The sequence below is a fragment of the Pseudomonas lactucae genome (assembly GCF_036688725.1).
GTDB lineage: Bacteria > Pseudomonadota > Gammaproteobacteria > Pseudomonadales > Pseudomonadaceae > Aquipseudomonas > Aquipseudomonas lactucae.
This window is the reverse complement of record NZ_JAQQPT010000009.1, coordinates 57,672-236,679: the sequence shown is the minus strand read 5'-3', so window position 1 is coordinate 236,679 and position 179,008 is coordinate 57,672. Positions and strand designations below refer to the sequence as shown.

At 59.5% G+C, this 179,008-nt stretch carries 156 protein-coding genes, 7 tRNA genes and 6 pseudogenes (1 of these 169 running past the window's edge); 68 read left to right on the top strand and 101 right to left on the bottom strand.

The features are described from left to right. Together V6M90_RS12960 and V6M90_RS12955 are read left to right on the top strand one after the other, a co-directional pair. Positions 1 to 76 (top strand) — tRNA-Glu (locus tag V6M90_RS12960). Positions 77 to 79: 3 nt separating this feature from the next. Beyond that, positions 80 to 155 (top strand) — tRNA-Gly (locus V6M90_RS12955). A gap of 51 nt (positions 156 to 206) precedes the next feature. Here V6M90_RS12955 and V6M90_RS12950 read toward each other — a convergent pair. From V6M90_RS12950 to V6M90_RS12920, 7 genes are all read right to left on the bottom strand, one after another. Then, positions 207 to 4,868 (bottom strand): dermonecrotic toxin domain-containing protein, encoded by a 4,662-nt coding sequence (locus V6M90_RS12950; protein ID WP_332846624.1) that lies wholly within the window; start codon positions 4,866 to 4,868, stop codon positions 207 to 209. Positions 4,869 to 4,946: 78 nt separating this feature from the next. After that, positions 4,947 to 6,686, bottom strand: a complete 1,740-nt coding sequence (locus V6M90_RS12945) for a dipeptidase (protein WP_042944414.1) — start codon at positions 6,684 to 6,686, stop codon at positions 4,947 to 4,949. Between the two features lie 94 nt (positions 6,687 to 6,780). Then, positions 6,781 to 7,998, bottom strand: coding sequence for a phospholipase D-like domain-containing protein (locus V6M90_RS12940; protein ID WP_332846623.1), 1,218 nt, complete (start codon positions 7,996 to 7,998; stop codon positions 6,781 to 6,783). 51 nt (positions 7,999 to 8,049) lie between these two features. Then, positions 8,050 to 8,697 carry a MotA/TolQ/ExbB proton channel family protein gene (locus V6M90_RS12935; RefSeq protein ID WP_003172864.1) on the bottom strand — a complete coding sequence of 216 codons (648 nt, stop codon included), beginning with the start codon at positions 8,695 to 8,697 and terminating at the stop codon, positions 8,050 to 8,052. An 18-nt stretch (positions 8,698 to 8,715) separates the two neighbouring features. Beyond that, positions 8,716 to 10,995, bottom strand: a complete 2,280-nt coding sequence (locus V6M90_RS12930; protein WP_003172865.1) for a TonB-dependent receptor — start codon at positions 10,993 to 10,995, stop codon at positions 8,716 to 8,718. Between the two features lie 24 nt (positions 10,996 to 11,019). Continuing rightward, the gene (locus tag V6M90_RS12925; RefSeq protein ID WP_003172866.1) at positions 11,020 to 11,739 is read right to left on the bottom strand and encodes an energy transducer TonB family protein; all 720 of its coding nucleotides are present in this window, start codon (positions 11,737 to 11,739) and stop codon (positions 11,020 to 11,022) included. Positions 11,740 to 11,741: 2 nt separating this feature from the next. Continuing rightward, positions 11,742 to 12,149: an ExbD/TolR family protein gene (locus tag V6M90_RS12920; RefSeq protein WP_003172867.1), complete on the bottom strand. Its 408-nt coding sequence runs from the start codon at positions 12,147 to 12,149 to the stop codon at positions 11,742 to 11,744. A gap of 246 nt (positions 12,150 to 12,395) precedes the next feature. Here V6M90_RS12920 and V6M90_RS12915 point away from each other — a divergent pair, with 246 nt between their 5' ends. Beyond that, positions 12,396 to 13,970: an alkaline phosphatase D family protein gene (locus V6M90_RS12915; protein ID WP_332846630.1), complete on the top strand. Its 1,575-nt coding sequence runs from the start codon at positions 12,396 to 12,398 to the stop codon at positions 13,968 to 13,970. 25 nt (positions 13,971 to 13,995) lie between these two features. On the opposite strand, the gene V6M90_RS12910 is transcribed toward V6M90_RS12915, so the two are convergent. Further along, complete coding sequence (locus V6M90_RS12910; RefSeq protein WP_332846622.1) at positions 13,996 to 14,622, bottom strand: alanyl-tRNA editing protein; 627 nt, start codon at positions 14,620 to 14,622, stop codon at positions 13,996 to 13,998. A gap of 89 nt (positions 14,623 to 14,711) precedes the next feature. Here V6M90_RS12910 and V6M90_RS12905 point away from each other — a divergent pair, with 89 nt between their 5' ends. Continuing rightward, positions 14,712 to 15,695 (top strand): LysR family transcriptional regulator, encoded by a 984-nt coding sequence (locus tag V6M90_RS12905; protein ID WP_305428915.1) that lies wholly within the window; start codon positions 14,712 to 14,714, stop codon positions 15,693 to 15,695. Positions 15,696 to 16,198: 503 nt separating this feature from the next. On the opposite strand, the gene V6M90_RS12900 is transcribed toward V6M90_RS12905, so the two are convergent. Both V6M90_RS12900 and V6M90_RS12895 read right to left on the bottom strand, forming a co-directional pair. Continuing rightward, positions 16,199 to 16,606 carry a PA2817 family protein gene (locus V6M90_RS12900; protein WP_332846621.1) on the bottom strand — a complete coding sequence of 136 codons (408 nt, stop codon included), beginning with the start codon at positions 16,604 to 16,606 and terminating at the stop codon, positions 16,199 to 16,201. 75 nt (positions 16,607 to 16,681) lie between these two features. Next, on the bottom strand, positions 16,682 to 19,129 hold the full coding sequence (locus V6M90_RS12895; protein ID WP_332846620.1) for an acyl-CoA dehydrogenase: 2,448 nt from the start codon (positions 19,127 to 19,129) through the stop codon (positions 16,682 to 16,684). A gap of 189 nt (positions 19,130 to 19,318) precedes the next feature. Between V6M90_RS12895 and V6M90_RS12890 the strand changes: the two genes are divergently transcribed. The 4 genes from V6M90_RS12890 (at position 19,319) to V6M90_RS12875 (ending at position 22,496) form a co-directional block, all read left to right on the top strand. Next, on the top strand, positions 19,319 to 19,978 hold the full coding sequence (locus tag V6M90_RS12890; RefSeq protein WP_003172874.1) for a transglutaminase-like domain-containing protein: 660 nt from the start codon (positions 19,319 to 19,321) through the stop codon (positions 19,976 to 19,978). 56 nt (positions 19,979 to 20,034) lie between these two features. Then, positions 20,035 to 20,652: a glutathione S-transferase family protein gene (locus V6M90_RS12885; RefSeq protein ID WP_141063697.1), complete on the top strand. Its 618-nt coding sequence runs from the start codon at positions 20,035 to 20,037 to the stop codon at positions 20,650 to 20,652. Positions 20,653 to 20,787: 135 nt separating this feature from the next. Then, a complete protein-coding gene (locus tag V6M90_RS12880) occupies positions 20,788 to 21,720 on the top strand; it encodes an ABC transporter ATP-binding protein (RefSeq protein ID WP_003172876.1) in 933 nt (310 codons plus the stop codon). Continuing rightward, the gene (locus tag V6M90_RS12875; RefSeq protein ID WP_003172877.1) at positions 21,717 to 22,496 is read left to right on the top strand and encodes an ABC transporter permease; all 780 of its coding nucleotides are present in this window, start codon (positions 21,717 to 21,719) and stop codon (positions 22,494 to 22,496) included. Before V6M90_RS12880 ends, V6M90_RS12875 begins: the two co-directional genes overlap by 4 nt. A gap of 71 nt (positions 22,497 to 22,567) precedes the next feature. Here V6M90_RS12875 and V6M90_RS12870 read toward each other — a convergent pair whose 3' ends face one another. Then, entirely contained in the window at positions 22,568 to 23,107 is a 540-nt protein-coding gene (locus tag V6M90_RS12870; protein ID WP_332846619.1) for a TetR/AcrR family transcriptional regulator, read from the bottom strand. A 90-nt stretch (positions 23,108 to 23,197) separates the two neighbouring features. Here V6M90_RS12870 and V6M90_RS12865 point away from each other — a divergent pair, with 90 nt between their 5' ends. From V6M90_RS12865 to V6M90_RS12850, 4 genes are all read left to right on the top strand, one after another. After that, the gene (locus V6M90_RS12865; protein WP_003172879.1) at positions 23,198 to 24,391 is read left to right on the top strand and encodes an MFS transporter; all 1,194 of its coding nucleotides are present in this window, start codon (positions 23,198 to 23,200) and stop codon (positions 24,389 to 24,391) included. 42 nt (positions 24,392 to 24,433) lie between these two features. After that, complete coding sequence (locus V6M90_RS12860; RefSeq protein WP_003172880.1) at positions 24,434 to 24,745, top strand: cupin domain-containing protein; 312 nt, start codon at positions 24,434 to 24,436, stop codon at positions 24,743 to 24,745. Between the two features lie 106 nt (positions 24,746 to 24,851). Then, positions 24,852 to 26,000, top strand: coding sequence for a TDT family transporter (locus V6M90_RS12855; protein ID WP_003172881.1), 1,149 nt, complete (start codon positions 24,852 to 24,854; stop codon positions 25,998 to 26,000). Between the two features lie 65 nt (positions 26,001 to 26,065). Next, the gene (locus V6M90_RS12850) at positions 26,066 to 27,940 is read left to right on the top strand and encodes an MFS transporter (protein WP_332846618.1); all 1,875 of its coding nucleotides are present in this window, start codon (positions 26,066 to 26,068) and stop codon (positions 27,938 to 27,940) included. Between the two features lie 123 nt (positions 27,941 to 28,063). On the opposite strand, the gene sugE is transcribed toward V6M90_RS12850, so the two are convergent. The 3 genes from sugE to rdgC form a co-directional block, all read right to left on the bottom strand. Then, on the bottom strand, positions 28,064 to 28,378 hold the full coding sequence (gene sugE / locus V6M90_RS12845) for a quaternary ammonium compound efflux SMR transporter SugE (RefSeq protein WP_003172883.1): 315 nt from the start codon (positions 28,376 to 28,378) through the stop codon (positions 28,064 to 28,066). Positions 28,379 to 28,483: 105 nt separating this feature from the next. Next, positions 28,484 to 29,449 carry a bile acid:sodium symporter family protein gene (locus V6M90_RS12840; RefSeq protein ID WP_003172884.1) on the bottom strand — a complete coding sequence of 322 codons (966 nt, stop codon included), beginning with the start codon at positions 29,447 to 29,449 and terminating at the stop codon, positions 28,484 to 28,486. Positions 29,450 to 29,542: 93 nt separating this feature from the next. Then, positions 29,543 to 30,463, bottom strand: coding sequence for a recombination-associated protein RdgC (gene rdgC / locus V6M90_RS12835; protein ID WP_003172886.1), 921 nt, complete (start codon positions 30,461 to 30,463; stop codon positions 29,543 to 29,545). Positions 30,464 to 30,621: 158 nt separating this feature from the next. Here rdgC and V6M90_RS12830 point away from each other — a divergent pair. Next, positions 30,622 to 30,697, top strand: a tRNA-Val gene (locus tag V6M90_RS12830). A gap of 19 nt (positions 30,698 to 30,716) precedes the next feature. Continuing rightward, a tRNA-Asp gene (locus V6M90_RS12825) sits at positions 30,717 to 30,793 on the top strand. 268 nt (positions 30,794 to 31,061) lie between these two features. Here the strand turns inward: V6M90_RS12825 and V6M90_RS12820 are convergent. The 4 genes from V6M90_RS12820 to V6M90_RS12805 form a co-directional block, all read right to left on the bottom strand. Then, positions 31,062 to 31,625, bottom strand: coding sequence for a cytochrome b (locus V6M90_RS12820; protein ID WP_078823859.1), 564 nt, complete (start codon positions 31,623 to 31,625; stop codon positions 31,062 to 31,064). A 98-nt stretch (positions 31,626 to 31,723) separates the two neighbouring features. Beyond that, positions 31,724 to 33,178, bottom strand: coding sequence for an aldehyde dehydrogenase family protein (locus tag V6M90_RS12815; RefSeq protein WP_141063694.1), 1,455 nt, complete (start codon positions 33,176 to 33,178; stop codon positions 31,724 to 31,726). A 37-nt stretch (positions 33,179 to 33,215) separates the two neighbouring features. Beyond that, positions 33,216 to 34,592: an aspartate aminotransferase family protein gene (locus V6M90_RS12810; RefSeq protein WP_003172890.1), complete on the bottom strand. Its 1,377-nt coding sequence runs from the start codon at positions 34,590 to 34,592 to the stop codon at positions 33,216 to 33,218. A gap of 62 nt (positions 34,593 to 34,654) precedes the next feature. Beyond that, positions 34,655 to 34,807 carry a hypothetical protein gene (locus V6M90_RS12805; RefSeq protein WP_157135710.1) on the bottom strand — a complete coding sequence of 51 codons (153 nt, stop codon included), beginning with the start codon at positions 34,805 to 34,807 and terminating at the stop codon, positions 34,655 to 34,657. Between V6M90_RS12805 and V6M90_RS12800 the strand changes: the two genes are divergently transcribed. Beyond that, entirely contained in the window at positions 34,806 to 35,768 is a 963-nt protein-coding gene (locus V6M90_RS12800; protein WP_305428927.1) for a helix-turn-helix domain-containing protein, read from the top strand. The two genes, V6M90_RS12805 and V6M90_RS12800, sit on opposite strands and share 2 nt — an antisense overlap. Before the next feature lie 46 nt (positions 35,769 to 35,814). On the opposite strand, the pseudogene V6M90_RS30190 reads toward V6M90_RS12800, so the two are convergent. Both V6M90_RS30190 and V6M90_RS30185 read right to left on the bottom strand, forming a co-directional pair. Then, positions 35,815 to 36,336: pseudogene (locus V6M90_RS30190) on the bottom strand (methyl-accepting chemotaxis protein); the annotation flags it as partial. A gap of 336 nt (positions 36,337 to 36,672) precedes the next feature. Continuing rightward, a pseudogene (locus V6M90_RS30185) lies at positions 36,673 to 37,347 on the bottom strand (HAMP domain-containing protein); the annotation flags it as partial. 1,022 nt (positions 37,348 to 38,369) lie between these two features. Here V6M90_RS30185 and V6M90_RS12790 point away from each other — a divergent pair. From V6M90_RS12790 to V6M90_RS12780, 3 genes are all read left to right on the top strand, one after another. Further along, on the top strand, positions 38,370 to 39,818 hold the full coding sequence (locus tag V6M90_RS12790) for an APC family permease (protein WP_042944419.1): 1,449 nt from the start codon (positions 38,370 to 38,372) through the stop codon (positions 39,816 to 39,818). Between the two features lie 81 nt (positions 39,819 to 39,899). Next, complete coding sequence (locus V6M90_RS12785; RefSeq protein WP_141063690.1) at positions 39,900 to 41,321, top strand: aldehyde dehydrogenase family protein; 1,422 nt, start codon at positions 39,900 to 39,902, stop codon at positions 41,319 to 41,321. 90 nt (positions 41,322 to 41,411) lie between these two features. Further along, positions 41,412 to 42,734 (top strand): alginate export family protein, encoded by a 1,323-nt coding sequence (locus V6M90_RS12780; protein WP_003172897.1) that lies wholly within the window; start codon positions 41,412 to 41,414, stop codon positions 42,732 to 42,734. A gap of 20 nt (positions 42,735 to 42,754) precedes the next feature. On the opposite strand, the gene V6M90_RS12775 is transcribed toward V6M90_RS12780, so the two are convergent. Then, positions 42,755 to 43,513, bottom strand: coding sequence for an IclR family transcriptional regulator (locus V6M90_RS12775; protein ID WP_078732374.1), 759 nt, complete (start codon positions 43,511 to 43,513; stop codon positions 42,755 to 42,757). 239 nt (positions 43,514 to 43,752) lie between these two features. On the opposite strand from V6M90_RS12775, the gene V6M90_RS12770 reads away from it, so the two are divergent. The 9 genes from V6M90_RS12770 to V6M90_RS12730 all read left to right on the top strand — a co-directional run bounded on the left by V6M90_RS12770 (position 43,753) and on the right by V6M90_RS12730 (position 53,228). Beyond that, on the top strand, positions 43,753 to 45,294 hold the full coding sequence (locus tag V6M90_RS12770; protein WP_332846617.1) for an acetolactate synthase large subunit: 1,542 nt from the start codon (positions 43,753 to 43,755) through the stop codon (positions 45,292 to 45,294). An 11-nt stretch (positions 45,295 to 45,305) separates the two neighbouring features. Next, positions 45,306 to 46,796 carry an aldehyde dehydrogenase family protein gene (locus V6M90_RS12765; RefSeq protein ID WP_003172900.1) on the top strand — a complete coding sequence of 497 codons (1,491 nt, stop codon included), beginning with the start codon at positions 45,306 to 45,308 and terminating at the stop codon, positions 46,794 to 46,796. 28 nt (positions 46,797 to 46,824) lie between these two features. Beyond that, positions 46,825 to 47,619 (top strand): SDR family NAD(P)-dependent oxidoreductase, encoded by a 795-nt coding sequence (locus V6M90_RS12760; protein WP_003172901.1) that lies wholly within the window; start codon positions 46,825 to 46,827, stop codon positions 47,617 to 47,619. A 12-nt stretch (positions 47,620 to 47,631) separates the two neighbouring features. Beyond that, on the top strand, positions 47,632 to 48,672 hold the full coding sequence (locus V6M90_RS12755; protein WP_003172902.1) for a WD40/YVTN/BNR-like repeat-containing protein: 1,041 nt from the start codon (positions 47,632 to 47,634) through the stop codon (positions 48,670 to 48,672). An 11-nt stretch (positions 48,673 to 48,683) separates the two neighbouring features. Then, a complete protein-coding gene (locus tag V6M90_RS12750) occupies positions 48,684 to 49,172 on the top strand; it encodes a VOC family protein (protein ID WP_141063689.1) in 489 nt (162 codons plus the stop codon). Then, the gene (locus V6M90_RS12745) at positions 49,159 to 49,761 is read left to right on the top strand and encodes an amino acid synthesis family protein (protein WP_078732378.1); all 603 of its coding nucleotides are present in this window, start codon (positions 49,159 to 49,161) and stop codon (positions 49,759 to 49,761) included. The genes V6M90_RS12750 and V6M90_RS12745 overlap by 14 nt, the downstream gene beginning before the upstream one ends. A gap of 61 nt (positions 49,762 to 49,822) precedes the next feature. Then, positions 49,823 to 51,430: a bifunctional 3-(3-hydroxy-phenyl)propionate/3-hydroxycinnamic acid hydroxylase gene (locus tag V6M90_RS12740; protein WP_332846616.1), complete on the top strand. Its 1,608-nt coding sequence runs from the start codon at positions 49,823 to 49,825 to the stop codon at positions 51,428 to 51,430. After that, positions 51,427 to 52,206, top strand: a complete 780-nt coding sequence (locus V6M90_RS12735; RefSeq protein WP_332846615.1) for a 2-keto-4-pentenoate hydratase — start codon at positions 51,427 to 51,429, stop codon at positions 52,204 to 52,206. Before V6M90_RS12740 ends, V6M90_RS12735 begins: the two co-directional genes overlap by 4 nt. Positions 52,207 to 52,283: 77 nt before the next feature. Beyond that, the gene (locus V6M90_RS12730) at positions 52,284 to 53,228 is read left to right on the top strand and encodes a helix-turn-helix domain-containing protein (RefSeq protein WP_003172907.1); all 945 of its coding nucleotides are present in this window, start codon (positions 52,284 to 52,286) and stop codon (positions 53,226 to 53,228) included. 98 nt (positions 53,229 to 53,326) lie between these two features. Here V6M90_RS12730 and V6M90_RS12725 read toward each other — a convergent pair whose 3' ends face one another. The 4 genes from V6M90_RS12725 to V6M90_RS12710 all read right to left on the bottom strand — a co-directional run bounded on the left by V6M90_RS12725 (position 53,327) and on the right by V6M90_RS12710 (position 56,754). Next, a complete protein-coding gene (locus V6M90_RS12725; protein WP_141063685.1) occupies positions 53,327 to 53,689 on the bottom strand; it encodes a hypothetical protein in 363 nt (120 codons plus the stop codon). Between the two features lie 289 nt (positions 53,690 to 53,978). Beyond that, positions 53,979 to 55,070 (bottom strand): ATP-binding protein, encoded by a 1,092-nt coding sequence (locus tag V6M90_RS12720; protein ID WP_332846614.1) that lies wholly within the window; start codon positions 55,068 to 55,070, stop codon positions 53,979 to 53,981. Then, positions 55,067 to 55,795 carry a response regulator gene (locus tag V6M90_RS12715; RefSeq protein WP_042944422.1) on the bottom strand — a complete coding sequence of 243 codons (729 nt, stop codon included), beginning with the start codon at positions 55,793 to 55,795 and terminating at the stop codon, positions 55,067 to 55,069. Before V6M90_RS12715 ends, V6M90_RS12720 begins: the two co-directional genes overlap by 4 nt. A gap of 131 nt (positions 55,796 to 55,926) precedes the next feature. Beyond that, positions 55,927 to 56,754: a helix-turn-helix domain-containing protein gene (locus tag V6M90_RS12710; protein WP_078823874.1), complete on the bottom strand. Its 828-nt coding sequence runs from the start codon at positions 56,752 to 56,754 to the stop codon at positions 55,927 to 55,929. Between the two features lie 185 nt (positions 56,755 to 56,939). Between V6M90_RS12710 and V6M90_RS12705 the strand changes: the two genes are divergently transcribed. From V6M90_RS12705 to V6M90_RS12675, 7 genes are all read left to right on the top strand, one after another. Continuing rightward, on the top strand, positions 56,940 to 58,079 hold the full coding sequence (locus V6M90_RS12705; RefSeq protein WP_003172913.1) for a tyramine oxidase subunit B: 1,140 nt from the start codon (positions 56,940 to 56,942) through the stop codon (positions 58,077 to 58,079). Positions 58,080 to 58,112: 33 nt separating this feature from the next. Beyond that, the gene (locus V6M90_RS12700) at positions 58,113 to 58,535 is read left to right on the top strand and encodes a RidA family protein (RefSeq protein WP_003172914.1); all 423 of its coding nucleotides are present in this window, start codon (positions 58,113 to 58,115) and stop codon (positions 58,533 to 58,535) included. Between the two features lie 58 nt (positions 58,536 to 58,593). After that, the gene (locus tag V6M90_RS12695; RefSeq protein ID WP_332846613.1) at positions 58,594 to 59,886 is read left to right on the top strand and encodes an NAD(P)/FAD-dependent oxidoreductase; all 1,293 of its coding nucleotides are present in this window, start codon (positions 58,594 to 58,596) and stop codon (positions 59,884 to 59,886) included. A 66-nt stretch (positions 59,887 to 59,952) separates the two neighbouring features. Further along, complete coding sequence (locus V6M90_RS12690; RefSeq protein ID WP_332846612.1) at positions 59,953 to 60,801, top strand: alpha/beta fold hydrolase; 849 nt, start codon at positions 59,953 to 59,955, stop codon at positions 60,799 to 60,801. Further along, on the top strand, positions 60,798 to 61,994 hold the full coding sequence (locus tag V6M90_RS12685; protein ID WP_332846611.1) for a multidrug effflux MFS transporter: 1,197 nt from the start codon (positions 60,798 to 60,800) through the stop codon (positions 61,992 to 61,994). The genes V6M90_RS12690 and V6M90_RS12685 overlap by 4 nt, the downstream gene beginning before the upstream one ends. A gap of 122 nt (positions 61,995 to 62,116) precedes the next feature. Then, complete coding sequence (locus tag V6M90_RS12680; protein ID WP_003172919.1) at positions 62,117 to 63,424, top strand: NAD(P)/FAD-dependent oxidoreductase; 1,308 nt, start codon at positions 62,117 to 62,119, stop codon at positions 63,422 to 63,424. A 39-nt stretch (positions 63,425 to 63,463) separates the two neighbouring features. Beyond that, complete coding sequence (locus V6M90_RS12675; protein ID WP_258317819.1) at positions 63,464 to 64,675, top strand: MFS transporter; 1,212 nt, start codon at positions 63,464 to 63,466, stop codon at positions 64,673 to 64,675. Between the two features lie 16 nt (positions 64,676 to 64,691). On the opposite strand, the gene V6M90_RS12670 is transcribed toward V6M90_RS12675, so the two are convergent. The 3 genes and pseudogenes from V6M90_RS12670 to V6M90_RS30175 form a co-directional block, all read right to left on the bottom strand. Further along, on the bottom strand, positions 64,692 to 65,192 hold the full coding sequence (locus V6M90_RS12670; RefSeq protein WP_042944429.1) for a hypothetical protein: 501 nt from the start codon (positions 65,190 to 65,192) through the stop codon (positions 64,692 to 64,694). A 104-nt stretch (positions 65,193 to 65,296) separates the two neighbouring features. Beyond that, positions 65,297 to 66,022 carry a methyl-accepting chemotaxis protein gene (locus V6M90_RS30180; RefSeq protein WP_408637307.1) on the bottom strand — a complete coding sequence of 242 codons (726 nt, stop codon included), beginning with the start codon at positions 66,020 to 66,022 and terminating at the stop codon, positions 65,297 to 65,299. A 132-nt stretch (positions 66,023 to 66,154) separates the two neighbouring features. After that, positions 66,155 to 67,180 (bottom strand): annotated as a pseudogene (locus V6M90_RS30175) (HAMP domain-containing protein); the annotation flags it as partial. A gap of 495 nt (positions 67,181 to 67,675) precedes the next feature. Here V6M90_RS30175 and feaR point away from each other — a divergent pair. From feaR to V6M90_RS12650, 3 genes are all read left to right on the top strand, one after another. Continuing rightward, positions 67,676 to 68,575, top strand: coding sequence for a transcriptional regulator FeaR (gene feaR, locus V6M90_RS12660; protein WP_003172923.1), 900 nt, complete (start codon positions 67,676 to 67,678; stop codon positions 68,573 to 68,575). Between the two features lie 216 nt (positions 68,576 to 68,791). Further along, entirely contained in the window at positions 68,792 to 69,256 is a 465-nt protein-coding gene (locus V6M90_RS12655; RefSeq protein WP_003172924.1) for a DUF4440 domain-containing protein, read from the top strand. A 150-nt stretch (positions 69,257 to 69,406) separates the two neighbouring features. Beyond that, on the top strand, positions 69,407 to 70,657 hold the full coding sequence (locus V6M90_RS12650; protein ID WP_157135711.1) for an alginate export family protein: 1,251 nt from the start codon (positions 69,407 to 69,409) through the stop codon (positions 70,655 to 70,657). A gap of 116 nt (positions 70,658 to 70,773) precedes the next feature. Here V6M90_RS12650 and V6M90_RS12645 read toward each other — a convergent pair whose 3' ends face one another. Both V6M90_RS12645 and V6M90_RS12640 read right to left on the bottom strand, forming a co-directional pair. After that, positions 70,774 to 72,258 (bottom strand): aldehyde dehydrogenase family protein, encoded by a 1,485-nt coding sequence (locus tag V6M90_RS12645; RefSeq protein ID WP_003172926.1) that lies wholly within the window; start codon positions 72,256 to 72,258, stop codon positions 70,774 to 70,776. Positions 72,259 to 72,396: 138 nt separating this feature from the next. Then, positions 72,397 to 72,873 carry a MarR family winged helix-turn-helix transcriptional regulator gene (locus V6M90_RS12640; RefSeq protein WP_141063680.1) on the bottom strand — a complete coding sequence of 159 codons (477 nt, stop codon included), beginning with the start codon at positions 72,871 to 72,873 and terminating at the stop codon, positions 72,397 to 72,399. A gap of 192 nt (positions 72,874 to 73,065) precedes the next feature. On the opposite strand from V6M90_RS12640, the gene V6M90_RS12635 reads away from it, so the two are divergent. The 13 genes from V6M90_RS12635 (at position 73,066) to V6M90_RS12575 (ending at position 82,796) form a co-directional block, all read left to right on the top strand. Next, positions 73,066 to 74,190, top strand: coding sequence for an amidase (locus V6M90_RS12635; protein ID WP_003172928.1), 1,125 nt, complete (start codon positions 73,066 to 73,068; stop codon positions 74,188 to 74,190). Between the two features lies 1 nt (position 74,191). After that, positions 74,192 to 74,722: a nuclear transport factor 2 family protein gene (locus tag V6M90_RS12630; protein WP_332846610.1), complete on the top strand. Its 531-nt coding sequence runs from the start codon at positions 74,192 to 74,194 to the stop codon at positions 74,720 to 74,722. Between the two features lie 438 nt (positions 74,723 to 75,160). Beyond that, positions 75,161 to 76,333: an indole-3-acetate monooxygenase gene (iacA, locus tag V6M90_RS12625; protein WP_332846609.1), complete on the top strand. Its 1,173-nt coding sequence runs from the start codon at positions 75,161 to 75,163 to the stop codon at positions 76,331 to 76,333. A gap of 17 nt (positions 76,334 to 76,350) precedes the next feature. Then, positions 76,351 to 76,713, top strand: a complete 363-nt coding sequence (locus V6M90_RS12620; RefSeq protein ID WP_078823886.1) for an IacB protein — start codon at positions 76,351 to 76,353, stop codon at positions 76,711 to 76,713. 20 nt (positions 76,714 to 76,733) lie between these two features. After that, entirely contained in the window at positions 76,734 to 78,008 is a 1,275-nt protein-coding gene (locus V6M90_RS12615) for an aromatic ring-hydroxylating oxygenase subunit alpha (protein ID WP_332846608.1), read from the top strand. 15 nt (positions 78,009 to 78,023) lie between these two features. Continuing rightward, complete coding sequence (locus V6M90_RS12610; RefSeq protein ID WP_305428946.1) at positions 78,024 to 78,500, top strand: aromatic-ring-hydroxylating dioxygenase subunit beta; 477 nt, start codon at positions 78,024 to 78,026, stop codon at positions 78,498 to 78,500. 11 nt (positions 78,501 to 78,511) lie between these two features. Further along, positions 78,512 to 79,252, top strand: a complete 741-nt coding sequence (locus V6M90_RS12605) for an SDR family NAD(P)-dependent oxidoreductase (protein ID WP_332846607.1) — start codon at positions 78,512 to 78,514, stop codon at positions 79,250 to 79,252. Positions 79,253 to 79,302: 50 nt separating this feature from the next. Next, positions 79,303 to 80,262, top strand: coding sequence for a PDR/VanB family oxidoreductase (locus tag V6M90_RS12600; protein WP_332846606.1), 960 nt, complete (start codon positions 79,303 to 79,305; stop codon positions 80,260 to 80,262). Between the two features lie 11 nt (positions 80,263 to 80,273). After that, complete coding sequence (locus tag V6M90_RS12595; protein ID WP_003172935.1) at positions 80,274 to 80,771, top strand: flavin reductase; 498 nt, start codon at positions 80,274 to 80,276, stop codon at positions 80,769 to 80,771. Between the two features lie 257 nt (positions 80,772 to 81,028). Next, positions 81,029 to 81,104, top strand: a tRNA-Val gene (locus tag V6M90_RS12590). 19 nt (positions 81,105 to 81,123) lie between these two features. Continuing rightward, positions 81,124 to 81,200, top strand: a tRNA-Asp gene (locus tag V6M90_RS12585). A 233-nt stretch (positions 81,201 to 81,433) separates the two neighbouring features. Next, complete coding sequence (locus tag V6M90_RS12580) at positions 81,434 to 82,747, top strand: tyrosine-type recombinase/integrase (RefSeq protein WP_332846605.1); 1,314 nt, start codon at positions 81,434 to 81,436, stop codon at positions 82,745 to 82,747. Continuing rightward, positions 82,710 to 82,796: transfer RNA gene (locus V6M90_RS12575), tRNA-OTHER, on the top strand. Before V6M90_RS12580 ends, V6M90_RS12575 begins: the two co-directional genes overlap by 38 nt. Before the next feature lie 484 nt (positions 82,797 to 83,280). Here the strand turns inward: V6M90_RS12575 and V6M90_RS12570 are convergent. Continuing rightward, positions 83,281 to 83,811: a hypothetical protein gene (locus V6M90_RS12570; RefSeq protein ID WP_332846604.1), complete on the bottom strand. Its 531-nt coding sequence runs from the start codon at positions 83,809 to 83,811 to the stop codon at positions 83,281 to 83,283. Between the two features lie 373 nt (positions 83,812 to 84,184). Further along, the gene (locus tag V6M90_RS12565) at positions 84,185 to 85,225 is read right to left on the bottom strand and encodes a TauD/TfdA family dioxygenase (RefSeq protein ID WP_332846603.1); all 1,041 of its coding nucleotides are present in this window, start codon (positions 85,223 to 85,225) and stop codon (positions 84,185 to 84,187) included. Between the two features lie 73 nt (positions 85,226 to 85,298). Between V6M90_RS12565 and V6M90_RS12560 the strand changes: the two genes are divergently transcribed. Both V6M90_RS12560 and V6M90_RS12555 read left to right on the top strand, forming a co-directional pair. Further along, the gene (locus V6M90_RS12560; protein ID WP_169894246.1) at positions 85,299 to 86,426 is read left to right on the top strand and encodes a hypothetical protein; all 1,128 of its coding nucleotides are present in this window, start codon (positions 85,299 to 85,301) and stop codon (positions 86,424 to 86,426) included. Then, positions 86,413 to 89,700 carry a UvrD-helicase domain-containing protein gene (locus V6M90_RS12555; RefSeq protein WP_332846602.1) on the top strand — a complete coding sequence of 1,096 codons (3,288 nt, stop codon included), beginning with the start codon at positions 86,413 to 86,415 and terminating at the stop codon, positions 89,698 to 89,700. Before V6M90_RS12560 ends, V6M90_RS12555 begins: the two co-directional genes overlap by 14 nt. A gap of 115 nt (positions 89,701 to 89,815) precedes the next feature. Here the strand turns inward: V6M90_RS12555 and V6M90_RS12550 are convergent, their stop codons facing one another. Both V6M90_RS12550 and V6M90_RS12545 read right to left on the bottom strand, forming a co-directional pair. After that, positions 89,816 to 90,907, bottom strand: coding sequence for a hypothetical protein (locus V6M90_RS12550; protein ID WP_332846601.1), 1,092 nt, complete (start codon positions 90,905 to 90,907; stop codon positions 89,816 to 89,818). Positions 90,908 to 90,965: 58 nt separating this feature from the next. Next, the gene (locus tag V6M90_RS12545; RefSeq protein WP_169894249.1) at positions 90,966 to 92,066 is read right to left on the bottom strand and encodes a hypothetical protein; all 1,101 of its coding nucleotides are present in this window, start codon (positions 92,064 to 92,066) and stop codon (positions 90,966 to 90,968) included. Between the two features lie 322 nt (positions 92,067 to 92,388). Here V6M90_RS12545 and avs1a point away from each other — a divergent pair, with 322 nt between their 5' ends. The 4 genes from avs1a to V6M90_RS12530 all read left to right on the top strand — a co-directional run bounded on the left by avs1a (position 92,389) and on the right by V6M90_RS12530 (position 105,279). Then, complete coding sequence (gene avs1a / locus V6M90_RS12540; RefSeq protein ID WP_310168442.1) at positions 92,389 to 93,567, top strand: AVAST type 1 anti-phage system MBL fold metallo-hydrolase Avs1a; 1,179 nt, start codon at positions 92,389 to 92,391, stop codon at positions 93,565 to 93,567. After that, positions 93,564 to 99,371: an AVAST type 1 anti-phage system protease Avs1b gene (gene avs1b / locus V6M90_RS12535; protein WP_332846600.1), complete on the top strand. Its 5,808-nt coding sequence runs from the start codon at positions 93,564 to 93,566 to the stop codon at positions 99,369 to 99,371. Before avs1a ends, avs1b begins: the two co-directional genes overlap by 4 nt. A gap of 15 nt (positions 99,372 to 99,386) precedes the next feature. Continuing rightward, positions 99,387 to 99,629 carry an AVAST type 1 anti-phage system protein Avs1c gene (avs1c, locus tag V6M90_RS30170; RefSeq protein ID WP_408637304.1) on the top strand — a complete coding sequence of 81 codons (243 nt, stop codon included), beginning with the start codon at positions 99,387 to 99,389 and terminating at the stop codon, positions 99,627 to 99,629. A 292-nt stretch (positions 99,630 to 99,921) separates the two neighbouring features. Beyond that, positions 99,922 to 105,279: an ATP-binding protein gene (locus tag V6M90_RS12530; protein WP_332846599.1), complete on the top strand. Its 5,358-nt coding sequence runs from the start codon at positions 99,922 to 99,924 to the stop codon at positions 105,277 to 105,279. Positions 105,280 to 105,390: 111 nt separating this feature from the next. Here V6M90_RS12530 and mobH read toward each other — a convergent pair whose 3' ends face one another. Beyond that, positions 105,391 to 107,115 carry a MobH family relaxase gene (gene mobH, locus V6M90_RS12525; RefSeq protein WP_332846598.1) on the bottom strand — a complete coding sequence of 575 codons (1,725 nt, stop codon included), beginning with the start codon at positions 107,113 to 107,115 and terminating at the stop codon, positions 105,391 to 105,393. 222 nt (positions 107,116 to 107,337) lie between these two features. On the opposite strand from mobH, the gene V6M90_RS12520 reads away from it, so the two are divergent. After that, entirely contained in the window at positions 107,338 to 107,535 is a 198-nt protein-coding gene (locus tag V6M90_RS12520) for a DUF7740 domain-containing protein (RefSeq protein WP_332846597.1), read from the top strand. A 131-nt stretch (positions 107,536 to 107,666) separates the two neighbouring features. Here V6M90_RS12520 and V6M90_RS12515 read toward each other — a convergent pair whose 3' ends face one another. Both V6M90_RS12515 and V6M90_RS12510 read right to left on the bottom strand, forming a co-directional pair. Beyond that, positions 107,667 to 108,626: an ArdC family protein gene (locus tag V6M90_RS12515; RefSeq protein ID WP_332846596.1), complete on the bottom strand. Its 960-nt coding sequence runs from the start codon at positions 108,624 to 108,626 to the stop codon at positions 107,667 to 107,669. A 131-nt stretch (positions 108,627 to 108,757) separates the two neighbouring features. Then, entirely contained in the window at positions 108,758 to 109,087 is a 330-nt protein-coding gene (locus V6M90_RS12510; RefSeq protein WP_332846595.1) for a hypothetical protein, read from the bottom strand. A 456-nt stretch (positions 109,088 to 109,543) separates the two neighbouring features. On the opposite strand from V6M90_RS12510, the gene V6M90_RS12505 reads away from it, so the two are divergent. Beyond that, entirely contained in the window at positions 109,544 to 109,927 is a 384-nt protein-coding gene (locus tag V6M90_RS12505; protein ID WP_332846594.1) for a DUF3742 family protein, read from the top strand. 10 nt (positions 109,928 to 109,937) lie between these two features. On the opposite strand, the gene V6M90_RS12500 is transcribed toward V6M90_RS12505, so the two are convergent. From V6M90_RS12500 to V6M90_RS12480, 5 genes are all read right to left on the bottom strand, one after another. Next, positions 109,938 to 111,482, bottom strand: coding sequence for a conjugal transfer protein TraG N-terminal domain-containing protein (locus V6M90_RS12500; RefSeq protein ID WP_332846593.1), 1,545 nt, complete (start codon positions 111,480 to 111,482; stop codon positions 109,938 to 109,940). A gap of 10 nt (positions 111,483 to 111,492) precedes the next feature. Beyond that, positions 111,493 to 111,801, bottom strand: coding sequence for a hypothetical protein (locus tag V6M90_RS12495; protein ID WP_332846592.1), 309 nt, complete (start codon positions 111,799 to 111,801; stop codon positions 111,493 to 111,495). Between the two features lie 3 nt (positions 111,802 to 111,804). Further along, the gene (locus V6M90_RS12490; protein ID WP_332846591.1) at positions 111,805 to 113,187 is read right to left on the bottom strand and encodes an integrating conjugative element protein; all 1,383 of its coding nucleotides are present in this window, start codon (positions 113,185 to 113,187) and stop codon (positions 111,805 to 111,807) included. Next, a complete protein-coding gene (locus tag V6M90_RS12485; protein WP_332846590.1) occupies positions 113,184 to 114,140 on the bottom strand; it encodes a TIGR03756 family integrating conjugative element protein in 957 nt (318 codons plus the stop codon). Before V6M90_RS12485 ends, V6M90_RS12490 begins: the two co-directional genes overlap by 4 nt. Before the next feature lie 105 nt (positions 114,141 to 114,245). Next, a complete protein-coding gene (locus tag V6M90_RS12480; RefSeq protein WP_332846589.1) occupies positions 114,246 to 114,500 on the bottom strand; it encodes a helix-turn-helix domain-containing protein in 255 nt (84 codons plus the stop codon). Positions 114,501 to 114,657: 157 nt separating this feature from the next. On the opposite strand from V6M90_RS12480, the gene V6M90_RS12475 reads away from it, so the two are divergent. After that, positions 114,658 to 114,915 (top strand): LasR-specific antiactivator QslA, encoded by a 258-nt coding sequence (locus V6M90_RS12475; protein WP_080943316.1) that lies wholly within the window; start codon positions 114,658 to 114,660, stop codon positions 114,913 to 114,915. Positions 114,916 to 114,950: 35 nt separating this feature from the next. Here V6M90_RS12475 and V6M90_RS12470 read toward each other — a convergent pair whose 3' ends face one another. From V6M90_RS12470 to V6M90_RS12410, 13 genes and pseudogenes are all read right to left on the bottom strand, one after another. Then, positions 114,951 to 117,704: a conjugative transfer ATPase gene (locus V6M90_RS12470; RefSeq protein WP_332846588.1), complete on the bottom strand. Its 2,754-nt coding sequence runs from the start codon at positions 117,702 to 117,704 to the stop codon at positions 114,951 to 114,953. Beyond that, positions 117,704 to 118,120 (bottom strand): TIGR03751 family conjugal transfer lipoprotein, encoded by a 417-nt coding sequence (locus V6M90_RS12465; protein ID WP_332846587.1) that lies wholly within the window; start codon positions 118,118 to 118,120, stop codon positions 117,704 to 117,706. The genes V6M90_RS12470 and V6M90_RS12465 overlap by 1 nt, the downstream gene beginning before the upstream one ends. Then, a complete protein-coding gene (locus V6M90_RS12460) occupies positions 118,083 to 119,600 on the bottom strand; it encodes a TIGR03752 family integrating conjugative element protein (protein ID WP_332846586.1) in 1,518 nt (505 codons plus the stop codon). The genes V6M90_RS12465 and V6M90_RS12460 overlap by 38 nt, the downstream gene beginning before the upstream one ends. Next, positions 119,590 to 120,402 (bottom strand): TIGR03749 family integrating conjugative element protein, encoded by an 813-nt coding sequence (locus V6M90_RS12455; RefSeq protein ID WP_332846585.1) that lies wholly within the window; start codon positions 120,400 to 120,402, stop codon positions 119,590 to 119,592. The genes V6M90_RS12460 and V6M90_RS12455 overlap by 11 nt, the downstream gene beginning before the upstream one ends. Continuing rightward, positions 120,399 to 121,040 carry a PFL_4703 family integrating conjugative element protein gene (locus V6M90_RS12450; RefSeq protein ID WP_332846584.1) on the bottom strand — a complete coding sequence of 214 codons (642 nt, stop codon included), beginning with the start codon at positions 121,038 to 121,040 and terminating at the stop codon, positions 120,399 to 120,401. Before V6M90_RS12450 ends, V6M90_RS12455 begins: the two co-directional genes overlap by 4 nt. After that, positions 121,037 to 121,450, bottom strand: coding sequence for a TIGR03750 family conjugal transfer protein (locus tag V6M90_RS12445; RefSeq protein ID WP_332846583.1), 414 nt, complete (start codon positions 121,448 to 121,450; stop codon positions 121,037 to 121,039). The genes V6M90_RS12450 and V6M90_RS12445 overlap by 4 nt, the downstream gene beginning before the upstream one ends. A 7-nt stretch (positions 121,451 to 121,457) precedes the next feature. Beyond that, complete coding sequence (locus V6M90_RS12440; protein ID WP_332846582.1) at positions 121,458 to 121,829, bottom strand: TIGR03745 family integrating conjugative element membrane protein; 372 nt, start codon at positions 121,827 to 121,829, stop codon at positions 121,458 to 121,460. A 17-nt stretch (positions 121,830 to 121,846) separates the two neighbouring features. Further along, positions 121,847 to 122,086, bottom strand: a complete 240-nt coding sequence (locus V6M90_RS12435) for a TIGR03758 family integrating conjugative element protein (RefSeq protein WP_053136439.1) — start codon at positions 122,084 to 122,086, stop codon at positions 121,847 to 121,849. After that, entirely contained in the window at positions 122,073 to 122,414 is a 342-nt protein-coding gene (locus tag V6M90_RS12430; RefSeq protein WP_332846581.1) for an integrative conjugative element protein, RAQPRD family, read from the bottom strand. The genes V6M90_RS12435 and V6M90_RS12430 overlap by 14 nt, the downstream gene beginning before the upstream one ends. Before the next feature lie 612 nt (positions 122,415 to 123,026). Beyond that, a pseudogene (locus V6M90_RS12425) lies at positions 123,027 to 124,035 on the bottom strand (ABC transporter substrate-binding protein). 163 nt (positions 124,036 to 124,198) lie between these two features. After that, positions 124,199 to 124,810, bottom strand: coding sequence for an NAD(P)-dependent oxidoreductase (locus V6M90_RS12420; RefSeq protein WP_332846580.1), 612 nt, complete (start codon positions 124,808 to 124,810; stop codon positions 124,199 to 124,201). 83 nt (positions 124,811 to 124,893) lie between these two features. Continuing rightward, positions 124,894 to 125,106 carry a Rossmann-fold NAD(P)-binding domain-containing protein gene (locus V6M90_RS12415; RefSeq protein ID WP_332846579.1) on the bottom strand — a complete coding sequence of 71 codons (213 nt, stop codon included), beginning with the start codon at positions 125,104 to 125,106 and terminating at the stop codon, positions 124,894 to 124,896. A 139-nt stretch (positions 125,107 to 125,245) separates the two neighbouring features. Further along, the gene (locus V6M90_RS12410) at positions 125,246 to 126,325 is read right to left on the bottom strand and encodes a tartrate dehydrogenase (protein WP_332846578.1); all 1,080 of its coding nucleotides are present in this window, start codon (positions 126,323 to 126,325) and stop codon (positions 125,246 to 125,248) included. Between the two features lie 107 nt (positions 126,326 to 126,432). On the opposite strand from V6M90_RS12410, the gene V6M90_RS12405 reads away from it, so the two are divergent. From V6M90_RS12405 to V6M90_RS12395, 3 genes are all read left to right on the top strand, one after another. Then, entirely contained in the window at positions 126,433 to 127,344 is a 912-nt protein-coding gene (locus tag V6M90_RS12405) for a LysR substrate-binding domain-containing protein (RefSeq protein WP_332846577.1), read from the top strand. A 208-nt stretch (positions 127,345 to 127,552) separates the two neighbouring features. Further along, complete coding sequence (locus V6M90_RS12400) at positions 127,553 to 128,590, top strand: ABC transporter substrate-binding protein (RefSeq protein WP_332846576.1); 1,038 nt, start codon at positions 127,553 to 127,555, stop codon at positions 128,588 to 128,590. Between the two features lie 83 nt (positions 128,591 to 128,673). Beyond that, complete coding sequence (locus V6M90_RS12395) at positions 128,674 to 130,389, top strand: GMC family oxidoreductase (RefSeq protein ID WP_332846575.1); 1,716 nt, start codon at positions 128,674 to 128,676, stop codon at positions 130,387 to 130,389. A gap of 29 nt (positions 130,390 to 130,418) precedes the next feature. Here the strand turns inward: V6M90_RS12395 and V6M90_RS12390 are convergent, their stop codons facing one another. Continuing rightward, positions 130,419 to 131,846 carry an aldehyde dehydrogenase family protein gene (locus V6M90_RS12390; RefSeq protein ID WP_332846574.1) on the bottom strand — a complete coding sequence of 476 codons (1,428 nt, stop codon included), beginning with the start codon at positions 131,844 to 131,846 and terminating at the stop codon, positions 130,419 to 130,421. 139 nt (positions 131,847 to 131,985) lie between these two features. Between V6M90_RS12390 and V6M90_RS12385 the strand changes: the two genes are divergently transcribed. From V6M90_RS12385 to V6M90_RS12370, 4 genes are all read left to right on the top strand, one after another. Then, entirely contained in the window at positions 131,986 to 132,945 is a 960-nt protein-coding gene (locus V6M90_RS12385) for a LysR family transcriptional regulator (RefSeq protein WP_332846573.1), read from the top strand. Positions 132,946 to 133,088: 143 nt separating this feature from the next. Next, positions 133,089 to 133,793: an HAD-IA family hydrolase gene (locus tag V6M90_RS12380; RefSeq protein ID WP_332846572.1), complete on the top strand. Its 705-nt coding sequence runs from the start codon at positions 133,089 to 133,091 to the stop codon at positions 133,791 to 133,793. Positions 133,794 to 133,847: 54 nt separating this feature from the next. Continuing rightward, entirely contained in the window at positions 133,848 to 135,131 is a 1,284-nt protein-coding gene (locus V6M90_RS12375; protein ID WP_332846571.1) for an NAD(P)/FAD-dependent oxidoreductase, read from the top strand. 16 nt (positions 135,132 to 135,147) lie between these two features. Continuing rightward, on the top strand, positions 135,148 to 135,858 hold the full coding sequence (locus tag V6M90_RS12370) for a cupin domain-containing protein (RefSeq protein ID WP_332846570.1): 711 nt from the start codon (positions 135,148 to 135,150) through the stop codon (positions 135,856 to 135,858). A 39-nt stretch (positions 135,859 to 135,897) separates the two neighbouring features. Here the strand turns inward: V6M90_RS12370 and V6M90_RS12365 are convergent, their stop codons facing one another. From V6M90_RS12365 to V6M90_RS12235, 27 genes and pseudogenes are all read right to left on the bottom strand, one after another. Beyond that, entirely contained in the window at positions 135,898 to 136,389 is a 492-nt protein-coding gene (locus V6M90_RS12365) for an Lrp/AsnC family transcriptional regulator (protein WP_332846569.1), read from the bottom strand. Between the two features lie 36 nt (positions 136,390 to 136,425). Next, positions 136,426 to 137,112, bottom strand: coding sequence for an HAD family hydrolase (locus tag V6M90_RS12360; RefSeq protein ID WP_332846568.1), 687 nt, complete (start codon positions 137,110 to 137,112; stop codon positions 136,426 to 136,428). 108 nt (positions 137,113 to 137,220) lie between these two features. Next, positions 137,221 to 138,513, bottom strand: a complete 1,293-nt coding sequence (gabT, locus tag V6M90_RS12355; protein WP_332846567.1) for a 4-aminobutyrate--2-oxoglutarate transaminase — start codon at positions 138,511 to 138,513, stop codon at positions 137,221 to 137,223. 211 nt (positions 138,514 to 138,724) lie between these two features. Continuing rightward, positions 138,725 to 139,813 (bottom strand): ABC transporter ATP-binding protein, encoded by a 1,089-nt coding sequence (locus tag V6M90_RS12350; RefSeq protein ID WP_332846566.1) that lies wholly within the window; start codon positions 139,811 to 139,813, stop codon positions 138,725 to 138,727. A gap of 127 nt (positions 139,814 to 139,940) precedes the next feature. After that, positions 139,941 to 141,401, bottom strand: coding sequence for an NAD-dependent succinate-semialdehyde dehydrogenase (locus V6M90_RS12345; protein WP_332846565.1), 1,461 nt, complete (start codon positions 141,399 to 141,401; stop codon positions 139,941 to 139,943). A 165-nt stretch (positions 141,402 to 141,566) separates the two neighbouring features. Further along, the gene (locus V6M90_RS12340; protein ID WP_332846564.1) at positions 141,567 to 142,364 is read right to left on the bottom strand and encodes an ABC transporter permease; all 798 of its coding nucleotides are present in this window, start codon (positions 142,362 to 142,364) and stop codon (positions 141,567 to 141,569) included. Beyond that, positions 142,365 to 143,291, bottom strand: a complete 927-nt coding sequence (locus tag V6M90_RS12335) for an ABC transporter permease (RefSeq protein WP_332846563.1) — start codon at positions 143,289 to 143,291, stop codon at positions 142,365 to 142,367. A gap of 333 nt (positions 143,292 to 143,624) precedes the next feature. Next, positions 143,625 to 143,867, bottom strand: a complete 243-nt coding sequence (locus V6M90_RS12330) for a hypothetical protein (protein ID WP_332846562.1) — start codon at positions 143,865 to 143,867, stop codon at positions 143,625 to 143,627. Positions 143,868 to 143,936: 69 nt separating this feature from the next. Beyond that, on the bottom strand, positions 143,937 to 144,272 hold the full coding sequence (locus V6M90_RS12325; RefSeq protein WP_332846561.1) for an extracellular solute-binding protein: 336 nt from the start codon (positions 144,270 to 144,272) through the stop codon (positions 143,937 to 143,939). 467 nt (positions 144,273 to 144,739) lie between these two features. Next, a complete protein-coding gene (locus V6M90_RS12320; RefSeq protein ID WP_332846560.1) occupies positions 144,740 to 145,096 on the bottom strand; it encodes a hypothetical protein in 357 nt (118 codons plus the stop codon). A gap of 345 nt (positions 145,097 to 145,441) precedes the next feature. Continuing rightward, a complete protein-coding gene (locus V6M90_RS12315) occupies positions 145,442 to 145,627 on the bottom strand; it encodes a hypothetical protein (RefSeq protein WP_332846559.1) in 186 nt (61 codons plus the stop codon). A gap of 681 nt (positions 145,628 to 146,308) precedes the next feature. After that, the gene (locus tag V6M90_RS12310; RefSeq protein WP_332846558.1) at positions 146,309 to 147,040 is read right to left on the bottom strand and encodes a TIGR03747 family integrating conjugative element membrane protein; all 732 of its coding nucleotides are present in this window, start codon (positions 147,038 to 147,040) and stop codon (positions 146,309 to 146,311) included. Between the two features lie 86 nt (positions 147,041 to 147,126). Beyond that, positions 147,127 to 149,232: a type IV conjugative transfer system coupling protein TraD gene (gene traD / locus V6M90_RS12305; RefSeq protein WP_332846557.1), complete on the bottom strand. Its 2,106-nt coding sequence runs from the start codon at positions 149,230 to 149,232 to the stop codon at positions 147,127 to 147,129. A 9-nt stretch (positions 149,233 to 149,241) separates the two neighbouring features. Further along, on the bottom strand, positions 149,242 to 149,757 hold the full coding sequence (locus V6M90_RS12300; protein ID WP_065942193.1) for an integrating conjugative element protein: 516 nt from the start codon (positions 149,755 to 149,757) through the stop codon (positions 149,242 to 149,244). Continuing rightward, positions 149,754 to 150,296: a lysozyme family protein gene (locus tag V6M90_RS12295; RefSeq protein ID WP_065942194.1), complete on the bottom strand. Its 543-nt coding sequence runs from the start codon at positions 150,294 to 150,296 to the stop codon at positions 149,754 to 149,756. The genes V6M90_RS12300 and V6M90_RS12295 overlap by 4 nt, the downstream gene beginning before the upstream one ends. Further along, positions 150,278 to 150,994 carry a TIGR03759 family integrating conjugative element protein gene (locus tag V6M90_RS12290; RefSeq protein WP_332846556.1) on the bottom strand — a complete coding sequence of 239 codons (717 nt, stop codon included), beginning with the start codon at positions 150,992 to 150,994 and terminating at the stop codon, positions 150,278 to 150,280. Before V6M90_RS12290 ends, V6M90_RS12295 begins: the two co-directional genes overlap by 19 nt. Before the next feature lie 9 nt (positions 150,995 to 151,003). Next, a complete protein-coding gene (locus V6M90_RS12285) occupies positions 151,004 to 151,675 on the bottom strand; it encodes a chemotaxis protein (RefSeq protein ID WP_332846555.1) in 672 nt (223 codons plus the stop codon). Next, the gene (gene pilL2, locus V6M90_RS12280) at positions 151,672 to 152,214 is read right to left on the bottom strand and encodes a PFGI-1 class ICE element type IV pilus protein PilL2 (RefSeq protein ID WP_332846554.1); all 543 of its coding nucleotides are present in this window, start codon (positions 152,212 to 152,214) and stop codon (positions 151,672 to 151,674) included. The genes V6M90_RS12285 and pilL2 overlap by 4 nt, the downstream gene beginning before the upstream one ends. Positions 152,215 to 152,320: 106 nt before the next feature. Then, the gene (locus V6M90_RS12275; protein ID WP_332846629.1) at positions 152,321 to 153,073 is read right to left on the bottom strand and encodes a DUF5983 family protein; all 753 of its coding nucleotides are present in this window, start codon (positions 153,071 to 153,073) and stop codon (positions 152,321 to 152,323) included. Positions 153,074 to 153,112: 39 nt separating this feature from the next. Beyond that, positions 153,113 to 153,608, bottom strand: a pseudogene (locus tag V6M90_RS12270) (JAB domain-containing protein). Between the two features lie 100 nt (positions 153,609 to 153,708). Beyond that, entirely contained in the window at positions 153,709 to 153,966 is a 258-nt protein-coding gene (locus tag V6M90_RS12265) for a hypothetical protein (RefSeq protein ID WP_332846553.1), read from the bottom strand. 70 nt (positions 153,967 to 154,036) lie between these two features. Then, positions 154,037 to 154,618 carry an STY4534 family ICE replication protein gene (locus tag V6M90_RS12260; RefSeq protein ID WP_332846552.1) on the bottom strand — a complete coding sequence of 194 codons (582 nt, stop codon included), beginning with the start codon at positions 154,616 to 154,618 and terminating at the stop codon, positions 154,037 to 154,039. Positions 154,619 to 155,304: 686 nt separating this feature from the next. Continuing rightward, complete coding sequence (locus tag V6M90_RS12255; RefSeq protein ID WP_332846551.1) at positions 155,305 to 156,246, bottom strand: alpha/beta hydrolase; 942 nt, start codon at positions 156,244 to 156,246, stop codon at positions 155,305 to 155,307. A gap of 60 nt (positions 156,247 to 156,306) precedes the next feature. Next, positions 156,307 to 157,329, bottom strand: a complete 1,023-nt coding sequence (locus V6M90_RS12250) for a transketolase family protein (RefSeq protein WP_332846550.1) — start codon at positions 157,327 to 157,329, stop codon at positions 156,307 to 156,309. After that, positions 157,326 to 158,174, bottom strand: a complete 849-nt coding sequence (locus tag V6M90_RS12245) for a transketolase (RefSeq protein WP_332846549.1) — start codon at positions 158,172 to 158,174, stop codon at positions 157,326 to 157,328. The genes V6M90_RS12250 and V6M90_RS12245 overlap by 4 nt, the downstream gene beginning before the upstream one ends. 17 nt (positions 158,175 to 158,191) lie before the next feature. Further along, positions 158,192 to 159,490: an MFS transporter gene (locus V6M90_RS12240; RefSeq protein WP_332846548.1), complete on the bottom strand. Its 1,299-nt coding sequence runs from the start codon at positions 159,488 to 159,490 to the stop codon at positions 158,192 to 158,194. A 100-nt stretch (positions 159,491 to 159,590) separates the two neighbouring features. Beyond that, positions 159,591 to 160,340: an SDR family NAD(P)-dependent oxidoreductase gene (locus V6M90_RS12235; RefSeq protein WP_332846547.1), complete on the bottom strand. Its 750-nt coding sequence runs from the start codon at positions 160,338 to 160,340 to the stop codon at positions 159,591 to 159,593. 194 nt (positions 160,341 to 160,534) lie between these two features. Between V6M90_RS12235 and V6M90_RS12230 the strand changes: the two genes are divergently transcribed. Further along, complete coding sequence (locus tag V6M90_RS12230; RefSeq protein WP_332846628.1) at positions 160,535 to 161,452, top strand: LysR substrate-binding domain-containing protein; 918 nt, start codon at positions 160,535 to 160,537, stop codon at positions 161,450 to 161,452. A 537-nt stretch (positions 161,453 to 161,989) separates the two neighbouring features. Here V6M90_RS12230 and V6M90_RS12225 read toward each other — a convergent pair. Continuing rightward, positions 161,990 to 162,331: a helix-turn-helix domain-containing protein gene (locus V6M90_RS12225; RefSeq protein ID WP_065942208.1), complete on the bottom strand. Its 342-nt coding sequence runs from the start codon at positions 162,329 to 162,331 to the stop codon at positions 161,990 to 161,992. Positions 162,332 to 162,540: 209 nt separating this feature from the next. Between V6M90_RS12225 and V6M90_RS12220 the strand changes: the two genes are divergently transcribed. Then, a complete protein-coding gene (locus tag V6M90_RS12220) occupies positions 162,541 to 162,798 on the top strand; it encodes a hypothetical protein (RefSeq protein WP_065942209.1) in 258 nt (85 codons plus the stop codon). A 43-nt stretch (positions 162,799 to 162,841) separates the two neighbouring features. Here the strand turns inward: V6M90_RS12220 and V6M90_RS12215 are convergent, their stop codons facing one another. From V6M90_RS12215 to V6M90_RS12135, 17 genes and pseudogenes are all read right to left on the bottom strand, one after another. After that, on the bottom strand, positions 162,842 to 164,809 hold the full coding sequence (locus V6M90_RS12215; protein WP_065942210.1) for a DNA topoisomerase III: 1,968 nt from the start codon (positions 164,807 to 164,809) through the stop codon (positions 162,842 to 162,844). Positions 164,810 to 165,035: 226 nt separating this feature from the next. Beyond that, on the bottom strand, positions 165,036 to 165,491 hold the full coding sequence (locus V6M90_RS12210) for a single-stranded DNA-binding protein (protein WP_065942211.1): 456 nt from the start codon (positions 165,489 to 165,491) through the stop codon (positions 165,036 to 165,038). Further along, positions 165,488 to 166,006 (bottom strand): DUF3158 family protein, encoded by a 519-nt coding sequence (locus V6M90_RS12205; RefSeq protein WP_065942212.1) that lies wholly within the window; start codon positions 166,004 to 166,006, stop codon positions 165,488 to 165,490. Before V6M90_RS12205 ends, V6M90_RS12210 begins: the two co-directional genes overlap by 4 nt. After that, positions 166,003 to 166,758 carry a PFL_4669 family integrating conjugative element protein gene (locus V6M90_RS12200; RefSeq protein ID WP_046035423.1) on the bottom strand — a complete coding sequence of 252 codons (756 nt, stop codon included), beginning with the start codon at positions 166,756 to 166,758 and terminating at the stop codon, positions 166,003 to 166,005. Before V6M90_RS12200 ends, V6M90_RS12205 begins: the two co-directional genes overlap by 4 nt. 222 nt (positions 166,759 to 166,980) lie before the next feature. Continuing rightward, positions 166,981 to 168,168: an STY4528 family pathogenicity island replication protein gene (locus V6M90_RS12195; RefSeq protein ID WP_332846546.1), complete on the bottom strand. Its 1,188-nt coding sequence runs from the start codon at positions 168,166 to 168,168 to the stop codon at positions 166,981 to 166,983. Further along, the gene (locus V6M90_RS12190; protein WP_017530160.1) at positions 168,165 to 168,713 is read right to left on the bottom strand and encodes a DUF2857 domain-containing protein; all 549 of its coding nucleotides are present in this window, start codon (positions 168,711 to 168,713) and stop codon (positions 168,165 to 168,167) included. The genes V6M90_RS12195 and V6M90_RS12190 overlap by 4 nt, the downstream gene beginning before the upstream one ends. Next, on the bottom strand, positions 168,710 to 170,299 hold the full coding sequence (locus V6M90_RS12185; RefSeq protein ID WP_332846545.1) for a ParB family protein: 1,590 nt from the start codon (positions 170,297 to 170,299) through the stop codon (positions 168,710 to 168,712). Before V6M90_RS12185 ends, V6M90_RS12190 begins: the two co-directional genes overlap by 4 nt. Before the next feature lie 14 nt (positions 170,300 to 170,313). Beyond that, the gene (locus V6M90_RS12180) at positions 170,314 to 170,523 is read right to left on the bottom strand and encodes a hypothetical protein (RefSeq protein WP_065942216.1); all 210 of its coding nucleotides are present in this window, start codon (positions 170,521 to 170,523) and stop codon (positions 170,314 to 170,316) included. A gap of 85 nt (positions 170,524 to 170,608) precedes the next feature. Further along, positions 170,609 to 171,451 carry a ParA family protein gene (locus V6M90_RS12175; RefSeq protein ID WP_332846544.1) on the bottom strand — a complete coding sequence of 281 codons (843 nt, stop codon included), beginning with the start codon at positions 171,449 to 171,451 and terminating at the stop codon, positions 170,609 to 170,611. A gap of 4 nt (positions 171,452 to 171,455) precedes the next feature. Beyond that, positions 171,456 to 171,680, bottom strand: coding sequence for an AlpA family transcriptional regulator (locus V6M90_RS12170; protein WP_078823985.1), 225 nt, complete (start codon positions 171,678 to 171,680; stop codon positions 171,456 to 171,458). 115 nt (positions 171,681 to 171,795) lie between these two features. Next, the gene (locus tag V6M90_RS12165; RefSeq protein ID WP_332846543.1) at positions 171,796 to 172,545 is read right to left on the bottom strand and encodes a hypothetical protein; all 750 of its coding nucleotides are present in this window, start codon (positions 172,543 to 172,545) and stop codon (positions 171,796 to 171,798) included. Between the two features lie 904 nt (positions 172,546 to 173,449). Then, positions 173,450 to 173,806, bottom strand: coding sequence for a type II toxin-antitoxin system RelE/ParE family toxin (locus V6M90_RS12160; protein ID WP_332846542.1), 357 nt, complete (start codon positions 173,804 to 173,806; stop codon positions 173,450 to 173,452). A gap of 2 nt (positions 173,807 to 173,808) precedes the next feature. Further along, positions 173,809 to 174,099, bottom strand: coding sequence for a type II toxin-antitoxin system ParD family antitoxin (locus tag V6M90_RS12155; protein WP_065942221.1), 291 nt, complete (start codon positions 174,097 to 174,099; stop codon positions 173,809 to 173,811). A 509-nt stretch (positions 174,100 to 174,608) separates the two neighbouring features. Next, positions 174,609 to 175,191: pseudogene (locus tag V6M90_RS12150) on the bottom strand (ParA family protein); the annotation flags it as partial. Between the two features lie 309 nt (positions 175,192 to 175,500). Then, the gene (locus tag V6M90_RS12145) at positions 175,501 to 177,021 is read right to left on the bottom strand and encodes an MFS transporter (RefSeq protein ID WP_332846541.1); all 1,521 of its coding nucleotides are present in this window, start codon (positions 177,019 to 177,021) and stop codon (positions 175,501 to 175,503) included. 11 nt (positions 177,022 to 177,032) lie between these two features. Then, a complete protein-coding gene (locus tag V6M90_RS12140; RefSeq protein WP_332846540.1) occupies positions 177,033 to 178,226 on the bottom strand; it encodes an HlyD family secretion protein in 1,194 nt (397 codons plus the stop codon). Then, on the bottom strand, positions 178,223 to 179,008 hold the 3' portion of the coding sequence (locus V6M90_RS12135; protein ID WP_332846539.1) for an efflux transporter outer membrane subunit. 645 nt of this gene lie beyond the right edge of the window; the window shows 786 of its 1,431 coding nt (coding positions 646-1,431); its start codon lies beyond the right edge, outside the window; the stop codon is at positions 178,223 to 178,225. Before V6M90_RS12135 ends, V6M90_RS12140 begins: the two co-directional genes overlap by 4 nt.

The window sequence follows — 179,008 nt, the reverse complement described above, 5'->3', positions numbered from 1 at the left end:
GTCCCCTTCGTCTAGTGGCCTAGGACACCGCCCTTTCACGGCGGTAACAGGGGTTCGAGTCCCCTAGGGGACGCCATTTGCGGGAATAGCTCAGTTGGTAGAGCACGACCTTGCCAAGGTCGGGGTCGCGAGTTCGAGTCTCGTTTCCCGCTCCATATTTAACGAAAACGCCGATCAGAGATGATCGGCGTTTTTGTGTGTGCGCGTTACCAATATTTGCCCCTGCCAGTGCGGGGCATGCTTCGCGTAACCCCGAAAAACAGCGCCTCGGCCAGCCGCGACCCGATCACGCTGCGATGCACCTGCAACAGATTCTGCGCCGGTTGCCCTTCGGTTGAGACAAAGCCCACATAACGTTGGTCGACTCGTTTCAGGTGCCCGGCGGTGAATTCCGCGAGGGGCGCCTGTTTCGTGCGGTAGTGAAAGTGCGCGTAGGCCAGCGGTGTGCGGTCGTTGTCGCGGATCAGGTATTCCAGCAGGTAGTCGCCATCGCGGCGCAGTTTGACCCAGCCTTCGATCTTTACGATTTCGATTTCGCCTTGCTCCTTGAGGTACTGAATTCGCGAGGCCTCCGGCGGGTTTCGCTTGATGATTTCAATGCGTAGATCGCGGCCTTCCTGCGTCAAGGTGGCTGCCTTGGTTTCCAGGTTGTTGAGCAGGCTCGCTTCTTTGGCACTGGCGGTTTTTCCACGTTGATCAATGGCTTGGCGCAGCTTGCTAGCCTTCTCGCGTGCGTTTGCGGCAATCCGGGTCAATGTTTCTTCGACCGTAATGGGCGAATTGGAGGTCTGGGCTATCCTGTGGGCCTCGATGATTGCGTGCTCAGCGCGTTCCAACAGGATGTCGGCATCGCCCATCAGGCTTTTTACACTGCGCGCAGGTGGATGGGGACGGGGCGCTTGCACGCGAATTTCTTCCCATACTCCGGCCTCTTCGCTGGCTTTGAAGGTTCCCAGGCGCTGATGGTCAATGGGCTCTTCGACGTCGACGATGTCTGCGTCCTGCTCCGGTGTGCGCTCGCGTACCTGTCCCCTGAACACTTGTTTATTACGGGTCACGATCAAGCGCTGCCGCGAGCCTGAAGGACGCCGGGTGGGCGCCTTGGCAACGGGTTCCTGGGCTTGCTCTTTGAGCAGTTGTGCCTGTGCCTGTTCGGCTTCCTCGCGCAGGTCGGTGATCAAGCGCTCCAACTGCTCGAAAACGTTGAGGTCGAACAGGTCGGAGGACGGCGCGCCGACAAAGTCGAGACGGTCCTGGATGGCGGTGTACTGTTTGATCACCTCCCCCAGCAGTTCGATGCGCTCATCGCGTGGCAGTTCGTCGGCCGCCAACAGGTTGTCGTGCGTCACGACTTCGCGGATCAACAAGTCCAGCGTCTTTGAGAGAGGGTCGTAGTTTTCGTACTCGGCGCCGATCGGAGGCCGCTTGAGCATCAGGATCTGATAGTTTTCGATCAACTTGATGCGCCAATTCATCGGCGTTCCGATGACTTTTGCCATTTCATCCGGCAGATGGGCAGCGGGGTCGTAGCTGGGAACCGACGACAACTCATGCAGGCGCGCCTGTTCCTTGAGGCTCAGTTCAAGCAGTTGCCGGTTGAACCGGGCTGCGGTGTTCGTCTGCTCGAAGATGGCCTGGTGAGCCTGCAGGGCGACGGCATCGTCAGTGGACTCCAGACTGCTTACCCAGCCTTCGAACACCTCCTTGGGGGCCCTGGCGGCATTGCGCGCGATGACTTGCAGGGCGATTTGCTGGCGCAGGTTACTCACCATGTCATCCAGTTGTTTGATCAGTTCGGTGTTGAATGGGTGGATCGGCTGGTTTTCATGTTTACGCTTGAGCGCCTCCAATAACTTGACCTGGCAGCGCTCCTGCTCCTGCTGTGTCTGTTTGTAACGTTCGAAACTGTAGTCGAAGCGTGGATGCTCGGGGTTATCGCGGATCGCGCTGTAAACCTTGAAAGCGGTCTCCAGGCTTAGTTCAGCGCTGACCAGTTCGGTGCGGGCATGTTTGTAGTCTTCTTCCAGCATCTGATTGCGGCGCCGAATTTCGTCGAGACGGGGCAACTGCCTGCTTCGAGGCATGCCACCGATCAGGCGCAGCCGCAAATCAAATGACCAGACCCCATTGCCATCGCTTTTGACCCAGGGTCCCAGGCGCGTGTGTTGATGAATATCGATGACGCGAAAGCCACCCTCCACCGCCGTGACCGGGTACAACTCCCCGTTGATATACGCATGCAGGTAGTACCGCTGCTCGCGGGTAAATACCCGGTATAAACCTTTGGTCGGGCCTTTGGTTTCGATATAACTGGGGTGCACCGGGTTGCGTTGAAACGGCATCGCGTTTTCCGGACGCCAGCGAAAGGTTGCCAGGTTTTCGCGCTGGGACTTCGATAAGGTGGTCGTGGCACTGGACCAGGAGGGCGTGTACATAGGGCTGATTTCCTTAGGCGGCACCGAGCGCATCAGCGTGCTGCCCTCCAGCTGAATCGTCCTGAGCGCCGGTACCGCCCCGGCCTCTGCCGACAGACTGTGCGGCTTGGTCTGCGCAATGCCCAGGCGTTCGTTCAAGGTGGCGACGTGGTGCAGCAACAGGCCGGCCAGTGACGAAATAAACTCCGCGCTGGCGGCGGCCGCATCCTGTGATTGGCCCGACACCTGCGCCTGGGTGCTGCGCATCAGTTGGACCAGCCACCCGGTGGTCGCCAGTGGCCCTCGCAGCAGCGGCAGCACGGCATTGAACACCGTCCAGAGGTCGTTGCGAAACGCGGCCCAGCGTTGCGCCTGGGTGGCAATTGCTTGTTGCCTGGCCGTGGCCACCAGCGCCTTGGCATTTTCCGTGAACACGTGCTGCAGAAAGTCCCCGGCGACCTGTTCGTCACTGAGTAGCGCCGGTGATGAAGTGGTGCGCGGGCTGTATTCATCGCCCGGCAGTTGCCGCTGGGTATGGGGGCTGAGAAAACCGCCGTTGCCAAACAGGGCGCGTGACGCTTCATCGAGGCTGTCCAGTACGGCGGTGTTCAACGGCGCGCCGGTTTGCGCGATGGCGTCCAGCACGCCTTGTCTGGAGGCGAACGCTTGAAGGATCTGCGGCCCGCCGGGACGATAGAGCAGGTGGGGAGAGTTGGCCGCATTGGCCGAACCGATCAGGAACATATTGGCGGCTACGTGCGCGCGGGCACCGGCGTGCAACAGAAAGGCCAGTGGCCGGGCGACGATGGGGAGGCGTTCGCTGGCCAGTTCCTTGGCCATCTCCGGGTACAGCAGCGCACGCAGGGTTTTGAATCCCTCCCAGGTGAATCCGGCACGCCCGCGCAGCAGGTGTTCCAAGGCCAGCAATGGCAGTTGCGCACGGGCATGGTCATGGAACAGCCGTTGCCGGCGGCGCACGTCAGCGCTGTCACCGGTAAGGGTTTGCTCAAGAAAAACCGGGTAGTGTCGGCCGATATCGACCTGTTCGATCAAGGTCTTGAGGTAATCCGTGGTAAGCCACCAATCCGGAATATAGCCGGGCTCCTTGAGGTTCTTGATCTCGGCGCGGGCGTACGACGACGTAAACGGATTGTCCAGCGCCCACTCCGTCAGGCTGCGTTCGCTCGTTTGTGTCCAGCCGACGGTTCCGCCCTGGGTGCGGGTGATTGCAACCGCGTAATCGTCCGGATTGATTGCCACTTCCTGGGGGTAATCCAGCGCCATCTGTTTTTGCAGGGCCTTGCGGGTATAGACGTTGATCGTGTCCACACCTTCGAGGTAATCGGCGCCCGCTGAGGCGCGCTCCACCTCGGCCAATTTATCCAGCCACTGGCTGTAGAGCCGACGTAATTGTGGCCTGGCGCCCTGCAACCAGGCTGGCAAGCGGGACTCGTCAAGCTCGGCATGGGGCGAGTCAGGCGGTGAAAACCAGGCATCGGGCGCGGTCAGGGTATTGAACAGTTGTTTGTAATAGTCCACCGAAGGGAAGGTCGACCAACTGATTTGCGCCAAGTCGTGCAATTGCTTTTCCAGCAACGTTTGGGCCAGTCGGTCGAACACATCGCCGTCCGGCTCCAACAGCGCCCAGCGTATGGCCTCGCCGGAGCGGTGATCGCTCATATAGCGCGGCAGCAACGGGGCCACGTTGTTCAGCGAATCGAGGCTGAGCAAACTCCCGCCCGGGCTATAGAGGTAGCAGGCATCGCGGCCCTGCCAGCGGCGTTTGAGCAGTAACAGGGTCAGCCATTCTCCCGGTCCCGGACCGCTGACGGCGTGTACCAGGAACACGGGGTACTGGTCGCGTCCGGCAGCGGTGTCACGTTCTTCCCGCGTGGGATACAGGTCGCCGAGCACACGCCGCGAGTGTTCGACGCTGAGGGGCGGCACCTGTGGCGCTTTTTTCAGGCACAGGTTCAGGTGCTTGGACACGATGCGCCAGCGACTGCTCAAGGGGTCGACCAATGTGGCCGGTTCACTCCAATAATCGGCCAGGCGCTGTTGAAAATGCGCGACCAACAATGGGCCGCTCTGGTTGATCAATTGCGCCAGGTCATTGATCGTCATCGCGCTGCTCAGCGCCTTGGGAATTGTGCCGCTGACATTGAGGACAACGTGACGGTCGGGCGCGTAGTGGAGCGCTTCGCCCCGCATGACGCGTTCAATCAGCGCATTCGCCGCCGAGCGGATCTGTGTATAGCCGCCGCTGCTGTCTTTGATGGGTTGCCCAATGGCCAGGTTGGCGGCGCGCAACGCCTGGGGGGCGAAGCGTTCGTTCAAGCCCTGCTGAAGCAGGGCATTGGCGACATCTTCCAGGCGGGGTCTGTCAGCGAATACTGTTTGCAGATAAGCCTGCGACAGGACGCGTTGATCGGCGGGCGCGGGTTGGGCGTTCATGGTGGGGTCTTCTCGGGCAAAGACCGCAACCTAGAGCAACGAACGCCCGTCCCGGCGGTAAACAATAACCTCCACTAATCAGAGCTTCGGCAACTGTCCGATACGGCCCATCATCTCGGTGACGATCTGCAGGTCCAACAGGAACTGGTCGACGGTCTTGAATTCGTTGTCGGTGTGCCCGGTGTACTTCACTTCCGGACGCGCCAGGCCGAATTGCACGCCGTTGGGCAATTCGTGCACCGACGTTGCGCCGGCCGAGGTGCCGAACTTATGTTCCATGCCCAGGTTCTCCGTGGCCACCGCCAGCAGCGCCTTCACCCACTCGCCTTCCGGGTTGCGGTACATCGGTTCGGCGATGGAGTAGGTAAAGTTCACGTCGACCCGGGTCTGCTTGTCCCAGGCACTGAGTTTGTCGGCGATCTGGGCCTTGAGGGTTTCCGGCGACTTGCCCTTGGGCACACGCAGGTTTACCGCCAGCTTGAAGGCCTTGTCATCCTGGCCGACAAAGGTCAACGACGTGGTCAGCGGGCCCATGAAGTCGTCGGCGAAGCCCACGCCCAATTTGCCGCCCAGGTAGTCCAGGCCCCAGTTGTCGGCGGCGTAACGCGCGGCGTCGGTGATATGGTTGTGCTTGAGGGCGATCTTGCCGTCGACGCTGTGAATCAGCTCCAGCATGCGCGCCACCGGGTTGATGCCCGACTCCGGTTCGGAGGAGTGCGCCGACACGCCGGTGACGGTCAGTTTGACGTCCTTGTCGTCGACCTTTGCCACGACGGTGAAGTCACCGCCGTTGCGCTTGGCGTATTCGTCGCCGGCCTTTTGCAGGCTGGCCGCCAGTTCGGCCGGTTTATCGCTGACGAAAGTAGCCACCGACGCCGATGGAATCTGGTTGGTGGCCATGCCGCCGGTCATCGCGACGATTTCCGCGCCTTTGCCTTCACCCTTGCGGCGCGGGAAAGTGGCCATCACCGTACCGTAGCCTTTCTCGGCAATCACCACCGGGTAGCCGCCGTCCAGCGCCAGGTTGTACTGCGGCGTCGGGTTGCGTTCGAAGTAATAGGGGATCGCGTCGCCGGAGGTTTCCTCGGTGGTGTCGATCAGCAACTTGAAGTTACGCGCCAGCGGCAGTTTTTCGTCCTTGATCACCTTCATCGCGTACATCGCCACCACGATGCCGTTTTTGTCATCCTCGGTGCCGCGACCGTACATGCGGTCACCGATCAGCGTGACCTTGAACGGGTCGAGTTTGGTGCCGTCCTTCAATACCCAATTTTCCGGCGTCACCGGCACCACGTCGGCGTGGGCATGAATGCCGACCACCTCGTCGCCGCGGCCTGGCAGGGAGATTTCGTAGACGCGGTTGTCGATATTGCGAAAGTTCAGGTCGAAGGCCTTCGCCAGCGCCTCGATCTTGCCGGCGATCTTGATGAATTCAGGGTTTTTATACTGCGGCACACCGTCCACGTTGAAGGTCGGGATTTCCACCAGCTCGCGCAAAGTCTCGAGGGCGGCTTTGCCGTATTTCACCCGCGTATAAATGCCCAGCAGGCGGTGGATTTCGTTCTGCTGTTCGGCGTCCAGGGTTTTGTTGTCGAGAAAGGCGTTGATCGCCGGGACTGCGCCAGTGGTTTTGCCCAGCTCGCCTTTCGCCAACGTGCCGAGGAAAGCGCGGAAATCCGTGACGGACGTTTCATTGAACTGCTTGAGAATCGCCGTACTTTGCTCTGGAGTGATGTTGGCGAACGCGGGCGTTGTCATGATTGAGAGGCCGGCCGCGAACAGGGTGGCCGCCGCCAATTGCTTGAGTGGAAAGTGCATCGCTGAAGGCATTCCTTTGCAAGATGAAGTGGGAGATTTCTGATCGATATGTCAGAAATATTTCCACACATTACCATTACTCAGGTGGCCATGGTCAAGGCTGGCCAGGGTGTGGCACTGCGTACTCATCGGTCAGGTTAAGGGCTTTGGCGTAGGGTCCGTCCCATAACTGTTCATGCAACTCTCCTACACGCTTGGCCATCGCTTCACTGCGCATCACCACCTCCAGGTTGCGCGAATTATCCAGGTAGCCACCCAGCCAATTGCTGGTGCCTACCCACGCCACTTGCCCATCGACTTCCATCGTCTTGCTGTGGATCACCCGTGCATACGGGATAAAACCTTGCCTGGCCTGGGGCAGGGTGACGATTTTGATCTGCACGTTGGGCAACACTGCCAGGCTTTTCAGGTAGGGCAGTTCAAGCGCGTCGGTGTTCCAGTTGGACACCATCAACTTGATTGACACACCACGCGCCGCAGCGGCGCGCACCGCGTTGTCGATCACCGCGTAATAGGGCCGGGTGTTGTCCGGTCCATAGGACAGCGGTGCGTAGTCGAGCAGTTGCACGCGGACTTCGTGTTTGGCGTCGTTGAGCAGGCGCGGCAATTCCTGCTGTGAATCACCGACACCCGGCGGGTTGTAACGTTGCGGGCTGGCGACCAGGTAGTTGCCGGTGCGTGCGGGGGCCTGGCCTTTGGCGGGCAGGGGCACGGGTTTGTTGGCGCCAAGCGCCGCCTGGGCTTGCCAGTCCTGATTGAAGATCGCCTGCACCTGGCTCACCACCGTTGGGTCGCTGATGCGCAAGCCGGTCTCGTGGATGTGTTCGAGGGAACGCCAGTCGAAATTCTGGCTGCCGATAAACGCCTGCTTGCCATCCACCACCATGTATTTGGCATGGATAATCCCGCCGCTTACGCGCGCATAGGGCAGTACGCGAAAGGTCAGGTTGGGAATCGCGCGCAAGCGCTCAAGGGTGGCCGGCTCCGACAGTTTCAGGCCTTTTTCTTCGAGCAGAAAACGAATCTTCACACCGCGTTTACCCGCCGCCGCAAGGTGCTCGAGGACAGCGTCCATGCGCGATCCCGGATGGTCGACCGCATAGAACTGGCCGATATCGATCGTGCTTTCGGCCGCATCGAACAACTCGATCCATACCGGACCCGGCTGGCGCAAATCGTCGGTGCCCAGCGCGCTATCCACCGGTACGGTATGCACCAGTTCAAACCCCGGGATTGAAAAATCCGCCTGGACCAGCGGACTCATGAACAAGCCTGCCAGGCCTGCGATGCACACTTTCAACGAGACGGACATAGCTTCCCTTCATTGCAGAAGTGGCGGGCGCCCTGTGCGCCCGCCAAACGGTCACGCGGTGCGGGTGTGCAACGGCGTCGGCACCCGTTGCGGTACTTCGCTTTGCTCACGGGCACCGCTGGCGGCGCGAATCAGCAGGATCTTCAACTGGTCGTTGATACGCTCCAGGCTGTCCTGGAAGAAGTTATGGAACACTACGCAAAAGAGCGCAATGGCGATCCCCAGACCGGTCGCAAACAATGCCGTGCCGATGCCGCCGGAAATCTGCCCCGGGTCGGAAACGCCCGCGGTGGCCAGCGCCTTGAAGGTATCGATGATACCGAGGATGGTCCCCAGCAAGCCTAGCAGTGGCGCGGCGGTGGTGATGGTTTCAATGATCCACAGGCTGCGGGCCAACGGCGCGCGGGTGCTCAGGTACTGGGTCTCGATCACATCATCCAGGTCTTTGCGTGAACCATGGGAGGCCTTCTGTGCGAGCACCGGCAACACCATGTTCAGCGCCAGGCTGTCACGGCGCGTCAGTGCCTGGGGCAAGTCGCGCTCGCTGTGCACGTTGGCGCCGAGCACCTCGGCCAGCGCACGTGCCTGACGGCGCACATAGGCGAAGTAAATGCCGCGTTCGATGGCTATAAAGACGGCGATGGCCATCGCCGCATACATCACATAGAAGGTGATGTCGTGGAGCAGGTTCATGTCCATGTTCAATTACCTCGCAGGTTAGAAATTGGCTTCCAGGGACACCGTCACGGTGCGTTCCAGGCCGACGATGTAGGCCGGGTCGCCGTCGCGAAAACCGCTGTAGCTGGCCGCGTTGGTCTTGGTGGTATAGACGCCGTCCAGGTACTTCTTGTCGAACAGGTTGTCGACGTTCAGGCGCAGCGTCGCGTCCTTGACCACCTTCTTGTCCACGGGCAGGTAAATACCGGCGCCGGCGTTGAACACGGTGCGTCCCGAGATGGCTTCATCGTTGGTCAGGTCGCCATAGAGCTTGCTGGTGTACTTGCCGCCGAACGTGCCGTAGAAGCGCCCGTCGTCGTAGCCGATGTTGGCCGCCAGCATGTTTTTCGGCACGTTGGCGAACTGCTTGCCGCTGGTGGGCAACAGGATGGCCTGGCCTGCGTTGTAGACGGTCAGGTCGTCCTGCTGCTCGGCCTTGGTGTAGGTGTAGGAGGTGTAGTAGTTGAAGTGGTTGGGCAGCAGGCCGCTCCACTCCAGCTCCAGGCCGCTGTTGTTGACGGACCCGGCGTTGATGTCGGCGAAGTCGCCGTTGATATCCTTGGACGAAACCTGACGATCCTTGAACTGCATATAGAACAAAGTGGCCGCCACGGTCATGTCGTCATCGGTATAGCGCCAGCCCAGCTCGTGGTTCCAGCTGGTTTCCGGCTTGGCGTCGATGGAGCCGGCGCCCTTGTCGTACAGCACGTAGTTCTGCGGGATGCGCATGTTGCGCGACAGGCTGTAGAACAGCTGGTCGCGCTCATCCAACTGGTACTTGAGGCCGACGTTGGGCAGCAGCTTGTTGTAGGTCTGGCTGCGTTTTTCCGCCTGTTCGGTGAGGCTGCCGTGGTTGGTGCCGTCGCGCTTGACGTTCATGTAGGCCAGGCCCGCGACCAGGGTCCAGTCAGGGGTGATGTACCAGGTGTCCTGTGCCCAGACCTTCTGCGCCGGGGTCACGGTGAAGCGGTCACGGCCCTGCACGGTGTTACCGTTGGCATCGACCACGGCATCGCCATCGGGCCAGGTGTCGGTGGGCTTGCCGCTGTTCTTCAGGGCAATGAACGGCTGGGTCTGGCTTTGGCGCGCGCGCTCATACCAATAGCCAAACTGCAGGCTGTGTTCTTCCAGGTCCCAGTTCAGCTTGGTGGTGATGCCCGGGCGCCAGGTCTGCGTGCGCGAAGGGCGGTAGTAGACGCCGGTGGTGGACGAGCCGTCGGCGTTGTACTGGGCGGCGGAGGGCAGGTTGCTCAAGTCGAACACACCGCCTGCGTTGGAGCCGCTGTTGAGGGCGTAGCTGGATGAGCCGACGCCGCTGCCGTTACCCCAAAAGTAATACGGAATCACCGACAGGGCCAGATTGTCAGCCAGTTTGAACTGGGTATTGAGCACGCCGGTAAAAGTCTGGAACGGGTTCTGTGCCAGGGCGTAATAGCTGTTGAGCTTGCCGTTGCTGCCCACGGTCGGCGTGGCGGGGTAGGGGTCGAACTTGCGGCCGTTCTGTTGGAACTGGCCCTTGGTCAACTGGCTGTAACTGTTGTTGTCCTGCTCGTGATACTTGAGGATCAGATTGGCCGTGTTGCCATTGCCGGCGTCGAAGAAGCTGTTCCACTCCACCTTGTCCGCGCGCACGGCGCCCGAACCGCGCCACATCTGACCTTCGGTGTGGGATGCCGACAACCAGTTGCTCAGGCCGTTGACTTCACCCGTATTGAGCCGCGCAAAGGTCTTGCGCGTGGCGTTGCTGCCCATGATCTGTTTGACGAACGCGCCGGTTTCCTTGGTCGGGCGAAGGGTCACGATGCCGATATTGCCGCCACTGGAGCCGATGTGCGGGCCGTCGGACTCGGCCGAACCTTGGGTGACGAAGATCTGGTCAATATTTTCCGGGTCGCCCAGCAGGTTGGAATACAGCGCGTAGTTGCCCGAGTCGTTGATCGGCATGCCGTCCACCGACATCCCCACCTGGTCGGAGTTGAGCCCGCGCATGGTGAAGCGGAAACCCGACAAGCCGGTGTTGTCTTCGCTGGAAATGTTCAACCCTGGCGTGTACTTGAGCTTGTCGATGGCGTTGCCGGTGGCGCTCTGTTTATCCAGCGCTTCCTTGGTCACCGTGGAGCGGCCTTTGATGCTTTCTTCCTGCACCATGTAGCCGCCACCCGCAGTGGCCTTGCCTTGTACGCCAATGGTGCCGACATCGCTTTCGCCGGTGTCGGCCATGGCCATGCCGTGCCCCATGCTTGCGGCAACGAGTGCCAGCTGAATCCTTGTAAACCTCATCAGTGTCGTCCTGGTGTCGGGTGCTTATTGCACGCTGTAGTTGAAGGTGGCGGTGAAGCGCTGCTCATTGCGGCCCCCGAAGGCTTGCTCGGGGAACGGCTTGACTTGCTTGATGCGACGCAGGCTGTTGGTCGCGGCCCGGTTGAGTAACATGCTCGACGCCTGGGTCTGCAGGCCGGAGTCGAGTACCCGGCCCTGGCGGTCCACCAGCAGCCACACCACCACCTCGCCGGTCGGGCGTTCCAGAGACGCCTGGCGGCCGGTGGGGTACTGCTTGTAGGTGTCCAGTTCGTTGCGCAATCCCTTGAGATAGCCGCCCTCCAGCGCTTGGCCATCGACCTTGGGCGGCGCGGGTGGTGCGGGCGTCGGGGCGACTGGGGCGGCCACGGGCGGTGCCGGTTTGGTCGCGGCCACCGGTGGCGGGGTGGGCGCGGTTTTGGCCACTGCTGGCTTGGGCACCGGCTTGGGCTTGGGCTCAGGTTTTGGCACAGGCTTGGGCGGTGGCGGTGGTGGCGCTGGTTCAGCCTCTTGATCTTCGATCAACGGCGGTGGCGGCTCCTGCTCCACTGCTGGCTCAGGGACCACTTCCGGCTCTGGCTCAACCAATGCCAATTCGACCGCCGACTCGTCGTACACCGGCTCGACTTTCAGCGTCTGTGACTGGATACCCAGTGCAATCAGCACCAGAGCGATCACGGCCGGGACACCGCCCAGCAACTGACGCGCACGAAACAGGACGTACATGATCAAGACTTGCGCGTGGCGATGGACACGGAGGTAAAGCCACCCAGGCGCAGGGTATCCATCACCTCCACCAAGCGTGACACCTCCACGCCCTTGTCGCTGTTAACGATGATGGTCGACTTGGCGTCGGGCTTTTCAGCGGCCTTGAGCGCCGGCACCAGGGCGTCGACCGTAAGGTCCTTGCCATCCAGCTGCAGTTGCCCTGCAAGTCCCAGGGTCAGGATGAATTTGTTCTGCGGCTTGAGCTGCTGCGAACTGCTGGCGCTGGGCAGTTGGGTCTTCATGCCGAGCGCCGGAATCACGTTCAGGCTCACGAGTACGAAAAACACCAGAAGGAACATCATCACGTCGATCATCGGGATGAGTTCGATGTGCGCCTTGCGTTTTTTCGGTTCGTCCCAGGTTCTCATTCCGTTGCCCCGTTATTGAATTAGGGGCAACACGCTAACAACGAAAAATGACCGATTGGTTAACTTTAATTGACGTTTTGAGCGCTCTAGGACGGGTCTTACAGACGACTTACCGGTCATTTTTCGGGTGTCACAGAACTGCAACTCGGAGGGGGCATTCTCGAAAACTTTACATCGAGGGCCCCCGGGAATGAGTAGCGAATTGCCATGTTTGTCCACCCTGCCAAAGAACTGGGCGTTGCGCTCATGAGCGGCGGCATCGACCACAGCCGTCGACGCGTACTCGCCGGGCTGGCCGTTGCCACCACCTTTTCGCTGCTCAGTCCCTTCGCCCGCAGCGCCGGGGTGGATTATCCGTTTACCCTTGGTGTGGCCTCGGGCGATCCGTTGCCGGATGGCTTTGTGATCTGGACGCGCCTGGCGCCGTTGTTCAATGCCGCTGACGGTCGCGGCGGCTTGCGTCGCGCGGTGCCGGTGCGTTGGCGGGTGGCCACTGATGCGGCGATGACGCGGGTGGTACGCCACGGCGAGGTCACGGCCAGCGAGCGGTTTGCGCATTCGGTGCATGTGGAGGTCGCCGGGTTGGAGGCGGGCCGGCCGTACTGGTATCAGTTCGAGGGGCTTGGCGCCCAGAGCCCGGTGGGGCAGTCACGCACGGCACCCGCCGCGCACGCCATGGCATCCGCGCGCCTGGGTTTTGTTTCCTGTTCCCACTGGGAGCGCGGTTATTTCAGCGCCTATCGTCATCTCGCCGCTGAACGACCCGACCTGGTGTTTTTCCTGGGCGACTATATCTACGACAACTCTTTTGCCGCCGACTCCGGGAAGGTCGTGCGTGCCCACGGCGCCGGCAATGCGGTGAGCCTGAGTGATTACCGCAACCGCTACGCGCTGTACAAGACCGATCCCGACTTGCAAGCCTTGCACGCCGCCGCGCCTTGCGTCGTAACCTGGGACGATCACGAGGTACAGAACGACTATGCCAACCGCTGGTCCCAGGACCCGAAGATCGCGGTGGCGCAATTTCTTCAGCAACGCACAGCGGCCTACCAAGCCTATTACGAGCATATGCCACTGCGTGCCAGCAGCTTGCCGAGAGGCCCGGATATGCGCATCTACCGGCGTCTGGACTACGGCCGGCTTGCACGATTGCATGTGCTCGACGGGCGCCAATACCGTTCCGAGCAACCCTGTGTCCTGCCCAATGGCAGCCATCAAGGACATATCGCCACCAATCCGTGCAGCGACTTGCGCGACCCCGCTCGCACCATGCTCGGTTGGCAGCAGGAGGCCTGGCTGGACCAGGGTTTTGCCCAGTCGAAGGCGCAGTGGAACCTGATCGCCCAGGACCTGCTGGTCGCCCCGCTGGCGCAGCGTGACCTGACCAACCACAAACCGGGACGCTGGACCGATGGCTGGGATGGCTACATGGCCAACCGCACGCGCATGCTCGCGTCGATCGAGCGCAATCGCGTGAAGAACCCGGTGTTCTGGGCGGGTGATATCCATTCGTTCTGGGTGACGGACCTGCACGCCGAGGCTGACAAACCGGACTCGCCGGTGGTCGCCACCGAGTTCGTCGGCAGCTCGGTGACGTCCGACGGGCCGCCCTATGAGGCGTTCAACAAGATCCTGCCGCTCAACCCGCATGTGAAGTTTTTTGACAGCCGCCAGCGCGGGTATATGTCGGTGGAGTTGAAAGAGCAGCAGATGCTCACGCACTTTCGGGTGATCAGCGACCCGCGTGACCCGGCGGCCGGGGTGTCGACGTTGAAGTCGTTTGTGGTGGAGTCGGGGCGGGCGGGGGCGGTTGCGGTTTGATACCTGTGGGTGAGCAAGCGGTGATTCAGTCGAGACTGTAACGCACCGACAGCGCGCCCTTTTTCTCCGACAGGGCCAGGATGGTCACCCGGCCCAACTCGCCCAGCGTCTGCACATGGGTGCCGCCGCAGGCATACGCGGGCAAGTCACCGAAGCCCACTTCGCGGCTGCCGTCTTCCAGGGTCATGTGGCGTGGGCAGTCAGCGGCGATCCACTGGTTGATCTGCTGCTGAATCGCCTCGGCGTCCATCGCTTGAGCGGTTTCGCCGCGGATAAAGGTGATCTTGCCTTCGCCCGGCCAGTGGTGCGCCTTGATCGGCATCCAGCCCAGGATTTCACCGACATTGCCGATCAGGTGCCCGGCCGAATGCAGGCGAGTGTGCAGGGCGCGGCGCTGGGCATCGACCCGTGCGCTGATCGGTCCCGGTTGCACGGGCCTGTCGAGGTAATGCACCACGCGATCAGCCTCCTGGATGACGCGCAGCACGTTGCTATCGCCGAGTGTGCCGGTGTCGAACGGCTGGCCGCCGCCCTGGGGGTGAAAAATCGTCGATTGCAGGACCACTGTAAACTGGCCCTCGTGAGGCGTGCAACTGAGCACTTCAAGTTCGGCGGTCAGGTGGTCGTGGGTGAAAAACAGGCGCTCGGTCATTCTTTACCTCCGCATCAGGGTTTTGCGGGCAGTATAAATAGTGCTTGGATGGGTGATAATCCGCTCAATTATCAATGGACCTGTGCATCATGAGCATCAATCTTCCCTTGCCGCTGCTGGGTGAAATGGCGATTTTCGTCAAGGTGGTGGAAGCCGGCAGCTTCTCCGAAGCGGCACGGCAACTGAGCGTTTCGCCGTCGGCGGTGAGCCGCAGTATTTCGCGCTTGGAAAAGGCCCTGGCCACCCGCTTGCTGCAGCGCACCACGCGCAAATTGCGCCTGAGTGAGGGCGGTGAAGAGGTGTTCAAGCGCTGTCAGGAGATGGTCAACGCAGCACGTTCGGTGATGGAGGTCGGCGGCCAGTTCACCCACGAAGCCGAGGGCCTGGTGCGGGTCAGCGTGCCCAAGGCGGTCGGGCGGTTTGTGGTGCATCCGCATATGCCGGAATTTCTGCGGCGTTACCCCAAGGTGGACGTGCAACTGATCCTTGAGGACCGGCAGGTAGACCTGATCGATGACAACGTCGACCTGAGCATCCGCATCACCGACAGCCCGCCGCCTGGGCTGGTGGGTCGTCAGTTACTGCCGATCGAACATTTGCTGTGTGCGACGCCGCAATACCTGGCCGAACACGGCACGCCCGCGCACCCCCACGATTTGCTGGAGCACAGCTGCATCTACCTCGGCGAAACCCCGGGAGACTCACGCTGGAAATTTCGTCAGGCCGGCAAAACGGTGACGGTCGGCGTGCGCGGGCGTTATGCGGCGAATCACACCGGTGTGCGGCTGGACGCAGTGTTGCAGCACGTGGGAATTGCCAGCTTGCCGTACTTTACCGCGCGCCATGCCCTGGAGGAGGGGCGGTTGGTGCAGGTGTTGCCGCAATGGGATTTTATTGCGTCGTACCATGGTGAGGCGTGGTTGTTGCATTCGCCCACACGCTACCTGCCGCCGAAGTTGCGGGTGTTTATTGATTATCTGGTGGCGTGCATGGCGAAGGAGCCGACATTGCGTGTGGTGAGCGGGCTTGTCGAATCGTCGCACCGCCCGCGCTGGGCTGCGAAGCGGTCCTAAAACAAGTTACCGAGACCTGATTGGAGGAACAAGGTTTTTGCAATGGGCTGCTACGCAGCCCAGCGCGGGCATAGGTATCTACACGACTGCCTGATCTTGCGCTGTTGCTGTTGCTCTGGCTTTTGATCTTGATCTCAGGCGCCCCGTCAAACACGCTGGCCGGAGTGAGGGCACACCGAGCCTAGGCGAGGTGCCGAGTGTTGGGGCAAGAGCCCTTTTGGTTACTTTTGGCTGGGCCGGCATTCCGGGCTCTTTTCCAAAAGTGACACGCCGTAAGGGCATAACCCTAAGTGGCCGTTACCGCAGGAATGGATATGTACTCGGTCAGATCCAACATCCTGGTCGGCTGTCAGACCGCCATCGGGAGCAAGCCCCCACATTTGGGATCGAGGGCATCAGTTAGAGACTCGTCGGCTATCAGGCCGTCACGGGAGCAAGCTCCCTCGCCACAGGTTCATACCTATGCAGCGCGGGGCAAGCCCGCTCACCTCAAGACGGGTGAGTCAGTGCTTGCTCTGATCCTGAGGCATGGCCAGCAGCTGCTTTTCCTGGTTCCAGTCGAACGGTTCGTCGTTCAATTCGGCTTCATGGCGACGCTCTTCCAGGGCCTGGTACAGGTCCAGTTCTTCGTCGGGCATGAAGTGCAGGCAATCGCCGCCAAAGAACCACAGCAGGTCGCGCGGCACCAGGTGGGCAATTTGCGTGTAGCGCAGGATGACCTGGCTCATCAGGTCCTGGCCCAGGTACTGGCTCTCGATCGGGTCGATCGGCAGCAGGGCGCGCAATTCGTCAAAGCGCTCCAGGAACAGGGTGTGGCTCTCCTCGGGTACCTGTTCGGCTTCGCCGACGGCAACCAGGATGCTGCGCAGGTGGTCGAGCAAGACGAGATGATCGGCAACGACGTTGGACACGAGATAAGTCCTCTAAAGCAAAAACGGGCGCGAGAGTATATGCCCCTCGCGCCCGTTTTTATATGACCGCTCGACTCAGCGGACTTTGCCCTGTGCCTGGGTCAGTTCTTCCTTGTTGAAATCATCCACGTCGATCACCTTGCGCCGCGCCGCTTCGGCGTTACGCAGGGTCTGCGCTTCGGCCGGTTGCAGCACGCCAGCGTTCAGGGCGGCGTCGATGGCATGTTCGCCGGCACCTGGTTTGATCTGGCCGCTTTTAAGTGCGGTGTGGAGCTTTTTCTGCAACCCATGGCTGGCGCCGAGCAGGTCGTAGGCGTGTTGCAGGGCGCCGACCGGATCCTCTGCCGATTGCGGGCGGTAGCAGCCGGCGAGCAGTTCTTCCAGGGTCGGATCGCCCTTGGCGCGGCCGATCACGGCGGCTACTTCGGCGTCCAATGCGTCGGACGGCCCGGTATGACGGCGGCCGAACGGGAACACGATCACCCGCAGCAGGCAGCCGAGCACCTTGTTCGGGAAGTTGCTCAGCAATTCATCCAGGGCACGCTCCGATTCGCCGAGGCTTTCTTCCATGGCCCAGGTGAACAGCGGTTCCAGGTGGTCCGGCGAATCCAGGTCGTGGTAACGCTTGAGTGCCGCCGAGGCCAGGTACATATGGCTCAGCACATCGCCCAGGCGTGCCGACAGGCGTTCGCGGCGTTTCAGCTCGCCGCCCAGCAGCATCATGCTCAAGTCGGCGAGCAGGGCGAACGCGGCGGCCTGGCGATTGAGCGCGCGGAAGTAGCCCTGACTCAAGCGGTTGCCCGGCGCTTTCTCGAAGTGCCCGATACCGAGGTTCAGCACGAGGGTGCTGGCGGCGTTGCTCACGGCAAAGCCGATATGTTGCATCAGCAGGCCATCGAACTCCTTCAGGGCCTGGTCGCGGTCTTCACGACCGGCCAGTGCCATTTCCTTGAGTACGAACGGATGGCAGCGGATGGCGCCCTGGCCGAAGATCATCAGGTTGCGCGAGAGGATATTCGCGCCCTCCACGGTGATGAAGATCGGTGCGCCTTGCCAGCTGCGGCCCAAGTAGTTGTTCGGGCCCATGATGATGCCCTTGCCGCCGTGTACGTCCATGGCGTGGCTGATGCACTCGCGGCCACGCTCGGTGAGGTGGTACTTGAGGATGGCCGACAGCACCGAGGGTTTTTCGCCCAGGTCGACGGCATTGGCGGTGAGCATGCGCGCGCTGTCCATCAGCCAGGCGTTGCCGCCGATACGCGCCAGGGCTTCCTGGATACCTTCGAACGCCGACAGCGGCACGTTGAATTGTTCGCGGACCTGGGCATATTGGCCGGTCACCAGGCTGGTGAACTTGGCCGCGCCGGTACCGACCGCCGGCAGGGAAATCGAACGGCCCACCGACAGGCAGTTCATCAGCATCATCCAGCCCTTGCCGAGCATGTCCTGGCCGCCGATGAGGTAGTCCAGGGGGATGAAGACGTCCTTGCCGGAATTGGGGCCGTTCATGAATGCGGCGCCCAGTGGCAGGTGGCGGCGGCCGATTTCCACACCGGGGGTATCGGTGGGAATCAATGCCAGGCTGATGCCCAGGTCTGCCTCGTCACCCAGCAGGTGGTCGGGGTCATACGCTTTGAACGCCAACCCGAGCAATGTCGCGATCGGGCCGAGGGTAATGTAGCGTTTTTCCCAGTTCAGGCGCAGGCCGAGGGTTTCCTGGCCTTCCCATTCGCCTTTGCAGATCACGCCGGTGTCGGGCATGGCGCCGGCGTCGGAGCCGGCCAGCGGGCCGGTGAGGGCGAAGCAGGGAATATCATCGCCACGCGCCAGGCGCGGCAAGTAGTGGTTGCGTTGTTCTTCGGTGCCGTAGTGCAGCAGCAGTTCGGCCGGCCCCAGTGAGTTGGGCACCATCACGGTGGACGCCAGGTCGCCGCTGCGGGTGGCCAGCTTCATCGCGACCTGGGAGTGGGCGTAGGCAGAGAAGCCCTTGCCGCCGTATTCCTTGGGAATGATCAGGGCGAAGAAACCGTGGGTCTTGATGTGCTCCCAGGCGGCGGGCGGCAGGTCCATGGCCTGGCCGATTTCCCAGTCGCTGACCATGGCACAGAGTTCTTCGGTGGGGCCGTCAATGAAGGCCTGTTCTTCTTCGGTCAGTTGCGCCTTGGGGTAGGCCAGCAATTTGTCCCAGTCGGGGCGACCGCTGAACAGCTCGCCGTCCCACCATACGGTGCCGGCGTCAATGGCGTCGCGCTCGGTTTCGGACATTGGCGGCAGGACTTTCTGAAACCAGCTGAACAGCGGTTTGGTGAAGTATTGGCGACGCAGGTCGGGCAGCAACAGGGGCACCGCGATCACGGCGATCAACACCCAGAAGATCAGCAGCAGCCAACCCGGGGCATGGCTCCAGGCGCCCATCGCCAACAGGTAGACGGCGACCACGCCCAAGGCGGGCAGGGGCGCGGTGCGGCGGTGTGCCAGGTAAGCAACGCCGACCACCAGAACCAGTATCCACAACAACAGCATATTCAATCCTCCGTGAACCAGGGCGAAACCACCAAGGAGCTTAGTCGGCATCCGAGAAAGCGCGGTGATCAGGGTGTAACGAGTTGTACGAGAGGCAACGATCGGCAGGCGCCGACATTTGGCCGAATCGTCGTTATCTCCGGGGCAGGCCGGTCGTTAAACTCCAGGCTTGCTTTGGAGATAAAGCTCATGGAAAGGTATCTGAGTCCCAGCCGCTTCATCGATAGTGACCACCCTGCGGTGGTGGAGTTCGCCGAAAAACATCGCGGAACCAGCGCGTATTTACGTGACCAGGCAGTCAGTCTCTATGTCGCCGTCCGCGAGGCCGTGCGTTATAACCCCTACACCTTCAGCCGCGATCCAGACACGTTGAACGCCAGCTTCGCCCTGGCCACCGGCGAAAGCTACTGCGTGCCCAAGGCCACCTTGCTCGCTGCCTGCGCCCGCCACTGCGGTATTCCCGCGCGCATCGGGTTGGCGGATGTGCGCAATCATCTGTCGACCCCGCGCCTGCTCGCGCTGCTCAAGAGTGATGTGTTTGCCATGCACGGCTACACCGAGCTGTACCTGAACGGTCGCTGGGTCAAGGCCACGCCTGCGTTCAACAGCCAATTGTGCGAGGTGTTCGACGTGCCGCCGCTGGAGTTCGATGGGGTCAATGACAGCGTATTCCATGCGTTCAACCGCCAGGGCCGGCGTTCGATGGAGTACGTGGTGGACCATGGGCAATTTGCCGACGTGCCAGAGGAATTCTTCTTCGCGCACCTTCAGAAATGTTACCCACACCTGTTTGCCGAAACGATGCCGACCGTGCTGGGAGATCTACAGAGCGATTCAAGCGGCGTGTGAACCGGCGTATGCTGCTGCGTTCATCAAGCCATGTTCATCCACAATAAGGCGCGGTCATGCTGAAGATCTGGGGTCGTAAAAATTCGTCAAACGTCAGGAAAGCACTGTGGTGCGCCGAGGAACTCGGCCTGGACTATGAAGCAATTGATGCGGGCGGAGCTTTCGGTGTGGTCGATACGCCGCAATATCGCGCGATGAACCCCAATGGCCGGGTGCCGGTGATCGAAGACGGTGACTTCGTGTTGTGGGAATCCAACACCATCGTGCGTTACCTGTGCGCCAAGCACGCGTCGGCGTTTTACCCGAGCGACGTGCAAGCCCGGGCCAGCGCCGAAAAGTGGATGGACTGGACCACTTCGACCCTGGCCGAGCCGTTCAAAGCCGTGTTCTGGGGTGTGGTGCGTACCCCGGCCGAACAACAGAACTGGGACAGCATCAATGCCGGGCGCCAGGCCTGTATCGATGCGCTGGCGACCGTGGAGCAGGCCCTGGCCGAGCAGCCTTACCTGTCCGGCAGCGTGTTTGGCATGGGCGATATTCCTTTGGGCTGTTTCATCTACGCCTGGTTTGAAATGCCCATCGAGCGCCCTGCAATGCCCCATCTGGAAGCCTGGTACCAGCGTCTGCAACAACGCCCGGCCTACCGCAAAACGGTGATGACTGCGTTGACTTAATACCTACTATTAATACGGGTGACTGTACTTGTGTGATGCGGGCACGCACCATGCCCGCCATGCATCGCCGGTTGAACTACCTGTGCTGCGCCCTCATCTATCCTTTCTATTCCCTTCTTTGGTGCGTAATCCGATATGAGTTCCGCTCTGTCCATCCGGCAGCTAACCAAAACCTACGGCAACGGTTTCCAGGCCCTGAGTGGTATCGATCTGGACGTTGCCGAAGGTGACTTCTTCGCCTTGCTCGGCCCCAACGGCGCCGGCAAATCCACCACCATCGGTATTCTCTCCACCCTGGTCAACAAGACCAGCGGCACGGTGAATATCTTCGGTCATGACCTGGATAAATCCCCCGCGGCGCTCAAGCGTTCCATCGGCGTGGTGCCCCAGGAGTTCAACTTCAACCAATTCGAAAAGACCTTCGACATCGTCGTGACCCAGGCCGGTTATTACGGCATCCCGGCGAAAATCGCCAAGGAGCGCGCCGAGCAATACCTGACCCAACTGGGCCTTTGGGACAAGCGCGACGTGCCTTCGCGTTCGCTGTCCGGCGGCATGAAGCGTCGCCTGATGATCGCGCGCGCACTGGTACATGAACCACGCCTGCTGATCCTCGACGAACCCACCGCCGGCGTGGACATCGAGCTGCGTCGCTCGATGTGGACCTTCCTCACCGAACTCAATGAAAAGGGCATCACCATCATCCTCACCACCCATTACCTGGAAGAGGCTGAGCAGCTGTGCCGCAACATCGGCATCATCGACCACGGCACCATCGTCGAGAACACCAGCATGCGTAATCTGCTGGGCCAGTTGCATGTGGAAACCTTCCTGCTCGACCTGAAGAACGATCTGTCGGCGGCGCCGCAACTGCTCGGTTACCCGAGTCGCCTGGTGGACGGCCATACCCTGGAAGTCCAGGTGGACAAGGCCATGGGCATCACCGCGCTGTTCACGCAGTTAGCTACCCAGAACATCGAGGTGCTGAGCCTGCGTAACAAAACCAATCGCCTTGAGGAGTTGTTCGTGTCCCTGGTGGAGAAAAATCTGACGAAGGTGGCGGTATGAGTTCCGAACTGCAGCCCAACCTCGTCGCCCTGCAAACCATCGTCTACCGTGAAGTGAAGCGCTTTACCCGGATCTGGCCACAGACCCTGCTGCCGCCGGCGATCACCATGGTCCTGTACTTCGTGATCTTCGGTAATCTGATCGGCCGGCAGATCGGCGACATGGGTGGTTTCACCTACATGGAGTACATCGTGCCGGGCCTGATCATGATGTCGGTGATCACCAACTCCTACGGCAACGTGGTCTCCAGCTTCTTTGGCAGCAAGTTCCAGCGTTCCATCGAGGAACTGATGGTGTCGCCCGTGTCGCCGCATACCATCCTGATCGGCTACACCCTGGGCGGCGTGTTGCGCGGCTTGATGGTCGGTGTGATCGTGACCTTGCTGTCGCTGTTCTTCACTCACCTGCAGGTGCATCACCTGGGGTTGACCATTCTGGTGGTGGTGCTGACGGCGACAATCTTCTCGCTGCTGGGGTTCATCAACGCCGTGTTCGCACGCAACTTCGATGATATTTCGATCATCCCGACGTTCGTGCTGACGCCGCTGACCTACCTGGGTGGGGTGTTCTATTCCATCACCCTGCTGCCGCCGTTCTGGCAGACCGTATCGCTGGCCAACCCGGTGCTGCATATGGTCAACGCCTTCCGCTACGGCATCCTGGGCGTGTCGGATATCAAGATCAGCGTGGCGATCACCTTCATGATCGTGGCCACGGTGGTGCTGTATATCGGTTGCGCGCGGTTATTGGTGAGTGGGCGCGGGATGCGTACGTAAGTACTGATCTAAATGCGGTAAAAAAATGTGAGAGGGGCAAGCCCCTCCCACATTTGGTTTTGTATAAGGCCTTATGACTTCAGCGCCAGCTCGATCAGCTTGTGCAGTTCTTCTACTTCCAGCGGCGCACTGGAGAACAGAATACGAAACACCGTCGGCGCCGCCAGCAGGTTGATCAAGCGGTCCACGCTTGGCGCCGCCTCGGCGGGATAGCGATCGACAATCGCCTGCAACTGCCCACTCAAGATGCTCACGCAAAACCCCGGGGTCACGCTGCATTGCACGTCGCGCATCATGTTGCGCCCCGGCTCCGAACTCATTTCATCCAGGTATTGCTCGGCCCAGGCCCGCAGGTCGCCGCGCAGGCTGCCGGTGTTGGCCGGTTCGCTGTCGGGGCGCATGCGCGCCAGGGCCACGTCGGCGAGCAACACCGACAGGTCGCCCCAACGCCGGTAGATGGTTGACGGCGTGACGCCCGCACGTGCGGCAATCATCGGCACGGTCACGCTGGAACGGTCATGGGCTTGCAGCAGCTCACGCACGGCCGAATGAACGGATTCTTGTACCCGGGCACTACGGCCCCCCGGGCGGAGGCCTTCTTTAATCGCCATGTTATGACCTTAACACAAAGAATTTGCTTTAAGCCTTCGCCAGTAGCACACTCTACAAAAGCAAAATATTAGCTTTAGCGGAGTGTGCCTATGCCCAATCTTCCTTCTCAGCGTTCCAGCCTGGTGTTCCTGGCGATCACCTTGCTGACGTTCCTGGCCGCGTCCAGCGCGCCGACGCCGTTGTACCACCTGTATCAGGAGGGCCTGCATTTTTCGGCGGGCATGCTCACGCTGATCTTTGGTGTGTACGCGTTGAGCCTGTTGGCGGCCTTGTTGACCGTGGGTTCGTTGTCGGATCACCTGGGGCGCAAACCGGTGATGTTTGCCGCGCTGGTCCTGAATATGCTGGCGATGTTGCTGTTTATCAATGAGTCCAGCGTGGCCTGGTTGCTTGCCGCGCGTACGCTGCAGGGCTTTGCCACCGGCATGGCCACGGCGGTGCTGGGGGCGGCGTTGCTCGATACCGATCGCCAGCAAGGGCCGCTGATCAACAGCGTGGCGCCGTTGTTGGGGATGGCCTGCGGAGCAATGGGATGCAGCCTGCTGGTGGAGTTTGCACCGTTCCCGACGACCTTGATTTACGCGGTGCTGTTCAGCTTGATGCTGTTGCAAGCCTTGTATGTGTGGCGCCTGCCGGAAACCGTCAGCCGCATGCCTGGGGCGTTGGCGTCACTGTGGCCCACCTTGCACGTGCCGGCCCAGGCCCGCCGCGCGTTGTGGATTGCATTGCCGGTGGACGTCGCGGTATGGGCCATGGGTGGTTTTTATCTGTCCCTCGCGCCGTCGCTGGTGCGGGCGGCGACCGGCTCCACGTCCAATCTGATCGGTGGCGGGTTGGTGGCCGTGCTGACATTGAGCGGTGCGCTGATGATCTACAGTCTGCGCAATCGCCCGGCCGACAAGGTCCTGCGCCTGGGAGCCGGGCTGCTTGCGATGGGCGTGGCGTTGATCCTCGGCGCTGTGCATGCCGGCAGCCTGCCGTTATTTTTCATCGCCACGCTGATCGCCGGCAGCGGCTTCGGGGCGGGGTTCCTGGGGGCTGTGCGCAGTGTCGTGCCGCTGGCCTTGCCCCACGAACGGGCGGGCTTGATGTCGGCGTTCTATGTGCTGAGTTACCTGGCGTTCTGCGTGCCGTCACTGTTGGCGGGCAATCTGATCCGCAGCCTGGGTTTGATTGCCACTACCGACGCGTATGGCGTATTGCTGATCGTGCTGGCACTCAGTGCCTTGGTCGCGCTGCTGGTGCAGGATTCTTCCAGGCGCAAGGCGACATCCAGCCATTGATCCGGTAATAATCGGCGACTTAAAAAGCCATGAGATTCAAGCATGAAGATCATCCGCAGCAAGGACTTCACCGGCAGCCGTGCCTGGGAGGCACTGGATGTCGCCAACATGAACGGCATCACCACCCGTTTGCATTGGACTGACCAGCCGTATCGCTGGCACATCAACGACGGAGAAGAAGTCTTCGTGGTGTTGGATGGACGGGTGAACATGCACTACCGCGACCAGGGGTTCGAGCAGGTGGCAGAGCTGGCGGTGGGGGATATTTTCTATGCCGGTATCGGTACCGAACATGTGGCGCATCCCCAAGGCCCGGCGAGGATTCTGGTGATTGAAAGCGAAGGCAGTGTCTAGCGCTTATTGGTAAAACAGATAACAGTTAGAGATATTACCCGTTATATAGATATTCGATCAGGTTCTACCATGGCCTCAACCTCATGCGAGGAAGAGGATTGCCATCATGACTTGCTCGAATACCATCAGCTACAAACCCTTCAGCCACCTGACCCGACCCCGGGAAGTGATTCGCCAGTTCACGCCCAACTGGTTCGCCGCGACCATGGGCACGGGTGTGCTGGCGCTGGCCCTGGCGCAATTGCCGCTCAATCTGCCAGGTCTGCACGCGATTGCCGAAACGTTGTGGCTGTTTACCACTGGCCTGTTCGCACTGTTCAGCGTCTTGTATGCCGCGCGTTGGGTGATGTTTTTTCACGAGGCACGCCGGATCTTCGGGCACTCCACGGTTTCGATGTTTTTCGGCACCATTCCCATGGGCCTGGCGACCATTCTCAATGGCTTGCTGCTGTTCGGCCTGCCGCGTTGGGGCGCTGATGTGATCCCGTTGGCCGAAGCCCTGTGGTGGCTGGACGTAGCCATGGCCGTGGCCTGCGGCGTGTTGATCCCGTTCATGATGTTCACCCGCCAGGAACACAGCATCGACCAGATGACCGCCGTATGGCTGTTGCCGGTGGTCGCCGCCGAAGTCGCCGCGGCCAGCGGTGGCTTGCTCGCGCCACACCTGGCAGACGCCCATGGGCAATTGGTGATGCTGGTGACCAGCTACGTGTTGTGGGCGTTTTCTCTGCCGGTGGCGTTCAGCATCCTGACCATCCTGATGCTGCGCATGGCCCTGCACAAACTGCCCCACGCCAATATGGCCGCGTCGAGCTGGCTGGCGCTCGGCCCCATCGGCACCGGAGCCCTTGGCATGTTGTTGCTGGGGGGCGATGCGCCCGCCATCTTCGCCGCCAATGGCATGCCCGGCATCGGTGAGATCGCCAATGGCCTGGGCCTGGTGGCGGGCATCACCCTGTGGGGCTTTGGCTTGTGGTGGATGCTGATCGCGGTGCTGATTACCCTGCGCTACCTGCGCGCCGGTATTCCGTTCAACCTCGGTTGGTGGGGCTTTACCTTCCCGTTGGGTGTCTATGCCCTGGCCACGCTGAAGCTGGCGAACGTGCTGCACCTGGGGTTCTTCAGTGTAACGGGCAGTGCGCTGGTGGTGGCGTTGGCATTGATGTGGCTGGTCGTGGCCAAGCGCACCGTGCAGGGCGCCTACAAAGGTGAGCTTTTTGTTTCTCCGTGCATTGCAGGATTAGGGAATAAGTAAGCGGGATTAGGTAAAGTCGTGGCCTGACAATCTATAAGCCTTCAGGCCACGCAGGAACACGGACGATGAGCCACCCCTCACAATTCACCTTGCTGCGCACGCGGCGCTTTTTGCCGTTTTTCGTCACTCAGTTGCTGGGTGCCTTCAACGACAACATCTTCAAGCAGTCGTTGATCCTGGCGATTCTCTACAAACTCACCATCGACGGTGACCGCTCCATCTGGGTCAACCTGTGCGCCTTGCTGTTTATCCTGCCGTTCTTCCTGTTCTCGGCGCTGGCCGGGCAGTTTGGCGAGAAATTCAACAAGGACGCGTTGATCCGTGCGATCAAGATCGGCGAGATCGTGATCATGGCCGTGGGCGCCACGGGCTTTCTCACCAATCACCTGGAATTGATGTTGCTGGCGCTGTTTGCCATGGGCACGCACTCGGCGCTGTTCGGCCCGGTGAAGTACTCGATCATGCCCCAGGCGCTACGTGACGATGAGTTGGTGGGCGGCAACGGCCTGGTGGAGATGGGCACGTTCCTGGCGATCCTGGCCGGCACTATTGGGGCTGGGGTCATGATGTCGTCCGCGCAGTACGCGCCGGTGGTGTCGGTAGCGATTGTCGGCGTGGCCGTGCTGGGATACCTGGCCAGCCGCAGTATTCCGCGGGCGGCGGCGTCTACCCCAGGGTTGCGTCTGAACTGGAATATCTTCAGTCAATCCTGGGCCACCTTGCGCCTGGGCCTGGGGCAGACGCCGGCGGTGTCGCGCTCCATCGTCGGTAACTCGTGGTTCTGGTTTGTCGGGGCGATCTACCTGACGCAGATCCCGGCGTATGCCAAAGAGTGGCTGTACGGCGACGAGACCGTGGTGACGTTGATCCTGACGGTGTTTTCGGTGGGCATCGCATTGGGGTCGATGCTCTGCGAAAAACTCTCCGGGCGTAAGGTGGAAATCGGCCTGGTGCCGTTCGGTTCATTCGGCTTGACGGTGTTCGGCCTGCTGCTGTGGTGGCACTCCGGTGGTTTCCCGCAGAACGTGCAGGCCAATGACTGGCTGGCCGTGCTGAGTTATGGCCAGGCGTGGTGGGTGTTGCTCGATATCCTCGGCCTGGGTGTGTTCGGCGGCTTTTATATCGTGCCGCTGTACGCGCTGATCCAGTCGCGCACCGCCGAGCACGAGCGAGCCCGGGTGATCGCGGCCAACAACATCCTCAACGCGTTGTTCATGGTGGTGTCGGCGGTGGTGTCGATCCTGTTGCTGAGTGTGGCCAAGCTGTCGATCCCCGAGCTGTTCCTGGTGGTGTCGCTGCTCAACATCGCGGTCAACACTTACATCTTCAAGATCGTCCCCGAGTTCACCATGCGCTTCATGATCTGGCTGCTCAGCCATTCCATGTACCGCGTGGAGCATCGCAACCTGCAGGCCATTCCGGATGAAGGCGCGGCGTTGCTGGTGTGCAACCACGTGTCATTCGTCGATGCCTTGTTGATCGGCGGCGCGGTGCGTCGGCCGATTCGTTTTGTCATGTACTACAAAATCTATCGCTTGCCGGTGCTCAACTTTATCTTTCGCACGGCGGGAGCGATCCCGATTGCCGGGCGCCATGAAGATATCCAGATCTACGAAAAGGCCTTCATGCGGATTGCGCAGTATCTGAAGGAAGGTGAACTGGTGTGCATCTTCCCGGAAGGCAAATTGACGACCGATGGCGAGATGAACGAGTTTCGTGGCGGCGTGACGCGCATTCTGGAAGAAACCGCGGTGCCGGTGATTCCCATGGCGTTGCAGGGGTTGTGGGGGAGTTTCTTCAGTCGCGATCCGAACAAGGGGTTCTTGCGCAGGATCTGGTCGCGGGTGGTGTTGGTGGCGGGTGAGCCGCTTGCTGTGGAGGCTGCAACGCCTGCGCAGTTGCAGGCTGTGGTGGGTGGTTTGCGGGGGAGTGTCAGGTAGTTCTGTGTTGGAGGAGTGGCCTCATCGGGAGCAAGTCGAACCGTCGCACCGCCCCCTCCCACATTTTGATTTGTGAATACATTCAGAATGTGGGAGGAGCTTGCTCCCGATGGCGGTAGTGGCTTAAGTGGAGATCTTGAGCCCAATCAACCCGCAAATAATCAACGCCACACTGGCCAGCCGAAACAGCGCCATGGATTCGCCAAACAGGATAATCCCGGCGATCACCGTGCCCACGGCGCCCACACCCGTCCACACGGCATAAGCGGTGCCCAGCGGTAACTCTTTGACCGCCAGCCCCAGCAGCCCGAGGCTGACAGCCATGGCGACAATCGTCAGGACGGTGGGCAGCGGCTTGCTGAAGCCGTCGGTGTACTTAAGGCCCACGGCCCAGCCGACTTCGAACAACCCGGCAAAAAACAGAATGATCCAGGACATGATGACCTCGCTTCTTCAGGCGGGGTCGTCCCCGGAGTCAACGCGCATTGGCGTCGCGAGGTCGTCCCCGCGAAGCGCGTAGAGTGCCGAAAACGGATCGGGCGATCAAGTTTGCGGGGTGTTCTCCAAAATGCGGCGGTCTTCCTTTTCGCTCATGCGCCGGAAGTAGGTCGACAGCAACGCCCCGGAAATATTGTGCCAGACGCTGAACAGCGCACTCGGCACCGCCGCCAGTGGCGAGAAGTGCGCGCTGGCCAATGCGGCGCCCAGCCCGGAGTTCTGCATGCCCACTTCCAGCGCCAGCGATTTGCGTTGCGCCAAAGGCAGCTTGAACACGCGGCCGGTGAAGTAACCCAGTAAAAAACCGAAGCTGTTGTGCAACATCACCACGGCCATGATCAGCAGGCCCGATTCGGCAATCTTCGCCTGGCTGGCGGCAACCACCGCCGCAACGATGATCACGATGCTGATCACCGACACCAGCGGCAACACCTCCACCGCATGGCGCACCCGCGTGCCGAGCAGGCGCTGCGCAACCACGCCGAGCACGATCGGCAGCAGTACCACTTGCAGGATCGACCAGAACAACTCCATGAACGACACCGGCAACCAGGCCGAGGCCAACAACCAGATCAGCGCCGGGGTGAGCAGCGGGGCGAGGAGGGTGGTGACGGCGGCGATGGCCACCGACAACGCCAGGTCGCCGCGCGCGAGCCAGGTCATCACATTGGACGAGGTACCGCTTGGGCAGCAACCGACCAGGATTACGCCGACGGCGATTTCCGGCGGCAGGTGGAACACCTGACACAACACCCAGGCCACGCCCGGCATGATCACGAAGTGCGCAACCACGCCCAACGCCACGCGCCAGGGGTGGCGGGCGACTTCGGCGAAATCGTCGAGTTTGAGGGTCAGCCCCATGCCGAACATCACCAGGCCCAGCAGCGGGACGATGGCGCTTTTCAGGCCGATGAACCAGCCGGGTTCGAGGAAGGCCACGACAGCGAAAATCAACACCCAGTAGGCGAAGGTATTGCCGACGAAGCGGCTCATGGCGGCGAGTGCGCGCATGGGGGTGTCCTTGTTGTTAGATTCTTGAAGTTGAAACACATATCAAATGTGGGAGGGGGCTTGCTCCCTCCCACATTTTGATCTTCACACGGCTTAGATACCCTGTGGCGTTTCTTCGCCGCCCAGTGCCTCAACCAACGCCGGCAGGAACTCGCCAAAGGTCAGCATCATCAGGGTAAAGCTGGCATCCAGTTGGCCCAGGGCTTCGTCGCCGCCGTCCTGTTCCGCCTGGTCTTGCAGCAGGTCTTCGAACTTCAGGCGCTTGACGGTCATCTTGTCATCGAGCATGAAGGACAGCTTGTCTTGCCAGGCCAGGGACAGTTGCGTCACGACCTTGCCGGTGGTCAGGTGCAGTTGTATCTCTTCGCCGGTCAGATCCTGGCGCTTGCAACGCACAATGCCGCCGTCTTCGTGGGTGTCGCGCAGTTCGCATTCGTCGAGCACGAAGAAATCATCCGCCGGTTTCTGGGTAGTGACCCAGTCGGTCATGATTGCGGTCGGTGCGGTTTTCACCGTGAGTGGGCGTACCGGCAGGGTGCCGATCACTTCACGCAGGGTCGACAGCAAGTCTTCGGCGCGTTTCGGGCTGGCCGAGTTCACCAGGATCAGGCCTTGTTTCGGCGCGATGGCGGCGAAGGTCGACGAGCGACGGATAAACGCGCGCGGCAGGAAGGCCTGGATGATTTCATCCTTGATCTGGTCGCGTTCCTTCTTGTAGACCTTGCGCATTTGCTCGGCCTCGATTTCTTCGACTTTCTCTTTGAGCGCGTCACGCACGACACTGCCCGGCAGGATGCGTTCTTCCTTGCGTGCGGCGATCAACAGGAAGTCGCCGCTGACGTGGACCAGGGGCGCGTCTTCGCCTTTACCGAACGGCGCGACGAAACCGTAAGTAGTCAACTCCTGGCTTGCACAAGGGCGCGCCAGCTTGGTGGCCATGGCCGCTTCCAACGCCTCGGCATCAACAGGCAGATCTTGGGTCAGGCGATAGATAAGCAGGTTCTTGAACCACATGGGGTGAGTCTCTCCTTTATACAAAGGGGAGCATTATTCTCTTGATAGCGGCTCAGGCCAACCCTGCCTAAGCCATTGGAAGGCCTCAAAAAAAGATTTAAGAAAGTGCTTGCCAGACCCTGGGTCGCTCCGTAGAATGCGCGCCACACCGAGACGAAGGGTGATTAGCTCAGCTGGGAGAGCATCTGCCTTACAAGCAGAGGGTCGGCGGTTCGATCCCGTCATCACCCACCATTCGCTTCATGTGTTACGCGCAGCGGTAGTTCAGTCGGTTAGAATACCGGCCTGTCACGCCGGGGGTCGCGGGTTCGAGTCCCGTCCGCTGCGCCATATTCGGTTACCTGGAACGCTGAACATCAGGTCGCCACAAGAAGCCCGCTCATTGAGCGGGCTTTTTTTCGTCTGCAGCATTTCACTGGCATCCATCTCCAGCCACGGTTACACCGCTGGCACAGCCTTTTTATCATTTCTTACTCATCCATTTTCATATGGGTGTGTCTACCGCTGCGCTGTATTCCCCTCCTTACGATTGGCCACGGCAAATTTTCCTCCAGCGTACGCGCGAGGCGTTGGCATCTTGCGCCAACGCCTCATCCGGTCAGAGCATGCGGCGCAGAACATCGTTACGAGGGTCTCGGTCGTAAAACCGATGCTTGAGGGCACCCACCACATGCAGCACGATCAGCCCGAGCAGGGTATAGGCGAGTATTTTGTGCAGCCATTGGAAGACGACAAACCAGGCGTCATTTTTGGGCAGCAGCTCCGGCAGGTTCACTCCGAAAAAGAACACCCCGTCACTCATGGTGTAAGTGCTCGACATGGAGTAGCCCATCAACGGCACGATCACCAACAGCGCATACATGACGCGTTGCGTGAGCCTGGACAACATCCGTTCGTGCGGGGCCAGGGTTTCCAGCGGTTGCGGAATGCTCGGTGCTCGCCAGCGCAGGGCGATCTGGGTGAGCACCAGCAAAAACGTCAGCACGCCGAAGGATTTGTGCCAGGGGTAATAGAGCTCGTATTTGCTTGCCACTTCGTCGTTCAGGCCGGTCATGTGCCAGCCCGCCCAGAGCAGGCCCAGGATGAGTACGGCACGGACCCAGTGCAAGACGCGCAGGGAGGTCGGATACCGATCTATTGTCGGTTGATCTATCGGGTTCATCGCAGGCTCTCCATTGATCATCAAAGGCGTGAGGAATGCACGGTTGGATGGCCGCCCCGCGGGCAGAGGGCCGCAGGGTGGCTGGGTGGGGCGTGGGCTTAGTCGGGCAGCAGCACGGTGATGACTTTTTCCTCGGTGTAGGCCTGCGCGCCGCCAAACCCGCCTTCACGACCCAGACCACTGGCCTTGACGCCACCCCAGGGCAGGTTGGCGTCCAGTGGGCTCCAGCAGTTGATGCCGATGGCGCCGGCCTTGACCTGCGCGGCCACGCGGTGCGCGCGTGCCAGGTCGGTGGTCCAGACCGTGGCCGCCAGGCCGTAGGCGCAGTCGTTGGCCAGGGCCACGGCCTCTGCTTCGCTGTCGAACGTGATCACCGTGCCGACCGGCCCGAAGATTTCGTCCTGGGCGATCGCCATGTCGTTGCGCGCGTTGGCGAAGATCGTCGGGCGTACGAACCAGCCTTGCCCAGGGGTGGAGACCCCGCCGGCCAGCAGCGTTGCGCCCTGATCGATACCCAGCTGGATGTAACGGTTGACGCGGTCGAACTGCGCTTTCTTGGCCACCGGTCCCATTTGCACGTCGGGCTCGCGTGGGTCACCGACCTTGACCGCACGTGCGGCATCGGCCAGTGCGGCGGCGAAGCGTTCGGCCAGGCTGCGCTGGACCAGGATGCGCGAACCGGAGGCACAGATCTGCCCCTGGTTGACGAACAGGCCCAGTGCGCAGCCGAACAACGCGTCATCGAATGGCGCATCGTCGAACACGATCTGCGGGCTCTTGCCGCCCAGCTCCAGCGCTACGTGCTTGAACAGCACACCGGCGGTGCGCTGGATCTCGCGCCCGGCCTCGGGGCTGCCGGTGAAGCTGATCTTGGCGACGTGTGGGTGCTCGCACAGGGCGCGGCCCACTTGCGCGCCGTAGCCGGTGACCACGTTGATCACGCCATCCGGAAAGCCCGCTTCCTGCGCCAGTACCGCCAGGTGCAGGGCCGACTGCGGGGTCTCTTCCGCGGGTTTGACGACCACGGTGCAACCTGCCGCCAGCAGTGCGGCGAGCTTCCACACGGTGATCATCAGCGGTGAATTCCACGGCACGATGGCGCCTACTACGCCCACGGGTTCGCGCACCGTGTACGAGAGGGTCTTGCTGCCGAAGTAACCGCCGGTAGGGATGGTGCGGCCCTCCAGCTGGTTGGCCCAGCCGGCGGCGGCGCGCAGGTTGGCGATGGCATTGGGCAGGTCCATCCGGCGTGGTTCGAGGGGGGAGCGGCCGATGGCGTTGGCGTCCATGTCGGCCAGCACCTCGCTGTCACGCTCCACCAGGTCGGCCAGTTTCGACAGCAGTCGACCACGCTGGGCGCCGTCGAGCCGGCTCCAATCTCCGCCCTCAAGCTGGGCGTGTGCCGCTGCCACGGCACGTTCCACATCGTCGACGGTGCCGCGTGCGCAACTGCCGTATGTCTGTTCGGTCACGGGGTCGATGAGCGGGATGCGCCCACCGTCGCTGGCTTCGCGCGGCGCGCCTTGGATGAAGTGGTTCAGGTGTTGATTCATGTGAGTGTCCAGGGGTGATGAGCAGGAGGCATATACCTCATGCCTCGAGGGAGGCCAGGGCGTCGCCGAAGATGTCCAGCGCCTTGAAGAACATCGCGCGCGGGATCGTCAGCGATGGCATCACGCGCATGACGTTGCCGTAGCGGCCGCACGGGATCATCAGCACGCCGTGGTTCATCAGGTAGCCCATGAGCCGGCCGATTTTTTCGCCCGCCAGCGGCGTCCTGGTGGCGGCGTCTTCGACCAGTTCGATGCCGATCATCAGGCCACGGCCGCGCACTTCGCCCACCCATCGGCTATTGAAACCGCGTATGTGTGCCTGCGCTTCCAGTCCCAGGGTGTGGGCGCGTTCAAGCAGGCCGAGTTCCGGGTCTTGCAGGATGCTGATGTTGGTCAACGCCACGGCCGCGGACAGCGAGTTGGCAGCGAAGGTATTGGGCATCGACCCGTCGGGAATCGCGGCCGCCAGGTCCGAGCGCATGATCAGCCCGGCCATCGGCAGGTCGCTGCCGATGCCCTTGCCGAACGTGAGCATGTCGGGCTTCACGCCGGAATGCTCCACCGCCCACATCTTGCCGGTGCGCCCTGCGCCGGATTGCACTTCATCGACGATCAGCAGCGCGCCGGCGCGGTCGCAGGCTTTGCGCAACAGTTGCAGGAACTCCGGCGAGGGGGGCACGTAGCCGCCTTCGCCTTGCACCGGTTCGACGATCACGGCGGCCACGTCATCGGCGGCGGTGTAGGGGCTGTTCAGCAGGTAATCCACGTAGTCGCCGGCGATCTGCTCGGCGCTGCGGTGCGTGGTATCGAAAGGAAAGCGGTAGGCGTAGGGGTAGGGCGCATGGATCACGCCCCCCATCATCGGGCCGTAGCCCTTGCGGTAGGCCGTGCCGGTGGTGAGCGCGCCAGAGGCGTTCCACACGCCGTGGTAGCCGCCGTGGAAGGCGAGGATCTGGTGACGCCCGGTGATACGTTTGGCGAACTTGACTGCCGCCTCCAACGCATCGCTGCCGCTTTGTGTAAAGAACGTGATGCAGTCGCCGCGCAGGCCTTCGGGCGCGATCTCGGAAAGTTTGGCTGCGAGCGCGGTGCGGCGGGTGCTGTTGATTTCCAGGGCGTGCATCAGCACTTCGGATTGGTCGCGGATGGCCTGCACCACCTTCGGGTGGCAGCGGCCGACGCTGCTGACGCCCACGCCCGCGGACAAGTCGATGTAGGTGTTGCCGTCAGGGTCCTTGAAGGTCGCGCCGAACGCGCGGTCCATCGCGATCGGCATGCGCCCGCCGCCGCGCGCCATCGACTCCGTACGCGCCGACAGCGCCAACGCCTCGCGGGTCATGGGGCCGGGCAGGGTTTTGGAAATCATGCGCGGGGCATCCGCGAAATGCAGGGCTTCTAGTTTGGACTCACTCATGACGAACTCTCTGGCTGACGGTTTTCAGTGTGCCGATCATTCTCACGGTGGGGCCTTGACCGTTAGCCCGAATCGGCAAATCGACGCAGGGAAAAGCGCGCCGTAGTCGACGAATGGCCAATGGCAGAAAGAATTTTGCAATATTTTTTCTGTGTGGGAATATCGCAAACATTGCGGGCTAAAAACCTGATATCGACAGAGGTTTTACGCATCATGACAAACCACCATGTCAGCCACTTTCGCGATATCCATGTACATGCGGCCACTGTTCAGGAATGGAGCCAGGACTACAGCCAGTTAACCGCCGGCCTGGCCGAAAGTTCTTTGATGCAACTGACGACCGCGCGTTGCCACGTGTTCCGTGAGCAGATCAACCAGCGCGTGGTGCAGCACGGCGTGGCGCCGCGCGGCAAGATGTGCTTTGCCGTGCCGATCAGCGTGCCGGGTTCGACGCGCATGCAGGGTCGCGAGGTGGACGGCAGCAGCCTGTTTTTTCTGCACGGCGGCGAGGAGTTCATGTTCCATATGCCGATGGGCATGGAGCTGTTGTCCGTCACGTTCGAGCGCGAATGGTTCGAGCAGGCGTTGGCGCACACGGCGTCGGCCAAGGAGATCAGTCGGTTGCTGCGTCAGCCGGTGATCCGGGTCTGCGCGCAGCGCTTTGCCCAGGCCCGAGGGCGATTGCTGGCGATGCTGTCCCTGGCGGTGACCGACCAGGCGCCCGACAGCGGGTGTGAGCCCAGGCTGGAGCAGGCTCTGCTCGATGAGTTGATGCAGCTGCTCACCGACCCGGCCTGTGACAAGCAGCAGCGTAGCCCGAGTTCCACTCGCAGTTTCATCGTCGAGAAATGCCACCGGCTGACCACCGCCGAGATGCTCAACGTGCCCAGCGTGATCCAATTGTGCGAGCGCCTCCAGGTGAGTCGACGCACCGTGCAGAACAGCTTTCGCGCGGTGGCCGAGACCACGCCGCTGAACTACCTGCGCTCGGTGCGGCTCAATGGGGTGCGCCGTGCCTTGATGTCGACCGCCGCGTCCCATCTCTCGATCGGCGATGCCGCCGCCCAATGGGGGTTCTATCACCTCAGCCATTTTGCCGAGGAGTACCACGCCCTGTTCGCCGAGTTGCCCTCCCAAACCGCGCGTGCTGCGATTCCCGCCTGCGCGCGCGCCTGAAATACCCGCCCACCATGGCGCATCAATAGCCTGGCGCCGCCGCAGTCTAGGCGCGGAACTGGTCCATCAACTGCATTTGATGATTGGCCCGAGCATTGAGCTGGCTGCTGACCTGCGCCGATTCGGCAGCCTGTTCCGTCAGCGTCTCGGTCACCCCGCGAATGGTCGAAACGTTGCGATTGACCTCCTCGGCCACCGCACTTTGTTCCTCCGCCGCACTGGCGATCTGCAGGTTCATATCGCTGATCACCGTCACCGCCTGGCTGATTTTGCCAAGCGCTTGCACGGCATGGTGGATCTGCCTGGCGTTGCTCTGGGCCTGCGCCTGGCTTGAGTGCATGACGGCGACCACGCCACGCGTGCCGGTCTGGATGCGCTCGATCACCTGGCGGATTTCCTCCACCGAATCCTGAGTGCGCTTGGCCAGGTTGCGCACTTCATCGGCAACCACCGCAAAACCGCGACCGCTTTCGCCGGCACGCGCGGCCTCGATCGCGGCGTTGAGCGCCAGCAGATTGGTTTGTTCGGCAATGCTGCGGATCACCTCCAGCACCGAGCCGATCTGCTCGCTATTGACCGCCAGTGCTTCGACTTCGGCCACGGCCTTGCTGACCTCATCGGCCAGGGCGTTGATGTCCTTCGTGCTGCGTTCGATGATGCTGATGCCCTCTTGGGACGCCTGGTCGGCACCCCGGGCTGCCTGGGCGGCATTTGACGCGCTGCTGGCGACTTCGTGCGCCGTGGCGCTCATCTCGTTGGAGGCGGTTGCCAGCTGATCGATCTCGCGAAATTGCACCTGCATGCCTTCACTGGTTTGCCGCGCGATTTCCGAGGACTGGTCGGCGGTGCCACGGGCATCCGTGATGCTCTGCTTGATCTGCGCAATGGTCGGTTGCAGCTTGTCGAGAAAGCGGTTGAACCACTGCACCAGCTCGCCCAGTTCGTCCTTTTTGCGGTAATCGAGCCGTTGAGTCAGGTCGCCGTCGCCGCTGGCAATCGCCTTGAGCATCTGCGCGACGCTGTTGATCGGGCGCGTCACGCCGGACGCGGTGAGCCAGATCAACAGCAGGCCCAGCAGCCCGGCACCGATGGCCACCAGCAGCGACACCAGGGTGTCACGGGTCTGGGTCTGGTCAAGCAAGGATTGCAGCTTCACCGAGTCGGCCAGCAAGACATCCCTGGGCAGGTCGATGACCACGCCCCACGGCGCCGCCTCGGGGATCGGCGCGACAGGGTAGACCGCGCGTATCGATTTATCCTGGGCCAGCACGGTTGGTTGTTTCTGTGCCAGCGCGCTGAGCACGGCCTGGCCTTCCTGCGCCAGCGGCGCGCTGATGGGTTTGCCGATCTGGCTGGCATCGCTGCTGTAAGCGGCGAGCACGCCGCTGTCGGAGACAATCAGCATGCGCCCCGAACCGTTGAACAGCGCGCGCTGGGCATCGCTGGCGGCGGCTTGCAGGGCGCCGAGCGCGAGGTCCACGCCGAGGGTGCCGATCACCTTGCCATCCACTATCAAGGGTATGGACAAGGTGGTCATTAGTTGCACCTGCCCGGCCTGAGTGTCGGCGTAGGGCGCCATCAGGCAGGTGCGTCGGGTGTCGCGCGGGCAGGTGTACCAACTGTTGTAAGGCGTGCCGCTGATGCTCAGTTCGGTTTTCTGCAAATCGGCTTCGGGGATCAGGATATTCACCGCTGTGCCGGCGCCCCGGTTCCAGGCGCTGGCAAAGCGTCCGTTTTCGTTGGAGGCGCGTGCGGCGTCGTTGGCGAACTCGGCGTCTTTACCGTCCAGCGCATTCGATTCGTAGACCAGCCAAAGTCCCAGTACCTGCGGGTTGCGGTCGAACGTTGTCTTGAGCCCCTGGTTGAGTTCTTCACGCAGGGTCGTGGCGGCCAACCCGCGCTGGGCGGCCATGCTACGCAGGTTGGCTGCCTGGTCGGCAAAGGCGCTGATGATCTGCAAGCTGCTGCCGAACACCCGCTGCAGGTTGCTTGCCTGCTCGGCGGCCTTGGCCTGCAGCAGGTTCTCGCCACTGTCCGTGAGCATCCGAGTGCTTGAGGTGCTGATCAGCCGATTGTTCTGGCTACTCTGGTAGAGGTTCATGCCGACGATCAGGCTGATCACGCCCAGCAGGCACAAGCCCGACAACAAGACTATTTTCAAGCGAATGGAGAGGGTGTCGAACATTGGGCTATCTCACGGGTGAACAGCGTGTTGATCGATCATCGGTTGGCGTGGGCTACCGATTTCTTATTGGGGTTGTCAGTGCATCGGCCTGCGCCACGTTTTCAGCATAGGCATTGGCCAAGGGTTGACCGGCGCTTGACACCACTGGCCGACAGCCGGGCAGAGGACGCCTGAACCTAGCATGCAGGTCGGGATCTGCACGCGGCTATCCCAAATCGGCGGGGAGTGTGGCGGCGCGGCGACCTGTTTTGGGGCACTGGCGGCGATGTTACCGATTTGGGATAGCGAGGCTTCCGAGGGCGGGCATAGGATCGAATCCAGCGTGCAATCTCCAGAATAAAAGCGCTACCCGGCACCGATAGCGGCTGAATCGGCGCCACCCCACAGCGACTGCCTCATACAATAAGGTCAATAACATGAGTGTAATAATGCCGGTCAATGGCTCTACGGAGCTCAAGCGTGGCGCCCTGGGTGTCGGCTTCATCATCTTCTTCGTGATTTCGGCGGCCAGTCCGCTCAGCGTGATTGCCGGCGGTTTCCCGATCGGCATCATGCTGGGCAACGGCGCCGGTACCCCGGCGTTGCTGTTGCTGGCGCTGGCGGTGCTGATGGCGTTCTCGGTGGGTTACACCACCATGGCGCGGCATGTCACCAACGCCGGCGGTTTCTACGCCTTTACCTCGCGTGGCCTGGGCGGCCTGGCCGGCGGCTCGGCGGCGGTGCTGGCGATGTTTGCCTACAACATTCTGCAGATTGCCTTGTATGGCATGTTCGGTGGCGTGGTCAGCGGCACCATGGAAAGTGTCTTCGGCCTGGTATTGCCCTGGTGGTCCTATTCGCTGCTGGCGATGGCCAGTATTGCGATTCTCGGCTACCGCAAGATCGACCTGTCGGCGCGGGTCTTGTCGGTGGTGGTGATCGCTGAATACCTGGCGATCCTCACCCTGGATTTCGCCATTCTGAAGACCGGTGGCGACAGCGGGGTCAACCTTGATTCCTTCAGCAGCCAGCACGTATTCAGCGGCACGCCGTCGATCGGTCTGCTGTTCTGCTTTGCCGCCTTCATCGGCTTCGAGGCCACCACCATTTATGGTGAGGAGGCGAAAGACCCGCAGCGCACGATTCCGATTGCGACCTACAGCTCGGTGCTGCTGATCGGCGGGTTCTATGCGCTCTCGGTGTGGGCGATGGTGGTGGGCGTGGGCGCGGACAAGATCGTGCCGATGCTGCAAGCCCTGCAGGACCCAACCACGTTTATCTACGGCATGTCCGACCACTTTGTCGGGCCACACCTGACCCAGATCATTCGGGTGTTGTTCATGGTCAGCATCTATGCCGGACTGCTCGCGTTTCATAACGCCGCTGCGCGTTATTTCTACGCCATCGGGCGTGATGGTTTGCTGCACAGCCTGCTGGGCACTACCCACCGTGTGCACCAGAGCCCGCACATGGGCTCGGCGCTGCAAAGCCTGATCGCCGCGGTAGTGGTGCTGATTTTCGCGGCGATGGACGCCGATCCGATCCTGCAGCTGTTCGCCTGGTTCTCCAACCTGGCCACCCTGTGCGTGATCTTGCTGATGGCGATGACCTCGGTCGCGGTGTGCGTGTACTTCCATCGGCATCCCGAGCTCAAGGTCGGCCTCTGGCGCGGGCGCATCCTGCCGATTTTCTCCTGCCTGGCCTTGCTGATGGTGCTGGTGCTGGCGGTGGTGCATTTCGATGTGCTGACCGGTGCCAGCCAGCTTTTGTCCTACGGCCTGTGTGCGGTCATTCCTGCGGCCTTGTTGGCCGGCGTCTACCTGGCGGCGCGCCTGCGCAAGGTTTCGCCGCAGCGGTTCCTGGCCCTGGGCAGCCACAAGCTCTAAGGCACGTTCCACCCCTACACCTACTGCGAGCTCAGTTGTCGTCGCACGGCACGGCTCGTCTGCGTTAAAGGAAGCTTCCACATGCAGCACTACACAATGCTTATCAATGGAGTCCAGGTTGCCGGTGAAAACGGGCAGTTTGATGTGATCAATCCCGCCACCGGCGTCGTCTTCGCGCAATGCCCGGCCGGCTCATTGGCCCAATTGGACGCGGCGGTGAACGCCGCCCAGGCCGCCTTCAAGACGTGGCGCCACCGTTCGCATGCGCTGCGGTGCGAGCACCTCGGCGCGATTGCCGATGACATCGAGCAGGACGCCGACGCACTGGCCCGGCTGATCGTGCGTGAACAAGGTAAACCGCTGGAACTGGCGTTTTCCGAAGTCATGGGGGCCGCCGCCTGGACCCGCTACGCTGCCGGGCAACAGATCGACGTGGAGTTGGTGGAAGAAACCCCGAGCCAGCGCGTCGAACTGCACCGCAAGCCGCTGGGAGTGGTGGCCTCCATCACACCGTGGAACTGGCCGTTCATGATCGCGGTATGGCACATCATGCCGGCGCTGAGGGCCGGCAACTGCGTGATCAGCAAACCGTCGAGCCTGACGCCGCTGAGCACCCTGCGCCTGGTGGAGATCATTGCGCGGCATGTGCCCAAGGGGGTGATCAACTGCGTGACCGGCGAGCAGGGGTTCGGCAGTGCGATCACCGCGCACCCCGGTATCCAGAAAATCGTGTTCACCGGTTCCACCGCCACCGGCCAGAGCGTAATGCGTGGCGCCGCCACTAACCTCAAGCGCCTGACCCTGGAGCTGGGCGGCAACGACGCTGCCATCGTATTGCCGGGCACGCCGGTTGCGCAGGTGGCCGAAGAGATTTTCCAGGCGGCGTTTCTGAACATGGGCCAGACCTGCGCGGCGCTCAAGCGCTTGTATATCCATGAGTCCCAGTATCAGGAATTTGCCGATGCCTTGACGCTGATTGCGGGGCGTCAGGTGGTGGGCGACGGCCTCGAGCCCGGCGTCAACTTTGGCCCGGTGCAGAACCTCGATCAACTCAAGCTGGTCGAGGCGTTGGTCGAGGATGCCCGGGCCCAAGGGGCGCGGGTGTTGTGCGGCGGCGCACGGCTGGATCGCCCCGGCTTCTTTTACCCACCCACCCTGGTGGCGGATGTGACCGACGGCCAGCGCCTGGTCGACGAGGAACAGTTCGGGCCGGTGTTGCCGCTGATTGCCTACCGCGATGTCGAAGAGGTGCTGAGCCGCGCCAACGCCGGCGACATGGGCCTGGGCGGCTCGGTATGGGGGCCGGATGTGGAGCAGGCCCAGGCGTTGGCCGGCCGCCTGGAAAGCGGTGTGGCGTGGGTCAATTGTCACGCGCGCATCCAGCCCAATACCCCGTTCGGTGGCAGCAAGATGTCCGGTTTCGGCGTCGAGTTCGGCCTGGAGGGGCTGCTCGAGTTCACCGGTCAACAGCTGCTGTTCGTCAATAAGCGTGCTGCTGAGTAAGCCCTGCCTACCTGGCGCAGCAACGCTGCGCCTCTCTTATGCCCAATAACTAAGACAGCCTTTAAAGGCGCATCCCGAGGAGCTTCGATCATGCGGTATCCAGCCACTTCAATTCTCAGCGGCACATTGGCGTGTACGTTGACGCTTTGCGCGATCAGTCAGGCTCAGGCCTACGAACTGTACAGCGACGAGAGCCGCCATCTCAATGCGGACATGACCGCCGTATTCGGCATGTTCAACAGCCGCAAGAACTACGACGGTACGTCGGGTGGTTCGACCTGGCGCGAAGGTTTCATCAAGTATGGCTTGAGCGGCGACCAATCCCTGGCCGGCAATGGCACCGCCTATGGCGCCTTCGCGCTGGTCAGTTCCGCCACCTGGGGGGAGGGTGACCCGGCCGGCAACACCCTTGGCAACGAACGCACGACCAAGATCGAAGATGCTTACCTGGGTTGGCGCTCCGGCGACCTGTTTCCGGCCTTGGGCCAGGACGGCGTGGATATTTCCGGTGGGCGCCAGGTGGTCAAGCTGGGCAGCGGCTTCCTGATCAACGACGACGGCCCGAACCTGGGCAAGGGCCCGGCCGATGGCGCGCTGAACCGCGGCGGGGCGTATTACCTGGCCGCGCGGCATGCCTTCGATCAGACCGCGTTCCTGCGCCTGGGCGGCAAGGACGGCTTGCACGGCAGCCTGCTGTGGCTCAAGTCCGACAACCGCGCCCAGGCTGAAAGCGAAGTTGCCGCCGGCACGCTGGATTACACCACCAAGCCCGGCACCCTGGGGTTGACCTGGGTGCATGGCATCGATGTCAACGACCGCTGGGCCAGTGACTTTCAGCGCCAGCGCAAGGGCATGAATGTCTACAGCGTACGCGGTGAGGGCGACGCCGGCCTGCCGAACGTGAACCTGGCGTTCGAGTATGCCTGGCAGGACAAGGACAGCGGACCCGAAAAAGCCTGGTACGGCGAAGCCGGTTATACCTTCGCCGATGTCGCGTGGACGCCGAAGGTCACCTATCGCTACACCCGTTATTCACAGAAGTGGGATTCGCTGTTCACCGGCCTGAGCGCCGGCTACGGCACCTGGCTGCAGGGTGAAGTCGCCGGTAACTATGCCGGGCCGTTCAACAGCAACACCCGCATCCAGCACCTGGGTCTCAAGGCCATGCCCCTGGAAAATCTTACCCTGGGCGCGCTGTACTTCGACTTCGACACCGTGCGCAAAAGCAATGCGCTGAACCTCAATGCACAGGAGCTCGATGTGTATGCCGAGTGGGCGGTCAACCCGCACTTGATCATCACCCCGCTGATCGGCCTCTACAAACCCAAGGAGGACGCCACCAGCGGCGGCAACCAGACCGTCGGCAACGGCACCAACCTGTACAGCCAGTTGACCGTCGCCGTACCGTTCTGACCCGCCACGACCGTCGCGCTTCAGGGCGCGGCGGTGTGGGTGTGATTGCGCATGTTCTCGGCGATACGCCGTGTGGTGTCCATCACCATCTCGATCACGGTTTCCTGGCGCAGCAGCTTGAAGCTCTGGGTGCTGCCGACGGCGGACAGGCTGCCGATCACCTCGTCGATATCCGGCTGGATGATCGGTGCGGCGATGCCGGTCAGGCCCAGGTTTAGCTCGTCGTGGGTCAGGCAATAGCCGTCCTTGCGGATTTTCTTGGCGGCCTTGGCAAAACTTGCCCAGTCGTAAGGGCTGTGCGGATCGCCGGCCATGTGTTCTTCGAACAGGCGTTGCAAGCGTCGACCTTTTTGGAAGGCGATCAACACCTTGGATTGAGCCCCGCGAAAGAACGGCAGCGGGTGTCCGCGCCCGAAAGAGAAGTGATACGTATCGGTGGGTTCGGCGATGTAGGTGTTGATGATGCGCCCGTCATAAAACACGCTGGCGAACACCGCCAGGCCGGTCTGCGCCGACAGCTCGTGCATCAGTTCGCGCCCCGCCAGGAGGATGGGGTCGTACTGGCGCATCCTCCAGTCCAACTCGATCACCCGTGGGCCAAGGCCATAGCTGCCGGCATCCACACGGCTCAGCAGGCCGGCGTCGCACAACTCCTTGACGTAGCGATAGGCCGTGGCGCGCGACAGGCCCATGCGTTCGGCGATGGTGTCCGGGTCGATCCTCAACGTCGCTGGACCGAACAGGTCCAGGACACTCAGCAATTTGCTCAGGCTGCTCATTTCGTTCCTAGAAAGGGGGTGGCACGCGGGTAAGCACTATAGGCGAAAACGCCGCAGATCCAATGTGGGGCTATGGGGTTGCGTCACACTATACCAGTCGGCGAAAAATGCAATTTTGTTGCGCTTAAAATTCCAATAAATCTCAATAAAAGAGATAAATTAATAAAAAAATCTTGTTTGGTATGTTTTTGTGTGTGATAAATCTCGCCACAGAAAACGCTCAAGTGAGAGGGCTGGCAATGAATGGCGCGCAATTGATAGTGAATGCGGCGGCGGCAAGCGGTATCGAGTACTGCTTCGCCAACCCGGGGACCACCGAGATTCCACTGGTGGCGGCCATGGCCAGTGCGCCTGCCCTCAAGCCGGTGTTGTCGTTGTTCGAAGGGGTATGCACCGGTGCGGCGGATGGTTATGGCCGCATCGCCGGCAAACCGGCGATGACCCTGACGCACTTGGGCCCAGGCTTTGCCAATGGCATCGCCAACCTGCACAACGCACGGCGCGCCAACACGCCCATCGTCAATGTGATCGGCGACCACGCTTCGTGGCACGTCAATTACGATCCGCCCCTGGCCAGTGATATCCAGGCGCTGGCCGGCAGCGTGTCCAGCTGGGTGCGCACCTCGCGCACCGCGTCGGGGATCGGCGAAGACCTGCAGGAGGCCATGCGCGCCGCCTGGCAAGCCAAGGGGCAGATCGCCAGCCTGATTCTGCCGATGGATCTGCAAGCCAACACGGTGACCCACAGCGGCCGGTTCAGCCCGCTGAGTGCACCGGTGCGACGTTTTGCCGGCGACCGCATCGATGCCGTGGCCCAGGCGCTGCGCGATGGCCAGCGCCTGGTGTTCATCGTCGGTGACCAGGGCTTGTCGGTGGGCGGCCTGGAAGCGGCGGGGCGCCTGGCGCAACTGCCCGGCGTGCGACTGTTCGCCGAAACCTTCCCGCGCCTGAGCTACCGCGGCGGCGGTTTGCCGGACCTGGATCGCCTGCCGTATTTCCCGGAAGTGGCCATCGAAATCCTTGAGCAATACGACAAGGTGGTGTGCGCCGGTGTACCGGAGCCCATCAGTTACTTCGGTTATGAAGGTATCCCGTCGCGGCTGGCCGAGCGTGAGCGCCTGTTGTCCCTGGCCGAGGTCGGCGACGACGTGGCCGGGGCGCTGACCGCGCTGGCCGATGCGCTGAGCGCGCCGGCCTATGTGCCCACGCCGCAGGACATCCAACTGCCGGCGGGCGAAGCCGCCTTGAGCGCGCAATCGGTCGGCCAGGTATTGGCCGCCGCGCTGCCGGACGACTGCATTGTCTCGGTGGAGGGCGGCACCTGCGGTTATCCGTTTTTCACGGCCTCGGCGCGTGCCAAGCGGCATCGGGTCATGACCAACACCGGCGGCGCAATCGGCCAGGGTATTCCGGTGGGCTTTGGCGCCGCGCTGGCCGAGCGTGGCAACCGGGTGTTCTGCCTGCAATCGGACGGCAGCGCGCAGTACACCATCCAGACCCTGTGGAGCATCGCCCGCGAGCAATTGCCGGTGGTCATCCTGATTGCCGCCAACCACCGCTACGCGATTCTGCAAAACGAATTGCGCCGTTTCGGCATGACCGAACTGGATCCCCAGGCCCTCAAGCTGACCGTGCTCGATCGTCCGCGCATCGACTGGAAAGCCCTGGCCAAAGGCTATGGCGTGCCGTCCTGCACCGTACACACCAATGCCGAACTGCAACGCGCGCTGGCCAACGCCGCCGCCGACGCGGGGCCTTGCCTGATCGAAATGGCACTGTGAAGGAGCCGATGATGAAGCAGCTTGACGTGTTACCTGAAGTCCGCGCGTTCCTGGCGCAACCCGGTCGCCTGTTCATCGGCGGAACCTGGCAGGACGCCGCCGGCGGTCGCCGCTTTGCCGTGGAAAATCCGGCCACCCAGGAGACCCTGACGGAAGTCGCGCAGAGCGATGAGCGTGATGTGGATGCCGCCGTCGCAGCCGCCCGCGCGGCTTTTACCGGCACCTGGGCGATGCAGTCGCCGGCCCGGCGTGGCCTGTTGCTGTTTCGCCTGGCGGATCTTATCGACCAGCACCGCGAGGAACTGGCCCAGCTGATCACCCTGGAGAACGGCAAGCCCATCGCCACCGCGCGCGGTGAAGCGGCCAGCGCCGCCACCATCATTCGCTACTTCGCCGGCTGGCCGACCAAGATCGAAGGCAGCACCTTGCCCGTCTCGCCGGCCAGCGGTGCGCCGATGCTCAACTACACCCTGCGCGAACCGGTGGGGGTGTGCGCCTTGATCGTGCCGTGGAACTTCCCGCTGAACATGTGCGTGTGGAAGCTCGGCCCGGCGTTGGCGACCGGCTGCGTGGCGGTGCTCAAGCCCGCCGAACAGACGCCGCTGGTGGCGATCCGGCTGGTGCAGTTGATCGAGGCCGCAGGTTTTCCGGCGGGCGTGGTCAACCTGATTACCGGCCTGGGCGCCGAAACCGGCGCGCCGCTGGCGCAGCATGCCGACGTGGACAAGATCGCCTTCACCGGCTCGACCCAGGTCGGCCGGCTGATTGCCCAGGCCGCCACGCGCAACATGAAAAAGGTCTCGCTGGAGCTCGGCGGCAAATCGCCCAACATCATCTTGCCCGACGCCGACATCGTGCGCGCCGCCAAGGGCGCCGCCGATGGGATTTTCTACAACCAGGGCCAGGTGTGCACCGCCGCGTCGCGCCTGTATGTGCACGCCAGTGTGCTTGACCAGGTGCTTGAAGAACTGCAACGCCATGCCGCCGCCCATGTCCTCGGCAACGGCCTGGACCCGACCAGCAGCATGGGTCCGCTGGTGTCGGAGCGGCAGTTGGAGACGGTCAAGGGCTACCTGCAGCGCGGCCAGGAGGAGGGCGCCGAACTGATCTGCGGCGGCGAACGTCCCGCGCACCTGGAGCGCGGCCACTTTATCCAGCCCAGCGTATTTCTCGACCGCGCCGAACGTGCGTGCGTGGCCCGCGAAGAAATCTTCGGCCCGGTGCTCACCGTGATGAGTTGGACCGAAGTCGACGACCTGGTACTGCGCGCCAACGATTCGCCGTACGGCCTGGCCGCCGGTCTATGGACCCGCGACCTGCGCTCGGCGCACCGCCTGGCTGCGCAGCTCAAGGCCGGTTCGGTGTGGGTCAACTGTTGGAACGTTGTCGATGCGGCTTCGCCGTTCGGTGGCTACAAGCAATCCGGCTGGGGCCGGGAAATGGGTAAGAACGTGATCGACGCCTATACCGAGACCAAAAGCGTATTCGTCGATCTGGCCTGAACTGAATCATCACTACGAGGTTGTTGCTATGGATCTGGAATTGAAAGGCCGCGTGGCCATCGTCACCGGCGGTGGGATGGGCATCGGCAAGGAAGTCGCACGTTTTCTGTCCGAGGAAGGCTGCAAGGTGGTGATCTGCGCACGCCGCATGGCGTTCCTGACCCAGGCCGCCGAAGAGATCAGCGCACAGACCGGCAACGAAGTGCTGCCGCTGTTCTGTGACACCAATGACATGAAGGCCGTGTCGGCGATGGTTGAAGCGGCGCACAAGCACTTCGGCCGTATCGACATTCTGGTCAACGGCGCGGCGGCGCCGTCCGGCGTGGTGCGCAATGACATCGAACATGCCGGCGACGATGAACTGCTGTCGGACCTCAACACCAAGGTGATCGGCTATTTCCGTTGCGCCAAGGCCGTGACCCCGCACATGAAGGCCGCCGGCTTCGGGCGCATCATCAATATCGGCGGCCTCACCGGGCGCAGCAGCAAAGTGCTGTCGGGCATGCGCAACCTGGCCATTGCGCACATGACCAAGACCCTGTCCGACCAGTTGGGCGCCAGCGGCATTACCGTCAACCTGATCCACCCCGGCGTGGTAGACACCCCGCACATCCGCGAGCTGTACGAGCGCGAAGGAATCAAACAAGGCAAGACCCCGGAGCAGGTCGAACAGGGCTACATCGACGCCACCCCGATTCGCCGCACCCTGGCGCCCATCGAAATGGGCTGGCTGATCGGTTTCCTGGCGTCCCCCAAGGCAGGCGCGGTGACCGGTGAATCCATCGGCATCGACGGCGGCCTCACCCGTGGCATCTTCATCTGAGGAGCAACTGCGATGAGTAACGGAACCCTTTTAGTCGCCACCGTCGGCCAGGCGGTCATCCGCAGCGCCGACGATGGCAAGACCTGGCATCGCCTGGGTCTGGGGCAGGACCTGGAGTTCGACGCGATCACCCGCTCGCTGAGCTTGCACCCCGGCACGCCGGAGGTGATCTATGCCGGCACCGACATCGGCTTGTGTGTCAGCCATGACACCGGCGGGCGCTGGCAGCAGGTCGACTCACCGTTCAACGGCCAGACCGTGTGGAAGGTAGCGGTGGACCCGCAGGATGCCCGGCGGATTTTCGTCGGCACCGGCGCGCCCTCGCGCGCCGTGCTGTGGCGCACCCTGGACGGCGGCACGAGTTGGGACCGCGCGCCGGTGGAGATTCCGGAATTCTGCGATGGCGTCAGTCGCCCGCGTTTGCTGGCCTTCGCCTACGACCCCTGCGACCGCAACCAGTTGTGGTTCGGCCTGGAGGAAGGCGGGCTGTTCCATTCCCGCGATGGGGGCGACAGCTGGACCCGCGTCGATGACCGCCTGCTGTGGGACTTCAACTCGGACGTGCATAACATCCTGGTGCTGCCCAACCATGGCCAGAAAGTCATCGTGGTGGTGTGCGTCAACGCGGTCTACCGCAGCCTGGACGAAGGGCTGACCTGGACCGGCATCATCGGCCGTGAAGCCTTCGGCTTGTATTACCTGCGTGCGATGAACGCACCGCTAGGCACCGAAGATACGCTGTACCTGAGCATTTCCGATGGCACTCCCGGCACCACCAGCAAGGTCCTGGTGTCACGTGACGCCGCGCAGACCTGGGAAGTACTGCCGCTGCCGCAGCAGCCCAACTCCTGTGTCTGGGCCCTGGCGTTCAATCCGGCCAACCCTCGGCAAATCGTCGCCGGCACCAAGTACGGCCACCTGTTCACCTCCGAGAACGGCGGTGACGGTTGGCAGAAACAGTGGCGCGAGTTCAGTGAAATCGCCGACGTGCTCTGGACGCCCGCGGTGGCGCAGATCAAGGCAGGGCATCAATCCATCGTCAAACAGCATTGAGGTAGCGAGCGATGAAAGTCGAAATCCTTCGCACTCACTTATCGCTATGGGTGAGTGATCCTGATGTGTCGGCGCGCTGGTACGCCGACGTTCTGGGCATGCACGAGAGTGCCCGTGGCGAGAGCTGGGTGATGATGGCGTTTGGCACCAAGCACCACGACATCGCGTTGATTCGCGCAGAACCCGGCGCTCACCAGGGCGGGCTGGGGCTGCAGCACTATGGATTGGAAATCGCCGGTGACATGACCACCTTGCGCCAGCTCTACGGCATGTTGCTGAAGAAGGGCGTCGAGGTGGTGAAGATTACCGACCATGAAATCGGCCACGGCCTGTATTTCAACGATCCGGACTGCAACCGCATGGAATTCTTTCTTGAGACCGAGCACGACGATGCGCGCGGCAAGGCGCGCTTCAAGGCCGCCGGCGCGCCGAGTCGCAACTACACGCTCGTCCCACTCGACCCTCCTTTGAACCGAGGCACATCCGATGAAAACCGCTAATTTCGCCAGCTATCACATCCGCAAATGGTACAGCTTCGTTGAAGAAACCCTGGCCAATGAAACCGGCCAGTTGGCCGATGGCGAGCCGTTGTTCAAATACGCTGTGGCCGCCGTGATCGCCAACCCTTACGCCGGGCGCTACAGCGAAGACCTCGCGCAATTGGTCGAGCCGTCGCCGCTGCTGGGCGAAGAGTTCGGCCGACGCATCCAGGCATTGGCCGGTGCGCACCCGATTGTCAGCTATGGCAAGGCGATCCTGGTGGGCAGCGCGGGCGAGTACGAGCACGGCAACGCGTTCCTGACCAACCCGGCCGCCGATCCGATCCGCGTCGCGCTGGGCGGTGGCAAATCGTGGGTACCGTCCACCGGCAAACGTGGTGGCCCCGGTACGAGCATCGACGTGCCCCTGGCCCACAAGGACGCGCTGTACGTACGCTCGCACTACGACAGTATTTCCCTGACCTTCGGTGACGGGCCGTCGCCGGACGAGGTGGTGGTGATCTGGGCCTTTGCCACGCGCGGACGTTTGCATGCACGGCTGGGCGGTCTGCAGGCCGCCGATGTAAAAGGTATCGACGGGCTGCACTGATCAAGGTGCAGGCTTGGGTGATGCGCGATCAAAACCACAACAAGAAAAGCGGTGAATAGCGATGAAGCAGGAGAAAACCCAGGTTGTCATCGTGGGCGGTGGCCCCAACGGGATCACGGCCGCGCACTCTATGGGAATGTACGGTATCGACTGCGTCGTCCTTGAACTGGCCGACGGCATCCTGCCTTACCCGCGTGCGGTGGGCATGGACGATGAGGCATTGCGCGTGCTGCAGAGCATCGGCATCGCCGAGGTGGCGGTGCGCGACATGATTTGCGATGTGCCGCTGCGCTATTACAACGCACGCGGTGTGTGTTTCGCCGAGGTCAAGCCGAGTGCCGCGCAGTACGGCTGGCCGATGCGCAATATTTTCATGCAGCAACTGCTCGAAGGCACCTTGCGTGAACACCTCGGGCAGCATGCCGGCGTAGAGCTGCGTCAGGGCCATGAATTGCTCGAACTGGAGCAGGACGACCACGGCGTGACCCTGCAGGTGCGCGATGCCGACGGCGAGATCTACCAGCTCCAGGCCGACTATGTAATTGGCGCCGACGGCGGGCGCTCCACCGTGCGTAAACAACTGGGGATCGAGCTGCTCGGGCTGACCCATCCGCGTAAATGGGTGGTGGTCGATACGGCCAACGACACCCTGGATGCGCCCTACACCGCGTTGCATGCCGATCCGCAGCGACCATTCGTGTGCATCTACCTGCCGTACCAGCAGCGGCGTTGGGAGTTCATGCTGATGGAGGGCGAAGACGAAGCGAAAATGTGCGAAGAGACGACGATTCGCAAACTGATCCACGGGCATATCGGCGATGCCGTCGACCAGCTCAACATCATCCGCATTCGTGCCTATACCCACCATTCGCGGGTTGCTGCGCGGTTTGTTCAAGGACGGGTGGCACTGGTGGGCGATGCGGCGCATATTTCGCCGCCCTGGGCCGGGCAGGGCCTCAACTCCGGCCTGCGCGACGTGGCCAACGTGGCCTGGAAACTCGCGGCAATCATCCAGGGGCGCGCGGCGCCGTCGATTCTGGCCAGCTACGATCAGGAACGCCGTGGCCATGCCACCGAGCTGGTGGCCCTGGCCGACAACATGGGCGCGGTCCTGGGCCTGACCAACCCGCTGATGGCCGGCGTGCGCGACTGGTTGTTCCAGGCGGTGAACAGTGTCGACAACCTGCGCTCGCACTTGCTGGAGTTCAAGTTCAAACCCAAGGCCACCATCACCAAGGGCCTGGTTTATCACGAGCGGACGGAGTTGCGTGAGGATGATCTGGTCGGTCAGTTGTTCATCCAGCCGAACATCGAAGACGCCCAGGGCCAGCGCCGCCGCCTGGACGAGGTGCTGGGCCATGGTTATGCGGTGCTGGGTTACCGGGTGAATCCGCGTGAACAGCTCAGCCAACCGATGCTTGAGTACTGGGCCCGTTGGGGCACGCGTTTTATCCAGGTCAACCGGTCGCGCAGCGGCGTGGGGCGCAACCAGCCGCTGACGGCCGTCGATGCCCTGAGTGTGGAGGACGTGGATAACCGCCTGGGTGAATGGTTCTCCAAGGTGCGCGACTGCATTGTCGTGGTGCGTCCGGACCGTTTCGTCGCCGCCATTACCACCCCCGAACGCCTGGATGGGGTGTTGCGCAAACTGGCGGAGCAACTGTCATGAGCCACACCCCTGATCTGCTCGACCAACTGCATCAGGCCGAGCGCAGTGCCCACGCGCTGGCGCCGTTACCGCCCGAAACGCTGGACCGGTTGCAGGGCTACGCGCTGCTGCATCAAGGATTGGCGCGGCGCCAGGCGGCGGGCGAACGCGTGAGTGGCTGGAAAGTGGCCTTCGCCGGCCGTGCGGCGCAAGCGCGTTTTGACCTTGATGAACCGGTGTATGGCGCCCTTACGGATGCGATGCAAGTCGACGCGGGCAGCACACTGGCGTTTACGCGGCTGATCCAGCCCAAGCTGGAAATCGAACTGGCGCTGGTGTTCGGGCGCACGTTGACGCCGGGTGAGCACAGTGACGAGGCGATTCTGGCGGCCATTGCCGAGGTGGCGCCGGCGTTCGAGATCGCCGACTGCCGCTGGCAAGGCTGGCGTTTCGGGCTGGGCGCCTTTCTCGCCGACAACGCCGCCGCCGGGCTGTATTGCGTGGGGCCGCGTACGCCGTTCGATCCTGCACGGCATGGCTGCGTCACTTATCGTCTGGAGCACGACGGTGTGCCATTGGGCCACGGCGATACCCAGGCCCGCGAGGACAGCCCGCTGTTCAACCTGTGCTGGCTGGTGCGGCGCCTGTTGGCTGCGGGGCAGGGCGTGCAGGCAGGGCAGATTGTGCTGTCCGGCGCGTTGCTGGCGCCGATGGATATACAGCCGGGCACCTATCGTCTGCACATGCTTGGCACGGAACTGGCTTTGGTGTTTCACGCGGACGTCGCGTCCGTGTAAACGCCAGCTGCCGTCAGGGATGACAGAGCCCCCCTTCAGGCCAAAGATGCGCAACCGGCCGCCGAGGAATGACGAATATGCTCGCGCAAGTGCGAACCTTCAACGACTCTCAACAGCACGCCGGCTCGATCCAGGGCTGGCAGCAGGTATATGACCAACTCGGTCGTGGTTGCCTGACCAGCGAACTGTGGCAGTTGTCCGGCGACCGTTTTCAGATTTTCCAGGAAGTGCTCGACAAGCGCGTGGTACAGCACGGCCGCTCGCCCAAGGGCCGCTTGTGCGCGGCCATGTCGCTGGGCAGCCCGCCGGTGGTTCAAGGCCAGCAAGTGAGCGCGCAAAGCGTGGTGCTGCTGCGCGACGGCGAAGAGTTCGTGTTGCATGCGCCGCAAGGCACGCACTTTTTCGCCCTCAATGTCGATGCCGTGCGCTTTGCCAAACTGGCCGCCTTCGAACTGTCCAATGATCAGCTCAAACGCTTGACCCGCGTGTCCGCGCTCAGCGTGGATGAAACGTTACTGTTGCGCATTCGCCAGCGCATCCACCCGCTGTTTCGTCACTTTTTGGAACATGCGCACGAGATCAACCCGGCTACCGAAAAGATGCTGGAGGATGAACTGCTCGGTGCATTCCTCGATCTGTTCAGTCACGCCGGCGATGAGGTGCGTTGCCGACGTGGCAATTTTGCCGTCAGTGCCTACCTGGTCCGGCGTAGCCAGGAATTGATCATTGCCAGCGGCGATACACCGTTGAGCATCCTTGACCTGTGCGAACAGTTGCGCGTCAGTCGCAGGACCCTGCAGAACAGCTTCCAGGCCGTCACCGATATGCGCCCGGTCGAGTACCTGCGCAATCTGCGCCTCAACGCGGTCCGGCGACAGTTGATCGCTACCCCCGCGAGCGAGAAAAACGTCGGCGAGATTGCCGTGGGCATGGGCTTTTTTCACCTGAGCCATTTCGCTACGCATTACCGTGAGCTGTTTGGCGAATCGCCGTCCGAAACACGCCGGGCACACCGAGCCTGAGCGAGGTGCCAAGTGGTGGGGCAAGAGCGCTTTGGTTGCTTTGCCGCTTTTGGTACGAACCCGCCGATTTTTACTTTCTTCGAGCAGAATCGGCGGCGTTATGGACGGTATGGCGCACCTGTGGGGCGCGTTGAGCGGTGATAGATGTCGCGAGTGATGTCGAGCAGATAACGCGCTTCGTCGGTCATCAACAACAGGTCGATCTGGACCTCTTCGATAATGATTTCCACGATGATCAATAGGCAAATGGCCGGGGCAATCACCAGCCAGTGGTAATACGACAGCGTGACCAATGAAACGCACACGCCGATCAGCCACAGCGCCAATACGCACTGCGGCGCGTACTTTTGCAGGGGAATCCACACGCGTTGCAACTTTCTCAACTTGAACGTGTAGAGCGTCAATGACGTTTCCAGCTGTTTAAGGTCGATAGGGTTCCGAGCTGAATGCTGGGTAGGCATAACAGTTATCCACGTAATAACGTTAAACATCAGAGCCAGGCAGCAAGCGATGCAGCTATTTGCTGTGCGGGCGCCCTGGGCCTGGCAGCGTTTGGCCGAGCCAGGCGACATTGACTTCGTTGACTTCCACCCATTCACCCCTGGCGGGAATCCCTTCGCAACTCATGAAAGCTATACAACGTCCGTGTGTGTCCAGTAAGGCAAAGTGGCGGTATTTCTTAGCTCTCTTGAACAGGCCAATAGAGAGACGCATACCATCACCTTGGTGAGAATTGATATTTATAAGGGGTCAGGGTTGAGGATTAAACAGCGAGACGCCTGGCCAACGGAGTTCAAACAAAGTGCCGTTGTTCATTACGCTTCGACACGTCACGGCGCCGCCATGGGCGATGGCAATCGCCCGCACCACGGCCAGGCCCAGGCCACTGCCGCCCTGGGCGCGCGAGCGTGAACTTTCGCCGCGCTGGAACGCATCGAAAATGTGCTCGGCGAACGCCGCGTCGACCCCTGGGCCCTCATCCGCGACCCTCAGGAAGTGGCCGTGCTCGTCACTGCCCAGTTCAATGCTGACGATGCCCGGCGTGGCGTGTCGGCGAATATTGTCCAGCAGCGCCAGCAAGGCCTGGCGCATGCGATCGGCATCGCAGTGCACAAGGCCACTGCGCAGGTTCAACTGCAGGACAAAGCCGGCGCTGTTCAGGCTCGGTTCGAACAGGCGTGCTTCGGCCTCCAGCGCATCGGCCAACTCCATCTCCCGCAGTGTCAGTTTCAGGTGACCGTTGTCGCCCATGCCCACCACGCGAAGGTCTTCGACCAGGCGGGTCAAGCCTTCGACCTGGCCCAGGAGGCTGTAGAACTGCGCGGTGTCCGGTGCGAATACGCCCTCGGCCAGCCCTTGCAGACGGCCGCGCAGGATGGTCAGCGGGGTGCGCAGTTCATGGGCGATGGCGGCGTTCCAGAAGGCTTGCTCCTCGGCCATGCGTTTGAGTCGGTTCGCCATGCTATTGAAGTCAGTCACCAAGAGGGCAGCTTCGCCCAAGGAAAGATCGGGCACCACGGCGCGGGCATCCAGGTCACCGTCAGCCAGGCTGCGCAGGCTCGCCGCCACCGAATTGAGCGGCGCCAGAATGCGTTTGGACAACTTGACGGCGACCGCCGCGCCGACGCCCAGGCTGACGCAGGTGATCAGGCCCATCCACACCCATTCCACGCCGCTGGGCAGCCATTCATCCGACTGCATCTCCAGCTCCGTCGGCGGCGAAAAGGTCCAGAGCAATGCATAGAATATGTAGGAGCCGACCAGCGCGAGTGCGATCACGCACATCACCACCGCCGACATCGACACGATGATCTGCCGGCTCAGACTGTTGGCCGTTTTCATGCCTGGCTCCCGAAGCGGTAGCCGACGCCACGGATGCTGCTCGGCACGCCGTGCAGGCCGAGGTCTTCGATCTTGCGGCGCAACTTGCTGATATGGCTGTCGACGGTCCGCTCAAGGCTGTCGCTCTCCGGCGAGCAGAGCACCAGCAGTTCGGCGCGGCTGAACACGCGGCGCGGCGCCTTGGCCAACTGTGCGAGCAGCTTGAATTCGGTCACCGTCAGGTACAACGGCTGTTTTTGCGTGCCGATGTGGACGTTCACCTCATGGTTGTCGATGTCGATTTCAAACGCGTCGACACGCAGTACACGGTGGTCGGCGCCCTGGCCTTGGTCGCCGCAGCGGCGCAGCACGGCCTGGATCCTGGCGATGACTTCCGCCGGGTTGAAGGGTTTGACGATGTAGTCGTCCGCCCCGATGCGCAGGCCCATGAGTTTGTCCATGTCCTGGTCATGCGCGGTCAGCATGATCACCGCGGTGTTGCCGCGATGACGCAGCTCCGCCAGCACCATCCAGCCGTCCAGCTTGGGCATCATCACATCAAGCAGCACCAGGTCCGGTTTGAGCAGTTGATGCAGTTCGAGCGCACGCCGCCCATCCTGTGCATGGGCGGTACGAAAACCCGCGCGCTTGAGGTAGGCCGTGAGGATGTCGGCGATTTCCGGCTCGTCTTCGGCGATCAGCACCAGCGCCTGGTGGGAGGGCGATGCAAGGAGTGATTCAGTCATGGTTTGCTCGGTCGGTGCACGGTTTTTCAGCAACGGGTTGGATGATGCACCGCAAGCATGCACGTTCAGCGAAGGTTTTATGGAGAAATGATGGAGAGGGGAATTAATTTTCGTCGAGCAGAAGGGGATGTTCAGGCGAAACGGATGCGCTCGTTGCAGGCGCTCTGCAGCATTTTGCGTTGGTAATCGCAGGGCGTGGTACTGACCAGCTTTTTGAAGTCGCGCAAAAAATGCGACTGATCGGAAAAGCCCAGGTCCAGGGCCAGGTCAGAAAACGAAACGTCGTTCCGGGTGTTCAGGGTTTCCAGTGCCGCCTGGCAGCGAATGATCCGGCAGAACGTCTTGGGCGACACGCCGGTGTCCTGGCTGAACTGGCGATGGATCGTGCGGCTGGTGTAACCGCTGAGGTCTTCCAACTGCTGAATGCGCAGGTCACCCCGGTGGGCCAGCGCTTGTTGAATGACCATGGCCGTGAGTTTTGAGGTCCTGCCCATCAGGCGCGGGGCCAGGTAGTCGCTGAACAGCTTCATCTGCTCGTGCAACTGTGGGGCCTGGACGATGCTCTCGAAAATGCGCTGGGCAAAGGCCGACACTTCCAGCAGGTCCCACTCCTGTTCGGTCAGGTCCTCGGCCATGACGTTGATGAAGCCTGGAATGACCCCCGGCGCAAAGCGCACGCCGAAGTAATGGTGATCCTGCAGCAGTTCGACTCGCTGCGCCTCCAGCGGGGTGCCGCAGATTCTCACGCTTGGGCGCGTGGCGTCACAGTCGAACACGATATCCACGCAACCGTCCGGCACCGCCAGCAGGTCCGCTGAGTGGGCGACGTCGAAGGCATAGAAATGCGAGATCGCCGGGTGTTCGGAAGGCATCACCGAATAGCGCGATGAGTTGAGCACGAACCACGGTTGTTCGTACGCGGTGTGGTGCCGCAGCGTCGGCGTACTCGGGTTGATCATGGGCGGACTCGGGGGTGGCTGGAAGCAGGAATATTCACGCATGTTTCGCGCCAACTCGGCCGGGCGGACCGAGGGTTGATGTCCGAAATTTACAATACCGGCGCAAAACGCCTCGTGATACTCGACCTCGATAGCGTGGGAGCAGCGCCTACCGCAGCGATATCACCTTCAGCCCGAGAATAATTATGTCCACTACTACAAAAATAGACTTCATCTACCTGTCCGAGCAGGACATGATCCGCGCTGGCGTAACCGACATGCTCGCCTGTGTGAATACCATGGAAGAGATGTTCGGCCTGCTCTATAGCGGTGACTACCGCATGGCCGGGCCGAACAATGATTCCCACGGTGCGATGGTGGTATTCCCGAAAGATTCGCCGTTCCCGAACATGCCCAAGCCCACCGCCGACCGTCGCATGATGGCGATGCCGGCCTACCTGGGTGGCAGCTTCTGCACCGCGGGCGTCAAGTGGTACGGCTCGAATATCGCCAACCGCGAAAAAGGCCTGCCACGCTCGATCCTGATGTTCACCCTCAACGACCCCGACACCGGCGCACCGCTGGCGCATATGTCCGCCAACCTGCTGTCGGCCTACCGCACCGGCGCGATTCCCGGCGTGGGTGCGCGTCACCTGGCACGCAAGGATTCGAAGGTAGTCGGCCTGCTCGGTCCGGGGGTGATGGGCAAGACCACGCTCGCCGCCTTCATCGCCGTCTGCCCGCAGATCGATACCTTGAAGATCAAGGGCCGTGGCGAGAAAAGCCTGAACGATTTCATTGCCTGGGTGAAGGACACCTACCCGCAGGTGACCACGATCAACGTGGTCGACAGCCTCGAAGAGGTGGTACGGGGTTCCGACCTTGTTACTTATTGTAGCTCCGGCGAGACAGGCGACCCCTCGATCTACCCAATTGTGAAGCGCGAGTGGGTCAAGCCGGGGTGCTTCATGGCGATGCCGGCGTCCTGCTCGCTGGATGAAGGCATGGAGCGCGCCGACGTGCGCAAAGTGCTGGACAACACCGGCCTCTACGAAGCCTGGTTCGAAGAGCTGCCCAAGCCTGCGCACCACTGCGTGCCGGTCATTGGCGTGCGGTTCATGGACATGATCGCCGAAGGCAAGATGCAGCACGCAGAGCTTGAAGACATCGGCAAGATCATCGCCGGTGATGCCCAGGGCCGTCGCAACGATGAAGAGATCATCATCATGTCGGTGGGCGGCATGCCTGTGGAGGATGTGGCCTGGGGCACCGTGGTGTATCGCAATGCCGTGGAGAAAGGCATCGGCGTGAAGCTCAACCTGTGGGAAACCCCCGTCCTGCGCTAAGCCAACCTTTAACTCACTGACGAGACCTGTGACATGACCAAAATCATCAAGCTCAAGACCGGTTCCCCCTTTGAAGACCAGGCCAGTTATTCGCGCCTGGTGGTCGTGGATAACTGGATCTATGTGTCCAATACCGCCGGGCGCAACCCACAGACCAAACTGATCCCGCAAGACATCCTCGAGCAGACGCACCAGGTGTTCGCCAACATCGAAACCGCGCTGGCCGCCGTCGATTCAAGCCTGGCCGATGTGGTGTGCTCGCGGGTATTTATCCAGGACCCCAAGGACGTGCCGGCGGTGATGGGCCTGATCGGCGAGAAGTTCCGTGGCGTCGATCCGGCCAGTACCGTCACCTGCCCGCCGTTGGGTTCGACGGTGTACAAGGTGGAGCTGGAAGTGACGGCGTATCGCAACGCCTCCAAGGCTCAGGTCGAAGTGATTCGCCTGTCGCAATAACCCGTCCTGCGGCCGTGCGTTCGCGCGGCCGCCCTCAATTGTTTTGCGAGTCTTGATCATGGCCCCGACTATTGCGCCCGTGAATACGTCCACCGAGTTTCCCACCGCCACCACCGTTGTCATCATCGGCGGCGGCATCATCGGCTTGACCGCTGCGCTGACACTGGCCGAACGCAATATCCCGGTGGTGGTCCTGGAAAAAGGCCGTATCGCCGGCGAACAGTCATCACGCAACCTGGGCTGGGTACGCAAGACCAGCCGCCACGCGCACGATATTCCGCTGGCCCTGGCCGCTGACCGTTTGTGGGCGCAAATGCCCGAGCGGGTCGGTGCGGATGTGGGTTATCGCCAGGAAGGCATCCTGTTCGTCGCCCGCAACGAGGCGCAAATGGCGATGCATGAAGGCTGGCTCAAATCGGTCGAGCACCTGTCGCTTGACTCGCGATTGCTGAGCAAGCGCGAGATCGAAGCGCTGGTGCCGGGCGGCGAGGGTGACTGGGCCGGCGGCATCTACACGCCGTCGGATGCGCGCGCGGAACCGACCCTGGCCAGCAGCGCCATCGCCAAGGCTGCCATGGCCCTGGGCGTGGTGATTATCGAGCAGTGCGCGGTGCGTACGCTGCAGATGTCCGCCGGCAAGGTCAGTGGCGTGGTCACCGAAAAAGGCGAGATTCGTTGCGACCAGGTGTTGCTCGCCGGCGGCATGTGGTCGCGACGCTTTTTGGGCAACCTCGGCGTGTCGTTGCCGACCCTGGCCTTGACCTGTTCGGTGTTGCGTACCCATCCGATGCAAGGACCCACCGAAATTGCCGTGGGCGCGCCGGACTTTTCGTTTCGCAAGCATAAGGACGGCGGCTTCATCATTACCCAGCGCGGCAAACTGGACGCTTTCCTGACCCTGGATCACCTGCTGCTGGCCAAGCAGTACATGCCGCAATTTCGCGCGCAGCGCAGCGTGTTGAACGTGTCGCTGGGCAAGTATTTCTTTAACGACCTGGCGCTTGCGCGACGCTGGTCGGCCGACCGTATCAGCCCGTTCGAACGTGTGCGTGTGCAGGACCCGGCGGCCAACCTGCGGCTCAATAATGATGCGATGAATAACCTCAAGGCGGCCTGGCCGGTGTTCGAACAAGCCAGGATTGCCCAGGCCTGGGCGGGCACGATCGACGTGACGCCGGATTCGAACCCGGTGATCGGGCCGGTCGCGCAAATCCCCGGCCTGACCGTGGCCACCGGGTTCTCCGGGCACGGCTTCGGCACCTCGCCGGCGGCGGGCCACTTGGCCGCGGATATGGTCAGCGGGCATGCCCCGATCATCGACCCGAGCCCTTATCGTTTTGAGCGTTTCTAGGTTGCATGCACCGCGACAGTCCCAGAACAGCGGTGTTTTTCCTTCACTGAGCGGCGGAGCCAGGCAATGTCACCCGACAGCGTTTTTTTTACCAATCGCGCAGGCTTGCGTCTGCATTTTCTACGCTGGGGCGAGCCGAGCGGTGTGCCTCTGGTGCTGCTGCATGGTTTACGCGCTTACGCCCAGACCTGGGAGTCGCTGGTGGAAGCGCTGGGCGATGGCTATTGCATCTATGCCCTGGACCAGCGCGGAAGAGGGCTGAGCGACTGGGCGCCGGCCGCCAGCTATCACACGCAGTCCTATGTTCAGGACCTGCAGGATTTTGTCGCCCATGTCGGCTTGCAGCGGTTCGTGTTGCTGGGGCACTCGCTGGGTGGCGCCAATGCGTTGGAATACGCACGGCAGCACCCTGGGCGTTTGATCGGCCTGATCATCGAAGACATCGGCCCCGGTTCGTCCAGCCAGGGTGACGGTGCGGCGCGCATTCGTCGCGAGATGGCCCAGACCCCGCTGCGTTTCGACAATTGGGACGCCGCCCGCGCGTTCTGGCAGGCGTCGCGTCCTGGCTTGTCGGCGCAGGGCCTGGCGTCGCGGCTGGCGCACTCGATGAAGGAAAGCGCGGACGCGATCACCTGGCGCCACGATCAACAAGGCATCGCCGAGGCGCGCCTGAGCATTGAACCGACCGGCCTGTGGCCGGCGGTGCACGCCCTGGATTGCCCGACATTGTTCATTCGCGGCATGCGCTCGGACTTCCTGCCGGAGGCGACGTTGCAAGCCCTGCGCGACAGCAATGCGCAGGTGCGCACGGCGGAGGTCGCGGATGCCAGCCACTATGTGCACGACGACCAGGGCGAAACCTTCAACCGGCTGGTCATCGAGTTCCTTGAAAGCCTCGCGATTGCGGGCCGATGAAGACGCAAGCGCGCCTGATCGCACTGTTGTCATCGTTGACGGCCTTCGGGCCGTTTTCGATTGATACTTACCTGCCCAGCTTCCCACAGATCGCCGAGGACCTGTCGACCAGCACCGCGCAGGTGCAACACACCATCAGCGCGTTTCTCGCCGGGCTGTGCCTGGGCATGTTGTGCTACGGCCCGTTGTCGGACCGTTATGGCCGTCGCCCCCTGTTGTTGGGCAGCCTGGCGCTGTATGTCGTTGCGACCCTGGGTTGCCTGTTTGCCGGCAGCGTCGAGCAGTTGATTGCCTGGCGCTTTGTCCAGGCGCTGGGTGGGGCGGGCGCGTTGGTGCTGGCCCGTGCCGTCGCCAGGGACATGGTAGGGCTGGTGGAGGCCGCGAAAGTGCTGTCGTGGATGCACGTGCTGACCATGATGGCGACCCTGGTCGCGCCGATGATCGGCACCTGGCTGGTGCTGATCCAGGGCTGGCGCACGATCTTTGCCACCTTGTTCATCCTGTCCAGCCTGTGCCTGTTGCTGGTTGCCCTGACCCTGAAGGAAAGTTTGCCCGTGCAGCAGCGCGGTGCGTCCGTGCAGGCGGCCTTCGCGGCCTACCTTGCCATCGCCCGGCAACCCATGGCGGTAGCGCTCATCCTGTGCATGGCTCTGGGGTTTGGCGGCATGTTCGCCTTTATCACTGCATCGCCTTTTGTCTACGTGGTGTACTTCGGTGTCTCGCCACGGGTGTTCAGCGCATTGTTCGCCCTGAACATCCTCGGCATCATCCTGGTGACCTTTATCAACGCCCGTTGGGTGGGCCGTTTCGGGCCGCAACGCATGCTCGGCGTGGGCGTGGTACTGGCGAGCGCGGCAGGACTGGCGATGATGCTGGTCGGCTATACCGGCTGGGGCGGGCTGGCGAGCATCGTGTGTTGCATGGTGCTGTACATGGGCGTGACCGGTTTGATCGGCGCCAATTGCATGGCCAGCTTGATGATGCTGTTTCCACGCCAGGCCGGCGCGAGCGTGGCGCTGGGGATTTCGGTGCAATTTGCTACCGGGGCGCTGGCCAGTCAGTGGGGCAGCCATTTGGCGGATGGCAGCGCCTGGCCGATGTGCCTGGTGGTGGGGTGTTGCGGGTTGGGCGCGTTGGTTGCTTATGGTGTGACCCTGCGCCTGCCTGCCCGGGCGGTCGCCGTGACGACTTGAGCCAACTTGCTGATGGGTTGTCAGCCCTGACCAAGAATTCGGCAATATTGGACATGCCTGTCAGGCCAATCCGTTCCACACTGTGGACGTGATAGGCCCTGATAATAAAAAGGTAGGCTGGTATGTCGTTGTCTCTGGAAAACCCTTCTTCGTACTACACCATGACCCGTAAATACGACCTGCATTATCGGGACCTCGAAGGTGATATCGAGGCTGAGGTCGTGATCATCGGGGGCGGTTTTTCGGGTATCAACACGGCGCTGGAGCTGGCCGAGCGGGGTATCACCAACGTGGTGGTGCTGGAAGCTAATTATCTGGGCTTCGGCGGTTCGGGGCGCAACGGCGGCCACGTGATGGCGGGCATCGGCCATGATCTGGAGAATATCGAAAAGGACGTCGGCGCCGAGGGGCTCAAGGCAATCTTCGAGATCAGCGACTTGGGTGCGAGCCTTATCAAGCAGCGCATCGCGCGGTATGACATCCAGGCGGATTTTCGGCACGGTTATGGTTACCTGGGCTTCAACAAGCGTCAGGGGAAGCTGTTGCAGTCCTGGGCCAAGGATTTCCAGAGCCTGAACCCGGATCAGGAAATCACTTACCTGGAAGGTTCCGAGGTGCGCAGCATCGTCGGGTCCGACATCTACACCTGCGCGCTCAAGCATATGGGCAATGGACATATCCATTCGCTGAACCTGCTGCTGGGTCAGGCTCAGGCCTTCACTGAAATCCACGGTGGCAGAATTTTCGAACAGTCACCCGTGCTTGAGGTGAACTATGGGCCTCAAGTCACCGTGCGAACCGCAAAAGGTTCGGTCAAGGCCGACAAACTGCTGTTTGCGTGCGGTGCCTTTCTCAACAAACTGGACCGCTCGCTCGACAACTCCACCATCAACGTCTACGCGTTCAATACGGTCACCGAGCCGCTGACCAATGAAATGATCGAGCGCATCAGCCCGATCCGTGGCGCCTTCAGCGATATCACGCCGATCATCGATTATTACCGGATCACGGCGGATAACCGGCTGATGTACGGCACCGCCGGCATGCTGCTTGAGTATGTCCCGCTGGACCTGAAGGCGTGGAACCACAAAAAGATGCTGAGACTTTTTCCCTACCTTGCCACGACCAAAATCGATTTGGCCTGGGGCGGCCCGATGGATTGCTCGTTGAACCTCTTCCCGCAGGTCGGCACGTTGGATGAGCATCCGAATGTGTTCTATGTGCAGGGCTATTCCGGGTTCGGGGTCACACCCAGCCAGGTGATCGCCAGGGTCATCGCCGACGGCATGAGCGGTGGCTCGCCCGCCTGGGATGCGATGAGTTCGATTCCACGCAAGCGTATTTTCGGCAAGGATCGTTTCAGGGCAGTGCTGTGCTCCCTGGGCAAGGTTTCTCGCCAACTCAATGCCTACCGTGTAGGCCGTCGTTAAGTAAACATGAGCTTCTGTTTATCAAGCCGGGATACCTCAATGAAAACTACAAAAACAAATCCGATCGATAAAACTTCCGTCTACCTGTGTGCAGGATTGGTCTCAGGGGCGGGCGCACTGTTATTGAACGTGCTACCGGTGCTGTTTGGAGCGTTTGCCGAGCGATTCGGGCTCGGCGAGCACCAACTGGGTAACCTCGCGATGGCCATGAACCTGGGGTTTGGCGCGTTCGGGCTGGCGTCATTGCTGTGGATTCACCGACTTAGCTGGCGGGTTATTTCAGCGCTCTCGTCGGCGCTGGTGGTGGGCGCGCTGTTATTTGTTCTGCATGACCCTTCCTATGAAATGCTACTGGTGATCATGGCCTTGGCGGGCGCCGGAACAGGCGCCTTGTATGCCCTGGCCATGACGATTTTCGGTGACAGCTCCCAGCCCGAACGTGCGTTTGGTTTCAAGCTGGGTATCGAGACGGTACCGGGCGCCTTCCTGCTCATCCTGCTGCCGGTGGCGGTGGCGCCGGTGTGGGGTTTTGAAGGCATGTTGATTACCATCGCCCTTGCCATGGTGGTGATGGGCATTCTGCCGCTGCCCTGGGTACCGCGCCGTAGCGAGCGCCAATTGGATGCATCTGATGCTGCTGTGCAGATTGCCAGCACCGAAAGTCGCGCCATCGTATGGTTGAGTCTGGTGGCCAGCCTGGTTTTCCTGACCGGCATCATGTCGGTGTGGGCGTTCCTCGAACTGATGGGTAAAAAGACCGGACTGAGCTCCGATACCATCGGCATGGTGCTGGCGCTGGGCTTTTTGATCAATGCAGGCGGTGGTTTCATCGCGTCGGCGATCGGCCTGAAGGTGGGGCGCTTCATGCCGGTGGCAGTGATCATCCTCGCGGAGTTGCTGGGCCTGGTGGCGCTGGCGCAGTTCTCCTCTCTGACGACCTATGTCGTGGGGGTTATCTGTTTTCTGTTTTCGATCAGCTTCGTGCTGGCTTACACCTTTGGCGTTATGGCCGAGTTCGACCTGTCGGGCAAGCTTGTCGCGCTGGGCGCGCTGTGCCTGTCTCTCGGTGCGGCATTCGGGCCGGCCATTGGCGGGTTTCTGATCGAGGCGTTGGGCTACTCGGCGGTATTGATGTTCTCTGGAGCCTGTTCAGTCGCGGTCCTGGCCATTTATGGTGCTGCGGTGTTGAGAGTTCAACTGGCGTTCAATCGCACCAGGGATTCAGACACCGCAGTCATGTCCAGACTGTAAGGCAGGTGACAAGCTGTTATTCCACGCGCACCGCGTTGTTGCGCTGAGCGTCGACGAACGCCCCCAGGCGTTCGCTGGCAGTTGCGTAATCATCCTTGTCCGCCAGGGCAAACGCTTCAACCTGGACGTTTTCCTGGCGCAACACATACTGGTAGAAACCCTTATGCCGCGCAGGCACCCGCGCGGCATCGGCGTTCAGCTCTTTGTAATACTCCCCGGTGGCCTGCGCCATGGTCTTGATCATGCGCTTGGGCGCGAGCCAGTAGTACAACGCCGCTGACTGACCTTTGAGCCATGCGCTGAAGCGATTGGGCTCCACGCTCAATTGCGTGGTCGGTGCTGCATAGGCCTCCTCATTCAATGTTTCAAGCGCTTGATAGCTGCTCCAGAATTGCCTGGCCGCCTGCGGCTGATCCCGATTCAGAATGGCTTCGATGGCGTAGCGAGCCGTGGCTCGGTTGGTGATTTCCTTCTGCATCAGCGCCGCAAATGCGGTTTCATCGGCTTTTGAATTCATAGTCGTCTCGGCAAGTACAGGTGTGCATGTCAGGGATAACGTCAGTAAAGCGATCTTGAACATGGGGCATCCTGGGTGATGGAAAGAGGGTCCGGCCATTGCGCTCAGGTCTTGAACTTCTGCACCAGCGCCTGTTGTTCGGTGGCCAGTTCGTTCAGTTGCTGGCTGATGCTCGCCGAGCGTTCGGCTTGGGTCGACAGCGAGGCCGTGACGTTGCGTACCGCTTCGACGTTGCGATTGATCTCTTCGGCGACACTGCTCTGTTCTTCCGTGGCGCAGGCTATCTGTACGTTCATGTCGGTGATGATGCCGACCGCCTGGCGAATCTGTTCCAGCGCGTCAAGTGCCAGGCGCGCCTCGGTGGCATTGTGTTGGGCCAGGTCATGACTGTGCTGCATAGCCGTCGTCACATCGTGGGTGCCGTTGTGCAGGTTTTCGATCACGGCACCGATCTCTTCGACCGACGCCTGTGTGCGCCGGGCCAGGCTACGGACTTCATCGGCCACCACCGCAAAACCGCGACCTGCATCACCGGCCCGTGCCGCTTCGATGGCGGCATTCAGAGCGAGCAGGTTGGTCTGCCGAGCGATAGAGAGAATGACTTCCATGACCGTGCCTATCTGTTGACTGCTTGACGACAATGCTTGCAGACGCATCATGCCTTTGCTCATGCCGGCGGCCAGGGCCTGGATGCCCTGAGCCGTGTTTTCGATCACGCGCACCCCATTGCCGGTGGCCTGGTCGGCATGCCGAGCAGCATCCGCTGCCTGAGCGGCGCTCCGGGCGGCATCCTGCGAAGTAGCTGACATCTCGTGCAGGGCGGTGGCCATTTGTTCGAACTCGCGAATCTGCTGTTGCATACCGGCATGGGTGCGGCTGGCGACCTGAGCCGACTGGTCGGCCGTCGCGCGCGCGTTATGGACAGCCCCCTGCACCGCCGCGATCACCGGCTGCAATTGATCCAGGAACCGGTCGAACGCGTTGCACATTCGGCCCAGTTCGTCCCTGGCCGTGTACGCCAAGCGCCGTGTGAGATCGCCTTCGCCATCGGCGATATCCTCCAGCATGCGTGCCACGCGCAGCAGGGGCCGGGTGACGCTGCGGGCCGTCAGCCACATCATTGCGCCCCCCAGTAGCGCCGCCGCAATGCCCAGGACGAGTTCAAGCAGCAGGCTTCTGACGCGCTGCGTGTGCATCTGGTCCTTCAAGTTGACCACCGGGGCGGCCAAGACGTCTTTTGCGACGGTGACGATCACGCCCCACGGTGTCGCATCGGCAAACGGCCGAATCGGCACGATCACGCTGATTCGTTGATCATTTTCTAGGGGCCGCACCTGTGCTTCGCGCATAGCCTTGAGTACATCGGCCGCCTGTGCGGGAATTATCGCTTGCAACTGCTTGCCCAGTTGCTCCGGATGAAGGCTGTCAGCGGCAATTATGCCCGCCGCGCTCACAATCGAAATGCCGCCCTGGCCGTCATAGATACTGGCGCTGGCTTTTTGAGCATTCCGTTGCAAGGTCTCCAGGCTGATGTCCAGGCCCAGCACAGCCACGACTTTACCGTTTTCAATCATCGGTATGGCAATCGTGGTGACCAGCCGCGCCGGCGCGCTTGAAGTGTCGATGTAGGGATCAAGCAGGCAGGCTTTGGCGTGGTCGCGGGCGCAGGTGAAGAAGGTGTTGAACGGCGCGCCACTGGGGCCTGGCGAGGTATCGGCCAAGAGCTTTTCATCGCCCGGGATCATTTCCAGCTTGCCGGGCGAGGGCTGCAGCCAGTACATCGAGAAGCGCCCGCTGTCGTTGCTGGCCAGCGTTGACTGGCCTTTGAATTCCGTATCGTGACCATCCAAGGCGTCGGGTTCGAAGGCAACGAACAGGCCCAGCAATTCGGGGCGTCCGGAGAGTGCCTTTTGCAGTACCTGGGCCAAGTCCTTTCTTAGTGCGCGGGAGGCCGCCGGGCTCTTGTCGGCGCTATCACGCAGGTGCATCACCTGACGACTGAGACCTTGACCAAACTCGTATGTTTGGCTGAATCCTTGTTGGATGGCCAGGGCCTGGGATTGACCTTCGGCCTGCAAGTTGCCTTGAGCGGCCGTGAGCAACAGCTGGCCCGACGCGCCGAGTATTAAATCCTCACTGGTTTGGCGTTGCTCAAGAGACAGCCCCACAACCAGTGCCAGCACTGCGGCCAGGCAGACGCTTGCCAGTAAGGCGATTTTGTTTTGAATACTCAATGCAAGGGTCATGGTGTGTTGGATTCCGCAGCGCGTGGTTGACACCACAGGCTATCTGGCTTGGGTTTCAAACTATATGGGTTGGCGCCCTTGCACAAAGGCTTGGCAGTAGCAGACAAATAACGACCTTCCAGTGGGTTTTTCCACGAGTTGGCGCGCTCTGTGCTTGGTCACTGAAAGTAGATTTTTTTGTCACCTGAATCACGTGAAAAGCGCACTAATAGTGGGCATGTCCCTAGGAGAGTATCGATGAGTGGTCAAGCGTTGTCGGCATGGAACGAAAGTGTGAACCAGGCCTGCGGTCGTTTCGAAACGCGCTATGACCATTGCCAGAGCCTTTTCATCGGGGAAATGAAACAAACGCTGGTAGGCAGCACGGCTGTTGCTCACATCCGCAGCAATGCCCATATGATTGCCAAGGCGGGTAGGGCAAGCGTGCGCGATTCAGCGGGTCGGTGTTTCCTTGTGTTACAACAGCAGGGTTCAATGGCCATTGAACTGGGGGAGCGGGTGGTTGACCTGCGGGCGGGCGACCTCGCTTTGCTCGACTTTTCCGAGGGGGTGAAAATGACCCCTCAAGGGTTGTTTTCCCATGTGTCGATCCCTCTGCCGCGTGAGCTGTTCAAGGGCCTGGAGCGTGCACGCTTCGGCAAGCTGTCGACTACGGGGGGCTGTGGTCAACTGCTTGGCACGCTGGTGCGTCAGGTTGCTGGAGGCGAGCTGGCGCAGTGGTCTTGCCCGCAGGATGGTGACGGTGTGCAACGAGCATTGGTTGCCTTGCTTGAGTCAGTGCTGGAATACCGTGCCTGCGACCACTCGCCGGGATGGCAATTGCATGAAGTGCAATCGCTCATCCAGCAGCGGCTCGACTCACCGCGGCTGTCGCCGGCGTCGTTGTCTGAAGAGTTGGGCATTTCCAACCGCCAGCTCTACAGGCTGTTCGAAGCCAGTGGCGACAGTGTTTGCCGGTACATTCTGCGTGAGCGGTTGTTGAAGGCGGCGCAGGATCTGCGCGACCCCGTTTGCGCGCATCGCTCGATCACCGAGATCGCCAGCTATTGGGGGTTTGCCGACTCGGCGCATTTTTCCAAGACGTTCAAAAAGCAGACGGGGCTGACACCGAGCATCTACAGAAGTCGCGGGCACTGAGCCCGGGTTCAACGAGCCGTGCGGATGTGACTGCTTTCGTGTCGCATCCTCGCGGCTTTTTGTTGTCCGCGATTTGAGCGCAAACTGGCAATAATTTGCAAAATGCTGTCCAGCACGTCCAATCAATCGGCGCCCAACTGCATCAAAATTTCTGTGTGCCAGTTTAGAAACTGGCCCACAGCGATCTGATCCATTCATTCTTGAAACGGGTGCTCCATGAACAAGAAAATGTCGTCTTCCCTTGTGCTTCTGGCTGCTCTGGCCTGCGGCTCTGCCTACGCACATGCGCAATCGTCCGAACCGTTGCAGGCCATCATTGAGAGCAAGCTGGACGGCATTGCCGCCAGTTGGCCGAAGAAAGATGCCAAGACAGTTGTGGAGCAGGTCTACACCGAGCAGACCCAGATCACCGGCGAAGGGGTAGCGGAGCTTTATCAGGGCAAAGCGCAGCTTACCGGCCTGGTTCAGCATCTGATGGAGGGCTCCAAGAGCACCGTCATACATCTCAATCGCTTGGTGCAACTCAACGATGAGTCCGCCTACACCTGGGTGACGTGGGACGTGACTCCGGCAGGTAACGAGGCCCCCTTCAAGATGAAGAGCTTGTTTGTCTGGAAGAAAGAGCACGGTCACTGGTTCATCGTCGCAGACATGTTTGCCAATGGTGCAATCGCTCAGTGATAGAGGCTTGGTCAACACAATAATAATAACGGTGCGCCGCCGTGCGGCGCGCCAGGGAGCGCGCAAGTCATGAAACCAGGTTTGACGAATGTAATAGGGTGTTGCGTCTGCATCGCGGGGAGTCTTTGGTGCACTGTCGGACAGGCCTATGTGCTGGTCGATGAGCCCGATCGCACGTTGTCGCTGGACGTGAGTTCTACCGTGGGCGTTTTCCACAGCCAGAAAAATTATCAACAGTGGGGCAATCGCGCACCGGGGCATTCCAGCTGGCAGGAGGGCTACATCAAGTATGGCTTGAGCGGCAGTTTGACCAGCGATGATCTGGGGTCGGTGTTCGGTACGGTGAACCGCACCGCGTCGGCGACGTGGGGCGATGGTGATGCGGCAGGTTTTACCAATGGCACCGAGCGCACCGATAAATGGGAAGAGGCCTTTGCCGGCTGGCGCTCGGCTGATCTCTTTCCGGCGCTTGGCAAAGACGGCGTGGAAGTTTCCGCCGGCCGGCAGGCGATCCTGCTCGGTGACGGTTTTCTCGTCGCCGGTGACGGCATCAGCGCGGGCAGGGGCGTCGCAGACAACCGTTACAATCGTGGGGGCGGCTATTACATCACGCCGCGCCGTGCATTTGACCAGACTTTCTGGTTGAAGCTCGGTGGTCAGCAGGGACTGCATGGCTCGCTCGGCTGGTTCAAGTCGGACAACCCGATTCAGGCGAAAGTCGAGATGGCGTTTTCCACCCTTGAATACACTGCCGATATGGGAACGATTGGCCTGACATATCTGCATGGGCTTGGGGTTGATCGGAAGCTCGCAAGCGGTATTCAGGCGGACCGCGATGGCATGGATGTCTATAGCTTGCGCGCTACGGGAAATGCCGGCGTACTTGGGCTGTTCCTGTCATCGGAAATCGCTGTGCAAAACACCCGGCGGGGTAATGCCAAGGCGGGTTATGTCGAGGCAGCATGGACCTTCGCCGATCTGCCGGGCAAGCAGACACTGGGCTATCGCTTCAGTCAGTATGGGGTCGAATGGGACTCTCTTCTCTATGGCTTCAGCCGTGGTTACGGTACCTGGTTCCAGGGCGAAGTTGCCGCCAACTATGCAGGACCCTTTGGCGCCAATACCACGATCCAGCAAGTGTACTGGCGCGCGCAGCCGTACGAGACACTCGCGGTGAACGTTCTGGCTTATGATTTTCGTAACCAGCGTACCCGTGGTGCCATCGACAGTTCGGGGCGTGAGCTGGATTTGATCCTGGACTGGTCGGTGACACCCACTATCACGCTGTCGCCCATGCTGGGTCTCTACGACCCGCGCAAAGATGCGGATCATGGCGGCGTGCAGTTGGGGGATGACAAGCTCAATGTGTATAGCGCGGTGTTGATCTCGACCAGGTTCTGATCGTTCAACCAGCAGTAGAGTACGGTGGACCGATTAGTGTCTGCCGTACTCGTTCCCACATTTGGATCTCTGTGCCGTCAGAGCAAACACCCGGTCGGCCCGCGAGCGCCTGCTTGTTAGTAGCGGATAATCACCGATTTCAGCTCAGTGTAATCGTCGATAAACGCACTGCCGAACTCACGCCCGACACCCGACGCCTTCATCCCGCCAAACGGCACGCTGGGGTCAACGAAGGTGTGCATGTTGACCCACACCGTGCCCGCTTCGATTTGCGGGATCAGGCGCAACGCCTTGGACAGGTCGTTGGTCCAGAGACTGGCGGTGAGGCCGAACGGGCTGTCGTTCATCAGCTCGACCAGTTCCTTTTCGTCGTCGAACGCCAGCACACACACCACCGGGCCGAAGGTTTCTTCGTGCAGCAGGGGGTCGTCCTTGCCGGTGGCCACGATCAGCGTCGGTTCCACGTAGTAACCGGCGCGGTCCAGCGCATGCGCGCCGTATGCCACCTGGTTGCGTTGCAGGGCGCGCTCGAAAAAACCGAGGATTTTGTCGAAGTGCGGCTTGTTCGACAGCGGGCCGAACTGTGCGTGTTCATCCAGGGGTGAACCGATGATCATCTGCGACAGCATCGCCGCCATCTTCTGTGTCACTTGCTCGACGAGTGAGCGGTGCACGAACAAGCGCTCGGGTGATGCGCACACCTGGCCCTGGTGCACGTAAGCCGCTTGTACGAAGCGCGCCACGGCGTCATCGACATTGGCGTCGGCCAACAGCGCGGCGGCGTTCTTGCCGCCCAGTTCCAGGGTCACACGTGTAAGGTCGGCTCCCATGGCGGCCTTGCCCACGGCAATGCCGGTGGGCACCGAGCCGGTGAACGAGACCTTGCGCACCTGCGGGTGTGCGATCAACTGCTGACCGACCTGGCCACGACCGTTGACCACGTTGATCACGCCAGCTGGAATCCCGGCCTCGATCGCCAGTTCCGCCAGGCGCAGCAGGGACAGCGGCGTGTATTCGCTGGGTTTGAGCACGACGGTGCAGCCGGTGGTCAGCGCGGCGCCGAGCTTCCATACGCCGATCATCAACGAGAAGTTCCACGGCACGATGGCCGCAACCACGCCGACCGGCTCGCGCAGGGTGTAGGCGCTGTAGTGCTCGCCGTCCATGGAGGGAAACGACGGGGTCATGGTCTGGCCGCCGATTTTGGTGGCCCAGCCGGCGAAGTAACGCAGGAACACCGCGCTCTGGCCCACTTCGATATGCCGCGACAGGTTGATCGATTTGCCGGAACTCACGGTTTCCAGTTGCGCCAGCTCCTCGCCGTTGGCCTCGATCAGATCGGCCAGGCGGTTGAGCAGAACGCCGCGCTGGTAGGGCGTGATCTTTGCCCAGGCGCCCTTGAAGGCGGCGGAGGCGCTGTTGACGGCCAGGTTGACATCCTCGGCCTGGGCGTCACGCAACTGCGTGACGGTCTCGCCGGTACCAGGGTCGACGATGCCGATGCGTCGCGCCGACGCGCTGGTGTGCACGGCGCCATCGATGAAGTTGGAATGGTCGCGGCCCAGGAAAGCAACGACTGAGGGCAATAAGGCAATGTGCATGACGGCGCTCCAATGAAGGGTTCGTCGCGCCCGTCGGGCGCTCGAAAGACCTCTGCATTAAAAGCCGATACACGCCTGGCTGCTTGTTCGAGCCTGCCAGGGAATTGGTTATGCGCGACAGGCTGTGTCGCGGCTGGCCTAGGGTTCGCCGAGGTTGTTGAACACCGTTTCGAGCATGCGGTTCAGGCGCTGAATCTGCGCTTCGGTCATGCCGTTGAAACTGCGCTTGAACACATCGCCGGTGGCCACTTGGATGCGTTCAATCGCTTCGCGCCCCTGCGCGGTAATGCGCACCTGAGTGACGCGGCCGTCGTCCTCGCAGGGCGCGGTGTCCACCAGGCCGTCTTCCTTCATGCGATACACCGTTTTGGTGATGGTCGAAAGCTTGGCGATGGCGTGGGTGGAAATTTCGGAAATACTCGACTGGCCGTTCTCCTTGAGGATAAACAGCACCCGCCAGCGCGGGATGTCCAGGCCGATTTTCTTCAGGGCCTTTTCCATGTATTGACTGTAGCGGCCATGCACCATAGCGAGCCAGTAGAACGGAAAATCTTCTTTGTGAAAGTCTTCACTGCCGGGGTTGTAGCGGCCTGCGTGTTTTTTTGGTGGGCTCATGATGTGCTCATGTCGAGGGAGACGAGCAATCATAGACTTTTCTCGTGAATTGGGCATGGTTATTGACCCGTTCGATTCCGGCTGATGTTCAGAAATATAATTGACAATTCACGTAATATTCGGTGAGTGTGAAAAAAGGAAAGGGCGCATCGGGCGCCCCCATTCCGCAATTCGCACTGAAGGTAACGTGACATGACCCTGGTGATTGAACAGCTTTCCCTTGGCGGCGATGGGCCGACCGTAATGGTCAAGGACACCATCGATATCGCCGGCCTGCCTACCCGTGCATCGAGCCAGGCCCTGGACGATGCCGCGCCGGCCGCGGCCCATGCCGAGGTGGTGCAAGCCCTGTTGGACAAGGGCTGCCGCCTGGTGGGCAAGACCAGCCTGCACGAACTGGCCTTTGGCACCACGGGGATCAATCACTGGGTCGGCACCGCGCCGAACCCGCGTTTCCCCGGGCGTATTCCAGGCGGATCCTCCAGCGGTTCAGCCGCCGCCGTGGCCGCCGGGCTGGCGGATTTTTCCCTGGGCACGGACACCGGCGGTTCGGTGCGCATTCCCGCCTGCTGTTGTGGCGTGTTCGGTTTTAAGCCGACGTTCGGCCGGATCAGCCGCCGTGGCGTGATGCCGACGCACAGCAGCCTTGATTGCGTCGGCCCGTTTGCCGCGAGCCTGCCGATGCTGGTCACGGCCATGCAGGCAATCGACCCTGCCTTCAAGCCGGCACCGGCGCCGGCCGCGCCGCGCCTGGGCATTGTGAGTGTGCAGGCCAGCGCAGCGGTACAGCGCGTGATCGACGCGGCCATCGCCGACAGCCGACTGCCCACCGGAACCCTCACGCTGCCCAGCCTCAAGGCGGCCTATGACGCCGGCATGGTGGTGATCAACCGCGAGACCTTCAATGCCTGCGCGCACTTGCTGGACACCGGCAAGGTGGGCGCCGACATCGCCGCGCGCCTGGCGGCCGCCGGCAACACCACGGCGGCCGCGCTGGCCGAGGCCGAGCAGGTGCGCCTGCGCTTCACCGCCGAGGTCGATGCGGCGCTGCAGCAGGTCGACGTGCTCGTGCTGCCGACCATGCCGGAGTTCCCGTTGACCCTGGCCGAGGCGACCGACACCCAGGCAGTGCTGGGCATGACTGCTTTCGTGCGCCCGTTCAACCTGTCGGGGCACCCGGCGTTGAGCATCCCGTTGGCCAGTGCCGAGGGCCTGCCGGTTGGCCTGCAATTGATAGGGGCCAAGGGCGCGGATGAGCAACTGCTGGCCATCGCCGGTCGCCTGCTTGAGCGCCTGTATAGCGGGCATGAGGTGTGAGATGAGCACAACCATTCCCCGCCCGGACCTGGAACAACGCCTGCGCCGTTTTGAAATCCAGGACAGTGCCCGCGCCTGCATGAACCGCTACATGCTGCTGTGTGATGCACTCGACGCCCACACGCCGCTCGATGAACTGGCCGGCCTGTTCACCCGGAACGCGGTGTGGGAGGGCAAGGGCGCCAGGTACGCCAAGAGCTTTGGCGGTTACCGTGGGCGCGAAGCCATTGCGGCGATGTTCGCCGGCTACATGAAAACGCCGGCGCACTTTGCCCTCAACGTGCACTTTCTCACCAGCGAGCTGATCGAAGTGCGCGACGATGCGGTCATCGGCAACTGGGTGATGTTGCAGACATCCACCTTCGCCGACGGCGCCTCTCACCTCAACGCGGCGCGCCTGACGGTGCGCTTCGACGAGGAAGACGGGCAGTGGCGCATGGCGCATTTCCAGACCGAAAACCTATTCGGCCGCCCGGTGCAGGCGTGGAACAGCGACGCCGAGCTCCCCGTGCCCTCAAGCGCTGACGCATAACCCCGTTCTCCACAACGACGCAGATCCCCTGTGGGAGCGGGCTTGCTCGCGAAGGCGGCGTGTCAGTCGACTCATGTTGACTTGACACACCGCCTTCGCGAGCAAGCCCGCTTCCATTTTTTTGTACGAAAAAATAAATATTTTTTAAGATTTTCAGATTTTTTATAGGGCTGTTTTTTATTTTTTATAGAATAAAAACAGGTAGATATAGTAATTTGTTCCTGTGTTTGCCATTTTATTTTACGTGATTAGTGGTGTTATTTAGCGTGATAAATCAATTGACAATTCACGTAATAAAGATCAGATTCACCTCCAACGGCACCCACAAAAACAAAGGTAACCACTATGCCGATCCATCCCGCTCGTTCCGCGTCTCATCCCCTCTCGACACTGACTTCCTGCCCAGCCCAATACCGTTCCTGACAACGGAGTAAATGTATGCATTCGCTAAAAAAACCAGCGGAGGGTGCGGTGAGTCCGCTTGCCAGTGGCCCCGCTTTCGAAGCGTTGCTCGTCGATGTGCGTGTACGGGCCAGAACCGGTGAGTTCGACCGCCAGCGTCATATCTCGTCGGATGTCATCGAGGCCTTCAAGCAGCACGGTGTCTACCGGGCGCTGGTGCCCAAGCGCTTTGGTGGCCTGGAGTGTTCCCCCGCCGAGTTTTGCCAGGTGATCGAGCGCATTGCCCAGGCTGACGGGTCAGCCGGCTGGGTCGCCAGTTTCGGCATGAGCCCGGTCTACCTGGCGGCGCTGCCGATCGACAGCATCGCCAAGGTGTATGCCAACGGTCCGGACGTAGTGTTCGCCGGCGGCATCTTCCCGCCGCAACCGGCTGAAGTGGTCGAGGGAGGTTTTATGGTCAATGGTCGCTGGAAATACTCCAGCGGCTCCCTGGGCTCCGATATCGTCGGTGTCGGCATCGCCCCGAAAAACGGCGATACCTTCGGCCTGCCGCGCATTGCGGTAATACCGCGCAACGCGATCCGCATCGACGAAACCTGGGACACCGTCGGTCTGCTGGGTACCGGCAGCCACGACCTGGTCGCCGAAAATGTGCGGGTCAGCGAGGAGTGGACCTTCGTGCGCGGCGGCCTGCCCAACCTGGACGAACCGTTCTTCCGCTACCCATCGCTGTCATTCGCCACCCAGGTGCTCTCGGTGGTCGGCCTGGGCGTGGCCCGTGCCGCACTCGATGCCCTGGCCGACATGGCCAGTGGTCGTGCCTCGGTGACCGGTGCTCCGGCGATTGCCGATCGGCCCCTGGCCCAGGTCGACATTGCCCGTGCCGAAGCCGAGCTACGTGCCGCGCGGGCGTTCTTCTACGAATCCATCGACCGCGCCTGGGACTACGTACTGGCCGGCGACGCGGTGCCCGTGGCCGCGACCAACCTGCTGCGGCTGTCGTCGACCCATGCCACCCGCGTTGCCGCCGACGTGGCGCGCACCGCGCAAATGCTCTCGGGCATGAGCGGCGTATACAACGACAGCCCGCTGGCCCGCTGCGTCAACGACGCCCAGGTAGTCACGCAGCACGCCTTCATGGGCGATATCACCTATCAGAACGCCGGAGCCATGTTCTTCGGCAAACAGCCTTTGCCTGGCTACCTCTAACCGTCGAGAACATAAAAATGACTGATAAAAAGACCTTGCGCGTGCTGTTCTGCATGGGCATCAACCAGAACTTTTTCGACGCCCCGCGCGACGAGCAATTGCAGGTGTGGGCAGCGTTCAGCGCGATGTGGAACGGCATTCACGACCTCACCGGCGTCAAGGTGCTGGGCAACATGGATGACGACCAGAGCATGGTCGGGCCTTCCGATGGCTTCCCGTGGACCACCTACCTGCTGGCCGACGTGCCGGACATCGAGACCGTGCATGCCGCGTGCAATCTGTTTCGCAGCACGCCGGTGGGCGACGGCCCGTACAAGCTGTGGCGCTACACCAAGGTCGAAGCCCGGGTTGGGCGCGAGCTGATCATTCAGCGTACTTGATGCCGACGAGGACACTCCCCATGAGCAAGCTGATTCCCGCTGTAAACCTCGCCGTCGACCCCGCCGACCTGGTGCAGGCCGACCGCGTCCACACCTCGATGTACACCGATGCGCAACTGTTCGACGCCGAGCTTGAGAAGATTTTCTACAGCACCTGGATCTGGGTCGCCCACGCCAGCGAGATTCCCGACAACGGCAGCTACAAGACCACCTACATCGGCAAGCAGCCGGTGATTGTGGTGCGTGATCGCAAGAAGGACGTGCATGTGCTGCTCAATCGCTGTCGCCACCGTGGCGCCACCGTGTGCGAACACAAGAAGGGCAAGACCAACAGCTTCGTCTGTCCGTACCACGGCTGGGGCTACGCACTGGATGGTTCGCTGCGCGGTATTCCGCACCCGGAAAGCTACGGCGACTGCATCGACAAGGCCGAGCTGCCGCTGGTCAGCCTGCGCACTGAAAGTTACGCCGGCATGATCTTCGCCACCTTCAAGGACGACATCGAGCCGCTGGAGGACTACCTCGGCGCGGCGAAAAAATGGATGGACCTGTTCATGAAACAGGGCGCCGGCTATGGCATCAAGGTTCCGGGCGAGCACCGTTTCCGCTTCCCCGGCAACTGGAAGATCCAGCTGGAAAACACCACCGATGCCTACCACTTCCCACTGGTGCACAAGAGCTTCCTGTCGTCGGTGGATGAGCAGACCCTTGAGCTGTTCGACTTCGTCAAGGGCCCTGGCTACGTCGAGGACCTCGGCAACGGCCACAGCGTGATGGTGATGATTCCCGACCTGATCGACCTCGAAGCCGACCTGGACAAGCCGATCCCCGAGCGTTTCGAAGGGCTGGCCGCCGAGCTGCGTGACGAAGGCATCGAAGAGCAACAGGTGCGCCGGATCGTACGTGCGGTCGGCGGTACTGGCTTCAACCTCAACCTGTTCCCCAACGTGGCCTGCTCGATGGCGTTCTTCCGGGTACTGCAACCGATCTCGGTGACCGAGACGGAAATCCACCACTCGGTGATCACCATGGATGGCGGCCCGGCCGTGGCCAACCGTTATCGCCTGCGCCTGCACGAACACTTCCAGGGCCCGATGGGTTTCGGCACCCCGGACGACTCCGAAGCCTGGGAGCGGGTACAGAAGGGCGCCAGCGCCGGTGAAGACCTGTGGATCATGCTCAACCGCGGCCTGCCCGGCGAACAGGCCAGTGCAGGCGGGCGGGTATCCGATGTGAGTGCCGAGACCGGCATGCGCGCCGGGTACCAGCAGTGGAAAAAGATGATGTCGGCCTGACCCGTGGAGAACCTTATGAACCTGCAATTACTGCAAGAAGTGACCGCTTTCATCTGGCTGGAAGGCGACATGCTCGACCACGGTGAGTACGAGGGCTGGTTGAAGATGTGGACCGAGAAGGGCACCTACATCATTCCCATCGACCCCAAGGAAACCGACTTCGAAAACACCCTCAACTACGCCTACGACGACCATCATATGCGTGAGCTGCGGGTTCAGCGCCTGATCGGCGGCGAGTCGATCTCCACCAGCCCGCAACCGCGTACGGTGCGCATGCAATCGCGATTCCGGGTGTTGGCCGACGACGGCCTCCAGGTCAGCGTGCGCTGTGCGCAGAACGTGCGTGAGTTTCGCAAGGAAAGCCTTAAGTTCTACAGCGCCGACCTGACCTACGACCTGATCCGCAGCGACGGCGGTTTCAAGATCCACCGCAAGGTGGTCAGCCTGATCAACAGTGACGATGCCCTCGCCGGTATCGGCTACATCCTCTGAGGCGCACCGACATGAACCAGATAGCATTGGTGACGGGCGCGGGCCAGGGCCTGGGGCAGCATTTCTGCGCGAGCCTGCTGCGCGCGGGCTACTCGGTGGTTGTCACCGACCTCACGCTGGAGGCCGCACAAGCGTGTGCCCGACAGCTCGACCCCGGTGGCGAACGCAGCCTCGCCCTGCAGTTGGATGCAGGCAACAAGGCCGATTTCGAAGCGGGCCTGGAGCAGGTGCTGGCGCGCTTCGGCGCGCTGCACGTGGTGGTCAATAACGCCGCGGTGACCAAGACCACGCCGCTGCTGCAGATCAGCCCCGAGGAGTTCGACGCCGTCGTGGGCCTGAATCTGCGCAGCGTGTTTCTCGGCTGCCAGGTGATGGGTGCGTACATGGCCGAAGCCGGCTACGGACGCATCATCAATATGGCGTCCCTGGCCGGGCAGAACGGCGGCACCGCCACCGGCGCGCATTATGCCGCGAGCAAGGGCGGCATCCTGACGTTGACCAAGATTTTCGCCAAGGAATTTGCCGCACGCGGAGTGACCGTGAACGCGATTGCCCCAGGGCCGATCGACTCGGCGGCGGTGCGCGCGGCGATCCCGCCCGAACGCCTGCCGGGCCTGCTGGCCAACATTCCGGTGCAGCGTCTTGGCGATGCGGATTTTCTCGGCGACCTGATTGTGCAGTTGGCGCGGCCCGAAGCCTATTTCACCACCGGGGCGACCTGGGACGTGAATGGCGGCCTGTTCATGCGCTGACTGATACCGGCCGCCACGGCGGCCTTGGCGAACTCCATGGAATAACGGCCATGACTGAAGAATTGTTGGACGTAGTCGTGCGCAAGCGCGAGCTGCAAGGGGACGGCGTTGTCGTCCTGGACCTGATCCGTCGTGACGGCGCGCCGCTGCCGGGGTTCGATGCCGGCGCACATGTCGATATCCATATCGGCCCGGGGCTGGTGCGTCAGTATTCGCTGTGCAGCGACCCTGCCGACTCGAGCCTGTATCGATTGGGCGTGCTCAAGGACCCGGCCTCGCGCGGCGGTTCGGTGGGCGTGCACGAGACCCTGCTCGAAGGCCGCGAAGTGCGGATCAGCACACCGCGCAACCTGTTCCCGCTGGCGGCGCAGGCGCAGCGTTCGCTGCTGCTGGGTGGCGGCATAGGCATCACGCCGATGATCGCCATGGCCTATGCCCTGTACGCTGCCGGCAAGTCATTCGAGCTGCATTACTGCGGGCGTGAGCGTGGACGCAGTGCGTTTTTGGCCGAACTGGCCAGCGCACCGTTTGCCCCGCATGTGTTTACCCACTTCGATGACGAAGGGCCCGAGCAGAAGCTCGAACTGCTCAAGGTATTGGGCAGGGGCGAGGCCGGCGTGCACATGTATGCCTGTGGCCCTGCGGGCTTCATGGACTGGGTGATTCAGGGCGCGCGCGACCAGGGCTACAGCGAGTCGCACATCCACAAGGAGTATTTCCAGGTGGACGTGGACAGCTCGGGTGGCAGCTTTGAAGTGGTGGCCGCGCGCAGCGGCAAGACCGTTCAGGTGGCGCAAGGGCAAAGCATTCTCGCCGCGCTGGCGCAGGTGGGCATCAAGATCGAGATTTCCTGCGAGCAGGGGGTGTGCGGGACCTGCCTGTGCGATGTGCTCGACGGCGAGCCGGACCATCGGGACGTGTACCTCACGGACGATGAGAAGGCCGCCAACGATCAAATTCTAGTGTGCTGTTCACGAGCCAAATCCAAAAAACTCGTGCTGGATATCTAAGGGGAACGACCATGGTAGACGTAGGCAGCTTTCGCAATGCAATGGCCATGCTGGGCGGTGCCGTGTCGGTTATCACCACCGATGGCGTGGCGGGTCGGTTCGGCTTTACCGCCTCGGCGGTGTGCAGCGTGACCGATTCACCGCCCACGCTGTTGGTGTGCATGAACCGGTCCTCCCATTCCAACGAGCATTTCAAGCGTAACGGTTCGGTGTGTGTGAACACCTTGTGTGGTGATCATCAGCAACTGTCCGGCGCCTTTGCCGACCGCACGTTGACGATGGATGAACGCTTCGCCGTCACCGAGTGGATCACGCTGGAAAGCGGTGCGCCGGTGATGCTCGACGCGCTGGTGAATTTCGATTGCCGTATCGCGCAAGTACACGAAGTGGGGTCCCACAGTATTTTCTACTGCGAGATCCAGACGATTCGCCAGAGCGGTGCTGACGAGGGGTTGGTGTATTTCAATCGGGCCTACCATCGTCTGGGCCAAGCGTCGAAGGCCTGCTGAGCCTGCCGCGGACGGGCGTGAGCAAGCCAGCGCCGTTTCCTTTTAAAGCGTTTGAAGCTGCGTTATGATCCCGCCCGCTGCGCCATAGTCGGTACCTGGAACGCTGAGTGCCGGGTGGTGACAAGAAGCCCGCTAACCACGGGCTTTCTGCTGTCAGGCATATGGCGAAAATCGTGCTGAAAACTTTTTTAAATAAAGTGCATTTAAATCAAGACATTACGATTTTTTGGTGTATGATGCGCCCACACCGAAACGAAGGGTGATTAGCTCAGCTGGGAGAGCATCTGCCTTACAAGCAGAGGGTCGGCGGTTCGATCCCGTCATCACCCACCATTCGCTTCATGTGTTACGCGCAGCGGTAGTTCAGTCGGTTAGAATACCGGCCTGTCACGCCGGGGGTCGCGGGTTCGAGTCCCGTCCGCTGCGCCATATTTGCTTCCACTAAGGCCCACTGAACGCCTGGAAGCTACGGAAATAGCGGCCTTGAGCCGCTTTTTTCGTTTTCTGAATTCCACTGGAATCCATCTCCAGCCACGGTTTTTAAGTACACATTTAAGTACACCGCTGGCACAGCCTTTTACGATTCCTTGCGCATCAATTTTCGTATTGGCCCGTCTACCGCTGGGTTGTATTCCCCTCCTTGATGCAAAAGGAGGTGTCTGATGGCTCTGACAGATACAGCGATCAAGCAAGCCAAGCCCGCCAGCAAGCCTTATACGTTAACTGATGGGGATGGCTTATCTCTTCAAGTGCCCACGACGGGTTCGAAGCGCTGGCATTTCCGTTTCTATTGGCATGACAAGCAATTGCGTATTTCCCTTGGCATCTATCCCGACGTCAGTCTCAAGGAGGCTCGCCAGCGGAGAGAGGCTGCACGTGCGCTGGTGGCCAACAATATCGATCCCCGCTCACATCGTCGCGCCGAGCGCCAAAAAGCCTCTCACGCCGCCAACAACACCTTTGAAGCGGTTGCTGGTCGCTGGCATGAGTTCCGAAGTAAAAAACTGACGAAAAGTAGGAAGGGCAGTGCAGGACAAGCGAGCAAATACCTGAAGAAGGACATGCTGCCGTGTTTGGGCGATCTTCCGATCTCAGATATTTCTCGGGGTGATGTGCTGGAGGTCATTAGGCGAATTGAGCGCAGAGGGGCGCTGGTCTCTGCTCGAAAGGTACGCACCTGGCTCAACCAGATCTTTCGTTTTGCCATGGCGGAAGGGCTCGTTGATGTGAACCCAGCAGCAGACCTTGATATCGTTGCCGAGACGCCGCGGCCAGTTCGCCATAATCCCTTCCTCCAGGTAAATGAACTTCCAGGACTGCTCAGGACCGTCACCCAATATGGGTGTGCAGAAGCGACACGGCTTGGTATTCGTCTGTTGCTGCTGACAGGGGTTCGTACAGGAGAGCTGCGGGCGGCTACGCCAGACCAATTCGACCTCGACAAGGGGATCTGGCTGGTGCCGCCGGAGGGTGTGAAGCAACTCCGGAGTCGTGTTCGAACACAGGGGAATGAGATCCCACCTTATGTGATTCCACTGTCTATCCAAGCAATTACAATTGTGCAGCGGCTAATGCAGTTAAGGGCGCGCGGTGCGCGGTACCTGCTGGTTCACCGATACGAACCGCAGGAAATGATCAGTGAAAATACCCTTAACACCGCGATTAGCCGTATGGGTTACAAAGGAAGGCTCACCGGGCATGGCATCAGGGCCACCATCTCAACGGCGCTCAACGAGGTTGGCTTTGTAGAAGAGTGGATTGAGGCGCAGCTTTCACACGCTGATACCAACCAAATTCGGGCTGCATACAATCATGCAGAATACGTCGAGCCGAGACGTAGGATGATGCAATATTGGGCGGATCTAATAGATGCGCTAGAGGGCGGCCTTTCTCCGCCTACGCCCGAAGCATACATGCCACATACCGGGCGAATTTCAACGGGGTGTCCGAGTGCGCAGTGGGAGTCGGCTGATTAATAGTATGGGGTGCTAGGGGTCGAGTGTTCGAATCACTCCGTCCCGACCATATTTTTCAATGACTTAGCCCAATCTTCACCGGTTGGGCTTTTTCATGTCCGAAAAAATACTCCCACATTTACTCCCACGGATATTCTGGATCTAGTTGGCTTCGGCGTCTGGAGGAGTGTTGTGAGGCACCGCATTGACCCGGCATATTTCAGCGAATTATCTGTAGCGCCGAGGCACCGATGTCGGCGACTTAGCCTGGTTTGGATCATTGGCGACCAGCAGTTGCTTTGTATTGATCCGGGCAATCTGGCTTTTTCGTCGGTTTGAGCATTTGACTCAACGGGGTTTGCCGGCTGTTGTCGTCAGGCCCTGAGACACCGAGGTTGCGACCGCTGAATCCTCGAAGTCCGCGTCGCGTCCATTGCGGCCACTTTTTCAGGCGTATTTCAAGGCCTGCTCCGAGCTGAGGCTTTTCCCAAAGTGCGCGGGCAGTAAGCGTTGCATCCATTCATTGTGCTCGCTGTGGGGCGATCAAGGCTGTTTCAGATTTTTCCGTTATGTTTTTCGTCATAGCAATACAGCTGCTCGTCAATCTCCCTCAGTGGGCGATTAAGCTGCCGGGCCAGGTCAGTCAGTTGCTCGGCATAGGCGATGTATTTTTTGTAGTTGTAGGTCCCGTAGTAAGGCTTTGTGCCAGTCAATGCTCTGTAGGCTCTGACGTCGATGATGGGAAACAGGTCTGGCCTGATGAACTTGAGTATCGAACTCGCCATCGGGAAGCCGATGCCCTGTGCGAGGACGAGCTGGTCGATGACGTCCTTTACGAGTGGATCTTTCAGGGAAATATTTGGGATGGTCGCGAGGGCATTGAGTTTTTCAAGGGTTGCAGGCGGTACCGAGAGCACTCTGTTGGATTTCCACAGAGATACGCGGCGCAATTCGTTCTCGGTGATAGCGCTCGAATTGTTCAACTGTGCGTGCAGTACTGCGGTCTCTTCATCATTGTAGGAAAAGGTGAAATCCAAGGCTTCGTTTTGCTTGTCAAATGTCCTGTATTGGCGTTTTGTGCTCATTGCTGAGTCCTTTCGGTGAATGTCGTTTCCTTGCTCGTGGCGCTGTTTGCTTGAGCCATCCAGGGTGCCGGTCTGTTGCGTCAGCGAATGAAACCATCAGCAACAGTTCTTGTGTAGAAGATCGCGGCACTTTGCTGTTCAAGGTGTCCTCGCCTGCAGCAAGAGAGGCAAGGGCAGACAGGTCGGTGGAGGATGTTGTGGCCACCCTCGAAAGCGTGTCCCGATCTTGCACGAGGTGCAGTTAAAATGAGCTCCAAGTGAACAGGCGCAGCTGCTCGTGACGCAAATTTTTTGCGCTATCTAGCAACAAAGAGTGGTCGCCTTCTGTCGGTGTCGGGTGTACAGCAGAGCGGCTATCTCCTCCGTTGGAGGATCAAGGGTACAGTTTGAAAACGCTATCACTGTAGCGTTGTTGTTCACTGAGATCTTCAACATCCAGGCCGTAGGTTCGAAGCAGCCATCGCGACGTTCCGCCCGGTTCCCCGCCAACCTCGGAACGCCCGTGAAGACCAATGCGGTTGTTGACGATGACAACATCCCCAGGCGCTACTACCACTGAATCGGCACATTTCAGGCAGGCTTGCTCGAAACGCCCTATGGCTTGGCTAGCTGGCGATGAATCATCTTCCGCCACTGCAGCACTGTGGCTGAAGCGAATCCAGTGACCATTGTCTCCTACGAAGAGCAACTGGACTCCAGGCAAGGGTTTTAGGAATTGGCAGTCACTGCCAAAGAGTTTCTTGAAACCCACCCTGAAGGTCTTTTGCGGCCTGAGGACATACTGGGGCTTTGTCAGCTCTTCTACATCCTTGGGAGAGAGCAGGGCAAGCACCGAGCTCAGTGGCATCACCGTCGTACTCACACTGTCGGGATTGCGTAATCCACTAAGGCAGACAAAATCAGGAGACGGGGCAAATCGCTTCTCAAGCTCATGTTCTTGTCCCCGTATGGGGAAATAAACGCCGTCGGTGTGACCACGCATGTCGCCTTTGGACTTGTTGGCAAAATCGCCATCTCCAGGCAGGACGACGAGGTTGACAAAGAGGTGGCCATCATTTTCAGAGCCATAGGAAACCGTCTGCGCATTCAGCATCGCGAGTGCAACGATGGCTGCGGCGCGCGCAGCGATCGTGGCCGGATGCTCCGGGATAGGTACGAAGGCTGAAGGTGTTTCGGGCAGAGCAGTCGCTTCAAAAACGTTGCGCAGATGGATTACTGGGTGTATCCAGGCTCGCTCTTGAAGAGCATGCAGCGAAGTGCCGGCCTCAATCAGCGCTGCCAACACGGGTGGCGTGAGCTCGGTCGCCAGCTGGACAGGATCGGCAAGTCCCTTTTGGCAGTCCTCGATTGAGTTCGTTTGCATCCACTGCGCTACTCCACTGCGCACGGCGGCCGAAAAATGAGCGTCGATCAATTGTGTCCCTACTGGCTCAGGTGATATAAAGTTGATATACAGAGCGCAACTACGATACACCCACGCGTCCATGATGACCAAGCCTACCATGAAAAGTGATATCAATTTGACCTCCGCACCGCTCAGAATGTGGGGTGAATACCTGACATGGCTTTCTAGCGCTGGCACCTTTAGTGGATCGGCAGGGAAGCATCAATGCCTGCTCCCATTACCTGACGGTCAAACCTTGAAAGTGGAGGCTCAGAGCCCTGAGTCGCTTGCTCGACAGGTAATGGCTCAGCTGTCAGCAACCGTCAGTATTTCGGCTATTGCTGACTGTTTAGAGCAAGCAGGTCACGTCTTCTCTGTCCAGGATGGAACGCCCAAGGAGATCGCAATGGAAAGGTGCTATGTGCCATCGGTACCTCAGGCGTCACAAGCCCCTCGAGAGGCTGCAAACTCCACGAAAGAGGCTATGCAGACGATTGGCGTCTACACCAGCAAGGCGATGCATGAGCAGATCCGCAAAGTCGCTGATGCCCGCGACGTCAAGAAGTCAGTGCTTATTCGCCAGCTGGTCAAGCAAGGGCTCGATGCATTTGAGGGCGCGATTGAAGATCAAAGCCCAAAGAAGCTGCTTGAAGCGTACGAGCGAAAAATGAATGCCTATTCGGGCGATTCAGAGCAGTGGATGGCGCGTCTAGATAGATCCTTCAGCCTAGAGATCAAGTTGACTGCTAAGGAGTACAGGAAGTCGGCTTCTCAGGTCGTTGGATTCTTCGTTGCAGAAGCACTCTCCCATTGCCCAGAGGTTCAGCACATTCATGAGACCGTTGCTCAGGTGCTAACAGCCGAGGAGGTTACTCATGCTCGTGAGACAATCAGAAATGTTGCTGGGGTAAAGGCAGGGCGACTGGGTGAAGCAATCGGAATAGGTAACGTTAGGGCGCTGGTCAACCAAGTTCTGGGTGGTATCGCACGCGCGCCCCAATCCTTGTTAGCTAGAATGGCAAAGGAGTTGAAGCTCTCCACAGAGGCCATGGAGGCGGCGATGGCCCTCAATTTCGAACAAGCGCCCCAGAGATCTTATAAAGCACCGAATGGCAGCCCACGAGAGCTCATGGAGCCCGTCAGTTGGGCAGAGGCCGTTAAGGCTTTACGTCTATCGGAAGCGGAAGAAGGTCGACTGTTAGCATTCGAGGATCAGGATGAATCCATTTGATCGCGCGCGTCTCAAGGCTCAGGAAGTCCGCGCCTCGTTAGTGGAATCCAGCGGTAAAGCCTATCCCGCCAGCGCAGAATTACTCGCGGGCGTCGAGACCGTTCTTGAGTTAGCTGTTGATGAGGTTCCAGCTAATCATTTCGACCTCGGGGGTGGCGATGGTGTGCTGCTGCGATCGATTAAAACGATCCTGATTCGTAATGACGTACGGCCGGATGAACGTGTGTATTTGATCGCGCACGAGCTGGGTCACTGGTATCTGGATTCTCCCCAGGCGCCGAGACCATCTCGCATTCCAAGTTCAGCCGGTGCGGAGGCAGCGGGTGGCGCGGCGGCCATTGTGGATGGCTACGGTGCCTGGGAGCGACAAGAGTTGAAGGCGAATGTCTTTGCTCGTGAACTGCTTTTGCCTCGGTCAGTCGTTCATCAAGCTTGGGCGAACGGGTGGCGAGCGAGACAGATAGGCACGCACTTCGGGTTGGGGAAAGAGCTTGTGCGTCAGCAGATGGCAGATGCGCTACTGCTTCCAGAGATGGTTCCAGTGGCTCTCACTCAAGCGCCAACCCCAAGTGACGCACAACGTCTTGCCGCACAGGCCAGCGAACGTTACGTCAACGTGGTCGCAGGCCCGGGTACCGGTAAGACGACAACTCTGGTTCATCGTGTCGCACACTTGATCAACGATGGAGTCCAGGCCAGCCGGATACTCGTCTTGACCTTTACCAACAAGGCGGCTCAGGAACTGATCGAGCGACTGACCGTCGGTAACGTACCGGATGCCTCTCACGTATGGGCAGGAACCTTCCATGCTTTTGGGCTCGAATTTCTGCGCAAGCATGCCAACCTGTTCAACCTATCACCCCAGATCAAGATCGCTGATCTGTTGCAACAAGTGCGCATGATGGCGGCTGAACTGCCGAACATTCAGCTCGCTCATTTCTTCAGACTGCAAAATCCTTACGATTGGCTGCCTGACGTACTCAAGATCATCCACCGGCTCAAAGAGGAGCTGGTTTCGCCCGATGAATACGAGCGGCTCCTGGCCAGCTTACCTCCGGTTGAACAGGAAGTGGCCAACGAGCGGCAGGACATCGTTACGGTTTATCGAGCTTACGAGCAGGTGATGCGTCGTGATGGCTGGGTGGATTACGCTGACTTGCTCGTGATACCTACGCGAAAAGCGGCTGAGGATCGCGCATCCGTTGCAGAGTTCTTGGATCAGTACGATCACGTGCTGGTAGATGAATACCAGGATGTGAACTACGTCATGGTCGAACTGGTGAAGCGACTCGGTGCGTTGCATAAAAATCTCTGGGTCGTCGGGGACGTCCGCCAAGCTATTCACCATTGGCGAGGTGCATCAATTCAGAGCCTGCTTAGGTTTGAGCACGCCTTCGCAAGCGGAAACCAGCGTTCAATTCAATCCTATTCGCTGGATATTAACCGCCGCAGCTCACCTGAAATTTTGGCCTTGGTTCGACGCGCCGGAACAGATCATGTGCTTGAACAAGATCTGCCATTGGACAATGTCACTGCTAGCCGGCGCTCCACTGGCGTAAAGCCCATGCTATTTCAGAGCGAGGACAACGCCGGGCAGATAAACACGGTTGCTCAAAAGGTATCCGAGGCCGTTTTGGACGGCTATCCATACGGTACGCAAGGTGTTATCAGCGCTACCAATGGACAGCTCGAGCAGTTGGCCAAAGGATTGGAGGGGGCCGGCATTCCCGTCCTTCATATAGGCGACCTGTATCAGCGAGCCGAAGTTAAGCCATTTCTTTGCCTCATGCAGCTGCTGACTCAGCGTTCCCCGGCAGCTTTATATGGCTTGCTCAATGATCCCGATTTGAGCATGCCGACGGCCGATATTGAAACCCTGATGGCGCTGTCAAAGACCGGCGTGGTATCCCAGCGGGGGAGATGGTTAGGCAAGCCCATTGCCGGGCTTACCCCGAGAGGAGAAGCGGTGGTCACCCAGCTCCGAGGTTTGCTGGGGCGGATGACCCGCAGCACCCGCCCCTGGGATTTCATATGCGAACTCTTGTTCGAGAAAGGGGTTGGTCTGGCAAACGTGGCTGATCAGTCCACGCCGGCACAAATTCAAAGATTGGCCCTGTGGCTGTTCCTCTACGGTGTCCGCAATGGTGATGGCGTGGGTAGCCAGGCCACCCTATACAAGTTCCTGGTTCGCGAAGACCTGCGTCGGAGAATCAACCAGCGATCATTGGACCGAGCGCTCCCTCCCGAAGCTGCGGCGATCGATGCCGTCACCCTCATGACCATCCACGGCAGTAAGGGACTTGAATTTCCCATCGTGCACGTGGCCAACGTGGAGAAGTCCCGTTTCGGTGCCGAGGTGTCGGGGCAAAGAGAGAATCACAACGAGGTGCTTCTTCCTCCAGAGGTGCTGAACAGCACCTCGCAGCAACGCCGTAAGGAGGAAGCCATTGAACGTAACAACCTCCTGTACGTGGCGCTCTCGAGAGCCAAGGATCGTCTGAATATCTACACCTGCACGGAGAATCAGAACATCCCCTCGCTGGTAAAAGATCCTAACCTGGTCTCGGTGCACATAGGGCGGGCAGTGCGGGTTGCCGGGCGCGCCGCCGTGCCGCCAACCAGTGCCGCGGCAACGGTTGCCTTTACGGCATTTGATTCATTCTTGAGCTGCCCACTGAAGTACCACTACGCGCATGAACTGACGTTGCCCGCAGAGCAAGAGATTGATCTCTCTATGAGGGCACGATCTGGCGTCCTGGCGGGATTGGAGTACGCGTTCAGAGATGGTTTGTCAGCAGGAGACGCGTTCTGGAAAGGCTGGATGGAAAAATCACTGCCGATGCCGGATGAAGATCAATTCCTGGTCAACGATGGTTGGCGCGCGTTCAGTGCTGGAGTGAGCATCCAGCAAGCCGCCGGCGCCTCTTACCTGCCAAGCCAAAACGCTGTGGTGAATGGCTTGACGATTTCGCTACCTTGGATGCTTGAGGAGCCGAGCGGAACTATCCATTGGCTTCGGACTGGTATGGCGGTGATGTACGACGTCAAACACGTCCGTCCGATGATGACCAACATGGGCGGCCGGCAGCGCCGATCTTTGACCCTGCATTCGCTTACCAGTGGTCGGCAGGAAAACTGTATCCCGTCGAATAGGATCAATTCGACGAACGTCTTCAAGGCCGCTGAAAAACTTCGAGGTACAGATCGTTCTCCTATACAAGGCTACCACTGCCTTACCTGTGCTTACGCTTCGATCTGTCCGCAAAAGCCTTGATCGTAGGCGTAAGTGTAAGAGGGAGCGTCTGTCGACGCTGCCCATGATGGGGGGCACTTCATCTTTGGGGGGCAAGCAGTATGTCGGTGGCAGGTATGACCTCGCTCCTCATCCGTCAATCACTGCGCAGCTCTTGCCCGATTCCCCGTAAACGCTTGAGATCAAAAAGCGGATTGCCGTACAAGAAGCTGGGCGCCGTCGAGTCACTTTTCTTGGAAGGTCTGGAATGCTCATGGTCTGGAAAAAATGGCAAGTCCGGATGGTCCGGTGCGGAGTCCGCGCGGTACACCTCCTTGGTTTCCCCAGGCTTGTACAACATGTAGGCGTAGTCCGTCAGCGTGTTCAACCGCAGTAACCAATGCCATCCTCCGGATAGCTGAACTCTCAAGTGCCAGCCACGTCGACGCTTTTCAGCCGTTCCCACACTGCCGCCCAGACCCTCGGCGACCAGTGCGTGCAGATGCGCAATCAGATCATCGGGAATTGCGTCGCTGCGCTTTACCTCCGGGATGTTCAGCGACATTGAAAAGAGTGTTTCAAGGAATCGCATCACGCTAGGGTGTGCGCGCGCGATTTCTAGATGGGGCCCGCAAAGCGGCAATTGAATAATTACACCTTTGTCGGCATCGCATCCTATTGTTGTACGAGCACTGGCAACTGCGGGTGCCATACAGGCTACACAATTGCCTATGCCGGAGAGGATCACTGAATGGGAGACCGAGGTGTTCTGAAAGCGACCTTCAGCCAAAGCTGTTGGCTCCAGAGTGGTTTGCGTCATCCAGGTGTGCCAAGCCTGGTGCACGGAAATGGCTGCCTGCGTATTTAACCGGTCATAAAGTGCCCTAGTTGTGGGAAGTGTTATCCAGTTGATTACATCCACTTCATTGGCGGCAATACCCCGTTCGCGCTCGAAGCGATAGGTGCGCAGACAACCGCAATGTTCGGTCTGCATAAACACTAGTACCGCTTCCTGTGTGTCACGAATCCAGAATTTCAACGGCGCAGTTTGAACAAGCTTCTGCCAGATCACTTCTTCGTGGGTCACGCTTTCAATGACGAATGGTAGTCGCTTGGCAACAGAATCAAAATTTTTGAAGGCCATCGAGGCGATGTATAAATCGATTGTTGGGCCGTCGGGTGCTTCGCCCTTGAGCTCCTGGATCAGTGAGTCAATGTTGAAAAGTCGCCACTGTTTATGGTTTTCCATTCTAGGTTCCTTTGCGGATCTAAAAGAGCATTACACCTAAGCCGGGTCCCCCATACATTTACGCCGACATGTATGCTTCCCAAAGGTTAGGTGTGACATTCGGCAACAGCGCTTCGACGGGCGATAGTGTATAGATGACGGACCCGTTGGCGCCTCGCATGAAGCCGGAAGCGCGGATTCCCGCCCAGAACAGGGCAAGATTTTTGTCTCCTGTGCAGAGCATGATCTGTTCTTGTGGGAACAAGGCATAAAAATTGATCAGCAGTTCCAAAGCGCGCAAATCTGCCAGAGCGTTGTAAGCGTCCTCAGCGGAGTAATGTCTGGAGGGCTTGATCAGGCGCTTGGCCGGACCAGCGCCGTTCTCGACACAAACAATGCTCAGGGCGGCAAGCACGACCAGCGTATGTCGCTGGAGGCCGCAGTCATGGGCAGCCTCAAGCACCTGACGCCAGATCTCTGCGCGACGGCGGGAGCTGATAGGGGACTGTAGCCTCGGAGCCACCTGACACAAGAACTGCACTTTGCGCGCCATACTCTCGCGCATGTCTTCCAGCAGCCCGACAAGACCTTCGACCGCGGAGTCCGGGGTGAGCTGGGCCTCCGGCAATGCCACCCGGACTTTTCTACTGGCCTCGGCCCATTGCTCAGCGACTTGTTGGGGGGTGGGGATCCGCCGTTTGTTGCCTTCCAAGGCGAACAGCCCAGGATGGATCCGTACAGGCTTGCCTTGGAATAGATCGAGGAAATCCTCTCCAGCACGGGTCTTTTTCCCGTCTCGGTAGCGCGACGCAAGCTCGCTGATCGTGCAACGATCGGGCATTACCACCATGTCCTCACGCAAGGCCAATCCAGATGGCAACCAACCACCGCGGACCAGGCCGATGGCCTTATTCGCATATTGGCTTTCTAGGTGGGTGCGAAGGTTGGCCATATCCCCGATAGACAGCTCTAGAATGTCGTTTTCGACGATGCGCGCACCGGACCAGTTCAACGGGATGTTGACCGGTCCATCAAGCTTCATGCCGGCAAGGTCGGAGTACCTCAGCGGCTGTAGCTCCACGCCTTCGAATGTGGTAATTCGCCCGGTGAGAATGCCTTCTGCATCCTGCTCTTTGAAAATCCAGACCCCTGTTGTTTGCGGCTCTTGCTGACTCCCCATGACCAACGGTTCCTTTAAGGTAATTGGAAGTCTTGGATCCCCAGATGCTGGCAGCACGCAGCTTGAACTCGCGGGAATAGACCTTTCTTTCGTTCATGGAGCCTCCAAGTTGCCGAAATCATATCGCCCTTAAGAGGTGTCCGGGATACTTGACCAGTTCAATCCGCCGCTGAAGCCATCATTATCGGAGCGCCGAAGGGGCTTTAGGGGTCGTAAGCCTGGGAAAATCACGACCACGAATGCAGCGTTTCAAATGTCTTCACCTTGCTAGGATTTCATCCATTAAACTGCTGTCCCCTTAACCAGACGTTAGTTGCGAAGTATGCTCAGCCTGAAAATGTACCCGGCCAAGAACGGTGACGCATTTCTCATCAACGCGAATGGCAATCACTTGTTGGTTGATGGAGGATTTGCAAGTACATATACAAATTACATCGCCCAGGATTTAGCTGAGCTTTCCCGTCAAGGCAATCGAATAAGTCTGGTGGTGTGCACCCATATTGACGCGGATCATATAGGTGGGCTCCTAGCATTCTTTTCAGTCAATGGCTGCCCCGACAGCCGAGGCATTGAAGTGGACGCCGTCTGGCACAACAGTCTGCGCTCCTTATCCTCCCAGCCTCAGGGACCTTGCATGCCTCAGGATGCGAGGGTCCTCGAATCCATCAAGCGCCGCGGCTTCCCTTTGGCGGCCGAGCGTGCGGCCGATCCAATCAGCGTCCGGCAAGGCAGTTCACTGGCCAAGCTTCTCAGGATTGAACGCTACCACTGGAATGATGGCGACGGATCCCAATGCATAGACAGCCGCGTCGCTGCGCTCGACCTACCGAACGCTGTACAGGTTAAAGTGCTTGGCCCAACAGCCGAACGGCTGGAGAGCCTTCGAACCTGGTGGCTGAGAGAGATGAAGAAACTTGGCTACCGAGGCGTGGGGGAGGCCAGCGATCTCGTGGATGATGCCTACGAAATGTGGTGTGCCCATGATTCTCAGTCGGCCGCTCCCTGCATTCGACCGATTGCAGCACAGAAAGATCTTCAGCTTACCAAGGTGTATACAGCTGACACGTCGATTGCCAATGGCAGCTCCATCGCTCTCCTGCTTACGGCAGGGAAGGCGAGTGTTCTCCTGTTAGGTGACGCTTGGGCTGAAGATATGGTCGCTGAGCTGAAGCAACGACAGACGGACGGAGGGATACAGCTGTTTGATGCCATCAAAATTTCCCATCATGGCAGCAATCACAACACCAGTGTGGAGCTGCTGGCTATGGTAGACGCCCCTTGCTTCCTGATTTCCACTGATGGCAGTCGGCATGGTCATCCGGACTTTGAAGTTTTGGCGGAAATCGTAGACCGCCCCGCGGCCTTTGAGCGCAGGATCTATTTTAACTACGAAACCGCAGCCTCGCAGCAGTTGCGCACTTACACATCGAAGTCCCACGCGCGTTTTAGCGTGCATGTGCCTGAAGGTGAATGGATTCAAATAGGAGAGGCAAACACGTGACGGAAGAGGCGGTCAAACAGGCCACATGCATGATTTCTGGGGTAGGGGATGCAGGTACAGGCTGGCTCATTGCGCCCACGCTCGTGCTGACAGCTCTTCATTGCGTAAAAGCTACCACTGCGGAGGGAGGGGTCATCACTGTGCGTTTTGGGGCGGGCGTCGCAGCGATTGAATTCACAGTGGTTGTTGAAGCGCACGACGACGATCTCGACGTCTGCCTGCTTCGCCTGCCTGTTCCTCTGAATGTGGAGCCCATTGCAATAGATATCAGCCTCCCCCGAGTGGGCGAGAAATGGTATGCGTTCGGCTATCCTGCGACCAAGCTTGATCTTGGACACGCCCTCAACGGTGAAGTCCAGCAGGCCTTGGGCGAATTGGTCCATGGAGTGGACCTCGATCTCTCGGTCACGCCGGGCACCCATCTTTCAGGCTATCACGGACTGTCAGGTGCAGCCCTGATGGTTGGCCGCGTTTGTCGAGGCATGCTGAGGCTGAATGTCGACACAGCCCTAGCGGCACTCAGCACCGATAAGCTGCGAGCGTTCCTCGATGCCAACGGCTTGCTTCCCGAAATCTCCGCCGAATCTGGGATAAGCACTCCACATGGTTTGCGACCGGAATTTGACGAGGAGTTTGAAACCCGACTGGCGAGTATGAATGGAGGGTACCTCGTTATCGAGGGGGCGCATGGCATTGGCAAGTCGACGTACTGCAGGCGGTACGAACCCAAAAAACCACCACTCGAAGTATTGGGGGTTTATGCGTTTTCAGAGCGCGGTCGAGGGATAACGCCCGCGCATCAGGCTCAGCCGGAAGTATTCTTTGACTGGGTAAACTCATTGTTGTCGATGGACGTGAGCGGCAAGCCGGCCAGACTGCGGGAGCTCACATACTCTCAACTTATCCGAAACACTCATGAAGCTCTTCAGGCGTTGGCCAACCGTTGCGCTGTGGCGGGCAAGATCGGTGTGCTGTTTATCGATGGTTTGAATGAGGCTGTCGGCGTGAGTACGGATAGTCTCCAGCGCTTTGTAAGCCTTCTGCCATTGGCACTCCCTCGTGGGCTCGTGATAGTGATTACTGGCGTAGGCTTGGACGCGCATGCAAGCGGCATTGGCTCGCTGTTGCAAGCCGCTGAACGCCTGACTCTTCCTGCCCTCGAATACGAGAGTCAGCGTGGGCTATGCGTCGAGTTGCTCGATCCTGGAGTGGTCACGTCGAATCTGGTGACCATGCTGTGCGAGCGGGCCAAGGGCCACCCACTTTACCTTCGCTATCTGGCGGATATGGTGAACGGGGGCGCGAGCGAAGGCGATATCGCTCAGTTGCCCGCATTTAGTGGGGCCATCCAGGACTACTACGAGACCCTGTGGGGTCAGTTACTGCCGGACAAGGACGCGGTTAACCTGCTCGGCATTATTGCTCGGCTGCGTTGGGGAATCTCTGTCACTGACCTGACAGCCATGCTTTTGCCGACTGAGAGTGCGGTCTACATACCAACGCTGACTCGAATCCAGCACTTACTCTCTCATTCGGGTAGCACCGAGATATATCATCCATCCTTTTCGGAATTTGTTGCGCACAAAACATCAGCCGTGGACCAGCTCTTGCAGGAGAGACTGGCGACCTTCTGCAACGGCTCTGCAAGCGGCGACTACGGGTCGCTGAATAGGATCTATCACGGCCTGCTCGGAGGAACGCAGTCGCAATTGCAGGCAATTCAAGGATGTCAGCAAGCATGGGTGGACGCCTCCGTTTTGCTCGGGGCAGAGCCTGATGTACTGCTAAGTGACATCGACGAAACGCTTAGCGCAGCCACGCGTATCGGTACGGCCACCGATATGGTCCGATTACTGCTTTTGTCCCAACGATTGACCTTTCGTTACGACACCCTGTTCGCGCAATCAGCTGAGTTGGTGGCGCTGGCGTTACTTGCGCTCGGGAAAACCGAGGAAGCGCTGCGCCATGTCATTCGTAACGGACGGCTCATAGTCGACGCTCACCAGGCATTCAAAGTCGTCAACGCACTGACCCGGATGGGCAATACTCGCGAAGCTTTAATCCTTCTGGAAAAGGTTGAACTCACACTTCTTGCGATCTTTGAGCAATGGCAAACCGAAGGCAGCATCGAGACTGACCTGTTGATCGATACGGTCCAATTGCGGTTACACGGATTTGGCTTGGCAATAGCTGCTGGTGGGCAACCGCCTGTTAACAATTTTCTTAACGCGGTTGTGAAGGGGATTGTGCGCGCTCCCAACACTCCGTTCTCCGTCGAGGGGCAGCTCGAGATTCTGCTGCAGCTGACTGGCAACCTGAGGGGCACGGTGCTCTGCCTGAATAGCCAGTATAGGCCCGTCTCGCAGCTTAAACTCCCTGACAAAGATCCCGCACAGGTTTTGCAGTCGCTGCTACAGATACTGGTTCATGCAGAAATGAACTCGCGGATGTACGGCGTACGGCTGCCAAGAGAGGTAATTGACCGGCTGCTGTCCGACCTGGAGATCTTCAGGGATGCGCCGCTGTCCCCTAAGGACGCGCGTCTGATCTTTGTTGATACGCTGATTGAAACTGGCGCAACTGGGCGCTTAGTAAGCAAGTGCTCAGAGGGGGTTGTGGGCACCAGAGAGATGCTGACTTTTTACAAGACTAACCGTGCTGATCCCGATGTCGTAGGATTTCATGAGTCTTATCAGCAACTGCGCGCAAGCTGCTTTCTGAATGAAGCCCTGGCAACGCCAGTGGCCCAAATCGTCAAGAGTGATGACTGGGAAGGATCGCTGCAGTCGATTGCTTGCGCAATTGCTTGGAGCGATGGGGCCGCGCGAAGAGCCAAGGCAGCCGGTGATCATGCAGCGCTTGATCAAGTCTGGTCATTTATGGCGGAAGTCGTTCTGCCGTCATGCTTCTTTCCACTGGCTTCTCGAATCCAATGGCAGGGCGCCTATACCATCCCAGAAACCGTCATTCCCTTGCTGCACGAGCGCTTGGCAAAATTGATGCTGGACTGCTTCCCCCTGCAGGTTTCAGTGTTTCTGCTGATGCTCGATGAGGCATTTGACAGCCAGTTAGGCCTCTACAACGAAGGTTTTCGCCAGACGCTAGCAGTTGTTGCCGAGCAGTTCATTGCTGTGAAGCTTGAGGGTGCCACGGCTGACGCTCTGTTCAATCTGGTGATCCGTTGGAGGGACTATGTCGAGGCTAATGTCGAGAACAGATTTGAGCTCGTGCCGGAGCTACTGCGCATTGTCCCTCTTCTTGCGCGGCTAGACTCGGCGGAAGAGGCGTTCAATACCTACCAGTCGGCGCTGCGTTTTTCGATGGGCCCGAGTTGGTATAAAGAGGACCAGCTCTCTCTGATGTCCAGTACCCTGGAGTCCCTCCCTGTTGAATCGGCAGTACCAGCTGCATCGCTTGCTCAGATTGCCGCTTACCTGGAGCGAGCCAGTGGGGAAATGACATTTCAGCGTTATGTTCGGGCGGACAAGGGCTGCTTCATCGCTCAACTCTGTCGGCGATCGTTGTACGCTGACGCCATTCAATATTTCAAGCATCAGTCCTGCGGGTCATTGGCGGAACTGTTTGTGCAAGCAGCAGCCGGCAATCTGGACAGGGTTTCACCTCTGATTGGTATGCGATTCCCTGGAGGTGCGCTGGAAGAGCAGGCGGCGCTGCTGGCTTTGCTTCGTCAGGTGTCGACCAAGGCTGACTGGCGTGTTCGCTGGGCCCTACTTGAGGTGTACCAGCATGGGGATGAACGACACCTGGGTGACTGGGGCCAAGAATACGCACTCATAATTGCTGAGTTCGCAGATGATCCAGCTAATGTGGCTTGGGCCATTCGACGAATCCACGTGATCGCTCAAAGCATGTACTCAGAACGGGCGTGGATGCTGCTTAACGCGCTAGTTCCTCTATTGCCTCCCCATGTGAAGTCGGACTTTACGCGCTTGTTGGAGAAAACCGAAACTCACCTAGGGCCGGCCCGCCTTGAGCAACTCGCCTCCATGTTTGGGCTGACCCCGGCATTGCGTAGGACAACCCAAGCCGGGACGGACAAACCAGAAGTCCAGCCAAGTTCTTCCGATGCAAGCGAGGATAAACTGTACCGTCCAGGTCTCTTTGGAAAGATGTCGGTTGAAGAAGAGGCTCGCGCTTCACTGGAGGTTGCACGCTCCCTCCTGCGGCGTCGGAATTCGTCCGCCGCGGTCAATACGTGCATTGACGTCCTGCGGAAGCTGCAAGCTGGAGGCTGGTCCATTTGGTCGAAAACCCATACTGGGAGTGCCGCAGAGAATTTGATCAAATCAGTGGTTCAAGACGGCAACGAGTTAGCGCGTCTCTATGGTCCCCTGATGCTCGAAGAGCGCCATGCTCAGCGTTGGTGGGTCGCATCCCACCTCATCGACGTGGTAGCCGCTAAGGTTGACGCTACGCAACAAGCCGCCTTGCTTGGCATTGCCATCGAACATGTTGGGCAAATGGTGGGTGAGGCGTCGAGTGCGGCGTTTGAGTACCTCAACGGTTCACTGATGGATGCCACGGAAGCCCTTTTTGAACTGCTGCTCTGGACACTTGATCATCCTGCTTGGGAACGTCGAGATAGCGGCGCGGCGATGCTGCTTTGGTTAGCCTCTGCTAACGACACATGGCTGCCTCAACTGGTGAAGCTTGCATTTTCAATGGATCCGCGCAGCCGAGCAGATATCGCCGCAGCGGTATTTGACGTGCTCTCGCACCGCAATCCGACCTTGTTGTGGCAGCGGATAGCGCCGCATGTCGTTATCGCTGATGTGTTAGCGGAATGCCGTCACGTGGGCAGGTTTGTCACGCTCTTGCGCATTGCGCAACGGGCGAGTGAGCAGGGCGGCGCCGGTGCGGCTGAGGTTGTGTCGGCAATGAGCTCAAGTGTTGCTGAACACCCGGCATCCGTTCCTGCCGAGAATAAAGAAGTGCCTGATTATTTTCCGCAGGAACTTCACGAGCTTTGGTATACGTTAGCAGAGCTCGGTGTATTTACTGAGGCATCTATGCTGCAAATGGAGGCGGTCGTTGCCAAAAGCTGTTTGCCCCTTTCCGTGGATGTGGCGAAGCAACTAGAGACGAAGGTCGCCGAGGGCTTCGGGGAGCCTAGTCATCTTTCGACAGATCGTTGGGCTGGGAAAATACGCTATAGCCTGAACACAGCACTGTTTCGTCCCATGCCTGTCGACACATTTTTGGCAATAGAGGCGGAGCTCCGCACCTATAACCCAAGCACCGTTTCGTCACCGAAAGATGGTAACAAGTTGCTCGCCGGCCTAGTGAGTGCGCTCGAAAATGGAACGGAGCAGCATTACCGGCCGTCCTGCGATGGCTTGGTGTTTTTGGATCTCCAAAGCTTTGTCGAATTAGAGGGAAGACCAGCGTTTGTTGAGCTCATCTCACATTTGTTGCCACCAGATCCGAGGCAGGCACCCTATCCCCCGATCTATGGGTTCAAATCCACTGAGCTTCCGCCTGTTTTCAATGACGAGCAGATGGCTGTCTGTGTCAGAGCTATGCCAGTCGTAGCGTACTTCGCCTCTCTAAGTCCGGCCATTCCTACTTACCGGTTTACCCAGCTCATCGGCACGACCTCATCTGCGACTCTCAGATATCATTGGCGAGATGGCAGCACCGTTATGAGCGCCGGCTGCAGTCGCCGTTACGAGGCGGCACTGCTAGCAGTCCATCGGGGAGCGCTTACGCTTCCCCCTGGTTGGAAAATTGCTTGGATGTTGCGAGTTAATGGGGACGTAAGGGCTGTTCTGAATAATTTTTAACACGGGGTGTTTTCCATGATGGATTCTTTCGAAACACCCTCCACACGGGCCGAATTCGAAGAGCGGATGGGCTATTCGGCGGAACAGTGTCGAATGGGGCTCATGCACTTTGCCAAAGGCCTTCGTGGCCCTGATAGCCTAATGAAGGTTAGGTGTTTGCCCAATGGTAGGATCGATTTGCTTAGCATTGACGAATCAGCGCGTCTGCATGCAAACATGATGCATAACATGCGTGGCTTCGTGCCACCCGATGAATAATGGAGTGATATAGATTCAGGGTTCACGCCGCCAGATGATCAATGATTTCTACAGGCTCGACCAAATGGAAGGGCAAGTGTTATGGAAACCACAGCTGCACTTGCGAGCGAAGGAACATAAAGGTCTCGGTCGGCTATTGTTTTGCGATCCTGATTCTTGACGTCGTTAGTCCGAGAACAATCGCTGATGACTCGGAGGGAGATCATGTGAGGGCGGGCAGCGGTGGTCCAGCTGGCGTGCTAAGGAATTAGGGCCCAGGTATTCGCGAGATTAAGAGGACTGCTATCGAGTAGTGGACGAAATTGGCGAAGCTGGTGAATATGTGTTTTTCATCGCAAGGGCTCTATTACCAATGGCTGCGGACAAGGAAAGTCAATCCACCTCTACTGAGCTCACTGGCGGTACGGGGTTCACCTACGAAGACTTGGTGGTCGCGTATTACCTTGCCGCATTGCTGCTTGAGGGCCATGCTGCTGGCGTGTCTGGAGTAGTAGTTTCCGTCGCGGTACAGCAAGCAGCCGATCAGCCAATGGATGACGTCATCGTTGAGCTAAAGGACAACCTGGGCGTGCGCACAATGGCTCTGCAGCTCAAGCGGACATTGCGAATCTCAGCTGCAGCAAGCAATAGTGATTACCTTCAAGTCATGTCGTCTTCAACAGCGACTCGACAGTTGCCCATTTTTAAGCCAGATCGTGATGCTTATGGGTTTATCACCGAGCATGTAGCTCAGAACCCTTTGCGCTCTCTTAATCGACTGATCGAATGGGCTCGTGCTAGCGTTGATGGTTCCGATTTTGCTAGGCGATTTGCGTCGGGCGGTAGCGCCGCAAAAGCAGAGCGGGACTTACGAAACGAACTGCGGCCGCTGACCGGCACCATCTCTGATGACGGTGAGGCGGATTTCTATCGCCACCTGATTGCACAACGGATGGACGGGCTGTGGGAAGGCGGCTCCAACCGTGCTTCGATATTGACCCAGTTAAAGAGTCTGGTGGCCAATGATATCCATGGCGCGGAAGAGCTGCTGTTCGACCGCCTCTGTCGCATCGCACGCAACGGAGCCGGGCAGGGGAAAAAATGGACTCGTCCAACTTTGTTGCAGCAGTTATGTGGGGTTATGCGCCTACGCTGCGCTCCTAGCTATTTTCACGATATTCAGTTAATCCAACGCTTCTCTCTCGAAGGTCTAGCCGATGTTATCGAAACCATTGGAGGCTGCCATATCGACCGAACAGGTCTGAAAGACCGTATTGCCGAATACCTGACAACCTTTCGGTTGGTAAACATCACCGGTTTGCCAGGGTGCGGGAAGTCAGCCGTTTTGAAGCAGGTTGCCAAGAAATCATCGGAACTCGGTCCTATCTTGTTCTTGAAATCAGACAGGTTGCAGGGCAGTGGCTGGTCTGCATTCGCCTCAGGGATAGGCCTAGTTCATTCTGCTGAGGAACTGCTGGCAGAAATAGGTGCGTCCGGCACTCCGATTCTTTTCATCGACGGTATCGATCGTGTTCGGCCGGACCAGAAGGGTGTCATCACAGACTTGCTGCGTACAATTGAACGCCATGAGTCGTTAAGCCACTGGAGAGTTTTGGCTACGTCACGCGACCAAGGCCTGGAGCCCTATCGAGCTTGGTTCCCCAGCAGTTTCTATCAGGTGACTGGTATTGGCGACATCGCTGTGAGCCCTTTTAGCGATGTCGAGGCCGCTCAACTCGCGGCGGACATTCCTGCATTGAGAACCCTACTAATCGGGTCGCCTGCCATTCAGGAAATTGCACGTAGGCCATTTTTTGCCGCTGTGTTGGCCAGAGGCACCACATCGGACAGTATCGCTCCCCAAACAGAGAACGATTTAATCACGGCTTGGTGGGCGCGCGCCGGGCACGATGCTGCCCCAGAGAGCGCCGAGCTACGCCGTCGAGCAATCATCGACCTAGCGGAGGCCGGGGTGCGCGGGCTGGGCAAAAATATCCGTATTCGGAATTTGAAGGACGCCACGATAGCCCAATTGGCCACGCTCAAAGCAGACCTACTCGTTCGTGAAGACGACGATGGAGCTTCATGTTCCTTTACTCACGATATCTTTTTTGAGTGGGCATTCTTCCGTCTGCTTATCGACCTTTCCAGCGAGTGGTACGAGGCAATCTTGGCAGCCGGGGAACCACCTTTACTGGCGCGCGTAGTGGGGTTGTTGGCACAGCAGAGGTTGGGGGCTGCTAAGCGCTGGACAGAGGAGTATCGCTTGCTAGAGGCCAAGTCGATGAGGCCTCAATGGCTCCGCGCCTGGGTGACAGCTCCACCGTTCTCTGTTGCATTTCTTGCCTCGCCCACTAGGGCAGAGTTCACGTCGGCGATGACGGATGCCGACTTTCACTGGCTTGAAAAGCTGCTGGTCTGGTTTCAGGCAGAACATACGATCCCCAATCCCGTTGTATTGCAGCAGGGTAGCGGCGACCAAGGTAGCGACTCGATACGATTAGCCCACTTGCTTGGTTGGCCGTCTGATGTTCGTAGCTGGGGGCGGTTGATTGACTGGCTTCTCGGCATGGCCGACGCGTTGCCTGGACGCTTGGTGCCGAAGGCCGTTGAGCTTCTCGAAGTCTGGCTGAACATGTTTGCCAATCACCGCAATGCTCGTACTGGCGGGATCGTGGCGCAGTGCAGCAAATGGCTCACGCAGCTTGAATGCTCAGAATCGATGGATGATCCCGACACTGATAACGCCAAGTGGGACGATCTGGGCCGAGAAGCTATTCAACACCTCACTTCGGCATTACGCCGCTCAATTTTGCGTTGTGCTCATGCGTTTCCAGAGGCTGCCAAATCATTATATCAACGCGCCATCGACAAGGAGCGTTTACACGGCGATACCTATGTAGATCTCATGGCCTATGCACACATAATCTCGACGGTTGCACCTGACCTGCTCGTCGACCTCGCCAAGGCAGAGATGCTTGAGGAGCTGCCGCAAGCTCGATTCGACCGGGAGCAGAGGGAGTGCGAGCAACAGGCTGCCCGTCGGAAGGCATTGCGTGCTATTCCTGAGTCTGAGCGCACACCAAAGCAACAATCGGCGCTTGATCATTTCTTTTTCCCGTTGGGTCGAGAACGACCCGACTTAGAAAATATAGGCATAACTCGGCACCACGGTTTCTACACTGATCCGTCAGCCTTACACGAACCATTCGCAAGCCTGTTTAGCAAGGCGTCGAGCTTTGCTCAAGTTTTGGTCCGAGATCTTGCCAATCAAGCTGTGACTGGATGGCGGCAGGTGCATGCGATCAACGCGGAGTCGATGGGCACACCATTACCTCTTACCCTCCAATTCCCTTGGGGAGAGCAGACGTTCTGGGGGGATTGGCGGGTTTACAGCTGGTCCCAAGGCCAGCTCGCAGCCGCCCCGTTGGAGTGTGCGTTTCTGGCGCAGGGTTATTGGGCTTTCCAACAGATTGAGAGCGGCCATGACGCAGATGATGTCATTCGCGAGATCATCCAAGGGTCTGAATGCTATGCATCATTGGGGTTGGCACTTGTAATTGCACTTGAAACGCTGAAGGTTTCAGAAACAACGCTGCCTCTAATAACCTGCCAGAGGCTTTGGCATCATGATATCAAACGGATGGTCGAAGCTCCGTCATTAGATATCGACATTTTTGGATTAGGTCTTTACTCACGTCTAACAGGTGCTGCGGCACAAGCAAAGCAGTTCCTAAAAAAGCGCAAGAGTCGAACGCTTAATGTGCGGGACCTGGCGGTATCTTTCGCGCTGACGGGGGACGATCACCTGCGATCGCGTTTCAAAGAGGCGCTGTCGGCATTTCCGGAAGACTTGCCCTACGAGTTTGAAGAGTCACGTACACATGCGGCAACCACTGAGCAATTGCTGGAGTGCTCGCTACAGTGGTCAGGTCTCGGCAATCAAGAAAACTACAAGCGCATTGCTAGTACGGAAGGTACTACCACTGTTACCTATGAATCACCAATAGCGCTTGCCCCAAATCAGCGAGCCAGACTTAACGAAGCCAACGCCTTTCTACAAGCACAGCATGTCCTCAGCTGGGCTGAGCGGTCGCTGGAAAAAAATGCACCGCAGCCGGATTGGGATCTAGTAAGTGCTGTCGCATTTGCCAAACAGCACGATCACACTGACATGTTTGATACGCGCGGAGATATCGGAGACCACGCGGTGCAAAGCTCAATTTCGGCGATCGCCGCATGCGTAATTCGCTTCAGTGGCTGGGCAGCGTCCGAGCTTGATTGGGCATGGGAGGTGATGCTGCGTGTATCGACGATGCGCGAACCGAACGCCTATCTCGAGTCGCGAGTACCATGGCATCCTTACAACCATCTGATCGTGGCGTTGGTCCATAACCGGGGAACAGATGAACCCGAAGAAGAATCTGTCCGTCTATTGCTGGATCTGACCCAACATCCCCTGGATGACATCGCTCAATTCAGTTTTATAGGATTATTGGTTGATAAGCAGCTGTCCGTCAGTTGGATCGCCGCTCAGCTAGCGATGCGTTTGGCTATACGCTGGCGCCCTGTATATAAAAGCGACGGTAATCATGACCACTCGAAAAATCAGAAGTATCGGATTAACAGTTTTTCCGATTGTGTTGCTGCCTTAAACAACACTTCGCCATCCCCTCTGCCGACAGTCCCACAGGCCTGGGAGCAGGTGAGGGCTGATGATCTACTGGAGGAGGATTGCCTAAGAGATCCTGACCCGGCCTTCGATTGGGACTTTGCGGGAAAAATCTTCTCATCTTTCCCGATCGAGAAATGGTGTGGCGAAACTGGATACCGTAGTCATTGGCAGGCAGCACTGGGTGAATTAGTAGCTTGGACTGCAACGCGCCTCATGCCCCCTAAGATCGTGGGCCATCGCTCACGCAACCCTGAAGCCTACGGTTGGCACCATACACTCAGCGCTCTCATTGCACGGTCGGCGGTATTGCTGGATGCCTCATGGGTACGCGAGCAGTGCCTTGATCCATTTTTGGTTTCGGATGACGAGGCGCTTTCAATGCTGAGTCGTATAGCTAGCGCCTTGGTCATCCATCATGTCCTGGACTCGATTACTGTGCCGACAGGAGTCATGCAGCTTTTGGATGCATGTGCCGATCGTCTCGTTGAAGATAGAGCTTTCGCTGGGCACAAGAATCGAGACGGTACGGTCTATGGCAATGCTATGCCCCGGTTGATCGAGGCATTGCTGTTTATTACGGTTGAAAACGCTCCTGGAGCACATCGCTTTGCCAATGGCGATTGGGCTGAAATCAGAATTATTATGCCGCTCGTAAGCAAAGTGGTTTCTTCGGTCGGTTGGTCAGCCTACGTTATGGGGAAGTTCCTCATACTTTGCGAGCGGGCGGGAGATGCTTACCCTCTGGATGATTTCATTCGCCAAGTGAGCGCGGCACTCCAGAATCTCGATGCAGCTCATGGAAGCTGGACAGGAACGATTCTGCCGGCTCGTATAGCCGCTGTGATCCAGCGGCTTGCTGATAAACATTATCCTCTCCGCCAAGACCAGGCCGAAGGATTGCTCCGCATACTTGATACCTTGATTGATCTTGGTGATCGCCGAAGCGCGGCTTTGGAGCAGAGCGAAACGTTCCGAGAAGTGCAGGTCATGGACTGAAAGATCGGCAGTCTGAATTGTAGGTGGCAAAAAACAGAGGGATCTTGGACGTTTTCTTGCCAAAGCAATACCCAAGAAACCAGTCGGACCTGGGCTATCGATGCTAGGTCGCTAGCCATCATCAACCGCGAGGAAAGGGTTGTTTGGTGGTATCGATGGTAAAAGTAACGTCGACTCCCCAATCAGGTACCCCTTCAAAGTCGATTTCTTCCTGGGCCCTTGCACGTTGCATATCCAGATGTTTAAGCCGTTGTCACGCTTCTTGTGGATCTTCAGTTTTTCGAACTGCTTCTGCACCCAACGCCATTCTTCACCTTGGGAGTCTGCCCCCATTGAGATGCCCGGAAACTCCTGGGCATAACGTTGGAAAAGCCCTGGTGTTACTAGAAACAAAGTACCGCTCACCGTGTGGATTTTAGCCTTGCTGTCATTGATCATCAGCTTGTGATTCTGGATGCCTTCTCTGACCCAATTTAGGAATGCCTGGCCAGGGTCATCCGATGGGAGGGGGGAGGTTTTGGGCGGGCTTTCTGACGGCGAGTCACTGTCCTCTGGCTCCTCCAACTCGAAGATATTGAGCAGAGTTCCGAGGTAGTCGGTATCTTCCATCGGCATGGGATCTCTCGGCGAAGAGCTCTGACGCGATCCTGTACTGACAATCTTCGGCGCCGGTGGTGATGCCGAAGTGTCATTCGAGTGGTCATCAGCTATAACGCCCACCGTTCCGCTGAAGGCCTCAGGCCGAATTTCGCTCCCCCAAATCAACGCCGGTTGAAGGCGCAGAAAGGTAAATCTCTGCTGCCAGTTTCCCTGCGCCACGAGCGCAGTCCAGATAGCTTTGCCTTCTGGAGTCGACTCGACCAGACCATGCGACTGCAGTTCGTCGAACACGGCAATGTTGGACGTGGGAATGCCCTCAATCGATTGCGACAGCAGATAGGCTCGCAGCTTGTCCGTGACCGTCTTGCTGACGAGCCAGAGTGCGTCCTGGGTCAGCCATCCTGCGGCACCTGGCTGGTTGAGTTTCAGCTCGTGCTGAACCAGATGACGCAGTCCGCTGATCAAGTGATGTTGCAGCGAATGAATCGGAGCCTGCAGCGCCTTGCTTGGGTTGCCACCGATGTTTTGCGCGGTGGAGACACGGTCGGCCTGCATCACCAACTCACCGAGCACGCCAGCACGTTCGTACTGACCGGCCAGGACATACAGCAGACTGGCCCATAGCGGCGGAAAGCCACTGAGCCAGTCCAGGATCGTGCGGTCGAGAATCTGGGTGTAGAGCAAGCCTGCGGCGGCGCCGTGCAGGTGATAGTCGCGGTCTTTGAGGTAGCGAAAACGGTAGGGTTGATCCAGGGAACCCTGCCAAGGATGCCAAAGACGGCCATCCTGACGTTCGACCACCAGGTCCACGGCGATCTTGCCGATGTCATGCAGCAGGGCGCCATAAGCAATACCCGCCGACCAGGCATCGGTCTGGGCGGACTGGTCTTCGGGTGCGGCGCCGGTGGGAAGCAGATACGACTGGCGCAGTTTCAAACTGCAAGCGACCAGCTCCAGGCCATGGTCGAGCATCCCGCCGAGATACGCATGGTGGTGCGTCTCGCTGGCCGGGAGTTGCTGGACCTGTTCGGCGTAGCGATGGATCGGATTTAAGTAGAGCTGGGTGAATTGGACGTGGGAGAGGGCGGTGTATTGCCAGATGCGATCGAGCAACTGGCGGCGGTGCTCCACTGCTAAGAGGGTATGGGCTGACTCGATGGACAGGTAACCTTCGGCGACGTTGACGGTCGGTGGCGGAGGGGGCTTCTGCCTTTTGTGGCGAAACAGACTGAGCATCGTGACCTCCGGGAAGTGGCTGGGTCAGTGGCCTTTTAGCCTTTTCGGATAGCGCTCTTACCCTTGAGTGCCCATTCCCTTCCAACCCTTACCCGTCCTTTTGGCTCGTGTCCCTTTATGCGGCAATCGGGATATTGATTTTGCTAGACATCGTTTTGTTGGGGGCTAGTACGGAAAAGAAAAGAGTCGGTACACTGCGGTGCATATTTTTTGGGTCTTGCCATGAACCTCACTGACGCCACGCTCGTGCTGCTGCTCGCGGCACGTATCCATAGGACAGACGAAGCCGTCAGGGCCTCGGCGAAGAGCGTGGTCAAGAAGTTGCCGCGCAGTAAACGCGATCTAATCTACAAGGTGATCGATAGCCGAAGCCCGCTCGAACTGGTGGATTTTCTGGCGCAGAACTTGGATGAGGAATGACGGGCTGCGGGGATGTGCCCATCCCTGACTCTTTGAATTAGAGCCCAGCGGCATGGGGGTTTCTGGGCGCAGAAAAAAAGGGCACAACTTGCGTTGGGCCCTTTGATGCGATTGCAGCGGTGAGGTAATGATCAAACTCCATCGTTCGTGCATCGTGAGTCATCCATTACCGTCCGCTTCCGTTGCTGCTCCAGGTTGAGTACAAACTCCGAGGCGCTTCGCGCCTGACCACTGGCGCGAAAGATCGCGCGTTTGTCAGCTTTGAGCAGGCCGAGCCAGGAGTCGATGTAGCCCTCGTGCCGCAGCTCCCCCTGTATACCGGCGTAGGCACATAAAAAAGCAGCGCCCATCTCTGCGATCAACTCCTCAAACGCGTAGCCTGGCGAGCCGAACGGGCAGGCAGAGGTCACGCCTTCGCGCTGCAACCGAGTGGGATGCCCGGTCCAGTGCGTCAGCTCATGAAGTGCAGTGGCGTAGTAACCGCCTTCATCGTGAAATTGTGCTTTTGTCGGCAGTTGGATGAGATCCCTGATAGGGTGGTAAAAGGCTTCGTCGGCAGGCCGATGAACGACGCGTGCACCTGAACTTAACAGCAGATCTTCCGCAGCTCTGTTGGGCTGGAAGGGATCACTCTGTTCTGTCTCGAGCAAGGTGTCATCGAGCATTTCCAGCCCCTCCGTTTGCTGGATGTTGAACAGAAAATGCGTCCTGAGAATGCCGAAGTGAGCGATCTTAGGTTGACCGTTTTCATCGAGTACGGGTTGGCCTGACTCGGTCTGTTCCTCCCGCTCCATAGGCTTGTAGAGCACCGCCAGAGTGCTGTGCTCACCCTTACGAATGTGCCCGCCAGCTTTTTTGGCTTGATTGAAAGTCAGCCAACGATCTTGAGTGAACCCCTGCAACCTGGCCTCGGCCCAGAGCAGCGGTAAATTGATGCCCGAATACGGACGTCGCGTGATTGCGTTGACGGGGTAGGGTTGATGACCGATGTGAGCGGAGCCACTTGAGGACCAGGGTTTGATCCAGGGTGCAACGCTTTGGTCTAACGCAGTAACGATCTTGTCAGTTACGTCTTGGTAGATATCACGCATGGCAATTTCCTCGAGAGAAAAACGGAGGAACGCCGTGCCCGTCGGGGAGGGTTCCCCGGTTGGGTGATGTGCTGGATTGATGCAGGTCTTGCATGCCGTCCGAGTATGGAGTTGAACACCGCTAATTGCGCTTAGCGCTGGTGTTCTCCTGCAAGCGCTATCAGCAAGGCGCTAGGCTGACCCGGCTCTTGGAGTAGGCTCAGACTCAATTGGAGCAACGGCTCGTGGTCTAAGTGATCGGCTGTTTCAATATGCATTACCTCGAACAGCACGTAAGGCTTGTGTGGATAGGCCAGGTGGGCTTCGAAGGCTGCGCGCAATACGTGGCTCAACCGATCGACCTGCAGCTTCTCAGCATGATCGGATTGCTCGAGCAGTACAGCACGTTGCCACGCGCCAGGTGTGAACACGATGGGTAACCGAAGGGTGTTCAGTATTTCCGGTGTAAGTGAGTCGGGCATGGTATGTCTCCGTTGAAAACGCGAAGAAACCTGTCCCGTGCGGGAAAGATTTCCCCGCAGTGGGTTGAAGAAAAACAAGAGGATTTGCCTGGCGAGCCGAACTCGAAAGGCACTCAGGAGAGCAGTAGGCGTTCATCACCGTAGAAACGGTCACCGTGCGAGCTACCGAACGCTGATCGCACTTGGGGAAGAACCATCACCGAAGTGACGTAGCCTTGAAGGTTCTGGCTGCCTGGGTAGGGTGCTGTCGATAACAGCGATCCGTACCTTGTATTTAGCGGAGCGATTTATACGGGTCAACCTCCGAAGAGACCCTGTGTCACGATGTTCGTCTTCTGTCTTCCAGTGAAGTTTTTTTGGCTTGGCAAGCTGATAAACGGTCAGGCACGGACAGTTTTCAGTAGTAGGCTGTTACTCCTGTCTCAATCATGAAAACGCTCAGAAGAGGGCGAGAACATGCCGACTCAGAACCCTGTTCAGAATTCACGTGCCCACCGCTGGGCATATACCTGTGGCATGTCGATAAAGCGCGGGTATCGCAATTTGAAAGCGTTTGAGTCCCGCGTGGCTGAGCGTGCGGTGACGGCGGGATTGCCCGCGGGTAAATTACTTGTTCGCGGGAGCTTTCTGATTGCCAAGCTGGCATTGATCGGAGGACTGCTTTTTGTAGGTTTTTGGGCGCTCCTGTCATTGATGACTCTAATGGTTTTGTATTGGGTAATCGCCCATCGCCGACTCAACGACTCAAAGGACTTTTACGGTGCTCAGGCATTCGGCGATCCTTATGGCGAGTACGAACTCAATCGTGCACCGGGACAGCCTGATCTAGAAGAGCATTAGCGGGTTGTCGTTAGCTTTTTCTGATTGAAGTACCTGCAGAGATCAGAGCGTCAGTACCTTTCGAACCCGCATTTTGTGCACTGAGAGTCCCTTTCCCTAACATGCCTTCTGCTATGGAACCTACGCTATATCCGGCCCAACTCATGGTGGCTAGAAAAACCATCGGCAGCACGATGAACATTGCCCCCATCACATACTCGATCACCTGCGCGGTGACAGTCCCATCCATAAACCCGGATGTGGGCAGCGACAACAGCACCTGATTGGAAGCCGAAACCTGGTTGTACAGGGTATCGAGCATGCTGGAGTCGACCCAGCGTGCTAACTCCCACCAGAAGCTCAGCATGTGTAGGGTGAACAGCGCGAACGTCACCGTCATGACGGTCTTCAACTGGTAGGTACTGACCAGCAGAATCAGTGGCAAGCTGATGATGACGCCCATGATCAGAAAAGCCTGCACCATCGGCAGAGCGGCTCGTAGCGCATTCATCGCCGGGAAGTTGCTGAAGGAACCCAGTGCCAGCCCGGTATTGGTGGCCAGGTTATTGAGCCCCTGATTGATCGAGCCGCCTCGGGCGCTGGAGCCATAGTCCTGGTACACCTGTCCGGGCGACATGGACATCGATTGCTGGCGCGGGCTGACCAGCTCTCGCAGGGTGGCGTCCTCGATCTCGTTGCTCGAACGACCAGTCAACCAACCTTTCAACTGAGTCAGTAGCGAGGGATCGACCTGCTGGATCAACCGCTCGCGCAAGCCAACACCGCTGTCGCTCCACCACTGCTTGCAAGTGGGGTAGCCCGCGCCATTCTCCAGCCGCGGCAAGGAAACATCGCGGCTTTCGTCATACGGCCAACTGACTCGCGGTGTACGGGAGCGATCGGTGTCGTAGTAGCCGGGCGTGTCGAGAAAATAGCTTGAACCAATCCACGCTGCGTCGTGACTTTGTGCCTTGTCCAACTGCGGGCGGTTGGTGAACAGTCGAGAACGGGAATAGCCATAGCAGTCGCGTGTGAAGTCGGCGACTTCCTGCAGCAGTACCTGGCTATCGATGCGCGAACTGTCGATCTCCATGCGCATCTGCCGGATATCCGCTGCGCAAGGGATGGAGGCGGTGGCCGCCGCGGTCACGCCTTTGCTCAAGGCATGCACCAGAAACCACCAGATCGGCACATTGGCAGAGCGTTCGCCAATGGTATTGAAGGTCGTCCCCCAGGCGGTTTCTGCTGGTTTGGCCACACTCACGCCGCAGCGCTGACTCGCCGCATCATCGAACGTCATTGACGAGAGGCTCAACGGAAAGACCGGCGCACAGCCGAACAATACGACAATGTAGGCCAGCCAAAGCCGGTTCTCGATTCGAGGTACCGAGAGCAATCCTTTGTTGCCTTCATCCGCGCCTTGCTGACGGGCCGACAACCATTCTAGCAAGATGATTGCACCAAAGGGGGCGGCGAACAGGCCAGTATCGGACAGGACGTTCCAGATACCGTTGTTGATGATCCAGGCCAGCAGCGAGAGGTAAAACTCCAGGTAGCTGTTGGTGCTCATGAGCATGGTAGTGACCTCACAACCGAGTGAGCTCGACGCAGGTAAAGAGCAAGAGCCCTAATGTCCCGATGCGGTTCACGCGCAGTCGACCCTGGGGTCGATGTCGGTAGCGCCGAAGCAGATCCCACCAGAGCGCAAAGAGGGCGCCGTAGAGCAGGGCGCGCCACCACCGCAGATAAGGTCGTACGGATTCGATTGCCTGCTGCCATGCCTCGAAACTACCCAGCGCAGTACGGCCGATCCAGGCCACCAGTGCGGCGGTCAGGATCATCAGCGCGGCAATCCCCAGACCTAAAAGCAGAGTGAATAGCGGTGAGCGTTTCATGGCTCACTTACGCCTGGCGTCAGCATCATTGAGTCGGCCCGGCTCAGGGTCGCCTTGCTCGACGGTACGCGAAGCATCGGCGCCTCCGGCATGCCGATCGAGCACCAGGCTGGCGGTGTTGGTGGCCAGCATCTGCCGAACCTGCAGTTCGGTCTGCAGCAGGCGGATTTCGCGTTCCAGCGTGTCGATGTTTTTCGTCAAGGCCGTTTGGGCCGGTTCGGCGGAAGCGATGTTAGGTTCGTGGCTGCTTGCCAGCAGCGTGCGCAATAGCAGGAGCGCTTTGTCGAGCACGCTGGATAGAGCCGTCTCACTGGCCAGGCGCCGCGCCAGGAGTTCCTGATCAGGATCGTCGCGCAGGGCTTCGATCACACCACGGGTCACCGGCAGCATCGGGCTGGAGGCTTTAGCCAGGTTGTCTGGGGTAGGCGGTAGTGAACCCGAAAGCAACCCTTGCAGAGCCTGGAGGCGTTCGCTATAGGCCTCTTGGATCAGCGGTGTCAACCCACTGCCGGCTGTAGCACGAAGGGTTTCGCAGGTGTCGCAGGTCGCGACTTCGGTCTCACCCAACACTCGAACAGCCCATTCGGATTCCTCTTGGGGTGAGGTCCACGCTTGGCAAATAGCGCCGCCCAGGCAATCACTGCTACTGATCGAGGCGCTGTCATCCACCGACCGACTATGCAGCAGGTTGTAGCCCGCGCGCACCACATCGGAGGTTGCCCGGATGGGTGTTTGTCCGCTACCTCCAGCCTTCTGCCCTCCGACCCAAGACACCCCATTATTGCCGTTACGGGACTCGGTGTTTTTCACAGCGGCCATCGCATCTCCGCCGGTTTGCTCCAAGTTGCCCTGCATCTCCTGGTTCTTGGCCAGTGCGCCCCAGCCGGCTTGGCCGACCTTGTCCGCCATTTTCTCGGCCATGGCCTGGCAGGTCAGCTTGGAGCGATCGAAGTCAATGCGGCCTTGCAGCACCCCGTTACTCAACAACTCGTAGAGACCAGGATTGGCGCGCTGGATGATCAATGCCGGCAGCGACATCACGGCTTGGGTCGCGTTCTGCACAACACTGCCCATGATCTGCTGGAAACCTTCGGTGACGCCGTTCAACTGGTTTTGCAAGGTGTTGGTGAGGCTCATGTTTCCGCACATCATGTTCGCCTGCCAGGATCCGCCGACACCGAGACCGTTGGGGCGATAGAGCGAACTCGGCGAGCCCGCTGCCGAGCCGCCACCGATGGTGTACATCACCCGGTCGTCGAGCACTTCACCTTGAGTGCCTAGACGGTAACCGTCCTCGGCGGCGTGGGCATACGTGGTCACGGCGAGCAGTCCGCAGAGCAACAAACTCCTCGGGCCCAACCATGGTCCTGCAAGAAGCCGACTCATGAAGCACCGCCTTCGAAGTCGATGCTGAACAGGAAGGTCTGCCCCTCACGCTTACAGCAGCTATAGGGACGCCACAGCGACCAGGCGTAGCCGCCATCCGCGCTCTGGACTGGATTGCTGGGGAAAATGGCGCACGTGGGCTGAATTTGGGGGGAGAGCAATTGCCATTTGTGGGTCGAAGCGTCGTTTTCGACGATCGGGCCAGGCGGCCAGTAGCCGTCGTGTCTGGCTGGTGTGAGTGGTAAATACACATGCGGCTGCCAGTTTCGGGTAACCACATCACCTGCCCGTTGCGCCATGACTGCGGCTGCCTTGAAATCGTCGGGCTGTACCAGAAAACCCTGCCTGGGATAAACGTTGCCCCACATGTTTCCTAAAACTTGACTACCGACTTCGCGGACTCCGGGCACAAGTGACTCTGGGTAGAAATTTTCCGGGATGCCATGGCGCCAAGCCAGTGAGTCCAGGGTACTCAGGTAGTAAGGTATGAATGCTGTTGCACCGCTGGCGCAGGCATAGCCGGATTGCGAAGCCAGTTGCGTTGCGATCCAGCCGCCGGGGTGGCCGATGCCATCGACGTTCTTGAAGCGGGTCAGGTTGTCGCGGTGGGTGTTCGGGGTGATCAGGTTGCCGCCACCTTCCGAACCGCTGATGGGAGAGGAGAGGGTGGCCATCTCGGTCCATGGGTTATTGCCCGTGGTGGTGTAGCTTGAGACCACCAGTTCAGGAATGAAATGACGAACCTTGGTCGAGGTTTTGATTGTGCAGCCGAATGGCGTGCAGAGCAGCCAGAAACAAATGCCGACGACCCTGTATTCGACACAGTCTGGCGAAAGCACGGAGGAAGTGATGCTTCCGGTGTCCAGCGCCACGCTTGGGCCGCATGCCAGCAGGATGCTCAGCGCCAAAGGGCGTAGCCTTGTGGGCGATATTGACGAATAGACGGCAGTCATAATCCAGGCTCAATATGTATGGCCTGGGCAGAATCGGTGAGGGACTGGAGATTGTCAGCGGAAATTATGAAGGCCAATCTATCGGCTTTGTGATACGTAAGACTATTATTTGACGTGAAGGGCGCTACGCAGTACCTCGGGTTCCACAAGTAACTGATCTGCGGTAATTTCGAAAACGCTCGCGAGCTTAAAAAGAACTAACAACGACGGATTGCCCGTGCATCGTTCAATTTGACTGACGTAGGTGCGATCGACCTCGGCCATGAGCGCGAGCTGCTCTTGGGAAAGGTTTTTCACGCGTCGCATCAAGCGGATGTTTTCCGCCAGTTGCAGACGCAGCTGTTCGTAGTCGTGAGTCATGCGCGCAAATTGCGCCTTGAGGGACTCTCAATCCACGGGATATAGTCTGCATTAGCGCTGATCTATGCCATTTGAATGCTTATGGCTGTTACCTAGAGCCTAAATGTTTTCGAAGCTGGACTTTGCGTCTGAAAATAAATCAGAAATCTAGGTGTGTATGGACGAAAACTACGTTTCAATTCCAGCGGCGGATGGTTGTCCAAGTCTTCTGACTCCGTGGGGTAGCGAATTTTCCTCAATGATTGAGCGTGGCGTGCAATGCGCCCAGGCTTGGCTTGATGCGCCTGGCGAAATTCCGCTGTGGTGGGAGCTGGCGCAAACACGCAAGACTTTTCCTCTCGGTGATTGTCAGGATGCCTTCGAAGCCGGATTTTTGTTGAGGATTCAGCAGCGTCTCCGGGGGGTACGGCAATAACCGTTATCTCGTTTTAGAGCGCTGAATAGATTTACCTATACAGGGTCTATTCCTCGCGCTCTATCGATTCGCTCCGCTACTCGATATGCCGCTTCCAGCTCAGAGCAGCCAGTGTTTTGCATCAGTGTCCAGCGTTCGGCTTTCTCCTCGGGCTCTGTCATGGCCAGGGCGAGATAAAGACTGGGCGGCACGGCCCGAAACAGCGTTTCGAGTTTCTTCGATAGCACCACTCCTTCGGTGTACTTTCCCGGCTCCTTGCTGGCGGAGAGCAGCAAGGCTTTCTGCGCCGGCGTAAGCTTTTTGAACCGTGCGATTTCCTCAATCTCCGCGGGCGGCATATTCAAGCAAATCCACCACTCGATCATGTTGAGCATGGTGTGCGCAGCCGTTGGAAAGTCGGCAAGGTTTTGCGTCGCCAGCCAGAACCAGGCGCCGAGCTTGCGCCACATCTTCGTGCCCTTGACCACGAAGGGCGCCAGCAGCGGGTTCTTGGTAATGATGTGCCCCTCGTCGGTGACCATGATGATTGGCCGGCCCAAATACTGGTCGCGCTCGGCGAGGTTGTTTACGGTGTTCATCAGGCTGATGTAGCTAATGGACATCTGAGCCTCATAGCCTTCGCGAGCGTAAGTGGCGAGATCGACGATGGTCACATCGCTTTCCGGCCACGGGGTGCCTTCACGGTCGAAAAGCTCACCCTCGAAGCCCTGGCAAAAGAGATCAATGGACTCGCCCATTTCCTGGGCTCGTTCGCGACGCTTTTCCGGTAACCGTGAGTCTGTGGCCACGCGCAGTAAAGCGTTGCGCACATCGCGGGTCAGTACCTGACGGTTCGTTGCGACACAGGTTTGCGCCGCATCGAGAATACACTCGCGAATCAAGCTACGATCAGCTCTACTCAGTCGCGCCTCTTCCTTGGCCTCGCCACCCGTGATCATCAGGCGAGCGGTGATTTCCAACTCGCCGAGAACATCGCGCTGGTCCTCGCGACTGGCTACTGCTTCATCTTCCCACTCATCAATGGAAAGACTCGCCACTTGATCCTGTTGTTCGACCAGGCGCCAGGCATCGCCGAATGGGGAGAGACTGACCGGGGCACCAGGTTTCAATTGAACCTTGTTGATCGACAAGCCCTGTGTCGCGAAGTAGTCACCCTGCAGGCCGAACGAGTTGCCAGCCTCTACGATAAATAGGCGAGGGCGGTATATAGCCATGATCTGCATCAACAAGGTGACTAGGGTCGCTGACTTGCCGGCGCCCGTGGGGCCGAATAACAGCAAATGGCCGTTCATTGCCCTGTCTAAACGAGACAACGGATCAAAGCTCAAAGGCGACCCACCACGATTAAACAGCGTGATACCCGGGTGGCCGGTGCCAATGCTGCGTCCCCAGACTGGAACGAGGTTTGCCAGGTGTTGGGCGAACATCAGGCGTGTGTACCAGTTCCGTGTGTCGCGGGCTGGGTTGTAAGCCATCGGTAACCAACGCAGGTAGCTGTTGCAGGCCGCGACTTCATCGCCTTCGCGTACCGGCTGCAGGCCCGCACCCAGCAGCGCATTGGCTAGGCTGACCGAGCGCTGGTGCAGTTGCTGTACATCGTAACCGCGCACGTAAAACGCCATCGTGCCGCGGTACAGCTTGTGCTGCCGGCCGATGATCGCACGAGCCTCTTCAACATCCTGACGGGCTTGGGTCGAGGCAAGGTTTTCACCGATCGCTTTGCGGGCTAAACGGTTCAACTGATCCTCGAGTACATCCTGCGGTTTGACCACCAAGGTCAGGCTCATCACCGTGCCTTCGGGTAGCTGGTCGAACAGGGCATTCACCGCGTCGCCCTTGCGGATTTCGCCAGTGAGTTGACCAATCAATGGCGCCCGGCGCAGCTTGTCCACGACCATTACCCGGTGGGGGTGATCATCAAAAAGCCAGAGTCCATGCTGCACGTCCGAACGCGGTTCGTTAAAGAACAACCGTTCGGCAAAGTCATGATCGAAAGGTAGTTCCAGCGACTCGCTCTCGTCAGACCCCGGATAGGCCACGCGGCGGTAAAAGTCTTCGGGCGATTCATCTGTGAGCTTGGGGGCTGGATTGAACCAGGGCAACAACCATGCATACAAACCTCGGCCATCGACTCGCGTCGATTGCACCCCGCACGCCTGCAACGAAACAGCGACACGTTCGCAAGTTTGTTGCAGCGATTGCACTGGGTTGAGTCCCGCCTCCTCACCGTCAGACTCAAGCCAGCGATAGATCACCAATCGCACCCGACGGTTGTTTCCTCGCCAGGGCAGGCGCGTGATTGCCTTATCTTCGAACAGGCCGCCAGGCTTGGAGATGGCTTTCAGATGTCGGCGAATAAGTTCCAGGTACGCTTCGGTGAAAACTGTGCCTCGGGCGCTGTCCTGAATATAATCTGTTAGCCAAGTCAGATAGGGGGTGAAGTCATTGTCGTCCTGGCAGAAAAACTGCGCCACCCAAGGCGCTTGATCCAGCTCATCAAAACTATCCTGCAGGGCGTCTTCGAGGGCATCGCGGGCTGCCATTAGCCAATCGGGTTCGCGCCCTTCGGTGCCGATGGGCAGTAGCTCGAAAACCGCACCCACAGAGCGATTGTCATCTAGTAGAAAACACTGCTCGGTGTCGAGGTATTCGACCCACGGCAGATGATCGGTGAAGCTGGGATTGTGCGCATAGAGCGCAGCTTCATCGGCCCGTGTGGCGCGGGCGCGCAATGGGTTGCGCCAGGCTTTCCATTCAGACGTGCAGTTGCCCGTATCGTCGCTACACATTACAGATCTTCCTGGCGTTCACCCGGCAGTGCGTACTGCACCCGTTGGTAGAATGGAAAGACGGTCGAGTACCCCGGCACTGGTGCCTGCTCGGTACCACTCAGATGCGGATACACGTACATCACCAAATCAGGATTGGGCAGGCGAGGGAACAGGTTGCGAATTTCATTCGCTGCTGTACGCGTATACGGTTCCTGGAGCGCAGCGGAGAGATCTGTTTGAGCCAACGGGCGACGCAACTGTTGCCGAGCATCCAACAGTTGCTGTTGAGTACCCAGTGAGCCGGCGCCGTTCCAGATGTCCAGCATGGTTTGCTCGCCATGCGGCAAAAGTGTGTCCTTGTCGGTGGAACACCCCGTCAGGACCCAGCAGAGCAAGCTAATCCAGATCAGATAGAGACGTAGGATCTTTTTCATGGCGAACGCTCCGGCCCTTGGGCTCGTAGTCGATGGTGATCTCATGGTCGAGGTGTAGGGCGACCTGTGCTGCAGGTGGTACATACACGGCAGCAAAGGCTTCGCCATACAGTTTGTTGACCCACTCGCGAATGTCGCTGACCCCACCACTGAGAATTGAATTCAGTGTGCTATTGCCACTGCTGCTGGTGACCCCGAAGGCACTGCCGCCAGAGCTGATCACGCTGCTGTTGTTTTGCTCATTCCCGAGCAAGGCAGCGACACCCGCGCCGGCAGCAGTGATCAGGCTCTGGCTACCCAGGTACTGTTGGCCGTTCGAGCGACGCTCGCCGGCAATGCAAGGAATGCCATACGGATCGGAGAGGTACCCAAGTGCACCGCGGATTTTGTCAGTGTTTGAGCTCTGGGTGGTGGAGGCATTGCGGCTGGCGACCGCCTTTGGCTGAGGCACCGTGCGGATGGTGCCGTCAGTAAACACAAAGGTGATCGACTCGACCTGACCCCGTACGCAAGACAGAGTCCAGTCACCGGATGCTGTGCCGCTCATCACAGCACCCGCGACGTCTGGCAGATCGATGCCGTTGGCCGTCAGGTTCTCCGGACCGACCAGCACCTTGAAGGGATAGGGATCGTTCACGGTGCCATCCACCGGGACTCGGCCAATCAGCGCGGTCATGGCGACCGAGCCCACCAATGTCGCATTTTCGGGAATGGTGTAGACCGGCTTCGCACTTTCTGTACGACCACCGGATCGCGTCAGGTCACGCTCACCCTTGGTGACCTCGCGTAACTGCTTTTGGCTGCGGTCGATGGCCTTGTCCTTCAAACCCTCGAGCGAGTTGAAGGCATTAGGTAGACTCGGTGCGGAGGAGGTCTTGGTTTTGCCTCGGGCTTCGGCGGAGGGAGCATCCGAGGGTTCAATCCACTGCAGCGCATCGTTGGCAGAATGCCGCCCTTCGAACTGGTTCCCATCGCCCGGCTCAAGCCCCAATCCGATGGGCATGTCCTTGCCTTTGCCGGCCAGCCCCGACAACTGTTCCTGCAATTGCGTCAGCAGACCGCGAGCCTGACGACTGTCTTGTTCCGCTTTGAGGCGTGCTTCATTGGCTTGTCGGCGGCCTTCGTCTACCTGCTGGGTCACACTGCCAAGTGCCGTCTGAATACGCGAGTCGACGCTGTTTTCCCGCTCACGTAGACGGTTGTTTTCCGTTTGCAGTGAATCATTGTGTTTCTTCAAACCGAGCATGTCGCTGCGCATGGCCTTCACTTGGCCTACCAAGGTGGCGACCGTGTCGCGTGGGGTATCGCCCGCAATGCCGAGCGACTTGGCTTGCTCGGCAGATAATTGAATATCGCCCTGATCAACTGGGTGTTCTGGAGAAGGCGTACTGCCTCCCGCGACCCAGCTTTTCATGATGATCAGCACTACGCCCAGCAGCGCAGCCGGTACCAGCCATTTGAGCAAGGCATTAGCCTTCATCGTCAGCACCTCGCGCAACGGGCGGAAGCATCACGGCGTGTTCGAGGCCGGCACCGCGCGTGATGAGGTAGGCAATCGTGGTGTCTTCCGCACTGCCAACCGGCCCGAGGAAAGCATGCTGGAAGGTCGCGGCGAACAGCTTTGCCTGAAGCTGACGCGGATCTAGTTGCACCGTCGCTGTACCTCGATTGCGCAACTTCACGGCCGTCACCCAATAGTCACCGAGCCGCCAGGCGGCGATGGGTGTGCTGGAAACGTTTTCGCTCGGCAGCAGGGTCGGCAGTTCGGTGCGCAGCTTGAGCGGGACGCGGCGTACGCCGGGCAGGGACTCCACGGTGCGCAGCGGGGCGTACAGGCTTTGTGCGGCGTAGCGCGTCAACGCGACCGGGATTGGTGTGCGTTCTGGAACAGGGACGGTGTTAGATTCAGCCTCGGTAGCCTGCCCCTGAGCATTCTTGAGAATACGCACGGGCTCCAGGGGTTGATCGCCAGGCGTGGCCGCGATATCCAAGAGGATGATCTTGCCCGTCTTGACCGATTGCAGTTGCAGTCGTGTCGGTGCAATGGCTTCCGACGCGCGCAGGTACAGCGTGCCTCCGGTTGATTGCACGCGTAGTTTATCCTTCAGAGTGGAAGGCACGCCGACACGAACAGCTTCATCGACAAAGACCACTCGTTCCTGATTGATCACCAGTGGCACCGCGAGCGGTATGCGTTCCCAGTGCATCAGTTCGACGGCCTGCGCTGCAGCGCCCGATAGCATCAGTGTGAGGGTGAGTCCCAGGGTAGAAATCCACTTCATGGCTCACCTCCAGGCAGGGAGATTTTTTGCGGCGTACCCTGATAGCAATCCAGTGCAAGGCCCCACTTATTGCGTTCGGGGTCCAGATCGAAACGCACCACGCGTAATGGATAGCGCACTACCACCCGTTTAACCGGTTCGGCGGCATAATACTCATCGGCGTTGAGGTCGAGTGTGACCAGCCAGCTGTCGCGATCAAGTTGCTTGACCCGCAGTTCCGGATCTTCACTGTAGCCTCGGCCTAGAATTTCGTAGACGCCACGCACCCGTTGACGCAGTTCGCCGGCGGCCTTTCGATACTCGTAGTCGCCGTCGAGGAAGGCCTTGCAGGCGGGTGTCAGGTAGGACTGCAAGCCATATATGGCTCGGCGATAATCCTGCTCGCCATCCGAGGGCCAGCGGTTGAGTTGGCCAAAGATGTACAGGGCAAAGGCATACACATTCTCTGGGGGAACATCCCACCACTTGCGCGTGCTGCCCGCGCGCAGATCAGGGGGGACATGCACGGTCAGATCGGTCGGTGCTGAGCGCCAGCCATACCATAGTCCGGCGCTTAGTAGAGCGAGCATCACTATCGCCAGACGCAGGCTGAAGATATGGGCCTGTTGGGCATCGACCTTGTTTCGAAATCGACTCATGGCTGCCACCGGGACAGGGCAGGGCGCAATCGACGCGAACGGCGAACCGTCCAGGCACCGGAGTGGAGAATCAAACTTCCACGCCCCAGGCGCCAACGGCTGGCGAGTAACCATTCGAGCTTGCGGTACAACCAGGTCTCGGGACGGGCCCGTTTGGTGCGACGCAGTAGTGTGCCCCCGACCAATAACACCACTGTCATGCCTGCGATCATGCTGGTCGGCGCCACGGCAATTGAGGCGGTGGCGATCGCCAGAGGAACGCCCACCAGCAGGCCAATGACGGCGCCGGTGCCGAGGGCTACCCACATTTCATCATTGGTTAAACCGCGCAATACGGCTGGATCACGATTGAGTCGCTCTGGCAGAAAGACCAAAGTGCCGTCGGCAAGGCGTTCCATAGTGTCGTTCATGCCAACCTCACAAAATCGCGGCAGCCTTGGTCAGGAACCAAATAATGATCACCACCAACAAGGCGCCGATACCAACTACCGCGCCGAGATCTTTCCAGGTCTTGCGCTGGTTTTGGACATCGGCGAATACGGTCAGGGAATGCCAGGCCACGCCGAGGAACGCGAGTAGGGCAATCAGTAGACCGAGCAAAATGCCGCCGTCGTAGGCGTAGTTTTTGATCGTCTCGATCAGCCCGGAACCTTCGCCTCGGGAAGGCGCCTCCATGGTCGGTAGTTCGGCAAAAGCTAGGGCTGGACCAAGGACCAGCAGCAGACCGATCAAGCGTCGGCTTGCGCGATCACGCAGGTTGTTTTTCAGGGGGACAAGGCACTTGAGCATGATGGCGATTTCCGGTGTTAGGACAGGGTGAAGAACATCAAAATCAGCAAGGTGAGCAGTACACGCGCAGCGCTGCCGCCGAAGGCACCAAAGCGCACGCTTCCTGTCGCCCAGCCCCGGTAAGCCGTCCACATCACCCAGGCACACCACAGCAAAGCCAGGACGAGAACCAAGGACAGCCACAGTGTCGAGCTGCTCTGTGCCGAGAAGCCGGAAGCGTTTTGGAAGGCCGCGGTCTGAGCGTCAGTCATGCTCATGGCAAGGGCTCGCAGGCGGAGTGTCGAGGCGGTAATCGCCGACTAATTCAGTGGGATCGCGGGGTTGAGCGCGAGAGGGAGATAGGTAACCCTGCACGCCCTGGCGAATACGTTGGATGTCCTGGGACAACCGGGAATAGTCGAAGCGATAGCGATCGTCGGCTTCAACCGTGCTGACGACTCCCGCTCGCGTTGCAAGTCGTTCAATGGTCTCGAGTTGCCGCTGAATAAGGCTGAGCTGGACCTGCTCTTGGTCGGACATCGCATAGCTGCTGCCATGGACGATAGCCAGCAAGAGTAGTAAGCAGCGAAAGACGGTAGTTGGCATGATGTTGGTCCATATAGATATGGGAGCAGCATCAAGTTGAAGTTTGATCTTTTCACTAAGAAATTTGAGGGCAGATGAATCGCTTTTTGGGAAAGAAAGAAGCGGTTTACCTAACACTGTTTGGCGCTTTGAATCGACTGATCAGAACTTTAGCTCGCTCTGACTAGGCTGGATCGGGGCAATATCATCATATCCATTAGCTACTTCTTGGCCTCGAAATGCTTCTGTAGTATGGGGCAAGTACGGCAGGCCGACAGTCCGAAACAGCCTGACGTTGGGAATGTGAGGAGGAGTGCAAAATGGTGCCCTCAATGAGTCCGTAGGCAGTGATGGCACGCTGAATACAGCGATTAGGTAAGTTGTTAGATCGGTAGGTGCAAGGCCAATTTGAATGCGGCGTATCGCTCGGCTTATCGCAGCAAAGGATTTGCTGAAACTCGCTCCCCTTTTACCATTGTTCATGCAGTCGCCACGGTGTAGATACATACAGGAGTGGTAGCGACGAGATTATGCGACTTGCGTGAGACCATATTACCCAGCGGTAGTGGTAGGCATAAGACGTACACTAAACATGGGAGAGTTCTCAGCACCCGACTGTTACTATTGCCGAAGTTACTTACTAGACCACGCGATAAAGCGTTGCTCCAGGCTCTCGCCATGCTCGGTCCAGAAGTCGACGTCCATTTGCACGGCGTTCTGCATGTTTTGCGGGGCGGTGGGCAGGTCGGCGGCCAGTTCTGGTTTTAGCAGGGCGAGGGGGCATTTGTTCGACGGGCCGTAGGCCATGTGTTCGGTGTAGATTTTTTGCTGTGCCGGCTTCATGGCGAAGTGGATGAGTTTGTATGTTTCGTCCAAGTTCGGCGTGCCCTTGGGAATGGCCCACTCATCGAACTGGTAGAGGTTGCCGTCCCTGACGATTTTTCAGCGGTGCGCCTGATTGCTTGGCGGTGTAGATGCGGCCGTAGGCCGAGCTCATGACAACGTCGCCGGCAATCAGGTACTGCGGCGGCTGGGCGCCGGCTTCCCAACATTGGATGTCGGGCTTGAGTTCGTCCAGCTTGGCAAGGCTCGGTTGACCCACGTCCCTGGGTGCCATGCCGTTGGCCATCAGGGCGAATTCCAGGGCGCCACGCGCGGATTTGCGTAGGCTGCGTTTGCCGGGGAGCGTCTTCACGTCCCAGAAATTTTTCCAGCCCTAGGGTGCGGTTTTGAGCTTCTCGGTGTCGTAGGCCAATACGTTGGACCAGACGAAAATGCCCACGCCACAGGTTTGCATGGTGCCGTCGATAAAGTCTTCCTGCGGGCCGATGCGGCTCATGTCGATCTTCTCGAACAGGTAATCGTCGCAGCCACGGCTGAGGTCGTTGTCTTCGATGTCGAGCATGTTCCAGTTGACGCTTTTGGTGTCTACCATGGCCTTGACCTCGGCCATTTCACCGTTCCATTCGCCGGCGGTGGTCTTGGTTCCGGTGGCTTTCTCATAGGGTTTGTAGAACCCCGCCACTCGGGCGTCCTTGCTAGCGCCGCCTTAGGAAATAACGGTCAGGTCCTCTGCCATGGCCTGGCCGACAGCCAGGCTCAGGCAACCGCAGAGCAGCACAAACTTCAATGTTTTCGACATGATGAAACTCCCCAAAAAAATAGTACCGCAATGGAGTGCTAAGGGCAGTGTCAGCTCGATGCGGCGCTCATGAATCGGCTCCATTTCGGTTGCTCTACCGGACATTCGAGGTTCCGGAGTGTTTGTTGTTATAAAGAGCTTCAGGATCCTTGGGCTCCTCTCACTAGCCTTGGTTGTTGGATATCGGCCGCCCCCGTTGATGGCGGCGCGGGTTGTTCAGCAATGGGGCAAATGCCGACCCGGGCATGGTCACTGCGCCGATGTGAGGGGTCAGCCAGATGTTCGGATGCTGCCAGAACGGGGGCTGCACGGCGGCGGGTTCTTTTTGCACCACGTCAAGGATGGCATGGCTCAGTTGCCCGCTGTCCAGGAGATCCAGCAGGTCGTGCTCCACCACATGCGCGCAAAGGCCCAGGTTGATAAGGCTCGCGCCCCGGGGCCGGGTGCTTAGGGTGCGGGCATCGAGCGGACCCCGTGTGTGCTCGGTCAGGGGTAGCAGGCAAATGAGCATGTCGCACCGGCCAAGGAATGTCGTCAACTGTTCGGCCCCGGCAAAACACTCGACGCCGTCCAGTTGTTGCGGCGAACGCGACCAGCTCCGCAGGTTGAAGCCGAACGGGCGCAGGTAGTGCAACACCGCCTTGCTGAGCATGCCAGACCCATCACACCCACGCGGCGTTGCCGGGCCGACACCCAGGGCTGCTCTTGCCACTGCCCCCTGGCGCTGTTGCTGCAGGTAAAACGGCAGTTGCCGGTGCAGGCTGAGTACCGCCATGCAGGTGTATTCGACAATGCATCTGGACGATGCCCGGGTCTTTCATGCGCACGACCGGCACCTGTTCGGGGAGCTGGTTCAGTTCAAACTGGTCGACCCGCCGAGGTGGCAAACACCACTTCGAGGTTGAGAAAGTCGCCAAAGTTTTGCGGTGGCTGCCAGGTCATCAGGTAGCGGATATCCGCCGGATCGCCGACTTCGGGCCAGATCCACACTTCGATGCCCGGGGCGTAATCGGCGAACAACGTCCGCCACTGTTGGCCACGTTCGGTATCGGCTTCGTAGAGAAGGGCCATGGAGGTTCTGCCTGAAGGACTGGGTTCAGACTATCTCAGCGCCGCCGGTAGATTCTTTTGAATCGCGGCGCCGGGACGGGAGTTTTTAAGTTATTTTACGGCGTTGGCAGCAGCCACCCATGCGGGTGGCTACCTAGTCTCAGCACATGGCGGCGATGGCCTTGCCCAAGGCTTCGGTGGTGCCTGTGCCGCCGATGTCGGCAGTCAGCGGCGCCACGTCCGAGCCTTGTTCGAGCACGGCTTCGATGGCCTTGACCACGGCGGCGCCGGCTTCGGGGTGGCCCAGATGTTCGAGCATCATGGCCCCGCACCAGATCTGCCCGATGGGGTTGGCGATGCCTTTGCCGGCGATGTCAGGGGCCGAACCGTGCACCGGTTCGAACAGGCTGGGGAAGTTGCGCTCCGGGTTGATGTTGGCTGAAGGCGCGATGCCGATGGTGCCGGTGCAGGCCGGGCCGAGGTCGGAGAGGATGTCGCCGAACAGGTTGCTGGCCACTACCACGTCGAACCAGTCCGGGTGCAGGACGAAGTTCGCGGTGAGGATATCGATGTGGTACTTGTCGACCTTAACCTCGGGGTAACGCTTGCCCATCTCCACCACCCGCTCATCCCAGTAGGGCATGGTGATCGCGATGCCGTTGGACTTGGTGGCCGAGGTTAGGTGCTTTTTCGGCCGGCTCTGGGCCAGGTCATAGGCGAATTTGAGGATGCGGTCGACGCCGATACGGGTCATCACGGTTTCTTGCAGCACGATTTCGCGCTCGGTGCCGGGGAACATCTTGCCGCCGACACTGGAGTACTCGCCCTCGGTGTTCTCGCGCACCACCCAGAAGTCGATGTCGCCGGGCTTGCGGTTGGCCAGCGGCGCCTTGACGCCGGGCATCAGGCGGCAGGGGCGTAGGTTGACGTACTGGTCGAACTCGCGGCGAAACTGCAACAGCGAATCCCACAACGAAATGTGGTCCGGCACCACGTCGGGCCAGCCCACCGCGCCGAAGTAGATCGCGTCGTAGCCCTTGAGCCGCTCGAACCAATTGTCGGGCATCATCTTGCCGTGGGCCAGGTAGTAATCGGCACTGGCGAAGTCGAACCAGTCCCATTGCAGTTCCAGGTTGTGCCGGCAGGCCACTGCATCGAGTACACGCACGCCTTCGGGCATCACTTCCTTGCCGATGCCGTCACCGGGGATCACGGCGATTTTGTAGCTGGACTTGCTCATGGTTTGACTCCAAACATTGTTGGACAACGGCACGGAGTGTATGTATGAGCACGGAATAAGTAATTAGCCTGAAACGAAAGCCATTCTTAGATTTTTGGAAAGAATCCATGAGCACCATCGATGACCTGAGTTTCTTCCAGCACGTGGCCAGCCGCGCCAGCCTCACCGAAGTGGCGCGCCAGTTGGGCCTGTCACTACCGGCGGTGAGCAAGCGCCTGAGCCAGCTGGAGCAGCGCCTGGGGGTGCAGTTGTTGCAGCGCACCACACGCAAGTTGGCCCTGACCCCGGAAGGCGCGTTGTACCTGGAGGGCGGGCGGCCGATCCTACGGCAACTGGAAGAGTTGGAGAGTGCCCTCAACAGCCGCCAGCCGACCTTGCACGGGCGCCTGCGGATCAACGGCACCCTGGGTTTTGGCCGCCGCCACCTGGTGCCCGTGGTCTCCAGCTTTGCCCGCCTGCACCCGCAATTGGAGATTTCCCTGGAGCTGAGCAGCCAGCCCCTGGCTCTGCTCGACGACCAGTTCGACATTGCGGTGTGCATGGGCGAGCCGCCGGATTCGCGTTTGATCAGCGTGCGCCTGCTGGAAAATCCACGGCTATTATGTGCAGCGCCTGAATACCTTGAAAACATGCCTGAGCCCAAGGTGGTGGCAGACCTGGCCCAGCACAACTGCATTGTCTTGCGCCAGTTCACCGGCGACTACGCGATCTGGCGCTTCCACAAGGACGGCCACGACTACGCGCATAAAGTCAGCGGCACGCTGTCCAGCAACGACGGTGAGGTGGCCCTGAGCCTGGCCCTGGAGGGGCACGGCTTGATCCTCCGTTCGCGCTGGGATGTCCAGCAATATCTGGAGGGCGGACGCCTGCGCGGGCTGTTGCTGGATTACCAAGCCCCGCGCGCCGACATCTACGCGGTGTACCAGCATCGGCGCCACATCCCCCAGCGTATCTCGGTGTTCAGCCAGTACCTGGCGCAGCAGCTTTCAAAACGCCTGCCGTACGCGGTGCATCCTTGAGCGCTTCATTCAACCGCTGTTTAAAGCATAACCTGACGCTATGTTGGTCCTGACTATTGGTGAGTTGTCCGCAGCGGCGCAGTCTTGTAACGTCGGTTGGGCCCGCTCGGTAAAAACAAAAAACAGACCGAAGCCGCCACGAGGTTCCAAGGTGTTCAGTCGCATTTTTTGAGTCTGCCGAATCAAATGACTTAATAGGATGATTGCCATGAAAGTCTTGTCGCTCGGTTCCGTTCTTTCCGTGATGTGCCTGACTGCCGGAGCCGCATTGCCGGCGCTGGCGGCGCAGATCACCTTTGTTTCCCAGGGCGGCACCTACCAGGAGGCGCAAACCAAGGCCATCCTAGACCCTGCCGCCAAACGCCTGAATATCACCATCAAGCAAGACAGCGTTCCTGATGCCTGGCCCATGGTCAAAGCCCAGGGCGAGGCCGGCAAACCGCTGTGGGATGTGATCGATACCCCGCCCTCCAATTGCTTGCGCGGTGGTAGCGAAGGGCTGATCGAGCCCCTGGACCTGAGCAAGCTGCCCAACGTCAAGAGCATGCCCGAGGCCTATCGCACCCCGTATTCGGTGGCCTACGAGTTCTACTCCTCGGTGTTGGCCTACAACCCAAAGGCCTTGAAGAAGGTGCCGCAGAGCTGGGCCGACTTCTGGAACGTCAAGGACTTCCCCGGCGTGCGCGCCCTGCGCAACGACCCGATGGGCACCCTGGAAGCCGCGCTGCTCTCGGACGGTGTGCCTCGGGACAAGCTCTACCCGCTGGACGTAGACCGTGCCTACAAACGGCTGGAGCAGATCAAGCCGGATATCGCCGTGTGGTGGAGCTCGGGCGGGCAGTCGGCGCAACTGCTCAGCGACGGTGAAGTGGACATGCTGATGATCTGGAATGGCCGCGCCAGCGCGGTGCGCAAAGACAAGCCGGAGGTCGAGTTCACCTACAACGACGGGCTGTTGCAGAACACCCAGTTGTGCGTGCTGAAAAATGCGCCGAACTACGCCACCGCCTTGCAGTTCATCAACGAGGCGATGTCCCCCGACCTGCAGGCCAACCTGCCGCTGTACATCGACTACGGCCCGGGCAATCCGGCGGCTTTCGGCACCGGCAAGATCAGCGCCGAGCGCGCCAAGGAACTCCCAAGCTCGCCGGATAACGCCGCCAAGCAGGCGCTGCTGTCCGAAGAGTGGTGGGCATCGCCGGCTGGCATTACGGCCAAGGATCGCTGGCTGAAGTTCGTTCAGTAACGCTATGCTTACCCGGCGGCGCGCTGCCTGATGGCGGTGCCCGCCGGGGTGGCTGATTCGATGGGCTGTTCACAAGGAGCGCCATGGGCACCATGATCGACTACCTCATCCTCGGCGGCGGTTCCGCCGGTTGTGTACTGGCAGCGCGGCTGTCCGAGGACCCGGACAAAAACGTGTGCCTGGTGGAGGCCGGGCGTGATATTTCGGCGGCCAACATGCCGCCGGACATCCGCAGCCGCTACCCGGGCCGGGCCTACCTTGACCTGGGCAATATCTGGCAGCGCCTCAACGCGTTGCTGGGCGGCACCGCGCGCCAACCGCGGCGTTACGAGCAGGCGCGGATCCTCGGTGGCGGCTCGGCGATCAATGCCCTGATGACCAACCGTGGCGCCCCGGCCGACTATGACGAATGGCAGCAACTGGGCGCCGAAGGCTGGAACTGGAACAACTGCCTGCCGTACTTTCGCAAGCTTGAAAACGACACCGATTTTACCGGCCCGCTGCATGGCCAGGACGGCCCGCTGCGCATTCGCCGGACCCCGGACGCGGCGCTGTCACCCTTCGTCAAAGCGGTGATCATGACCCTCGGCGAGCAGGGCTTGGCGCGCAAGCCAGACCAGAACGGCCCTTGGGAAAACGGCGTGTACGTTGGCGCGATTGGGGTCAGCGCGGCGGGCGAACGCATCCCCACCTCGGTGTGTTACCTGAGCGATGCCGTGCGCCAGCGCAGCAACCTGAGCATCCGCACCGACTGCCTGGTGGAGCACGTGCTATTCAAGCACAAGAGTGCGGTGGGCGCGAGCGTGCGCCTTGCCGATGGGCAAGCGCTGAAGCTGGCGGCGCGCCAGGTGATCATCTGCGCCGGGGCCATTCACAGCCCGGCCTTGCTGATGCGCAGCGGCGTCGGCCCGTTGAACGAGTTGCTGGACCTGGGCATCGAGCTGGTAGCGGACCGCCCCGGGGTCGGCGCCAACCTGATGGAACACCCGTCGATTGCGGTGTCGGCGCTCTTGACCCGCGAGGGTCGCACGCCTTTTGTCAGTGAGCATCACGAGCAGGCGATCGTGCGCTTTTCTTCGGGCCTGGAGCAGACCCCCGAGGGCGATATGCACGGGGCGATTCTTTCGCGCTCGGGCTGGCACTCCATCGGTTATCGCCTGGGCTCGATGTTTTTCTGGGTCAATAAATCCTATTCCCGGGGCCGGGTGCGTCTGCGTTCGACCGACCCCGAGCAAGAGCCCGAGGTCGAGTTCAACATGCTCAGCGACCCACGGGATTTGCAGCGCCTCAAAGACGCCCTGCGTTTCGGCGCGCGGACTCTGGGCGCGGCAGCGCTGGATGGCGCGCGCAGCGTGGTGTTCCCCTCCAGTTATTCGCCGCGGGTGGCCAAGGTGGCACGGCCCGGCTTGTTCAATGGTTTGCTGCGCGGCACTTTGAGCGGCCTGCTGGACATCGCCGGGCCATTGCGCGGTTGGTTGGTGCGACGCCTGGTGACCCAGGGCGTGACCCTGGAAAAACTGTTGGCCGATGACGCCGCCCTGACGACATTTGTGCGCAGCCAGGTCGGTGGCACCTGGCACCCCTCCGGCACCTGTCGCATGGGGCGCGCCGATGACCCTATGGCGGTGACCCTGGGCGATGGCCGGGTGATTGGAGTCAGTGGCCTGCGGGTGTGTGATGCCTCGCTGATGCCGTCGATTCCCTGTGCCAACACCAACGTGCCGACCATCATGCTCGCCGAGCGCATGGCCGACCTGATCAAGGCCGAGGCGCAGGCCTGGCAGCCCGCGACCGCCTGAGCGGCGGTCACGGTTTTAGCGCGGCCAGGTTACTGGCCGTAGCCGACGATACCCTTGGTTTCGAGAAACGCATCCAGCCCCCACTCGGCGTATTCGCGGCCGTTGCCCGACTGCTTGTAGCCACCGAAGGGCGCGGCACTGTCCCAGTCCGGGTAGTTGATATACACGCTGCCGGCCCGTAATTGCAGGGCCACCTTGCGCGCCCGTGGCAGGTCTGCCGACTGCACGTAGGCGGCCAGGCCGAACACACTGTCGTTGGCCATGGCAATGGCTTGGGCTTCATCGCGGTACGGCAGGATCACCAGCACCGGGCCGAAGATTTCCTCGCGGGCCAGGGTCATCTGTGGCGTGACCCCGGCAAAGATGGTCGGCTGCACGTAGTAGCCACGGCCCAGGCCCTCGGGCCGCCCCAAACCACCGGCCACCAATTGCGCGCCTTGTTCCAGGCCGATGCCGATCATGCGTTGGATGGCCAGGTACTGGCTTTCGCTGATCACCGGGCCGAGGGTGGTGTCGGCGGCGTCCGGTGGCCCCGGGCGATGGGCCTGGGCGGCGCGTGCTGCGATGGCCACCACCTGTTCGTGCAGGGCTTCGGGTACCAGCATGCGCGTAGGTGCGTTGCAGGACTGGCCGCTGTTGTTGAAGCAGGCATTCACGCCCTGGGTCACGGCGGCTTCCAGAGCCACATCGTCGAGCAGGATATTGGCTGACTTGCCGCCCAGTTCCTGGTGCACGCGCTTGACCGTGGGCGCCGCCAGCCGGGCGATTTCCACCCCGGCCCGGGTCGAACCGGTGAACGACACCATGTCCACATCCGGGTGGGCGGCGAGGGCGGCACCCACAGTGGGACCGTCGCCGTTGATCAGGTTGAACACCCCAGGCGGCACCCCGGCGCTGTGCAGCACCTCGGCGAAAATCAGCGCGTTGAGTGGGGCGATTTCACTGGGCTTGAGAACCATGGTGCAGCCGGCGGCCAGGGCTGGCGCGACCTTGCACACAATCTGGTTGATCGGCCAGTTCCACGGGGTAATCAGGGCCACCACGCCCACCGCCTCCTGGTTGATCAGGGTGCTGCCGCGTTGTTCTTGAAAGTCGAAACGCTCCAGGGTACGGATCAGCTGTTCCAGGTGCATGCGGCCAATGCCGGCCTGCCAGGCGTGGGACAGGGCGCGGGGCGCGCCGACTTCGCGGGTGATGATCGCGGCGATCTCGTCGTAGCGCTGCAGATAGGCGCGCAATACCTCCTGCAACAGCGCCTGGCGTTCAGCGGGTGCGCTGGCGGAAAAACTCGGGAAGGCTCTTTTTGCCGCCTGCACCGCGGCCTCGACATCGGCGTGGTTGCCAAGGGCAATTTCGCTGAAGGCGGTTTCAGTGGCCGGGTCGATCACCGTCAGGCGTTCGCGACCGTGGGGCTCGACCCAGCGACCGTCAATGTAGAACTGCAACGCGTGTTCCATGAAAGTGGCGCCTTTTGCTGGTCTTGGAAAATACGCCGCGAGCCGGACACGGCAGCGAGGCTTCTTGGGTAGCCAGATTAGTCGCGGTTTTTGCGTGGCGGCAATTTACTAATAGTTGGGTCAGGCATAATATCAAGTCATGTCAAATCTTCGTCGTAAACTCCCCAGCTCCAGTTCCCTGTTCGTGTTCGAGGCGGCCGCGCGTTGTGGCAGCTTCACGCGGGCAGCCGAAGAACTCTGCGTCAGCCAGCCGGCGGTCAGCCGCATGCTCGGGCGCCTTGAGGAACACCTTGGCGTGCAATTGTTCGAGCGCGTACGCGGTGGTGCGCGGCTCACCGAGGGTGGCAGCATTCTCTATCGCCGGGTCCAGGAAGGCTTCAGCACCATCGAGGCGGCGATCAGCGAAATCGAAGCCCGCGCCACCGGCGTCGAGACCATCACCCTGTCGGTGTCCACGGCCTTTACCACCCATTGGCTGATGCCGCGCATGAGCCGTTTCAACCAGGCATTTCCCAACGTCGACCTGCGCTTCCAGCTGATGTCGGGCAAGATCGGCGGGCCCTTGGTGGACGTCGACCTGGGCATGCGCTACCTCGAGGCCAGCAGCTTGAAAGTCACGGATACACTAGTGTTGCCGGAAATTACCATCCCCCTGTGCAATCGCCAGTATCAGGCCTATTTGCTTGAGGAGCGGTCGCGCAAACAACCCCGGACCCTGATCAGCATGGACACCCAGGAGCGTGGTTGGGTCGCGCATTTCGACACCCTGGGCCAGCGCCCCGGGGTGGCTGACAACAGCCAGGTGTTCTCCGATTATGCGGTGGTGGTGCAGGCTGCCTTACTCGGCCAGGGCATGGCCTTGGGCTGGTTGAACGTGGTCTCGCACTGCCTGGCTAAGGGTGAATTGCTGCCGGCGGCGGAGCAGGTGCGGGTCAGTGCGCGACGCTGTTGTTTGGTTTCGCCGGGCAACCGCGCACTGCGGCCGTTGGCGGCGGCAGTACGCGACTGGATTGTTACCGAAATGCACAGTGACCTGGCGCAGATCGACGCTGCCTACCCACATTTGCAGCTGGCCCAAGCCTTGGATATGACGCCTTGAGGGTGCCTGTGCCGCCGCGAGTAAAAAAACAGTAGGTTATGCCTTAAGGGTGGCTGAAAACAAAATATTGCGTGCCGCAGCGAGGTCGATAATCCATGCAGACGGATTTTCCGATCCCCCTGACCTACCTTGCGGAGCGCTTTATGTCATTCAAGCAGTTCAAAGCCCTGACGTTTGATGTCGTCGGCACCCTGATCGATTTCGAAGCCGGCATTTTGTCCCACGTGCGTGAAGTGGCGGGGGAAGCCGGCCAGGCCCGCAGCGATGACGAGATTCTCAAAGCCTACCGCGAAGCCCGGGCCTTGCCCGATTCCGGCTGGTGGCCCGATGACCTGGAGCGTTGTTATCACCTGATCGCCGCCAAGCTCGGCCTGCCAGACAACGCCGAGTACGCCCGTGGCCTGGCCCTGGCGGTACAAAACTTCCCGGCCTTCCCGGACTCGGTGGCGGCCCTCAAGCGCTTGCGCAAGCACTTCAAGCTGGTGGCCACCACCAACTCGCAGATCTGGGCTCTGGATTACATGGCCAAGACCCTGGATGAACCCTTCGACGTCAAGGTCACGGTGGACGACGTGCGCTTCGAGAAGCCCGACCCACAGTTCTTTGCCTACACCCGTGGTGTGCTGGCGACCCAGGGCATTGTCTTCGAGCAGATTTTGCACGTGGCCCAGAGCCAATACCATGACATCGGCGTCGCCGTGGAGCTGGGCTACCAGGTGTGCTGGATCGAACGGCGGCACGCGCAGAAAGGCAGCGGTGGCACCCTGGAGTCCGCGCACACCACGCCCCATTACCACTACCACAGCCTGGCCCACCTGGCTGACGCGGTAGAGCAGGAACTGGGTTGAGCCCCCGGGCGCCGCAGCCCTGCTGCCGGCGCCCCTTTTTCTCGGAAGCCGGCAATGACTCTTCAGACCTTATGGGCGGCCACCGCCGAACCCGGCCCCGCGCTGCAATCGCTCGAAGGTGAGCGCCAGTGCGACGTGGCGATTATCGGCGCCGGCTACACTGGCTTGAGCGCCGCGCGGCATATCGCGTTAAGCGGCCGCGAGCCGTTGCTGATCGAGGCCAATACCCTGGCCTGGGGTGCCAGCGGGCGCAACGGTGGGGTGGTGTCGCCCAAGTTTCGCGTGGGGTTTGCCGCGCTGATGGCGCGTTTTGGCCGTGACACAGCGCTGCGCATGTACCGCATCGGCTATGACGCCGTGGACAGCTTGGTGGAAACCGTCGAAACCCTGGGCCTGGACCAGGCCCAATTGCGTCTGGGCGGGCACATTGCCGCAGCGCACAACCCCCACGCCCTGGCCGGGCTGCAAGCCGCTGCCGAGTGGATCAAACGCGAAACCGGTGGCGCCTCGTCCTACATGCTCAACGCTGCCCAAGTGGCGGAGTACACCGGCTCCAACCTGTTCCATGGCGGCCTGCTGACGCCCAAGGCCGGGGGCATTCACCCGCTGAACTACGCCCAAGGCATGGCCCGCCACCTTATTGGCAACGGGGTCAAAATCTACATCAACAGCCCGGCGCAGCAGGTGCGCCGCGAGGGCCAGCGCATGATCATCGAAACGCCCCAGGGGCGGGTCAGCGCGCGGCAGGTGATCTACGCCACCAACGGGTATTCCGACCTGACCCCGGTCACTGACACCTTGCACCGACGGTTGATTCCGTTTCGCAGTGCGATCATCGCCACCGAGCCCCTGGCCCCGGCGGTGCTGTCCACGCTGCTGCCCGGGGGCCAGGTGTGCGGCGATACCAAACGAATGCTGCGTTGGTTCCGGGTGGTGGGCGACCGCTTGATTTTTGGTGGACGCGGGGCCTTTGGAAAAAACGATTCCGAGAGCGCCTTTCGCCCCTTGCAACGCAGCCTGGGTGAGGTGTTTCCGATCCTGCGTGACACGCCCATCGCCTTTCGCTGGTCGGGCCTGGTGGCCATGACCCTGGATTACCTGCCCCACGCCGGCCAGTTGGATGAGCAGAGCTTCTATGCCATCGGCTACAACGGCGGCGGGGTGGCAATGTCGACCTACATGGGCGGGCAACTGGCGCGCATGAGCGCTGGCGAGAAGCTCGACCTTGGCCTGTTGGCCGGCGACAAGTTCCAGCCGATTCCCCTGCATGCCTTCCGCGCCCCAGGCGTTCGCCTGGCGGCAGGCTGGCAGCAGTTCCTCGACCTGATTGGTCGCTAACTCAGAGCCTGATCTCATGCCCGCGATGCTGCATTACTGCCACCCGGCCAGCGCCCGGCGCTTGCCCAGCGACAACCTGACCTGGGTCGACGACCCCCTGGCCCATGGCCGTTCCCTGCATTGGTACGACGCCGAGCAAGGCTACGGAGTGGGGGGGCTGCAGAGTTCCGGGACGCGGCGGGTGATCGAGGACTTTCCATGGGTCGAACTGGGCATTGTCGAGTCCGGCACCCTGGTGCTGCAGGGCCAGGGTTTCAACATCAGCCTGCACCCGGGGGACTGCTTCGTGATTCCACGGGGCATCACCCTGGACTGGCACCAGCCCGGCGACCTGCGCTACCTGTGCATGGTCTTTCCTGGCCTGTCGCACACGGCGCCGATGCCTTCGCAACCGCTGAAGATCGACCCGTTCATTGAGTTGCAGGCGTGCAACCCGCCAGCGCTCGAGGTGCTGCTCAGCGCCACGCCACAGGCCTGGAGCCAGACCCTGTTCAGCGCGGCCAACCTGCGTATCGGGGTTTGGGAGTGTGAGGCTTATGCGCGCAAGACTGTGGAGCCGGGCTACTGCGAGTTGATGCACATCCTCAAGGGGGCGATCACCCTCAGCCCTGAAGGCGCTGCGCCTTGCACCGTGCATTCCGGGGAAACCGTGGTGGTGCCGGCCGGGGCGAGCAACGCTTGGAGCAGCACGCAGACGGTGCGCAAGATTTTCTGCATCCTCTCCTGAGATATACCGGGGGCCGTTCGGCCCGGTGCTTGCGGTCGATCAGGCCGAGCGCAACAGGCTGTGCAAGGGCACGGTGCTCTTGACCACCGGCGACTTGATGACGATGTAGCTGAAGTACTTTTCGATGCCGATGTTCTTGTCCAGGATTGACTCCATCAACTCCTGGTAGTGCTGGATGCTGGTGGTCAGGAACCGCACCAGGTAGTCATAACCGCCGCTGATCAAGTGGCACTCCAGCACCTCATCGATATTGCGAATGCTCGACTCGAACTTGGCGAAGTCGGAACGCTTGTGGTCGGACAGCGTAACCTCGGTGAACACCGTCACCGAGTTGGCTAACTTGGCCAGGTTGACATGGGCTTCGTAGCCGCTGATGTAGCCTGCGGTTTCTAGGCGTTTGACCCGCTGTAGGCAGGGGCTGGGGGAGAGGCCGACGGCTTCGGCGAGGCTAACGTTGGTCATACGTCCGTCTTTTTGCAGTTGGACCAAGATGTTGATGTCGATACGATCGAGTTTGGTTACCGCTTCCATCGTTGACTCCCCGCAATGTAAGTCTTGAATACTGGGTCAGGCGTGCAGCGCCTTCTGGTGCGCGTGCACCAGGTCGGCCAAGCTGGCGTATTCACAGCGTTTGCCGTCCAGGGCCTGCTGAGAATGATTCCAGGGCTGGCGCTGATCACGGCGCAAGGTGCACACCGGGAAGTCCACCCGCAGGTTCCATGGGTCATCCACTTCTGTGCTGCGTACCGGCAACATCTCACTGCGTTGCAGGCCCAGCCGGCCCAGGGCGTGCTCCAAGCTGGTGTGCCAGTCATTGGCCTGGGGTTCGATGATGGCGTCGAACTCGATGGGCAAACGCAGGGTCAGGGTGTCGATGTCCATGCCATGGGGCGGGGCGATCAACACCAACCGATAAAACTTGCTGAGGTACTGCAAGGCGCCGGGCGCGTCCTCGAAAATTGGCCATTGGCCGGACGCGGTACTAAAGGCAACACTTTCATCCCAGCCCGCAACTACATGCAATTGATGCGCCAGGCGCTGGTACAGCTGGCCATGGAACGCCGTGGCGCTGCCGGCCTGACCTTGGGCGGCCAGTTCCAGGGCGGTGCGCCGGTAGGCACTGAGCACCTGCTCGTCGCTGTGCAGGTCGGCGGTTTGCACCGACAACGGCCGCAGGCCTTCGAGGATGCCCCGTTCGCAATCGACCAAGGTACCGAAGGACAGGCCCAACGCTTTGTACTGGGTGACTTTCATGTGCCGCTCCTGGGTAATCCGAATGGGCTTCCTGAGTCATCAGGCAAAAGCCCGACCCGGGGTGAGCGGGTCGGGCCTGGCCTTTACCTTGGGTGCTGCGGGTGGTGCTCAGGCACCAGCGGCGGCCAGGGCCTGGTCAAGCATTTGCAAGGCTTCTGCCAGTTGCTCCGGGGTGGTCACCAGCGGCGCGAGGAACCGCACCACGTTGCGGTAGACGCCGCACTTGATCACCAGCAGCCCGGCGTTGCGCGCTTCGTCGATGATCTTCTGCGCCAGCGCTGCGTCGGGGCTTTGCGCGGCGTCGGCGGCGACGATCTCGATGGCCTGCATAAAGCCCAGGCCGCGCACGTCGCCGATACGCGGATAACGTTGTTGCAGGGCCAGCAAACCTTCGCGCAGTTGCGCCGCCAGCTGTTCACTATGGCCCAGCAGGTCTTGTTCCTCGAACAGGTCCATCACCGCCAGGGCGGCTGCGCAGGCCACGGCATTGCCGCCGTAGGTGCCGCCCAGGCCGCCGGGGGTGGGGGCGTCCATGATCTCGGCGCGGCCGACCACGGCCGACAGCGGCATGCCACCGGCCAGGCTTTTGGCCACGGTCACCAGGTCAGGCTGGATGTCGGCGTGCTGGAAGCCGAACAGGGTCCCAGTGCGACCAAAACCGGCCTGGATTTCATCCAGGATCAGCACAATGCCGTGCTCGGTGCAGCGCTGGCGCAGAGCCTGGAGGAAGGCCTTGGGAGCGGCCAGGAAACCGCCGTCGCCCTGCACCGGTTCAATGATGATCGCCGCTACCCGTTCTGGCGCCACGTCGGTGGCGAACAGGGTGTCGAGCTCAGACAGGGCGTCGTCGCCGCTGATTCCGCGATATTCGTTGGGGTAGGTGGCGTGGTAGATCTCGGCCGGGAAGGGCCCGAAGTTCTGCTTGTAGGGCTGGCTCATGCCGGTCAGGGTCACGCCCAGCAGGGTGCGGCCATGGAAGCCGCCACGAAAGGAAATCACCGCCGGGCGGTTGGTGTGGCCACGGGCGATCTTGATCGCGTTTTCCACGGCTTCGGCGCCCGAGGTGAACAGCACGCTTTTGTAGTGCTGCTCGCCGCCGATCATTTTATTCAGGCGCGCTGCGACCTGGATGTACGACTCGTAGGCAACCACCTGGAAGCTGGCGTGGGAGATTTCACCGACCTGGCGGCGTACCGCTTCCACCACTTTCGGGTGGTTGTGGCCGACGTTGAGCACGCCGATGCCACCGACGAAATCCAGGTAGTGCTTGCCGTCCACGTCCCACACTTCGCTGCCCTGGGCGTGGCTGACCACCACCGGGTGGGCGGTAACGATGCCGCGTGGAACGTGCTGTTCGCGCAGGGCCAGAAGGCGTTGATTTCCAGTCAGTGCAGAATTCATCTCGATCTCCATAAACGCCGTACTTGGCGGGTGGTCTGTGATCAGGATAAGGATTGGCCGGCGCGCCACGCGCTGTATTTGCCTAGCCTGGTGCTGTGATCGACTGTTTTTCAGGGGTTTGGCGAAACATTTGACTGTGCTCTTGCCGGGCCTAGCGGCGGGGCGCCCGGGCCGCTGCCCAGGGCCGCCCAAAGGTGCCGTCATTGGCTTATCAGGCGCTCGCCCGGGGAACCACGATGGTGTCTTCGGGGTGCAGGCGCATCAGCATCGGCGCGCCGATCGGCGGCAGGCTGAGGTTGCCTTCGTGGTGGCTGGGTTGGCGCAGGCTGACGGTGGGGCCGCCGTCCAAGTCGACAAACACCTTGAGGCTTTCGCCCTGGAACACAATGTCCGAAACCCGCCCGCGCAGGCGGTTCCATTCCGGGCCGGCGCTGTCGTTGTCCAGCAGCAGCTTCTCTGATTGCAGGGCCAGGAACAGGTCGCCCGAGGCCGGGATCGGCCGCGTGGTGCGCAGCGGCGTGGCGCCCAGGCTCAGGTCATTGCCGCTGCCGCGCTGCAAGGGAATCAAGGTGCTCTCGCCGATAAAACTAGCGACGAAATCGTCCGAGGGGTGATCGTGCAGGCGCCGTGGCGTGTCCACTTGCACCAGTTGCCCGCCGCGCATGATGGCGATGCGGTCGCTCATGGTCAGGGCTTCGCGCTGGTCGTGGGTGACGTAGATCATGGTCGCGCCGAGGCGCTTGTGCAGGGCCCGCAGCTCGATCTGCATGGTCTCGCGCAATTGCTTGTCCAGAGCCGACAGCGGTTCGTCCATCAGGATCAGCTTGGGCTCGAAGACAATCGCCCGCGCCAGGGCCACCCGTTGCCGCTGGCCGCCGGAGAGCGCGGCGATCGAGCGGTTTTCGTAGCCGCTCAGTTCCACCGTGGCCAGGGCCTGCTTGACCCGGTCGCGGCTCTTGGCGGCGTTTTCACCGCGGGCGCGCAAGGGGAAGGCGACGTTCTCGCCCACGCTCATGTGCGGAAACAGCGCGTAGTTCTGGAACACCACGCCGATCTCGCGCTTGTGCGGCGGCATTAGGGTCACGTCGCGCTCGCCGAACAGAATGCTCCCCGAACTGACCCGGATAAACCCGCCAAGGATGCTCAACAAGGTGGTCTTGCCGGAGCCGGAAGGGCCCAGCAGCGACATGAATTCGCCGGCCTCGACCTTGAGGTTGACGTTGTTCAGGGCCTTGAGGGAACCGTAGTGCTTGCAGACTTGGTTGACGCTGACCGACTCGAAACCTTCAGTGAACTTCATACAGCGTTCTCCTATGCACCGCGCGGGATTTGCCCGCCGTGTCTGTCATCTGAACACAGGCGCTGGCCTGGTTCGTGCCGTTTTGCCGGGCCCGGGCAACAGGATCTGCCGCCCGGCGCTGGTGCTGTCATTCCAGGCCGCCAATGTGCCAGGCCTTGATTTCAAGGAACTCGTCGAGGCCGTATTTCGAACCTTCTCGGCCAGTGCCCGATTGCTTCATGCCGCCAAACGGCGCGACCTCCATGGATACTACGCCGGTGTTGAGGCCGACCATGCCGAACTCCAGGCGCTCGCCGACGCGAAAGGCCCGGCGTATATCCTGGGTGAAGTAATAGGCCGCCAAGCCGTAGGGTGTGTCGTTGGCGATGGCCAAGGCTTCGGCTTCGTCGTGGAAGCGAAACAGCGGAGCCACCGGGCCGAAGGTTTCTTCGCTGGCCAGCAGCATGTCCGGAGTGGCTTCCAACAACACCGTAGGCTGCACGAATAAATCCGCGCCCTGTGGCGCGCCGCCGATGGCAATGGAGGCGCCTTTTTCCAGTGCGTCGCCGATGTGCAGGGCGACTTTCTCCACTGCCGCGGTGTTGATCAACGGGCCGATGGTCACGCCCGCGCTCAAGCCGTCGCCGACTTTAAGCTGGGCCACAGCAGCGGTCAGGCGCTCGGCAAAGCGAGCATAAATGCCCTCCTGGACCAAAATCCGGTTGGCGCAGACGCAGGTCTGCCCGGCGTTACGGAATTTACTCAGCATGACCCCGGTGATCGCCAGGTCGAGGTCGGCGTCGTCGAATACGATAAAGGGTGCGTTACCCCCCAGTTCCAGGCTCAGGCGCTTGATGCTGCTGGCGCACTGGCCCATCAGTAACTGGCCGACCCGGGTCGAACCGGTGAACGAGAGTTTGCGCACCGCTGGGTTGCCGGTCATCTCGCCGCCCACGCCAGCAGGCAGGCCGGTGAGCACGTTGAACACACCGGGCGGAATGCCCGCGCGTTCGGCCAGCACCGCCAAGGCCAGGGCCGAAAGCGGGGTCAGCTCCGAGGGTTTGACCAGCACCGTGCAACCGGCGGCCAGGGCCGGTGCGCACTTGCGGGTGATCATGGCGTTGGGGAAGTTCCACGGAGTGATGGCCGCGACCACCCCCACCGGTTGCTTGATCACCAGGATGCGTCGGTCGGCAGTGGGCGCAGGGATGGTGTCGCCGTAGATGCGCCGGGCTTCTTCGGCGAACCATTTGACGAAGGTGGCGCCGTAGCCGATTTCGCCCCGGGACTCGCTCAGGGGCTTGCCTTGTTCGGCGGTCATGATCAGGGCCAGGTCTTCCTGGTTCTCCAGGATCAGCCGGTGCCAGGTTTCCAGATAACGCGCACGTTCGGCCGCTGGCACCTCGCGCCAGCTTTGGAAACGCTGCTCAGCGGCCTTGATCGCGCGCCGGGTTTCGGCGGCTTGCAGGGCCGGTACATGGGCAATCACGCTGCCGTCGGCGGGGTTGGTCACGGCGAGGGTGGCGCCGTCGTCGGCTTCGATCCAGGCACCGTTGACGTAGGCGCGCTCGACGAGCAGGGAAGGGTCACGCAGGGTGTTTTTGAACATGGGAAGTGCCTTTTAAGGTCCGGACGATAAGACCGATTGTAAAAAAAAGCGCGCCGGCGGCCGATGCCGACCTGGGCTGTGGTACCTGTGGTTGCTGCTCAATTGCGCGGTTTGCCGGCAGGATCTGCCGTCACCGCGCTCAGCGTTCGCGGTGACGGCCACTGCTCAGGAAGGCTTGTTGCGCCCGGCGATCACCACCAGCAGCAGGGACGCCAGAATCAGCAGCGAGCTGATGGCGGCGATGGTGGGGTCGATCTCGTCGCGCAAGGCGGTGAACATGCGTTTGGTCAGGGTCTGGTTGTCGCCGCCGGAGATAAACAGCGCCACCACGGTTTCATCCAGGGAGGTGATAAAGGCGAACAGGGTGGCCGACACCAGGCTCGGTTTGATCTGCGGCAGGGTCACCGCCATAAAGGCCCGAAAGCGATCCATTCCCAGGCTACGCGCTACCATTTCCTGGGACATGTCGAAGTTTCGCAGGCCCGCCAGCAAGGCGATGATTACGTAGGGCAGGGCCAGCATGATGTGCGCCAGCACCAGGCCGCTGAGGGTACTGATCAGGCCTACCCGGGCGTAGACAAAAAACACCCCGGCGGCGATCAGGATGATCGGCACCATCATTGGCAGCAGCAGGATGATTTGCAGGGTGCGCATCACCCGCAGGCTCGAACTGTTGATGGCGTAGGCCGCCGCCATGCCCACCGGCAGGCTGATCAAGGTGGTGGCCAGGGCCGTGATCAGGCTGACCCTGGCTGCTGACATCCACTCCGTGCTGTTGAAGAACGCCGCGTACCAGCGCAGCGACCACTCCTTGGGTGGGAACTGCAAAAAACGTGCTTCGGAGAACGACATCGGCACCACAATCAGCACAGGCAGAATCAGGTATAGCAGGATCAACCCCACCAGCAGGGTGAAGGCCAGGTGGGACAGGCGCACGCGCCGCAGGTTGGCTAGCCAGTTCATTCAGCGCGCTCCCAGAATGCGTTCGATGGGAATAAAGCGGTTGACGCCCCAAAAGATCAGGAACACCACCAGCAACAACACCAGGCCCACCGCGCTCGCGGCACCCCACGCGTGGTACAGCTCGACGTTACGTTGCACCAGCATCGACACCAGGATGGTGCGCCCGCCGCCCAACAGTTCCGGAGTGATGAAAAAACCCAGGCAAATCACAAACACCAGAATCGAACCGGCCATGATCCCTGGCGCCGCCATCGGCAAAAACACCCGGCGAAAGGTATAGAACGGTTTGGCACCGAGGCTTTCGGAGGCTTGCAGCAGGTCTTGGGGGATTTTGCGCATCACCGAATACAGTGGCAGTACCATGAACGGCAGCATCACGTGCAAGGTGCCGATCACTGTGCCGGTGGTGTTGTGCATCAGGTTCAGCGGCTGGTCGATGATCCCCAGATCGAGCAGGGTCTGGTTGACCAGGCCGCGCCGCTGCAACAGCACCAGCCAGGCGTAGGAACGCACCAGTACGCTGGTCCAGAACGGAATAATCACGCAGATCAGGATCAGGTTCGCCCAGAAACCTTGCAACCGCGAGGCGGCGTAGGCGATTGGGAAGCCGAGGAAAATCGAGAGCACCGTGACCATGAAACTGATCTTGAAGGTCAGGCTGAAGGTGTCCCAGTAGATGCGCTCCTGAAAGATGCGCAGGTAGTTGGTTAGGGAAAACCCTTCTTCGGTCTGCACCGACTGCAAGGCCAACCAGCACAGCGGCAAAATCAGCAACACCACTACCATCACCAGGGCCGGGGTTAGCAGGAGCAGCATCAAGGTGTTTTCCTTGCGCTCCTCGCGGGCAATGGCGCGCAGGCTGCTGGCTGAGGGGGGCGGACCGTCACTGGCGTCGGGCATGGATTTGGCCAGGTAGGCATTAGACATGCGCGCCTCCGTGGCCGGCTGGGCCGAATCGTTGGGCTTGAACGAGCGCGGCGGGGCGCCGTGTGGCGTGCTGGAATCGGGTCATGCGAGGACTCCCAAAGAGGGGCAGGTGCAAAAAAAGCGTGCAGCCGGTCGTGATGCTTCGGTCGTTGTTGTAGTCGGGGTGTGCCTCCCGGGCAGTCGACGTTTCTAGTGTACGGCCGGGAAGACGGAGCAAGCGCCTACAAATAGGCCACGGTAGAGTGCTTTATTGCGTATTTGCCAGGGCCGACGGCATGTTCTGCGCTCGGCGCGTCCGCATGCGCGAACAGCGGGCCGGGCGCTGGGGCTGGGTTATTTCTTTTGGACGAAGGCCAGCCAGCGTTCTTCGGCTTTCACGCCTTCGGCAAAGGCCCACCATTTGGACGATAGCAGTGCCTGGCGGCTGATGTTCGCTGGCGAAGACGGCGATTTGGCTTCACGTTCGGCGTGGATCATTCCCACCTTGAAGACTTCGGGGTTAAGCGGGCCGTCGTTGATGATCAGCGGCAGAGCGGCTTGCAACTTAGCGTCGATCGCCTCGTTGACGAACTTCATCGCTGCTACCTTGTGCGCCAAGCCCTTGAGTACGCACAGCGAGTTGGTTTCCAGCCCCCTGGTTGTAGGTCACCGGCGCGCCGTCGGCCTGGAGTGAACTGATGCGCCCGCTCCAGGCCGGATCAGGCCCACTTCGCCGTCGCTGATCAACTGCGCGGACTGGCCGCCGGAGGTCCACCAGATGGCGATATGCGGCTTGATCCGTTCGAGTTTCTTGAACGCCCGTTCGACGTCCAGCGGGCACAGCTGGTCCGGTGTTACGCCATCGGCCATCAGCGCGATTTCCTGGGTCGGGCGCGGTAGGTTGCACAGGGAACGCTGGCCAGGAAACTGATCCTGTTCAAGAAATCGGCCCGGGTTTACGGCACCTTTGTCGCCTTTGAGTGCGTCGGTGCGATAGGCCATGACCGTGGAGTAGCTGATGTAGCCGACGCTGTAGTCGTCCCTGAGTTCGGCGGGCGACTACGCGGCATTCGGAATCAGCGCCAGGTCGAGTTTTTCAAACAAGCCTTCCTGCTTGTCACGGATGCAATCGCGGGTAGGCAGGTCGACCACGTCCTAAGTGACTTTGCCGCTTTCGACTTGGGTCTTGATGATTGGGTAGGCCTTGAGTGAGCTGTCTTGCTTCAAGGTCAGGGCGAGCTTTTTTGCCGCCGGTTCAAGGATCGCCTTGCTCTGGCTTCCTGGTAGGCGCCGCTCTGGGAGACAAAGTGATGTGTTCGGCCAGGGCGCCGGTGGCAATCAGGCCCAACAGGGCAAAACCGGCCAGTTGTAAGATGCGGATCGGCGCTTGGGTCGTAGAGAAGCTCCTGCTTGTTGGCCGAAAAACAGCGCAACCAGGGTCGTGGAATGTGCTGCGTGACCTGGGGCTTTCAGATGTAGCGTTGGGCGGGCAAAGCAAGGCCGTACAAATACCCCGTGGCAAAATGCATTGTTTCGTATAGGCGGCTCAAAGCATCTAATGCGCCCCTTACCAGGGCGCGGTGGGTGGGGATGTTGCGAGGTGCCGGACGGATTAATCCAGGACGACGGGCCGAGACGGTTGGCAGTGTCTGGCTGCTGAGCCCAGGAAGGCCGGTGGGGTCTTTCACCTCTGGGGCAGGGCGCACTTGGGACGGCCAGCGCCTTGCAGCAGCGGGGCTGGTGTTCTTGCCGCCCCAGACTTCGTCCACCCACTCGGCGATGTAATAGGCGGCGTTGATGCTGTTGTCGAAGTTGGAGCGCTGCACGTCGCCTTCACGCTTGGTGAAGATTTACAGATCGCGCTATGGACTATTGATCGGTTGTTCGTAGGTGCGCCACTTCAGCGGGATCTGCAAATTCTGTTAACTGTGCGTCACCAGAAACGGCACACGGATGAGATCTAGTACGCCGTACAGTGCACCTGTTCGAATTAGTATACATCCATGGCGCCCCAGGCCCAGCATAAGTGTGACCAGTAATGAGGCCCGGGACCTGCCTTCCTTTTCCAGCCCGAGCTTCCGCACACCAGGCCAGTCGTGGTTGGTGCCCCAGGCCACGCCTTATGCGAAACACGATTCGAAGGCCTCCGCCCGCAGGTAAGTAGTAGCCGCCTAGGGCCCGCCTTCCATGCCGATTTGCCGGGCAACGATGTTGCTGCCGGGTTCCAGCCAGTCCATCACTACGCGGACCCAGTGATCGCTGTCAAAGCGCGTAGCAAGGCCGCACAGGCGAGTGGCTTCTCCGGTGCCCGGCTGGTCGATTATCAGCGACTCCACGCCACGCTTGGTCAGCCACATCAGGAGGCCGCGCCGGTATTTGTTTCATTGTTGGAATCCAGATCCGTTGATCTAGGCCACGATTAGCGCCGGGCCCTCGACGCTTTCGGTGGGCACATAGAGGCAGCGAAGGAATTTGCCGGCGTAGGGGATTTCGACGCGCTGGTAGTTTTCCCGTACAGCTCAATGCCCCCCAGGTGAAGGTATGCATAAAACTCTGGCAAAGCACCCGGCGGCACGGTAGGCATGGAGGTACTCGTAGGCCAGGTAGTAGGTGCTGATGAGGATGTATTTCTCGCCGGCGGAGAATAACCGGGCGTCACTTTCGTCCTTTCAGCGGGGACGAAAAACTTTGTTCGCCATCTTCATCCAAGTATCACGGAAGGCTTTCCGCATCCGCGAAAATAGGATTTACAATGGCTTATGAGAAGGCGAAAACATATTTGGTAGTCTTAGAATCTGGAGGCGAGGTCGACGCTCGGTAAGTGAATACAACCAAGAAATATCACGATGCGGAGTTCTCGACCCCGCACCACGAAGTGAAGTGGCAGGCTATTATTGAAAGTGCGCTGATGGGTTTTGACGATAACTGTTCATGGATCAGGAAATGACAGAACCAGCCAAGTTGCCTCGTGTTTTTTTGATTCTTAAGAAAAATGGCGTCATTCAGTAACCAGTTCAGGGCAATGCTTAATTAAGCAGCTAGAGGAATTTTTTGAACGTCATTGCTGTGATCGCCACTGTTACTCCAAGAACTACTGCGCTAGGCAAAAAAATAGCTACGGGGTTTAGCGAAAACGGTAGGGAGAGGTAAATAACCCAAGGCACCACCAGCAGTGGCATTACTGCCCGCTTAGCGCGGTGATAGACAAAACTGCTTTCTCGGCCAGCTCCAAACTTACGCAAATCTCGGCGCATCAAGCCATCGACAAAACCAGTAAATATGCCCATAAGAAACAGTGGGGCGACCAAGACCAAAACAGTCAGGCGCACCACGAAGGTAAAGGTCACATACACTGCGGCCAGCAGGAAATCCTCAATGCTCACGTAAAGCTGGTTGAACCAGCCCCAAGGGCCGTTGCCTTGGCTTGACACTCGCGCCTGCTGAGTAAAATCCGCAAAGCCAGTTTTGACCAGAAGCCACTGATTGAGGAAATTCAGCCACCGGCCAATCGTCTGTCCAGGTTGTTGGAGGATGAGTGAATCTTTGAAGTGCTCGCTGAGCCATCCCAGTTCGCTATTCAACATAGCTTGGCTGTGTCGCCAACCCTGGTCACTCCAGAACAGCAGCAAACCGGCGAACTCTATGAGGATCGAGAATAGCAGCGAGGCCATCAGCAGGCCGATGATGTGCAGGACGAAGCGGATCGCCGAGATGATCAATCCAGGGCGCTGGATCGGTTGTGGCGGCGTGTTCTGTACGGAAGTCGCCATCCTTTACTCCAATGCGTTGCAGTGCTGATGTCGTCACGTTGTCTTCTGGATCGTTTCTGCTGAATCAAAACCTGTAGCGGGGCGGGCTACCCCACCTGATCCAGATCGAAGTTTGTGGTTGGACCGCCACCGCTTGCACTCCACCATTGTCCTGCCTGCTCGTTATAGGTGGCCCGCATTCGTTGGGTGAGTTCCTGCAGGTCTTTCGGCATGGCATCGTCGTTGGAGGGTTTTGGCAACGGCATGCGGACTTTCCAGAGCTGCCCACCGGCCTGGAAGGAGAACATTTGCCCCTTCGGTAAACTGACGATGTGCGCAGGCTCGATCAGCGGCACGCTGGTGCTGCTGACACGGTCCTGTGAGGACGACGTGAAGTCCGTGTTGGCCTCGGGATCGGAGGTGTCGGTGGCACCCGACACCAGGGTCTTGGTGAGCACGTTAACCTTGGGCAACTGCTGGGTTAGTAGTTCAGCCGTAGCAGTTTCGCGCACCCGGAGGATTTGCAGGGTGTTGAAGTTGCCAATCACCTGGCCAGCTTTGGCGCGGTTGCCGATGCGTGCTTCGATATCACTGAGTGTCTGGGTGTAGGCCGTCACCTGGATGCCGGCGCCACCGCCTTTGTTGATTAGCGGAATGAACTCATCGCCCATCAACTCGTTGAACTCATCGGCATGCAGGTTGATCGGGAGTTTGTCACTGCCGCTGCCTGATGCGGGCAGACCGTGGTCAATGCCATGTTTGTAAATGTGGCCCGCAACCGAGACCAAGTCGGCGAACATGGAGTTGCCCACCGCGCCGGCCACCTCGGCGTCGGTCAGTGCATCCAGACCGACGTAGACGATGCCGCGTTTGCGGATGATCTGCATCCAGTCGAAGATTGGCCGCGGGTCATCTAAATCGGTGTAGTTGGGCGCCAGTAGCTGGGCAGTCTTGCCGGTGGTGAGTTTCTCCAGCAGCGGCAGTAGCGAGGCAACGATTTTGTCGAAGTAAGTACGGTCGTAGCGTACCGCCGAACGCAGCCCGTCCATTACTGGATCAAATACCCGCTTCACCGCCAGGTACTGCTCGATGGCCACCACGCGTTTTTCTCGTCCGACCATATGCCGGGGAATATTCTTCTCGGTGAGTTTGCCTTCAAGCTGGACGATCTCTTCCCACGCTTTTGGATCAGTTCTAGCGAAAAACTGCTGGGCATATTCGATGAACAATGCGTCGATGTTGACCACATGCCGTTGGATTTGCAGATAGTCCGGACGTCGGCCCAACTCGATCAGGGCGCGGGCGATGATGTTGACGAAACGCCAGGCGAACTCGCGAAACGCCGCCGAGTTACCTTCGCCACTGAGCTGCCCAGCGATGCGCGACGCCACTTCCGAGATGCGCCCGAAACGTCCCACGGCGTTGTAGCGGGCGGAGATCTCCGGCCAGCCTAGATGAAACACATAAAACTCCTTTTCCCGACCAGCGCGTTTGGCTTCGACGTACATGCGTTTGAGCAAATCGGCATCGCCCTTCGGATCGAAGACAATGACGACCTCATGTTCGATACGATGAATGTCCTGGGTGATGTACACCTCCGCGAGCCGGGTTTTGCCGACACGGGTAGTACCAAGCACCAGCGTGTGACCCACCCGTTCGCCCAGCGGCAGGCTGACCTCTGTTTCATCTGGCTCGACCCCATGCAACAGCGGTGAGCCACCGACTGGGGGTAAAGGGCGCAACGGATTAAAGGCGCTGTCCCAGGCCGTGACACGGGCCAGTGTCGAGAGCGGAAACGGTGCATGTTCTAGGCGGCTTTCGAGTCCACGTGCCAGGCGGTAACGGGTCGGTTGGTCGACGTAGTGAGCGACGGCCGGATCCTGGGCCTCGACCAAGCGCTGGGTGTGCAGGCGGGTCCAGCGAAAGCCGCGGCCCATGAACAGACGTTTGCGGCTCACCGGAATCTGCCGGCTGGTCAGCTCGTAGCGGGGCAGCCGGCGGATATTGCGCCGATAGCGCAACACCTCCCAGGCTTGTCGGAGGCGGATCAAACCGAACAGAGCATAGGCCAGGGCCGCAATCAGACCGATCTCGGGTGATAGGGCCACGGCCCAGGGCGAATACACGCATAACACCGCCGCGGCGACGCAGATCGCCACGGTATACAGCTCGACTGCGGGCCGGAGTTTGGACTCCATCGCATGCTCGGCCATGACTCAGACTCATTGTTCCAGTGAGGTGGCTGTGATTAAGACAGGGTAGTGCTCAATTTTCAGGCGAGAGGCGATGTCGTTGCCGTTGACCGGCAGGATGGTGATGCCCGGCGCGGCTGCTCGAATTCGGCCCAGGGCTTCAGTATCGGTCACTTCGACGGCGAGGCCGAACGCCCCCATTTCTTGCAGTTCAGTCGCACGCTGATGCAGCCAAACCAACGATTGGGGATCCTCCCCGACAAGGAAAAACGGCTGCAAGCCCGGCATGTTCAGGGTGCGAGATGTAATCGGGCCAGGGCTCAAGTGAGAGCTGCGCACGGGCAGTATCCAGGTCTCATCGGCAAAAGCAGATAGGTCCGCATGTATGGCCAGAGCAGGCTGAATATTGTTGTTTATTGGCGGCCTGGAAGCTTCAAACTGGGGGCGGGTGAAATCGCCAGGCTGAACTTCTGCAAACGACAGTCCCGGCTGGGCGAGCGCAGCCAAGAGCACGGCGAGGTAATACGCACTGGGAAGTCGTTTCATGGTGGTATGCCCTGTTTGAAGGAAAGCCTGTCGAGTTGGCGGGTAAAGCCGGCGCGGTAACGTGCGGCTGGCGTTCCTCCTGCCGGGCGGTGATACCGGCCAGCAGCTGACACCCAATCACCGGTGACGGCGTGATGCTCTTGCAGCAGCGCGGCAGTTACGGCCAGATTGCGGTAGGGTTCAAGGGCTTCGCAGGGACTGGAGAAATGCTGTCTGTGATAACCCAGGTTTATTTGCCCAAGCCCGGCATCGACCCGCTTGGCGTCATACCGAGCAAGTGCCTGAAGCAAGGCGTGACAGGCGATCTGACGATTGGCGAAACGGTAAGGGGTACCGGCGATATTCAGCGTCCAAGGCCAGGGCAGCAGTCGACCACGTAGGCGGGCGCCACTCTCCTGCAGGGCAATCGCGAACAACACCGTGGAAGGGACGTTGGCGTCATGCGCTGCCAGTTGATAAGCCGGAGGCGGGAGTTCGTCTGCCCGGACGGCGTGCACCGTCAGCAGGAGCGCAATAGCAATCAATCGAGACGTTGCCATTGTCCATTCACCTGCTGAAATATGACGGGTAATGGTCTCGGGGCACCCAGGCTGAACCAGCGACCACGATCATGGTTCAGGGTGATTTGCCGGCGTTGGACCTTGGCCGGATCGATGTCCGCTTGCCGAGCCCAGCGACGGACGCGTTCATCCTCGCCTTGGCTGCCCACCAGATAAATATCAAGCGCCGTATCACTGCTTTGTAGACGCTGCGCTTCGGCGGTGCACGCAGGGCAATGGTCTTCGACAAACAGCGCTCGGCGCGGCTCTACCGATGAGCTGGCAGGGGGCGGGGATGCCATACCCTGAATCGGCAACAGTCTAGGAAACAGCTTGGCCCAAGCTGCGGTGTAGGCGTTTTGGTAAGCCAACTCGCGCTCGGCGCGTTTGGCTTCCAGCGCTACCTGCAATTCGGCATAGCGCTGACGCTCTTGGTCGGTCTCTGCCTCGACGCCGAGTGCAGTCAGCGGATCGAGGTTAGGGCTCCAAAAACCACGCGGGCCGGCTTGGATCTGTTCGAAGCGTATCCATTCCTGCTCCGTCAGACCCCAGCTCGTCGCCTGTTCAGCGTGCGAACGCCCCAGCGGAGCGGACTGTGTGTCCTGGACCCGTGACGGTGTCGTGACGGGGCTGCCCAGCGCAGCGCCCGTGCTCAGCAATGAAACGAAACAGACGACGGGGAGCAGCGCTCTGTTCATGATCGCTTCTCAAGGAAGGTGCACGGTCTGGTCTGGGTGAGCGGTCACCGTGAAGATAGCCGCGTTCGGCTCCAGCACCTTCAGTTGCCATGTGCCGAACTGCTCGCCGTTGTGCAGCAACTGGATATCATTGAGCGAGCGACTGTCAGGAGGTGCGACCGCCAGAAAGCGCTCGCTACCGCGGGACTCGACGCTCAACACTGAAAATGGCGGCAGGAGCGGGGCAGGCTTGGGCTGAGCGGTTTTTTTCGGCTTGGCCGAGGAAGGCGTCGGTGGTGGGAGTGGTGGCTGGCTTTTGAGGTCCAGGAGTTGCTGCTCGACGTGCTCAAGTCGCGCGCGTAGCGCGATCATGTCAGCTTCGGTAGCACGGGCTCTCAGACCATCGCGCAGTTCCTGTATCTCCTGCGCCCATTGATCCAACATCGGATCGAGGGTATTGGCCTGTTGCTCGCCGGAATCGACCATCTGCTTCAGGTCTTTCAGTGCGTACTGCAGCTTCTCCTGTGCATCCAAGAGGGTGCTTGAATCACGTTGCAGGGTATCCAGGGTCTGTAGGCGTTGGGCGTTCGCATTTTCCAGCTCGGTCACGCGTTGATACTGGTTATACAAACCACCACTCAGCCCGGAGACCGCCAGGCAAAGTGAGCCGACAATGAGGGTTTGAAACGTCGTGGCTTTCATGGGCGTGCCTCCGGCTGATGGGCCGCGCTGGGTGCGAGCCGCACGACGGCAGCATCATTTTTTAGCCGTTCGAAGCAGACCGAACGGCTAACCTCATCGATCGTGAGTTGCCAGGCGGGGCCAGCCAGCACTTGTAGCGCGTTGCGTAGTGAGATCGGGCCGAGCCGGTAATGGGCGGCGGGCAGAGGCCGGGTAAACATTATTTTTACTGGTTCGGCAGCAGGGCAGAGCGAATAACCTGAGCGCTGCAGCACGTAGTGCATCGCTTCCTGTACCGAAGGATTCAGGTTGGTCGGAATGCTCACGTCAATGATTTGAGCGAGAAGATCACGTTGCTCTGCAGTGGGCTCGGTGCTGACCAGCGTATAGCGGCCATAGCGGAGCTCTGTCGGGTGACTCCCTTCGGCTGTACTCCTCGAAAGCTGGGCCCGATTGGAACTACCGGCATTCTCTGGACTAGTCGGCAATGGGGTCGGGATCTGCGCCGTGCAGGCGCTCAATAAACCCAGCAGGCAGACAGGCGTGAAAAAACGCTCCATGGAAAAAACCTCATGTCAGATTCAGTGCAGAACCTGACATGAGGTGAAGGAGCGATTCAGTGAGTAAGTTGATTCAAGGCGGGTCGTGTTAACGCTGAACGCGTTGCTATTCAAAAATCGCGAGCCCATCCAAGACGTCGGCGTCGGGGTCGAAAATCAACAATCGCACATCGGCCAGTGCAGCCAGATACAGCAGGTTGACCAGGGCTTCCGGTGTGCCAGCGTCGAGCTGCTCCTGCCTCAGCGATGCGTAAGGACGGTCCTCGATCTTCACCAGGTTCTCGTCGGTCCAGGGCGTGCCGATCAGCTTACACCCGACGCCATTGCAGTCCTTCAGGGCAAAGGGTTCGAACAGCAGTCCGGTTGGGCTAGAGTCGAAATAGCCCGCCCGGTGTTCCAAGTAGCGCAATGCTTCTTCAGTGAGGTGTGCGGTACTGATCTCCCAGGCTCGACTGTAGTGTCCTGTGTCGAAGCTCAAACGATGGACCATGGCTTGGGCTTCTTCCAGGGAGTAAAGGTCACCGACATGATGTCGTTCGTTGAGCATTTCGCCCGTCACGGCATAGATCACTTGCCGCACCAGCCCGGTGGACTTGAAGTGTTCATCCAATTCATCCGGAATGGCCTGACCCTCGCTGGTCAGAGCGAAGTCGTCGTTGAACAGGCATGCGAACAGTTCCAGCGCATCGTCGAGTAGATGAGCTTGTGAGCGGTGTATGGAGCGAAAGCAGGGCGGGCAGTCGTTTGCGTAGGTGATCAGTAGCAGTCGTTCGATAGATAGATTGTCATAGCCGCGGACGAATTTGAGGTCCCCAGCATGTCTGGTGTTTGGGTAGTGGAGTTCATGAGTATTCTCCAGGATGAAAATGAACAAGGCGCCCGAAGGCGCCTGTAACGGTTAAAGCCAACCGTATTCGGCAAGAGAAAGTGGGCGGACCTTCACCCACGATGAAGTGATCCAGTACGTGAACCTCGATCAAGGCCAAGGCCTCCTTCAACCGTGCGGTCAAGACGCGGTCTGCCTGGCTGGGTTCCGTGCAACCCGAGGGGTGGTTGTGGACAAAAATGGCGGCTGCTGCGTTATGTGCGAGGGAGCGCTTGACGACCTGGCGGGGATAAACACTGGCGCCTTCGATGCTGCCGTGAAAGAGGATCTCGAACGCCAGAACGCGATGGCGGGCATCGAGAAAAATCACACCGAAGATTTCATGCTCTTGGGGGGCAACATGCAGTTTTAGATATGAAGCCACGGAGTCAGGTGACGTCAGGCCGGGGCCGCGGGTGAACAGCCGACGATCCAGAATATGCAGCGCTTCGTCGATCAGCTGGTTTTCCTGGGCGATACGATCAGCCTCGACATCCGACGCTTCAATCAGGGTGAGTGGGGTGCTCATGGGGTACCTCCGAAGGGAACAATCCGGGGGTACACCCCCGAGGGGAGTGGCGTCCCCGAGGTGGATATAGAGTCACGGGCATTGCCCGATGACGCGCTGTTTACAGCCGAGTGAATCGGTGGCGTTGTCCGTGCAGGTGTGAATCGCAACCGTCGCAGGGCAATGGGGAGAAGGTTCTTATTCCGCGACCAGTTTCGAGATCGAAGTCGGCACTGATGGGCATTAGCCGAGCCAGCCCAAGATGGAGGCCAGCAACGCGTTTCGCGATCTCATCTGTCGTGTAGTAGAGCGATAACGTGCTGTAGTCCTCGTAAGCCGCAGCGAACAGGCAATCGTCGCAAAGCCAGAAGGATTCCATATGGGTTCTCCTGTGCTGATTGAAGAAAAGGCGCTCGATTGAGCGCCTTGATGTAAACATCGTGGATTGTTCAGGCGGACTGAACAGTACGTGTAGTGACACGGCGGGCCGTGCGGGGAGTGGGTGCAGATTCAGGCTCAATCCTGGACTTTGTTGGGTTGTCGGTATCCTCAGCTTCGATATCAGCCGACGTTGGGGATGGCTGACTGTTTGGCGCTTGCTCAGCAGGTGCTGTTGCCTCCTGCCTGGCAGGCGCTTTGTAATCGAACGTGCCGTTGACCTTGATCCAGTCGATGTACAGCAGACGACCTTTCAGGCTGGCGCCCGGTTGGCCTTGTTTATCGCCTTTCTCATAGAGAAATGGGTCAATCCACAGGTCGCCGATACGGAACGACAGCAAGACCTTTTTCTCGGCTTTGACGGCGTCCATATAGAGGCGAATCAAACGTTCAGCTTCGCCCCCTGCGACTTTGCAGTCGAAACGGGTGTATTCCACTGCATCGGTGGCACCGTGCAGAGCCGCGATATCGCAGGCCATGAACGGCTGGCCGCGGCGGACTTGTACTTCGCGGACACGGTTGAGGTAGCCGATACCGACGGTGTGCAGATTGAAGTAAGTGGTCGCTTCTTGGGATTGGTTGGCGTGGGCCATGGTGGTTCTCCTATTTCACGGGAAAACGGCGACGCACAGCCCCTGACGGGGTAGTGAGCCCCGTCAGGGTGGGTAAGATAAAGGCGAGCGATGAAAGACACGCCACCGACAAGCCGATGACCATCAGATCGATGCGCCTGGAGGATAGCGGTGCAGGCGAGGAGGAATCCGCAGCAGGTTTGCGGATCTAGGGTAGTGGGCATTCATCACCGCTGAAGCGGTAATCGTGCGAGCCTCCGAATGCTGATCGCACTTGGGTAAACCACCACGAGCGTGGCGTAGCCTTGAAGGTTCAAGCTACCTGGGCTGGGCTGTCAACGACAGCAAACCACGCCCTTTGTATAAGCCTGTCACAGGGGAGGGTCAAGACGCTGCATACTGATTTTTTAAGACCGGAACGCAGTAGCTGTTACTGGTCTGAAAAAAAACGTGCGGCAAGCACAGGCTATCTGGCTAGCGGGCGCCAACTTGGAGTTAGCGGCCAAAGCCATCACTGTTTCGAGGGTGATCTACATCGAGCAAGTCTGCAACTGCGCCGTGCGGGTGGTCGAACAGGCATTGGCGGGCACGTACTCCACTCCAACGCGCGGACACTGGGCCGTCGCCAGATACGGAGTTCCGCAGGGCATCCCCCCCCCCCCGTGGCTCGACATCAACTAACAGGGTCTCCATTCCTAGTCCGCTGTTCATCTCTTTCTCAGGAATTCTTTCAACGCCCGGGTGACGTCGAGCGCGAGTTGATCGGTGATACGCCCGGGAACCTGGTCGAACATGTGCGGCGCCCCGGTGTAGGCATGAAGTTCCATGGCTACACCTGCCCGAGACAACCTTATTGCGAAATCGACATCTTCTTCAAGGAACAGGTCCTGTGAACCGACCGAGATGAAGGTAGGGGGCAGGTTGCGCAGGTTGGGTTGCAGGGCGGGTGAAAACAGACCGACACACTCATCGTCCGTGTAGCCACCGCGAAGGCAATCCCAGCAGAACTGATTGGGCGCCGGCAACCAGCTGAACGTGTCAGTGCCCCGGCTCGGGTAGGGCGATTGTCCCGAGCCTGTGCGGTGGTCGAGCATGGGGTAGATCAGCACTTGGCCGGCGAGTGAATATTGGCCCCTGTCGCGGGCCATGATGGACAATGCTGCGGCAAGCCCGCCGCCGGCGCTGTGGCCCATGATCACGACACGCTGGGGGTCGAGGCTCAGGTCGCGATGGTTTGCAAGCAGCCAGGCGAGGGCGGTGTAGCAATCGTCGAGGGGCGCTGGGAAAGGATGTTCGGGCGCCAGTCGATAATCCACCGCAACGATGATCGCACCCGACGCCTCGGCCAACCCGGCCAGGCAGTCGTCTGCCATCTCGGGTTTCCCCAATACGAAACCTCCGCCATGCATGTACAGGATCGCTGGCAAGATCGCGTTTCGCGGGTGTTCTTTCGGTCGGTAGAGACACAGGCGCAGGCGTTCGGCATCGGTGCCTGTGATCCAGCAGACCTCGCACCGCGCGCTGTGCTCGGGTTTGAAGGTTGAATGGACTCGGGCGCGGATGGCTGGCAGCGAGCTCAGCGACCATTGCTCCTCACCCGATGCCACGAGACCCTGGAATGCTGGATCGAGCAGTTCATCTGGCTTCAAAATAGCGCTCCCTTTGCGTCTAGCCGCAGGGCACTTTTGCCAGTGCCCTGGGCTTTGCCATTACAGCCAGGCTTTGATTTGTGCGCAAACGGCCTGGGTCGAAATGCCGTAGCGGTCATGGAGCGTCGGCAATGCGCCCGCGTCAAGGAAGGCATCCGGCAAGGCGATCTGCCTGAATGTCGGCGTCACCCCATTGCGCAGCAGCACCCCGGCAACCGCTTCGCCCAGCCCGCCGATGATGGAGCTGTTTTCTGCGGTCACCACCAGCCGTCCGGGCTTTCTGGCTTCGGCGAGCAGGGTGTGTTGATCCAGCGGCTTGATGGTCGGCATGTGCAGCACCGCGACATCCACGCCGTCTGTCTGCAGTTGCTTGGCGGCTTCCAGTGCACGCATTGTCATCAACCCGGTGGAAACGATCAGCACGTCATTGCCGGTGCGCAGGGTCTTGGCCTTGCCGATCTCGAAGGTGTAGCCGTACTCGTCCAACACCAAGGGTACGTTGCCGCGCAACAAACGCATGTAGACCGGGCCTTTATGCGCGGCAATAGCCGGCACTGCCTGTTCGATTTCCAGCGCGTCGCAGGGGTCGACGATCATCAGGTTGGGCATGGCGCGGAAGATCGCCAGGTCGTCCGTGGCTTGGTGGCTTGGGCCGTAACCGGTGGTGAGCCCCGGCAAACCGCAGACGATCTTGACGTTGAGGTTTTCCTCGGCAATCGCCATGCAAATGAAGTCGTAGGCACGACGGGAGGCGAACACCGCGTAGGTCGTCGCGAACGGCAGGAAGCCTTCCCGGGCCATGCCCGCCGCCGCGCTCATCAGCAATTGCTCGGCCATGCCCATCTGGTAGAAACGCTCCGGATGGGCTTTGGCGAAGATGTGCAAGTCGGTGTACTTGGACAGGTCGGCGGACAGCCCGATTATGTCCGGGCGCTCATCCGCCAATGCGGCCAGTGCATGCCCGAATGGCGCGGATTTCGTGGGCTGGCCTTCAGCGGCAATCGAGGCGATCATCGCTGACGTGGTCAGGCGCTTTTTCGCCGGTTCGCCCGTCGAAGTCGGTGTGTTGGCGGCGTTGCTCATGGGTGTTTTCCTTCTTCGAGGTTGTTCAGCGCCAGGTCCCACTCGTGTTCTTCGACGCGGATGAAATGGGTTTTTTCCCGGTTTTCCAGAAACGGCACACCCTTGCCCATGCGGGTATCGCAGATGATCACCCGAGGCTGGCTGGCGGGGTGGTTACGCGCGGCATCGAATGCCGCGACCAGTGCATCCAGATCGTTGCCATCGACGCGCTGGGTAAACCAGCCAAACGCTTGCCAGCGGTCAACGATCGGCTCGAACGAGAGGATTTCGCTGGAATAACCATCGGCCTGCTGATTGTTGACGTCGACGATGGCGATCAGATTGTCGAGTTTCCAATGCGACGCCGACATCACCGCTTCCCAGGTCGAACCTTCGTTCAGTTCACCGTCGGACAGCAGGTTATAGACGAAAGCCGGCGAGCCTTTGCGTTTAAGGCCCAGGCAGGCGCCGACGGCGATGCCCAAACCCTGGCCGAGGGAACCGCCGGTTATTTCCATGCCCGGCGTGTAGGCGGCCATGCCGGACATCGGTAGCCGGCTGTCGTCGGCGCCGTAGGTTTCCAGCTCGTCGAGCGGGATGATTGCGGCTTCGATCAGGGCCGCATACAACGCAATCGCGTAGTGACCGATGGAGAGGTAGAAGCGGTCGCGTTCCTCCCACTCAGGATCTTCGGGCCGATAGTTCATGGCGTGGAAATACGCGACGGCGAGCAGATCGGCGGCGCCGAGGGCCTGGCCGACATAGCCTTGGCCCTGGACTTGTCCCATGCGCAGTGCGTGGCGGCGGATGTTATGGGCGCGCTCGGTCAGCGGCGTGGATGAGACGTAGGGAACAGGGGCTGTCATGGTAGAACTCCGATTACTCAACGATTGACCAACGCGGCGGGAATGCGCAATACCAGCAAGGCACCCCCCAGCAACACGCCGGTGATCAGGTACATGCCGATGGCGCTGGAGCCGGTCTGCGTGGTGATCCAGCCGATCAGGTAGGGTGAGCAGAAGCCGGCGAGATTGGCGAAACTGTTGACGGCGGCGATCCCGGCGGCAGCCGACACACCACCGAGCAAGGTGGTGGGCAGCATCCAGAACATTGAGGACGCGGACAGGATGCCGGACGCCGCCAGGCACAGGCTCAGGATCGACAGCAAGATGTTGCCACCCAGCAGCGCCGCGAGTGTCAGTCCGATGGCACCGGCGATCATCGGTCCGATCAAGTGCCAGCGCCGCTCGCGATGTTTGTCGCCGCTGCGACCGATCAGCAGCATGGCGGCAATTGCGCAAAGGTAGGGCAGGCTGGTCAGGAAACCGATGTGCAGGGGATCGGAAACCCCAGCGTTGCGCACCAGCGTCGGCAGCCAGAAGGTGATGGCGTACTGGCCCATGACCACGCAGAAATAAATGCCTGCCAGCAGCCACAGACGGCGGTCACGGATGAACTCGCCTACCGAGGTATGGGTGACTTTCTGTTGGTCGTCTTCGGCCAGTTCACGGCTGATCAGCGCTTTCTCATCGTCGTCCAGCCACGTGGCCTGGTGGACGCCATCCTTGAGATAACTCAATACCAGCAACCCGACAATGACGGTGGGAATCGCTTCGAGCACGAACATCCACTGCCAGCCGGCCCAGCCATGCACACCAGCGGAGTGGTTCATGATCCAGCCGGAGAGAGGCCCGCCCACCATGCCCGACAGCGGGATGGCGATGAACCAGAGCACCGTCATGCGGGCACGCCGATAAGACGGGAACCAGTAGGTGAGATACAAAAGCAGCCCGGGCGCGAGGCCCGCTTCGGCGACGCCGAGCAGAAAGCGCAGGGCATAGAACTGCCAGGCGGTTTCGACGAAAGCGAACAGCGCCGAAATAATGCCCCAGGTGATCATGATCCGCGCGATCCACACGCGAGCACCGACCTTATGCAGGATGATGTTGCTGGGCACCTCGCAGAGGAAGTAGCCGATGAAGAACATGCCGGCGCCCAGCCCGTAGACGGTTTCACTGAGTGCCAGATCGTTCATCATCTGCAGCTTGGCAAAGCCGACATTGACCCGATCCAGGTAGGCGCACAGATAGCACAGCATCAGGAAAGGCATCAGCCGCCAGGCTGTTTTCCGGTAGGCATTGGAGCGCACGGTCGAAACCGCTTCGAGCGACAAAGTTGTCATGATGGTCTGATCTCTTGTTTTTATTGACCGCCAGGTCCGTAGGCCCGGCTGGCGTCGTCGATCCAGAACCGCACGGGCCGCGCTGGCCCGCCCAGGTGCGTCAGTGAATCAGCATTCCGCCGTTCACATCCAAGGTGGTGCCCGTCAGGTAAGAGGATAAATCGCTGGCCAGGAACAGGGCGGCGTTAGCGACGTCCTGGGCTTCACCGAGGCGGCCTAGCGGAATGCCGTCGATGATCGCGTGCCGTCGCTCATCCTGCATGAGGCCACCGGTGATATCGGTGTGGATCAAGCCTGGAGCAATGGAGTTGACCCGGACCTTGTCCGGGCCCAACTCCCGGGCCATCGCCTTGGCCAGGCCCAGTACGCCGGCCTTGGCGGCGCTGTAATGCGGCCCGCCAAAGATGCCGCCACCCCGTTGGGCGGAGACCGAGGACATGCAAACAATGCTGCCACCCTGCTGCTCGCGCATCAGCGGGATCACCGCCTGCGACATGAGCAGGGTGCCGCGCAGGCTGACGTCCAAGACCTTGTCGTAATCGGAAGGACGGATATCGAGGGTCTTGAGCGGTTGGGTAATGCCGGCGTTGTTAATGAGAATGTCGATTCGGCCGAAATACTCGATGACTTTAGCAACGGCCCGTCGGACCTGGGCTTCATCCGCGACGTTGGCCGCAAGACCCACGTGGCCTTCGCCCAGGGCGTTGGCGGCGTCCCGTGCGGCGGATTCGTCCAGGTCGAGAATCACCACGCGAGCACCGTGCTGCGCGAACGTGGTAGCGGTGGCGCGGCCAATGCCACGGGCGGATGCGGCGCCGGTAATGATGGCGACTTTGCCTTGAAGAAGCATGGAGGATTACCTCGAATTATTTTTATGAGTCGATTCGGAAAAAACCGATGACTCAGCTTCTTCTTTGCTCCTTGGCTGAGCAATGGCCTAAAAATCATTCAGTGCTGAAAAAAATTCAGCACTGGGTCGTTCACGGCTGGCAGCTTTTACGAAAAAGCTCAACAATCATGGGACTTGTTGCGGAGCGAACTGCCATGCGTACTGATGTCGATGCCCCTTTGATCCTCCCACCGCTGAAAGCGATTCAGGCGTTTGAACAAACGGCCAGATTCAATAACGTCGCCCGGGCTGCGGAAGTGCTGGACCTGACGCCTTCTGCGGTCAGTCATCAACTGGCGAAACTTGAAGCCATGATTGGCCGGCAATTATTTGTCCGTGCCGCCCGGGGCGTCACGCTTACGCCGGTGGGGGAGCAGTACCTCAAGGAAGTCTCCGGGGTGCTCCACAGCCTGGCCGTTGCCACCGAGCGCGCAGCCAGCGACGTGAGCCTGGACTGCCTGCGGCTGCATTCGGCACCGAGCTTCGGATTGTTGTGGCTGATGCCAAGGCTGGAAGCTTTTCGCACGTGCAACCCTGATATCCAGATCAATCTGTCGTGTTCCTACGAGTCGCTGCATTTCAGCCGGGACAAGATTGACGTGGACATTCGTCACGGCACCGCAAACTGGCCGAGTTACGAAGTCCGCACCGTCCAGAACGAAACCTTCGCCGTACTCGCATCGCCGAAATTGCTCGCGCAATGCCCGATCCGCCGTGCGTCCGATCTGCTGGATTGCGACCTGGTGCTTTCCGAAGCCACGCTGCTCAAATGGCCGCAATGTTTCGCCCAGCATGGCCTGGCGCGTCCGGAGAAGCCTTACGCATTGAGTTTCGACCGCTCGTACATGTCGCTGGAAGCGGCCAGCCATGGGTTGGGGTTTGCCTTGGAAAGTACCTTGCTCGCCAAGAAGTATCTGGCTTCCGGCAGCTTGATCGAAGTGGCCCCAGAAGCACTTAGCGCGCCAGTGGCTGCGCACCATCTGGTGTTTCCGAAAGCGCACTCCAGCTTCCCGCGGGTGCGGCGTTTCCTGGAGTGGATGGAGAGTGAATTGGGCCAGGGTTTTGCGTATTGAGCGGGAGGAGGCAAGCTTTACAACCTTGTTTTTATATTTATGGACCGCTTTAGTTCCTTTGAAGGGTCCGAAAAGGATCTAGCACCGGAACTGGAAAGAAGAGTAAGCCTGGCGGAGCGCCAGGCAAAGAATAGAAGATGCCACTTTTGGCGGCAGACGCAGTAGACAAGCTCCTCGCAAAACTTGGTTTGACTGCGCCATGATTCACCAACCGACCCTTGTCGTGGCCTGGGTCGGAACATGCTGGCACGCATCCGCGCACAAACGGTGCCCAGTGTTTCCCCGGTGGGCTCCGGGACTGAATGCGATCGCCGTAGCGGATGACCGCTGCTGCCTGGCAGAGGCAACAGTGGTCATCCGCCACATTGATACGGTCGAGCACAAAACGGGAATGAAATTCCGCAGAAGAGAAGGCTCCGAACTCAGGGAGTCCGACCGAGCTACCCGGAGCGAATCGGTCTTGGGTCGCCGTAAGCGATGATCCTGAGGCACTACAGCAGAGCGGGTGTGACGAAGTCAAGCCAGTGGACGAAGCGGTTATTTGCTACTGAGATGAGCGGCCAGCTGTTTGACGGTCGTCAGGATAAAGGCACGGTCGCTTTCTTGCAGGCCGCTCAGCAGGCCCGCGATCATCTGGCCCTGGTCGTTGGGGCGATTGCTCGACTCCGTCAGCAGTTCATCCATTCGGCAGTCGAAAATATCTGCTAACTGCATCAGCTTGACCACGGAGAGCTCCACCACACCCCGCTCAAGGCGCGAAATGGCTTCGCTGCCGATTCCCAGGCGTTCTGCCACCTCTTCCTGGGTCAGATTACGCTGGGTGCGGTGTTTCGCGATCATGCGTCCGATTTGGGCTTGGGTTGGATGTTTATGTGCCAAGTGATGAGTTCTCCAATTCAACCCGAATGGTTGAGCAAAGACCCATTGACATGAACATCCTTAACGGTTGAGTATCGACTTTTAGGGTTGTTATATTGACTGAAATATCTGTTTGTCGCGACGTGACATGTGTTCCTCCAGGAATCAGATCCCGTAGTGACCAGTGAGACTGAGCGGTCTGATAGGACCAAATGGAGGCAAGGTTGAGCATGGATGAGCAGCGAGAGCACGACATGGACCTGATCTGGGATCGAACACTGGAGCTGTTCATCAAGGTCCATGACTGCCCTGATAACCCTGAACACCGCGACAGCCTTGTTCATTGGCTTAACGAAGATCCTGCTCACCTGAAAGCGTTCAACGAGCTGGGGCAGATATGGATAGCGACAGGCATCGCCTTGGCCCGTGAAATCGGACGACCGCTAAGCGACTTGGAGAAGGAGCAGGCGCCGTTGATGATGCACTGACCCGCATATCACCCCCAAATCTCATATGAACGCCAATGGCGCCTCATGGACGACGCGTATCTTTGCTGATCGGCACAGTACCTTTGCAGTCCGGGTACTGGGAGCATGACCAGAACGGCCCTGTTTTTCCCTTACGCCTGAGCATTGAGGCATTGCAATTAGGGCAAGCCGGCCCGGCTTCGACCGGTACCGATAAAGTGAGCGCTCCGCAGTTTGCGATCAGATGCGTAACCCAGTGCGCCTGATTGGCAACGAATGCATCCAAGGTCAGACGTCCCGCTTCGATTTCATCCAGAGCTTGCTCCCAGATCGCTGTCATACCCGGATCGGCGACTGCAGCGGGTACTGCTTCGATCAGGGTATGGGCCGCTGCGGAGGCCGTTAAGGCACGTTTTTTCTTCAACAAATAACCGCGATCAATCAACCCCTTGATGATGCCGGCTCGCGTGGCTTCGGTGCCGATACCGGTGGTGTCCCGAAGTTTCTGTTTCAGACGCGGGTCGTTGACCAGCTTGGCCACATTTTTCATCGCCCTGATCAGATCACCCTCGGTGAGCGGTTTGGGCGCAGCGGTGCGCATGGACTTTAGCTCGACGTCGTCCACTGTGCACTGGCTACCCTGTTGTAGGGCGGGCAACACCTGGGTCTTTTGACCGGGTTCATCGTCTTCGGGGTTGTCGGAGAGTAAGCCTTTCCAGCCCAAAACCAGGATCTGTTTGCCAACAGCGGTTAACCGTTCTTCGCCACACTCCAGTTCGACCTGGGTTCGATCAAACTCGTGATGCGGCAGAAATTGCGCGAGGTAGTGGCTACGAATCAGCTCGTAGACTTGGCGCTCTTGTTCGGACATCCGTGTGAGATTCGCCGGCTCGGTGGTGGGGATAATGGCGTGGTGCGCAGTGACCTTGCCATCGTTCCATGCTCGTGAGCGCAATGATCGATCGACGCTTCCGAGCGCTGGGCGCAATGCGGGATCCATTCTGAGCAGGGCATCGAATACCGCGGCGACCTCGTTGAACATGCTCTCTGGTAAATAGCGGCAATCGCTGCGCGGATAGCTGGTGGCTTTGTGGGTTTCATACAAGGCTTGAGCGATGTTCAGCGTTTCCTGAGCGCCGAGTCCCAACTTGCGTGAACAGACTTCTTGCAGTGTGCTCAGGTCGAAGGGCAGGGGCGGCGGTTCTCGGAAATGCTCAGTATGTAACGAGATTACCGTGGCGGACTTCTCGTCGGTGATTGTTTGGACCGCTTGATGGGCAAGCACTTGTTGTAGGCAACGCCCCGGCTCGTCCTGTCCTGAGCATGGCGGTAACCACGACGCGATGAGTCGCTGGCCCATCGACGATAGCTGAACTTCAACGTTCCAGTAAGGCATCGGGACGAAGCCGGCAATCGCACGATCCCGATCGACCACCAGACGTAAGGTGGGTGTCTGGACGCGTCCCACTGACAAAACGCCGTCGTAGCCTGCCCGCCGACCAAGAAGGGTAAACAAACGACTCAGGTTCATGCCGATCAGCCAGTCGGCACGGCTACGGGCGAGGGCCGAGTGATAGAGCGGGACGGTCTCTTGACCAGACTTCAGCAAGGTCAGTGCCCTGAGAATCGATGCTTCGTTGAGTGCGGACAGCCAGAGGCGCTGAACAGTGCCTTGGTACCGGCAGAGCTCCAATAATTCGCGGGCAATCATCTCACCTTCGCGGTCGGCGTCGGTTGCGATGACAACGGTGGTGGCTTCGCTGAGCAGGCGTTTGATGATTTTGAACTGCGCGGCAGTCTTGGGTTTGACCTCCACTTGCCACTGCGCCGGAATGATCGGTAGATGATCCAACGACCAGTTCTTGTATTGAGTGCCGTAGGCTTCAGGCGGGGCCGTCTCCAGTAGGTGGCCGATACACCATGTGACAGTTGTCTCGGGGCCGATCAGGCAACCATCGCCACGCTGAGTGGCTCCGAGAACCTTGGCGATGTCACGACCCTGGGAAGGTTTTTCGCAGAGGAAGAGGCGCATATAACTACTCCGGATTGAGTTCGGAGCAGCGTTGTTCGAAGTAGCAGGGGCGAGATATGAGAAACCCGAATGGCAGGTTCCTCATATTAGTCGGTGAGGGCGGCTTTGAGTGGGCTGAAGCTGCTACCTTTGGAGCGTTTGTAAATTGGTGGGGGACTTCATGAGCAGCGAGCAATGACAGGCCTGGAACTTCGCGCAAAGGCGCAATTTTCATGCCTGAAGTCGTTCAGGCCTTAGGTGATTGCCCTCTGTGTTTCTTGGGTTTCGACGTCGGCGAGCTGGCCTGCTCAGTATTTTGAGCGGCCGTCGGTTCACTGGAGCGTTCCCGCATCACCACGCTGTGCACCCGGTGAGGCAGGATGCCGACTCGACGGGCCTCGATCTTGAAGGTCACCCGCGCATTGTCTTCGCTGTCCTCCCACTCATCGCGCACCGTACGACCTTCGACCAGTACGCGCATGCCTTTCTGGTACAGCGTGCTCCAGTGTTCAGCCTCACGGTGCCAGAGCTCAACCGGCGCCCAATAGCCGCCCCGATCTTCATAGCTGCCCTCGCGTGGGATGGGGTTGTCGAAGTACACATTCAGCCGTAGCAAACGCCGTGGCTCGTCATTGCCTGAGGCGAACTCCTGGAACTCTGGCGCACTGCCGATATTGCCTTCGCCGACGAAAAAAGTACTCATCGTGTTTTCTCCACTGCGGGTGTGAACTGGCGCAGCAACTGTTCGGCACTGGCCATTTTAATCGCGCAGGTCGTAGCCTGGCGGTAGAGCGAATGCACCACACTCATCTGAAGGTTTAGTGCGATACGCGCGCATTCGAAACGGTGCAATTCCTTTCGTACGATCTGCGGCAATGCTTTGTTGGAGACCTGACGTTCCCAAACCGCCACACCCATGCGAGAAAAATCACGGGTACGCCAACGCAAAAAGGTGCTGCCCGCACTGGTCTTCTGCAGCACCAATCGTATCTTCAATAGCGAGTACGGCGGCTCCCCGGCTTGCTGCACGACAGCCTCCATCAGGCGACATAACTGCGCCTCGATTTTCCTCGCCACCTGCGCCAGGTGCTCCAACTCCCCCTTACCCTTAAAAGGTTTTAAAAGGCCTTTTAGGGAGGCAGCGTGTTCGAGCTGCCGATAGGCATCCGGTGTCAACGCTTCGAAGGGCATTGGTTGAATCGGTATCATGGGATTCATGCATCAGCCTCCGACTCATCTACTCTCGCGGACGGACCGTCCACTACCTCTGCCAAAGCGTCAGCGTCATCCACTGCTACAGCACCACGGCGAATGATCGGCGGCGCAAACTGAGAACGGCGATGACCCTCAAGGATGTCCATCGGGGGCAATCCATACTTCTCTACGGCCGCCAGGGCGCGGGCATTATTTGCGGTCATATCATCGCGTGTAACGCCAGCATGTCGATAACGTTGCGCCTGACCGAACAGGCTGCGTAACAAGTGGGCGCCGTCGTCGATCCAGGCTTCCATGTCTCTTCGACCGATCAAGGCGGTGTGATGGGCCAATAGGGTATGGCGTACCAGAGTGTCGTAATCGGTCAGCAGGTAGACGGCTAGAAAACCCAGCTGACTACCGATGTACAATGGCAAAGTAACGGGGTGGATGTTGAGGTTGTCCCCCATGTCGATCTGAGTCGGCAAGTCCTGTCTGATCCGGTCCAGTTGTTGGGTCAGTTCTCCCATCCCAGCCTTTGCCTGCATCAGTTTTTCTTCGAGCTGCACGATGGCCCAATCGGCATAGGGATCGTCCTGGGCCGCAGTTTGTTTGATCAGGTTGGTGACACTGATGTAACCGGCCATACCCATAATCGAGTGGACGCCTTCGCGTGCGGCTCGACCTTGCCAGATACGGGCTGCATGGTGGGTATGCAGGGTCAGGGTGATGCTGCTGCGCAATGAACCCAGATTGAGTTGATAGTGATCGGCCATGGTGTTGTCCTCGCATTGGCTTGGACGGGACGTTGCGACAGATGAGGGTCAAGGACAGCCAAAAAGCTGAATGCGGTCTATTCGGTTTGGTGAGAGAGGGCAAATACCTGACGTCTACGTTTATTGGAACTACGCCCAGGCGTTTCCCTAAACGATCCATGGTTCGGTCCGATATTTTTCGTAGATTGGAACTCTATGGATTTGATGCCACTGGCATCAAATCTACTGACGTCCACTACCTCCACGCAGTTGGCGCAGCTCGTTTAGGCACGCTTGGGCGAGGGCTGATGCAGGTTCGCCCTTTTTTCGAGATGGCCGCGAGGGGGCGGTTGGGGGCGGTTCTGCGATGGGTGATGGTTCGGCCTGACTTGCCCAAGGACGAAAGTCGCCCTTCAGCGCACGTTGGGCCAAGCCCATCAGATAGGCAGCTGGCTTGCGTATACCACCGGCCGCACAGCGTGCCCCCGCTTCGTTAAGCACCACCTGCTGATCCGCTGGGTTGAGCTTGTTTAGCGCCACGGCGATGGCCTGACGTTCGCTTGGGTTCAGGCGCAGCGAAGTTGGCCAGTGCAGGTTATCCACAGTAGAGGTCGCGCGCGGTACTGTACATTTACTTTCTTTTAATACAGTACAGGCAGCGTTCGGATTCCGAACGGTGCCGGAAACGTTAGGGTTCGAGCCTGATTCGGAATCCGAACGAGGGCCTGCACGATTCCGAACGCGGTGATCTTCCCCGTGTTCGGAATCGTGGAATGCATCACCGGGTGGCTGATCCAAGCCTTGCTGCGCCCACTGTTCGCCCCAACTGTCCAGGCGCGTCGGTAACCGACCCTGATCGATGTTCGTGTCCTGTCGGACCTCCTCCACAATGTGCTGAGCGACAATACGTACTGCCTTTGTCGCATGTCCGAGGGCATGTCCGACCAGGTCTAGGTAATCCTGATCGAGCTCCATGGCTTCGGCGGGGGTTAACGGTTCATCGTGCAGAACATACAAAGAACATTGTAGCCGCCCGCTGATTTGATCGCGACCGCGGCTAACCAAGCTGAGCCAACGAGTGAGCCTGAGCATCGTCAACACGCGAGCAATGGTTTCACGCGAGGCTGACGCACCGTAGGGCACGCTCGAGAGGTAAGGCTGCAAATCCTCATAGCGCGGCGTGACCACGCCCTGGCCTTGCAGCATGAGTCGAAATACCTGCCAGGCATTTCGCTCCAATGGCGTCAACCGATTATCCAACAGCAGCCGACGTGGCACGACTTCGTGTGATTGGCCACTAAACAGAAAGCCAGCCTGTAGAGCCTGGTTGGAGGGCTGTTCAGTGGTAGGGCGTGCTGGCCAGCGCTCATGCAGCTGCTGTGTGCATTGCTGCAGGACACGTTGCCAGCGACTGACAGGAACAACATTCATGTTTTGTTGCTGTACTGGTCGATTTGCTGCCAAACGATAGTCAAGCTGATCTGCTGTTCTTCGGCAAGCATCATCATGGCGTCGAGTTTATCCTCGGTGCCGTCCTCTGTTCGTATTTGGCACCAACGTTGCCACAACGCATGCTCCTGCGCTTCGCTTAAATGTTGGGGGCGGCCTTTACGAGTTTCTATCTTGAGTAGACGCCGACGCATGGCTGTTTCTGAATGCGCCAAGCCAAAACACTGGTACATAATGGTGCTGCTGGCGCCGAGTTTGAGCGCTCGGTTGATCAACCGTTCGTTCTGTTCGTCGCGTTCAGCTTGTTCAATCAAACGATGCAGCACTGGCGAGTCAATCTTGACCTCAAGCCAAGGGACTGTGGCATGGGCCAGGCGCGATAACGTGGTCGGTGGTAAGGATTGCAGCACGAAGATGTCATCCTCACTCAGTCCAAGTGCCTTGCAGCGTTGCAGGTTGCCCAGGCGCAGTTCGTGCAGTACCTGGGTTAGCATGGCTTGATTGAGCATATTGAAGGACAAGTTCATCTCAGCTCCTCCGGTGAGTTTTTGTCTTCAGAGATGAGCGTTAAGTCGATTAGACGCCGGGCCAGGCGTATCAAGCGAAACAGCTTAATTAACAGACTGTCAGGCAGTCGTTCCAGCCCCACGTCCGTGACTGGTCGATCTGGCAGATAGAGTTGATAGACCCCTAACAACAGTTGCCCGAACAGTGCGGAAGGTATTTGCTTGCGATCTTCCCAGTTCACCTCGTCTTGAGCACGTAGCAGGGCCAGGAGCATTAGGTGAACGCCGGTCGAGCGAGGTGCTGAAAGATCAAGTCGCTCAATGTCTAGGGTGAAGCCCAAGCCAAGCTTTTGATCAATGATGCTCTCGGCATCTCCGGCATAGGCCGCCATTTCCCGAGCCAGTCCGGCAATGGTTAAACGCAGTTGTTCGGGCGTATCCAGCGTTGGTGCGATGGTCCAGAGGTCGTCGATTGGGCAGGTTTCGACTGGGGACGTCGTTTCGGTGGCTATCTCGCGATCGATTTGCTCACGAATCTGTTGAACGCGTGATCGAGGACTGGCCGCTGGTAAAGTATTTGTTTCGGGTGCGCTGAGCTGTTCTTCTGAAATTGGCTCTATCTTGCTCTTGGCATCAGTTGATTCGGGGGGAGTGTCGGAGGAGGGCAACTCTGCCGCAGTTTCATGCACGCTTGGCCGATGGCTGCTTTCTGAGGGCGTGGTGGTGACAGCCGCAGGCGTGGAGACGACCCTTTGGGTATCGCTCAGCTCCAGGGCCAGCATACGGTAGGACTGTCCGAGCAAGTGGCTCATGCGTTCGAGCAATTCGTCCTGGATCTGCTCAAGATCAAAGGATTCAGGATCGCCATCGAAGTAGCCCATGGTTTCCAGCCAGAACTCTGCAAACGCGACTGTGGCGGTTGGATAACGGTTCCAGGTTCGCTCAGCCTGACTACGTAGACCGATCAGACGTTCTATCTGTGGCTTACCCAAGCCGGCATACAGAGTTTGTGGAATGGCAGGTAATAAGTGTTCGAGGGTGTCCAGCATGCGGCTGATATGCGATTGCGAAATCGGATAGCCTCCAGCAGCAAGACGTCGAGCCAGCTCCCGTTGTGAGAGCTGTGGGCCATCAGACTCCAGCATGGTTTTGAGTTTGGCTACCGCCAGAGCCCGTTCGATAAACGTGAGCTGGCCGTGCAGATCGCTTTCCGCCAGATGGCCGAGTAGGGCGTTGGTTTCATTGCTCCAAGGTCGGAACAGGCAGTGAATCCGAAAGAAACGCTCGTCGCGAGTTTCCTGCCACAGCTCGCCGAGAATCGCCAGGCGCGTATTACCGCCGTTGCGGATGATGAAAGAGGTTTCACCCGGGCGGCGGGTAATCGATGGCGGTTGATCCAGCCCGCGTTCACGGATCGAGGCTTTGATATCTTCATACAGCGGATTACGGATGAAGCGGGGATTGTGTTCGTAGGGGCGTAACTCTTCCAGAGTGACCAGCATGGGAGTGTCGATGACTGGATCGGACAGTCGCTCCAGTCCAGGACCTTGAGTGAAGTGGTCCTGGTGCAGCTTGTCGGTGATTTCCTCCTGACTGAGCTTCTTCATCGCAACCGCCTCGGTTAACGTCGGCTACGTAAATGGTCACCGACCTCGAATTTCACGATTTCGGCAGTCCCTGAACCTTCGAAATGTTGGGAGAGTTCTGCGAGGAACCACACCATGGCCGAGCGCCCCCCTTGCAAACGAAAAACCACGGTGCAGTACTCTTCGCAAGCCGCGTCGCGTGGTCGAATGGAAGGCTGAACAACGATAGGAAACTGATCCAACATTAGAAAACTCCTTACCAAGCCCTGTTGGCTTCAAGGTCGATCAAACAAAAAAATCGGTGAAATGCTGATTAGGCGATTTGTTTTATCAAGGCTCCGCACACCTCATTACCGAAGAGATCGCTTCACGCCATTCAGGGAATAATTCGATGGCCAGCGCCTGCATGATATCTAGCGCAGATTGCGAGCGTCGGCGTTTACTCGACGGGCGTGTATCTATTCGGTGGACCGGTAAGCCGAGGGATGCGGCATTGATATATGCCACCCGGTCCGGGATCACGGTGTCTAGCACCGAGATATTGGTAGCCTCTGCGAAAGTCTCGCGCAGGCTTCGGATGATCATCCGGGTGTCCACTCGATTGACGTTCACCTGGTTCAGTAAGAGCCGTAAGGGCGGCGGGTCGATGCCTAGGTGGCGAAACGGTTCGAGCTCACTCAGTAGCTTCAAGGTGCCACGGCGCATTTCTCGGGCAGCGAGCATTTCTGGCGTGATGGGAGAGAGGGCGAGATCGGAGGCCAGGATGGCCATTTCCAGCAGTACACTGCGTGCTCCCTGAGTATCAATCAAAAGCAGGTCATAATTGAGATGCAAATCGTTGAGTAAATTGTGCAGGCGTAGCCGCCCATCAGGTGCATGCAGCAACAAGGTGCTCAGTCGACCTTGATCGTCGTTGGAGAAAATCAGGTCGAGACCGACGACTGCAGTCCTAGAAATTATTCGCTCAGGTATTGTTAGATTGAGTGCAATGAGCTCGTACGCACCTGCCTGCGCTTTCTGGCTCAATGAATAATAACTGGAGAGGGTGGGTTGGCTATCCAGATCCAAGAGCAGAACACGCAGACCAGCATCGGCCAACAGGCCACCGAGGTTCGCCGCTACTGTAGTTTTGCCTACGCCACCCTTGGTGGACACCACCGAGACCACGTGCATCACCTCACTCCTGTCGCGAAAGGCGTTCTGCAATCCAGTGCTCGATTTCCAGTGAGTCCCAGCCAACTGCGCGCAGTCCGATACGCTTCGCCCGCGGAAACTTGCCTTCCTTCATCAGGTTGTAAATGTGCGCACGTTTGAAGCCGGTTTTTTGCTCCACCTCATCACGTCGCATGATGTGGCGTTGGGGTTGAGGTGCTTCGACTGCGGGTACCGATGGGTTGGACATGCTAGTCACTCCTAGCGCCAGTTGGCGCGTGGTGGGAAGTGACATGGATTGAATCGCACCACGGCGGATGAGTCATTGCATTGCAATCAGGCCTGTTGCACTGCAGTTGGCCGGATCAGCTATTTTTTTTGAGGCTACGATTGGCCACGGCAAACTTTTCATCCAGCGTGCGCTTGCTGAGGCCGGGCACATCTTTGTGACGAGCGACAATGGCATCAACGATGGCTGCTTGATTCTTGAATACCGAAAGAGGTTTTCCGGCGGGCGAATGGTCCAAGAGAAGACTGACCAATGCCCCAATGATGTTGTGATAGGTCAGTTCGCTGCGCTCGCTGAGTTGGCCATTCGTTTTGGCCAAGGCTTTGAGATCATCTCTCTCAAGTCCAATCGACTGGAGCTCTCCCAAGATTTCTTGAATGCGCTGCTGTTGCGCTTTGAACGCTCTCGATAACTCATCTCGATCTGCTTTCAACGAGAGAAAGGTTCCGAGGCTCACCTTTGCAGGTGCATCCTCACCGGACTCGAATAAAAAACTGGGCTTATGGTCGGGGTAATGAATTTCCATCCAGCGGCGTAAGTCTGAGTGGCGGATGGTCAGCTGATAGGGCTCTACATAGCTTCCCAAAGGAACAGAAATCCCGAGGCAGCCGTACGGCAGTTCACCATTGCGTATGGCGTCTAAAATCCTTTCGAAAGCGATGTGAAGATTGGGCCATTGGGGGAATAGGACTGCAAGGTTCTCGGGACGAGACCAATCCTGCTGGACAATTTGGGCTTCGTAGCGAGTGAGATTGCACCAGCGTAACGCTGCGTCGATAGGGCGATAGAAGCTTTTGCTATGCGGATTGAAAATAAAAATGCTCATCTACATAGATAAATGTTATTAAATCTAATTTTTTTCTTTTAAGTGAGAGGGTGTGGTTTGTAAAGAATGCTGTAAAAATCCAGGGGTTGCCGTCTTTTTTCCAATATAAAAAATTGCGCTAATAGCATTTTTGATTCGCAAGAAGAACTATAAAGTTTCAAATGAGGCAAGTAGGGGGGCTTTTATGATATGAGTTTTTGGATATAAAGCTGTAAATTAATCAGCTGAAAAAGCTTGTTTTAAGATGTGCTTGTATACTACAATAATCTATTGTTACTAAAGGCTTTTTGGAGTTATTTGGGGTTAAGTTACAAACTGTCGGAGTCCCCAAAAACATTTTGACTGGGCTCTAGATCGGTAGTTTCAGTTTCAAAAATCTTAATATGCCCCCAATTTTGCCCCACTCAGACGCCGCACATGAGCGATCACGAATGGTGGTTCCTGACGCGGACTTCGGTGGCCGTGGCTGGTATTCAGTGTGCTCTCGCGTACCGAATGACCAGCCGGAACCTGGCAAACTCGTGATCGTTCGGAAGCGGATATGAGCAATGAGTCGATATCCTTAAGCGGAGTTGTTGTGTCTGGCTATCAGCACCTATCCCGAAATTGACTGGCGAGATGCTCGTGCTCTGTGTGATGTTGTTAGGGCACTGGTTGGTAGGCATCGATCCGCGTGTGCGTCATCGGCAACTGGGGCGTGATGTCAGGTAAGAAGCAGTTGTTCAGAATTGAAAGTGGTACGCAACGTTGAGCATCGTGTTTCTGTTCGTGGGTCTCGATAGTCCGGTTGGAACCAGAGCCTCGCGCTTCAATTGGCCGTCGAGTCGGCCCGCAACGGAGGAGGCTCAGGTCGCGATGTAGAGGGGTGCCTTACCGTCGCTGTCCCGTCGGCCCCGGTCGCTGATCAGTCGTTCGGCAAGTGCAAATGTACTTCCATGGCGTCATGAAGGAGTCGGACGACCTCGATCAGGTCGTCGTTTACCACACGATAGAACACAATATGGCGCGGGCTTTTGACCGTTCCATGGGGCTGTTTGGCCTTCTGGCGAGAATAAATGAGATGATAGCTGCGAAGGCCCGGTGCAAGCTCCTCACGGTCTTGGCTGCCAATCCGATAAGGCGTGCTGGCAAGCGCTTGCAGCGCCGCGAGGACCAGCGCCTGGTAACGCTGGCGTGCTTGATCGCCGAACTGCGTCTGGGAGAACCTGAGGATGTCAACAATGTCGACGCGCGCCGCATTGGAAATCCGATACTGAGGCATGCTTAGTGTTTATCTCTCGCGGGGAGGGTCGCCTCCAGGCTTAAACCCTCGAGGTAGTGCTCCAGATTCCCTTCGTTCACCTGAGTAAAGTGCCCGTGCTTAAGATCCATGATGCCGATCGAGGTCGCCTGACGCAGTGCCTCAATTTTGGCGTTGTCTTCGGCGACGCGCTGTTCCAATAAACGCAAACCTTCCCGCATGACTTCGCTGGCATTCTGATAGCGGCCAGACTGAAGAAGGTCATGGATAACCTGTTCTTGATGAGGGGTGAGCACAACGTTTCGCGTGGCCATAATGAGCTCCAGCTTTCGGTAAGAGGTTTCTTCCGCTCAGTGGCATATTATGCCATTTTGCTTGCGAACACATGGTTCGAGGTTTGGATCTGACGAAATTCGTCGTACGGGGTCGTTCTTTGCTCCATGCGCACAACGTCAAAAAAAGACTGGCGCAGGGGGGTAGTAGACATCTTGATTAGTGCGGACTTGGGCGTTCAGTTTGGCCAAGCCTTGCTTGATGGGGCGGGCAGGCTCCCCGAACATTTGCAGTTGCAGTGCCGCGGGGGAGGGCGGACGTCCCAAGGCTCGCGCGATGTAAGTGTACGAACTGGCTTTGTGTGGGGGACAGCGACCAGAAGCAAACCTTAGTAAAAGTATAGAAAATCAGAGGCGATTCATGCGTTGTCGCAGCGACGAAGCTCTGTTGATGATGACAGCTTGTGAGGTCGCCTGGCTGTCCCCATCTTGAGTGCAACACAATCACAGGCGTGGAATCTAGCGTTGAAGCTCAACGATGTAATTAAAGTGATCATCCGGGTGTCGATCCTAATGGCGTTCACCTGGTTCAGTAGCAGCCGCAAGGATGGTGGTGGAATTCCCAGGTGGCGGAACGGTTCGAGTTCGCTGAGCAGCTTCAAGGTGCCACGGCGTAGTTCGCGTGCGGCGAGCATTTGCGGTGTAATCGGAGAGAGGGCGAGATCGGATGGCCAGGATGGCCATTTCCAGCAGCACGCTACGTGCTTGGGTGTTGATCAACAACAGATAGTAACGGGGGCGGAAATGGTTGAGCAAGGCGCGTAGCCGCAGTCGCCCATCAGGGGCGTGCAGCAACAAGGTGCTCAGTCGACCTTGATTGTCGTTGGAGATGATCAGATTGAGACCGGCGACCTCCGTGGTGGAAATTATCTGGGCAGGATCTGTTTGGTTGAGCGCGATGAATTCATACGCACCGGCGATGGCCTTGTGGCTCAAGGCGTAACAGTTGGAGAGAGTGGGTTGGCTATCCAGATCGAGCAGTAGAACTCGTAAGCCCGCATCCGCCAGTAGACCGCCGAGATTGCTCGCCAGGGCAAGGTCTAACCTATGTCGGGTAGATTGATTATCAGGAATGCGTTAAGTGCCTGAAGCTTGCCTGCTGCGTTTGCGGGCAAGGACCAGCGCGTGTGCAGGATATTGGGGCAGGCAATTAGGCTTACTGTGAGTTCCTGTACCAGAAGCAGATCTGCATGTCGATGCTCGCTTGCTTGCGGATGGGCTCGTTGCAACTCCGCTGGGCGAGTGAGGTAAGGGACAATTAGGCGGTCTGTTGGTGTCCGCGCAGTTCGCCCAAGTTAAGTGGGGACGGCTGAACCTTCCGACTAGTGTTATCGTCTAAACGCAGGCGCGATCTCGACAAGGCCTAGCCCGTAACTGCTGAATCTATCGAAACGTTTTCTGTAGCAGCGAGACGATCAGCGCTAGAGCACCCAAGACCATGATTACCGAGAAATACTCCATGCTCGCCACCAATGTTGCCTGCTGAAGCAGCCTTTGTGCAAGCGTGGAAACTGCAAGCATCCCTGCATGACTTTCCCCAACCTGCGACGTAACTAGTTGACTTAGGTACCGGATCTGTTCGCGGTACAGCGGATCGTCTGAGCTAAAGTGTCCGTTGAGATTGTTGTACTGAGTCGTCGTGCGCCATTGCAGGAACAACGTCGCAATAGTAGTACCAATGGCCATCGCTATCTGTCCCATCATACTTTTGATCTGGTACGCATGTGCAAACAGCGTATCATTGTCATTAATGTCGCGGAAGGTATGCATAGCGGCGGTCGATAGTATAAGCATTACGAAGCAGCCGTTGAGTAGCAGGGCGGGCAGGATGTTGGACCAGATGCTGGCCTCGGGAGTAAGCGATGAAAACAACCAGCTAAATCCTACAAGAGCCATAAAGCCTGCCAGAAAGAATTTCTTCGGTGCCGGCGACTTGGGAATTACGATCGACATCACGGCCCAGGTCGCCAACGCCCCAGCCAGCCCATAGGACTGGATTACGCCGATGCTGTCCCACGAGTAGCCCAATGCGGTCTGCAAAAAATACGGAAGGATATAGTTGTTACTGCCCAAAACCAAATAAGTGAAGCAGAACAAAGCGATTCCTACCAAGTAGCGAGAGTGCATCAACTCCCGGACTTTCAGAAAGGGTTCTTTCTTGCGGTGCTCGGTATGAAAGAAGGTATAGACGCCCAGTGCGGCCAGCAAAGCGAACGCACAAAGAATAAACGTCTCATTGTAAAAATCATAATACGAGCGCTGCAGGATGTATAGCAGGAAGAAACTGCTGACCGCTAAAAGCAGCACATTTCCCGGACTTGATGGCGTTCGCTCGTTCTCAGGCGCAACAGCGTTAGAAAGGAAACGAGTACATAGAAGTGCGGCGACTACAGCGCCGAGGATGAGTAGCCAGAAGATTGCGTGCCAGGTATCTGCGACCACCACAAGCGAAGAGATGAACGGCGCAGACGCCGTCCCTCCGGCCAGTCCGGTAGCGAATACCTTGATGCCCGTAAAACGCTCTCGCCCGGGCGGCAGCATATTGACCATCAAACGGGCCGAAGTCATGAAAGAAGCTCCTCCCAGGGCCATGATCACCCGCCCGGCGGTGAAGCTTGTCAGATCATTGCCGACACCGCAGACGAACGCGCCCAAAATATAAATGCTGATGGAACCGAGCATGAAGTTGCGCCAGCCTAGCCGCTCAACTAGCCACCGCTGCTTGGAAATCACAATGATGGCAATGCAGGCATACAGCGCCGCCACGAGGGTGAACTCCTCGGGGCTCGCGTCGATTTCTCCGCGGATAGGGGCAGAGGTAAAGGCAATCATGCCTGCCTGCAGGTACTCTAAAGCGCAGAGCAACCCGACCGCCATCAGCAGGGCAGCGTGTTTTCGGTACATGGTCGTCCCCGTCAGAAATTCAGGTGTTTGGCGTCGAGTTCACCGTCTGAGTTGGCTCCAATGACCTGTTTGACAACATCATTAGCGTCCATCAACTCGTGGTTGAAGATGTCCGTGCTATAGGCTGAACTCACTGGGGGCAAGGTATTGTTGAGGGCCGGACCTTTGGTATCAGTGGTGTCCACCGAGACGCGCATGGATAAGCCCAGTTGCAAGGGGCTACGGGCCACCTCATCTGGTGTAAGGGCAATTCTCACAGGTACCCGCTGGGTGACCTTGATCCAGTTACCTGTGGCGTTTTGCGCTGGTATCAGTGAGAACGCGCTGCCAGTGCCGGCGTCGATTCCGATGATCGTTCCGTGGAAAACCACACCGCGGCTGTAGGCGTCCGCGCTTAACAGAACGGGCTGGCCGATGCGCAGGTCCTCTAGCTGCGATTCTTTGAAATTAGCATTAACCCAGATCTGATCCATGGGTATAACCGACATCAGGGCGACGCCTGGGCTGATTCGCTGGCCCACCTGCACGCTGCGTTTGGTCACCAGCCCTGAAATGGGCGAGTAGATCTGCGTGCGGTGCAGTGCGATATAGGCGTCTCTCAGATTGTTCGCAGCGATCAGAACATCCGGATGGGTTCGCAGTGTTGTGTTGTCTACCATCGCCAGACGCTCAGCCAAAGCGTGGCGAGTGCCGTCCAGTGCGGCAGCCGCGTTTTTGAGCACCTCCTCGGCGTGGCTGATCTCCTCACGCGACACTGCACCGCTGGATGCAAGCTGATTACGCCGCCGAACATCATCCTGGGCCTTACGCACGTCGTTCTGACGTTGGCTGACTTCAGATCGCAGTTGTTGTACCTGATAATACTGTGTACGTGCCAGCCGAACCGCTCGGGCCAGGTTCGACTTGGCGCGTTCGTATTCGATCTCGGCATCCACTGGATTGAGCGTTACCAGTGCTGAATTGGTCTCCACGTGATCGGTGTTGTCGGCACCAATCACGGTGACGGTTCCGCTGACCTGGGATGTCACTTGCACAATATTGCCGTCAACATAAGCATCGTCGGTGGTTTCGGTGCCAGGTTTCATCAGATACAAGATACCCATTGCGGCCAGCATTAAAGCGATAGTCAGTAACAGAAGCATCCGTCGCCACGGTGATGGTGTGTGAGCAGTGCCATTGGTTGCAGAGGAGGTCTTGGAAATCATGATTTATCTGCTGGGGAGGTTTGGGAAGCGGTGGTTGGCAATTCGGGCAGGTAGCCACCACCGAGCGCTCGGCTCAGGTTGGCCTGCAAGGAAAACGCTCGGGATTGCAGATCCACCTGCTGACGCCTCTGTTCAAGCGTCGAGTTTTGTGTGCTCAACACCTGGAGGTACGTCGCAAGCCCGGCGGCGTAGCGTCTATTGACCAAGTCGGCAGCCGCCTGCGCTGTCGCCACGGCCTCGCTCTGTTGCGCAAGACGCTCCTTCAGCCAGCGCAGAGAGGAAAGCTGGTCGGCGATGTCCCGCAGTGCATCCACTACCGTCCGGTTGTACTGCTCCACGGCAAGATCATAGGCCGCATCTTGAGCATCAAGGTTACCCCGCAGTTGACCACCCTCAAAGATTGGGAGGCTAAAAGCAGGGGTAGCGCCAAGAATGCGACTGCTGTGATCATCGAAAGTATCAAATGCCAGGCTTTGCATACCGATGAACGCTGTTAAATTCACGTTCGGATAGAAGCGCGCTTTGGCTACATTGATCTCATGGCCCGAGGCTTCCACTCTCCAGCGCTGCGCCACGACGTCAGGCCTATGGCCGATCAGTTCAGCAGGAATGAGGGTCGGGATCATCACCTCGTCGCTTAACAGCATATGTGGTCGGCTGATATTGCGGCCCCTGTCCGGCCCTTTGCCTAATAGTGAGGCCAGCTTGTTCCTATCGAGGTCTATTTGTTCCTTGAGAGCCGCGATATTCGCTCTGCTCGTCGGAAGTGAAGCCTGCGATTG

Excerpts from the sequence above, each read along its gene's own strand:
- V6M90_RS12500 (WP_332846593.1), bottom strand. The coding sequence starts at position 111,482 with ATGCTCATGAGCACCAACAGCTACCTGGAGTTTTACCTCTCGCTGCTG.
- V6M90_RS12910 (WP_332846622.1), bottom strand. The coding sequence starts at position 14,622 with ATGACCGAGCGCCTGTTTTTCACCCACGACCACCTGACCGCCGAACTT.
- V6M90_RS12550 (WP_332846601.1), bottom strand. The coding sequence starts at position 90,907 with ATGGAAAACCATAAACAGTGGCGACTTTTCAACATTGACTCACTGATC.
- V6M90_RS12710 (WP_078823874.1), bottom strand. The coding sequence starts at position 56,754 with ATGATCAACCCGAGTACGCCGACGCTGCGGCACCACACCGCGTACGAA.
- V6M90_RS12435 (WP_053136439.1), bottom strand. The coding sequence starts at position 122,086 with ATGAGCATGACTGACGCTCAGACCGCGGCCTTCCAAAACGCTTCCGGC.
- avs1a (WP_310168442.1), top strand. The coding sequence starts at position 92,389 with ATGCTCAGCCTGAAAATGTACCCGGCCAAGAACGGTGACGCATTTCTC.
- V6M90_RS12325 (WP_332846561.1), bottom strand. The coding sequence starts at position 144,272 with ATGGCCTATCGCACCGACGCACTCAAAGGCGACAAAGGTGCCGTAAAC.
- V6M90_RS12855 (WP_003172881.1), top strand. The coding sequence starts at position 24,852 with ATGACTTGCTCGAATACCATCAGCTACAAACCCTTCAGCCACCTGACC.
- V6M90_RS12240 (WP_332846548.1), bottom strand. The coding sequence starts at position 159,490 with ATGACAACTTTGTCGCTCGAAGCGGTTTCGACCGTGCGCTCCAATGCC.
- V6M90_RS12485 (WP_332846590.1), bottom strand. The coding sequence starts at position 114,140 with ATGACTGCCGTCTATTCGTCAATATCGCCCACAAGGCTACGCCCTTTG.
- V6M90_RS12950 (WP_332846624.1), bottom strand. The coding sequence starts at position 4,868 with ATGAACGCCCAACCCGCGCCCGCCGATCAACGCGTCCTGTCGCAGGCT.
- V6M90_RS12840 (WP_003172884.1), bottom strand. The coding sequence starts at position 29,449 with ATGCGCGCACTCGCCGCCATGAGCCGCTTCGTCGGCAATACCTTCGCC.
- V6M90_RS12310 (WP_332846558.1), bottom strand. The coding sequence starts at position 147,040 with ATGGCGACTTCCGTACAGAACACGCCGCCACAACCGATCCAGCGCCCT.
- V6M90_RS12195 (WP_332846546.1), bottom strand. The coding sequence starts at position 168,168 with ATGAATGTTGTTCCTGTCAGTCGCTGGCAACGTGTCCTGCAGCAATGC.
- V6M90_RS12595 (WP_003172935.1), top strand. The coding sequence starts at position 80,274 with ATGGTAGACGTAGGCAGCTTTCGCAATGCAATGGCCATGCTGGGCGGT.
- V6M90_RS12415 (WP_332846579.1), bottom strand. The coding sequence starts at position 125,106 with ATGGCCCTTCTCTACGAAGCCGATACCGAACGTGGCCAACAGTGGCGG.
- gabT (WP_332846567.1), bottom strand. The coding sequence starts at position 138,513 with ATGAATTCTGCACTGACTGGAAATCAACGCCTTCTGGCCCTGCGCGAA.
- V6M90_RS12375 (WP_332846571.1), top strand. The coding sequence starts at position 133,848 with ATGACTCTTCAGACCTTATGGGCGGCCACCGCCGAACCCGGCCCCGCG.
- V6M90_RS12755 (WP_003172902.1), top strand. The coding sequence starts at position 47,632 with ATGAGTAACGGAACCCTTTTAGTCGCCACCGTCGGCCAGGCGGTCATC.
- V6M90_RS12440 (WP_332846582.1), bottom strand. The coding sequence starts at position 121,829 with ATGCTCAAGTGCCTTGTCCCCCTGAAAAACAACCTGCGTGATCGCGCA.
- V6M90_RS12420 (WP_332846580.1), bottom strand. The coding sequence starts at position 124,810 with ATGGCGGTACTCAGCCTGCACCGGCAACTGCCGTTTTACCTGCAGCAA.
- V6M90_RS12350 (WP_332846566.1), bottom strand. The coding sequence starts at position 139,813 with ATGAAGTTCACTGAAGGTTTCGAGTCGGTCAGCGTCAACCAAGTCTGC.
- V6M90_RS12380 (WP_332846572.1), top strand. The coding sequence starts at position 133,089 with ATGTCATTCAAGCAGTTCAAAGCCCTGACGTTTGATGTCGTCGGCACC.
- V6M90_RS12715 (WP_042944422.1), bottom strand. The coding sequence starts at position 55,795 with ATGACTGAATCACTCCTTGCATCGCCCTCCCACCAGGCGCTGGTGCTG.
- V6M90_RS12290 (WP_332846556.1), bottom strand. The coding sequence starts at position 150,994 with ATGAACAGAGCGCTGCTCCCCGTCGTCTGTTTCGTTTCATTGCTGAGC.
- V6M90_RS12515 (WP_332846596.1), bottom strand. The coding sequence starts at position 108,626 with ATGCGTGATATCTACCAAGACGTAACTGACAAGATCGTTACTGCGTTA.
- V6M90_RS12215 (WP_065942210.1), bottom strand. The coding sequence starts at position 164,809 with ATGCGCCTCTTCCTCTGCGAAAAACCTTCCCAGGGTCGTGACATCGCC.
- V6M90_RS12875 (WP_003172877.1), top strand. The coding sequence starts at position 21,717 with ATGAGTTCCGAACTGCAGCCCAACCTCGTCGCCCTGCAAACCATCGTC.
- V6M90_RS12400 (WP_332846576.1), top strand. The coding sequence starts at position 127,553 with ATGAAAGTCTTGTCGCTCGGTTCCGTTCTTTCCGTGATGTGCCTGACT.
- V6M90_RS12455 (WP_332846585.1), bottom strand. The coding sequence starts at position 120,402 with ATGAAGTGGATTTCTACCCTGGGACTCACCCTCACACTGATGCTATCG.
- V6M90_RS12190 (WP_017530160.1), bottom strand. The coding sequence starts at position 168,713 with ATGAACTTGTCCTTCAATATGCTCAATCAAGCCATGCTAACCCAGGTA.
- V6M90_RS12295 (WP_065942194.1), bottom strand. The coding sequence starts at position 150,296 with ATGGCAACGTCTCGATTGATTGCTATTGCGCTCCTGCTGACGGTGCAC.
- V6M90_RS12180 (WP_065942216.1), bottom strand. The coding sequence starts at position 170,523 with ATGTTGGATCAGTTTCCTATCGTTGTTCAGCCTTCCATTCGACCACGC.
- V6M90_RS12750 (WP_141063689.1), top strand. The coding sequence starts at position 48,684 with ATGAAAGTCGAAATCCTTCGCACTCACTTATCGCTATGGGTGAGTGAT.
- V6M90_RS12925 (WP_003172866.1), bottom strand. The coding sequence starts at position 11,739 with ATGTACGTCCTGTTTCGTGCGCGTCAGTTGCTGGGCGGTGTCCCGGCC.
- V6M90_RS12470 (WP_332846588.1), bottom strand. The coding sequence starts at position 117,704 with ATGTGTAGCGACGATACGGGCAACTGCACGTCTGAATGGAAAGCCTGG.
- V6M90_RS12495 (WP_332846592.1), bottom strand. The coding sequence starts at position 111,801 with ATGAAACGCTCACCGCTATTCACTCTGCTTTTAGGTCTGGGGATTGCC.
- V6M90_RS12165 (WP_332846543.1), bottom strand. The coding sequence starts at position 172,545 with ATGAGCATTTTTATTTTCAATCCGCATAGCAAAAGCTTCTATCGCCCT.
- V6M90_RS12705 (WP_003172913.1), top strand. The coding sequence starts at position 56,940 with ATGTCCACTACTACAAAAATAGACTTCATCTACCTGTCCGAGCAGGAC.
- V6M90_RS12480 (WP_332846589.1), bottom strand. The coding sequence starts at position 114,500 with ATGACTCACGACTACGAACAGCTGCGTCTGCAACTGGCGGAAAACATC.
- V6M90_RS12560 (WP_169894246.1), top strand. The coding sequence starts at position 85,299 with ATGACCAAGCCTACCATGAAAAGTGATATCAATTTGACCTCCGCACCG.
- V6M90_RS12630 (WP_332846610.1), top strand. The coding sequence starts at position 74,192 with ATGAGCACAACCATTCCCCGCCCGGACCTGGAACAACGCCTGCGCCGT.
- V6M90_RS12880 (WP_003172876.1), top strand. The coding sequence starts at position 20,788 with ATGAGTTCCGCTCTGTCCATCCGGCAGCTAACCAAAACCTACGGCAAC.
- iacA (WP_332846609.1), top strand. The coding sequence starts at position 75,161 with ATGCATTCGCTAAAAAAACCAGCGGAGGGTGCGGTGAGTCCGCTTGCC.
- traD (WP_332846557.1), bottom strand. The coding sequence starts at position 149,232 with ATGGCCGAGCATGCGATGGAGTCCAAACTCCGGCCCGCAGTCGAGCTG.
- V6M90_RS12345 (WP_332846565.1), bottom strand. The coding sequence starts at position 141,401 with ATGTTCAAAAACACCCTGCGTGACCCTTCCCTGCTCGTCGAGCGCGCC.
- V6M90_RS12610 (WP_305428946.1), top strand. The coding sequence starts at position 78,024 with ATGAACCTGCAATTACTGCAAGAAGTGACCGCTTTCATCTGGCTGGAA.
- V6M90_RS12340 (WP_332846564.1), bottom strand. The coding sequence starts at position 142,364 with ATGAACTGGCTAGCCAACCTGCGGCGCGTGCGCCTGTCCCACCTGGCC.
- V6M90_RS12465 (WP_332846587.1), bottom strand. The coding sequence starts at position 118,120 with ATGAAAAAGATCCTACGTCTCTATCTGATCTGGATTAGCTTGCTCTGC.
- V6M90_RS12430 (WP_332846581.1), bottom strand. The coding sequence starts at position 122,414 with ATGCCAACTACCGTCTTTCGCTGCTTACTACTCTTGCTGGCTATCGTC.
- V6M90_RS12895 (WP_332846620.1), bottom strand. The coding sequence starts at position 19,129 with ATGCTGTTGTTGTGGATACTGGTTCTGGTGGTCGGCGTTGCTTACCTG.
- avs1c (WP_408637304.1), top strand. The coding sequence starts at position 99,387 with ATGATGGATTCTTTCGAAACACCCTCCACACGGGCCGAATTCGAAGAG.
- V6M90_RS12860 (WP_003172880.1), top strand. The coding sequence starts at position 24,434 with ATGAAGATCATCCGCAGCAAGGACTTCACCGGCAGCCGTGCCTGGGAG.
- V6M90_RS12890 (WP_003172874.1), top strand. The coding sequence starts at position 19,319 with ATGGAAAGGTATCTGAGTCCCAGCCGCTTCATCGATAGTGACCACCCT.
- V6M90_RS12810 (WP_003172890.1), bottom strand. The coding sequence starts at position 34,592 with ATGAGTGAGTCCAAACTAGAAGCCCTGCATTTCGCGGATGCCCCGCGC.
- V6M90_RS12680 (WP_003172919.1), top strand. The coding sequence starts at position 62,117 with ATGTCGTTGTCTCTGGAAAACCCTTCTTCGTACTACACCATGACCCGT.
- V6M90_RS12725 (WP_141063685.1), bottom strand. The coding sequence starts at position 53,689 with ATGCCTACCCAGCATTCAGCTCGGAACCCTATCGACCTTAAACAGCTG.
- V6M90_RS12760 (WP_003172901.1), top strand. The coding sequence starts at position 46,825 with ATGGATCTGGAATTGAAAGGCCGCGTGGCCATCGTCACCGGCGGTGGG.
- V6M90_RS12205 (WP_065942212.1), bottom strand. The coding sequence starts at position 166,006 with ATGAATCCCATGATACCGATTCAACCAATGCCCTTCGAAGCGTTGACA.
- V6M90_RS12370 (WP_332846570.1), top strand. The coding sequence starts at position 135,148 with ATGCCCGCGATGCTGCATTACTGCCACCCGGCCAGCGCCCGGCGCTTG.
- V6M90_RS12775 (WP_078732374.1), bottom strand. The coding sequence starts at position 43,513 with ATGAGCAGCCTGAGCAAATTGCTGAGTGTCCTGGACCTGTTCGGTCCA.
- V6M90_RS12945 (WP_042944414.1), bottom strand. The coding sequence starts at position 6,686 with ATGCACTTTCCACTCAAGCAATTGGCGGCGGCCACCCTGTTCGCGGCC.
- V6M90_RS12505 (WP_332846594.1), top strand. The coding sequence starts at position 109,544 with ATGCCGACTCAGAACCCTGTTCAGAATTCACGTGCCCACCGCTGGGCA.
- V6M90_RS12365 (WP_332846569.1), bottom strand. The coding sequence starts at position 136,389 with ATGGAAGCGGTAACCAAACTCGATCGTATCGACATCAACATCTTGGTC.
- V6M90_RS12850 (WP_332846618.1), top strand. The coding sequence starts at position 26,066 with ATGAGCCACCCCTCACAATTCACCTTGCTGCGCACGCGGCGCTTTTTG.
- V6M90_RS12445 (WP_332846583.1), bottom strand. The coding sequence starts at position 121,450 with ATGAACGACACTATGGAACGCCTTGCCGACGGCACTTTGGTCTTTCTG.
- V6M90_RS12635 (WP_003172928.1), top strand. The coding sequence starts at position 73,066 with ATGACCCTGGTGATTGAACAGCTTTCCCTTGGCGGCGATGGGCCGACC.
- V6M90_RS12605 (WP_332846607.1), top strand. The coding sequence starts at position 78,512 with ATGAACCAGATAGCATTGGTGACGGGCGCGGGCCAGGGCCTGGGGCAG.
- V6M90_RS12395 (WP_332846575.1), top strand. The coding sequence starts at position 128,674 with ATGGGCACCATGATCGACTACCTCATCCTCGGCGGCGGTTCCGCCGGT.
- V6M90_RS12695 (WP_332846613.1), top strand. The coding sequence starts at position 58,594 with ATGGCCCCGACTATTGCGCCCGTGAATACGTCCACCGAGTTTCCCACC.
- V6M90_RS12655 (WP_003172924.1), top strand. The coding sequence starts at position 68,792 with ATGAACAAGAAAATGTCGTCTTCCCTTGTGCTTCTGGCTGCTCTGGCC.
- sugE (WP_003172883.1), bottom strand. The coding sequence starts at position 28,378 with ATGTCCTGGATCATTCTGTTTTTTGCCGGGTTGTTCGAAGTCGGCTGG.
- V6M90_RS12260 (WP_332846552.1), bottom strand. The coding sequence starts at position 154,618 with ATGGCCCACGCCAACCAATCCCAAGAAGCGACCACTTACTTCAATCTG.
- V6M90_RS12765 (WP_003172900.1), top strand. The coding sequence starts at position 45,306 with ATGAAGCAGCTTGACGTGTTACCTGAAGTCCGCGCGTTCCTGGCGCAA.
- V6M90_RS12220 (WP_065942209.1), top strand. The coding sequence starts at position 162,541 with ATGGATGAGCAGCGAGAGCACGACATGGACCTGATCTGGGATCGAACA.
- V6M90_RS12905 (WP_305428915.1), top strand. The coding sequence starts at position 14,712 with ATGAGCATCAATCTTCCCTTGCCGCTGCTGGGTGAAATGGCGATTTTC.
- V6M90_RS12140 (WP_332846540.1), bottom strand. The coding sequence starts at position 178,226 with ATGATTTCCAAGACCTCCTCTGCAACCAATGGCACTGCTCACACACCA.
- V6M90_RS12460 (WP_332846586.1), bottom strand. The coding sequence starts at position 119,600 with ATGAAGGCTAATGCCTTGCTCAAATGGCTGGTACCGGCTGCGCTGCTG.
- V6M90_RS12745 (WP_078732378.1), top strand. The coding sequence starts at position 49,159 with ATGAAAACCGCTAATTTCGCCAGCTATCACATCCGCAAATGGTACAGC.
- V6M90_RS12930 (WP_003172865.1), bottom strand. The coding sequence starts at position 10,995 with ATGAGGTTTACAAGGATTCAGCTGGCACTCGTTGCCGCAAGCATGGGG.
- V6M90_RS12820 (WP_078823859.1), bottom strand. The coding sequence starts at position 31,625 with ATGAACCCGATAGATCAACCGACAATAGATCGGTATCCGACCTCCCTG.
- V6M90_RS12230 (WP_332846628.1), top strand. The coding sequence starts at position 160,535 with ATGCGTACTGATGTCGATGCCCCTTTGATCCTCCCACCGCTGAAAGCG.
- V6M90_RS12600 (WP_332846606.1), top strand. The coding sequence starts at position 79,303 with ATGACTGAAGAATTGTTGGACGTAGTCGTGCGCAAGCGCGAGCTGCAA.
- V6M90_RS12145 (WP_332846541.1), bottom strand. The coding sequence starts at position 177,021 with ATGTACCGAAAACACGCTGCCCTGCTGATGGCGGTCGGGTTGCTCTGC.
- V6M90_RS12520 (WP_332846597.1), top strand. The coding sequence starts at position 107,338 with ATGAACCTCACTGACGCCACGCTCGTGCTGCTGCTCGCGGCACGTATC.
- V6M90_RS12200 (WP_046035423.1), bottom strand. The coding sequence starts at position 166,758 with ATGGCCGATCACTATCAACTCAATCTGGGTTCATTGCGCAGCAGCATC.
- V6M90_RS12720 (WP_332846614.1), bottom strand. The coding sequence starts at position 55,070 with ATGAAAACGGCCAACAGTCTGAGCCGGCAGATCATCGTGTCGATGTCG.
- V6M90_RS12335 (WP_332846563.1), bottom strand. The coding sequence starts at position 143,291 with ATGTCTAATGCCTACCTGGCCAAATCCATGCCCGACGCCAGTGACGGT.
- V6M90_RS12405 (WP_332846577.1), top strand. The coding sequence starts at position 126,433 with ATGAGCACCATCGATGACCTGAGTTTCTTCCAGCACGTGGCCAGCCGC.
- V6M90_RS12175 (WP_332846544.1), bottom strand. The coding sequence starts at position 171,451 with ATGCACGTGGTCTCGGTGGTGTCCACCAAGGGTGGCGTAGGCAAAACT.
- V6M90_RS12730 (WP_003172907.1), top strand. The coding sequence starts at position 52,284 with ATGCTCGCGCAAGTGCGAACCTTCAACGACTCTCAACAGCACGCCGGC.
- V6M90_RS12570 (WP_332846604.1), bottom strand. The coding sequence starts at position 83,811 with ATGAGCACAAAACGCCAATACAGGACATTTGACAAGCAAAACGAAGCC.
- V6M90_RS12690 (WP_332846612.1), top strand. The coding sequence starts at position 59,953 with ATGTCACCCGACAGCGTTTTTTTTACCAATCGCGCAGGCTTGCGTCTG.
- V6M90_RS12385 (WP_332846573.1), top strand. The coding sequence starts at position 131,986 with ATGTCAAATCTTCGTCGTAAACTCCCCAGCTCCAGTTCCCTGTTCGTG.
- V6M90_RS12235 (WP_332846547.1), bottom strand. The coding sequence starts at position 160,340 with ATGCTTCTTCAAGGCAAAGTCGCCATCATTACCGGCGCCGCATCCGCC.
- V6M90_RS12185 (WP_332846545.1), bottom strand. The coding sequence starts at position 170,299 with ATGAAGAAGCTCAGTCAGGAGGAAATCACCGACAAGCTGCACCAGGAC.
- V6M90_RS12790 (WP_042944419.1), top strand. The coding sequence starts at position 38,370 with ATGAGTGTAATAATGCCGGTCAATGGCTCTACGGAGCTCAAGCGTGGC.
- V6M90_RS12770 (WP_332846617.1), top strand. The coding sequence starts at position 43,753 with ATGAATGGCGCGCAATTGATAGTGAATGCGGCGGCGGCAAGCGGTATC.
- V6M90_RS12805 (WP_157135710.1), bottom strand. The coding sequence starts at position 34,807 with ATGATGCGTAAAACCTCTGTCGATATCAGGTTTTTAGCCCGCAATGTT.
- V6M90_RS12545 (WP_169894249.1), bottom strand. The coding sequence starts at position 92,066 with ATGGGGAGTCAGCAAGAGCCGCAAACAACAGGGGTCTGGATTTTCAAA.
- V6M90_RS12935 (WP_003172864.1), bottom strand. The coding sequence starts at position 8,697 with ATGGACATGAACCTGCTCCACGACATCACCTTCTATGTGATGTATGCG.
- V6M90_RS30180 (WP_408637307.1), bottom strand. The coding sequence starts at position 66,022 with ATGGCCACCGCCCTGCACGAGATGTCAGCTACTTCGCAGGATGCCGCC.
- V6M90_RS12740 (WP_332846616.1), top strand. The coding sequence starts at position 49,823 with ATGAAGCAGGAGAAAACCCAGGTTGTCATCGTGGGCGGTGGCCCCAAC.
- V6M90_RS12160 (WP_332846542.1), bottom strand. The coding sequence starts at position 173,806 with ATGCCTCAGTATCGGATTTCCAATGCGGCGCGCGTCGACATTGTTGAC.
- V6M90_RS12700 (WP_003172914.1), top strand. The coding sequence starts at position 58,113 with ATGACCAAAATCATCAAGCTCAAGACCGGTTCCCCCTTTGAAGACCAG.
- V6M90_RS12940 (WP_332846623.1), bottom strand. The coding sequence starts at position 7,998 with ATGTCCGTCTCGTTGAAAGTGTGCATCGCAGGCCTGGCAGGCTTGTTC.
- V6M90_RS12885 (WP_141063697.1), top strand. The coding sequence starts at position 20,035 with ATGCTGAAGATCTGGGGTCGTAAAAATTCGTCAAACGTCAGGAAAGCA.
- V6M90_RS12450 (WP_332846584.1), bottom strand. The coding sequence starts at position 121,040 with ATGAGTCGATTTCGAAACAAGGTCGATGCCCAACAGGCCCATATCTTC.
- V6M90_RS12330 (WP_332846562.1), bottom strand. The coding sequence starts at position 143,867 with ATGAAGTTCGTCAACGAGGCGATCGACGCTAAGTTGCAAGCCGCTCTG.
- V6M90_RS12780 (WP_003172897.1), top strand. The coding sequence starts at position 41,412 with ATGCGGTATCCAGCCACTTCAATTCTCAGCGGCACATTGGCGTGTACG.
- V6M90_RS12555 (WP_332846602.1), top strand. The coding sequence starts at position 86,413 with ATGAATCCATTTGATCGCGCGCGTCTCAAGGCTCAGGAAGTCCGCGCC.
- V6M90_RS12735 (WP_332846615.1), top strand. The coding sequence starts at position 51,427 with ATGAGCCACACCCCTGATCTGCTCGACCAACTGCATCAGGCCGAGCGC.
- V6M90_RS12170 (WP_078823985.1), bottom strand. The coding sequence starts at position 171,680 with ATGTCCAACCCATCGGTACCCGCAGTCGAAGCACCTCAACCCCAACGC.
- V6M90_RS12475 (WP_080943316.1), top strand. The coding sequence starts at position 114,658 with ATGGACGAAAACTACGTTTCAATTCCAGCGGCGGATGGTTGTCCAAGT.
- V6M90_RS12685 (WP_332846611.1), top strand. The coding sequence starts at position 60,798 with ATGAAGACGCAAGCGCGCCTGATCGCACTGTTGTCATCGTTGACGGCC.
- V6M90_RS12210 (WP_065942211.1), bottom strand. The coding sequence starts at position 165,491 with ATGAGTACTTTTTTCGTCGGCGAAGGCAATATCGGCAGTGCGCCAGAG.
- V6M90_RS12800 (WP_305428927.1), top strand. The coding sequence starts at position 34,806 with ATGACAAACCACCATGTCAGCCACTTTCGCGATATCCATGTACATGCG.
- V6M90_RS12155 (WP_065942221.1), bottom strand. The coding sequence starts at position 174,099 with ATGGCCACGCGAAACGTTGTGCTCACCCCTCATCAAGAACAGGTTATC.
- V6M90_RS12785 (WP_141063690.1), top strand. The coding sequence starts at position 39,900 with ATGCAGCACTACACAATGCTTATCAATGGAGTCCAGGTTGCCGGTGAA.
- V6M90_RS12265 (WP_332846553.1), bottom strand. The coding sequence starts at position 153,966 with ATGGAATCCTTCTGGCTTTGCGACGATTGCCTGTTCGCTGCGGCTTAC.
- rdgC (WP_003172886.1), bottom strand. The coding sequence starts at position 30,463 with ATGTGGTTCAAGAACCTGCTTATCTATCGCCTGACCCAAGATCTGCCT.
- V6M90_RS12865 (WP_003172879.1), top strand. The coding sequence starts at position 23,198 with ATGCCCAATCTTCCTTCTCAGCGTTCCAGCCTGGTGTTCCTGGCGATC.
- V6M90_RS12285 (WP_332846555.1), bottom strand. The coding sequence starts at position 151,675 with ATGAAAGCCACGACGTTTCAAACCCTCATTGTCGGCTCACTTTGCCTG.
- V6M90_RS12315 (WP_332846559.1), bottom strand. The coding sequence starts at position 145,627 with ATGTGGCTGACCAAGCGTGGCGTGGAGTCGCTGATAATCGACCAGCCG.
- V6M90_RS12510 (WP_332846595.1), bottom strand. The coding sequence starts at position 109,087 with ATGCCCGACTCACTTACACCGGAAATACTGAACACCCTTCGGTTACCC.
- V6M90_RS12490 (WP_332846591.1), bottom strand. The coding sequence starts at position 113,187 with ATGAGTCGGCTTCTTGCAGGACCATGGTTGGGCCCGAGGAGTTTGTTG.
- V6M90_RS12920 (WP_003172867.1), bottom strand. The coding sequence starts at position 12,149 with ATGAGAACCTGGGACGAACCGAAAAAACGCAAGGCGCACATCGAACTC.
- V6M90_RS12245 (WP_332846549.1), bottom strand. The coding sequence starts at position 158,174 with ATGACAGCCCCTGTTCCCTACGTCTCATCCACGCCGCTGACCGAGCGC.
- V6M90_RS12620 (WP_078823886.1), top strand. The coding sequence starts at position 76,351 with ATGACTGATAAAAAGACCTTGCGCGTGCTGTTCTGCATGGGCATCAAC.
- pilL2 (WP_332846554.1), bottom strand. The coding sequence starts at position 152,214 with ATGGAGCGTTTTTTCACGCCTGTCTGCCTGCTGGGTTTATTGAGCGCC.
- V6M90_RS12410 (WP_332846578.1), bottom strand. The coding sequence starts at position 126,325 with ATGAGCAAGTCCAGCTACAAAATCGCCGTGATCCCCGGTGACGGCATC.
- mobH (WP_332846598.1), bottom strand. The coding sequence starts at position 107,115 with ATGCTCAGTCTGTTTCGCCACAAAAGGCAGAAGCCCCCTCCGCCACCG.
- V6M90_RS12360 (WP_332846568.1), bottom strand. The coding sequence starts at position 137,112 with ATGAAAGTCACCCAGTACAAAGCGTTGGGCCTGTCCTTCGGTACCTTG.
- V6M90_RS12670 (WP_042944429.1), bottom strand. The coding sequence starts at position 65,192 with ATGAATTCAAAAGCCGATGAAACCGCATTTGCGGCGCTGATGCAGAAG.
- V6M90_RS12815 (WP_141063694.1), bottom strand. The coding sequence starts at position 33,178 with ATGAATCAACACCTGAACCACTTCATCCAAGGCGCGCCGCGCGAAGCC.
- V6M90_RS12645 (WP_003172926.1), bottom strand. The coding sequence starts at position 72,258 with ATGCACATTGCCTTATTGCCCTCAGTCGTTGCTTTCCTGGGCCGCGAC.
- V6M90_RS12250 (WP_332846550.1), bottom strand. The coding sequence starts at position 157,329 with ATGAGCAACGCCGCCAACACACCGACTTCGACGGGCGAACCGGCGAAA.
- V6M90_RS12580 (WP_332846605.1), top strand. The coding sequence starts at position 81,434 with ATGGCTCTGACAGATACAGCGATCAAGCAAGCCAAGCCCGCCAGCAAG.
- V6M90_RS12390 (WP_332846574.1), bottom strand. The coding sequence starts at position 131,846 with ATGGAACACGCGTTGCAGTTCTACATTGACGGTCGCTGGGTCGAGCCC.
- V6M90_RS12915 (WP_332846630.1), top strand. The coding sequence starts at position 12,396 with ATGAGCGGCGGCATCGACCACAGCCGTCGACGCGTACTCGCCGGGCTG.
- V6M90_RS12615 (WP_332846608.1), top strand. The coding sequence starts at position 76,734 with ATGAGCAAGCTGATTCCCGCTGTAAACCTCGCCGTCGACCCCGCCGAC.
- V6M90_RS12640 (WP_141063680.1), bottom strand. The coding sequence starts at position 72,873 with ATGAGCCCACCAAAAAAACACGCAGGCCGCTACAACCCCGGCAGTGAA.
- V6M90_RS12300 (WP_065942193.1), bottom strand. The coding sequence starts at position 149,757 with ATGAAACGACTTCCCAGTGCGTATTACCTCGCCGTGCTCTTGGCTGCG.
- V6M90_RS12675 (WP_258317819.1), top strand. The coding sequence starts at position 63,464 with ATGAAAACTACAAAAACAAATCCGATCGATAAAACTTCCGTCTACCTG.
- feaR (WP_003172923.1), top strand. The coding sequence starts at position 67,676 with ATGAGTGGTCAAGCGTTGTCGGCATGGAACGAAAGTGTGAACCAGGCC.
- V6M90_RS12870 (WP_332846619.1), bottom strand. The coding sequence starts at position 23,107 with ATGGCGATTAAAGAAGGCCTCCGCCCGGGGGGCCGTAGTGCCCGGGTA.